Below are 230,686 nucleotides of genomic sequence, written 5' to 3' on the forward strand. Positions count from 1 at the left end.
CAAACAAGGGTGTTATCGCTAACGATGAAGCTTATGCTGCAAATGTTGGTGGTGAAGTACTGTGTACTGTTTGGTAGGGAGTTAGATAATGTCAAGAATTGGAAAACAACCTATTGCTATACCAACAGGTGTTGAAGTAACAGTTGATGGTACAGTTGTAAACGTAAAAAAAGGTAACAAAACTTCTTCAGTAGAAACTCACGGTAGAGTTTCTGTAGAAATTGCAAATAACACTGTAGTTTTAGCAAGAGTTGGTGAAACAAAAGAATCATCAGCTTTCTGGGGAACATATAGAGCTTTATTAAATAATGCTATTGTTGGTTTAAGTGAAGGTTTCAAAAAATCTTTAGAAATCAACGGTGTTGGTTATAGAGCTGCTGTAAAAGGTAGTGTTTTAGAACTACAATTAGGTTATTCTCACCCAATTAACTATGAAATCGCTGATGGATTAGAAATTACTGTTGAGAAAAATGTGATTAATGTTATTGGTGCTGACAAACAACAAGTTGGTCAAGCTGCTGCAATTATTAGAGGCTTTAGAAAACCAGAACCTTACAAAGGTAAAGGTGTTAAATATACTGATGAGAAAATCATCAGAAAAGCCGGAAAAACTGCTAAGAAGTAAGGTGTAAAGAATGAGTAGAGCAAAAGATATAGCTAAAAAAAATTCTTTAAGAATTAAAAGAAAAAGAAGAGTAAGAGGATCAATTTCTGGTACTGCTTCTAAGCCAAGAGTTTCAATTTTTAAATCAAACAAATATTTAAGTGCGCAAGCAATTAATGATGTTGAAGGTGTTACACTGGCTTCGGTTAGTTCAAAAGCATTGGATTTAACAGTTAATAAAGATAATGCAGTTAAAGTTGCAGCACAATTTGCTGAAAATTTAAAAGCTGCTGGGATTGATACAGTTGTATTTGATAGAAATGGTTACCTATATCACGGTGTTATTGCTGCATTTGCACAATCACTAAGAGATAATGGTATCAAATTATAAGGGTTAATGATGGCAGCAGTAAATAGAGAAGATTTTCAAGAAGCAATCGTTAAAATCGGAAGAGTAACAAAAGTTGTAAAGGGTGGAAGAAGATTCAGATTTACAGCTTTAGTTGTTGTTGGAGATAAAAACGGTACTGTAGGTTTTGGTATGGGTAAAGCTAAAGAAGTTCCAGATGCTATTAAAAAAGCTTTAGATGATGCATTTAAATCTTTAGTAAAAGTGTCTATTCATGGAACTACAATTGCACATGATATTGAGCATAAATATAATGCTTCTAAAATATTATTAAAACCAGCATCTGAAGGTACAGGACTTATTGCAGGTGGTGCGGCAAGACCTGTTCTTGAGCTTTCTGGAGTTAAAGATATTATCGCAAAATCTTTAGGTTCAAATAATCCTAACAACTTAGTGCAAGCTACAGTTGAAGCTTTAGCTAGAATAAAAGGATAATAAATGACATTAGAAACTTTAAGACCAGCAGATGGTAGTACAAAGAATGTTAAAAGAGTAGGTAGAGGACAAGGTAGTGGTACAGGTAAAACTGCCGGTAAAGGTAACAAAGGTCAAAAAGCTAGATCTGGTTACAAAATAAAAAGAGGTTTTGAAGGTGGGCAAATGCCAATCCAAAAAAGACTTCCTAAAATCGGTTTTGTATCAAGAGTAACTAAACCTTATTCAATTAATGTTGATAAAGTTAAGCAAGTTGCTGAGTTAAGTGAAATTACATTAGAGACAATTAAATCTGTGTATAAATTATCAAAATCAGTAACAAAAGTTAAACTAGTTGGATCTTGCGCAAAAGATTTAACTTCTAAGATCAAAGATGAAAACGTTACTACAACTGGTAAATAACCATGAGTAAAGATCTAATAAATAAGATTCTTATTACATTAGGTTTTATATTTCTATACAGAGTACTGGCATATGTGCCAGTACCTGGTGTAAATATTGACGTAGTAAAAGAATTTTTCGACTCAAATGCAAACAATGCATTAGGTCTTGTTAATATGTTTAGTGGAAATGCAATCTCAAGATTGTCTATTATTTCACTAGGTATTATGCCTTACATTACAGCTTCAATTATTATGGAGCTTCTAGCCGCAACTTTCCCTGCACTTGGTAAAATGAAAAAAGAACGTGATGGTATGCAAAAATATATGCAAATTATCAGATATGCAACTATTGTAATTACTTTAATTCAAGCAGTTGGTGTATCAATGGGTCTTAATTCTTTAACTGGAAAAGCAGGTCAAAGTGCAATTACAATAGATATGGATACATTTGTTGCAGTTTCTGCAATCTCAATGTTAACTGGTACTATGCTTTTAATGTGGATTGGTGAACAAATCACACAAAAAGGTATAGGTAATGGTATTTCATTAATTATCTTTGCTGGTATTGTTTCTGCAATTCCTCATGCAATTGGTGGTACTGTTGAATTAGTTAATAATGGACAAATGAATTTCTTAACTGTTATTGCAATTTTAGTAATAATTCTTGCAACAGTTGGAGCAATTATTTATGTAGAACTAGGAGAAAGAAGAGTTCCTGTTTCTTATTCTAGAAAAGTTATGATGCAAAGTCAAAATAAAAGAGTAATGAATTATATTCCTATTAAAGTAAATTTAAGTGGTGTAATTCCTGCAATTTTTGCCTCTGCAATTTTAATGTTCCCAGCTACAATTTTACATGGTAGTCAAAATAAGATTTTATTAGGTATTGCTGACTTTTTAAGTCCAACTAGCTATACATTTAATGTTTTGATGTTTTTACTTGTAGTTTTCTTTGCATATTTTTATGCATCAATTACTTTTAATGCAAAAGATATATCTGAAAACTTAAAAAAACAAGGTGGTTTTATTCCAGGTATTAGACCAGGAGAAGGAACAGCTGAGTTTTTAAATGAAACAGCAGGTAGATTAACACTATGGGGAGCTTTATACTTAGGAGCAATTTCTACAGTGCCATGGCTTTTAGTTAAGTCTATGGGAGTTCCATTTTACTTTGGTGGGGTTGCAGTACTTATTGTTGTTCAAGTTGCTATTGATACTATGAGAAAAATTGAAGCTCAACAGTATATGAACAAATATGACACTTTAAGTGCGGTTGGTTTATAAAAATCATGGCAATTGCACTAAGAAAACAAAATGAGATAGAAAAGCTTCGAACTGCTTCGCATGCAGTTGGAAAGACTTTGAATTATCTAAGAGAAAACGTTAAGCCAGGCATGACTTTATTAGAAGTTGATGCTCTGGGTGACGATTTCATAGCCAGTTTAGGTGCTAGACCTTCATTTAAAGGCCTTTATGGTTTCCCTAATGCAGTATGTACTTCTCTAAATGAAGTTGTTATTCATGGTATTCCATCGAATACTGTTCTACAAGAGGGTGATATTTTAGGTTTAGACATAGGTACTGAAATTGATGGTTGGTATGGTGATGCTGCCATTACTATGCCTATTGGAAAAATATCAAAAGAGGATGAGGAATTAATTGCTTGTTCGAAAGATGCATTATATTATGCTATTGATATTATAAAAGAAGGTATGAGATTTAAAGAGTTATCTTTTGCAATAGAGCAATTTATTGTGCAAAGAGGATATCAACCGTTAATTAGATTCTGTGGACATGGTATTGGGAAAAAGCCCCATACTGAACCTGAAATTCCAAATTATGTAGAAACTCCAAATATTAAATCAGGTCCAAAAATAAAAAATGGAATGGTATTTTGTTTGGAACCAATGGTTTGTCAAAAAGATAGAGAACCTATCATTTTAGACAATGGTTGGGATGTTGTATCAAAAGATGGATTAAGAACTAGTCATTATGAACATACAGTCGCTGTTATCAATGGAAAAGCAGTGATTTTAAGCGAGGCATAGAAGGAAAAAATGTGGCAAAAGATGATGTAATTGTAATTGACGGTAAAGTTATTGAAGCTTTACCAAATGCAATGTTTAGAGTTGAATTGGATAATAATGGACATGTAGTTTTATGTCATATATCTGGAAAAATGAGAATGCACTACATAAAAATTTTACCTAATGATAAAGTTAAAGTAGAAATCACCCCTTATTCACTTGATAAGGGTAGAATTACTCACCGATATAAATAAAAGAAAAGAAAGTATTATATTAATACTTTCTTTTTTTTAGCTTATTTTAAAATCTTATTGATATAATCTCTGTATATACTTATATAACTATTGGAAAAAAATGGAAAAAAACATTAATAATATTGATGATTTTAAAAAAGACAAAAAAGAAGATCAAAAGTTTAATGTTATATCTAATGACTTACTTAACTTCACAAAATCTGAACTACAAAATATTGAAATACTAAAATTTATTACCTATTTACCAGAATTATTAAAGCCTTCAATTGAACAATCAATTTATCATAAGATAGAAGAAGTAATTTTTGAGTTAATGAAAAGTCCTGAAAAACTTGATGATGAATCAATGATTAATAAATTAATTAATATTACTAATGAAAGAGTAGATTTAGATAGAGCTGTTTTTAAATCAAAATCTGAAGATATTAAAAAGTTTATAGCATTATTAATGAAAGAGTATGAAAATAGTTTACTACTTAGTGATAATTCTTCATCAAAATTAGAGATTTTCAAAAATGATTTAAAAGAGCTAAATGTTTCAGAACACTCTAATAGAGAGCTAAGAATATTACATGCAAAACTTGCTGATTTGATATATAATATAGAAACAAACTTAGATGATTCAAAGATTCAGTTAATCAAGGGCAAAGAAAAATGCTCTAAATTAGAAAATAATATTGCCAAATTACAAGATGATTTAGAAAAATTAAAAATAGAAAAAGATATTGACTTTTTAACTGGTGCACTTAATAGAAGAGGATATACTTCTGTAATTTTAAAAGTCGAAAATAGATATGTAACTTTTAATTCTAGATATGCAATTATATTTATTGATATTGACGATTTTAAAGAAATAAATGATGTCAATGGACATGAATGTGGTGATGTTATATTAAAAAGTTTTTCTACTATACTTAGAAAACTTATGAGAGAAGAAGATATTTTATGTAGATATGGTGGTGAAGAGTTTGTAATTCTTGTAAGTTATACAGAGGAAGAAGAAGTATACAAATACATAAAAAGAGTAAAAGAAATTATAGATAGCCACAAATTTATTTACAATAAAGATCTTAGTGTAAAAGTTGGTTTTTCTGCTGGAGTATCTTATAGAACAAATTATAACTCTTATGAAGATGCGATGAAATATGCTGATATATTATTGTATAAAGCAAAACATGAAGGGAAAAGTAGAATTATTTTTGATAATGATAAAATACTACTCTAATACTTATACCTATGAAGCCTTAGTCATTTACTTGCGCGCAATTTAAAAGTATACAAATAACTAAAACCCCATAGATATAAATACTAAATATCTTCAGGCACTCTTTCTTTTGTTAAACTAATCTCTTTTTCTAATATCTCTTTTTGTTGAATCAACGAATTTAAATTATTTTTTAACATCTCTTTATCTTTATATGAATCAATAATAAATTCAAATAATTTAGGTCTATTTTTTTCCAATTATGCAATGTAGTTTTATTTATTTCTAAATCATTTTCTAATTTTCTTAAACTTGGAGCAGTCATAATCAATCCTATAATATATCTTACTTTGAGTATTGTACAAATATTTGGAACAAATGTCAATAATAATATTAATATTGTTCCAATAATTTGAACAAATTTAAAAAAAAGGGATAATTTTGTACAATCTTGCATGACAAAAAATTTACAAAACAAATTACTTTATCAATTGAACTTTCTAAAATCTATTGGATATGAATATGGTGAAAATCTAAATTTTAAAAATAGTAATACAGAACAAGTAAAATTACCTGATAATATAAAACAATTAGAAGAGCTAGTAAAAAATTGTCATTTATGCCAATTATCAAAGTACAGGGAAAATGTTTTATTTGGAAGTGGAAATATAAATTCTAATATCATGTTTTTAAAAGAATCTCCTACTGTAAGTGAAGATGAAGTTGATGCTTTTTATGTGGGTAAATCAGGTGACTTATTAAAAAACATGATTGAAAAAGTTTTAAAAGTACCTTGTGAAACTGTTTATATAACAAATATAGTAAAATGTATTTCTCCTAATAGTGAAATAAAAGCGGAGCATATTAATAATTGTAAATCCTATTTAGACAAACAAATAGAGTTAGTAAAACCAAAATTATTGGTTATACTAGGAGAAAGTGTATATCGATACTTTACAAGTGATAATACAGCTTTTAGTGAAATTAGAGGTAAAGTTATCCCTAATAATGATTTAGATATTATATGTACTTATGAGCCAAGTTATCTTTTACGAAACCCTTCCTCTAAAGGAGAGGCTTATGAAGATTTATTAAAAATTAAAGCAATTATGGAGCAAATGTGAAACATCTTTATCTTTTAGTCGCAATACTTTTCTTATTTACTGCTTGTGCTAATAAAGAAATAAAAATACCTAATCAAAATAATTCAAAAATTAATAATACTAATACAAATGAAAATATCTATACTCCAAGTTCAATTTTTACTCAAAATAATAATGAAGAATTGGAAGATGAAGATTTTAAAATAGCAATTATATTTCCTTCAAAAGTAGTTGGAAAATATGGTAATTCAACTATTAATAGTGTAATTGGATATTTATTATTCCAAAATAAAAAGTTTGAAATAGAATCATTTGACAGTGAAGATGAAAGCTTTGAAAATATATCTAATACAATGTATGAAATAAAAAATAAAGGATATAAAAAAATTATTGCTTTATTTACAAGTGATGCGTTAAGTAACATCAGAAATATTTCTGCATTTACTGATATGCAAGTATATTTTCCTTTAATAAGTAGAAATGATGCTTATTTTATCACTTCATCTAATTTTATTTATGGAGCTATTTCTTATGAAAATCAAATGAAAAAGCTTTTGGAATTATCAACGGGTGATAATGCACAGTTTTATGAAGATTCAAGTATCGGAAATATGCTAAAAGGTATTTATGAAAGATTAGTTCCAAATATTGTTGTAAATCAAAAAGTAATGCAAAGCAATAATAACTTTAAAAATATGGTTACAAATGAAAGTTTAAAACATACTAATTTGATGATAAATACTACCTTAGTAAAATCTTCTATTATTCTTTCTCAACTTTATGCTTATGAGACTGAAAATGGTGTAATTATGACTACTCAACTTAATTTTGATCCTTTAATTTTATCATTAACTCAGTACGAAGATAGATTAAATCTAATTTTAGCTAGTTCTATAGAAGATACGGATGCTAAATTAACAGAATTATTATATTTGCTCGACACAGATATTAAATATAACTGGGTAAATTATTCAACATTAGTAGGGATTAACTATTTATTTACAAAGAATAAAAATGCCTTAATAAAAAATCAGATTTTAAATCAAGAAGTACTTTATGATACACATTTGTATTATTCTACAAAAAGTAGTTTCAAAAAACTAGAACTTAAATAACACTTTAAAAAAACTCTCAACAACTTTTAGATATAATCGCGTATATTTTATAAAGGGCAAATGCCCTGTTTTGGAGCATGAATTGAGAACGCATTATTGTACAGAAGTTACAGAATCACTTATTGGTCAAGAAGTTACTGTTGCAGGTTGGGTAAATAGTAGAAGAGATCATGGTGGTATTATTTTTATTGATTTAAGAGACAAGGGTGGTTTAGTACAACTTGTTGCTGATCCTGCTGATTGTAAAGATGCTTTAGAAACTGCTGAAAAAGTTAGAGATGAGTTTGTTTTGATTGCAACTGGAAAAGTAAGAGCTAGAGGTGAAGGATTAGAAAATCCAAACTTAGTAACAGGAAAAATTGAAATTGTTTTGTCTGATTTGATTATTGAAAACAGATCAAAACCTATGCCATTTGATTTAGGTGATGAAAAAGTTAATGAAGAGATTAGATTAAGAAATAGATTTTTAGAATTAAGAACAAAAAGATCTTATGATATTTTCAAACTTAGAAGTACAGCAAATATAGCTATTCGAAACTGTTTAAATGAAATGGAATTTTTAGATGTAGAAACTCCAATTTTGACTAAATCTACACCAGAGGGTGCTAGAGATTACTTAGTCCCATCAAGAGTTCATCCTGGTGAATTTTATGCATTACCACAATCTCCTCAAATCTTTAAACAACTTCTTATGGTAAGTGGTTTTGATAAATATTTTCAAATAGCAAAATGTTTTAGAGATGAAGATTTAAGAGCAGATAGACAACCAGAATTTACTCAAATAGATGTTGAGATGAGTTTTTGTACTCAAGAAGATGTTATAAAAGTTGCTGAGAAATTGATTCATGATACTTTTACTGCTTGTGGTAAAGATGTTCCTTCAACTTTCCCAAGAATGACTTATAATGAAGCAATGGAACAATATGGAAGTGATAAACCTGATTTAAGATTTGATATGCCACTTGTAGATGTTATTGATATTTTTGCAAGAAGTTCAAATGAAATTTTTGCTGGTATTGCAAAAGATAAAGCTCATAATAGAATCAAAGCAATTAAATGTCCAAATGGAGATAATATTTTCTCAAAAAGACAAATGAAGGCTTTTGAAGATTATGTAAGAAAATTTGGAGCTCAAGGTTTAGGGTATTTTCAAATGAAAGAAGATGGTTTAAAAGGACCATTAACAAAATTCTTTACAGAAGCTGATTTAGAAGAGATTGTAAAAGTAACAGAACTTGAAGTAGGTGATGTTGTATTCTTTGGAGCTGGGCATAAAAAGATAGTTTGGGATTATATGGGAAGATTTAGACTTCACTTAGCAGATCAAATGGAAATTGTTCCTGCAGATACTTTTAAATTTCTATGGGTAGTTGATTTTCCTATGTTTGAAGTGGAAGATGGAAGAGTAAAAGCTTTACATCATCCATTTACTATGCCAAAAGATTTAAATAAAGATAATCTTGAAGAAATAGAATCTATTGCTTATGATATTGTATTAAATGGTACAGAATTAGGTGGTGGAAGTATAAGAATTCATAAAGAGAATATTCAATCAGAAGTATTCTCTTTAATGGGAATATCAGATGAAGAAGCAAGAGAAAAATTTGGTTTCTTACTTGATGCACTTCAATTTGGTGCACCTCCACATGGTGGATTTGCTTTAGGACTTGATAGAATGATTATGCTTTTAGCTGGTACTGATTCTATTAGAGATGTTATTGCTTTCCCTAAAACACAAAGAGCACAATGTCTTATGACTCAAGCACCAAGCCCTGTTGATGAAGAACAACTAAAAGAGCTAAGTCTAAGAATTAGAAAACAAGCTAATATCTAAGATATTAGTTTTATATAAAAAGGAAGTTTTAACTTCTTTTTTATAAACTATCATAATGAAAAAATTAATATTACTCCTTATTCTTTTATCTACTTTTATTTATGCAAGAGTTTCTTATACAGTAACTATTGAACCACAAAAATTCTTTTTAGAGCGAATTGGGCAAAGTAAGGTAAAAGTTAAAACTTTATATGAAGGTGTAGATTACACTCAAAAATTAGATCATGTATATTTTAGAAGATTTGCTTTTTCGGATGCTTATTTGACAATAGGACTTCCAGTGGAGAAGGAGTATGCAAAAGAACTACTTGGGTATAACAGTGATTTGAAAGTTATTGATACAAGTAAAGATGTTGAAAAACTTTATGATAATGGAAAGGTCAATCCTTATTTTTGGTTAGATCCTTTAAGAGTTAGAAAAGTTACAAAAGTTATGCTTGATATCCTTATAAAAAATGATCCAAATAATAAAGAGTTTTTTGAATTAAATTATCAAACTTTGATGGTGGAGTTAGACAAAATATTTTTACGATTAAAAGATACTTTATTTTATTCTACAAATGCTGTAATGGTTTTCAATGATAAATTAGAATATTTTTTAAATAGATTTGATGTTAGATATTATCGTGCAGAAAATGAAATATTAAGTGGTCCTAAATTTACAGAAATTTATAGACTAAGTAAAGAAAAAAATATAAAATATTTAATAGTTGATAAAAGCATTAATTACAATGTTTATAATACTTGGTCAAATGCAAACAATATGGAAGTTATTCATACTGATATTTACTCTTTTAATTGGTTCGCTGATTTATTTGTTCTTTCAGACAAAATAGCCTCTAAAAAAGAGGAATAAAATGTTTTTACCCACTACAAAAGAAGAGATGGAAAAACTTGGTTGGGAACAACTTGATGTTATTTTAATCTCAGGAGATGCTTATGTTGATTCACCGTTTATTGGTGTGGCAGTTGTTGGTAGAATACTTGAAGACTTAGGTTTTAAAGTAGGAATTATCGGACAACCAAATTTAGAAAATGGTGATATTACAAGACTTGGTGAGCCTAAGCTTTATTGGGGTGTTAGTGGTGGAAGTATTGATTCGATGGTTTCAAACTATACAGCAACTAAGAAGTTTAGAAATAGTGATGATTATACTCCTGGTGGAAAGAATAATAAAAGGCCAGATAGAGCAACATTAGTTTATACAAATCTAATTAGACGGCATTTTAAAAATACAGTTCCTATTGTACTTGGTGGAATAGAAGCAAGTCTTAGAAGAGTTACTCATTATGATTATTGGACAAATAAATTAAAAAAACCCATTCTTTTTGATGCAAAAGCTGATTATATGATTTATGGTATGGGTGAAATTGCAATAAGAGAGTTTACTCAAGCCTTATCAAAGGGTGAAGACCCAAGAAAAGTTAGGGGCGTTTGTTATATCTCAAATGAGCCAAAAGAAGAGTATATACAACTACCTAGTCATGATGATTGTTTAAAAGATAAAAATAAATATATAGATTTATTTGATCATTTTTATCAAAATAATGACCCTATAAATGCAAATGGATTATGCCAAAAAGTTGATACCAGATTTTTGATTCAAAATCCTCCCTGTGATTATTTAGATGAAAAAGAGATGGATTATATTGCTGATTTTAAATATACAAGAGATTTACACCCTTATCATAAGCCAGAGGGAAAAGTAAAATGTTTAGAGACAGTTAAGTTCTCTATTCAAACACACCATGGATGTTGGGGAGAGTGTAATTTTTGTGCTATTGGAGTTCATCAAGGACGAACAATACGAACAAGAAGTGAAGCAAATATCTTAAAAGAAACAAAAGAGTTCACTACATACAAGGACTTTAAAGGTATTATCTCAGACGTTGGAGGGCCAACTGCTAATATGTATGGCTATGAGTGTGGTAAAAAGCTTAAAAAAGGTACTTGTGATGATATTAGATGTGTAGACTTTGATAGACTTTGTAAGGTTATGAAAGTGAATCACTCAAGACATTTGAAACTTTTACAAAACATTAGAAAAGTACCTGGAATAAAAAAAGCTTTTGTTGCTTCAGGTCTTAGATATGATTTTATTAGTGCTGATAAAAAACATGGATATGAATACCTAAAAGAGTTAGTTAATCATCATATATCAGGACAAATGAAAGTAGCACCTGAACATACTTCTGATAGAGTATTAAAACTTATGGGGAAACCAGGAAAACAACCTTTAATAGAGTTCAAAAAGATGTATGATAGACTAAATAAAGAGGCTGGTAAACAACAGTTTTTAACATATTATTTAATAGCAGCACATCCAGGGTGTGAAGAAAAAGATATGCATGAACTAAAACATTTTACAAAACACGAATTAAAAATGAACCCAGAACAAGCACAAGTATTTACTCCTACTCCCGGAACTTATTCTAGTGTGATGTATTATACAGAATTAGACCCAGTAACTAGAAAAAAAATCTATGTTGAAAAAGATACAAAAAGAAAAGAAAAACAAAAAGACATAGTAATTGATAAAAGTTATTACCAAAGAAGGAAATCTGGAGGGACTAGCTTCCAAAGCTAAAAAAAGGGGCAAAACTTATAAGTTTTGCCCCTTTTTTATTTTTATAAAGTAATTTAAAGTGCAGCAATCATATCTTTAGTTACATCTGATACATCTTTTGTACCATCAAGTTCAACAAATACACCCATATCAGTATAAAAATCAATAAGTGGTGCTGTTTGTGCATGATAAGCTTCTAATCTACTTTTTACAGTCTCTGCATTGTCATCTTTTCTAATGATAAGCTCTCCACCACAGTAGTCACATACATTTTCTTCTTTTGAAGGATTAAATTCTACATGAAATGAAGCACCACATTTAGAACAAACTCTTCTTCCTGTAATTCTTCCCACAATTAGTTCATCAGGAACATTTAATGAGATTACTTTATCAAGTAATATTTCCATATCTGCCATTAATTTATCTAAAGCTTCTGCTTGAGCCAATGTTCTTGGAAAACCATCAAGGATAAAACCTTTTTTACAGTCATCTTCAGCCAATCTATCTTTTATAATACCAATAATTGTTGAATCAGGAACTAGCTTCCCTTCATCCATGAATTTTTTTGCTTCCATTCCCATATCTGTATTATCAGCAATAGCTGCTCTTAAAATATCTCCTGTAGAGATTTGAGGAATACCATACTTTTCAATTAAAAATTTTGCTTGTGTTCCTTTACCAGCACCTGGTGCACCAAATAGCATTAAATTCATAGTTTATCTTCCTTAGTTTTTAGGTATTGTATAGAAAAAGCATTTAATAACAAATAAAAAATTTAAATCAATTTAGATATAATCATGCCACTTAAATACAACTAAGGGCATAAATGAAAAAACTATTTTTAATTATTGGAGCACCTGGAAGTGGCAAAACTACAGATGCTCAATTAATAGCTGCAAAACATGATAATATCACTCATTATTCAACTGGAGATATGTTTAGAGCAGAAGTTGCAAGTGGAAGTGAAAGAGGGAAAATTATTGGTACTTATATTAGTGTTGGAAATATAGTACCAATTGACATAGCTATTGAGACAATTTTAGGGGCGATTAAAAAAGCTTCGACAGATGTGGTAATTATAGATGGTTATCCTAGAAGTTTTGAACAAATGTCAGAACTTGACAAATATTTAAAAAATGAAGCTGAAGTTGAATTGTTAAATGTTATAGAAGTAGTAGTATCTCAAGAGGTTGCATGTGATAGAGTTCTTGGACGAGCAAGGGGAGCTGATGACAATGTTGAAGTATTTAATAATAGAATGAAAATTTATACTGAGCCATTAGATGAAATTCAAGAGTTTTATAAAAGAAAGAATCTTTTAAAAAGAATTGATGGGGAAAGAACTATTGATGAGATTGTTGATGAAATCGATAATTTTATTCAATCAAAAATTTAATGAAAAAAGAATTTAACTTTTACTCAGTTATTATTGGAACTGAGCTATTAAATGGGCGTCGAAAAGATGCTCATTTCTCTTTTTTAAATGAACAACTTCTTAAAAGAGGTTGGATACACAAAGCCTCTTTTGTGATTGAAGATGATATTAACTTGATGAAAAATATTTTCAGACTTATTAAGGCTGATAAAAACTCTGTTATGTTTTGTTTTGGCGGTATTGGAGCTACGCCTGATGATTATACAAGACAAATAGCTGCTGAAGTTTTTACAGATGGACAAATGGAATACCATGAAAAAGCAAAAAACTTAATCATAAAACAATTTAGGGAGGAAGCATATCCCCATAGAATTGAAATGTCAAATTTACCCATAAATGCAAAGCTTCTTAAAAATGTTGTAAATAATGTAGCTGGCTTTTATTTAGAAAATAGATTTTTCTTTACACCTGGCTTTCCTTCTATGAGTCAAAGTATGGTTATTGAAGCACTTGATAGTCATTACAAAATAAACAAAGTTAAAAAGTTTAGATTAACGCTTAGTGCTTTTTGTGGAGAAAATAACTTAATAGATATTATGAAAAAAGTTTCAAGCGAAGTTGAGTTGTCATCATTGCCTAAAATTATTGATAACAAAAGAATAGTTGTTTTATCTTTAATATCAAAAGATGAAAAACTAGTAAAAGAAAATTTCTCTATGTTTACTAAATATTTAAATGAAAAACAAATAGAGTATGAATTAAAAGACTTTGATTAAGGTTGATTGTAAAATTTAAATTTGAAGCCTTTATCTTCTTTGTACTTGGATAGATTAAAATCTTCCCAAACTTTTTTACAAAGATTATATCCTTTATCATATCCTGGTTTTGCAAAAGCATGGGCTCTTCCCATATTTTGCCAGACACCTTTTCCTGAAGCATACATAAATGCCAAGTTACATTGAGCTTGAATATATCCTTGTTTTGATGAAGCTTCATACCATTTAACAGCTTCTTTATAATCTTTATCTATAACTATTCCTGTTGTTAAAAACATACCTACTTTATTTTGTGCTGGTGCATAACCTTTTCTTGCAAGTTCTAGAAAATAAGAAAAGGCTTTTTTAGGATCATAAAAATTTGTTTGGTTACTTAAATAAAAAAGTCCTAAATTATATGTTCCTTTGATACTTCCTAAGTAAGAAGCTGCTCCAAAATATTCTAAAGCTTTTTTATAATCTTTAAAAACATATTTCCCTTTAAAATATATTTTCCCTAATTCAAAAAAAGCATCAGGGTCATCTTTTAAAGCTTTTTCTTCATATGTATTTATTAGTTCAAGACTTTTTAATTCTTCACTTATTGAAAGATTATCTTGTGCCATTAAATTCAATACACAAAAAAGTGATAATAGGTATTTTTTCATATTACTTCCCTTTTTAATTCTGTACTTAGTGTGGTTACTATTTCATAAGTTATTGTATTGTGAATTTTTGCTAAAGCTTTAGCATCATCAAACATACAAACTTCTTCATCTTGTGAATCTAATGATAAGTTATCCATTGATATTCTTCCTAAGACTCTAAATCCTTTTGGAGTTTTGTAAGCTTGATTTTCATTTATTCTTAAAAATCCATCTCCATATCCAATATCATAAGTTGAGACTATTATATCTTTGTCTGTTTTGTATGTTCCTCCATATCCCACAGATTGATTTTTTTTCAAGGTTCTTGTTGCAATTTTCTGTGCCCAAAGTGATAAAACTGGTTTCAAATCTATTTTATCAAAGGCAGGTGGATTTCCAATATATCCATAACAAGCTATACCAACTCTAGCAAAATCATCATCCAAATCAGTTGTTCTAAATAGGGCAGCTGAATTACAAGAATGGAACAAAGGCAAGGGTAAAAAAAGTTGTTCACATATTCTTTTCACTTCTTCTTTCACAAGTCTAAAATTGCGCTTTTGCCAAAAGAATTCACTGTTTAGTTCATCTGCTCCTCTATGGTGTGTCATGATACCAGTTAAATTTAAGTTTTGGCTACAAATACCATAAATAGCCTCTTTAAGCTGGTTTTTAGATATGCCATTTCTATGCATCCCTGTGTCAACTTTAAGGTGAACATTCGTATTTTTAGGAAGTTTATATATTTGTTCAAGGTGATTAATTACTATGTGAAAAGAATGTGAATAAGTGTGAAAAACATTCTCAGATAAAATTATAATATCTTCAAAAAATTCTTCAATCTTTAATGCTTCTTTAAGGTTTTTTACGACAGCTTTTTTTATTCCAAATTCTTTTGCAATTTTTGAAATTTCTATAATTCCATGTCCATATGCATTGTCTTTTAATACAACTGCAACTTTTTCTTTTGAACCAGCTTGCTTAGAAATAATATCTAAGTTATGTAGATAATTTTTTTTGTTTATAATAATTCTAGACAATAACTTAACCTTGTTATTTTAGTTTTGATTAAAATGATTTGATATTAGAATACTATCTTTTTCATTTAAAACCTCTTTTAGAGTTTCAATAGATGCTTCTTTTATCTTTTCAAAGGTTCCAAAATAAAGAAGAAGTTTTTTAACCTTTGCTTCACCAATACCTTTTATGTTTAATAAAGAGATTTGTTTATCTTCTGCTCTTTTTTGTTTTTTGTGAAAATTGATAACAAATCGATGAGCTTCATCCCTTTGTCTTTGTACAAAGTGTAATCTTCTATCTGAAGTTAATAATTTAATAGAAGTAATTTCTTCACCTTGTTTATAATGAACAATATCTTTTGCAGCACCTTTTGCTCTATGGGCTTTAAAATCAATTTTTTCTTTTGCAATTGCAATGATATCTAACTTTATACCAACTGATTGCACAATATCATATGCAAGTTTCAATAAAGTAGATCCACCATCAATTACCCATAAATCTGGTGCAGGATTTTTTTCAAAGTTTTCAACTCTTCGTATTAGCATTTCTCTCATTTGAGAGTATTCATCATGGGCTTCTAAGTTGTAGTGTCTAAAATCACTTTTTACAAATTTGTCATTATCCCATACAACCATTGCACCAACAGTCGCTTGTCCCATCATATGTGAGTTGTCAAAGCTTTCAACTCTATTTGGTATTTGAGAGAGATTAAATAACTCTTTAATCTCTTCATAAAGTGTATTTGTACCTTTTGTACTATCTATTCTCAACAATTCGTCACAGTTGTTTAAAGCAACATCTATTATGTCTTTTTTCTTTCCAAGTTTTGGATTGATAATATTTATCTTTTTAACAAGTTTATTTTTTAAGAACTCTTTTATATCTTCCATATCTTCAAGTTCTTTAGCAATAAGTATCTCTTTTGGAATGATAGGAATTTCATTTGAATAATAGTTGATTATAGCTCTTTTATATGCTTCTTCGTAATCAAACTCTTCAGTTTCTTCTACATTTGACTTAAGATAATCATGTGAAGAAGAAGCCAATTTCCCATCTCTAATAAACATTCTTACAATCACAGCTTTTGAGTTGATATTTTTAATAGCAAAAATATCTAAGTTTTCATTTGTAGCTAAATCCATACCTGTTTTTATCTCTGATTTTTCTATAGTTTTTATTCTATCTCTTATTTTCATAGCCTCTTCAAAACGAAAATCATCTGAATACTCTTGCATTTTTACTTTAAGTTTTGAGATTAGTTTTGATTTGTTGTAAATATACTCCATAGAATCATTTAAAATATTTGTATAATCTTCTTTTGAAACTCTATTTTCACATGGGGCTAAGCATTTTTTGATTTGAAAAAACAAGCAAGCCTCTTTTCCTTTTATACATGATTTCTTTTGTACAAGTGGAAAAGTCTCATATATTGAGTCTAATATATCTCTGGCACCAGATGAGTAGGGACCAAAATATTTTATATTTGAACCTTTTAAAACTTTTCTTGTAATTTCTAATCTTGGGAAATCCTCATTTAAATCAACATAAATATAAGGGTAAGTTTTATCATCACGTAGAAGAATATTATATTTTGGTTTTAATTGTTTTATTAGGGAGTTTTCTAAAATCAGGGCATCATGTTCATTTGGTACTACAATCCATTCACATGATTCTACTTGAGTTATCATTTTATAAATTCTAGGACCTAATTTATCAGCAGGTCGAAGTTCGGGAGTAAATTTGAAGTATGATTTTACTCTATTTTTTAAAACTTTTGCTTTTCCAACATAAAGTAAATGTCCATCTTTATCAAAGTATTGATATACACCTGCATCATTTGGAAGCTGTTTAAGTTTGTTTTCTAAATCCATATTGGAATATTAGCGAAAAAAGCCTTTTTAAATGTTGTAATTTTACTAAAATTTTAAGTTAAAATGTAAAGTTAAATGTAAAGCTTATTTAGCAAGAATAATAATTAACAAGGAGTTTATAATGCCACATTTACAATTTGAGATAAATAAAAAAGTAAGCGATGATATAAAAAAAAGTTTTTGTGAAAAGATAAGAAAATCTTTTGCAAAGATAATGGACACGCAAACAGGCCATATCGCTATTTCTATTAGGGAATATGAGCCTTTTGACTTATCAATTGGAAGAGTTGATATTGGTGATGAAGTCTGTTTGATGAATTTAGACATAAGAGAAGGGCGATTAATAGAAAAAAGAAGAGAGTTAGCTTTAGTTTATATGAGCATAGTAAATGATGAATTTAAAATACCAAATAACAATCAATACATAACTTTTACTCAACATGATGGAGAAGATTTTCATTTGATAGAAAAGTATTTATCTTCTTGGGCAAGTGGAGAAGACCCTCTGGCTTAAGTTATATTAATCATATATTTGATACATTTCTTTTTTAATTAGGAGTAATATTGAGTATTATAAAACAAACAATTTATCAATCAAGAAAAAATAAAGAGAAAGAATTAGAAATAAAGCTATACAATTTGAAAAATTTATTGGTAGATTTTGAAGCTTGTGATTATTTTGGCGTATATAAATCAGATGATTGTGATGATGAGTTCTTAGTTTATGAAGAGTGGAAAAGTGAAGAAGATTATGTAGCTTCACAAGATAGTGAAGCCTATAAATCTTTTCAAAAAACATACGATGAATTGGTATTAAAAAAACACAATTTACCAGTTTTTTGATTTAGCAAAATATTTATTTATAAATATTTAGAAGTACATCTTTGTGATGATTTAACTCTTGCATTAATTCATCACCATTATTATTAATATCTGGATGATACTTCTTAGCTAATTCTTTATATTTTTTCTTTATCTCTTCTCTTGTTGGTTCACTTGTAAACCCAAAAAAATCTTTTGCTTTTTGAACTTCATTCATGGAAGGTTGTGCTTTAAAATTACCACTTTGAAAATCTTCATAATTGAATTTAAAACCTTGATTTGCACCTTTGTTAAAATCTCTTCCATTAAAATGAAACTCAAAACCTTGTGTTCTAGCTTGCTCTTTTATATTTTTGATTTTTTTATAGACGAAGAAATAAATTAATAATATAACTACAGCAATAGCAATTAGAAAAGTACCAAAATTTGTAAATATAAGATAAAGTATAAAAAATAGTATCGAAAATCTTATTAGTCTAGAAAAAAAATAGTCTATATTCCCCATAAAAAATTGTAATCCTTGTAAAATTTATTTTAAAGTATATCCATTTTTGTTTGTTTCTCTTATTAATAAGATGTAATTTTCTTTCAAGTAGTTAATTTATTCACCAAATGATAGTTTTGAGAATAGCCAATATGTGTGAGTTCTTTTATCACTTAGAATTAGTACAAATGTAATCATTAATATTGTGTAAAAATATATAAATCAAATAAATTAAAATATTATTTTTAATTTATATCTTTTTTTATAATAGTCTATTTTAATATATTAGTTGTTGATTATCTATAAAAACACAGCAGTTAAGCAAATTTTTAGATCTTCTATACATAGTAGTTAATGCTTCTTTATAATTATTATTTTATAAGATAGATGAATCCTTAATTAGCAATTAAATTATATAATTGTAATATAAATTACATAAGTATTTAAAAAATTTTGGTATTATTATCAATATTAGGATAATATAATGGACTATGATGAGTTTCAAAAAGCTGTTGATGCCTTGGGCATTATAACAAAGCTTGATTATAAAGGTTTGAGAAAGAACTATTTGCGATTATCTAAAAAGTATCACCCTGATGCCGAAGATGGAAGTGAAGAAAAGTTTAAAGAGGTAAATGAAGCTTATAATCTTTTAAAAGCTTATATTGAGAATTATAAATTTTCTTTTGAAAAAGATGAATTTTTAAGTCAATATCCCTCGTTTACAAATTATAAAAATTGGAATAGGTAAAGGAAACTATAATGTTTGATAAAAGAAAAGCGAAAGAACTTGTTTTAGGGGCTTTAATTGCTGATTCTTACTGTTTGGCTTCTCATTGGGTATATGATGAAAAAGAACTAAAAATCTTACAAATAAATTGGGAAGATTTAAATAATGCTTGTTCAATTTGGCATAAAGGCAAAAAAGCAGGGGAATTCACACATTATGGAGATCAACTTTACTTTTTATATGAATTTGTATGTGAAAATGAAGATTTTGATTTAGAAAAATATGTACATTTTTGGAAAGAAAAAATCGAAAAGTATGATGGATACATTGATGGAGCAACGAGAGTTACCCTAGAAAATATTAATGCAAATAAAACTATTCCTTGTGGTTCAGAGTCTACTGATATCTCAGTAATAGGAAGAATCGCACCTTTATTACTTATTAGTAAAACAAAAAAACAATTTCTTGATAATGTTGAAAAGTTTGTTAAATCAACCCATGATTCTGTAATAGTTGTAGAGGGTGCTAAGTTTTTTGCAAAAGTTTTACTTGATGTATTGGATGATATTGAGATGATGGAATCAATTAAAGAAAGAAAAGATGAATTCTCAACTACTATTCAAAAATATGTTAAAGATGGATTTTCATCTATTGATGATGAAACCTTTGAAGTAATAAGAAAATTTGGTCCAGCTTGTGGTATAGATGAAGCATTTAGTGGAGTTATTCATCTTTTAGGTAAATATACAAACTTTAAAGAAGCTTTAATAAAAAATGCTCAAGCAGGTGGGGATAACTCAGCTCGTGCTATGATTGTATCGATGTTTTTTATAGCTAGATATGGATTAAAAGTAATACCAAAAAATCTTACTAAAATAAAAGTGCAAATAGATATTTCTTAAAATATCTATTTAGAAATAAATATTTGAACTCAAATTTTCTATATGTTTCAAAATATTATTTACATTGTTATATTCGATATTTATAGGGTATAACTCTTTTTTATACTGCAAAATTAAAGATGGGAAATTGAAAACTTTTAGTTCTCTTCTTTTTTCTAAATTTTTTTGAAATAATTGTTCTATTTTTTGACTTTTTAAATCATTTGAAAAGTTTTCTACATCTAATTTTAAATCTTGGGCAAGAGAGATTAAAGTCTCTTCATCACTTGGATTTTTTGCTTCAAGATAATATGCTTTTTGGATTGCATTTATCATTTCGTCTTCCATATTTTGTTCTTTTGCACAAAGTACAGCTTTACAAGCGGGATAGGTTGATCTTCTTGGTTTACAAAGTCTCCAAAAATCATGGTTAAACTTTGCCCCTGTGAATTTTTCAATATCATACCAGACTGTCTGAATCTTTTCTTGCATTTCTTTTGGCATTATTTCATCAGTATCTTTTGCTAGACCACCTAATATATTTATTATCTCAATATTCTTTGGCAACTTCTTTTTTAAATTATCAAGGTCTTTTTTAAAAGCATAACACCAAGAACACATGGGATCGTGGATATAGTATAATTTATTTTTCATAAATTTATTTTACCCTTTATATCTTAAAGTTAAAAAATTAGAAATTAAGTGAAATAATATAAAAAATTAATATAATACTATTTTAAATAGGAGTTATTAGTATGAAAGATCTTGTAGATGCATTAAATAAAGATAAACATTATACAGAGATTGTACTTGCTGGGGGATTATTTCTTGTAGCATTGTATTATCATATGTTAATGGATTTTATTATTTATATGTTATATTTTGTAATATACTTAGAAATAACAAGAACAGTAATAAATTATATTAGAGAAAAAACTGTTGTTCTTTCAATAATTGTTGATGCCTTTATCATACTTACTTTAAGAGAATTAATTGTAAATGTTGTAAAAATCAATAATGAAAAATTAAACTCACTTGATGACCTTTTGACAAGTGTTTTAAACTGGAACATTTTTATAATAGCAGGAGTAATTTTATTTTTATTGATTGTGAGATATTTATCTGTAAAAACTTCTGAAACTTATATGTTAGATAAAAAGAAAGAAAAAGATTATATAAAAAACAATGAATTATCATGAGCCATTATATAGACCACCAGCTGAAGCTAACTCTTTAATCTTACAAATTACATTGGGCTGTAGTTACAATAAATGTAGCTTTTGCTCGATGTATGAAACAAAAAAATTTGAAATCAAAAGTATAGAAAAAATCATAAAAGAAATCGATGAGTTTTCTATATATAAAGATGTAAGAAGAGTGTTTTTAGCTGATGGCGATGCCTTATCTTGTGATACAAACTTTTTAGTGCAAATTTTACAGTATCTTAAAAAATCTTTTCCAAAACTGCAAAGAGTAGCTTCATATGCAAGTCCATATAACCTCTTAGAAAAGAGTCAAGAAGAATTAAATTTATTAAGAGAAAATGGCTTGAGTTTAGTTTATTATGGAATTGAAAGTGGAAACCATGAATTACTAAAATATATAAATAAACCTATGAAACCAAGTAAAATGGTAGAGGGTATAAATAAAGCCTATTATGCAAATATGAAAATATCTGCCACAGTAATACTGGGACTTGGTGGGAAAAAATTATCTATACAACACATAGAAGATACTGCAAAATTAGTAAGTGAATGTGAACATATAAATTATCTATCTACTTTGCAATTAGCAGTAAGTAGTACAAAAGAAGATGACTTTTTTAAAAGATTTGAAAATAAAAACCAAGAATTTGTTTTTTGTAGTGATAAAGATATTTTAGAGGAACAAAAAAGATTTATAAGTCTACTTACTCTAAAAAGTCCGATAATTTTTAGATCAAATCACGCCTCAAATGCTTTAGCACTAAAAGGTACACTTCCCAAAGATAAGGATGAATTATTAGAGACTTTAGACAAAGCTATAGAAGATGAATCTATGCTTCGTCCAAAGTTTTTACGAGGTTTTTAAAACCTTGTTATTTTTTAGATTTTTTCTTTGAATCTTTTTTCTTAGACTTCTTTTTTGAGTCTTTTTTCTTAGCTTTTACAGCTTTTTTTGCTTTCTTTTTTTTATCTAGTTTTTTCTTTTTGATAACTTTCTTTTTCTCTTTTTTAGTTGCTTTTTTCTTAGTAGCTTTTTTAGCTTTTAATTTTTTCTCTTCTTCTTTTTTCTTTGCCATATTATGACTCCTTATATAAAATATAGAGAATAGTACTGTTTTATATTAATAATGTCAATAAAATTTTAGTAAAATATCAAAATAATATCAATTTGTAATATTTTTTAGTCCAATAAATATAATATATTAAAATGCTCTTATAAATCATAGGAGTATATTTATGGAAAAAGAACTTTCAAATATAATAGTTGATGATAAAATATTTATTATTAGAGGTATCCAAGTTATGATAGATAGAGATTTGGCAGATTTGTACCAAGTTGAAACAAGAGCGTTAAATCAGGCAGTTAAAAGAAATTTAGAAAAATTCCCTTATGGTTTTATGTTTGAACTTACGGAAGAAGAAAAAAATGAGCTTATCACAAAATGTGATAAGCTTCAAAGTTTGAAATTTAATCCATCAAAAGTAAAAGCTTTTACTGAACATGGTGTTTATATGTGAAACTCGTTAAGATAAAGTGAACTGCTTCACTTTATTAGAGATGAAACCGTAGATGATATACCAAAGGTATCATCATAGGCTGAAAGCTACTGTATTAAAAAGTAAAGTTGCTACGGATGTAAGTCTATCTATCATGAGAACATTTGTTAGGTTAAAAAATCAAGCTGTACCGTATTTTGATATTATAAAAAGATTAGAGAGTTTAGAAACTAGTGATAAAGAGACAAGAGAACTTTTAAGCAAGGTTGTACAGGTTGTTTCAAATATGCAAGATATTCAAGAAGAGGCGAAAGAGGGAACAAATAAGATTGGGTTTGTTAGAAGATAGGTTTTATTTTAATATTCTCTCTTGAAGACTTAGCAGTCTTCGCTTCTCTTACTTTTTGACCTCGAAAAAGTAAGCAAAAAAGACTGCCGAATTGATGAAGGCTAAGCTACCTTCCAGTTATATATTTATTTCCTGCCCTGCAAAACTCGCTAAAATGACCATTTAGGTCATTTTTTAACGCTCAAACAGTTTCGGGCTTTACCGAAAATAAATATCTAACTTCCAGCTTCATCAAAGGCAGAAAGAAAAGACGATAGTTCTAACTTAAAATTTATAAAGTAATATATAGACACCAAACGATATTGCTACATCTACAGGAGCCGAATGTTTATTTTTCTTTTCGGAAAAGACTTGTAACTGTTTGAACAGAACAAATATGCTAAAGAGCATATTTTTATGTGAGTTTTACAAGTCAGAAAAGATAAATAATAAATGAGGGAAGCTTTGCCTCCGAAGCCGTAGTTGCTTTTGCTTACTTTTCGTCAATACATGCGGGAACGAAGTGACTAAATCCTGAAAGGTAAAAGTAAGAGAAGCGGAGAGGTTTACCTCTTCAAGAGAATAAACATAACAAAGTTTAGTTTTATTGGGTAAATACATGGGTAAACCATACATAAAATTTTAGAAAAATACTTTGAAAGTATATCAATACAGACAAATTAAAACCAATAATTAAAAGAAAAGCCTAAATAAAAGCTCTTCTTTTCTACAATAAACCAATATTATTTATGTAATAAATATCACTAATTTAAGGCTATTTTATATAAAATGTATTATTAATAAATAGTTGTCTGACAAAGTTACATTCTAGTAAATAGGAAAAGAAAAGTATGAAAAAATATTCTGATTGGCTTAAAATTGATTTGCATCTACATACTGACTTAAGTAAAAAAACTAAAGAAGATGATTATCAAGGTGATTTTTCTGTTGAAACCTTATATGAAAAATTAACAACAAACGATGTAAAAATATTTTCTTTAACTGACCATAACATAATAAATATACCTGCATATGAAAAATATTATGAAGATTACACTTCTGATGAAGACCCACTACTGCTTGTTGGTGTTGAATTAGATATTGAAGTCAGCACAAATAATGGACCAAAAACATATCATTCATTATTAATATTCAACTATAACACAATTGAAAAAGCAAAAGAGTTGAGTGAAAAACTTGAAGAAAAATATACTTTCAAAGGTTTAGGTGATAAAGAAAGAAAACTAACAATAGACGAAATTGTAGATTTATTTCCAGAAGATGATTTCTTCTTTATTCCTCATGCTGGAAATACTAAAAGTATCATTTCTGGGTACAGAGAAAATGTTGAAGATGCACAAAAAATGGTATTACTTATGCAAAGTGCATTTGAAAAAGTTCCAGAAAAAAATAGACAAAGATACAATGAAGGTTTTAATAGAGTACTTCATGAAGCTTTTCAAGCACAGGATGATATTGCATATATAGAATTTTCAGATAATCATAATATAAATCAATACCCTGCAACTCACAAAGGTGGTGCAGACTCTAAGATACACGAATTTTATTACATTAAGGGAAGCAAGAGCTATGAAACTCTAAGATTAGCCTTTATTGACCCTAAATCAAGAATAAAATCTACGAATCAATATAATGAAATTTTTCACTTAAATAATACTATAGAAAAATTAAAAATCAATAATGAGCCAAAGTTACAAAATAATGAAATTACATTCAGCCCACATCTAAATGTAATAATTGGTGGCAGATCAAGTGGTAAAAGTTTATTAATGAACTTATTAGGTACAAAAATTGATAAAGTTAGTACAGAAAATAAATATAAAATCAATAATACAAATATTCTTATAAAAGCTAAAAATGACTCTGATTATAAAACAAGTGCAAGTATCACAGAAAATTTAATATATATTAATCAAGGTGATATTGTCCACTATTTCGAAGAAAAAAAGCTAGAAGAACTGGCTATTAAATCAGGTAAAGAAGAAGATTATATAGCGAATAAAACATCTTTTACTGAACATAAAAATGAAATGTTTAGTATCCTTGATAATTTAATATCTTCATACGAACATACTTATGCTATTGGAAAAGAAAAAAAATATGAGCTACACAGACACACTATTGATAATATTTTTAGTGAAGAGTATGTGATTTTATTTGATAAAGAAAAACTAGAACGTAAATTTGATAAATCAACATTAATTCAAGAAAGTAAAGAACTAATTGAGAATATAAATAAAAATATAACTATATTTAAAGAAAGTGAAATTTTAGATATAACAGATGATGAAACAAATGTTATTGATACTTTTTCTAAGCTACTCGAAGAAAAGTCTTTACTAATTAGTAATAAAGATAAAAACAATATAAAGAAGTCTAAATTTATTAAATTAGTTAATACAAAAATCACTACTAAAAATGATGAATTATCATCAGGAGCACAAGAAAAAAGTCATGCGAATAATAATTTAAAACAACTAAAAACTGAGATAAAAGAACGATTTGTTAAAATGAATGATTTAAAACAAAAAAGTAAAATATTAGAAAACTTTGATTATGGAATGACAAAAAAAATAAATATTAATGACGGCGTTTTGTTAGTTTTAGAAGTTGAAAACAATGAAGAAGTTAAAAAATATCTATTAGATGGAATTAATAACTCTAACCTTGACAAGAGTATCTATTTAAACCTTGTTGACTTACTATTAGAAAAAAATAGCATTAAAAACTTAGGTTCAAATAGTTCAGAAAAATTAAAACAAAAATTTATTAAGCAACTTGAACTTATAAAAAATATGATGGATAGTCCTAAAGATTATTTAGAATATGAAGATGGAAATATATCTAAGGATAAAAGCCCTGGATATAACTCAGAAAAATATTTAGAAATAATTTTAAAAAATGATAACAATAGGTTTATTTTTATCGACCAACCTGAGGATAATTTAGGTAATAGGTTCATTGCAGATACATTAGTTAATATATTAAGAGAAATAAAGTTTAAAAAACAAATATTTTTAGTAACTCATAATCCTGCTGTTGCAGTATATGGTGATGCTGAGTGTATTATAATTGCTGAAAACAATGAAAATATAATCTCTTACAAACAAATAGTACTTGAAGACAAGGATGCACAAAAAGAAATTTGTAGCATACTTGATGGTGGAGAATATATATTTGATAATCGTTCTAGAAAATACAATATAAAAAGAATTTTAAATGAAAAAGGATAGGCATGAATGAAGAAATAAACTGTAGTTTAACTATTGATGAAGAGGCTCATAAAATAACCATATCTGAGTTAATTGAAAACAGTATAGAAATTGATTATTCAAGTGATATTGATTTTACATATTTAGTAACTGTTTTAACTGAAAAAATTGATGAAGACAAAAAGATTAATTTACCTTTTGAGGATGAAATTCATGATGAAAAACTACTTCTTATTATTAGCACAATTAAAGAGATTATTGAAATTTATAATACAAACTTAATTGAAAGTGAAGAAGATGAAGCAGTTGAAGATAATTAAATCAGACAACAAGTAGTAGTACACGAACAGTAAAGCTGTCTGAAAATAACTGTTAAAAACTATATCTCCATCTCCAAAGCAATAGGACAATGGTCACTTCCCATAATATCACTCATAATATAAGCATTTGAAATATGCTCTTTTAAGTCTTCACTTACATAAAAGTAATCAATCCTCCAGCCAACATTATTGGCTCTTGCATTTGCTCTGTAAGACCACCAGCTATAATTATCTGGTTCATCACCAATAACATGTCTTAATGTGTCTATGTACCCATGAGATAAGAACTTATCTATCCATTCTCTTTCCATTGGTAAGAACCCTGATGTACCTTCATTTGCTTTTGGTCTTGCTAAGTCTATAGCTTTGTGGGCTGTGTTTACATCTCCACATACTATTATTGATTTACCTTGTTTTTTTAAAGACTCACAATGATTTAGAAATCTATCGTAAAACTCCATTTTATATACAAGTCGCTCTTCTTTACTCTGACCATTTGGAAAGTATACATTAAAAAATGCAATATCTTTATCTCCTAAAGTAAAGTGAACCTCGTTGATTCTTCCTTCATCTAATACATCAACAGTAGGGCAAGTACATTCAAAAGTTATATCTATATCTGTAAATAGGGCTGTTCCTGAACGACCTTTTATCGCTGATTCACTTGCTGTTACATTTTTGAAGTTTTTTTCAAAGATAGTTTGGGGAATTTGTGTTTTCATTGATTTTGTTTCTTGTACACCTAAAAGATGAATTTCATGTTCATCTACCCATTTAAGTGCTTCTTTTTTATCAACTGCTCGTATACCATTTACATTCCATGATACAAATTTGTATTTACTCATTTAAAACCTTGTTTTCTATTTGATAGTAGATATATTTTTAAACATTAACAAAAGCATTTGCTTTTGTCAAGTTCATAAAATTATTTATCGTTTGTTTATAATATCTTTTTTGATTGTGTCAGTTATAGTTTTAGGTTCACATCTTTTTCTATGGTTAGCATCAACAAAAGCATATATTATTTCATAGTTTTTATTTACAATGTAAGTTCCAGGAAGTGGTAAATCATAAGTACCATTTCTATTTGCTTCTAATATATCTATTTTTTGTTTTTCATATACAGCGATTACTTCATTACTCAAAGTATAATTTATACCAAACTCTTTTGCTATAGTATTATTTTTGTCATAAAGAATATCAAATGTAAAAGAGTGTTTTTCTTTTAAGTATGAAGATTTATCTTGTGTTTGAGGACAAAGCGTGATTAAGGACGCATTAAAGATTTTTAATTGCGAAACAATTTTTTGCAAGGCAAGCAATTCTAAAATAGCATATGGAGACCAAGAGCCTTCAAAAAAACACAAAACAGTGTATTTATTTTTCTCAACAATATCTTTTATGTTGATAACTTTTCTATCTTGGTTGGAAATAGAGAACTCGGGAATTTTATTTCCTACTTTTAAAGCTTTGGTAAAACTGTCTGATTCTTCTAATTGTTTAATAGCATTATATAGAGTATCTTGAGTCTCTTTTGGGACTCTTCCTTGAAATTCTACTAAATAATCTTCTATATCTTTTTCTAGCGTAGGCATATAAGCTCCTTATGTGAAAAGAATATCTCATTTTTTCACAACAAATTATAAAATATTTTGTCAGCATTATAAAGAAAGGAAACTTTAACTTTATTTTATTATAGTACAAATTTACAACATTTTAAGGAATTCTTTTGAGTCAAGAAATAATTTTAGGGTTAATAACCTTTTTTACATCAACAATCGCAGGTGTTGTTGGACTTGGCGGAGGCATGATTTTAATAGCAGTTTTACCTTCTTTTCTGCCTTTAAATGCTTTAATCCCAGTACATGGTATAAGCCAAATGACAAGTAATCTAAGTAGAGCAGCCTTTGGATACAAAGATGTAAAATTTGAAGTGATACCAAAGTTTTTAATTGGTTCAATTGTTGGAATAAGCTTTTTCGCTTCAATTTTATATATTATTTCTTTAGAATATGTGCCTTTATTTATAGGAACTTATATTTTACTTTCTCTTTGGAGTAAAAAATTCAATGAAAAGCTAAGAAAATATGAAAATTATTATTTGCTTGGATTTTTCCAAACAGGGCTTTCAATAGTTGTAGGTGCAACAGGACCTCTTACTATGACTCTTTTACTAAAAGACTATGAAGATAAAGATATTGTAGTATCAACAGCTGCTGCCTTGATGAGTATTACTCATATTTTAAAAGTATTTGCTTTTATGATTTTTGGATTTGTATTTTTTGATTATATTGGAATCTTATTTGCCATGATTATAGGTGCTATTATTGGAAGTTGGACAGGGACAAAACTTCGAAATGTAATTGATGGTAAAAAATTTATTATGATACTAAAAGTTTTATTATCACTTTTAGCTGTAAAAGTAATAGTAAGTGCATTTATTTAAATAAGTGCACTTATAAACCTAAATCTTCCAATTCTTTTAAGTTTTTCTCTTCATCTTTTTCTATAGGTGTTTCTTTACTTGCTTTGAACTTCTTTTTTTCTTCTTTTGTACCTAAGTTGCTTAGATTGTTTGAGTTCATATTTGAAAAAGAGTTATTATTGCCGCTTAATGAATCACTATTCCCACCATGCATATCTATTTTTTGTGAGTTTGAATCTGAATAAGAATAATTAGCAAATAAGCTAGTAAAAAAAAATGTTGTAAGTATTAAAATGATTTTCATAGATTTTCCTTTTTAAACAAAATAATGTAAAACAAAAAGTATACATACCATTGATATAAGCGTTTGAACTGTAATGATTGACGACATCAATCCTATATCCCCACCTAGTTGTCTAGCTAAAATAAAAGATGAAGGTGCAGTTGGTAAAACACCAAATAAAACTAATATTGAAAGCATCATTCCATCTATTCCAAATATTTTACCAAAAATAAAAATTAAAATTGGGAAAATTAGGTGTTTCCCTATTATTGCAATGATCAATTCACTTTTTGAAGATTTAATCTCTTTTATTACAAGTCCAAATCCTACAGATAAAAGTCCCATTGGAAGTGCGGCATGACTAAGTATCTCTAAAGTATTATTTAAAACAAGTGGCAGATGAATCCCTAGAAAATTTATACCTCCACCAATAATACAAGCTACTATTAGAGGATTTTTGAAAATAGATTTTAACAAATAAATAAAATCTAATTTATCATTTGAAACATAAAGTGCAAATATTGTTATACACAAAATATTTATAAATGGAATTGCAAAGGTAAGTATGATTGCTGATAGTATTAAGCCTTCATTTCCAAAAATTGAGCCAGCTAAAGCTAAAAAAACATAAGTATTAAATCTAATTGAACCTTGTATAATAGAAGTAAAAGCACTAGGAGATGTTGGTTTGATTTTATTTACAATAATAAGTATAACCATTGTCAAAAATATTGCTAAAAGAGCAGAGCCCACAAATCCTAAACTATTATCTGAGTCTAAAGAAGCACTTGAAAGTTTATAAATTAAAAGTGAAGGCATCAATACATAATAAGTTAGTTTATCAGCTTGTGGCCAAAACTCATGAGAAGGGAATTTTATTCTTTTAAAAAAATATCCTATTAGAATAAGACTAAATACAGGAATGAGTGCTGAAAATATATGTATCATAAAAATTCTTTCTATTTAATATTGCATAGAATATTATCATATTAACCATAAATTATTAAGAAACCCACTTTAAAGCCTCCCCAAGATGATAAAATTTTTTTTTGCAAAAGGAGAACATAATGTTAGCAGAAATAAATACATTCCTAAATGACCTTATTTGGGGATCGATTTTAATTTACGTACTACCTATTCTTGGTATCTTTTTCACAGTAAGTTCTAGATTTGTACAATTTAGATACTTCTTTAAGATGTTTCACATTTTAAGAGAAACAGCTCATGATAAAGAAGGACATATTAGTTCATTTCAAGCTTTAATGTTAAGTGTTGCTGGTCGTGTTGGTGGTGGAAACATCGCTGGAGTTGCAGTTGCTATCACACTTGGTGGAGCTGGTTCTGTATTTTGGATGTGGGTTATTGGACTTGTTGGAATGGCAACAAGTTTCTTTGAGTGTTCATTGGCACAACTTTATAAAGAAAAAGATGGTATAGATTCTGGAGTATATAGAGGTGGACCTGCTTATTATGCAACTAAAGCATTAGGTCAAAGATGGTTAGGTGTTATCATTTCTATTTTACTTATGATTACATTTGGTTTTGCATTTAATGCAACTCAATCATTTATTATCTCAACTTCATTTGAAGCAACATTTGATATTCCTACTTGGATTTCAGGAATTGTTTTAACAATTGTTTTTGGACTTACAATTTTTGGTGGAGTAAAAAGAATTGCTAGAATGTCAGAAGTAATAGTTCCTGTTATGGCAGGAAGTTATTTACTTATTGCTCTTGTTGTTATTGTTTTAAATATAGGTGAAATCCCAGGTTTAATTAATATGATTATAACAGAAGCATTTAATCCAAGTTCTGCAATTGGTGGTGGTATTGGTGCTGTTATTTTACAAGGTGCAAAAAGAGGAATGTTTTCAAATGAAGCTGGTCTAGGTTCTGCTCCAAATGTTGCTGCAGTTGCTTATGTTGGACATCCAGTTCAACAAGGGATTGTACAATCATTTTCTGTATTTATTGATACAATTATTTTATGTTCTTGTACAGCATTTATTATTCTTTTATCAGGTGTTTACACTCCAGGTGAAGAAGGTGTTCAAGGTGTTTTATTAACTCAAAATGCCTTAATCGAACAAGTAGGACCATTAGGTGGTTACTTTGTTACAATCGCCTTATTCTTATTTGGATTTTCTTCAATGATTTATAACTATTATTTAGCTGAAAATAGTTTAAACTTCTTTAGTAAAGGAAATAAAACTGCCTTTAATATATTTAAAGTTATTTGTATAACTTTAATTATTTGGGGTTCATTTCAAGATTTAGGTTCAATTTTCTCATTTGCTGATTTATCAATGGGATTATTAGCAGTTATCAATATGACTGTAATTGCATTATTATATAAACCTGTTTTACAATTAATCAAAGGTTATGAAAGACAAGTAAAAGAAGGGAAAGTTCCTGTTCTTAGATATAATGATTACAATGAATTTAAAATCGATAAAGCTATTTGGAAAGAGATTGTTGATAATATTAACGATAAAAAATCATAAATAAAAAGTGTGAGTTAATTCTCACACTTTTCTTTTCAAGGAAAACAAGTGTTTAATAAAGATGGAATTCCATTTTTTATAATAATGATACCTTTTTTATGTATCATTTTTTGCGCATTTTTTATTAGTTCATACTATATGAAAGTCTCAGAAAAAAATTTTCAAGATGATGTGAAAATTCTAATTCAAACATATCCCAAAAAATATTTTAGTACCAAAGTAATACAAGAAGTTGTACAAGACAAAAAAGTAGTTTATGAAAAGAATAAATCAGATTTTTTATATTTTATAAAAGTTGTGACTTTATGTGTTTTGTGTTTTATGGCTTTATTTACTTTCCTTATGACTTCTATTGTAAAAGATATTGTCAACAAATACATGAGTAAAGTAAAAAATGAACAAAATAAATTAAAAAATCTAAATGAAACCTTATCTTCAAAAGTAGCTTTTGGAATAGAAGAAGGAAAAAGAAAAGATAAAGCAATCTTAGAACAATCAAAAATGGCAAAAGTTGGTTCAATGATTTCTATGATAGCTCACCAATGGAGGCAACCTTTAAGTGAATTGTCAGGTGTTTTGATGGAGTTAGAAACTGCAACAAGATTTAAGAAAGTCGATGAAAAACATATTTTAAATTCTATAGATAGAAGTAATGATATGATTGAATTTATGTCAAATACTATAGATGATTTTAGAAATTTTTATAAACCAGATAAGAAAAAAGAGTATTTTAATATAAGTGATGCTTGTAAAAAAGCTATAAATTTAGTAGATGCAACATTACATAATTTATCAATAGATTTAATATTTGATATAAAAAAAGATAAAAAAATATTTGGTTATCCAACAGAATATTCGCAAGTTATTTTAAATCTAATTAGCAATGCAAAAGATATATTAGTAGAAAAACAAATAAAAGACCCAAAGATTAATCTTACTATTACCTCAAGAGGTATGCAAAGCATAGTAACTATAAAAGATAATGCAGGTGGAATTGGTGAAGAAAATCTTGATTTGATTTTTGACCCTTATTATAGTACAAAAGATTCTTCTAAAGGAACAGGACTTGGTTTATATATTTCAAAATTGATTATTGAAAAAAACATGGGTGGTGAACTTAGTGTGCAAAATGATGAAGAAGGTGCTGTTTTTAAAGTAATAGTGTTAGGATAGATATGGATAATGAATTATTAAAAGAAAAATTAAAAGATATAAGTATTTTATGTGTTGAAGATGAAGATGGAATTAGAGAGTTTCTTGTAAGTACTTTGAAGTATTATTTTAAAGAAGTGTATGAAGCTAGAAATGGTTTAGAAGCTTTAGAAATGTATGAAGAATACAGACCTAAAATAATTTTAAGTGATATAGAAATGCCAAAAATGAATGGTCTTGATTTTGTAAAAAAAGTACGACAAAATGACATATCAACTTCTATTATTATGCTTACTGCTTATTCTAATGAAGAGTATCTTATGAATTTGATAAATTTAAATATTGACCATTTTATTTTAAAACCTTTAAATTCAAAAAAATTAAATGAAGCTTTGAATAAGTACATAGAAAGAAACTTTTCAGAGCAAATATCACTAAGTGAGAATTTAAAACTTGACTTATCAAAAAGAGAGTTGATTTTTGATGATTCTACAATAATTCCTTTACGAAAAAGAGAAAATGATTTTTTAAATCTTTTATATAAAAATAAAAATTCAATAACAACATACGAACAAATCGAGATAGAGTTATGGCAAGATAAAATTATGACAAGTCATGCTTTGAAGTCTTTTATAAAAGAGCTTAGAAATAAAATGCCAACAAATATTATTAAAAATATTTCACAAGCAGGATATATTTTAGAAAATTGAAAATATTAAATTTTTTGATATAATATTAAAAATTTCAAGAAAGATAGAGTATGCAGTTTTTTAAAACACATTGGAATAAAATCTTAATTTTGTGCTTTTCCATTGCAATAATATTTTTTGCCTTTTCATATATATTAGATATTAAAGGAAAGGAACTAGTTGATAAAAGTTTTAACCAATCTGTAATAGTCTTTGGTAGTGCAAAAGCTCTAAATGCTGTTATTTCACTAGCCCAAGGTACTGAGCTTGATTTGCCTTTTTTTACAGTTGCTATTGGGGAAGTTTTAGATCCTATAAATGACTTAATCGAACAATTCTCTTTAGTGATGCTTGCAAGTATGGTTTCCCTTGGTATTCAAAAAATCATGATGAATTTTGTAACTGCTGATATTTATAATTATATTTTGCTTTTTTCTGTGATTATTTTAAATTTTTGGATGTTTTATAGATTTACCAAAGATGATAGATTTAGAACACTATTTTTTAAAATCACAGTGATACTTATTTTCCTTCGTTTTGCAGTTCCTTTGATAGGTTTAGCCAATGATTTTGTTTATAACAATTTTGTAAAACAAGAATATAATATCCAAGAGTTAAATCAAGATATTGTAAAAGTCAAAGAAGATGTAAATGAAGTGACCAAAAATACAATAGAAAACAAAGAAGATAGTTCTTTTTTTACTAAAATCACAGAAAAATTTGACTCAAGTTATTATGATAAAAAAATAGAAGAGTATAAAAAAGCTGTGGATAAGTCAAGTGATTATATAGTAGCTTTAATTATCGCTTTTGTTTTTCAAACTATTCTTCTACCTATTATTTTCCTTTTTATTCTTTATCATTTTGTAAGAGGAATTTTTAATCTGGGGAAATAAGCTTTAAACTGTCCTTGTAAAATATTAAAATCTGTATCTTTTAAAAAGGACAATTTAATGATAGTATTCTTTTATATTTAAGATAAAAGGAATATTATGACAAATAGAATAAATTTAAAAAAATCAAATCCAACTATATTTAACAAAGTAATTGAATTAAATAATGAAGTTAAATTACTTATAAAAAAAGCAAATATAGAAGAGAGCTTTTTTCATCTTTTATTGTTAAGAGTTTCTCAAATAAATGGTTGTGCTTATTGTCTTAGAATGCATACTAAAGATGCACTTGATTGTGGTGAGAGTATAGAAAGAATAAGTGTCATACCTGCATGGAGAGAAACGCAATATTTCAACGAAAAAGAAAGAGCTAGTTTGTCTTTAGTTGAAGCTATAAGTAATATCACACAAGGACAAGTTCCCAATGAAGTTTATGAAGATGTAAAAGAGGTTTTAAACGAAGATGAAATTGCAGCTGTTGAATGGTCAGCAATCACAATGAATACATTAAATAGAATAGCAATAGCAAGTCGATATGAAGTTAAATAATAGTTAAAAGTTTTGTTGAGTTTGATTCTCAAAAAAAAGTAAAATGATGTTATGATTCTAAAAATTATTTTACACAAAGAGAAAAATTGAACTACAAAAAAGCATTACTTTTTCCATTTATTTTATTATTATTTATTGCTATTTTTTATAATTTTAAAAAAGAGATTAGTTTCTCTTTTTACCATTGGGAAAATAGCTATAATTTACAAAATAACCAAGAGAAACTTTATATAAAAGTTTTAGATATAAACTATTCAAATAAACTAGAAATAATAAAAACAAAATTTATAACTAAACCAACAAAAGGTTTTGTGCCTGTTATATATATCACAAATAAAGCTATGGGGCAGGAGCCTTTAAGTTTGATGGTAAAAAAGGTTTTAAATAACTTAAAAGATATACCTTATGCTTATGATGAAATACAAATTGATTGTGATTGGTCTCTTTCAACAAAGGCAAAATATTTTGATTTTTTAAGAGAAATAAAACTAAAAAGCAATAAAAAACTTAGTGTTACTATACGATTACATCAAATAAAATATGCAAAAAAAACTGGAATCCCACCAGTTGATTATGGAGTTTTGATGTATTATAATATGTCTGATATCGCAAATTTTAATACCAAAAACTCAATTTTAGATAATGATGTTGCAAGACAATATCATTATAATTTTGACATTTATCCCTTAAAATTAAAACTTGCCTTGCCTTTGTACTCTCAAGGTGTACAATTTAGAAATAAAAAAGCAATAGATATATTTGAGGGCTTAGAAAAAAAGGATTTTGCACAAAATTTTACTCTCATAAAGAAAAACTTTTATGAAGTAAATAAAAGCTTTTATTTTAAAGGTAGATACATCTATAAAGGGGATATTTTAAGGTTCGAAGATTCAAATTTTGAAGACTTAAAAGTAGCGATGGATGATTTTTTTGAGCTTGCAAAAAATCCTTTTTATGAGGTGATATTTTATACAATAAAATATAAAGACAAATATGATTTAAATAAATTAAAGTAAGAAGGAATATTTATAGTGTTTTTTAGAATAATATTTTTATGGGTGTTTTTGCACCACTTTTTGTTTGCCTGTGGAGGTGGCTTTTGGCCAGAGGATTATGAGTTTAAGTTTTTGCACAAAAGAGATTATGCTTTTTCCAATATACAAGATAATTTAAACTTCTCTTCTACATATAATAATATAGTTATGAACTCAGATAAAGAGGCAAAAAAAGAGAATCTAAAAGAGTGGCAAAAAGAGTTTGGAAAACAATACTCCCTCAAACAAATTGAAGAGTTTTTATATGATGGAAAAAATCTTTCATCAATAAAAAATAAACAGATAATAGATTATATAGATTTTGTAAATTTACAAGCACCTTTTGTAACTTCATGGAGAAACTATTATTTAAAGTATGGATATAAGGGCAGAAAATTAAAAGAATCAGATGTTGATTTACTAATAAATAAAGCTATATCAAATATACAAAGTACAAAATCAAAATATTTAAAACAAAGATACTTCTTTTTAGCATTAAGACTTGCACACTATTATAATAAAGATAATGCATATTCAATTTATACTGCAAATAAAAATTTATTGCAAGGAAGTGATTCTATTGTAAAAGATTGGATTCAGGGTTTATATGCTGGGATTTTGATAAAAAATGGTGAAAATGTAAAAGGTGTTTATGAATTCACTAAGTTATTTGATAAGTCTAAGTCAAATTGGTATTTGGCATTTTATAATTTTAACGGAATTAAAACAGACAAGGATTGGAATGATTTAGTCTCTATGGCAAAAGATAAAGATGAAAAAATCAAATTTCTTACTCTAAGAGCTTTAGATGCAAATGCAAATATTGTAGAAGAGCTTAAAAATATCGCAAAAATTGATGTTAATTCAAAAAATTATGACCTATTATTATTTAGAGAAGTTTTAAAATCACAAGACTTTTTTAATATTTATCCACAAGATTCATATTATGAAGTTAAACCTAAAAATATAGATAAATATACTCCTTTGGTAAATTATTTACAAACTGTATCAAAAGATAATATGTACACAGTTGATTTAGCTTTGGCATATTTCTCTTTTTATAAAGGAGATATCTCTTCTTCAAAAGATTACTTAGAAAAAGCATACAAAGAAGTAAAAGGTGATGATATTCACGAATTAAATGCTTTAGGCTATATCATTTATTTAAACGGCTTAAAAACTATTAATACAGATATTGAAAATAATATTGCAACTAGACTTGATAAACTGATGACTCAAAAGTGTAATAAGGACTCAATATTTAAATATACATTTTACAAAGTTAAAGATTTGTATAAAGAAAAAGGTGATGAGTTTAAATACTTTATTGCTTCAAACTACAGATACCTAAATATCAATAGTATAAATTTAGAAAAGTATCAAAAAATAGAAGCTCTAAAAAATAAAAAAGATAAATCTGGCTTAGAAAAATATATGCTAGAAAAGATTATCTTTAAGTATAAAGATTTTGATAAATCTTTACAAAAAGCCTATTTTAGTATTTTGATGAATAACTTAGAATTTGAAAAATTACTTAAAGAGTACCCTGATAAGTTAAATTATAAGTTGAGATTTAATATTTTTAATAACTTAATAGCTGGGAATAATAGAAGAGTATCTCCTACACAAATTACTTTGAAAGAGACTTTGGAAAAAATAATAAAAATCAAAGAGAATTTAAAGAAAAATCCAAATGATGCTATGAGTAATTATTTGTATGCAACTGCCTTGTATAACTTAAGTTATTGGGGGAATTCAAACTCTCTTACAACAGTTTATAGAAGTTCATACTCATTTAAAGAAAAAGAGTTGGAGTTAAGAAAAATAAACCTGTCAAACAAATATCTTTACAGAGCACTTGAAAACTCTACAAATAAAGAGTTTAAAGCAAAAGTAACATATATGTTAGCAAAAAATGAACTTACCTTGTATGATATTAAAAATGCCACAAAAAGTGAATACAATCAAGAAATAAGTTATAGAACTGACAATTGGTATTCGTTTGGATATGATTTTAAAAATATTCAAAGATATATGGTAAGTGGATATGGAAAATATTTTGATAAATTAAAAAATGATTTTGATGATACTTCTTATTATCAAGAGCTTATTAAAGAGTGTTCTAATTTAAGAAATTATCAAAGCACTTTAAAAAAAGTATATGACAAAGATGCTCTTGGGATTTCACTAACAGATCTTGAAAAAGAATTAAGTACTATGTATAAACAAAAAAAGACTCGTATTGCAAATAAGTATAATACAATCTTTTTTTGGAAGTTGATGGTTCAAGAACCAATCACAAATAAAACAGTTGAAAGCTATAACAATATCGCATATTATTTAGAAAAACTACATAGAGAAGAGTACTCTGTATTATTGTTAGAAAAGATATTAGAAAAATATCCAAATAGAGTTGTGGCTTATTATAATCTTGGTGATGCATATTGGTCACACTGGAAAAAAGACAAAGCTAAAAGTGCTTATAAAAAGTATATTGAACTTATGATAAAAGAGGGAAAAGAGAAGAAAATACCTAAAAAAGTAAAAGATAGAGTAGATATAAAAGATTAATTTTAAATCTACTTATTCTTCTTTTTTATTTTAAAAAGAAGAATACCTTTACCAGCATTTATTCTTAAATCATAGAGAGAATCTTTTTCTACAATAAATAAACTTTTTATAAAAAGTCTTATTTTTATATTTTCATTTTCCATATCAAAAATAGCTTTTTGATAGTTTGTCTTATCTAAATATTCTACTTTATCTTTGCGTAGTTCTTTTACAATAGCTTTTAAATCAAATTTAAAAATTTGCTTTTCTATGTTGATTGTCAATATGGAATTTTGCATAGAATAATTCAAAGACTTTGCTCCAAATTGCATAGATTTCTTAAGGGAATTAAATACTAAATCAGCCACATAATCATAACCTGTAGTTCTTATAGCAATGTTATTAAGAGAAATATTTTTTAAATATTTCGGTTGTAATAAAGTATATTTGTTTGTATATTGCACATTGATATATTTCAAAGCTTCTTCTTTAGATGATATATTTTTATCAAATAGTTTACTAAGAGCATTTTTACTTATATCTTTATTTACAAGATACTTGATTGTTTCACTGATTGCAATTTTTTGGGATGTGGGAAGCTCTTCTTTAGTAGCTATTACTTTATTATTTATATACATATTATTTTTGATCAATATAGTTTTAAGTCGATTAAGCTGAGAATTTATTGATATATCTTTAGCATTAAATGGACTAATTGATGTTACTAGGCTTAATAAAAAAAGTGAAATAAGAGCATTTTTTATACTAAAACTTTTTTTAATAAGTTCATATAAAAATAAATATGTAAACCAAATACTACACATGATTAATAAATATCTCAATACTGTAAATCCGTATTGTTCTACTCTTGTATAAATTGCTATATTTAAAAAAACTATAGGAACTATCATCAAATAGATGAAATATTTGTTTAAAAAGTTACTTATTTTATTGTGATTGTTTAATCCTACAAGTAAACTTTTTAATAAAATACCAATAGTCAAAAAAAGACATATAATGGTAGATAATTCACCTTTAGGTAACTCTTGTAAAAATATAATCTTTGCAAAATAAATATAAAGAATAGAAGCATAAATCAAAATTATTGGTGATAAGATATTTTTAATAAGTAGCAAAAATGCATTATCATATTTAAAATTTATAGTATTTAAAAAGTCATCTTTTAATATATTAGATAGGGCAAGAAGTGGAAATAAAACAGTGAAAATTGTTATTGCTATATCATAGTGATAAAGTTTATTAAAATGCATGTTAAATAGATATATTAGTGTGAAAATTATTGATTCAATTCCAGCAAATAATATGAGTGAGCTAAGTAGGGCAAAACTAATAGTTGAAAGTAATACTAGGTTGAATAATAAAATATCTTCATTGGAAGAATTTCTAAATAAAAAAGGTGCAAAACTTAAAAGTAAAAGAGTGCTAAGGAAAAATATAAATTCTGATTGAGTATATACAAATACACACAAAAATACAGCTAAAAAAGACAATACCCATACAATAGTTTTATATAATATAGATAATCTTTTTTTATAAAAAAATAGATGTATAGAAACTGAAATAATCATCATAAATAATGAATAATAAAATTCAGATGTTAAAGTAGTTCCTTTATGATTACCGTAAATTCCTAAGAATAGAGTAGTTCCCATAAATATAAATATTGAGGGGAACTTTGAAAATATATCCTTAGAGAACTGATTTTTTAACTTATGTACCAATGCCAACTTATTTTGCCTTTTCTATATTTGCTTTTTCATACCACTGTTTTGCAAGTTCTGAATTGCTTGTTATTGAACCTTTTCCTATTTCATATATTTTTGCTATGTATTTAGCTACATCTTTGTTTTTATCTAGTTCATATGATTTTTTATAGTACTCTAAAGCTTTATTCATATCTTTTTTTAGTATTTGTATATAACCTTCTTCATAATATTTAGCCATATAAACATAACAAACCCCTTCTCCTAAGGCAACACATTTTTTAAAATAGTCTATTGCTATAGCGTGATCTAATGTTTGACGATAGTATATTCCAAGTGTCATATAGGCTAGTGGATAACCCAATTTTGCTGATGCTTTATAATAATACATAGCTTTTCTATTGTCTATTTTACCAAACATTCCTGATTCATACATTTTTGCTATGAAATACTCTTTACCACCTGGTTTTTTGTTTTTTTCAATTTTATCTGCTTGTGCTAAAATAAGACCACTTTTTACATCACCTAGTTTGATGGCTTGATTTAGATAATTTCTAGCAAGTTTATTATCATTGATTTTATTTTGTTCATACAAATCTCTAAGAGTTAAGATATTTTTTTCTTTTATCTCTTTTGTTTCTATTTCTTCTCTTAGTTTTGTATACTCTTTATATAAAATAGGAGATTTACCAATGGCATTTCTTAGTTTAGATATAAGATATGGTTTGTTACTATTTAAGATAATTTTTTGCCATTTTCTATTTACTACTGCCACATCAGGGTCATAATAGCCATATGTATCTCCAGATGAAAAGGGACTAGTAGATTTCTTTTTAAAAGGTTTTATTACTAGTTCTATCATGGCATTTTCATTGCCTTTTTTTGCTAACTCATTTAATATTTTCATTGCTTTTTCTTTATCTCTATTGTTAAATAAATAATCAGCCAAAGCTCTTTTTGATTCGTTGAGGTTTAAAAGTTTTTTTTCTAAAGCAAGATATGCATCTTTATATTTTACATTTTTTAGATAAATCTCTAAAAGCTCTTTTGTGGCATCATAACTATCTAATAAAGCAGCTTTTTGTAAAAACTCAACGATTAGGTCTTCATTTTGTGTTGTTTTATATGGTTGAATTGTTTCATAAATCTTAGCTTTATTATAATAATATGAGATAGCTTTTGTATCATCAAGTTTTGTTACATCTGTAGTATCTATTTTTAAAGCTTTTTCATAAAACTTTTTACCTTCATCAGCTTTATATTTTTCATAAAAAAAATCAGCAGTTACTACAAGTAAATTATAATCATCTAAAGCATATATCTCATCTGCTTTTTCTTTGGCTTTTTTCATATCATATGTATTATATAAAGCATCTAGTTCTAAAATCTTATCAAGATCAGGTGCTTTAAAATTTAGTTGTTTTATAAGCTTACTTGATAATCTTGCCCTTATAAGTCTTTCGTATGATGTAGTTTTAGTATCTAATAAATACTTAGTATATAAACCAATTAGCCTTTGTTCTTTCGCACTTTTAATAGTATCATCAAAAATTTTCTTTATCTCTTTGTTATTTGTTACTTCTTCAAGTACTTGCTCAGTTGTTACATATGTATCAATCAACATATATACAGCTTCTTTGTTTCCAAGTTTAATGGCTTTATTTAAAAGTACTATATATTTTTTCGTACCATCAATAAACATATCTTGGTATTTACCATAAATATTTGCAAAAGCGATAATATCATTAGAGTTCTTACTTTTTAATACTAAATCATACCACTTTGTATACAAATCAACTCCCTCTTTTGTTTGAGGAAATAAGTAGATTTTATTTAACTCAATCATTGCTTGTACATCTTTTTTATTTGCTTTTTTTATGAGTGTTTGTTTACTTTGTACTTCTGAAGCATTAGCATATGTTGTTATTATAAATATATTAATAAGTATAAAAAATAGTATTCTCATTATTTAGCCCCTAGTTTTTTTAGTGTATTTTTTGCCTTGTTAATATTTGATTTTCTAAGCCATTGTTTTGCTAATTCTAAATTCTTTTTCACACCAGCTCCACCTGCTAAGTATATTTGACCAATATTATTAGCTGCATAATCATTTTTATTTATACTATATGCTTTTTTATAGTATTTTATGGCTTGGCTTAGATTTTGTTTTGTATCCAAACCTAAGTGATGGTAATAACCTACATAGAAATAACAACTAGGATTATCAAAAAGAGTGCATCTTTGAGTATATTTCATTGCTTCTTTGTAGTTCTTTTGCTCATGATATATTATTCTTAGTTTATCTATTGCTCTTGAAGATCCTGCATTAGCTGCTATTTCATAATATTCTATAGCTTTTTTTATATCTTTTGATTTGTAAAAAGAATAAGCCAAATCATTTATTGCTGAAATCTTTCCTTCACTTGCCAGTTTTTCAAGTATTTCATTAGATTTTACTTTATCTCTTTTATCAAATATATAAAAATTTGCCAAATCATTACTACTTTTTTCATCTCCTAATTTAGAAGCTGTTTCTAGATATTTTTCTGATAGTTTTTTATTTTTTCTTTTATAATAATTAGATAATTCTCTTAGTGTGTAGATATTTTGTTCTTTTATCTCTTTTTCTTCTAGTTTTTCTCTTAAATCTTTATATATATCATAGGTAATTATATTGTTTGAGATTGTAGTTCTTAGTTTAGATATCAAATAAGGTTTATTATCATTTATAATAAATTCTTGCCATTTTAGAGCTCCTTTTGAATCATCAAGTAAATAGTTAGTATTTTTTGGTATTGGCTTTGCGACTATTTTTATATTTGGATCTTCATATACTCCTTTTGCTGCAACACTTAGAATTCCCAAAATTCTTTCTTCTGAATCAGTAAGTTTTTCCTTTGAATCTCTTTTAATATCGTATCTAAATCCATTTCTTGGTTTCGTTGCTAGAGTTGCTATTGCATCAGCATTACCTTTTTTTGCTAACTCTTCTAAAAGTTGAATTCCTTTTGTTTTATTTATATACTCATAAAAAAAATCTGCTAGTGCTCTTTTTGATTCATTTAGTTTTAATGCTTTTTTCTCAAAAGCTAAATAGTCATCTAGATATTTTTTATCTTTTAGATATTTTTTTAAAAGATATCTTGTGGCAAGATACTTATCTTTTAAAGCAGCCTTTTTTAAATTTTTTATATCCATAGTGCTATATTCATTTGATTTTTTGATAACTATATCTTTTGGGTTTACTTTTTTAACTATTCTTTCATAGAACTTCTTTGGTTTTTCATAATTGTCAACTACACGGCTAAAGTCCATATCATTTTTATATTGATTAACAAAAATAATTGCCGCATTTTTATTGCCAAGTTTATCAGCTGCTTCTAAAAGGTCTATATATTTTAACTCACCATTTATAAACATACTTTTGTATTCATTATATACTTTTGCAAAGCTCAGTAGATCTTTTGAACTCTTATTTTTTAATACAAGGTTATACCACTTTTTATAAAACTCAAAACCCTCTTTTGTTTGAGGGAATAAATATATTTTATTAAGCTTAATCATAGCTTGGATATTTCCCTTATTTGCTTTTTTGATAAGTGCTTCTTTACTTGATATTTCTGAAGCATTTGTATAAGTTGTAAATATAAATAGATTAATTAATATAAATAAAATTATTTTCATTTCTTATTTTCCATTCTTTTTAGTGTTTTTTTTACTACTTTCATTGAGTAAGTCTTCATATGTCTGTACTTTTTTTGGTACAACTTTTTTATACCAATTCTTACCTTCTTTTTCATTTTGATAGATATCTTCAAGAGCAGAATATGCTCCTGAACTTCCTAATTCAGAAGCTTTTTTATAGTATTTTATCGCCTTTTTTTTGTCTCTTTTTACGATTTTCCCAATTTTATAAGTTCCGCCTAATCTATAAAGTAAGTTTGCATTTTTATCTTCTATTGCTTTATTGATATAAATTTCGCCTTGTTCTTGATTATAAGTAGGACAATCAGGACAAATGTAATAAACAATAATATCTTCTAAAGCACTTTTATCACCATTTTCATATGCTTTTTTATAGTAGTATAAAGATTTATTTACATCTTCTTTTGTATTACCTGATGGTGCATAACTATATGCAGTTCCCAACTCTTTATAAGCTTTTATATCGCCTTGTTTTATGAGTTCATTGTATATTGCTATTCTTTTTTTAGATTCTTTCTTATCGTAGTAGTTATACTTATTCGCAAGAAGATATTTACTTTCAACATCGCCAAATGAAGCAGCTTTTTGTAAATAAGGTATTGCCTCATCTTTTTCGATATTAGTGCTAAATTTTGTATTTTTGGCTAACTCTTTGAGTACAGTGATATTATTGTTTTCAATTTGTTTTTGAATGATTTTGTTTTTAAACTCAATATCTTCTCTATAAACAAGATATGGTTTTAACATCTCTTTTAAATAGACTTGATCACTATTTAAAACAAAGTTTTTCCACTTATCGATGAGGGCATCTTTTTCAGGATTAAACTCTTTACTTTTATAACTTCGTGCTAAACTTATAATAGCTTGGCTATTATTTTTTTGTGCTAGTTCATTTAAAAGTGTATCACCTTCAGTGATTCGATTTTGTTTATAGTAAAAGTCTGCCAATGCTCTTTTTGATTCATTTAGCTTTAGAATTTTTTGTTTTAAATCAAAATATGCTTGAGTATTTTTTTCTTTTACAAAGATTTCCAATAGTTGTTCTGTTGCTTTATAATTATCTAACAAAGCAGCTTTTGTAAGATGAAATATGATTTGTTCTTTGTATTTATGTTTTGAGGTATCAATTATTTTATACTCATTTGCTAAGTTAAAATGTGCAAGGGAATCTTTATCATTTAGTTTTACAGCTTTTTCAAGGTATGCTTTTGCTCTGTACCATCTTGCATCATCAAATAGTACATTTGCCATACCTGATATAAGTTTTGGATTATTTGAATTTATTGTATCTTTTATTATCTCATTGTATTCAAGACCTTTTTCTCTTGGATGTAAATATATAAGATGTGTATAAAAAAGCTTATCATTTAGTGATAATGAATTAAAATACTCTTTATTAGTCTTTGTGATTACTTTTTCTATCTTCTTCGCTTCATCTTTTTGACGAGTAAATAGATATATATTATGAAGTGTTATGAGTTTATCTTGATTCTTTTCTTTTATGATTTTTTCTGATATTTTTTTGAGTTTGTCATATTGCTTGTTTCGAATAAGATGAGAAGACAATTTGTATAAAGCTTTTTGACTTCCTAAATCTACAGCAGCTTCTAATATTTTTTCATATTTTTCATCTGCGTTTATAAACATCTTTTCATATTTAGTAAAGATAGGATAAAACTCCATAATATCTTCAGCATTATTGTTTTTTAAAACAAGAGGGTACCATTTATTGTATAACTCTAAGCCTTCTTTAGTCTCAGGAAATAAATAGACTCTATTTAACTCTATCATAGCTTTTATATCACCCTTATTTGCCTTTGATATAAGAGTATTCTTTTGCGTTGTTGGTATGATTGTAGAGTTAGTTTCAAGATTATTATTTGCACAACTTGCGAATAATAATACTATTAAGAATAAACTTATAACTTTTATTTTATTCATTATTTTCCTTCATCTCTTGAAGCACTTTATTTGCTTCTTTTGTATTTGCTTTTTTTAACCAATATTTCGCAAGTGTTAGGTCTTTTTTTACTTCACCATCTCCATCTTTATAGATAAGACCTATATTATAAGCAGCTGTTTCTTCATTTGCTAAATTATATGATTGGGTGAAGTAATAAATAGCTTTTTTCACATCTTTTTTCACTCCATTTCCTGTAGTATAAAGCCAACCTAGATTAAAGTTATATTTAACTATACCTTCATCTACTAATTTTTGGGCATAGAATTTAGCTTTTTTATAATCAATTAGTTCCTTAGTACTTTTACAACTTTCACACATAAAAATACGAGCTAATGTTTCCGTAGAACTTCTATCTCCTAAAGAAGAGGCTATTTCATAATATTTTACTGCTTTTGTTTTATCTTTTGAAGTTAAATCATAATGTAAAGCTGTTTTAATTGCAGCAGTTCTATCTCCTTTTATTGCTAATTCTTCTAAGGTTTTTATAGCAAAAAGAATGTCTTTTTTTGTATTTTTTTGTCGATATACTTTTATAAGCTCATAAGTACTACTTACATCACCAAAATTCACGGCTTTTTGTAAGTACTCAATCGCTTTTATTGGATTAGAGTTTTTCAAATCTCTATATAATCTTCTAAGAGTAAAAATATTGTCATTTTTTAAATCAATATTTGTAATAGCATCTTTTACTTTATCAAATGATTTACTATCTTTGTATTTATAAGAAAATAGAACTTTTTTAAATCTTTTTTGTAAAGCTGGGTTATTACTATTTAAAATATACTCTTGCCATTTTTTTGTATCTTCATCTCTTTTGAGGTCTGGTTGATAGGTATAAGGAACTCTTGTAGCTAAATGAACTATTGACTCTTCATCTCCATTCATCGCAGCTTTTGTATAGTAGTTTTCGATTTTATCATCAGGAGTAAAAAAACTTCCACTTGATGAGTTTGCCAATATTCTATTTCCTTGAGTTGTTTTACTTAACTTCTCAATCAAAAGTTCATAATCATTTTTAAAATATTTTTCTTTTGAATATACTTTTAATAATTTGCCATATGCTTCACTTTGTCCATATTTAATTGCTTCTTTTAGATTTGAAATTATCTCTTCTTGATAATCTTTATACTTCTCATCTTTTCCACTTAAAACTCTATGTTGAGAAGCCATTTTGTCATATAAATTTGCATATTCTAAATATGTATCTGCATCATCATTTTTAAGAGAAATTGCTTTTTTGAAAAATAGTTTTGATTTTTCATACTCTCTTCTAATTTTCAAAATATTAGCTGTTGTAACAATTTTTTCATATTCATTAGATGCTAAGATATCATTAAGTATTTTACTTACTTCCTCTTTTTTTAAGTTACGGAAATTTTTAAATCTCAAGAATTTTTTAGTAACAGGTATTGAATAACCTTTTTGTACTATTATAGTCTCTATTTTTTTTACATCTTTTTCTTTATTCATATTTAAATACAAATCATAAATCTTTGTCAAATCTTCTTTTGAAGCATTTAATAAAATTTTTGATTGGGTATCTTTTATCTTTTTATGGTCATAATCATATAGATATATTTGTAAAAGTTTAAATAAAGGCTTCTTGAACTTTTCATTTGCTGCTGCTTCTAAAAGGGCTACATACTTTTCTTTTCCACTTATAAACATATCTTTGTATTCATAAAAAACTTCTGCAAAAGCCATAATATCGCTTGAATTTTTACTTTGTAAGACAAGTGGGTACCATTTATTATAATAGTCAAATCCCTCTTTTGTTTCTGGGAAAACAAATTTCTTATTTAATTCAATCATTGCTTTAATATCACCCTTATTTGCTTGTGATATTAGTTCTTTTTTGTTTGATTTTATACTTAATTGTGTTTTAGCCAAGGGTAATTTATTTGAACACCCAGTTAAAGTAAGTAAAATAATAGTAATTGAAAATAATAATAATTTCATTGTTTTCCTTTGTTAATATAAATCTGCTGATATTATTATAATTGTTCTTAGAAAAATATTTTGAACGACTTTTTTGGATAAAGAATAGTTAAATTCGCACTTTATAATAATGATTTTACTTTTATTTTTTAATTAAAAAAAATTATTTTTTCTACTCTTGTGGTTATTCAAGTGTTTCTTTCTTTATTATATAGTTTAAGAAGTATCATAAAATTACCCCATTACTTTATAGGGAACAAAACTTATAAAATAAGTCCTTTTTCTTATACTTTTACTTCTTGGATTGACTTATAATCTTCATAAATAAAATAAAGGATTATTATGAAATCAGATAGATATAAAAGAGGTTGGGAGAAGTTAAAAGAAGTAGATGGCAGTGCAGGGGAAAAGGTAATTGAGTCATTGAAAGATATTGCCCCAGAGTTTGCAGATTTGCTTATTGAGTTTCCTTTTGGAGATATTTACACAAGAGAAAAATTAGATTTAAAGTCAAGAGAAATTGCAACTATTGCAGCACTTACAGTTATGGGAAATGCATCAGCACAGTTAAAAGTGCATATTCATGCAGGACTAAATGTGGGTTGTACTAAAGAAGAGATTATAGAAGTGATTATGCAAATGGTAGTTTACGGAGGTTTTCCTTGTGCTTTAAATGCCCTGTTTGCTGCAAAAGAGGTATTTAATGAAAATTGATATTAAAATAAGAGTAAATATTTTTATGCAAAAAAAAGTATAATTAATCATGATTATTACCTTACCCAATTATATTTTTGAAAATAAAGATTTATATCAAATAATACATGATGATAGTGTTATAGTAGCAAAGTCATCAACATATAAAAAAGATAAAATCTCTTTAAGAAACAGTATGCATTTAGCTATTTTATTAATAAGTGGTGGAAAAATCTTACATCTTAATGATGATGACATAAGTATAGATACTAGTGATATAGTTTTTCTATCTCAAGGCAATTATTTTATGGGTGAAATTCTTGGAGATAGAAATGACTTTGAATCTATATTGATATATTTTGATGACGAATATGTTTTTAATTTTATAAAAAGATACAATATTACTATTGATACACTCGCACAAAATGGAATTTTATCTTTTAAAAGAGATGAATTTATAAATAGTTGTGCTCAAACAATAAATCAATATTTTTTAACAAATATAGATAATAGTCTTGACTTAGTAAAGTTAAAACTTGATGAAATTTTTTTATACTCCCTTTCAAAAGATAAAGAAAAATTTACAGCTTTTTTAAATAAGATAGTACAAACTAAATCTTCACGGATAAAATATATTTTAGAAGAGAATCTTGATATCATAAATAATATTGATGATATGTGTAAACTCACAAGGCTTAATTCAAAAGCCTTAAGAAAAGAGGTAAATAGACTTTATAATCAAAATCCTAAAGAGTGGTTAGATGAAAGAAGGCTCTCTTTTGCTGTTCTGCTACTTAAAAATACTCAAAAAAGTGTCTCTCAAATAGCAACTTCATGTGGATATTCAAGTGTCTCTTGGTTTATAATACAATTTAAAAAATATTATAAAACTACCCCTTTATTCTATAGGGAACAAAACTTATAAGATAATCATCTTTTCTTATACTCTAAACTCTCAAATTTATTTATAATACTCAAAATTAAAAAAGGAGTTTTTTTAATAAAGTTGTTTTCTATTTAATAAATTTATTCATTTAGAAAGCCTAGCTTAATAGAGGCGTGATACAATCTTATTAAAAAACATAAAGGTATATTAATTAATGATTACTAAAAAACAAATCTTTGTCATGTCAGCAACAGCAGGAATTAGTGTTGCAAATATCTATTATAATCAACCAATTTTAAATGATATTGCAAAGGACTTAAATGTAAGTCATCTAGCAGTAGGAAATCTAACTACATTTTCCCAAGTTGGGTATGGTTTGGGACTATTTTTTGTAAGTCCACTTGGTGATAAGATGGATAGAAAAAAACTAATTATTATTTTACATGTTTTATTAGGTCTATCTTTACTTGGACTTGCATTTATAAGTAATATTTTTGTTTTATATATTTTAAGTCTTATGGTTGGTTTATTTGCAGTTTCTGCTCAAGTTGTTATTCCAATGGCAGCAGCTATGAGTGGAAAAGATAAGGGTAGGATTGTAGGAACTATCTTTAGTGGATTATTAACAGGAATATTATTAGCAAGAACTTTAAGTGGATATATTACTGATTGGTTTGATAATTGGCATGTTATATTTGGTTTTTCTGCTATTTTGGTATTTTTAACAATAATCTTCATTTCAAGGACTTTGCCAAGTATGGAATCTCATTTCCAAAATAGTTATTTTTCACTTTTAAAATCATCAATTTATCAGTTAAAAAGATTTTCACTACTTAGAAGAAATACCTTATTGATTGCAGTTTCATTTGGAATTTTCTGTTCTTTTTGGACAACTTTAACTTTCAAATTAAGCCAAGCTCCTTTTAATTATGATAGTGACATTATTGGACTATTTGGTATACTAGCAGTAGCAGGTGCCTTATTAGCCCCTTATATTGGGAATATATCAGATAAGATAAATGGAAATGGAATTAAACTGATTTCTATATTGATGATAATACTTAGTGTAATTATAATTAAAGTATTTGATACAAATTTATATGCTTTTATTGTGGCAACTCTACTTTTAGATATAGGATTTCAAGCAATTCAAATCAATAATTTATCTCAAATTTATGGCTTAGATGAAAAAGCACATAGTAGAATAAATACAGCCTATATATCTGCGATGTTTGTGGGTGGTTCAATTGGAACTTTTATTGGAGTACTATGTTGGGAAAAAGGTGGTTGGGATCTTGTAACTTTGCAATTATTAACTCTAGCAATTATCTCTTTAGGGATAATTGTATATAGTTACATGAATAAAAATGTAGTAATAGCTGTTAATTAATAAAGGATAAAAATGTTTATAATAAATTTAACTTATATAAAACCACTAGATGAAGTAGATACTCATCTTGAAGCCCATATAAAATATTTAAAAGAGCAATATAAAGAAGGTAACTTTATAGCTTCAGGAAGAAAAATTCCAAGAAATGGTGGAGTGATACTTTCAAAACTTGATTCAAAAGAGAAGTTACTAGAAGTTCTATCCCAAGATCCATTTAAACTTGTAAATGTCGCAAATTATGAAATAATAGAGTTTGTTCCAAGTATGACATTAGATGAATTTGAAAATTTGAAAGAAAATGTAAATGAATAATATTAGCATTTTAGGTAGTGGTTGGTTAGGTTTTCCATTAGCCCAAGTATTATCAGAAGAATTTTCTGTAAAATTATCTACAAGTACAAATGAAAAAATTGATAGATTAAGAGGTGAAAATATCACTCCATTTATTGTGGATACTACTAATTTAAATGATGAGGTTGATAAGTTTTTATGTTCAGATATTTTGATTATAAATATACCTTCAAAAAATATTGATGGATTTAAAGAGTTGATAAAACATATACTCAATTCAAATATCAAAAAAATTGTTTTTATTAGTTCAATTTCAGTATTAAAAGATGAAACAAGTCCTTTAATTGAAATAGAAAATCTATTTAAAAAGACAAATCTCAAAATAACAATTTTAAGATTTGGAGGACTTATAGGATATGGAAGAAATCCTGCAAAGTTTTTCCCAAACGGCAAAGTTGTAAAAGATGCAAATACACCTGTAAATATGATACATAGGGATGATTGTATTAGTATAATAGGAAATGTAATTAAACAAGATATTTTTGATGAAACTTTTAATTGCGCTGCTCCTTCCCATCCCACAAAAAAAGAGTTTTATACCTATTGTGCAAAAGTATCAGGTTTACCTGTTCCAACTTTTGATTCAGGGAAAAATGAAAGCAATAAAAAAATAGTAAAGAGTGATTTGCTTGTATCAAAACTAAATTATAAATTTATTCATGACGATTTGATGAAAATAGTATTTTAAAAAGGAAAAATCATCTTGACCTATGTAGTGCCAAATTATTTTATTGAAAATAAATATAAAAATCTTTTAAAAATAGATGATTTATTGTGTTTAAATTATATTACTAAAACACAAAACTCCAATGTATATGCTAGAACAACAATGCATAGTATTGGTATAGTACTTGAAGGTTCAAAAGTTATTCATCTAAGTAATGAAGATATTAATATACAAAAAACAGATATATTTTTTCTTACTCAAAATAACTATTATATGAGTGAAAGATTGGTTAATGATTCTAAATACAAGTCATTATTAGTATATTTTGATGATAAATTTATTTTTAATTTTATAAATAAATATAATATTCAAATCAATACAAAAGATGAAGAGAGTACAGTAAAGGCAAGTTATAAAAGTGATAAATTATTTGAAAATAGTGTACAAACTTTTCAAGAATATTTAAAAGTTGATTTCAATGAAAATCTTTTAAAACTTAAAATTGAAGAGATATTTCTACAAGCAATAAAACACAATGAAAAGCAAATGTACTCTTTTTTTAACTCAATTTTAGCTACAAGTCAAGATAGAATCAAATATATACTAGAATCAAACATTGATCTTATCCAAACCCTTGATGATATGTGTAAAATCACAAGATTATCAGAAAATAAAATTAGAAGATATATTAAAAAAGAGTTTAACCAAACTCCAAAAATATGGCTTGATACAAAAAGATTAGAAAAAGCAGTTTTACTTTTAACTACTACTAATAAAAGCATCTCAGATATATCTACAACTTGTGGATACTCTACTGTTTCATGGTTTATTTCTCAATTTAAAAAATATCACAAGCAAACACCTAAAGAATTCCGACATAAAATCTAAGATTTCTTGTACATATATATTTTAAACTTTTGTAAAATACTTATAGATTTACAAAAAGGAAGAGTATGAAAAAAATATGTATTGGATTAATCTTTAGTGTTGGTTTGTTATTAGCCCAAGGTTTTACTTTAAGTAGTAATGATATACAAGGACAACTTTCAAATGAACAAGTTTTTAATGGCTTTGGTTGTACTGGAAAAAATATCTCTCCACAACTTTCTTGGAAAGATGCACCTAAAGGAACAAAATCTTTTGCAATAACTGCTTATGATCCTGACGCTCCAACAGGAAGTGGTTGGTGGCATTGGGTAGTTTTTAATATTCCAAAAGATAAAACAAGTTTAGAAAAGGGTTTTGGAAATAAAGAGTATTCAAATATCATTCAAAGTGTGACTGACTATGGTAAAACTGGCTTTGGTGGTGCTTGTCCTCCCATTGGAGATAAGGCTCATAGATACATTTTTACAGTGTATGCTTTAGATATAGATAAACTTGATTTAAATAAAAATGCATCAGCAGCTTTAGTTGGATATATGATTAATGCCCATGCAATAGAAAAATCATCAATTATTGCTTATTATGGGAGATAATATATGAAAGAATCAAACAGTTGGAATGCAAATAAATATAAAGAACATGCAAATTTTGTATCAAATTTGGCATTAGGGGTAGTTGAATTACTAAATCCAAAAGAGGGTGAGAAAATTTTGGATTTAGGTTGTGGTGAGGGAACTTTGGCTTTAGAGATAAAAAAATCAAAAGCTGAAGTTATTGGTATAGATTTAAGTGAAGATATGGTTGAAAGAACAAAATCTAAGGGAATAATAGCAAGTGTTGGAAGTGCTACTGATTTGGATTTTGAAAATGAGTTTGATGCAGTTTTTTCAAATGCTGCATTACATTGGGTAAAGAATAGTGAACTTGCAATTGATAAGATAAATAAAGCATTAAAAAAAGAGGGTAGATTTGTAGCTGAATTTGGTGGCTATGGTAATATCAAGAGTCTAACTGATGCTATGCAAGAAGTTTTTGATAAGTATCCTTCCTGGGGAGAATTTAATAATCCTTGGACTTTTTTAAGTGATACAGAGTATAAAACGCTTTTGGAAAATAATGGTTTCATTGTAGAATATATAGAACTAATACCAAGACCAACACCAATTGATGATATCACAAATTGGTTAGATATATTTGCAAATGGCATAACAAAAAATTTAAAAGATGAGCAAAAAGTATTATTTAAAGAAGAAGTAAAAAAGATATTAAAACCAAAACTATATAATGAAAAAGATGGTTGGATTGCTGATTATGTAAGATTAAGAGTTAAGGCTTTTAAATAATAGATTAAAAGAAGAGTTTGAAAAAACAAATTATTAACTAATAAAGAATATAATCATGGTGAAAGTTTAGAAAATTTAGAATTTAATTTTAAAAGTAATATTTAATAAAAGGATTAATACATTGAAAAATAATGGAAAAGAGCTTATAAAAAAGATATTTAATGAGATATTAGGTGCTTCTATTGTTGATACTAAGATTATTAAAAAATATATTTCTTCTGAGTATATTCAAATTGTTGATGGAAATATCTTAGATTACGATGGTTTTGTAAATCATATGAAAAAACAAAAAGAAGTTATAGAATCTTTAGATGTTGAGTTTTTAACTATTGCTGAAGATAATGAGAATATTTTTACAAATCATATTGTAACAGCTGTTAAAAAAGATGGACAGACAGTAAAAGTGAAAGTTATAGCACAATTTGTTATAAAAAATAATCTTTTAGTGAAGTGTGATGAATTAACGCATATGTTATCAGGTAAAGAAGAAGATAGAGATATAGGGTCTAGACACTAATTCTTTAATAACTTCTAATAGGTCAATATTAGTTTTAATTGATTTGTTCTTTGCTTAGTTAAATATGCTTCCCAATTTTCTTTTTTTGAAGAGGAATTTATTGCTAAAAAGAGTTTAGTATTAGCATCTCTATATTTTATCCAAATCCTTTGAACAGTTCTTATATTATCAAAGGTTATTGGATATGACATTGTATATTCTATACTTGATTTTTTGAGTTTTTTTAGAACTTTTTTGTATGTTTCATTTAATTTTTTGTCATAGTATTTTAAAGAATACTTTAATTTGGGAGTAAAACCTTTTTGTACCTTTTTTAGTAGTTTTAAATATTCGTTTTTTTGTTTAGTTTCTGAATTTATTAGAAAACTAGCTCTTCCTGAACCTCCATGTCCTTCTTCTAAAATAGCCTTTTTTTCGATAAATTTATTTGTATATTTTAAAGCATCATCAAGTAATGTTTGATTTTCTTTTGCAAGTGTATTTCTAAATTGTTTTATCTCTTTTGCTCTTTTTATTTGTTGTTTTTCTTCCTCTTTTTTTGCACAATATCCCATGCCCATACCACTTGTAATAAAATTGCACAAGTCAAATTTAGCAATACCTTTTTGCCAATTTTTATATGTGGCTTTTACTGCTTCCTCATATTCTGCTGGCACATTTCCTCCTCTTACAACCAAATCAAAAACAAGTTTTGCATTGGCTTTTCCAAATCTTCCATTTTTTGCTGCTTCTTGGGCTAATTCCCATATGAAATAAGGTGAAGAGTTTGTATTTTTTATATTGTATTTTTTTATAAATGCTTTTGCATCAAAATCACTAGATTTTACTGCTAACTTTAGAGTCTCTAATTTATTTTTTTCATCATATAATTTTAAATTTGGATTACTCTTTTTAGCTTGTTTATATACTTCTAAAGCTTTTTTAGGATTTGCAAGTTCTAAACTATTTGCTCTAAAAAGTAAATCATCCAAAGCATAAGCTAATGCTTTCTCATGACCTTTTATTGCAGCTTGTGTAAAGTGATAAATGGATTGTTCTTTTGTAAGTACATATTTATATGCTAGTGCAAAATGAGCTTTTGCATCTCCTTTTTTTGCAGCTTCTTCATATAATTTTTTTGCTTGTAATATTTTGCCTGATTTATAAAGATTGTCTGCTTTTGATAGGAGGTCTGTTTCATTTTCTGCAAAACAAAAGTTCAATGAGAAAAATATCAAAATAAGTAGGCTTAAAAGTTTCATTATAATTATTCTTTTTAATGATTATATAGTAAGTTTATTAAATAAGGTTTATCTAACTAGTAGGAAAATCCTACCAGTTATTTTTCACTAGATCTTGTTCTTTCATAGCAGTTGTTAAAACATCGTAACCTTTTAACTCTTCTTGTCCTGTTCTAACCCATTTATTTAAACCTTCCATTTGCATCATTTTTTTGATGATTGGCTCATTTGGGTCTTGTGCTAATAACATCTCTGTAAATGTTTTTTGGATAGATTCATCTAAAGTATCAAGTACTGTAAAGTTACAATGACAATACCCTTCACTTACATAAAATGATTCTATCTCTCCACTTGGAAACATTCCATCTTCAAGCATTCTAACCCATGAAGTAATCCCAATAGCACCTGCATCTATTTCATTATTTAAAATAGTATCAAGTATATCAAACTCACTTCTTCCTGTATCTCCATGTTTCCCAAGGTCTGAGTTAAATCTTACGATTTCTATATCATCAAAATCTTTAGCTTCATTTTGAAGATATTTAAGTGGTAAAATTGCAGCTTGAGCAGAGTCTGCACTTCCAAGGGCAAATTTTCTCCCCTTTAGGTCATTGATACTTTTAATACCACTACTTGCTTTTGTAATAAATACCGATTTAAAATCAATATCTGTATCTCTCATAAGTAAAGCTTTTGCTCTACCTTTACTTAATTCATGGGTTCTAACCCAAGCAACATTTGTATTCCATGCAATATCAATTTTACCTGAAAGTAAGTACTCAATTTGTGCTTCATAATTTGAAAAAAGCATATAATCTAGTCTTACACCATTGTCATTAAAATAATCTCTTATAATATCCCAGATTGTTACAATCTTTGGATCATAAGCTACTGATCCTACTACTATTGGTTTATCCATTTTTTTCTCCTTAAGGAATTGGTTGATTTGTTAAAGCTTTTCCAAGCCAAATTGAAAGTACATCAGTACTAGGTGCCATAATTTGAGCTGCAAAGGCATCTCTTAATAATCTTTCAATAATTATTCGTTTGGCATAAGCTGTACCACCACCTATTTTCATAGCTTTTGTACAAACTTCAACTGCAGCTTGTGAGGCATTAACTCTTGCTGATATAATTTGTACCATTGCATCTTCATCGCCATTTAATGCACTTTTAGCGGCAGCTAAAGTAAAGTGTTTTGCTGCTGTTGATTTTGTATAAACTTCAGAGATATGATTTTGAACAGTTGGGATATTACATAAAGCACTCTCATCACTATATTTTCTATTCATAGAGTAATCAATAATAGTATTAGAAGCATTAAGTGCAACACCAGTATAAACAGCACTTAATCCTAAGATAAAGAATGGTGCAACAGTATTAAATATTTGCTCACCAGCTGTTGTAGCTTCACCAACTCTATTTTTTTCAGAAATTTTTACATTTTCTAAAACCATTGGCATAGAAGCATTTCCTCTCATACCAAGTCCATTCCAACTTGATTCTTGAAAAGTAACACCTTCACTTGCAGGAACTATCCAGTTATCAAGTCCTTCTCCATCGGGACTATTTGAATCAAGTAGATAATAATCAGCGTATAAAGCAGATGTAACAAAACTTTTTCTTCCATTCATAATCAAACCATCATCTGTTCTTGTAACTTTTATTTCTGGAAGATAAAAGTGTGTACCTGTTCCTGATTCACTATATGCAAGGGCTAAAAGTATTTCACCATTTGCAATTTTTGGAAGAAGTTCATTTTTCATCTCTTCACTTCCATGTGTTGCAATACAATTTGTTGCAACATTGTGCATCATATAACATAAAGCAGTTGTAGCACAACTAGAAGCAAATGCTAATACAGTTTGCGCATGATCTTCTATATTAAGTCCCATACCTCCATACTCTTTTGGTACAAGTAAACCTGTAAGCTTCTCTTTTTTGATTGCTGCAAAACTATCTACTGGATATTTTGCATCGGCATCTACCGCATCAGTATAAGGTGCGATATTTTGCTTGGCAAAATCTAACATTTCATTATATATATTACTCATTTATTTTCCTACATAAAATTTGGGGTGTGTACATTGGAAATATCATTGGCTAACTCTTCATCCATTCCAATATCTATTAATCTTTTGATTCTATTTGTATTCATCGTAGCTTTTAACTCTTCTACTAAATCAAAACCTCTTTTATAATCAACTGGGGAATCACTTCCTCCTGCTAAAATGGCCAAAGATTCTAAAAGTATAGATGACTCAGAACTCACTTCATCCATAAACTCTTTTCTTCTAAAAGCTGTATTTTTTAAAGCATTTATTCTTTTTGGATTTTGTTGTATTGCTGATTTAACATGCTCCATTCCATATGCTACATGTCTTATCTCATCTCTTTTTGAAAGCTTTATTATTTTTCTTGTTGTTTCATCTGGCATATGTTTTTCCAAAAAACTTAAAAGGTCTATAAAGGTACCTTCTCCCATTACATGAAGTAAAAAAGAACTTTTTATATAATCATCTTCTTTGAAAAGAGAGTATAAGGAACGTTGGGTTATTTCACTAGAATATTGAAATCCTCCTCCATTTGCATTGGCTCTTTTTGTAAAAACTTCAATATGTCTGGCTTCATCATTCATCAATGAAGATAAAAATAGAGGTACTTCCATATAGTATGGATTTATTTTACTAATAAACTTTCCTGGGATATATAAAGCCGAAAATTCATTTTCAACTAAATAAGTCATGATTTGGCAAACTGCTTTTTCAATTATTGGATTTAATGTTGGTATTTCATTCCATGCAATATCACTTGTGGCATTCCATTGTGCATGTTTTCCTTCTTCATATAAAGCAGATACTGGTTCTGACCAAACTTGCTCTTTATGTGATAGCTCAAAGTCATAAAATGGAGTTCCATCTTGGGGTTCAATACCTCTTGTCATAAGTCCATTTGAATCAGGAGCTTTTTTTAGAATTTCATCTGTTAGTTCTAAATCTTTTAATTTAGGATTAGAAGAATCAATTCCTTTCATTTTTTTACCCCAAGAAGATTTATTAGCAAAAGAACTCTTATTTATCTTCTGGATTTTGTATGAGTATTGTTCTTTCAAGCCTTCACGACCCAAATAGAGATGACCTCTAAGTTTTGCCCAACCTCGAAGTTCTATTTCGATGTTTGGTTTAAAAGAGACTATTTCGATAATCTCATTAGTGTTTGCTATTAAGAAAGCATTTTCAAGTTTTAGAAAAAGTTCTTTAGAAGGTGGCATATTACCAATTGGTATAGATATTGAATGATTTAAAGGATGCAAAAGAATCTCCAAAATTGTACTTAATTTTGGTCCATCTTATAATTATGATGGAATCTCAGCCTGAGACCTGAATTTTGTAATTTTAGCAGAAGATACTACAAAAAAGATTAAAAAGTAAAAAATTTTTTACTTTTTCTTAAATAACTCACTAGTTTTGTTACTTAATTAAATATAAAGAAAGAAAAGTAATTCTAATGATTATTTAAGTAAAATAAAATATAAATATAATTATGCATTTAAATTATATGGGTATTGGGAGGCTTATGGATAAGAAAAGAAAGAGTGATTACGAGTTAGATAAATTAATTGATATTAACTCTTTTAAACAGATTTTGGATAATTTTTTTAAAGCAACAGAAATACCCAATGGACTTGTAGATAATAATGGAAAGGTAATTGCTGAATCTGGTTGGAGTGATGTATGTAATAATTTTCATAGGAAGCAGCCTAATTCAAAAAAGTTTTGTGAAGAAAGTAATCTATCTCTAATACAAAGTTTATCAAAAAATTCTATTTCTAAAAAGAAGTGTAAAAATGGTTTGATAGATTATGTAGCACCGGTTATTGTAGATAATAAAGTTATAGCAATACTATTTTTAGGGCAATTTTTTAATAAATCCCCAAATTTAGATTATTTTATTTCTCAAGCAGAAAAATATAATTATGATGAAACTAGATATATTGATGCAATAAAAAAAATACCAATAGTGACAGATGAAAAAATGAAATCTTTGATGCTGTGTATTGTGGAAATGATTGATGTTTTGGTATCTGAAAGTTTATCAAAAAAAAGAGAAGATAAATTAGAATTAAATCTAAAAAAAACAAATAAACAAAGTGTTGAACTACAAGATATTTTAGATTTTTCTCCTTTAGGTATTGGATGGACAAATAAAGATGGTGAAATTGAATATGTAAATCACAAATTTACAGAGCTTTTTGGATATACCATTGAAGATATACCAACATTAATGGTTTGGTTTATAAAAGCTTTCCCAAATAAACAATATAGGGAAAATCTTATTATTCCATGGAATAATAAAGTAATAAAGTCATTTAATGAAAAACAACAGCCACCAGAATTAGAAGCAACTATTACCTGTAAAGATGGTACTAACCGTAGAACACTGATTCGGTTATCATGGATAGGAGAAAAAAGATTAAGTAATTTTAGTGATATTACAATACATTGGAAGAATGAACTTAGAAATCGTAGTCATGATAATATGTTAGAAATGGTAGCAAAGGGTGTTGATTTAAAAGATATTTTGCATAATATTATTAAAACAATTGAGTTAGAAGATAAAACATCTATTTGTAGTATCTTGTTATTAGAAGATAAAAAATATTTATTAATTGGATCTTCTCCTTCTCTTCCTGCTTTCTTTAATGAAGCAATTAATGGAGTTGAAATAGGAGTAGGAGTAGGTTCTTGTGGAACAGCTGCCTACTTAAAAGAGCGTGTAATTGTTGAAAATATTATGGAAGATGAGTGTTGGAAAGATTATAAAGATTTAGCAAAAAAAGCCAATTTATATTCATGTTGGTCAGAACCAATTATTTCATCAACGGGTGAGGTTTTAGGAACTTTTGCTATTTATCATAATAAACCAACTTTACCTAAAGAACAAGATTTTGAACGTATTAAATTTGCTTCAAATTTAGCTTCTATAGCAATTGAAAATAGAAATGCTAGAAAAGAGTTGGAACATAGAGCATATTTTGATTTTTTAACAAATCTACCAAATAGACGATATTATATTGAACAATCAGAATTAGAAATATCTCGTAACCATAGATTTGGAGGTATTCTATCAATAATTATGTTTGATATAGATCACTTTAAATTATTAAATGATAAATATGGACACAATGTGGGTGATTTAGTATTAAAAAAAATTGCAGATATAAGCCGAACTGTATTGCGTGATATAGATATCATAGGTAGAATTGGTGGTGAAGAATTTGCTATTTCTTTACCTTGTACTGATGTATTTGAAGCAGAACAAATTGCACAAAGATTGCGAATTGAAATTGAAAAAGGGGAAATAAATTTAACAAAAGAGACTTTATGTGATTTTACTGCTTCATTTGGAGTATCTACAAATAGTGATAATTATAACATACAAGAGTTATTAAATTTTGCAGATATCGCCTTATATGAAGCTAAATCTGGTGGTAGAAATAGAGTTTGTATTTTTAGAAAATAGCTTTAAAAATTTATTTTTTGATAATTTTGAGAAATTTTAAGCTAAAATAATAATATTAAATGATTAGGAAATATTATGAAAATCTCACAAATTTTTCTACTTGGCTTATTTTTTTTAGTACTTAATGCTTGTGATGATAAAAGTAACGATTCCCATTTAAAATATAAAAATCAAACTATTACTATACTTTCTCCTAATTTTGATAAAGCAATTACTGGTCCTATAAAAAAAGAGGTAAAAGAGTTCGAAGATAAAACTGGCGCAACAATAAGAATAGTTTCTCCTAGTTGGGATGATATGATTCCAAAGATAAAGGAGTCTTTTGTAGATGAAAAGATAAATTATGATGTTTTTGTGATTTTTTCATCTTGGGCGGGTTCTTTATTAGCTGATGGACATGCTGAAGAAATACCAAAATGGGTTGAAGAAAAAATAGATTGGCAAGATGTATTACCAATTTATAAAGAAAATGTACTTTCTTGGAATGATAAATATTATTTTCTTCCTTATGATGGTGATTGTATTAATTTATATTATAGAAAAGATATTTTTGAAAATGAAGAGTATAAAAAAAGATTTAAAAAAATTTATAACTATAACTTAGAGGTTCCAAAAACTTGGAAGCAATACAAGGATATCGCTGAGTTTTTTAATGCTTGGGATTGGAATAATGATGGAAAGATAGAATATGGTGTTGCTGAAAGCAGAAGAAGAGGTTATGGGACTTTACTTCAATTCTTTGCAAAAGCAGCTGCCTATGCAAAATATCCAAATAATAAAGAATTTTATTTTGATATGAATATGAATCCAAAGATAAACAATCCAGCTTTTATAAAAGCATTAGAAGATTATATTGATATTATGAAATATGCACCTAAAGAGATTTTAAATTTTGCACCTTCAGATGTTAGACAAAGTTTTATAGCGGGTAATGTTTCCATGGCTATTGATTGGGCAAATACTGGTGCATTAGCGCAGAATTCAAAAGAAAGCATTGTTAAAAATAAAGTTGGATATGCAGAACTTCCAGGATCTAATAGAGTATATAATTCTAAAACTAATAAATGGGAAAATCTGTATAATAATCCATCTTCAATAAGTGGTAATTGGGTAATAGTTGTTAATAAAGATGCAAAAAATAAAGAATTGGCATTAAACTTTGCAGCTTATTTAACTTCAAAAGAAATGACCACAAGATATGTTCCTGTAGGATGGAGTGGAATTAACCCTTCAAGGTATTCTCATCTTAGTTTAACAAACTTAGATTTATGGGAAAATAATTCATTTTCAAAAAATTCAGCTAAAGATTATTTAAAAGTTATATCTAATTCATTGTCAAATGAAAATGTTGTTATGGATATAAGAATTCCAGGGGCAGATTTATATTATGATAGTTTTGATAAGTACTTAAATAAAGCAATAATAGGAGAATTAACTCCCCAAGAAGCACTTGATCTTACAGCTCAACAATGGAATAAAATAACAAAAGAGCTTGGAATTGAAAACCAGATAAGATTTTATAAGGAGTCTTTAAATGAGTGATTTGAAAATAAAAGACATTAGTTTATATAGTTTTCTAGTACTTGCTTTAGGTTTGATTTTAATTAGTACTATATTATTTATTTCATTGAATAAAATAAAATCTCTTAATAATCAGTTAATCTTAATTACAAATGTGAAAAATAGTTTTTTAGAAATGAAAATTAATAGTGAAGCACTTTTAATAACAAAAAACTTAGATGAGACTTCAAAATTGTGGTCTAAATCCATTGAAAAGTTTGAAAAAGAGATAATTTTGTTATCTCCTGTACGAAATAAGAAGATTGAAGATTTATGGTACATAAGTAAAAAAGAGATAACTGATATTAAGGCTATTATTAATAGTAAGTTATTAGAGCCACAGAATCTACATGAAAAATCTCTTTTAATGCTAAAGGGTGAAATGTTTGCTTTAGAAGAGAATAGTAAGATGTTTTTAACTATAGATTCTTTAACCAAAAAAATAGAGTTTCTTTTTCAATATGAAAAATTCATATTAGATGAATTTACAAAAATTGATAAAAATGATTATGCTTATATTTCTAGACAAATAACACTTACAACATATTATTCAATATTTTTTCTTCTTTTTATCATAATTTTAACTGTAACAATTATTTTTATTATGAATAAAAAAGTTTTAAAAATTGAAGTTAAATTAATGGCTACACAAAATAGTTTAAGAGATAGTTTATCAGAGTTGAAAAACTCTAGAAAGTTGTTACAAAATATAATTGACTCTGTTCCTGCTTCAGTATTTTGGAAAGACAAAAATAATGTATATGTAGGTGCAAATAAATTCTTTTTACATGATGCTAAATGTGAAAAACAAGAAGATATAATTGGAAAAACTGATTACGAAATGCCTTGGAAAGATACTGAAGCTTCTAAATACATTAGTGATGATAATAGTATAATGAAAAGTGGAATAGCTAGATTACAAATCGAAGAAACCCAAACAAATGAAAAAAATGAATTAATAAAAGTATTAACATCAAAAGTTCCTTTATTTGATATCAATAATAAAGTAATTGGAATACTTGGTATTTATATTGATATTACAGAAAAGGAGAAGATTGCAGAAGAGTTATTCCAAAAAGACAAACTTCTAGCACAACAATCTAAAATGGCCTCTATGGGAGAAATGATAGAGAATATATCTCACCAATGGAGACAGCCTTTATCTTTTATTCTTACTAGTGCTACTGGAATTAGGTTGAAAAATGATTATGAATGTTTAGATAGTATGTTTTTAAAAGAGTCGCTTGTTGGTATTGAAAATACAGTGAATCATTTAAATAAAACTATTGATGATTTTAGAAATTATTTTAAACCAGATAAAGAAGCAAAATTCTTCAAAATAGAATTAGTAGTAGATAATGTATTCTCTTTAGTTGAGTCAAAACTTAAAAATAAATTAATAAAAATTGTAAAAAATATTGAAGATGTAAAAGCTTTTGGTTTTGAGAATGAATTTATACAAGTATTATTGAATATCATAAATAATTCAATAGATGAATTAGAAAAAATTAAGTCAGAAAATAAACTAATATTTGTAAAAGCAAAAGAGATAGAGGTTTGTGGTAGTGAAGTTTCAAAAAATGTTTCTAAATGCAAATGTGTAGAAATAAAAATATGTGATAACGCAGGAGGAATTCCAAAACATATTATTAAAAAAGTTTTTGATGCATATTTTACTACTAAAGCTGAAGATAAAGGTACAGGAATTGGTTTATATATGTCAAAAGAGATGATTAAAAAACATATGAATGGCTCTATAACTGTTGAAAATAAGATTTTTACACATGAAAATAAAGAGTATATGGGAGCAGAATTTACAATTTTAATTCCTGCAGAAGAGTATGTTTTAGATAAAAAAGAATAATTTGACAAGATTTAAAAAATAAGCTAATATTTTACCAAACAATCGTTTGGGAAAATAAATGGCAATCAAAAAAACATCTAAAGAAGAAATTTTAAAAGAGTCAATAAAACTTTTTAAAATAAGAGGTTACCATAATACCTCTATGGCAAATATAGCTGAATCATGTGGTTTAATTAAAGGCAGTATTTATCATCATTTTAAAAGTAAAGATGAGATTGGATTAGAGTCTTTAAAATATATTCACAAGTATTTTATTGATAACATTTTTAGTATTGCATATAGAGGTGATTTATCAGATAAAGAGAAGCAAAAACTTTTTATTTCTAAAACTGATGATTATTTTCTAGAAAGTGTTGGCGGTTGTTTGTTAGGAAACTTGGCTTTAGAAGTTTCTACTTTAAATTTAGAGTTTAAAGATGAGATTAAGTCATATTTTTTGGCTTGGGAAAAAGCTTTGGCAAAAATTTTAGAATCAAAATATGGCAAAGATATTTCTCTGAAACTAGCTAAAGAATATGTGTCATTGACACAAGGTGAAATTATGATGATGAATCTTTTTGATTCAAAAAAAAGATATCTAAGTGTAGGTGAAAAAATAACTCAATTATTGTAGTTATTTTTTTTGAATTATTTATACAAACAATCGTTTGGTTGATAAGGAAAAATATGAAAAATGAAATAAAAAAACCACTACCACCTTTTGATTTTGAAAGTGCTAGTATAAAAGTAAAAATGGCAGAAAATGGATGGAACAGTAAAGATGCAAAAAAAATATCTCTTGCTTATACTATTGATAGTCTTTGGCGAAATAGAGATGAGTTTATAAATGGAAGAGATAAGATTATTGAGTTTTTGGAAAATAAATATCAAAAGGAGTTAGACTATAGATTGTGTAAAGAGTTATGGGCATATAGTGAAAATAAAATAGCAGTAAGATTTGCTTATGAATGGCATGATGAAAGTGGACAATGGTATAGAAGTTATGGAAATGAAAACTGGGAATTCAATGAAAATGGTCTTATGAAAAATAGATATGCTTGTATAAATGATTTAAAAATAAAAGAAGATGAACAAAAGTTTTTGTGGAATGGAAATACAAGACCAGATGATTATGCAAGTTTGAGTGAAATGGGTTTATAAAATATACTTTGTGTTAAAATTCTCTCATTTAAAAAAGAGATAATAATTATGACAGAAAAATTTGACTTTACAATGATAGTTTTAAAAAATGATCAATACGATGGTTGTATAATTGATACTTCAACCATACCTAAAGATATAGAAGATTTTGAGAAAGACTTACTTTTGATTCTTGAAAACTTAGAAAATAAAAAGTTGTTATGGATAAAATTAATGATTGAAGAATCAAGTCTGATTTCCATACTTACAAATCATGGATTTGTTTTTCACAACTGTAATGAGAGGGATATTACTTTAGTAAAAAAGCTTATTCAAAAACCTGTGATTCCAACTGCCACAAATCATACTTTAGGGGTAGGGGCAGTTGTAATTGATAACAACAAATTATTAGTTATCAAAGATAAAATTTATCAAGGTTATAAACTTCCTGGTGGTCATATTGATGATAGTGAAAATATTACTAGTGCTTTGATTCGAGAAGTATATGAAGAGACAGGTATAAATATTAAATTTGATTCCATAATAAGTTTAAGACATATCTCACCTGGTCAGTTTAATGAATCAAATCTTTATCTTGTATGTCGTGCTACGGCTTTATCAAAAGAGATAAATATAATAGACACAGATGAAATATTAGAAGCTAAATGGATGGATGTGGATACTTATTTAAATCTTGAGGATGTTCATCCTTTTAATAAAAAGATAGTACGAATGGCTTTAGAAAATAAAGGCTTTAGAATAGTAAATAGTGAGAATTTGATTCATAGAAAAGATTTAAATTATGAGATATTTTTTTAAAGTATAAGTAAGGAAATTTCCTTACTTATATAATTTATTGTTTATTTAAATCGTATTGTAAATATACAACTTTAGTTTGTAAGAATTCTTCTAAACCATGTTTACCATCAGCTCCACCAATACCAGATTTTTTCCATCCAGCGTGGAAACCTTGCATTGCTTCAAAGTTTTCTCTATTGATATATGTTTCTCCACATTTTATCTCTTTGCAAGCTCTCATAGCTATATCAAGGTTTTGTGTATAGATTGATGAAGTTAATCCAAACTCACTATCATTTGCTAAAGCAATAGCTTCATCAAGTGTATCAAATGTTACGATTGGAAGTACTGGTCCAAAAATCTCTTCTTTGATAATATCCATATCTTGTTTTACATCAATTATTACTGTTGGCTCATAAAAATATCCATCATCTCTATCGCATCTTTTACCACCAGTTGTAATAGAAGCTCCTGCTGCAACTGCTGAATCTACTAATTTTTGAACATGAGTAATAGCATCTTCATTAATAAGTGGTCCCATATCAATTTTTTCTGTTAAAGGATTACCACAAGTTAAAGCAGCCATAGATTTTGTAATTCTTTCACTGAACTCTTTTGCAATACTTTTATGTACATAAACTCTTTCAGCACAATTACAAACTTGTCCATTATTTGTAACTCTAGAATTTTTGATAGCTTCAACTGCAATATCAAGATTAGCATCTGCCATAACAATCGCAGGTGCTTTCCCACCTAATTCTAAAGATACTTTTGTTACATTTTTAGAAGCTGCTTCCATGATTTTAACACCTGTTGGTACACTTCCTGTGAAACTTACAATTCCAACTTTTTCATGACCTGCAAGTGGGTTTCCGACTTCTTTACCAGAACCACTTATAAGATTGAATACTCCCTTTGGAAGTCCAACTTCGTCAACAAGTTTTGCAAACTCAAAGGCATTATTTGGAGTTTCACTACTAGGTTTTATAACTATAGTATTTCCAGTTAAAAGTGCGGGGGCAAGTTTTCTAGCAATCAAGAAAAATGGGAAATTCCATGGTAAAATACCAGCTGCAACTCCTATTGGTAATTTAAATAAAAAAATATTTTCATTTGGTCTATCACTTTGAATAATCTCACCTTCATATCTTCTAGCCCATTCAGCCATATAATCCATATAATCGGCAGTAAAATTAACTTCAACAGTAGCTAAACCTAAAACTTTTCCTTGTTCTTCTGATATAACTCTTGCTAACATGCTTGCATTATCTCTAATCTTTTGTGCAATCTTTTTTAGATAACCTCCTCGCTCAACTGCTGGTAATTTTTCCCATGAACTTTGAGCTTCTTGGGCTGATTCAACAGCTTGGTTAACATCATCTTCTGTTCCTATAGGAATATAAGATATAATTTGTTTATCTGATGGATTAATTACTGGTTCTTTTTCAACATGATTGATAAACTCGCCGTTTATGTACATTTGGTAAACTTTTGCTTCTGACATAATATTCTCCTTTAGATTGTGATAATTGCGTAATCAATATGTTACTCTTTCATAGTTAATAGATAATAAATATGGATTAATTAACATTTATAATTCAGATAATAAGTTTTATTTTAAAGAATATATTAATAAAATGTGAAGATTAAAGAAAATGAAGTTAAAATTCTAATATAAATAAATAAAAGAGATTAAATGAAATATAAAATATTTGTAGATGGACAATTTGGAACAACTGGATTAAAAATCCATGAAATGTTAAAGGATAGAGAAGAACTTGAAATTTTGACGATTTCAGAAGATGATAAAAAAGATATTGATGTTAAGACAAAGCTATTAAATGAAGCTGATTTAGTATTTTTATGTTTGCCTGATGTTGCTTCAAAAGAGTCTGTAAAACTTATAACAAATGAAAATACAAAAGTAATAGATGCAAGTACAGCACACAGAACAAATGAAGATTGGACTTATGGAATTGCTGAATTAACTCCTACACAAAGAGAAAAAATAAAAAATTCCAATAGAGTTTGTGTGCCAGGTTGCCATGCAAGTGGTTTTATTATGGCTATGAAACCATTAATTGAAAATGAAATAGTTTCACCAAAGAATAGAATTGTATGCCACTCAATCACAGGATATAGTGGTGGAGGAAAAGGTTTAATTGATATATATGAAGATCCTAAAAATGAAGGAAAATTTTTAAGTCAAAGACCTTATGCTTTGGGGTTATCTCATAAACATTTACCTGAAATAAAACATGTCTTAGGATTAAAGCATGCTCCATTTTTCACTCCAAGTGTTGGTAATTTTGTGCAAGGTATGCTTGTAATGTCTTATTTAGTAAAAAGTGAACTTTTAAATAAGAAAATTACTAGAAATGAAATAGTAGATTTATATAAAGAGTACTACAAGGGTGAGCAATTTGTAAAAATTATTGAAGATGATTTTGAGTATCTTGATGATGGATTTTTAGATGCAATGAAGTGCAACAATACAAATAGAATAGAAATCTCAGTTTATGAAAGTGAAGATTATATACTTGTAATCTCAAGACTTGATAATCTAGGAAAAGGTGCTTCAGGAGCTGCTGTTCAAAATATGAATATCATGTTAGGACTTGATGAAAAGCTGGGCTTAAATCTATAAATGTCAAATCAAAAGGAAGAGCTTGATTGTTTTAAACAGTTAAGAGAAGTTTGTAAAACATATCAAGATTTTTCCAATGAGTCTTTTGAAGAATTAAAAAATATAAGTTTTTTAAAAGAGGTAAAAAAAGGTGACGTTTTACAAGATGTTTATTCACCTGCTAAATATATCTACTTTATCTGTAAAGGTATTTTACGTACCTATTTTTTAAATTCCGATGGTGCTATTTATATTAAAAATCTATTTTCTGAAAACTATTTTTCTGCTTCAAAGGTTTCCCTTCTTACAGGTGAAGATTCATATCTTTGTATTGATGCTTTGGAAGATTCAATTTTAATATGTATTGATTTTAAAGGGTATAAAAAGCTAATAGAAAAAAACGATGAGTTTAAAAACTTTTATATAAATTATCTAGAAAAAAACTGGGTAATAGTAAAAGAGAAAAATGAGATATCTTTAATACTTGATGATGCAAGTATAAGATATGAAAATTTTATAAAAAATAATCCAAATATAGAAAATAGAATTCCACTTCACCATATAGCAAACCATCTTGGTATTACTCCTACACAGCTTAGTAGAATTAGAAAAAAGAGTAAAAAAGATTAATCAATCACTCTTATAAATATATGTACATTTCTATTTTTATTAAATGGTATTTCATTTAATTCAAGGTAATCCAATGATTTCATTAGTTTTCCATATTTATCAAAACCATAAGTTCTTGGGTCAAAAGAGGGGTAGTTTTTATTTATATGTTTTACTACTGCTGATAAATTTGCCCAGTCATCATCATCTGATACGGCCATTACAGCTTTTGTGATTATATCTTTTAATCTGTTTTGTTCATTATTTGTTTGGGTTATCTCTTTTATTTCTCGCAAGTTCTCTGTATAAACAAACTTATCACAAGCTGAGATAAATGCTTCTGGTGTTTTTTGTTCTCCAAAACCATAGACTTTTAGACCTGATTCTCTAATTCTTGTAGCCAATCTTGTAAAGTCGCTATCAGAAGAGATTATACAAAAACCATCAAGTCGATTTTCATGTAATATATCCATAGCATCAATTATAAGAGAAGAATCAGTGGCATTTTTCCCATTTGTATAACTAAATTGTTGAATAGGTTGTATTGCATGTGTATGCAAATGCTCTTTCCAACCTTTTAGTTGAGAAGTTGTCCAGTCCCCATAAGCTCTTTTTATATTTGTAATCCCAAATTTTGCTATCTCTTCTAATAATTCAGAGATAACAGATGCTTGTGCATTATCTGCATCAATCAAGACTGCTAATTTGTCTGTACTCATTTCATCCATTTTATTAAATCCTTTATATTAAATATTATACCTAATTACTAAGCAATTTTATTTAATACGGTTTTTTCTTCACTTGTAAAACATTTATGAGGATATTCTACTTGTCGATTTTGAAAAGAAAGAATAGATTTATTTAAAATAACTCCAGAATCAATATTTATAGCTTGTTTAATAGTATCATTTTTATACCAAGCTTCTCTTCCTGCTAATACAGTTGGTAAATATACAATTAAAGCTGCTGAAATAGAGCGTGTCGCACTCTCCCAAAGATAACTTGGAGTATGATCAACTGCATAATAATCTACACATTTATGTTTAAATATCGGGTTTTTAAATGTAGTTGGTTTTGCAAAATAGAATCCCATTCCTTCATCACAACTAACATCTATGATTAAACTATCAGCTTTTAAGCATGAACTCTCTTCTTTAATAATAAAATCAGTAGGATTTGCTGTATCTTGAAACACACCATTTACGATAATATCAGCTTCACTAATTAAGTCTGAAAGTGGACGAATAGAACCATCATGTTCTACTACAACCATCCGTGCTTCATTTTCATCACCTTCTTGAATTCTTACATAATGGCAGTCAAGTACTTCTTCTCTTACTTCATTATCTGGTCGTTGTACGCAAATAGTAATATCTCTAAAACCATGGGCTTTTAGAGCATAAATAGCACCACGGCTAACTGCACCAAAACCAAATATAACTATTTTACGCTGATTTCCATAGTGACCATCTATGCCTTTTAATTGTAAAGCATGAATAACTGCACAATATCCTGCCATCTCATTATTTTTATAAAAGGTGTGTCGACCAACTTGTCCTTCTTTTGACCAAATAAACATATCTTCAAAGGCAATAAGTGTTTGTTTGCGTTCTATTGCTATTTGGGTTATCTCTTCTTGTTGTACACAATGCACATATCCCCAAAGTGTTCCACCAACTTTTAGCTCTTTTAAATCAGCTAATACAGGTTTATTGATAATTACTGTACCAATATTTGCTAATAAATTATGTCTTGTATCAATACCACCACTTAATGATGCAATTTCTTCATCTGAAATACCAAAGGGAGCTCCATAACCCTCTTCAAATATTAGTTGTTCTCGTAATTCTTTTGGGATACGCGATAAATGTTTTGGATGTATTGGAAGCCTTCTTTCATCTATTTTTTTTGAAGTTCCAATAACTCCTACTTTTAACTTATGCATGTTTTGATTTCCTTTTAATTTGATTTATTATTTAGTCTTTCTCATATTCCAAAAACTTCTTTTACTTATAAAGTCTGGACCATCATATACACTTTTTAAATCAGATACAGTATATACAGCTTTATTATCAAGTTTATTTATTAATTGAATAAGTTCAGGGATATTTCTTCTTTTTTCAACGATAAATAAAACTTCCACAGGTTTGTCTTCCCCCATATCTCCATCAACTGAAACAACTTTAAAACCCTCTTCTCGTATCTTGTCTGCTAAAATATCACGATTGAAAGAGATACAACGAATAAGTTCTTTACCAATAGCAAATCGATTTTCAATCCACATCCCCACATAAATACCACTAGCAAAACCAGCAGAATAAGCAAAAGCCAAATGCCATTGGTCAAGATGTTTAAAAACTTGACCAGCTGCTATTAACCAAATGATGATTTCAAAAAAACCAATTGCTGATGCTAATAATTTATAGCCACGAAATATAACAATAGTACGAAATGTTCCTAAAGAAACATCAGCAACCCTTGACAGAAATATAAGTAGTGCTAAGACATAAGGATATTGCGCTATAAATTCAGACATTTTTGTCTCTTGTTTTGTTCATTTATTGATTTCCTTTAAGAAATTCTATAGGTATAACTTTATGAACGATGTATCAGTTTCGAAGATATGTCTATTTTTGTTTTGCTCTGTTTTAGATGTTTAAGAGTTTTAATTTTATACAAGTAACGGGGTATCAAGCCTAAGAAGCGACTTTCAAATTAGTGTAATACACGATTATTATTTGAGTCTATCTGAATAAAATCTTTATTGCAAGCTCCTTAAGATTTTAAGGGGCTTATTGATTAATGCTAGATAATTATTTAGCTAAGTTTTGTGCTTCACCTTTTGCAAAGGCAACAATATTTTCAAAAGCTATTTTAAAATAGAGTTCATAGCTATTTTTTTCAACATATCCAAGATGTGGAGAACAAAGTACATTTTCTAAACTTAATAAGGGTTCATTCTCTTTTGTAACTGGTTCATTTTCAAAAACATCTATTGCTGCTCTTTTAGAAGGATTCTTTGAGAACTCTTCATATAAAGCACCACTTTGTACTAATTGGGCTCGACTAGTATTTACAAATAAAGAGTCAGGTTTCATAAGTTCTAAATCGGCTTTTGTAACACACTCTTTTGTAGCTTCATTTAATCGTAAGTGCAAAGTAATTATGTCTGATTCCTTAAAAAACTTCTCTTTTGAAGAAGTTGCCTCAAAGCCATGCTCTTTTGCTAAAAGCTGTGACGGTTCTCTTCCTAAAACCAAAATATTCATACCAAAGGCATTTGCATATTTGGCAATTTTTTGACCAATTTTCCCATATCCCCAAATACCAAGAGTAAGACCATTTAACGTTCTTCCTAATCCCAAATTACCAGATTGTTGCCAAATATTTTGTGATAGATTAGAAACATATTCAGGAATATTTCTAGAAGCTGCCATAATCAAACTCCAGCATAATTCAGATGGAGCAATAGGTGAACCAATACCTTCTGCAACTTCCACATTATATTTTTTGCATAAGTCAAGATTGATATGGTTGCTTATTTTTCCAGTTTGACTAATAAGTTTTAGTTTTGGAAGTTTTGATAAAAGTTCTTCTGTTATAATAGTTCTTTCTCTAATAAGAACTAAAGCATCAAAATCAGCTAACTTGGAAGCTAATTCATCGCTATTTGTATAGGTATCATTAAATATTTTCACTTCATAATTAGCTAAAATCTTAAAACAATCAAGATTTTTCACTACATCTTGATAGTCATCTAATATTGCTATTTTCATTAAATTTCCTTTTATTCCTTTTGTTCATTGTATTTTAACTAATTCAAATAAAAATCAACATATGTAAAGGACAAAGCATTTTTTTTTGATTATTATTCTAAAATACATTTATAAAAGGATTATTTTGACAAATCAGATTAAAGCACATATTTTACTTTTGATTGCTACTTTTTTAGTAGCAGGTTCATTTATCGCTTCCCAAAAGCTTTCTGGGGTGATTGATCCCATATCTCTTACCCTTTGTCGTTTTGTTTTTGCTTCGATTATCTTAGCTCCACTTATTTTAATAAATAAAAAATATCGAAGTAAAGTATTATCAACACTTCCAAGGGGTATGATTATTGGATTTTTTTATTCTCTGTATTTTATAGGATTATTCAAAGCTTTAGAGAGTACAACAGCTTTAAATACAGGAACACTTTTTACTTTGGTACCATTGATTACTGCTGTATTTGCAATCTTTCTACTTAAACAAAAATTTGGTCTAATGCAGTTTATAACTTATTTAGTAGGTATTATTGGAACTTGTATTGTCATATTTAAAGGAAACTTAGAACTATTTTTAAAGTTTGAATTAAATGAGGGCGATATTATATTTTTATTTGCAATCATATCTATGTCTTTGTATTCTATATCTACAAAGTTTGTGCATAAAAAAGGTGATGAACTTATTGTATTGGTTTTTACAACTTTATTAAGTGGAATTATCTGGATGTCAATAGCTTTATTGCTTATGGATATACCTTTACAATGGGGAAAAATATCTGGAGACTTAGTTTATTATATGCTTTATTTGATTATTGGGGCAACTATACTTACTGTTTATTTATATCAGCAAGCATCGATAAATCTTGGTCCCAAAAAAGTCATGGCATATGTTTATATAAATCCAGCTTGTATTGCTTTATTGATGTTTATAATCCATGGAGAACTAATTGGAATAAAAGTATTAATTGGTATTTTAATATCTTCTCTAGCCACAATTATACTTTTATCAAAGGATTAGTTTAATTTATCTTTTAAGTACTCTATGAAAGTTTGAAAGAGAAGGTTTTTTTGTTTATCCTTGTGGTAAATTAAATAAAACTCCCTTTTAAACTCAAAGTTTTTTAGTTTTATTTCAAAGAGTTGTTTACTTTTAAGTTCCTTTTCAACAGCAACTTTTGAGATGGCAGTTATACAATCATTATTGTCAATTAGTATTTTTTTAATCTCTTCAAAACCATGCAATTCCATAAAGATATTTAGACTATTTGCATGTTTTCCTAACTTGTTTATAAATACTTCTCTAGTTCCAGACCCAACTTCCCTTAGTATCCATTTTTTCTCTATTGTATCTATGTAACTCTCTTTTGGGTAGTTCTTGTCACTAGTTACAATAATAAGTTCATCTTCATATAACTTTTCTCTTAATATATTTATATGTGTATAATCTGTCTCTATTAGACCTATATCTAATTTGGAATCTAATATTTTTTCTAATATTTTTGTTGAATTTATAGTTTCAATATCAAACTTTACATCACTATATAGTGATAAAAAATCATAATAAATATCAGGCATGATATAGTTAGATATAGTTTTACTAGCTGCTATTTTCATATGTCCTGCTAGTTTATCTTTTTGAAAAATAGTTTGGGCATCTTTTATTGCTAAATAGTGAGGGTAGGTTGTATCTTTAAAAAATCTTCCCCTTTCATTTAGTACTAACTTTTTCCCAACTCTATCAAATAGTTGTTCATTTAGCTTCTTTTCTAAAGACTTTATTGCTATTGAGATAGCTGATTGACTTATATTTAACTCTTGTGCTACTTGTGTTACTTGTGGATTTTCACTTAGTTTATAGAAAAAATTTAGCTCTTTAAGGGTCATAACCTATCCTTATATAAAATATTTATTATTATATTAAAAATAATATATTTTACTTATTAAAATGAGACTGTTATACTTCAAAAAAATAAATAAGGAACTAAGATGTCTTTTAGTAAACATAATAGAAAAGGAACAATAAATGGAATTATTTTTGTTGCCTTATTCTCTTTATTGGCGATATATATTTCAAATCTAGCAATATTTAAAAATATAGGAATAAGCCCATTAATTATAGGTATTGTAATAGGGATGATATATGCCAATACTATAAAAAGTAAATTCCCTCAAACTTGGAATACTGGTATAAAATTCTCAACAAAAACAATTTTAAGATTGGGTATTGTTCTTTATGGTTTTAGATTGACTTTACAAAACTTACAAGATGTAGGTTTACAAGGATTTACAGTAGCAATTTTAGTTGTAAGTTTTACTTTTATAATAGGATATTTTATAGGGGTAAAAATATTAAAGATGGATAAAGAATTAACTATCTTAATTAGTGCAGGAAGTTCTATTTGTGGAGCAGCTGCAGTTTTAGCCACTGAGTCAGTATTAAAATCACAGGCATACAAAAGTGCAATTGCAGTTTCAACTGTAGTTATCTTTGGAACTATAGCTATGTTTTTATACCCTTTTATGTATAAAGCAGGACTTGTACCTTTTGATGCAACTAATATGGGAGTATATATTGGTGGAACACTTCACGAAGTAGCACATGTAGTAGGTGCTGGTAATGCCATAAGTAGCACAGTGGCAGAAAATGCAGTTATTGTTAAGATGATAAGAGTTATGTTATTAGCTCCATTTTTGATAATCTTATCTATATTTATAATTAAAACTGGAATATCAAAAAGTGAAGAGAAAAAGAAAATCACTATTCCTTGGTTTGCAGTTATGTTTATCTTTGTAGTTATATTTAATTCTTTTGATTTTATATCTGCAAAAGGTGTAAATCTTATTAATATTTTTGATACTTTTGCTTTAACTATGGCAATGACTGCTTTAGGTATGGAAACTAGTTTTGATAAGTTTAAAGGTGTGGGATTTAGACCTATTATTTTAGCTTCTATCTTATTTATTTGGTTAGTTTTAGGAGGTTTTTATATAGTTAAGTTTACCATTGCATTATGAATTTATACTAATTAATTAAAAGCACACTTTTTACAAACTTAATTAGTATAATATTTGTTAATTTAAATTATAAAAAGAGGGGCTATGCAAACTTTACACAGAATAGAAAAAGATTTTTTAGGCGAAAAAGAGATTCCTTTAGATAAGTATTATGGGATACAAACATTAAGAGCAAAAGAGAATTTTTATATTACGAAAACAGATATATCATTATTTCCAAATTTTATAAAATCACTTGCAAGAGTAAAAAAAGCTTGTGCATTAACAAACTTTGAGTTAGGGGACTTATCGGATGCTCAAAGAGATGCAATAGTTCAAGCTTGTAATGAGATTATTGATGGGAAATTTCATGATCAGTTTATAGTAGATCCAATCCAAGGGGGAGCTGGAACTTCTACAAATATGAATGCAAATGAAGTAATTGCAAATAGAGCTTTAGAAATTATGGGAAAACCAAAAAGTGCATATGAATTTATTCATCCAAATAATCATATAAATATGAGTCAATCTACAAATGATGTATATCCAACAGCAATAAAACTTACACTTCATGAACTAATTTATAAACTAAAAGATTCGTTGAGATTTTTAAGAGATTGTTTTGAAGAAAAATCAATTGAATTTAAAGATGTACTTAAAATGGGAAGAACTCAGCTTCAAGATGCGGTTCCTATGACACTAGGACAAGAGTTTAAAACTTATGCAGTTATGATTGATGAAGATATTTATAGACTAAGAGATGCCCAAACACTTTTAAAAGAGGTAAATCTAGGAGCAACAGCTATTGGTACTGGTATAAACTCAAAAGCTACATATCAAAGAAAAGTAATAAGTAATCTAAGAGAAGTAACAGGAGTTGATTATGTTGCAGCTGGAGATTTAATTGAAGCTACTCAAGATACAGGTGCTTTTGTTCATATCTCAGGAATACTAAAAAGAGTTGCAATTAAAGTTTCTAAAATATGTAATGACCTTAGACTTTTAAGTTCAGGGCCAAGAGCAGGATTCAATGAAATAAATCTTCCTCCAATGCAACCTGGAAGTTCAATCATGCCTGGAAAAGTAAATCCAGTTATCCCTGAAGTTGTAAATCAAGTTGCCTTTGAAGTAATAGGTGCAGATACTACTATCTCTATTGCTTGTGAAGGTGGACAATTACAGCTTAATGTATTTGAACCAATTATTGCATATAAACTATTCACTTCTATTAATATGATGAGAAGAGCATTTTATACTTTAGGTGAAAAATGTGTTAAAGGTATTACAGCAAATGAAGATGTTTGTATGAATAATATCTTAAACTCTGTTACTTTAGTAACTTGTTTAAATCCAATCTTAGGATATGAAAAAAGTTCAGCAATTGCAAAAGAAGCTTTAGCAACAAATAAAAGAGTATATGACCTTATTTTAGAGCAAGAATTATTTACAAAAGAAGAATTAGATGAGTTATTAAAACCTGAAAATATGGTAAATAACTTAATAAAGGAAGTTCAATGAAAATCACTGTTTTAAATACTGGTGGAACTTTTAATAAAAGATATAACCCTATCAAAGGTGAACTTGAAGTTCCTCCTGATAATGTAGCATTGGACAAGATAATTAAATCTTGTCACAATGTAACTTTTGATATTAAAAATATAGTCTCTAAAGATAGTTTGTATTTTACAGATGAAGATAGAGAGACTATTCTAGAAGAAGTTCAAAATAGTACAAGTGATAAAATTATAATCATACATGGAACTGATACTGTTGATTTAACTTCAAAATTCTTTGATGGAAAGATTGAAGGAAAAGTAATAGTTTTCACAGGTGCTATGGTTCCTATGAGTATTGATGAGGTTGAAGCTACTATGAATTTTTCACAAGCTTTAGGATTCTTAAATGCTGAGGTAAAATCTGGTATTTATATCTCTATGCATGGGGTTGTAGTTGAGTACAGTAGACTAAAAAAAGATAGATCTGTAGGACAATTTTTAATTAATTAGCTATATTTAATAAAGTTTCATTATAATTGTATCACTTGAAACAATTATGAAACAGGTAGATAAATGCTTATTAAAAATAAAAAGAAATACACTTTAACAGATATAGAGCGATTATATTCGCAAATACCACTTATATTTATAATTGTAATCGCTTTATTATCTTTTCTTATTACTTTTTTTATTTTGGATTCTAAACAAAGTAGAGAAATAGACCTTTTAAAACAGAAATACTCTTTAAACTACGAATTTACTAAAAAAGAAGAGATAACTACATTTACATCTTATATAGATAAAAAACTAAAAAACAGCTTTTCCCAAGAAGAAATACACCTTAAAAATATCACTTATAAAGTAGTTGGATTTATACAAGCAAATAAATTAAAAGATAAAAAAAACTTAGATAGCTATATAAAAAATATAGAAAATACAAACGACTTAAATATTGTAATTTTTACAAAAGATGACTTAAAAATTTTATATGGTGAAAGTTCTATTTTATATTTGCAAAATCTTATTTATAGTTATAAAGATAAAAAATATAAAGAGTTTATTTTAAAATATATATATTCACAAGGCAATGATAATCTTCAATATTGGAAAGATGATGTTGCAAGAACAGTAAGGTTGAGTTTTTTTGATAAAGTAACTATTAATAAGAAAGAGTATTTTATAGGTTCATTTTCTACAATTAATTCAATCAAAGAGATTACTAAAACTGCTATCATAAATGCAATTAATACAAAAAAATTTCCAATATGGTTTTATGATATTATTTCTCAAAAGACTTATAATTTTAATGGGAATAAAAAGTATGAAGACTCAAGTGAATTATTTAAAAATAAGAAATATAATAAATCATACAAAATTATAAAACATTATTTGAACAATTTTGATTATAGTGATGAGTTTAAAAACTTTAGTTATTTTTATGATAAATTTGACTTTTTAGTCTCTAGCTTTTATGATAAAAGTATTATTGAAAACCAACTAAAAGATACAATTTATAAAATCAAAAAAGATTATAGAACCTTGTTATTTAGAATCTTTATTTATATTTTAATAGGTGCTGGATTTCTTATTTTACTTACTTATCTTTTTACAAGTTTTATTAAAAATATCATTACAGAATACAATGATGAACTTGAAGATAGAAGAGTATCTCTAATACATTGGAAAAAAAGATTTGAGTTGGCAATTATTGCCTCAAATGATGGTTTGTGGGATATAGATTTTAAGACTAAAAAAATATATTTTTCAGATAAATGGTTAGATATGTTTGGATATAAAAAGGATGAACTAATTACATTTTCTGATTGGTTTGAGTTGATTCACAATGAAGATAAAGTAAATGTAGAAAAACTATTTGATAAAATATTTGCAAAAGCAGATGATACATTTGTTTGTGAATATAGATTAAAAACAAAAAGTGAAGGCTTTAAATGGGTACTTGCAAGGGGTAAATCTTTTGTTGATGAAAATAATGAATTAGATAGAATGCTTATGATGTCTATGGATATAGACAAAAATAAAAGAATGAAAAAAGAGTTATTGGATATTGAACTTTTAGTTGAAGATGGAAAAATCGTAATCTTTAAACTTGTCAATAATGAAAATCTATCTGTTCAATATATCTCAAATAGTATTCAAACTTTTGGCTTTAGTAAAAATATGTTTGAAAAAGAGAATATGAGATTTATGAATCTTATTCATAAAGAAGATGTGGCAAGTGTACAAGTTGCTATTAATGCAGCAGTAAAAAAAGATCTGCCAAACTTCACTTTTACTTGTAGAATGATAAATGCTGCAAATGAAGTAAGATGGATATCAAGTAGGGTAATTCTTATTAAAAACCACTCAGGACAAGTAAGTCACTTCTATGGGTATTTAAACGACATCACAAAAATAAAGCTAAGTGAAGAGGAACTTAAATTAAAAGTTGAAGATGAACTTGCTAAAAATAGAGAAAAAGATAGAATCCTAATTCAACAAAACAAATTAGCAGCCATGGGAGAGATGCTTGGAAATATCGCTCACCAATGGAGACAACCACTTAATAATGTCTCTTTGATACTTCAATTTTTAAGGGATAATTATAAAAATAAAGATGTAAGTGATGAAAAACTTGATAAGTTTATGAATAAAGCAAATCAACATATAGAGTATATGAGTGAGACAATTGATGATTTTAGAAACTTCTATAAACCTTCAAAATCAAAAAATGAGTTTTATGTAAATGAGTGTATTAATACTTTGCTTTACATGGTAAAAAATCAATATGAAATTCAAAATATAAAAATAAATTTTGAGTATGAAGAAGTAAAAATAACAAACTATGAAAATGAACTAAAACAAGCTTTATTAAATATCTTAAATAATGCAAAAGATGCTTTATTGATGAAAAAAGAGAAAGAAAGCTTTGAGGCACATATTAATATATCTTTGAAAAAAGATAATGAAAAAATGAATTTAGAAATAACTAATAATGGTGGAAATATAGATGAAGAGATTTTATACAAAATCTTCGAACCATATTTTACAACAAAGTTTGAGATGCAAGGTACTGGAATAGGTCTTTACATGACAAAATCAATTATAGAAACTAATATGAAAGGAAAAATTGAAGTAGAAAATATAAGTGAGGGTGTGAAGTTTATTATCACACTAAATATTTAACTTCATAGGATAACAAATGAGCGAATATATTACAAGAGTATTATTAGTTGAAGATGAAGAGGACGCAAGGGAGATATTAAGTTTCTATCTTGATACAGTTTTTGATGAAGTAAAAATTGCCTGTGATGGAGAAGAAGGATTTGACTTGTATGAAAAAGCATACAATGAAAATAAAACTTTTGACTTAGTTCTAACAGATATCCAAATGCCAAATGTAGATGGACTAACTATGATTGAAAATATCACAAGAGTAAATGAAAATCAAAAGTTCATAATAGTCTCAGCATACAAAGATGAAGAGTATCTTTTCAAATCAATAAACCTAAATGTCATTTCATATTTTGTAAAACCTTTGGAAGTAAAGAATATGATGGTGATGTTAAAGAAAGTAAAATCAAAAGTCCTAGAAGATAAATCAAATATAGTAGTTGAGGATGAATTAGTAGTTTTAAATAGTACATATAAATATAACAGAAAAACTAAACAACTTTATAAAAATGATGAGTTGGTTGATTTGACAAAAAAAGAGAAACTTCTAATCGAAGCTCTTGCAAAAAATATAAAAGTGATAAAAACAAAAGAGTACTTAAAAGAGTTTATTTGGAATGATATCAATACTTCTGATGCTACTATGCGTACGGTTATAAAAAGGGTTAAAGATAAGATTGCTGATGATGATTTTATTGTTTCTAAGAAGGGGTTGGGGTATTTGATTGAGAGGGGGTGATTAGAAATTGCCATGCACTCCTGATATATTTATCATGTTGATATGCCATTAAGGATATATGTCAATAATCTAATATTAAAATTATATAAAAAGATTGTAAATATTACAAAAAATATTGTAATATGAAATATTTTTATTTAAAAGAGCTTATTTTAGGTATTTATTTATATTTAATTGGTTAACATCTTAAGTGTAAAACTATTAGGTAGTTTTAGATGTATTTAATGCATAATGTATTACTAATAAGTAGTTATACATTAAAGGATAAATTTGAAAAATAAATTCAACCAAATATCATCCTTCTTAGCATTTATAATATGGGGGAGTTGGGCTTATTTTATTAATATGGATAGTGATAATGCACTTATATCTGCTTTAATTCAAGGCCTTTATAGTGCTTTGATGTCTCTATCAATAATATGTTTTGTTGATTATTTTTATACTCTATTGCCAAAGAAAAGTATATATTTTATTTTACCTTCAATTTTAACTATTATGATAACTACAGTTCTAATTATTATTATTCATTTTGTAATTAATACATATGATATATTAAATACAATTACCCCTCCAATTATTATTGCATTTTTATTTTCATTATATACAACACTAAAAATTAAAAAAGGAACAATACAATGTCTGATAACCAATCAAGAAGACCTTTAAAGATTAGAGGTAATATTTGGTCAAAAAGTATTGCAAGTTATTTAAGTAAGCAATCAATTACACCAAATCAAATATCAATATTTAGCATATTTTTTGCAATCTTATCCTCAATATGTATTGTACTTATCTTTAGTAATATATGGCTATATTCGATTTTAGCTGCACTATTTATTCAGATGAGACTTTTATGTAACTTATTTGATGGGATGGTTGCTCTTGAAGGTGGTAAAAGTACAAAATCAGGAGAGTTATATAATGATATCCCAGATAGAGTATCTGATAGTATTTTATTTATTGCTTTAGGGTATTTTACTTCATATATAGAAATAGGATACTTGGCTGCACTTTTTGCAATGATGACAGCTTATATAAGAGTTTTAGGTAGTAGTATGGGTGCTGGTGCAATTTTTAAAGGTCCAATGGCAAAACAACATAGAATGGCTTTATTAACTATTGCTCTTATTTTAACACCACTTGAATCTATTTTTATGGGGCAAAATTATATTATATTATCTATTTCATTGTTTATTATTACAATTGGATCATTTTTTACAGTTCTAAATAGAACATACACTATATATAAAATATTAGAGGATGGAAATGATGTTTAATATACCTCAAAACTCATTTAATGCTATGCTAATTATTGTAATAATACTTATTCTTTCAACGATCATTTATATGTTTAAACGTAATAAAGAAAAAGGAAAAGATTTCACAGAGTTAAAGTTACGTATACAATCATGGTGGTGGATGATAGGTATTGTTTTTATATCTTTAAGTATTAGTCAGAAAACAGCAATTTTCTTTTTTGCATTCTTATCGTTTTTAGCCTTAAAAGAGTTTGTATCAATTGTACCTATTAGACATGTTGACCGTAGAGCAATTTTTTGGGTATATCTTTCTATACCGTTGCAATACTATTGGGTAAGCATTGGATGGTATGGAATGTTTATAATATTTATACCTGTATATTTATTTTTATTTATACCAATTAGGCTTATACTTATTGGAGAAACAGATGGATTTATTAAATCATCTAGCACTATACATTGGTCTGCTATGTTAACTGTGTTTAGTATAAGTCATATAGCCTATCTATTGGTATTACCTATACAAAATAATTTTGCCGGAGCAATTGGAACAGTATTGTTTTTACTTTTTATGACACAACTAAATGATGTATCACAATATGTGTTTGGTAAATTATTTGGAAAACATAAAATTATTCCAAAAATAAGTCCAAATAAAACATGGGAAGGTTTTATAGGAGGATTTGTTACGATTACTATCGTATCAGGATTTATTGCACCATTATTAACTCCGCTTAATATGATTTATGGTTTTATTGCAGGTGTGATTATTTCAATTGGTGGATTTTTCGGTGATCTAATTATTTCAAGTGTAAAAAGAGATATAAAAATAAAAGATACTGGAACATTAATACCGGGTCATGGTGGAATCTTAGATAGATTAGATAGTTTACTTTATACAGCACCGCTATTCTTTCACTTTTTATACTATGTACGGTATTAACTATGAAAAGATTAATTAAAATACTATTTTTTGCTTTTATAATAAAACCAATAGTATTTATTATCTTAGGATTAAATATTAAAGATAGAAAAAAGCTTCCTGTCAAAGGTGCAACAGTTATTGCCCCAAACCATAATAGTCATTTAGATACAATGGTTGTAATGAGTTTATATCCATTATCAATAATTCATAAAATTAGACCCGTTGCTGCAGCTGACTATTTTATGAAAAATAAAATTATAGCTTGGATCTCAACATACTGTATAGGTATTATACCATTAGATAGAAGTGGTTCTTCTTCTCAAGAAGAGTTATTTAAACCTTGTCATGAAGCTTTAGATAAAAAGGACATTCTTATCTTATTTCCAGAAGGAAGCCGAGGGAAACCAGAACAAATGACTAGATTAAAAAAAGGACTTTTTTATCTATTAAAGGATAGTAAAGATACTTCTGTAACTCCTCTATATATGAAAGGGCTAGGTAATTCATTACCTAAAGGTGAAGCTTTGTTTGTACCATTTACATGTGATGTGATTGTTGGTGATCCAATAACAATTTTAGAAAGCTCAAAGCAATTAAATAATGAATTGAATGAATTTTTTAATCAAAGCAGTGATAGTGTATAACAAGATATTAAGTTAACGACGCTAAATTGCGGTTTATTTAAATTTTATAAAATAATAAACTTATAGTTTTCTTTAAGTTAAAGTGGAAATATCGCTTTGTAACTTAATTCAAAGGTTAACTATAAGGAAAATATGTGCCAATTCCACAAAATAAAGATGAACTACTAAATGCAATAAAAGATAGTTTTAGTAAGTTACATAAAGACTATGAAAACATTCCTAATGACTTAACAAGAATAGATAAAGTAGAAGGTAATGTAAAAAATACCCAAATTAGTGTATGTGATACATTATCTTATTTAATTGGATGGAGTCAATTAGTTTTAAAATGGTATGATAAAAAATCAAAAAATGAACAAATTGATTTTCCTGAAACAAATTATAAATGGAATGAACTAGGAAAGTTAGCACAAAAATTTTATGCAGATTATGTAAACTGGTCTTTTCAAGATTTACTAAATGAACATAAAAAAGTCAACAATGACATTTTGAACTTAATAGACTCATTGAGTAATGATGAATTATATCAAGTAAACTGGTATAAACAATATACTCTAGGAAGGATGATTCAATTCAATACATCCTCTCCAAATCAAAATGTACGAAAAAAAATTAGAAATTTTAAAACTTCAAGTTATTTTAAGATGACGATTCTCCTCGGAACTGCTAATAAAGGGTTTCTTAAATAATGAAACCCTTTAAGTATAATTATTAACCTTGAATAATTTTTGGTTTAGTAAAAGCATTAATTGGTTTTAATACACCTTTAAATACTTCTATTTGAACTAAAGCAGTATGTGCAATATTACTTTGAGCTAATTTTGACGTACCTTTATCAATAGTAAGGATATTTACATTACCATGTTGACATAGTGATTTTTCACCTGGAATTTCAGGAGAATACCAAGCACCTTCACACATGATAACTACATCATTAATTACTTCTTCTGTAATATGAGCTGCAGCTAAGATTTCACCTCTATCGTTGAATACTCTTAAAATATCACCATCTTTAATAGCTCTTTTTTTAGCTTCTTTAGCATTCATTAGGATTGGCTCTCTTCCAGATTTCTCATATAGACCTCTAAGATAACTATTATTCATTTGAGAATGAAGTCTATATTTAGAGTGAGGAGAAACTAAATGTAATGGATATTTCTTAGTAACTTCTTTATTTCCTAGCCACTCTTTTGGCTGAATCCATGAAGGGTATCCTTTACAATCGTCATAACCAAATTTAGCAACTACTGGAGAATAAATCTCAATCTTACCAGATGGTGTTCCTAATTTATGTTTATAAGGATTTTTTCTAAACTCTGTATATCTAGTATAGTTCAATGTTTTTTCATCATCTTTAGGGAATTGAACATAACCTTTTTCCCAGAATTCATCAAATGATGGCATAGATATACCCATAGCTTTACCTTTTGAAGCTGCATCTGCATAGATAGATTTAACCCAATCTAACTCAGTTTTCTCTTCTGTAAATACTTCTTCATATCCCCATCTTTTACATAACTCTCTACAAATCCAGAAGTCACTTTGACTTTCACCTGCTGGTACTACTTCTGCTTTTCTAGCTAAAATAAATTCTTTTGTACTACCAGTTTGGTCAATATCAATTCTTTCAAGCTCTAAAGCTACGGGAAATACAATATCTGACATTTTTGCAGTAGAAGTCCAAAATGGTTCAGCAGTAATAACTGTATCTACTTTTTTCCATTGTTCAATCATATTATTTACATCTTGATGTCTTGTTAATGGAGATCCAGATGCATTATACATTAATCTGATATGTGGTAATTTAATTTTCTTACCATTTTGGTCAATTATTTTTCCTGGGTTTGCTAAAGCTTCAATTGATCTTGAAGATGGAATAACATGGTCTTGATTTTTTAACCAAGGTGCATTAGGATACTTCTTATTATATTTTTCTGGTATTGATTGCGAAATACCAGAAATAGTTGGAGTCACTTTATCAGCAGCACCAGACGAATTGTAAGCTAATGAAAACTCAATTCCTCCACCAGGTAGTCCCATATGTCCTAACATTGCAGATAGAACTGTACACATCCAATGGTTTTGTTCACCATGATCTTGTCTTTGAAGTGCTCTACCACAAAGAATAATTGATCTCTCTTTTGCTAAAGTTTCAGCAAATTGAGCAATTTGTTTAGACGGTACACCTGTGATTTCCTCTGCCCAGTTAATATCTTTTACTTGCCCATCAATTTCACCCATAAAATATTTTTTGAATTTATTAAATCCAACAGTATATTTCTTAATAAAATTTGCATCATAAAGTTTTTTAGTATATAAATGATGAATCATTCCTAGCATTAACGCAGGATCCGTTCCAGGTTTAACTGCAATATGTTTTGAACCTAAATATCTAGCTGTATCATTAACTCTTGGATCTACAGTAAATGCTTTGATTTTTCCAGCAACTACTGCTTTTTGTAATTTTGCAAATTCTTCATAACATCTATGTAGTGGAATAGACCAAGTAATTTGGTTAGTTAAAATAGGATCACATCCCCATATAACAACACTTTTTGCATTTTCAATAATAGCTTTCCATTTTGTTGGTGTATCATAAACAGAAGAACCACCTAAAACGTGAGGCATAATTACAAGCCCCGCACCAGTTGAGTAATCTCCAGATTCAGTAACAAACCCACCAAGAACTCTCATCATTCTTCTAGATACTGTTCTTCCCCAACTTACACGTCCAGAACCACCCCACCAGTAACACTCACCGTAGATACTCTCTGGTCCAAATTTATCAAAAGTTGTTCTCATTTGTTTTGCAGCTAAGTCTAATGCCGTATCCCAAGAAACTCTAACAAATTCTTCTTTTCCTCTTAACTCAGGTTTTGAAGGTCCTTTTGCTTCTAAAAATGATTTTCTAACCATTGGATATTCTACTCTTGTATTATTTTGCATCATATCAGCAGTAGCTCTAATCATTGGTGTTGGAAAATAATCTTTTTCAAAAGCTTTTGTTTCTGTTACTTCACCACTTTTAATTGTTGCATTAAACATACCAAATCTGTTTGCAGAAAAAGCAGTTCTTTTCTCAAAGTTTGTCATATCTGCCCAACCATCAAGACCTGATGCTTTTATTGTAGTTGCAGCACTAACTGCAGCTCCTAATTTTATAAATCCTCTACGTTTCATAATTTCTCCTTTATTTTGCGTCTGAAGCATTTTGTTGTAAATATTTAATTATTAAATTTTTTGTTGGAGCATCAAGTGCCACTTGCTCCATCATACTTTCAATTTGTTGTGGCCACTGATTAACTGTGTAAGCGGTAGAAGCTGGTAAGTGATGACACATTGAACAAGTTCTTTCATATGTCTTTTTTGCATTTAAATATAGTTTTGCTGGTTCTTTAGCAATTTGTTTAGAATCAATTTTAAATTCACCTTCTACTTCATGCCAAATTTCTCCATAATCATCTTCATATTTTTTAACTATGTTAAAAGCTTTGTTTGCAATATCTTCTTCTTTGAACTCTACATAAAGTTCACCTCTTTTCATATCTCTTACTACCATTTGAGGATAGTTTTCTAGTCTAAAACCTTTTACTTTGATTGTTGTTTTATCTTTTGAAGTTTTGACAACATCAACTGGAGTTAATATTTGAATATATCCAATATTCTTTCCACCTTGAGTTAAATTAGTTTTCTCTTTTAAAATTGTGTCATTTGCAAAAGAAAAACTAATTGCTGATGATAGTAATAAAGATAATCCAATCTTTTTTACATTTGCCATTTTTGAGCCTCCTGTAGCTTCTTTTTTTGTTTCTCTATAGGAATTTTATGGCAAGACTATAAATAAAGTATAATCTTTTTATTTTTTTGAAGTTTTTCTATTTTAATGTAAGTTTATATCCAATACCTTGGATATTTTGAATAAGTTCTGGGTAGATTTTTTTACGTAGTTTATTTATAAACATTCTTATTGCATCGGGTGTTGCACCACTTTCCATCCAGACATAGTTTTCTATTAATGAAAAAGGAACAGAGTGTTCTTGATGCTTTAATAAAAGAGTTAAAAGTCGTTGTTCTTTTTTCGTTAAAGGTATTATTTCATTATTTAATACTAACTCTTTTGTGTCCAAATTATATTTGTAGCCATTTGATAAATCAAAAAGAGTAAACTCTTCTTTAAAAGAGTTCATTGAAAGCAGCATGGACACCAAAAGTTGTTTTTTATCGAATGGTTTTTTTAAAACACTTCTACTTTTTACTTCTATTGCTTCAAGCATATTTTCATCTGTATCATAAGCAGTTAAAAAGATAATAGGAATATAAGGATCAAACTTTCTTATTTCATGACTCATTCTAAGACCTGTCATTTTTGCCATATGAATATCTGAAATAATCAAATCTATATTGTTTGATTGAAATAATTCAACTCCTTCTATCCCATTATTAGCTGTAAAAATTTCATTTACGTGCTCTTCAATCGATTCAACCATAATCTCAAGAAGATTTGCTTCATCTTCTACTATTAAAATATTTTTGTTTTTTAGAAGTTCTTCTATTTTTTCATACATTAGATTCTCCTAATTCAATTATAAACCTAGTAGGATTTGAACTACTATCTAAAATAAACTTTCCATTCATTTTTCTTTCTATTAATAGTTTACAAAGATGAAGACCTGTTCCTGTTCCTTGTTCACCTTTTGTTGTAAAAAATGGTTGAAAAATCTTTTCTTGGTTATCTTTTGAGATTCCTTTACCATTGTCCTCAACAATTATAAAAAAAGAATCTTCTTTTTTGTATAGATTTATTTTTATGCTTGCATCAAAAAGAGGATTATCTTTTAATATTTTTGAGAGTTCATCTTTTGCATTACTTATTAGATTTATAAGTACTTGTTTTAAATATGAAGGGTAACTTTTGCAAGAATAATTGTTTTTTTCATCATAAGTAAACTCTAATTCTATGCCATTCATTGTCATTTGAGGAGAACTTATTAGAATTATTTCATTTATTATATTTACTAAATCAAAATTGCCTTTTCCAAAATTTTCTTTGTAAAAATTTCTAAAAGCATTTATTGTTTCATTCATGAGCTCAATATTAGCTCGTGACCTATTTAAGTAATTATTTGCTTTTTCAAAGTTTTGTTTTTCAATCATCTCTTCTGCATTGCTAATTAACATCAAAAGAGTACTAAGAGGTTGCCTCCATTGATGAGATATAGCACTTACCATTTCACCTAATGCAGCCATCTTACTATTTTGAATTAGGATTTGTTCATGTTCTATCTCTTTTTTTTCCAGCTCTTTTTCATGGCTTACATCATTTATTGTTACAATTATACCCTCTAGTTCTTTTTGATAATTATTAAGAAGTGGAGTTATTTGAACTCTAAATATTTTTCCATTCTTTTTTAGAGTATGTGATTTCATTTTAAAAAGATTGCTTTTTATATCCTCAAAACAAGATATTTGATTTTCATTACAATTTATATGATTAACAATAGAATTTAATGGTTTTCCATAAAGGGTTTTACTTTTTAAAGCAAATGTTTTTTCAAATACTTTATTTATAAATATTATATTTCCATTTTTATCTGTTAATAAAACACCCCAAGTTGGACTTTTTGCAAAATGTCCTAAAAGTTTATGTTTTTCATAAAGCTCTCTTTGTGTTTTAGATAAAAAGAATATTGTTCCTAAACCTAAGGCAAATAGAAATAAAGAAGAAAGAAGATTCATAAAAAGTTGATGATCTAAATTTTTATAAATTTCATTCTCATCTAAAGCAGATACAAATAACCAATCACTATTTTCCAAAGTCTCATATGTAAAAAGATAAGATTTATCATCTAAGGTAAAACTCTTATCACCTTCTTTCTTTTTAGAAAGTGTATATAGAAAACTTGTTAATTCTTCATTTGAAAAATCAATTCCTAATCTATTTGACTGGGCAATTACTTTAGCATTTTTCGTCATTAAAAAAGCAAAACTTTTTTCTAAATGAAAGAGTTTTGCCAGTTCTTCTTTAACTGATTCAAGTTCTAAATCACTTGCCATAACTGCAATAAGTTTATCATTTTCATAAATAGGCGAAACTATACTTATATATTTCTTTCCTTCAAAACCAGGTGAACCTTCATATGGTTTTGTGATAGTTGTCTTACCTTTTCTCCTTGCTTCAATATACCAAGGTCTTTGTGTAGCAATATAGTCTTTTGAATAAAACCAATCAGGTCGTCCTGAAATAGTAAAGTTATCAGGATATGCAATATATACGCTAGTAAATCCATTACCAGAATTCATTGCATTTGTAAGTAGCTCTTTTATACTAGCAAAATCTTTTTCTCTATCTTTTTTTGTTAGATTTCTACCCATAGTTTCGACTATGCGCTTTAAAGCAGATAGCCTTTCATCAAATTTCTCTTTATAAGCATGAACTAATTTGATTTGGTTTTCTCTAGTATTTGTTAGTAGATATGATTTATTTTCAGAATAGGTAGAGTAAATTATAAATATATATAATAGAAAAAATATTATTGAAATTAGAATAAAGAATCTGTTTCGTTTCACCTTTTGTCCTTTTATGTCTTCTATTTCATAATAATATCAAAGTATAACAAAAGTATAATTTTTAAATCTAGATAATATCTTACTTTGATTGAATTTTAAAAATCCGGGGACAAGATACCAATTAATTGTAAATTGAATTACATCTCAAAGGTTGAAACTTCACTTTTTTCTAATGTTGTTTTTACGGTGGCAGCTTCGCATTTCTTACTTTGTTTCAAAAATACATTTACTTTATTTAATATAGAAAACTTAAGTTCCCTAAAAAAGGTACTTTATAGATAAATTTATATCAATTTATCTATTATTTTTTGTTTCCTATCTTCTGTCGACAGTTCATAATATTAAAAATTAATTATCTAACAGTAGTCTTATAATAAATCAAAAATATATAATTGAATAAGCATTTTCTGTATTCTATAAGATATAATAAGATTTAGAATCTTTATTCCATTATTATAGAACTGTATTTTACTTTTATTCAAAAGGGCATTTATATGAAGAATTTAAAAAACATAAAAATATTATATATAGATGACGAACAATTTATTAGAGAAGATGCTGTTGAGTATCTTAGTTTTTACTGTGATAATGTATACGAAGCAAGTGACGGATTAGATGGATTAGAGAAGTATAAAGAGCTAAAGCCTGATATTATTATAACAGATATAAAAATGCCAAAATTAAATGGTATTGAGATGATAAAAGAGATACGAAAAAGTGATAAAAATACTAAAATTATCATTGCTACTGCATTTTTAGAAACTTCATATTTACTTGAAGCAATAGAACTTGGACTTATAAAATATCTTGTAAAACCTATAATGGAAGATGCTTTATTACCTGTACTTGAAAGCTGTACAGATGATATTATCCAAAAGTCTTCTATATTTAATATTTGTGGTGGATATAAATTTGACATATTAAACCAAACACTTTTTTTAAATAAAGAACAAATATCACTTACAAAGAAAGAATTACACTTTTTAGAACTATTAATAAAAAACTCTAAACGTGCAGTAAAATATGATGAGTTTAGTAGCTACGTTTGGGATGGATATATGACTGAAGATGCTTTACGTGCTATTGTGCGAGAACTTAGAAAAAAAATTTCTAAACAGAGTATAAAAAATATATCTGGTATTGGATACCAAATTAATTTAATAGGCTAAAAAATGTATAGATATTTATTGATGTTATTAATGTTTTTTTCAACTCTTTATTCAAATGATCCTATACAACCACTGCCTAAAACAGTTAAATATGATAGAGAAAAAGCACTTCTTGGTAAAAAACTCTATTTTGACCCAATTTTATCAAGGGATAATACAATATCCTGTGCAAGCTGCCATAACCTTGACCTAGCTGGAGTAGATAACCTTCAATTTTCTTATGGAATAAAAGGGCAAAAAGGAATCATCAATACTCCTACTGTGTTAAATTCAATATTCAACTTTAGACAAATGTGGGATGGAAGAACAAAAACCTTAACCCATCAAGTACAATTTCCTATAACCAATCCATTAGAAATGGGAAATAGTTTTGAAAACCTTATTAAAACATTGAAAAAAAAATCTTATTATAACAATACATTTAATGCTCTTTATTCAAATGGAATTACTAAAGAAAATATTGGTGATGCCTTAGAAGAGTTTCAAAAAACACTTATAACTCCAAGTACATTTGATGATTATCTAAGAGGCAATAAAAATGCTATTACTGAAAATCAGAAAAAAGGATTTGAACTTTTTAATAAAAAAGGGTGTGTTTCTTGCCATAATGGTATAAATATAGGCGGTGGTCTTTATGCCCAATTTGGTTTAACAAATGAAGCCATTGCAAAAAACTTGATAAATGAAAATACAGATAATAATTCCTTTAAGAATGGATATAATCCAGACTTAGGTCTTTATAATATAACAAAAAACGATTTTGATAAATTCTATTTTAAAGTACCAACATTAAGAAATGTAGCTCTAACATATCCATATTTACACAATGGTCGGATAAAAACTTTAAATGAAGCTATAAGTTCAATTGCAAAAGCTCAATTGGGCTTAGACCTAACAAAAGAAGAAACTTTTTTAATTGAAGAGTTTTTAAAATCTTTAAGTGGCAAAGTAACAATAATAGAATGAAAGAATATTTAATAAAAAACAATATCTATATAGTTTTGATAACTTTACTTATACTTTTTTTCCTAATGATTTATACAATTGTTGTACATAAAAAATATACGCAACTCTTTTTTGAACACAATGATCAAATAAATACAATTATAGCTCTAAACAATAAACTTAATAGTTATATTTTAGGTAATAGTGCTGTTAATAATTTTGATGTCTTAAATAAAGATATAGATAGAAGTTTAGAATCTATTGAAAAATTAAAAAATGATGCAATACTAACTAAATTTCAAAATTCATATATAAAAGCATTAGATGATTTATATACTAAATTTAATAAAAAAATCATCTGGTTAGAAAGATTCAAAGCAAGAAGAGCAACAAATAAACAAACAATTTCTATTATTTTAGATAGATCACATAATGAGCTTTTAAACTTTGATATTCAGACAAAAAATAAACTCAATAATATAAGAATCGATATATTAGAAAAAATTGAGCAAAATAGTTTTTACAATATTGATGTTGTTAAGCATTATGATCTAGAATTAGATAATAGTTTTTTAATAAATTTTTTAAATAAGGTTAAAGCACTCCAAAAAAGCATTAACTTTCAATTAAAATATCAAGATATTGCTATAAATCATAGTATAGATAAGCTCCTAAAAGAAACTAAGAACTTGCTGTTTCAACAAAGAGAAAAAGCACAACATAGTGTCTATATAAGTTTAAATATATTATATGTACTAGTAACAATATTCTTAATACTTTTTACACTATTTTATAGAAAACTACAACTATCACAAAAACAATTACAAAATCTTACATATCAAAGTAAACTTGCATCAATGGGAGAAATGATAGGTAATATTGCGCACCAATGGAGACAACCACTAACCCATATTTCATATATATTAATGAATATAAAAACTGCATATGAAAAAGATAAGTTAACACCGGAGTACTTTGAAAAAAAATCAAAACTAGCAAACTCTCAAATAAAATATCTCTCAGATACAATTGATGATTTTAGAGACTTTTTCAAAAATACAAATCAAAAAGAATTTTTTAATTTAAGTGTTTCTATAAAAGAGGTGACAAATCTTTTAAAAGATAGTTTTAAATCTCATAATATAAATATTGAGTATAATTTAGATGATACTATCTCTATAAAAGCTTATAGAGGTGAATTTTTACAAGTGCTTTTTAATATTCTTAATAATGCAAAAGATGAATTTATAAAAAAAGAACTAATAAATGCAAAACTAATAATAAAAACTTATACAAAAAAAGACACCATAAAAATTGAAATAAGCGACAATGCTGGTGGCATAAAAAATGAGCTACTTGAAAAGATATTTGAACCATATTTTACTACAAAAGATAAAGGATTAGGTATTGGGCTTTATATGTCAAAGATTATTGTTGAAAAGAGTGATGCTAGATTAGAAGTTCAAAATATTAAAGCTGGGGCTTCATTTATTATTATATTTAAAAAGTAAATTTTAATTTTTAGAAAAATTTTATTTTCTCATAATTTCCACATTTTTTTTTCTTATACTTCTTAATAAAACATTTTAAGGAGAGAAAATGAAAAAAGCTATGGTTTTAGTAACAGTTTTATTTGCAGGAGTAAGTGCTTTTGCAATGTCAGATTCAGAACTTTTAAAAAAAGCTGGCGATGCTGGTCTTAAAGCAATCCCAACTAGTCAAATAGAAATATTAAAACTTGTGGATAACCCAAAAAATCCAATTACAGATGCAAAAATTGAGCTTGGTAAAAAACTTTATTTTGATCCAAGACTTTCAAAAAGTGGAATTATTTCATGTAATACATGTCATAACTTAGGAATGGGAGGAGTTGATGGTGTAGGTGCAGCAGTAGGTCATAAATGGACTCCAAATCCAGCACACTTAAATTCACCAACTGTTTATAACTCAGTATTAAATAAAGCACAATTTTGGGACGGAAGAGATCCTCACTTAGAAGCTCAAGCACAAGGACCTATTCAAGCAGGTCCAGAAATGGCTGCGCCAAAAGGTTTAGTTGAAAAAAGAGTTCTTTCTATGCCTGCATATGTACAAGAGTTCAAAAAAGCTTATGGAGATAATGTAAAAATTGATTTTTCACTAATTACTGACACTATTGCAGTATTTGAAAGAAAATTAATTACTCCTTCAAGATATGATGCATTTTTAAATGGAAATATGAATGCTTTAACTCCAAGTGAAAAAGAAGGCATGACTATATTTATTGACAAAGGATGTGCTTCTTGTCACAATGATATTGGTCTTGGTGGAACTATGATGCCATTTGATGCTAAAAAATATAATCTTAATGTAGGTGGATTTACTGGTACAAAAGATGGCATGGTTAAAACTCCAACACTAAGAAATATTGAAGAAACTGCTCCATATTTCCATAATGGAAATGTATGGTCTTTAAAACAAGCAGTAAAATTAATGGGTGATATTCAACTTGATATGAAAATCTCTGATAAAGATACTGATAAGATTGTAACTTTTTTAAATGCTTTAACAGGTGTTAAACCAGATATTTCATATCCACAACTTCCAGTAATTACTGAAAAAACTCCAAAACCAGATATGAATTAAATGATTCTAGGGATTTGTTCCCTGGAGTTATTATTATCTAAAAAGATTAAAGCTTATTTTTTTAATATAATCAAAATTTAACAAAAAGCATTAAAAACTATTTTTAAAACTGAGAGGCATATACCCTGCCAACAAGAAATAAGACACAAAGTTCTGACATATTTTCTCATTTTGTTTCAAAATAATACTTTACCTTATTTTTATAAAGTCCTATTTAAAGGCATTACTAATACAATTATAAAATTTAAAACAATTTTGAAACAATTTGGTTTCAAAATATGCTATACTTTTTTTGTATAAAAACAAAGGAGAATAACATGTTTAAGAATTCAATTTTAAAAAAATTGTTAGCAACATCAGTAATAACTGCCGCAATGTTAACAGGTGCAAATGCAGCAGAGAGTAAGTATGTAATTGCAACAGCAAGTACAGGGGGAACTTATTATCCAGTTGGTGTAGGTATTGCAACAATAGCTTCAATCAAATTAGCAAAAGACCATAAAGTTACATTCTCTGCAATTACAAGTGCAGGAAGTAATGAAAATGTTGACATGCTAGGAAAAGGCGAAGTAAACTTTGCTATTTTACAAGGACTTTATGGTTCTATGGCTTGGCAAGGAAAAGGTCAATATAAAGGCAATGCTCAAAAAAACCTAAGATCAATAACAATGTTATGGCAAAATGTTGAGCAATTTACTATCAAAAGTAAATATGCAAAAACTGGAAATATAAAAGATATAAAAAATCTTTATGGGGAAAGATTTTCAATCGGTGGAAGAAGTTCAGGTTCTAGAGTTTCTTCAGAAACTATCTTAGAATCACTTGGAATTGATTACAATAAATTAGATTTACAGTACTTAGGTTATAGCCCAAGTTCTACTGCTCTTCAAGATGGAAAAGTACAAGGTATGACAACTCCATCAGGTCCTCCAACATCAGCTGTTACAAATGCTTTTGCTTCAATTGGAAATGATAATATAAAAGTTTTAAATTTCACAAAAGAAGATGTGGAAAAAATTGATGCTGATTATCCTGTTTGGACACCATTTACTATAAAAGCTAGAACTTATCCTGGACAAACAAAAGATATAAATACAATAGCTCAACCAAACTTATTAGTTGTTACAAAAGATACACCAGAAGAAGTTGTTTATTTATTAACAAAAACAATTTATGAAAATCTACCATTTTTAAATAGTGTACATAAAGCAACACTTGCTATGTCTCTACAAAAAGCAATAGATGGATTACCAATGCCTCTTCATAAAGGTGCTGCTAAATACTATAAAGAACAAGGTATTAAAATACCAGATTCTTTAATCGATAACTAAAAATAAAGAGAGTTAAACTCTCTTTATTTTATATCTTACATAAGTGATTTGAAATCATTTATGTAGCTTATAAATCTAAGGACAATAATCATGATACAAATAAAATACTTTAAAGAAATAACATTTATTTATGCAATATTTATTTCACTATTTCACTTTTATGTGAATATTTGGGGAGGAATAAGTGACTTATGGTTTAACTCAGCTCACTTTGCACTTTTAGGTTCTCTTGGATTTTTAACTTATGAATCTAGTAAAGGAGATGATAAAGTAAGTATTTTAAATATTATTCTTGCAATATTGTCTTTGTGTACATTTATTTATATGGTTTTCTTTGAAGAGAGTTTATATTCAGTTGCTCACTCACAAATGAGACTAAGTGATGTAATAGTTGTCTGTATGACAATAGCTTTAGCAATAGAGTTAGTGAGAAGATATACAGGTTATATTATTCCAGCCCTTATAATATTATGCATTTGTTATATACTTTTTTTAGGGCAGTATTTCCATGGTGTTTTTGCTTTTGGAGGAATGGAATTAGATAGATTTTTATATAGAATGTATTATACAAGTGAAGGGCTATTTGGACCAATTGCAACAATCTCTTCTACTTATGTATTTATGTTTATTTTATTTGCTGCTTTTTTATTAAAATCGGGAGCAGGGGATTTTATCGTAGATATTTCAAATGCAGTTGCAGGAAAATATACAGGTGGAACTGGACATGTTGCAGTATTTTCTTCTGCACTTATGGGAACGATATCTGGAAGTGCTGTTGCAAATACAGTATCAACAGGTTCAATTACAATTCCAATGATGAAAAAAGCAGGTTTCAAAGGAACTTTTGCAGCAGCAGTTGAGGCAGCAGCTAGTACTGGTGGACAAATCATGCCTCCTATTATGGGAGCAGGGGCTTTTATTATGGCTCAAATTACTCATATACCATTCTTAACTATTATCTCTGTTTCTGTGTTACCAGCAATTTTATACTTTGCATCTATTTCATTTTATATTCATATTCATGCAAAAGAAAATGATATAAAAGGTGAAGATAATGATATTAAAATTCTTCCATTATTAAGAGAAGGATTTCATTTTATTATCCCTATTACTACTTTAGTTGGGCTTTTAATTTATGGTTATTCTCCTACATATGCAGCTTCAATTGCAATAATTACTATTGTTTTAGCATCATATTTAACAAAAAATAAAAGAATGGGAATCAAAGAGATTTTAGAAGCTTTAGCCTTAGGTAGCCAAAATATGGTGGTAACTGGAGTTTTATTAATTGCAGTTGGTGTTATAGTTGGAGTTATAAATATCTCAGGTGTTGGAATTACATTTTCTCAACTTATTATGGAATGGTCAGGTAACTCTTTACTTATAGCTATTGTTTTAATAGCTATTGCTTCACTTATTTTAGGAATGGGATTACCTGTAACTGCATCTTATGTTGTATTATCTGTTTTAAGTGCTCCTGCTCTTGTAGGTCTTATGTTAACTCCAGAAATGGCAGGACTTGTAAATGCTGGTATTCAAATTCCTGAGGCGGCTATGTATTTACTATCAGCTCACTTGATTATCTTTTGGTTATCACAAGATTCAAATCTTACACCTCCTGTTTGTTTAGCAGCATTTGCAGCAGCAGCTATTGCAAAAACTCCTCCAATGCAAACTGGACTTGTATCTTGGAAAATAGGTAAGGGGATGTATATTATTCCTTTATTATTTGCTTTTACTCCACTTGTAAGTGGGGATTGGTTTGAGAGATTTGAAGTATTTATTTTCGCTTTCTTTGGTATTTTATGTTTTTCTATTGTTATGGAAGGTTTTTGGGATAAAAAGATGATGATTTTAGAAAGAGTTGTGTTTGCAGTTGCTACAATTTTATTATTAACAGAAGATGAAGCTTATCATTTTGAGTCATTTTTTGGTATAGTACAAACTACACATATCGTAGGATTTATTATCTTTGTTGTTTCTATGATATTACATAAAAAGTTGTTTAAAGAGGGAAACAAATATGCAGGAATTGATTAATACTTTAAAATCTTGTGGTTATGATCCACACTTTGTTCAGACAAAAGAAGAAGCTTTTAATTTAGCTAAAACTTTTATAAAAGAGGGCATGAAAGTTGGTCTTGGAGGTTCTGTTACTGTTGGCGAAATAGGATTACTTGATTATTTGACAAATAAAAAAGATATAACTTTATACAACCAATATGAACTTGGTATTTCTATGGAAGAAAATACACACAGAAGAAGACAAGGACTAGTTTCAGATATATTTGTTACAGGAATAAATGCCTTAACAAAAGATGGAAAGATAGTAAATGCTGATGGAAGCGGAAATCGAGTAGCTGCTTTTTGTTTTGGACCAAAAAAAATATTAGCAATAGTTGGTGTAAATAAAATCGTTGAAAATTTAGAAGATGGTTTTAAAAGAGTTATGGAAGTGGCAGCTATCAAAAATATAGACAGAATGAATAAAAAAGCAATAGAGATGGGAAAAGAGCCAAGACAAAATTTAAATACTATTGCTAATAAATTTACTTGGGTAAAAGCAGATGAAAAAGATAGAATCACAATTATTCTTATAAATGAAGAGTTAGGATATTAAAATGCATGATTATTTAATAATTGGTGCTGGAATTATTGGACTAAATATTGCTAAAAATTTAAAAGAGAGATTCCCTGATAGTAAAATTTTAGTAATAGAAAAAGAGCCTGAAGTTGCAATGCATAGTAGTGGTAGAAATTCAGGAGTTTTGCATGCTGGATTTTATTACACTGCAAATTCTTTAAAAGCTAAGTTTACAAAAGAAGGTAATATCGCCCTTAAGAAGTTTTGTAAAGAGCGAAATCTAAAATTAAATGAGTGCAAAAAAGTAGTAGTAGCTACAAATGAAGATGAATTAAGTGGATTATTAGAGTTGAAAAATAGAGGTGATGCAAATGGAGTTGAGCTTCAATGGCTAAGAGAAGAAGAACTAAATATCCTTTATCCTAATATAAAAACCTATGAGAAAGCACTTCTCTGCCCAAGTACAGCAACAGTAAATCCAAAAGAAGTAACAAAAGAGTTTGCAAAAGTTATACAAGAACTAGGAGTCGAGTTACTTTTAGATTGTAAATATATCTCTTCAAGTAAAGATGCAATTCTTACAAGTAAGGGTGAATTTTACGCTAAAAAAGTGATAAATTGTGCAGGTTTATATGCTGATAAAATTGCAAGAAATTATGGCTTTTCAAAGGATTATGTAATCATTCCTTTTAAAGGAGTATATTTAAAAGATAAAACAAATGCTTCACACCTTAGAACAAATGTTTATCCAGTACCAAACTTAGAAAATCCTTTTTTAGGAGTTCATTATACTTTAACAGTAGATAATGAGAGTAAAATAGGACCAACAGCTATTCCTGCTTTTTGGAGAGAAAACTACAAAGGTTTTGATAACTTCTCTTTAAAAGAGTTTTTAGAAATTTCATATTATGAGTTAAAGCTTTTTATTACAGATGCTTTTTCATTTAGAAGTTTAGCTTTTAGTGAGATAAAAAAGTACAATTTTAAATATTTTAAAAACTTAGCTATGAAACTAACTAAAAATATGAATCATGATGGTTTTGACTCTTGGAGTACACCAGGTATACGAGCACAACTTTTAAATAAACACACCCTAGAACTTGTACAGGATTTTGTAGTGGAATCTGATGAAAACTCAGTTCATGTATTAAATGCAGTTAGTCCTGCATTTACCTCTTCAATTCCTTTTGCAAATTGGGTAGTTGAAGAGCATATCTTAAAATAAAAAAGAATTCTTTTTTATTTTAAGGTAAAATTTCATCTTTTACTTTTACACATTCCTCATAAACATTATCAAGTAATTGTCTAGCTTTTTTTTCTCTTCTATATTGTCCAAAAAAGTATATTAAGGCAAAGGCACCTAATAAATCAAATGTAAAAGCAAACCAAGCTTCCATAAGAAAAGCATAAATTCCCCAAGAAAAAGTAGATACCAAAAGTAAAAGCTTCATCTTAAACGAATCTTTTGAAATAGTAGCCAAAGGTGTTGTAATAGATGCTAATACTAAAAATAGACCTTCATACTCTTTTAAACCTAAAAGTAAAAATATAGAAAAAAATGGAATAGAATATAAAATTGCTCTTTCAAGTTTTCTATACTCAAATGCTCCAACATAATACATAAGGGCTATTATAACTGATTGATAAACTCCATGTATCCCACCACTTTGATATAAATCAGGTATTATAAAAACAACTGAAGTTCCTAATAAAATTTTTGTTTTTATTAAATCTTTTATTGCCATACCAATGGCATTTAAAACTATTGCTAATACGCCTAGCAAAGGCACCAATAAGGAAAACATAAAGTTTTCCTTTTAAAATTTAAAATTAGCTAATTTCATAAGTGATATGCTAACAGGTTTTATTAGCTTATCATTGAAATCATAATGCACATTGTGACAAGCTTTTTGATGTTTTTCAATTCCATCATCACTTCCTACAAGAGCAAAGGCTCCTGGGATTTTATTTAGATAATAACTAAAATCTTCACTTGCCATAATTGGAGTTGCTATATTGCTTTGCCAGTTTTCACCTAAAGTATCTTTTAATACTTCTCGCACCTTTGAAGCTTCATCTTTATGGTTAATTGTTGGTTGATATCTATCTCTTAAATCAATATCCACATCAACATTATATGCTAAGGCAATGCCTTTTGATATCTCTTCTATTTGATTAAATACTTTTGTTTTTAACTCATTTGTAGGAACCCGAATACTTCCTTCAACCTTTGCATTATCTGGAATCACTGTTACCCCACTAATCGCATCTATTGATGTAACAGAAACTACAACGGCATCTTGAGGTGCCACTTGTCTACTCGCTATTTGTTGTAGTGCCATAGTTAAAGCAGAAGCTGCAAGAACTGGGTCTTTACAAATTTCAGGTTGAGAGGAGTGTCCTCCCAAACCTTTTAATGTAATATGAAAAGTTCCATTTCCAGCCATTACTGTACCTTCAGGACAAACAGCTTGACCAAATTTAATAGCTGGCCAATTGTGCCAACCAAAAATCATATCAATTCCATCTAAACATCCCTCTTCAATCATCTTCTTAGCTCCATGACCTCCTTCTTCAGCAGGTTGAAATATAAGAGATACTGGGTTTGTTAGTTTATCTTCATTTTGTTTTAACCAAATAGCAGCTGCCATTAAAGTTGCTGTATGCCCATCATGTCCACAAGCATGCATGCATTGATGTTTAACTGATTTATATGAAACATCAGTTTTTTCTTCTAGTGGAAGAGCATCAATATCTCCTCTTAAAGCTATATGAGGACCTTTCTTATCTTGAGCAAGTAATCCAACTGTGCCAGTGCCTGCATAAGTTTTATATGTAATATTATGTTTGTCTAATATCTCTCTTATTGCTTTTGCGGTATTGGTCTCTTCCCAAGTTAATTCGGGATTTTTATGTAAATTATGTCTAAAATTTGTAGCAAATTCTACTACTTCATCAAAATTTTTATACATACCGACTCCTTTTTATTATAAACACTGAATCACTTTTGCTAATTCATTATATTTTGTTAGGCAATCATCACAATTAACTAAAATCTTTGATTTTGCTATTATGTAACTTTTGCCTGTTGTTCTATTTCTTATTACATTTTGTCCATCGATATTTTCAACCCCATCAAAGGTACCAATGAATTTTGTACCCCTTAAACTTACAGTTTCTAATCTTTCACCTGGTTTAATTTTGTCTTCGTATTGTAAATATGCCAATCTAGCAGAGGTACCTGTTCCTGTTGTGCTTCTACAAATAACTCCAGGGTGAACATAAGTTGTTGAGCGTGAGGTATAAAAACCATCTTCTTTTTTCTCAACTCCTCCCATAAAATGTAGAAAAGGAACTGGTCCCACATCACCTAATAAATAGTGTCTTAATGACTCTTTTTTTCTAACTGCTTCAACTATTAAGTAAGCTGTATCGCTCAATTTTTTTTCTTCATCAATTGTAAGATTAAATCCTAATTCACTAGCCTCTACAAGGATATAGAAACCTCCACTATAAGCTACAGAATAGGTAATCTCACCTAACTCTTGGATCACAATTTTTTCTTTATATTGATAAATATAACTTGGAAGTCCTTCGCAAGTTATAGATTCAACTACACCATTTTCTACTTTTGCTTCAATATCTACAAGTCCAGCTGGAGCTTCTAGTTTAAAGTTTAAGATACCATCTTTTTTTTCCACTAATCCATTTTCAATAATGGCAGTTGCTGTACACATTGTATTTGAACCAGAATATATAGGATAACCCATAACTTCCATGATAATATATCCAGCAACTGCTTCTTTATTTTTTGAAGGAACAACTAAGTCTATAGACATCTCAGGGATACCATAAGGTTCATAAAGAAGTGTTTTTCTCAAATCATCAGCATTTGCTTGTAAGTAAAGCATCTGTTCTCTTACACTATTACCTTCCAACTCTTTAACTCCTGTAAATACTATTCTACTTACATCACCACCTGCATGGGTGTCTATTAGTCCTATTGTGTGTGGCTTATTCATTTTCTGTCTTTAAAGAGTATTTTGCACCATGTTTTTCCCATTCGGAATCAGGTATTATTACTATTTTCCCTAAATACCCTTTTCCCCTTGAAACAAAATATTTTTCTGCTTCATGAAGATTTGAGAGTTTAAAGGTTGCGTGTAAGATGGGTTTTAGTTTTTCCTCTTTTATCCATTTCATTAATTGTTTTGCTTCATTTTTTGTACCATGTGATACCCCATGAATCTCCACTTGATAAAGATAAATCTTTGACCATAATACTTCGGTAATATTGTATGAACTTGCTCCTGCGATACTTAGTCTTGGATAGTCATCTCTTTTTTTCATATCTACAATCATAGTATCAATAAAAATATTTGTATACTCTCCACCAACTAAATCCATAACAGCATCAATATTCTCACCCTCTGTTGCTTCTAAAATTCTTTGTTTTAAAGTTGATATTTCACCTCTATCAATCACTTTTTTAGTACCAAGAGCTAAAAGTTCCTCTTCTTTATCCTTAGAACTAAGGGCATAAGGAATAGCTTTTAAGACTTTGCACATTTGGATTAGTGCAGTTCCAACTCCTCCACTTGCTCCACTGATTAAGACTTTATCACCTTTCTTTACTCTTGAGGCATTTAACATTCTAAATCCAGTTTGATATGAACACATACCTAATGAAGCTAGTTGGGCATCATCAATATCTTTATTTGGCATGGCATAGAAGTTTTCACTAGGAATGGCTACATATTCTGCATATCCACCATCTTTTCCATGTCCATAATAATCAGGGATTAAATTTAAATCGGGATTTTGAGATAAATAGATATTAAAATCAACAAGCCCTCTTTGACCTATTAAACTTTTATTTTCATCATCTGCAACTTTTTCAACTGTTCCAACAATATCAGCCCCTTGAATTCGAGGAAAGGTGAAAGTATTATCACCAGTCATATTAAAAGAAGTTACTTCTTCTTTATTATTATCATCAACTGGATATAAACCTTCTCTGGCTTTTCTATCTGTATTGTTTTTAGCTGTTGCTGTTACTTTTATAAGAACCTCACCTTTTTTAAGTGTAGGAATCTCAACATTTTTATATACTAACTTATCTATTCCACCATGACCAACTAAGACCATAGCTTTCATTGTATTATTTCCCATAATTACTCCAATTAATTTTAATTTATATTTTTAGGTATAAAATTAACTGGAGTGTTCTATCACATTAAAATATACTCTGTTAAAAGAGTATATACTTGTAAATTTTATGTTTTTTATTTTCATTTAAACAACCAATACCGGACATTTAGCTAAACCAGAGATTTTATGAGAAGTTCCACCTAGTAAATAACCAGTCAAATCACCTTGTCCTTGTTTTCCTACTACAATTAAGTCAATATCATTTGTTTTTGCAAAATGCAAGATTTGTTTTGCAACTTGTCCTGAACGAATAAATCCTTTTATTTTTTCTTCTTTTAGTCCTAAATTATGAGCTATTTTTTTACCATCTTCTACAATTTCTTTTGCATATTGTCCTAAAACATCATCCATAGTTTCATACTCAACTGCACCTCTTACCATAGACAAAGAACCTTCAATGAAACTATGATGTCTAAATACAGAAACAATATTTAGTTCACTATTAAAATTTTTGCAAATTTCGCAAGCTTTTTCAAGTGCATTATAAGCTAACTCTGAACCATCTAATCCTACTAATACTTTTTTAAACATATTTGTTCCTTTATCTAAAAGCTAAGTCCCTAAAATATAGGGCAATTTGTGGGAAGAATATTAGTGCAATAGCTACTGATAAAAGTATAAATATAAAAGGAGGTGTTCCTTTTATTACTTCAAAATATGGTCTTTTAAATATGGCAATTGCTGTAAAAATATCACAACCAAATGGTGGGGTAGCAGATCCAATTGCAACTTGTAGTGTAATAATAGTACCAACTAAAACAGGATCTAATCCAACAGCTTCAACAACTGGTGAAAAAATTGGAACAAGAACTAAGATTACAACAATAGGGTCAACAAACATACATCCCACAAAAAATGCAATAGAAATTACTGCTAATACTCCATATGGTCCCATTTCTTTAATACCAATTGAGGCTAATATTTCTTGTGGAACTTGAGCAAAAGATAAAATCCAAGCAAATGCTGCACCAGAAGCTACTAATATAAATACAACAGCTGTAACTAAACCAGTTGCAACAGCTGAACTATAAAATTCTTTAAATTTCATAGTTCTAAAAACAACTCCTTCTAAAAATAAAGCATAAGCAACACTAACAGCCGCAGCTTCAGTTGGACTAAAAATACCACCAAAAATACCACCAATAATGATTACTGGAAATCCTAAAGGCCATAGAGCATGGTAAAAGGCCAATAGTCTATCTTTCCATGAAGATTTTTCTTGAGTTGGTATATCATTTTTATATGCATAACCAATACAATATACTGAGAAAAGAAATAAAATTAAAAGTCCAGGTCCAATACCAGCAATAAAAAGTTCAGGAATTGAAGTTTTTGAAACAATTCCATAAATAATCATCCCAATACTAGGGGGAATTAAAAAAGCAATATCACTTGAGTTGATTATTAAAGCAAGGATAAAAGAATCTTTATATCCACCTTTTTGTAGTCTTGGTCTAAGTGGAGAACCAATTGCTACAACAGTAGCTTGAGTTGAGCCTGAAACAGCACCAAACATAGCACAAGCACAAGCTGTACTAACTGCCAAACCACCCTTTATATGTCCCACAAAAGACATTACTAAATCGATTAGTTTTTCAGCTGATTTTCCTCTTGTCATAATATCTGCTGATAAAATAAACATAGGAACTGCTATAAGAGCAGCTGGTCTAATCCCACCCATCATTTGCTGAATCATAAATTGCATTCTATCAAAATCACCAAATACTTCATGAAATCCAACAGTTGAACCTGCAATTAAAGGTATCATCATTGGAAAGCCTAGAAGTAATAATACAACCATTATAGAAAAAATTAAAATTGCCATTTCTTACTCCTAAACTTCTATTTGATTTGCAGCATCTGTATAACCATCTTTTATATTTGTAGAAAGGTATACATCTTCATTTCTAATATTTTTAAGTACTGTTGAAAAATATTGTAAGCCTGTAATTATGAAACCAATAGGAACCCATAAATAGATAATATAAACATCAATTCCTAGTGCAGGTAATATTCTGCCACTATTGTATATGCTTACGATATACAAAATCGCATAATATGATAAAAAAAACATAAATAGACCAGTTATAGTTGAAATAATAATCATAAATATTTTTCTTAAATTAGAATTTAATAAGTCATAAATAGCTGACATTCTTATGTGTCTACCTTGTCTTGCTGCATAACTCAATCCAGCAAAAGTTACAATAACTATAAAAATCATATTTAATTCATCTGTGAATATAATTGCATCATTGAAAATAAATCTACTAACAACTGCAGCAATAGTATTTATAGCCATTGCTATAATCCCAAGTCCTAACATTAGTTTTTCAAATTTGCCAATTATTTTATCCATAAAGTCAAGACCTTTTAAAAGAGGGTTAATCTTTTTTTTGGATACTTTTTCTGAATTCTCCATATAAACTCCTGAATAGATAGCTTAAGTGCTATCTATTTTTTTATTAAAACTTAAAAGTTTTATTTCGCATTTTTTTCTGCTTCTTCAAGGTCTTTTCTCATTTGAGCTAAAAGTTTTTTATTTGAATCACTTTTTTCAGCAAATTTTTCTTGAACTGGTTTTGCTCTTTTTTTAAATACTTCTCTTTCTTCTTTTGTTAGTGTAACAATTTTATAATCAGGATTAGTTCTTACTATTCTTCCTAAACCATAAGCATCAAGTTTTTGTGCTTCTTTTAAAATCACTTTTTCAGCATGAGCAGAAGCATCTTGTACAAGTTTTTTATCTTTGGCACTTAATTTATCATAGAATTTTTTGTTTGTAACAGCACAAGCATTAAAACTACTATGTCCCATATAAGTTAAAACTTTTGATAATTTATCTAAATCATATGCTTCAATCCAAACAGTTGGATTTTCTTCTCCATCAACCATATTTGTTTTTAAAGCACCAATTAAATCTCCCCAACTCATAGGAACAGGAGAAGCTCCAAATGCTTCATATGTATCAACTAAAATTGGAGAACCTGGCATTACTCTCATTTTTTTACCTTGTAAATCTTCAGGTGTTCTAAATACTTCATTTGTAGTAATTGCCATTTCACCTTCAGGAAAAACTGCTAATAATTCTAATCCATGTTTATTAAATATTGGAGGTAACATTTTGTTAATAGCTTTTGAGTTTTTGAAAAAATAATCTAACTCTTTTGTATCAGTTGGTAAAACATAAGGTAGTGTAAATAGATCCATTTCTGGGATTGTTCCACCCATATAACCAGTTGACTGACCTAAAAATTGCAACAAACCAAATTTAGTTTGCTCTAAAAGGTCTGTCTCTTCACCTAATGAACCAACAGGATAGATTTTGATTTTATTGTCAGAATGACTCTCTATATAGTTTTTAAATGCTACTGCATAAATACCTTGAGGATCATCTAACCCCTCACCCATTGCATACTTCCATGTTGCTGCACTAAGACTTGTTGCAGCTATCATACCTGCAAGAACCAGAGATTTTAAGTTAATTAATTTCATAAATTTTCCTTTATTTTTTATTATTTGTTCTAAACACCATTTCCTTGTGTCTTTTTAAAAGATTTTTTATTTAAATCCTCCTTTATACTCTATTTAATGAATAACTCTCTTGGAAAATCACAAAAAGTTTCCACTCCTGTATCTGTGATATAAATACTTTCAGTTATTTCCATTCCCCAATCAGCTTGCCAAATACCTGGCATAAAGTGAAAAGTCATACCAGGTTCTAGTACTGTTAAGTCCGTTGATCTTAAACTACAAGTTCTCTCACCCCAATCAGGAGGATAACTAACTCCTATAGGATAACCACATCTTGCACCATTTCTATCAATACCATATTTATGCATTACTGTATCAACTGCATTTGCAATGTCACAAGTTCTATTTCCTGGTTTTGCCTGTTCAAGTCCTGCATCAATAGCTTCTATTAGTGCTTTTTCAGCATCATAATATTTTTGATTGGGTTTGCCCATAAAAATAGTTCTTGACATAGGACAATGATATCTTTTATAACAACCTGATATCTCAAAATAAGTTGCCTCATTCTTTTTAAAAGGTCTTTCATCCCAAGTAATATGAGATGCAGATGCATCCGCACCTGAAGGTAACAATGGTACAATTGAAGGATAATCACCACCATATCCATCAACACCTGCAATTGCAGTTTCATAGATTTGTGATACAACATGACTTTTTGGAATACCAACTCTTACTACATCTAAAACTCTTTGATGTATTTTTTGAGTGATTTTTCCAGCTATTTTCATAAATTCAATCTCTTTTGTAGATTTAATACCTCTTGCCCAATTGACTAAGTTATTTGCATTTATAAAGTTTGCATTTGGTAAAGTTGCTGTCAATCTAAAATGAGCTTCCGCAGTATAATAATAACTATCTCTCTCTGTTGCTATTACACATTTATCCCATTTCTTTTTATTAAGAATATTTTCTCCAATCCATGTCATTGGATGTTCATCTAAATTTTGTACATATTTTTCTGGATAACCATAAAGATTATCTTCTTTCATGTAACATTTTATCAATGCGGCATTTCTATCCATAAGTCTTCCGAACCAAATAGGTTCATCCTCATCAAGGGAAATAATAACCCCTTGATGAACATAAAAAGACCAACCATCATATCCTGTAAGCCAATTCATATTTCCAGGATCAGTTGCAATTAAAACATCGATTCTTCTTTGTTGCATCAATGATTTAACTCTTCTAATTCTTTGGACATACTCTTTTTTAGTAAAAGGTAATTTTTCTCTCATATTAGTTTCCTATTTAACAGGACCTACCCAAACTTGTTGAGTATTCACAAACATTTTAATACCATGAGGACCTAATTCTCTTCCTAAACCTGATTTTTTAACTCCACCACTTGGAAGTCTAGGATCTGATTTTACAATTCCATTAATTGAAACTTGACCAGTAACAATTTTACTTGCTATTAGTTTACCTTTTTCAATATCTCCTGTCCAAACTGAACCACCTAAGCCGTATTCAGTGTCATTAGCAATTTCTAATGCATGGTTTGCATCTTTTGCTTTGATTACTGCTGCAATTGGACCAAATGTTTCTTGGCAAGATACAACCATTCCTGGTTCTACATCTGCTAAAAGGGTTACTGGAAAAAAGAATCCTTTTCCTTCCATTCTATTTCCACCTAAAACTAGTCTTGCTCCTGCACTTACTGATTTATCAACTTGTTGGTGCATTTCTTCAACTAACTCTTTTCTGGCTATTGGACCAATTTTTGTTGATTCATCTTTTGGATCACCTAAAGTTAATTTTTCAAATCTCTCTTTTAACAAAGAGATAAATTTTTCATAAATAGGTTCTTCTACAATGATTCTTTTTGCAGCAATACAAGATTGACCAGCATTGATATATCTTGAAAGAACAATTACATCTGCTGCATGTTCTAAATCTTTTGTATCAGCTAATACAATTGCTGCATCACTTCCACCAAGTTCTAGTACTACTGGTTTGATTTCACTTCCAGCGATTGCACCAACAGCTGAACCAGCTTTTGATGAACCTGTAAGTGATACACCAGTAACTAGTGGATGTCTAATGATTGATTCTATTTGTGAGTGGTTAATAACTACATTTTGAACTAGATTTTTAGGCATGCCTGCTTTTTCAAAAGCTTGTACAATTTTAACTGCACATAGTGGAGTATGAGAATCATGTTTCATAATACAAGTGTTTCCTGACATAAGAGCAGGTGCTAAGTATCTAAAAGCTAACCAAAATGGTGCATTCCAAGGAAGTAATCCTAAAGTTACACCTAAAGGTAAATATTGCACAAAGCTTTCTGTTGCATCAGAATCTATGAATTCTGTTTTTAAATATTCCCCAGCATTTTGAGCGTAGTGTTCTGCTGCCCAAGCTGCTTTATTTACTTCTCCCCTTGCTTCATTGATAGGTTTTCCCATCTCTTCAGTCATAGGGAGAGCATATTCATCAAGATTATCTTTCATCTCTTTTGCAACAGCTCTTAAAAGCTCAGCTCTTTGTTCAAAAGAAGTATCTCTCCAAGAGTTTACATATGTCTCTTGTGACTTTTCGATTATTTCTCTTACTTCTTCAGCTGTATTCATAGGAATCTCATACACTGTTTCTTCAGTGTATGGATTTATTGATTTAAAATGTGTTGAACTATATCCCATAATAACCCCTTAACCTAAGATTGCTTCAACAGATTTAACAAATCTATTTAGACCCTCTTTTAAAGTATCTTCTTCAATTGTCAATGGAGGAATAAATTTGATAATTTCACCTGTACTACAAGCACCAATAATCAATCCATTTTCAAAACATTTAGTAGTGATTTCTTTTGTCATTACTGCACTTTCAAAATCAATTGCTAACATCATTCCTTTTTGTCTTACACCTTTTACAGCATCATATTTAGAGTTTAAAGTATCTATAGTCTCTCTTATAATGTCACCTTTTCTTTTTGTTTCATTATTAAAAGTTTCATCTTTGAAATACTCTAATCCAACTTTACCTGCTACAAAAGAGATACCTTGTCCTCTAAATGTACCTGTATGTTGTCCTGGACTCCAAGCTTTATCAATCTCTGGTTTATTAACTAGCATTCCAATAGGAGTTCCAAAACCACCTAAACCTTTTGCTAAGATAATAATATCTGGATCAACATCTAAATCATCGAAACTAAAGTAGCTTCCACATCTTCCTACACCACATTGAATACTATCAAGTATAAATAATGCTCCAGTATCTTTTGCTAGTTTTTGCACACCTTGTAACCACTCTTTTGTAGCAACTCGTACCCCACCTTCTGCTTGAACTGGCTCAACAATAAATCCAGCAGGAGGTAACATCCCTGAACCTAAATCAAACATTTTTTGTCTTAAGTTTTCTAACGCATCCATGTCATTAAATGTATCTCTAATAACATTATTTAAAGGAACTCCTGAACTACTTCTAAATGCATTGTTTGCTGTACAAGCTAATGCACCTAAAGTCATACCATGGAAACCTCTATTAAAAGCAACTACTTCTGTTCTACCAGTAACTTTTCTAGCTAATTTAAGTGCAGCTTCGACGGCATTTGTTCCTGTTGGTCCTGTAAATTGAACTTTTCTATTCTCCCAACCTCGTGGTTCTAATACAGTTTTTACAAATGTATTTATAAAATCTCTTTTTACATCTGTAAACATATCTAATGAGTGAACAACTCCATCTCTTTGGATGAAGTCAATTACTGCTTCTTTCATTTTTGGATTATTATGTCCAAAATTTAAAACACCTGCACCTGCAAAAAAGTCTATAAATTCTTTATTATTTTCATCTATCATTACTGCATTTGATGACGATTTAAAAACAGTTGGTACTGCTCTACAATAAGCTCTAATTTCTGATTCGTGTTTTTCAAAAGTATTCATTTCATTTGTCATTTTTTTTCCTTAAAATATATTATTAGTTGTTTGATTTTGTGGGAAAGACCCTACGAGATAAGTAATATGTTTAATATAATAGTTTTATTTATGTATTAAACAATATTGCTTAATAGCACAATTAAAGTAATCAAAGGTAATTGTGCAGGGTCTACCTGGCACCTAAAATGAAGTTTTTGTCTTGAATTAAGATATTTTGTATTTGTTTTATTGGATGTGGAATAATATACATAATATTTGAGAAGATAAAAGAATTAAATACTTCTTCTAATTCTAATAATCTATTATTATAAAAAATCATATTAACTCCTTTTCTTATTTTAACATGCAAGAAGTCTAACCAAAATAAAAATCTATGTCAATTTTAAGCTGTATATAAAATATACAAATTGACTGCGACTTTTTGTTAGTGTAAACTATCAATTCAAATATTGTATTAAGTGTATTCTTAAAATTAAAATAAATTATAAACTTATTTTAAAATTTGAAGTTAAATAATATTATTTTTATTGCTTATTAAAAAAATAAATAAAGTCATATTTTATATTTTAAAGCTATTATTACAACTTATTGAATATTAGGAAAATAATGATAAAAAATCTTTTTAAATCAAGGGTAGCTTTACTTTATATATTGTCAATATCTATGGTTTTTGCTTTTTCAGCTTGGATGAGTTTACTTAATAATTATGTAGTAGAAGTAGCTTCTTTTGATGGTAGTCAAATAGGTATTTTACAAAGTTTAAGAGAAATTCCTGGCTTTTTAGCTTTTACAGTTATTTTAGTAATTATCTTTGTTGCTCAACAAAGATTAGCTTATATATCAATGATAGCTTTAGGTTTGGGAGTATTTTTAACTGGACTTTACCCCAGTGCTTTGGGTTTATACTTAACTACAATTTTGATGTCAGTAGGTTTTCATTATCTAGAAACTTTAAATCAATCATTATCTTTACAATGGTTAGATAAGGCAAAAGCACCAATAGTTTTAGGAAAAATTACAGCAGCTAAATCTTTTACTTCACTTATTGTATTTGTTTTGATATATATTATGATGAAATTTTATAGTGTAGAGTACAAATATGTTTATGCATTTTTTGGTTTGATTACTTCTCTTGTTGCAATTATTGCTTGGGTAGGATTTGATCATTTTAAAGATGATGTTGTACAAGAGAAAAAATTAGTTATAAAAAAAGAGTATTGGCTTTTTTATATTTTGACATTTTTTGCAGGAGCCAGAAGGCAGATATTTGTAGTATTTGCAGGGTTTTTACTTGTAGAAAAATTTGGTTTAGATATCGAAAATATGGTAACTCTACTTTTTATTAATGCTATTTTAAATATATACCTTGCTCCAAAAATTGGTAAGTTTATTGTAAAAGTAGGGGAATCAACTACTTTAAAAATAGAATATATTGGTTTAGTGATAGTTTTTACTTCTTATGCTTTTGTTGAAAATATTTATTTTGCTTTTTTCTTATATATTATTGACCATTTACTGTTTTCAATGGCAATTGCTCTAAAAACATATTTTCAAAAAATTGCAGATCCTAAAGATATAGCAAGTGCTAGTGCTGTTAGTTTTACTATCAATCATATAGCAGCTGTATTTTTGCCATTTTTCCTAGGTTTGATTTGGTTATATTCTCATTCACTTGTTTTTATAATTGGTGCAATAATTGGTTTGGCATCTTTTATTTTATCTTTTTTAGTTCCTCTTCATCCAACTCAAGGTTTTGAAACAACTTTAATAAAAAAAGAGAGTATCTCTTAAGTTACTTTCTTTTTGAAAAACCAAGTTGCGATAATAAGAGTAACAACTCCTAATGCAATCATGGGTAAAATCTCCCAGATTGCAATTTCCCAAGATATATCTTTTAAAAATAGACCTTTGAGAAGTATTAAAAAATATTTTAATGCAATAAGATTTGTAAAAGGGATAAGCCATTGGGGCATATTTTCAATAGGTGTTGCAAATCCAGACATTAAAATTGAAGGTACTAAAAGTATAAAAGCACCTAAAATCCCTTGTTGTTGAGTTGAAGAAATAGAAGAAATAAATAAACCAAAACCAACAACCGAAAATACAAAAGCAAAAATTGAAACTATTAAAATACTAAGTGAACCAATAAAAGGAACATCAAAAAATGTAATGGCACTAATAAAAATAATGCTAGCTTCTAAGATACTAATAATCATAGGTGGAATAGTTTTTCCAATGATTAAAATAGTAGGACTAAGTGGCGCTACTGATATTTGTTCAAAAGTTCCAAGCTCTCTCTCCCTTGCAACTGATAAGGAAGTTAAAATCAAAGCAATAAGTATAGTTAAACTTCCAACTAAATTTGGAAGTATCCACCAAAAATTCTCTAAATTTGGATTGTACCAATTTCGAACTACTAAGGTATCTTTATTTTTTGAAAAGAAATTATTAATGCTAAGTTGAATGTATCCAACTGCTATTTGGGCGCTTGTAGATTTTCTTCCATCTGCAATAATTCCTATATTTGCAGTTTCTCCTTTTTGCATATTTTTTGAAAAATCTTGGGGTATTTCAATACCAACTAGTATTTCTTGAGAATCTATCTTCTCTTTCAAATCATCATAGCTTTTTAAATAAAGTACTTGAGTAAAACGATCACTATATTTTAAAGTACGGATTAGTTCTTGACTTTGGCTTGAATTATTTCTATCTAAAATACCAATACTGATATTTTTAACTTCCATAGTTATTGCAAATGAGAACAATACAAGCATAATAATTGGTGGTACAATAATTACAATACGAGAACGCTTATCACTCCAAATGGCTAAAAATTCTTTTCTAATAAGAGATATTAATTGATAAATCATGAGCTTAACTTCTTTTTAGTGATGATAAAAATAATTCCAAATAAAAATAGACCAATACCCAACATCCAAAGGGTATTTGGAATAATTATTTCATAAATATTTCCTGCTAAAAAGAGTGTTTGTAAAATATTTATAAAATATCTTGCTGGTATGATGTGGGTTAAAAACTGTAACCAAGAGGGCATACTACTTATTTGAAAAATAAATCCTGATAAAATCATCGCAGGTAAAAAGCCTATGATTAAAGCCATTTGAGCTGCCACAAACTGATTCTTTGCTAAAGTAGAAATAAGCAAACCAATACTAAGTGCTGCAAATAAATAGACACTAGAAGTTAAAACTAAAAGTATATACGAACCTCTAAATGGAATCTCAAACCAAAATAAGGTAATAAGTACACAAATAAGTAGTGAAAAAAGTCCTAAAACAAAGTAAGGTAAAAGTTTACCTAAAAGTAATTCTAATATTGTAATTGGAGTTGACATAATAGCTTCCATTGTACCTCTTTCCCACTCTCTTGCTACTACTAATGCAGTTAAGAGAGTACCAATAAGTGTTAAAGTTATAGCAATGGAACCTGGAAGTAAAAAGTAACTACTCAATAATGGTGCATTAAACCAATATCTTGTTTGAATATCAATGTTTGCTTTTGTTGATAATTTCTCAAACTCAAGCCAATTTTGCCATAAAGCAAAACTATATTTTATAACAAAATTTGCAATACTAGGTTCACTTCCATCTGTGATAATTTGTATTTTGGGTTCAGCTTTTAAAATATCTTTGTCAAAAGTTGCAGGAACTACAATCATGGCTCTTAGTTTTCCTTCTTGTAGTTGTTTTACAAAAGTTCTTCTATCTTTTGCTATTTGTACATTAAAACTTTCACTAGTTTGAAATGCTTTTATCAAACTAGAAGTATGGGCAGAGTTTTTTTCAATTACAATTCCCACTGGAATATGTTTTGAGTCTAATGAAATGGCGTAACCCATCAAAAAAAGTAACATAAGGGGTAAAATAAAAGCAATTATTAATGCACTTGGGTCTCGAATTATTTGTAAACTCTCTTTTATAAAAAGTGCCAATAATCGTTGTTTATTCATCATCTTCTCTTTTAATAAGTTCTATAAAAGTATCTTCCATAGTAGCATTAGAACCAACTTGGCTAATAAGATTATATGGAGTATCCAAAGCTATTGCTTTACCTTTATAAATCAAAGCTATTCTGTCGCAATATTCTGCTTCATCCATAAAATGGGTTGTAACCATGATCGTCATTCCCTTTTGTACCATTGCATAGATATGATTCCAAAATTCTCGTCTAGTAAGTGGGTCAATTCCAGAAGTTGGCTCATCTAAAAAAAGCACTACAGGGTCATGCATAACAGCACAAGCAAGAGAAAGTCTCTGTTTATATCCCAAGGGTAAAGTTTTTGAAGCTATTTTTTTATATTTTTCTAATTCAAAAATTTTAATCATACTATCTATTTTTTCTTTTTTTTCTTTTCCTCTTAAGCCATAAACACCTGCAAAAAATTTTAGATTTTCATAAACAGAAATATCTCCATAAAGTGAAAACTTTTGAGACATATATCCAATTTTGCTACGGGCTTTATGTGAAGAGGTTTCTAAACTCATTCCTAAAACATGCGCTTCCCCACTTGTAGGTTTTACAAGCCCACATAACATTTTAAATGTAGTTGATTTTCCTGCTCCATTTGGTCCCAAAAATCCAAAAATTTCACCTCTTTTTATCTTAAAGCTTACATCATCTGTGGCTTTAAAACTTCCAAAAGCTTTAGTTAAATGGGAAGCTTCAATTAAAGTACCCTCATTTTCTTCAAATTTACCCATTTGTTTTGCCAATAATGATTCTCCATCAAAGTTACCTTTTAAAATATTTATAAAACCATCTTCAAAATTTGGCTGCATATCTTCATAAGTGCAATTTTGGGCTTCTATTTTTTCAAGGGGTGGTAAATCATCTTTGCTTTCACAAATCAGTTTAATACTATTTCCTAAGATTACACCATCTTTTATTTGCTCATGTTTTAATGCCAATCTTAGTGTTTGTCTTTTATCTTTTATATCTCCTACTATTTTAAAAACTTTGCTTTCCATAGTTTTACTTAACTCTTTTGGAATTCCTTCAAATAAAATAGAACCTTCATTTAAAAGTATTACTTCATCACAAAGTTCTGCTTCATCTAAATAAGCAGTACTCCAAACAACTCCCACATCATCTTCAACCAACTTATTTACAATCGCCCATAACTCTTTTCTTGAAATGGGGTCAACTCCCACACCTGGCTCATCTAAAAGTAAAAGTTCTGGTTTTTTTATCAAAGCACAAGCCAAACCAAGTTTTTGTTTCATTCCACCAGATAAATTTTTAGCAAGAAATGATTCAAACTTTTTTAAATTGATAAATTCTAATAATTCATTGATTCTTTTTTTTTGTTCATTTTTTGGAATAGATTGTAAGTTTGCATATAAAGTAAGATTTTCCAAAACACTTAAATCTTCATACAAGCCAAATTTTTGAGGCATATATCCGATTTTGCTTTGTATTTTGTCTGCATCTTTAGGCAAAGAATAATCTAAAACTTCTAATTCACCACTGTCTGCATCAAGTAGTCCAGTCATAAGTCTAATAAGAGTAGTTTTTCCTGCTCCATCAGGACCTACTAGTCCTGTTATTTTTCCTTTTTTTATATTTATATCAAGTTTTGAAATAGCAGGTATATTGTTAAATGTTTTTGTAATTTGTTTTGCAACAACTAAGGACATTTTTATTTGTCTTTACTTAAATTGTCAAACTCTATGGTTACTGGCATTCCTTGTTGAATAAAGTTATCATGCTCTTGCAATATAAGTCGAACACGATATACAAGTTGTGTTCGTAACTCTTGGGTTTGTACACTTTTAGGTGTAAATTCTGCTTGAGGAGAAATAAAACTTACAATTGCTTTGTATGGTTTATTGGGTCTTGTATCTGTATAAACTTTTGCTTGCATATTAGGTTTTATTACTCCTAAATACTTTTCATCTATATAACTTCTTACCCAATATTGATTTTCTAAAGCCATTTCCATAATTGAAGCACCTTGTGGTACTATAGCTCCTATTTCATATACTCTTGTTAATATTGTGCCATCATTTGGAGCAAATAATTGTGTATCATTTAGATGAATTTTTGCCTCTTTTTCTTGCACTTGTAAATATTGTAATTTTGCACGAGCCGATTGGATATCTTCTTTTTGATAACCATTTTTTAGTTGTTCATAGTTGTTTTTATCATAATCATATTGTGCTTTTGCACTATTGTATGAAAGTAAAATTTCATCATGTTTTTCTACAGGAATTGAATTTGTTTTGAGAAGTTTGTTATATCTTTTTAAATCTATTTGTGCTTTATTTAAAACAGCGGAACTTTTAGATAAGGAAGCTTTAGCTTTTGCTATTTCTTCTTTTCTATATCCATTTTCTAGCTTTTTTATTTGGATTTTTTGTATATTAATTTGAGCTTGAATTTCATCAAGTGATTGTTGATATAAATCCTTATCAAGAGAAGCTAATAAATCTCCTTTTTTGACTTCTTGTCCCTCATCAAAATAGAGCTTTGATATTTTTCCTGAAACCCTCAATCCTAATGAAACCGTCCTTAAATCAACATTTCCATAAAATCTTGTGCTATTGTCTTTTTCATTGAAACAAGCTGTAAAAAATAGTGCTAAAAATAGTGTAAGTAAATAAGTAGTGACTTTTGTCATAAATGCTCCTAAATAAGCTATGAAGAATTTATATTGTATCGAATATAAGATTATTTTTTTAATAAAGAGTAAAAGCCCCATAAAAATAGGGCTTTTAGTGTTTGATTAAGCTTTTGTTGTTGGATCAATAAAAGTTCTTGCACCTAATTCTTGATCAATGGCATAAAGACCATATCCATTGTCTCCTACAAGTTTAATTTTGTCTATAATTGTATTTAGAGTGGCTTCTTCTTCAACTTGTTCTGTTACATACCATTGAAGCATATTGTATGTGGCATGATCTTTATTTTTCATTGTTAAATCACTTAGTTCATTTAAATTTGCACTCATCTTAGTTTCATGTGCTAAAGCTTTTTTAAATGTGTCTAGAATTGATTTAAAGTCTACATTTGCCTCTTCTATTTTAGGTAAAGTAACATGTACTTCTTGGTTTTCTAGGTACTTAAATAACTTCATTGCATGAGCAACTTCTTCTTGGTATTGAACCAAAAACCAGCTTGATGAACCATTTAATCCAATTTTTGAAGCATAAGCTGACATACCCAAATAAATATATGACGATTGGAATTCTTTATTTAATTGTAACACTAAGGCATCTGAGATTTCTTTTTTTAACATATTAACTCCTTAATTTAATTTGTATTCATTATGCGAAAAATATTCTTTATTTTCGTTGATAAATCTTCCTGCTAAGATTTTAGTAACTTAATTAAAAGATTTTTGATATTCTCTTTTATTATAAAGAATTAAATTAATGCCCAAATTAATAAATAAAAGTTGTTTTTTATTTAAAAGTAAAATAACATAATTTTAGATAAAATCACGAAAACTTAAAATAGGAAATTTTTTATGGCAATTTATACATGTGGACACACAACTCCTGACTCAGATTCAATTTGTTCAGCACTTTCTTTAGGATATTTATTAAACAAAATAGGAAGAGAAGCGATTCCAGCACGACAAGGACCAGTTTCTCCTGAAACTCAATTTATCTTAGATAGATTTGGATTTGAAGCACCTGAGCTTAAAACTGAGTTTGCAGGTTGTGAACTTTTTATTACTGATTATTCAGATAGAGGACAAGCTCCAGCTGACTTGGATAAAGCAACAGTTGTCGGTATAGTTGATCATCACAAACTAGGTGATATTACTACTTCAACTCCTTTAGAGTGTTGGATTAGACCTGTGGGATGTACAAATACAATCGTAAAAGAGATGTATGATTTTCACAAAGTTGAAATACCAAAAAATATTGCTGGAATAATGATGTGTGCAATTTTATCTGATACTGTTATTTTCAAATCACCAACATGTACACCAGTTGATATTAAAGCTGTAAAAGAATTAGCAGAAATAGCTGGTGTTGAAGATTTTGGAGCTTTAGGAATGGAGATGTTTAAAGTAAAATCAGCAGTTGAAGGTGTACCTGTACGAGATTTGATTTTAAGAGATTACAAACCTTTTGATATGCATGGAACAAAAGTTGGTATTGGTCAATTAGAAGTTATTGATTTAGCTATTTTTGATGATGTAAAAGATGAATTAGAAGCTGATTTAGATAAGTTAAGAATTGAAAATGGCTTACATACAGCTTGTTTATTATTAACTGATATTATGAAAGAAGGTTCTGAAGTTTTAGTATCTTCAGAAGATCCTTCGATTTTTGAAAAAGCATTTAATGTAAAACTTGAAAATGGAAAAGTATGGCTTGATGGTTGTTTATCAAGAAAAAAACAAATTATCCCTTTCTTAGAACCTGCATTCGCTTAATATAAAAGATAGCTCTATGCTATCTTTTTTATAGACAATATTTTTATTAGGATTCCCTATGGAACTTTTTGCTGATATTACTCTTTATTGGGTAATAGGTTTTGTTATTGCTGGTTTTTTAGCAGGCTATATAGACTCAATAGCTGGTGGTGGTGGAATGGTTCAAGTTCCTGTATTACTTCTAAGTGGTTTATCTCCTCTTCATGTTTTAGCTTCAAATAAAATGGCAGGTTTAGTTGGTGTTTTAATGGCAACAATTAAATATGCACTTAGCAAAAAGATATCTTGGAAAGTTGTAAGTATTGCAATTATCCCTTGTCTAATTGCTTCTTATATTGGAAGTAGATTAGTAATGTTTGTATCAGATGAGATAATTACTTGGGCTATTATTTTAGCTATTCCTGTTGCTATGATATTTTTATTTAAAAAAAGTAAAAAAATAGTAGAAGAAAAAACAGAAGTAAATAATAAAAATATTATTCTTGCAACTGCTCCAATTGGATTTTATGATGGTTTATTAGGTCCTGGAACAGGAACTTATATGACTATTTCTATGAAAAAGTTTCTGCATCTTGATTATTTGGTTTCAACAGCTTCAACTAAGCCTTTAAATTTTGCTACAAATGTAGGTTCTGCCATTGCCTTTGTTTTTGCAGGAAAAGTATTATGGGGAGTTGCTATTGTTTTGGGATTAGCAAATATAGCTGGCTCATATGTTGGAAGTCATTATGCTATAAAAGGTGGAGAAGAGTTTATAAAAAAGGTACTTGTTTTTGTACTTGTTTTTATGTTAGTTGGAAATATTATAAAAATTGTAGTGAGTTAATGAAAACAAAAGTTTTCAAAAATAAAAAACTAGATTTTTTGGAATTGAGATATATTGAAAATATTACTCAATGTGAAAAAATGCACTTGCATGAAGAACTTACAATTACAGCACTTAAAAAGGGTTCATTAAATATAAGTTTTAATGACTCTTTTAAAATATTAAAACCCAATGAAATAGCAATAATCAACTCAAATATAATCCATAACGCAACACTAAATAGTAAAAGTCTCAAAGATGGATATGTATTATATATAGTTAAAAATTATTTAGAAAGTTTGAATTTAGGCATATCTTTAGATTATGTTTTTTTACAAGATGATAAAAATAGTTTTATAAATCTATGTGAAATATTATTGGCTGAGGATGTCTCTTTATTAGAAAAAGAAGAGCTATTTATTGAGTTTTGTTTAAGTACTTTTTCTTTAAAAGAAGAGATTAAACAAGTAGAAAAAAACTCTTTATCTATGAAAATAAAAAACTATCTTGATGAAAACTTTTTGGAAGATATCATTTTAGAAGATATCTCAAAAGAGTTTAATATAACTGTTGTACATCTAATAAGAGTTTTTAAAAAAGAGTTTGGCTTAGCTATTCATTCATATATAATCAATAAAAAAGTTCATAGGGCAAAAGAACTTTTAAACTCAAAGCTATCAATTATAGAAGTTGCCTTACAAAGCGGTTTTTTTGACCAAAGCCATTTAAATAGAAGTTTTAAACGAGTATTTCAACTTACCCCTAAAGAATTTCAAAAAAATATACTTTCGTAAATGTTAATTTTGTACAAGATTTAAATTCTTTTATTTTATATACTTCTATAAATAAAAGGAGAAACTATGAATAGTATAAAAAAATATAATCATATTCAAACAAATAATCTACTCTCAAACCTCTTACTCACTAAATAATTTTCAAATCATACCTTATCATTTTTTGTCGCAAATATTTGCAAAATATATAAAATCATGGAGAATAAAATGACTTATAAAAAATATAGACAATATCCTATTGTCAAAGATTTCGTACGAACTTGGCCAAATAATCAAATTACAAAAGCACCTATTTATGGAAGCGTAGATTTAAGAGATGGAAACCAAGCTTTGGTAAACCCTTTAAATATAAAGCAAAAGTTGGAATATTTTAATACTTTAGTAAAGATGGGATTTAAACAAATAGAAGTAAGTTATCCAAGTGCTAGTGATACTGATTTTAATTTTACAAGAAAATTAATTGAAGAGAATTTAATACCTGATGATGTTGCTATTCAAGTATTAATCCCAGCAAAAAAAGAGTGGATAAAAAGAAGTGTTGAAGCTATGAGTGGAGTTAAAAATGGAATATTTCATTTATACAATCCCACAAATGAATTTCAAAGAAGAGTAGTGTTTAACAAAACTGATGAAGAGATAGTAAACATGGCAGTTGAGTCTATGAAATACTTAGTAGAACTAACAAAAGATTTCGAGGGTAATGTTACATATGATTATTCCCCAGAAAGTTTTTCTCAAACAGATTTAGAATTTGCAGTAAAAATATGCAATAAAGTAATTGAGATAGTAAACCCAACAATACAAAACAAGATGATAATAAACTTGCCAAATACCCTAGAAGCATGCACTGCAAATATTTATGCAGATAGAATAGAGTGGATGTGTAATAATTTGAACAATAGAGAGTCACTTATAATAAGCGTTCATCCTCACAATGACAGAGGAACATCAGTAGCTTCAGCAGAACTTGCAGTTTTAGCAGGAGCAAATAGAGTAGAAGGAACACTATTTGGAAATGGTGAAAGAGCAGGGAACTTGGACTTAATCAATTTTACTTTTAATTTACATTCACAAGGTATTGATTCTACACTTGATTTATCAATTGTAGATGAAGTAAAAAAGATGTATGAGAATTTAACAAATTTAAATATAAATCCAAGACATCCCTATGTGGGAGATATGATTTTTACAGCCTTTAGTGGAGGACATCAAGATGCTATAAAAAAAGGAATTGACTTTTACAGAAAAGAGAATTGCCAAGAATGGAATGTCCCATACTTACCAATAGACCCAAAAGATATAAAAAGGGGATATGAAGATGTTATTAGAGTGAATTCCCAATCAGGAAAAGGTGGAGTTGCTTTTATTATAAGTGAATTTTTTGGAGATGAGTTAGATAAAGAAGAAGCCAAAGAGTTTGGACTTTTGGTGAAAAAAGAGAGTGATAAAGTTCAAAGGGAGTTAAGTAAGGATGAGATTATTGGACTTTATGAGGGGTATAAAAAATAATACTCTCTTGAAGAGGATAAACCTCTTCGCTTCTCTTACTTTTGTGTTGACGAAAAGTAAGAGAAAGCGAATATTTAGGTATTTATGCAATTCTTTTAGATGATGTTTTTTAACATGAAAGTGCTTGAAAACCAGAACCTATAATGTTAGCTATAAAATTAATAATTTCCGTCGTAATTCGAGCTTTATTAAATATAATATCACACAAAAATAAAAAAACTATTCCCATATACATTAAGTAAAAATATCCAAAAAAATCTTGGTAAATAATGTTATAAAACCAATCTTGCTCAAAAATATAAAAATAACTACAAATAATTGTTGATAAGAATAGTAGTCCAGCTACTAAAGTAATTTGTGCATTTGCTTTGGATTTAAAAAAAAGTAAAATTAAGGTAATAAGAAAGAATACTAAATTACTTCCCGAAAATATTCTAAAGTCATTTATAATACTTTGAACTATTTGCATATATTTCATTTTCATAAAATTAGTAATTTTGTCATTTGCTTTTTGCAAATTTAAAATAGTTATATCAAATACACTTACTAGAAATTTAGAATATTTATTTCTACATTCACAATTGAGGTCTTGCATTATTACAACAGTTGAAGCTATTTTCTGAGTTAAGTTATCTTTTAGTGCCAATTCTAATTTATTTATTTTTACATAATTCTTTTCATAAAATTTTTGAGAAAATTTTATTAATTTATTATCACTTGAACTTTCCCCTAAATTATCAATTATTTCATTTGTATGATATTGAATTTGTTTTTTAATAAAACCTGTGGCATGTTTTTCTATTTTATAAGGAGAGGTAAAACTATATATAAAAATTGCACAAAATAAAATTGTGCCAAAGAGCAAAAATATTTTAAGAGTATTATTTAATCTTATCATTTTAAACCAATATTTAGTTAATTATTTATTAAACAAATATTTTATATAAAACACACTTAAAATCATAAAAGAGCTATTCTTATAAAATATAACAATCTGAAATAAAAATCATAATTTACAAAAAGTTATTATAAGATAAAATAAAAAATTTGGATGCAATAATGGCAGAACAACTAAAAAATGTATATACAAAAGAGTATATAAAAAATCTAGCTTTTAAAATAAAAGAAAACTATAAAGAGTTTGATAGCGATAGTTTTATAAACTCTATAATTAACTCCACTTGGGAAAACCTTGAGTTAAAGATGCGAATGCGACATATTGCAATTACACTTAGTACTTATTTACCATTGCCTTATAAAAAGCAACTTGAAATATTAAAACCTGCATCAAAAGATTTTAGTGGATTTGAAGCAATGTTTTTTCAAGACTTTGTGGAAGTTTATGGATTAGATGATTTTGAGAACTCTATGGATGCACTAGAAGTCTTTACAATTGATTCTAGTTCTGAGTTTGCAATAAGAGCATTTATCTTGAAGTATGAAGATAAAACTATGCAACAAATGAAACTTTGGGCTAAAAGTTCAAATGAACATATTAGAAGACTTGCCAGTGAGGGGTGTCGTCCTAGACTTCCTTGGGCTGTGGCACTTCCTAGATTTAAAGCAAATCCATCAAAGGTCTTTGAGATAATTGAACTTCTTAAAAATGACCCTTCTAAATATGTACAAAAATCTGTAGCAAACAATCTTAATGATATCTCAAAAGATAATCCAGAACTTGTAATTGAGTTTGTTAAAAAGAACCTTGGAGTTTCCAAAGAGCTTGATTGGATATGTAAGCATGCTTCAAGAACACTGCTTAAAAAGGGTGATGAAAAAGTATTGGAGTTATTTTCTTTTGGAAAATCACATCATATAGATATTTCTAATTTTATTTGCGATGAACTTGTAAAAGTTGATGATTATTTAAATTTCTCCTTTGAAGTTGTTTCAGATGAAGAACTTGGGAATATTAGAGTTGAGTATGGAATGTATTATTTAAAATCAAATAGGGCACATAACAAAAAAGTTTTTATGATAAGTCAAAATGAGGTAAAATCAAATAATAAAAAGTTTATAAAAAAACAAAGCTTTAAAAATATGACTACTAGAAAACACTATTTAGGCAAACACTATATTTCTATTATAATAAATGGTAAAGAGATGATAAAAAAGGAATTTATTTTAGATGACACCTGCAATTAGATTACTTAAAAAGAATAAATGTGATTTTAAAATACATAAATATGACCATGACCCAGCTTGCACAAATTTTGGGGAAGAAGCAGTTATTAAATTAAACCTTGATAAGAATAGAGTATTTAAAACATTATTAGTAGAACTAACACCAAAAGAGTTAATTGTTTGTGTAATACCTGTATCTAAACAACTAAGTTTGAAAGATGTAGCAAATGCATTTAAAGTAAAAAAAGCACAAATGGCAGATAAAGATGAAGCTCAAAAAGTCACAGGATACTTACTTGGTGGAATATCACCTTTGGGACAGAAAAAAAGATTAAAAACTCTTGTTGATGAAAGTGCATTTAATTATGAGACTATCTTTGTAAGTGGTGGTAAAAGAGGTTTAGATATTGAATTAAAAGCAGAAGATATTGTAAGCTTAGTTGGCGCCCAAAAATTTCTTATTAGTACTTAGGTTTAACTTCTCTTTAATCTTTTGCATGTAGTATTATATAAAGAAAAACGAAAGGATTTATATGACTTCTTCAGATATGAATGCAGTATGTTCTCAATTATTGAAACCCGAAGATTTAGAGATTTCCGATGAGTTGTTCAGTCAAGTTCAAACAGACAAAATTGTTACAAACATAATAAAAGAAAAGAATTCCATTGATATAAAGATATTTTCTATTCACCAGTTATATTTGTCTTTAGTTACTCCAATATTACATGATATTGGTTTTTTGATTATTGATGAAGTTACTTATAATGTTCAAAATGGAAAAGATCAAATTTTTGTTTCAAGGTTTAATCTAAAGTTACAAAAAGATGATGATATAGACAAAATATTAAATGCTAAAAATAATTTAGAAAATGTTATTACAAAAGTTATAAGTGATGAATGTATTCAACACTCAAGGGTATTTTCATTGGTTTATAATGAAAACTTTGATGAAAGAAAGATAAGTTTAGTAAGAGCGATGATTGAATACATTGATCAAGCAGTTCTCACTATAAATTCTGCAACGATTTTAAATATATATATTACCCATCACGATATTACTAAGCTTTTTGTAGACTATTTTTACATAAAGTTTGACCCCAGTGTTAAAAAAAGAGACTCTAAGTTAAAAGATTTAAAAGAAAAAATAGAAGAAAAAATTAAGCAAATACCTCAAATAATTGATGATAAGATTTTAAAATTGACTTTGTCATTTTTGGATTCTCTTCTAAGAACAAGTTATTTTTTAGATAAAGAAACAATTGCTTTTAAAATAAATACAGCAGAGTTTGGAGAAAACCTTAAAGGATTGCAACCAAATTTAGAGAATTTTATTTATCATGAATCTTTTTTTGGTATTCATTTAAGAATGACAAATATCTCAAGAGGTGGTCTTAGATGGAGTGATAGACATGATGATTATAGACAAGAGATAAAATCTCTTATGATTACCCAAGAGGGTAAAAATTCTATTATTATTCCTGATGGTGCTAAGGGTGGATTTGTAATAAATAAAGATACTACAGAAGTCACAAAAGAGTATTTTAAAGAAGTATATACAATGTTTATCAATGCCAATCTTGACTTAGTAGATAATATGGTTGATGGTAAAGTTGTAAAAGATAAAAATCTTGTTTGTTATGATGGAGATGATGCCTATTTTGTAGTTGCTGCTGATAAAGGAACTGCTGCTATGAGTGATGTGGCAAATGAGATTGCTATTAGCAGAGGTTTTTGGTTGGGTGATGCTTTTGCAAGTGGTGGAAGTAATGGATATGGACATAAAGAGCTAGGAATTACTGCTCGAGGATCACTTAGATCAAGTGAAAGATTCTTTATTGAAGAGGGTATTGATATTTACAAAGATAATATAACTGTCATGGGGATTGGATCTATGAATGGTGATGTTTTTGGAAATGGCCTTATCGAATCAGATAAATTTATTCTTTATGGTGCTATTGGACATAAAGAGATTTTTGTTGACCCAACTCCAGATCCTATTCAAAGTTTCAAAGAGAGAAAAAGACTTTTTGAATCTAAAAATGGAAGTTGGAAAAATTATAACAAAAAATTAATTTCACAAGGTGGTGGAGTATTTTTAAGAAGTGAAAAAGAGATAGAACTAACACCAGAAATTAAAAAGCTTGTGGGAACAACAAGAAAAGTAGTTAGTGGAGAAGAACTTTGTATTATGCTTCTTACTATGCCAGTGGATTTATTGTTTAATGGAGGAGTTGGAACTTATGTAAAAGCAAGTGATGAAAACTCATTAGATATAGGTGATAAGCAAAATGAAGCGGTAAGAGTTGATGCAAATAATTTAAAAGCAAAAATTGTTTGTGAGGGTGGGAACTTAGGATTTACACAAAAAGCAAGAATAGAGTATGCTTTAGGTGGAGGAAGAATCAATATTGATGGAATCGATAATGCAGCAGGAGTTGATACTTCTGATCATGAAGTAAATCTAAAGATTTTATTAAATATGATTAGCAATAATGAAAATATTTGTAAAGAAGATTCCCAAGCAACTTTAAACTCAATGACAGAACAAGTTGTAAAATTAGTTTTGGATAGTAATTACAATCAAGCCTTGTCTATATCTATTGATGAAAGATTTTCAAGAAAGTATTTAAATGACTTTTTAAAAGTAATTGAAGTATTGGATAATAATATACCAGCTTTTAATAGAGCAGCTTTTCATATTCCCAAAAATGAAAATATAAATGAGATAATAGATATAAGTGGCTCAATAGTAAGACCAGTATTGTGTTCACTTTTATCTTATTCTAAAATATTTCTAAAAAAAGTATTACTTGAATCAACTTTAGTAGATGACCAATTTGCCTTGCAGTTCTTATATAGATATTTTCCAAAATCATTTGTTGGAGCCTATGAACATGAGATAATAAATCATCCACTAAAAAGAGAAATTATTGCAACTATGATGGCTGATATAATTGTAAATGCCCAAGGAAGTACTTTTGTTAGCGATTATGAAAAATTAGGAAATGAAAGATATTTATTAAAAATCAAATCATATTTAGTAGCAAAACAACTATTTGGAGCTAAAGAAATACGAGAAAAAATCTATCAACAAGATTATATTATGAATGTTGATGAACAATATAAATTAATCAATAAATTAGAATATATTTTATATGCAAGTACTAAATGGATGGTTAAATATCTTAAAAAGAATCAGTTAGATGCTACACATATTTTAGATCATAAAGATGAACTTTTTGATTTACTAAAAGAAGTGCATACTCAAAAAGTAGAAAAACTAATTGATAAGGATGAACAATTTAATCTTTTCTTTTCTGTAATTGATTATCTTAGATTTGCGATTCCTGCTATAGTAATAAAAGAGAGTACAAATCACTCATTTAAAGATGTGATTATATTATTTTACTCTCTTATACATGAGTTTAATATCTTAGACATTATTTTCTCACTTAATAAAGTAGAAATAACTTCTAAAAATGATATGGTTCTGAGAAATCAAGTTTTACAATTCATTGAGTTTATTGTTGTTCATTACACTAAAAAAGTATTGAATTTTCAAAGGTTAAATGAAGAACCAGCTGTAGCTTTTACAAATTTTATAAATAATGAAAGTGAATCATTTTATAAAGTAAGAGAAAATCTTGATCTATTTCTTACAAAAGATAATAAGGATATTAAAGAAATAGCAATTACTGTTAATCAAATGATGGTCTCTTTGTTATAAGCTGAGATTATAACTTTTTGTTAACAAAACTGATGTATAATAATTGAAAAGAATAAAAGGATTAATTATGAAAAGTAATATGAATAATGAACCAAGTTTAAATAAAATAGATGATTACAATGGAAAAGAATCAAAAAGTAAAAGAAACACAATAAGACTTGTGATAATAGCTCTTTTAGTTTTTGGATGCATTTATTCATTTTTTAGATATGAGAATAATCAAGTAAATGATTATGTAGGAACACCTGAAAAACCAGGAATCAACACAACCAAAGGGAAATAATTGTTTCAAGACTTTTTTGAATATCATCAACAAACTAAACACTCATACTATTCTGTTAGAAGTAACCCTAACAGAATAGATTGGGACAATCCTCCTTTTAGATTTAAGCCTTATTTTGAGAGTAAAAGAGTTGTTTTAGATTTAGAAAAAGAGAATCACAGATTTATTTATCAAAGTGCTGGAATAACTGCTAAAAAAACTTATCCAGGAGTTGAGTATTATCTAAGAATAATACCTAGTGCAGGAGCACTCTATCCTAATGAAATCTATTTTCAAAGTAGAAATAACCAAGGTATTGATGATGGAATTTATCATTATGATAGTTCTTCAAATTCTATAGAACTGTTAAATCCTATTGAAGATGATGGATTAGATCCATATTTTGGATATGAAAAAAAACAAAATGGATTTATTTTTTTAGTTTCATCTGTATATTATCGTTCATCTTGGAAATACAAGAATAGAGGATTTCGTTATTGTTTACTTGATGCTGGACATATTTTAGGGGCACTTGAAGCTTCTTCTTATGTTTTTTCAAAGCCTTATGAGATAAGGTACGATTTTGATAAAGAGTCTTTAAATAAAATGTTTGGTTTTGATAGTGATGAGTTTTTTACTTCTGCTTTTTTAGTAACTTTTCCTACAAATAAAGAGGTAAAAAAATCAGATTTTAAATTGAATTATGCCTCTGCTACTGGAGATTTTGTTGAAAATGAATTGATTGAGTATGCATATAAAGATAGTTTACCTATTCTAAATAAACAAGCACAAAATTCTTCTGCAAGTTTTAATTATAACAAAGAAGTTTTTCAAGAAACTATTTTAAATAGAAGATCCATAAGAGAGTTTAATCAAGGCTCTATGAGTAAAATAGAATTTGAAATGATAATGAAAAATATTAAAGATAATATTATAAGTGATTGTGAGGAAGAAGTTGAGATTTATTATGTAATAAACAGAGTAAAAGATATGATTCTAGGTCTTTATCTTGACGATAAAATTATAAAAGAGGGTGACTTAAAACAAAAAGCTGGATATTTGTGCCTAGAGCAAGATTTAGGTAAAAGTTCTGCTGTTACATTCTTTTTAACAACAAAATCAAAAAATTACCAAGCTGCTTATCAAAAAGCAGGAATTATCGGACATAGATTATATTTAGCTTCAAATTACTTGGGATATGGTTGTAGCGGAATAGGTGCTTATTATGATGATGAAGTATGTGAGTTTATAGGTGATAATACAATGGTTTTATATGCTTTAGCTATTGGAAAATAGCTAAAGTATATAATTACATTTTAAACATAGAGTGAGGTGAATCACTAGAATTTACCATCCAAATAGAAAAAATATCTATATACTCCCAAAATGATTTTTTTAACTCTTCATTTAAATTTGTCTCTTCAATTGCTTTTGCAAAATTTTCAAGCCAAATAACTCTTGCATTTGAGTCAATTTTAAAAGGAGAGTGTCTTGCTACCATTCTTGGTGCTCCTCTTGAGTGATCAAAATATCTAGGTCCTCCACAAATTTGTATAAAAAAATCAGCTGCATGTTTTTTAGCTGCATCAAGTCCTTCTTTTGTAGGAGGAAAGAGTCCTTTTATTTCTGTTTGTACTAAAAAATCATAGTGCTTGGCAATCATTTCTCTCATGCCTTCTTCTCCTAAAACTTCTAATATCTTAGGGTTTGGTAAAGCTACATTTGGTCTTTGCCCAAATGCACCTTCTGTAATAGTATAATTCATTATTTGCCTTTTTTCTTTTTAAAAGACTATACTACAACAGCTATGCTGAAAAAAAATATATGATATAATCATTAATTAATTTCTTAAGGAGTTACCATGAAAAAAGTTTTTGTTTTAATATATAGTGCACTTTCATCGCTTTTATTTTCCTCTTCATTACTTGCAAGTGATATAGAAGTTTCTTTTACTGATAAGAAATGGGATGGTCAAACAATTCCTTTAGATGAAGTATGTTCAAATTATAATGTAGAAGCTGGAAGTACACCAGGTTTGTATATTGAAAACCTTCCAGATGGTGCTAAAAAAGTTATTTTAAAGTTCAATGATAAGACTTTTACTAAAATGGATAATGGAGGACATGGTATATTATCTTTTGATATAGAAGAAGATTCTACTAATGTAGAAATTCCTCCTCAAATAGGAGAAACTTTCGAGTTAGATGAAAGTTTCTCCGTTCTAAAAGCACATACTGGAACAAGATTTGGGAAACAAGAAGGTGCCTATTTAGCTCCTTGCTCTGGTGGTAAGGGCAATACTTATACTGTTGACATCTCAATTTTAAATTCAGATGGTAAAGTTTTGGCTAGTAAAGAATTAATCTTAGGTAAGTATTAATTAATTTAGTTATTTTAAGATTATTTATGTCAGAATGGTAACTCAAAGTAGTTACCATTTTGAGTATCTATATTAAATAATTCTATTTATCAAAAAAGAGGTTACTGGTGTTTTCTAAAATAATTGATAATTCTTATTATCAGAAAAATATAAAAGTATTATTTATACATACTAATAAAGATTTTATTTCAAAAACATCAAAATTATTGGAAAAATATTTTATCTCTATTACTATATCAACTAACAGTGATGATGTAAGTGAAAAACTTAAAGAAAAATATTTTGATATTCTTTTTATAGATATTGATTCTTCAGAACAAAGTTGTATTGAATTTGTAAAACAAGTAAAAAAAACAAATCCTATGTTGTCTATTATTGCATTTTCAAGCGGAAATAATATACCATTACTTCAAGAGTGTTTAAAGTTATCAATAGATGGATATATTTTTAAACCAATAATAAAAGAACAATTTTCTGCAACTATTGAAAAAGTATGTGATTATAAATGTAGTAAGTATCAAGTTGATAATAATGTAAACTATTTAAATCAATATGTAAAAATAATAGATAGTAGTAACATAATTTCAAAGACAAATATTGAAGGCAAAATTACATATGTAAGTGAGAACTTTTGTAGAATTACAGGTTATTCAAAAGAAGAATTAGTTGGAAACACTCACAGTATCTTAAAACATAAAGATAATCCACCTATTTTATATAAAGAGATGTGGCGTACAATAAAAATTGAAAAAAAAGAGTGGCATGGTATTTTAAAAAATGTTTCAAAATCAGGAAAAGTATATTATGTTAAATCAACTATAATGCCCCTTTTAGATTTAGATGGAAATATTATAGAGTTTATTGCTTTTAGAGATAGTGTAAATGTGGTTTTAGATGATAAAAAACATTTGTTAAATAAAATAGAATTAAATAACTTATCACTTCTTATATTAGTTCAAATTGAAGAATTTGATATATTAGACAAGTTTTACAATATACTAAAAGTAGATCAAATTGAAAAAACTTTTGCATCAAATTTATTAGCTTATTTACCTGATAATTATGTTTTTGAAGATGTATATGCTTTAGGAGATGGGAGATATGCACTTTTAACTGATTATTTTGCTTTTGAAAAGTTAAATATGAAAATACATGATTATCTTGAGATATTTGTAAAAAATGTAACAGAATCTGTTTTAGAAATAGATGGTATAGAGTATGACTTGAACATAATTATAAGTTATTCTTGTGGAAAATATAGTCTTTATGAAGATGCAAGAGCAGGGCTTGAAGAATCTATATCTAAAAATAAAATCATAAATTATTCAAATGATTCTTCAATAAAAACAAATCAAGAAGCTAAAAAGAATTTTGAAGTTATAAAGATGGTTAAAATTGCCCTTGATAATTATAAAATTGTCTCTTATTTTCAACCAATAATTAATAATAAAACAAAAGAAATTGAAAAATATGAATCCTTGGTTAGACTTATAAATGAAAAAGGAGAAGTTATATCTCCTGTAGAATTTTTGAATATTTCTAAAAAAGGTAATTATTATAATAAAATTACTTCAAGAGTTTTGGAAAACTCTTTTAAAATGTTAGATTTTGTTAATACGAAATTATCAATAAATTTATCTGCACTAGATATAGAAAAAGAGCAAACAAGAAAAGAGATTTTTAATTTGCTTGATAAATATAAGAAAGATAATAAAAGAATTGTTTTTGAGCTTCTTGAAGATGAAAATGTAAAAGACTTTAAAAGTATCAAACTTTTTATTAGAAAAGTTAAAAGAAGAGGTGTAATGATTGCAATTGATGATTTTGGAGCAGGATATTCCAACTTTGAAAGATTGCTTGATTTTGAACCAGATATTTTAAAAATAGATGGCTCTTTAGTTAAAAACATAGAAAAAGATTCTTTTAGCAGAAATATTATTGAAACAATTGTCTCTTTTGCAAAAAAGCAAAAGATTTTGACAATTGCAGAGTATGTAGAAAATGAATCAATATTTAATTTATTAAATGAAATAGGAGTTGATTATTCTCAAGGCTACTATTTTGGCAAACCAGAAGATTTGATTAACTAAGAGTTTTACTTTTTTTTATAATACTTTTTATCATATTTGTAAAAACAAAGTAGTGAATAGGAACTAAAATATACCAATACATTCTTCCTAATAAACCTCTTGGGTAAAAATATGCTGATTGAATAAGTTTATTTCCATCTATTTTAAACTCCAACCAAGCATTACCTGGAAGTTTCATTTGTGCTAAAAGAAGAAGTCTTTTATTCTCTTGTACATCAATTACCTTCCAAAAGTCTAAACTATCACCTATTCTTAAATTAAATTGGTCTCTTCTTCCTCTTTTTAATCCTACACCTCCAATCATTTTATCTATGACTCCTCTTGTTTTCCATAAAAAGTCATAATCAAACCAACCAAATTCTCCTCCAATAGAGATAAAAGATTTATAAATTTTTTTATGGGAAAGATTTGTAATATCTTCGACCCTTCTATCCATAAATATTGCATGAGCAAGTTCTTCTGTGTAGTCTTTATCCCAAACACTACCAAATCTATCACTCCATCTACTTACTACTTGGTTATTTCTTATCTCCTCAACAGCTTTTTTAACTGAATCTATATAAGAGGTTGGTTTTATATTAGGAAAATATTTTATTGCATTATTATTTTGTACAGTGGCTTCTGATTTTAATCCTTCTATCAAAGCTTTTGCAACTCCATAAGATACAGGAGTAAATAGATTTAACCAATATGAAGACAAAGTAATTGATAAAAAAGGCAAAGGAATAATGTATCTTTTTAATCCCAAAGCAGTAGCTGTTTGTAACATCATCTCTTTGTATGTTAATTGTTCTGAACCTACATCAATAGTTATATTTCCTTTTTCTTCTAAATATATTGAAGAATAAAGATAATTTAATACATCAAATACTGCTATTGGTTGTGTTTTTGTATTTACCCATTTTGGGGTAGTCATAACTGGTAGTTTTTCAGTTAAGTTTCTTATTATCTCAAAACTTGTACTTCCTGAACCTATAATTACTCCAGCTCTTATCCATATAGTTTGAACCTTATTACTTGAACTTAATATTTCCCCTGTTTCTAATCTACTTAATAGATGTTCACTTGTATCACTATTTTTAACACCTAATCCTCCTAGATAAATAATTTTCTTTACACCGCAAAAAATAGCAGCATCAAGAAAATTCTGAGCAGAAATTTTATCAAGGTTTTTGTAGTCTTTTCTATTTAAAGAGTGGATTAAATAAAAAGCTACTTCCACGCCTTTTAATGCTTTTTTTAAACTTTCTACATCAAAACTATTGCCTTCACAAATTTCCACACTTCTTTTTAGATTAGGAGTTATAGACTTTTTATTTCTAACTAATAATCTTAAAATAATGTTTTCATCTTGTAAAAGTTTTTGTTTAAGTCTTCTTCCTATATATCCAGTAGAACCAGTAAGTAACACTTTCATTTTATTTCCTTTAATTAAGTCATTGTATCACTTAAAAATGTCTTTTTGTAGATATATTAAATATCTTTATTATAGAAAAAAAGAAAAAAAATTGTTAAATTATTGAGCAAAATTGTATTTTATTCATAAATAGGTATAATTAATATCATTAATATAAAGGTTTTAATATATAGTATGGATGCAATAATTGAATGTAAGCATTGTGGACTTTTTTTAAAAAATAAGAATGAAAAAATCAAATGCCCAAGATGTGGTTCAAAAATTACAAATAAAGAACATAGTCTTGACTCTTTGTATTATGCAATAACTGCATTATTACTTTTTATATTGTTAAATATCTATCCTTTACTAACTTTATCTCTAAATGGAAATACTTTAAAAACAACACTTATTGGGACTATTAGCGTATTTTTTAAAGAAGATTTTCTTTTTGTTGGAGCTTTGGTCTTATTTACAATTATTTTAGCTCCTATTTTAAACTCTTTTATAATTATATTAATATTTGTTCAAAGTAAAATGAAAAGGAAAATATTTTCTTTTAGAGTTTTATATGATGGATTTCATTTTTTTAAGACTTGGGGTTTCATTGAAGTTTATATTATTGGTGTAATTGTTACATATATTAAACTTACAGGAATGGCATCTTCAACAAGCTTTGATACTGGATTTTATATTATGCTTTTTTATCTTTTTATATTTTATATGTCTAATAAAAAATTTGATATAAAAAGTGTGTTAGAGTAATGATTTTAATATCTTGTAAAAACTGCCAAAAAGTCTATACAAAAAAAGACTATAATGAATTCAAATGTGTTAGATGTGGTCATACAGTAAGAAGAAGAGTAAAAAACACAATACAGACTTCTTTAGCCTTAGTGATTACAGCACTATTACTTTTTATTTTAGCCATGATTTATCCGATGATGGAAATAACACAATTTGGCACAAAAGAGGATAGTACAATATTTCAAGGTGTTATTTCTTTTATTAATTATGGAGATTATTTTATTGCAATTGTTATTTTTACGGCAAGTATTATAATACCTTTAGTTAAACTTTTAGTACTGCTTTTTATATTTGTTTCACTGTGGATTAAAACACCATTTTCCAATAAAACAAAATTAAAGTTATACTATTTTATTGAATTAATTGGAAAGTGGTCTATGATAGATATTTATGTAGTTGCAATGTTAGCATCTACGATTCAACTTGATGAAGTATTTAATATAAAAGGTGGAATAGCAGCGACTGCCTTTGCTTGTGTTGTAGTTTTGACTATGATAGCTGCGCATAAATTTGATACAAGGATTATTTGGGATGAGCGAAGAAAAAATTGAAACTTTAATTTATGAACCAAATCAAAGGGAAAATAAGTCAATTTCATTTATCTGGCTTCTACCTCTTGTTGTTTTAGGTATTTTAGCTTGGATTGGCTATGAAAGTTATACTAAAAAAGGTACAAATGTAAGTGTGATTTTTAAAAATGCAGAAGACCTTAAAGAAGGAGTAACTCCTTTAGAATATAAAGGTTTGGTTCTTGGAAAAGTAACTAAAATAGAAATAAATGATTTAAATAGTGTCAAAGTAAATATTTTAGTAAATAGCGATGTTGCTAAATATGTTGCAACAGAAGGAACTAGCTTTTGGATAAAAAAACCTACTATATCCCTAACAAAAGTTTCAGGACTTGGTACTTTATTAAGTGGAAATAAAATAGAATTATATCCTAAATATAAGACCTTAGAAGAGTATGAAAATGCAAAACCTCAATATAATTTTACAGGTTTAGATACAAAACCTAGTTTATTAGAAGATAGTGATGGTTATTATGTAAATATTTTATCAAGAGGTGAAGATCTCATCGAGGTTGAAACACCAGTTTTTTATAATAGATTCCAAATAGGTGAAATTTCATCAAAAGAGTTTAAAGATGGCAAAGTTTATTTAAAAGCCTATATTCATGAAAAATACAAATATCTTATAAACAAAAGTTCTCAGTTTGTCATGAATAAGGCTTTAAAAGTAAATTTTGGACCAGGTGGCTTAAATTTAGAAGTAAGTTCCTTATACTCTGCTATTGTAGGTGGAATTACAGTTGAAACTCCAATAAAAGATGCTCAAAAAATAAAACAAGATAAATATTATATTTTAAGTGATGATAAAAAAGAGTTTATTGAAAGAACACATATAAATCTAAAACTTACAGATGCAAAAGGTATTGGAATAAATACTCTCATCATGTATAAAGGAGTAGAAGTAGGTAAAGTAGATGATTTACAACTTACCCAAAATAATATTATCGCAAAGGCTTATGTTTATAAAAAATATGATTATCTTCTAAGTGAAAATAGTACTTTTCATATAGAAGAAACAGAAGTTAGTTTGGATGGAGTGAAAAATTTAAATTCAATTGTTAGTGGAAATTATTTAACAATCGATTATAAAAAAGGAAAACCAAAAGACTCCTTTGAGATTGTAAATAGTAGTATGGAAAAAGTTGATAATGATTTAATCATTACTTTAAAAACGCAAGATTTAAATTCAATAACAAAAAATAGTAAATTGTATTTTAAAAATATTCCTATAGGAAAGGTTTTAGACTACGCTTTATCTAGTGATTTAAAGCATGTAAATATCTCACTTTTAGTAAAAGAAAAATATAAAAAACTAATAAATAATAAATCACTTTTTTATGATATGAGTTCAAAATTATTAGAGCTTAAAGATTTAGATTTAGATATAAACTATACTGGAATAAAGCCACTTATAGATGGAGGAATAGCACTTGTAGAAGTTGATAGAAAAGCAAAATACTCTAAAAAAAGTTTTAAATTGTATAGTTCTTATAAAGATGTGCAAACTCTTAAAAGAGAGTATAGTCATGGTTCATACTTAAATACATACTTTGACAATGGTTTTAATTTAAAAGTAAATCAAGCAATAAGTTATAAAAACCAAGAGATAGGTTTTGTAAAATCAATAAAATTTGGTGAAGAAAAATCAAAAGTAAAACTTTTTATTTATAAAAAGTATGTGAAATATATAAGTAAAAAAAGTAGATTTTATAAAAAAGATGCCATAAAAGTCGATGCATCCTTGGGCGGAGTTTTATTTGAAGTTGATAATTTATCTTCATTATTATATGGTTCTTTAGAACTTGATAATAGCTCAACAACAAGCTTTCCAAAATATGAAATATACTCTTCTTATGATGATATGAAAAACTTTTCAAATACTATTTCTATCCTATTTGATGATGTAGAAGGATTAAGACAACAATTCTCAAAACTAAATTATAAAGGTGTAGATATAGGAAAAGTATCTAATATTATATTAACACCTCAAAACAAAGTTTTAGTAAAAGTTCAAGTATTTAAAAACTATGATAAGTTTTCAAAAGAAGGTACGATTTTTTATTTAAAAAAACCCAAAGTTAGTTTAAATGAAGTTAAAAATATAGGTTCAACAATTTTACCAGTTGATATTGGTGTTATTGTTAGTAATAAAAACAATTTTAAAAATAGTTTTACGGGTTATGATAGTTTAGAAGATATTAAAAAAGTTGATAATGGTGAGATAATAAGAGTCGATTCTCTTTTCCCTACAAAACTTAATGTTGATGCTCCAATATATTATAAAAATGTGCAAATAGGAAAAATAAATAAAATAAATCTTAGTGGTGATGGCTCAAAAACTTTGATTGATTGTTTTATTTCCGATAAATATAAACATCTTATTCGAAAGAATTCTACTTTTCATGATATAAGTGGTTTTAAACTAAAATTCTCTATTTTTACAGGTACAGAGATTGAAACAAACACTTTCACCTCTATACTAAAAGGAGGGCTTTTAGTAGTGACACCTATAAAGTATGGGGAAATGGCTACAGTAAATGATACATTTTTATTAAAAAAAGAGTTAAATGAAGATTGGGAGAAGATAAATCCAAGTATAAAATAGAAGAAGTATTAATTTAAAAAAATAACATTACATTAAGTTATCATCTTGTAGAATATTTTTATCAAAGGAAAAGTTTTTTCCTTTAAAATAAAAAGGAAATAAGATGAAAAAAATAATGACTACAACAGCTGGAAATCCAATTTCGGATAATCAAAACTCAATGACTGCAGGAGAAAGAGGTCCTGTTCTTATGCAAGATTATCAGTTAATAGAAAAACTTGCTCATCAAAATAGAGAAAGAATTCCTGAAAGGGTTGTTCATGCAAAAGGAAGTGGTGCTTTTGGTGAACTAGTTATTACAGAAGATATTTCAAAATATACAAAAGCAAAAGTTTTACAAAAAGGTGAAAGTACTAGAATGTTACTTAGATTTTCAACAGTTGCTGGAGAGAAAGGTGCAGCAGATGCGGAAAGGGATGTAAGAGGTTTTGCTTTAAAATTTTATACAAAAGAGGGGAATTGGGATTTAGTAGGAAATAATACTCCTGTATTTTTTATCCGTGATGCTTATAAATTTCCTGATTTTATTCATACTCAAAAAAGACATCCACAATCAAATCTAAGAAGTAATACAGCAGCTTGGGATTTTTGGTCACTTAGCCCTGAGAGCTTACATCAAGTTACAATTTTGATGTCAGATAGAGGTTTACCAAAATCTTATAGACATGTAAATGGATATGGTTCTCATACTTATAGCTTAATCAATGCACAAGGTGAAAGATTTTGGGTGAAATTTCACTTTAAAACTAAACAAGGTATTGAAACAATTACAAATAAAGAAGCAGAAGCAATAGTTGCAAAAGATAGAGAATCAAATCAAAGAGATTTATTTGAAAATATAGAAAAAGAAAACTTTCCAAAATGGAGTTTTGAGATTCAAATTATGACAGATGAAGATGCAAAATACTGTTCATTTAATCCATTTGATTTAACTAAAGTTTGGCCACATAGTGATTATCCTATGATAAAAGTAGGTGAAATGACATTAAATGAAAATCCTAAAAACTATTTTAATGAGATAGAACAAGCGTCATTTTCACCATCAAATATTGTTCCAGGTATTAGTTTCTCACCTGATAAGATGTTACAAGCTAGAATCTTCTCTTATCCTGATGCTCATAGATATAGAGTAGGGACTCATTATGAAATGTTGCCAGTAAATAGACCAATAGTAGATGTAAATACTTACCATGCAGATGGAAGTATGAATTATGAAATAAAAGAAGCAACCGATGCATATTATGAACCAAATAGTTTTAATGGACCAGTTGAAGATAAATCATTTGCAGAACCAGCATTTAATGTAGGTGATAGTGCTGATAGATATGACCATAGAGTTGGAAATGATGACTTTACACAAGTAACTGCACTTTTTAATTTGATGAGTGACAATCAAAAAGAACAACTATTTAATAATATCGCAGAAGCAATGGATGGAGTTCCAAGTGAGATTGTAAATAGACAACTTGCACTTTTTGAAAAAGTACATTCTGATTATAGTGCAGGGGTTAAAAAAGCATTAGGAATCTAATATGGAAGTTTCTAGTGAAGAACAAAAAAGGTATGAAGAACTTCAAATTATGGCTTTAGAGTTTGCTAGACGCGGGCAAACTGAAGATTTAAAAGCTATGATTGATGTTGGCATGCCTGTAAATTTATGTGATCATAAAGGCAATAGTTTGATTATGTTAGCTTCATATAATGGAAATCTTGAAACAACTAGGATGTTAATTGATGTTGGTGCTAAAGTTGATAAAAAAAATGATAGAGGACAAACACCACTTGCAGGTGTTTGTTTTAAAGGGTACTTAAAAATTGCAAAAGAGTTAGTAAGTTCAGGTGCAAATATTTATGAGAATAATGGAATGGGAACAACACCTATAATGTTTGCTTCTATGTTTGGGAACTATGAGATTGTTAAGTATTTAAATTCTCAAAATAGTAGTTTTAAATCTAAAATTTACCTTGCTATTTCAAAACTGTTTTCTTTAGTAAAAGGGTTATTTAAAAAATAAGAGGATTTGACCTCTTATTTTATATAGTTGCTTTTTTTATCACTTGTATCTAATTCTTGACCAATCTCTTTGTATCTTGCAAAATAGTGTTTTACAAAGTCATTTATATTTTCATCTATTGGCATAAAGTATTTTCCATCTTTTTTAGCAAAGTTATTTAAAAATAGTGTTGCATCTTTTTTATCTAAATAGTGTTTTGCTAGGTTTGTATAAGTTTTGATATACCAAGTTTTTAATTTCTCAAACTTTTCATCACTTAAATCTATGCTTAGTTTTTTATTTTCCCAAGATAGAACTTGTGAATCAAACAGACCATTTAAGTGAATCAACCCTTCACAATAATAAGGTTGCACTTCATCAACTTCCATCCAACCTATAAGTCCAACAGCTCTTTTTACACTATCAATTAAAACTTGTCTTTGAAGATGGTTTTCATCACTATCTTTGTCTAAGAAAAATGAAATAAGTCCACCAGTTGTAGCTTTGAACTCTTCTATATTTTTAAAATTACCTGTTTTATTCATCACTGATTCTGTCTCATCATCGCACCATAAAATATGTCCATACTCATGTCCAATGGTTGTGATATCATAAACTTGGTGCCAAGATGCTGTTTCATTAAATAAAAATTTTCTATCTTCACTTAGAAACTCATTTCCAAATATTTCAGCACTAAGTCTCAAAAATGGTTTAGCACGACTAGTTTGTAAAATCTCATCTGCAAAAGCAAATATCTTTTTACCTTCTTCTTTTGAGACTATTTCATCATTTGGTACAACTTGAGCTGAAAAAAGTCCATTTAATTCTGCTCCAAAGAATATCGCTGGTCGACCAATATATAGTTGAACCTTATCTAATGATTTTAGAGAAAAGTTATAAATGTTTTTATAAGAAGAGTTTTCTTCAAATGTAGAAAATATATTTGCAAAAGCTGATTTTATTTTATTTACTCTGTGGTCATTTTGTGCAAATTCTGGGTTTGTAAATCTTATATCCCACTCTAATGCAACCGCTTTTCTAAAGTGATCTTCGTAGTATTCAAGTGGATGTCCTATTTGAATTGGTGATTTTATTTTCATCCATGCTCTATCTACATTTGCCCATTTCTCTACTAATGAGTTCTCTTTGTCTTCTGAAAAAGCTAAGATAAGTGATTGGATATATAAAATATAATCCCATTTGTGACCAAAGATATCATCTTCATATTCTAATAAACTCTCTTCAAACTCTTCAAGGGCATTTACCACTTCTGTTGCTTGTTTTTTGAAAGCTTTTATATAAGCTTGACTCTCATAACCATCACCTTTTTTAACCAATGCAGAATATGATCTATCTGCTGTAATAGAGTTGTGTCCTAAATCAAACAAAGAGTTACTCTCTAGATAATCAAAAACTTTTTCTTCATCACCGTTAAATTTTGATAGTAACTCTTTATTGATACCATTTATAATATGTGCTGTCCAAGAGCTTTGCCATGCAGACATTTTAACTCCCACATCATATACACCTTGAAATATAGCTTGATAAAATGGAGTTAAAAAATTATTGTCTTTTATATAATCAAGCATTTTTTTATGTTTGTTATGCCAAAACTCTTTTACAAAAAGGTATGCTTTCTCTTGTAACTCTATAACTTCTTTTTCATCAAATCCAAGCTTTTTTAACACTTGAACAAGTGAATCATCTCTTAGGTTTACTAATCTAGTAACTAGTGCATATCTTAAATCATCGCTCATATCTAAATTTAATTTTTTTGCAAAATCATCTATTATGGTTAATTGTTCATATTTATTATTTTCTAATGCTGATACTAATTTATTCACATCATTTTTTTGAGCATTTAAATATTCATAGATTTTTTTTGAATCTTTTAAAAATTGTTCATTCATTATAAAACCTTTTTTGTAGTTTGAAGGATTTTATCTAAAAATGCTTTTAGAAGAATTAATAATTTTAAATTATAGTGTTAATCTTTTTTATAATCTATATTTCTTTTTATACAATTAGTGTAAGGACTTGAGTCATATATTATAAGCTTTAAAACAAGTTAATGATTATAATCAATATGTTGGGATAAATTACTGTTAAAGTCATTTTAAGATATAATCCGATTTATATTAAAAATAGCATTATTTAAAAGGATTATATTTGGTTTTTATTTGTTCACGTTTTAGGATTCTAAAAGGTGTTAAAATCAATTTAATCATTTCTTTAATTTTTAATTCTACTACCTTGACTTTTGCCTCACCAACAGGAGGTGTTGTTACTTCAGGGGCTGCAAGTATTAATCAAAATGGAACTGTAACAAATATCAATCAAACATCTAATAAAGCAACTATAAATTGGCAGAACTTTTCTATTAGAGCAAATGAAACAGTTAATTTTAATCAACCGAACTCTAGTTCTATTACATTAAATAGAGTTGTTGGAAATGAAAAATCTATCATAAATGGTGCATTAAATGCAAATGGACAAGTTTGGATACTAAATTCAAATGGTGTTTTATTTGGTAAAAATGCAAGTATTAACACAAGTGGCTTATTAGCTACAACTGCAGAACTTTCAGATAAAGATTTTAATGTAGGAAATTATAATTTCAAAAATGCAACAGCAAACTCAATAATAAACCAAGGAACAATTGAAATAATAAATAATGGTTCAGTGATACTAGCTTCAAATGAAGTTGTAAATGATGGAACAATTAAGGCTGTAAAAGGAAGTGTTCACTTAGTTGGATCTGACTCTTATTCAATTAATCTAAATGGAAATTCATTAGTTGATCTTAGAGTAGATAAAGGTGTACTTGATGCAATGGTTTCAAATTCTGGAACCATTATTGCAAATGGTGGAAAAATTTATCTAACAACAAATGCAATAGATGAATTATTAAAAGGAGTTGTAAACAATACAGGTATTATTGAGGCAAATAGTATAGATGATATAACTGGATATGTTGAGTTGTTTGCACATGGCGGTGAAGCACAAGTGAGTGGAACTATTAATGCAAAAGGTGGTTTTGTTGAAACTTCTGGTAATAAAATCAAATTTTCAGATACATTTTCTATCAATGCAGGAAAAGGTGGTACTTGGCTTATCGACCCTAATAATATAAGAATTGTATCTGATTCAACTGCTGAAGTAAATGTAGATTCATCAGGGGCACCAGTATATACATCATTAGATGATACAACTATTTTACGTGCATCTACAGTTGAAAGTCAATTAAATAATGGAACTAATGTGATTGTTGAAACAGGTGAATCTGGAACAAATTCGCAAGATGGAGATATCTTTCTTACAACAAGTATCAATAAAAGTTCAGGTGCAGATGCAACTTTAACTTTAAAGGCACATAGAAATATATTTTTTGCAGATGATTATCAAACCCCAACATCATTTGGTAGTATTTCAAGTACAAGTAATAGATTAAATGTAGTTTTATGGTCTGATAGTGATGGAAATAATGATGGTTCAATCTGGTTACCTGAAGGTTCAAGTATTTCATCAAAGGGTGGACATGTTTGGTTAGGTGGGGGAGCTGGTTCTTCAACATGGAATGGCTTAACAGTTGGAAACTCTTATGCTGTTGGTAGTGATTTTTCTTCTTCTGAGGGAAATGCAATATCAAGAGGTGTTGCAATAAATGGAAATATTTTTGCTGATGGAGATAGCTTTGGTGGAGATATTTTTATAAAAGGACTAGCTAGTAGATCAAGTCATTATACTAGCGCTAGAGGAGTTTCTATATCAGGTTCTGTTACAACAAACTATGATGGAAATATAAGTATAGAAGGTAAAGCAAAAGGTGGTTCTGATGCTGTAGCTATTGGAGATACTTCTTCTGCTTTAACTGATGGATCAGCTATTTTAAGAGTTAACAATGGAACTATTTTTATAAATGGATATTCAAATCAAGGAAAAGCTTCAAGTGATTCTATTTATTTGAATAATAAGTCTTATATAGAAAGTACAGGAACAGGAACACTAATAATAGATGGGAATGATGATGAAATATCTGCCGATTCTACTTCATATATTAAAATTGCTAACTTATTGTTAAAAAATGGTTTCACTACAACGTTAACTAATTCTAATAATGACATTGAAACACTAGCTGCTACAGGTATGACATCTTTAACATATAGCGATTCAAGTACAATTACAATAGGTACAGTAAATGGAGTTACTGGAATAACAGCTAATGGTGATGTTAATCTTTATTCTGCTTCTGATATTTTTGTTTATGCACCTATTTCAAATGGTTCAAATGTTTTAAAGCTGAATGCTACAGGAGATGTATATTATATTTCAGATAAATCTGAAAATAATGAACCTAAAAATACAGATAATTCGTATTTAATTAATGCAAACAGTTATTATACAATTAAAGATTTTCAAAAATTTGATAATATAAATAATAAATCAATATCTTCAGCTGATAATTTAGTGGATTTACCTAATATTAAAGAAAATTCTATATCTACACAATTAAGTAGTTTAAATGAGATTTTGGGTAAAAATAAAACAGAAAAAAATATTAATCCAAGTAGCCCAATTATAAAATCAAGTGAAAACTTAACAAAACAAAGTACAAATTCAAGTAAGCAAAGTGAAAGTTCAAGTAAAAATGAAAAAGAACAAAAAAGAAATTCAATTGAGCAAAATACTAACTTTAGTAGTATAGTTGAAAATTCAAATGAGAATTCAGAAGAACAAGAACCAGATTCAAGTGCTTCATCTGAAAATTTAAGTGAAGAAACTACAAATTCAACTAGCACAAGTGAAAGTTCAAATCATGATTCAACAGAAGAAGATACAATTCATTTAGGTGAGGCACAAATAGAAATAGATGTTGATGAAAATGGAAAAATAGTATATAGCAAATCTCAAATTGAAGTAAAAGTTAAAAATAATGGAAAATTAATTTTCTCAAATAATTCAAAAGATATATTAGAAACAGTAGGACTATCTATTAAAGATGGATCATTAGTAAATGATAAAATAGAGATTGTCCTTATTGATAAAAAAACTACTTCTAAATATAGTGCAACTTTATTAGATGGTAGCTCTCTTCCTGAGTATTTAATATTTAATCCAAAAACAGGGAAAATTAATGGGGTTTTACCAAAAGATATTCGCAAACTTGAACTTAATATAAAAGCTATGGATAAAGATAAAACAATACGAATTTTAAGTTTGAAAATCAAGTTTTAAAGTGTATTTAAATAGTTATAATAAGTATTACTATATTGTTAATAAAAAAGTAAATTTAAAAAGAGGATTTAAATATGAATAGAAAAAATTTTATAATTTTTTCAGGAATATTAATATTATGTATTATTGGTTTTATATATTATAAATTAGAGTATTCAAAAGATATTTTTGCTCAGATTGTTTCTAAAGTAGGGGAAGTTAATTTAGTTAATAAAAAAGGTGAATTATTAGCAAAAGTTGAAGAAGGTTATAAAATAAAAACGGGAGAATATCTTCAAACTAAAGAGAACTCTTCTGCTACAATAAAATTTATAGATAACTCTTTTGCAATTATTTCAGAAAAATCATTAATCGTTATGAAAAACTTAGAATATGATGAAGACTCTAAAAAATCAGTTACAAACTTACTTCTTTTAAAAGGAAATGTGGAATCTACTGTAGCTAACCAAAATACTTTTGGTTCAGAGTATAAAGTAATTACTCCAACACTCCAACTTGCAGTTAGAGGAACAATATTTAATGTAAATGTTGAAGGCAATATATCTAGAGCTTTTGTAACAGAAGGAAAAATTTTAGCTACAAGTGGAAATTCATCATTAACTTTAAATACTGGATATGGTGTAGTCTCAGATGGTAAAAATAAACTAAATGGACCAATATTAATATTAAATAAACCATCAATAAAATTGAATGAACTAAATATTAAATATTATAAAAAATATGTATCATGGAATAAACTTGAAGGTGCAATAAAATATCATGTTCAAATTCATTCTATATCAAAATATAACACACTAATTTATGATAAATATATCAATAAAACAGAATTAAAAGTTGGTGATTTAAAAGATGGAAAATATAAAATAAGTATACAAGCAGTTGATGAATATGGATTAGAAGGATTTAAAAATGAAAGACACTTTAGTGTGCAGTCAAGTCCTATTCCTCCAAAAGTAAATGCCCCAAAAAATAGTGAGAAATCAAGAATGATTTTATTTACTTGGGAAAAATCAGTAGAAGCAAGTAAATATATACTAGAAGTATCCAAAACAAGAAGTTTTGATAAGATATTAATTAGAGTAAATAATTTAAACTTTTCACTAGATAAAATGTTATTGCCATTACAAAAAGGAAAGTATTTTATTAGAATGTCAAGTATAGATAGTTCAGATAAAATAGGTCCTTATAGTGAAATCTACCAATTTGAAGTAGAGAACAAATGAGAAAGTCAGATAGCATATATTGGAAACATCAATTATGGATAGTTATATTATCTTTATTTATTACATATGCTTTCTCATACACTTCTTTTTATAATAATTTAAAAAACTATTTTAATGATACGATACAATATTTAGCATCTGAAGAAAAGTATTTTACAGACTCAATAGTTATTGATATAAATGATACTTCCTTAAAAGTCTTACAAAAAGATTTTGGTCATTGGCCATATACAAGAGATAAGTATGCACTTTTAGTTGATTTTTTGCAATCAATGAATGTTAAAAACATAATCTTTGACATTAATTTTGTAGATCCAAGAGCTAACGATGATATCTTTAAAAAAACTATAAACAAGTACAATAATATTTTTTTTGTGACAAGTGCTTTACATGAAGATATTCCAATGAGTTTAGAAGAACAAAAAAAATTAAAAGAAATTTCGTGGAGTGCAAATTCAAATATACCGGCATTGAAATATTATGGTTTACTTATTCCTCATGATAATATTGTTAGTGGTGATACAATCTACAAATTTGGAATTACTTCTGTTTTAGGAGATAATGATGGCTTAATTAGATCAATTCCAATGTTATATAATATAGACTCCAATTTACTTCCATCATTACTTCTTAGAATTCAATACCCAGGTGAAAATCTACCAAAACTAAACTATAATTCAAAGACTAATGAACTTTCTGTAAATAATAAAACATGGCATGTTGATGAAAAAAATAGAATAAAACTATTTTATCCTCAAAATGCAAACTCAATTATTTCTATTCCTTTTTATAAAATTATCAAAGTAGCATTAAATAAAAAGTCTATTTCAAATAATAACTTTTTTAAAAATAAAACAGTTTTTATAGGTAGTTCAGCTCTTTCTTCTGATAGAATAAATACTCCAAGAGGAGCTATGTCAGGATCATACTTACTTGCAATTGCTTATGAATTATTTAAAGGTAATTTACTACTAAAAAAAGACAATATCATAGCAAACTCTATATTATTATTAATTGCTGTTTTATTCTCATTATATTTTAGTAGTAGAAAAGATATCTATAAAAAAGATGTAATAACAGTTACTCTATTGACTTTTATTATGACTATTGTTTATGGATTTATTTCTCTAAAATTCTTTTATTTACAGAGCAATTTATTTTTTTCAATATTAACTATCATATTTTCAATTGCATTTACTATAATAAATCATCAATCATCTTTAGCCAAATATAATCAAAAATTAATTGAAGAGACTAAAAAACTATATAATGAAGCTAATTATGATTCATTAACAGGGTTATTAAATAGACGTGGATTTGATGAACAATATACAAAGTACAAAGAAATCACTCAATTAAAATCTTTCCAATCTACATGCCTTGCAGTTATGGATTTAGATCATTTTAAAAGAGTAAATGATACTTATGGTCATGACATTGGGGATTTAGTTTTACAAAAGTTTGCAAAACTTTTAAAAAAACATTCAAGAGATATTGATGTCCCAGTAAGATGGGGTGGAGAAGAGTTTGTAATTTTATTAAGAAACACAACAATAGAAGAATCAATCATTATATTAAATAGAATTCGGGAATTGTGTATGGAAATGGATATAAAAACTCCTCAAGGTATATTAAATGTAACAGTTAGCACAGGAGTTACAACTATAGAAGATTTTTCTAAAACAATTGACTCACATGTTAAAAAAGCTGATATTGGTTTGTATCAAGCAAAAGAAGCTGGTAGAAATAGAGTTTGTATTTCATAAATATAGAATAATTTAGCACTTATCTACTAAAAGTGCTAAATAAATTCAAAACTTTAGCTTCCTTTTATAAAGTTTTGATAAAATTTCTTTTACAAAAACTAAAAATTATAGGTGAAATTCATGGCAGACGTTGCGAAAGCAACTTAACCATGCCCTAAATAAAAAGGAACAACATGGCAAAACATCAATTTCAAACAGAAGTTGGACAATTATTACATTTAATGACTCACTCTTTATACTCAAACAAAGAGATTTTTATAAGAGAATTAGTATCAAATGCAAGTGATGCAATTGATAAGTTAAATTACTTAAAATTAACAGATGAAAAAATCAAAGCAGCACTTCCTGAGGATTGGGCTGGTGAGATTAATGTTTCTTTTGATGAAGCAGATAAGTCTTTGACGATAGTAGATAATGGTATTGGTATGACTGATGAAGATTTAATTGCTTCTATTGGTACTATTGCAAAATCAGGAACGAAATCATTTATTGAAGCAATGACTGGTGATGCGAAAAAAGATTCGAACTTAATCGGTCAATTTGGTGTTGGTTTTTATTCTGTATTTATGGTGGCATCTCATGTTGATGTTATCTCTAAAAAAGCAGGTGAAGAGACAGCATACAAATGGTCAAGTAATGGTTCTGGTGAGTTTGACTTAGGTCCTTGTACAAAAGAATCAGATGGAACTGTTATTTATATCAAATTAAAAGATGAAGAAGCAGAAGAGTTCGCTAGCAAACATAGAATCGAAAATATTGTTAAAAAATATTCAGATCATATTGCTTATCCAATTTTCTTAAATTATTCAGAAGAAGTAACTGAAGAGTTGAGTGAAGAAGATAAAAAAGCTGGAAAAGAAGCTAAAAAAACTACTGAAAAAAGACATGATAAAATAAATGCAGCAACAGCTCTTTGGATGCAACCAAAAGCTAAAATCAAAAAAGATGAGTACAATGATTTTTATAAATCAATCTCTCATGACTCTATGAATCCTATGCTTACAATGCATACAAGAGTTGAAGGTGTAAATGAGTATACAACACTATTTTATATCCCTTCAATCGCTCCTATGGATATGTATAGAGCTGATTATCAACCAGGTGTTAAACTTTATGTTAAAAGAGTATTTATCACAGATTCTGAGAAAGAATTATTACCAACTTACTTAAGATTTGTAAGAGGTATTATTGATAGTGAAGATTTACCATTAAATGTTTCAAGAGAAATCTTACAAGAAAATAGAGTAATGGCAAATATCAAACAAGGTTCAGTAAAAAAAATCTTAAGTGAGATTAAAAAATTATCTAAAGATGAAGAAAAATACGCTGAATTTGTAGCTCAATATAACAGAGCTTTAAAAGAGGGTGCTTACCAAGATTATACAAATAAAGAAGCTTTATTAGAACTACTTAGATACAAATCAACAAAAACTGAAGCTGGTAAAATGACTTCATTAGAAGCATATAAAGATAGAGCTGATAGTGAACAAAAAGCTATTTATTATATCATTGGTGAAAACGAAAATGTTATGAAAAACTCACCATTACTTGAAGCTTATAAGAAAAATGATATCGAAGTATTAATTTGTGATGACAAAGAGATTGATGAAATTATCACTCCTGCATTACAAGCTTATAAAGAGTGGGAATTTAAAGATATCACTTCTTGTGAAGCTCCAAAAGTAGAACAAAGTGAAGAAGCAAAAAAAGAGGTTGAAGAAAAATTTGAATCAATCACTAAAAAAATCAAAGATATCTTAGGTGAAGCTGTTAAAGAAGTAAGAGTAACTAACAGATTAAGCGAATCACCATCTTGTGTTACAAAAGATGCAGGTGACGCACAAATGGCTCAAATGATGCAAATGATGAGAGCAATGGGACAAGCAATGCCAGAAGGCGCTCCAATCCTAGAAATCAATCCAGAGCATGACATAGTTAAAAAATTAAACGGTTGTCCTGATGATGCCCTTATTGCAGATGTATCATGGGTACTATTAGACCAAGCGAAATTATCAGAAGGTATGGAAATTACTGATGCAGTAGCGTTTGCACAAAGACTAAACAGAATCACAGCAAAAGCTCTTTAATAGAGCTATTTGCACGCATCTTCTGCGTTGCAAATAGTTTTTCTTTCAATCACCTACTAATTGTAGGCTCAATCAAAAAAAACTATCCGCGCCTTGAATCTACATACAACTAGTTCTTTTAAAATAATTTAATTACAAAATAATTTTATTAAGTTATTTCTAAGTAAAAATTTATTCTTTACTAATTATCTAAAGATATAATAATAAAATAATTTATAAAGGAAAGATAATTGAGTAAATTGGAAAATTGTGAATATTCTAAGAATGATATTAAAAAAGCAGGAAAAACACTAGTATCAAATATTAAGGATGAAAAAGCATTAAATATTTTATCTGCATGGAGAAAAGACCATTCTTATCCTCTTGAATTAGCAGAGAAACTTTTAAAAGAAATATCTCTTGATATTGAAAAAGGAGCAATTTTTGCTAAAAGGTTAAAAAGAACAGATTCTATAATAAAAAAACTAGAGAGATACAAAGCAAGTGAGTTGGAAAATAAACAAATGCAATTAACTACAATGAATGATATTGGAGGATGTAGAATTATATTTTCTAATATAAAAAAGGTTCAAAAGCTTGTAAGGTTTTTAACAAAAAGTAAAGATTTTGTAGTTAGGGATAATTATATAGAAAAACCCAAACCTGATGGTTATAAAAGTATCCATTTAATAGGTCAATTTCCAAATATTCATGGTGAACTTAGAAAAATAGAATTGCAAATAAGGACTAAAACTCAACATTCATGGGCTACTGCTTTAGAAATAATTGATTTATTTACAGACCAATCAATAAAAACAAATCAAATAAAAGATAGAAACTGGAGTAATTTTTTCAAATATTGTTCAGAACAATTTACTCTCCTTGAAAAGAATATATTTTTAAATGGAGAAAATATAAAATTTAATTTTCAAAATTATATGCAAGAATTTAAAAAAAATAAAGAGAAAATGGAATTTTCTTTATATCAATTATATTCTTTGTCACAGAAATTGGATATTGTTAAGAAATTTGACTTATATAGTAAATCATTAGATAAAACAGCAACTCATTTACAATTATTAAGTGATAAAAATGGAAATTCAGAAGGTTATATTTTAATAGAAATAACAAAAAATGATAAAGTATTTTCAAAAAATAACAAGTTAAATAATGAAACTTTTCAACTAAAAAGTAGTTATTTTCCTGTTTATGAAATAGATAAAGCTACAAAAGAATATTTAGCAGCAGAGAAGCAAATTCTTTTTGGAAATACTTATGTCGCAGCACTAGTATCTTCTAATTCTATCAGGGATATAGGAATTGCATATCCAAACTACTTCGCAGATTCTACAACTTTTATTAAAAATGTTATGACATTACAAGAAGCATATAAAAGAATTAATCCACGTATATTTAGATTAGGAAATAAAATAAAGTATTTATTTAAATAAATGCTTTATAAAAAGGAGATTAGCCTTCTTTTTATATCTTCCTCATCAATTTTTTAAATTACATTTTCAATTTTTGAGACTCTCTCCAAATGAAATATTTCACAGTTTTTTATCTGTTATTTCTTTTGATATCTGTACACGGCATTTATTGTATTTAAATTAAAAAAATAGTAATTTTCATCTTTTTCTGGAGGCTTTGTTCTCTTTTTAATAGATTCTATTACTCTATCTGTCTTTTATTCCCAAATTGAGGTTTAAATTTTTTTATGAGATGATTTTAATAGATAAATGATTTTTTTAATTAATTATTATCTTTTTTAGTTATAATTATTAGTAATGCCTTTAGGTATTACTGATAATTATATGTAATATTAAAGGTAGTCATATGGACTTTGATTTTATTCTTGCTTTTGCTGTTATTCTTTTGATTTCTTCTGTTGTTCATGGTGGTATTGGTTTTGGGTTTGGCATGATTTGTACTCCTTTGGTTGCTCTGTTTACTGATATTCAAACTACTATTTTGTATATGCTTATTCCTACTATGCTTGTAAATATTGTTAGTATTATGAGTGAAGGGAAGTTTTTTGAGGCTTTGAGGAAGTTTTGGTTTATCATAACTCTTATGGTAATAGGTAGTTGTATAGGTACGGGTTTTCTTATATTTGCTAATTCTGAGTATTTTAAACTTCTTTTGGCTTTGATTATTTTTGTCTATTTATTTCAATCATTGGTTAAGATTGAAGCTACTTTTGTGTCTAAGTATCCTAAAGCTTCAACTTATGGGTTAGGTATCTTTGGTGGTATTTTATCAGGTCTTACAAATATTGTAGCTCCTTTGATGATAATGTATAGCTTAGAGATGAAATATACAAAAAAAGATACTATTCAGTTATCAAATCTATGTTTTCTTTTTACAAAAATAGGTCAAATGGGTGTATTTTTATTTTATGGTGCTTTTACTTTAGAGTCTTTTAAAATATCAATGTTGAGTTTGATTGTGGTGGCTTTAGGTCTATTTTTTGGTATAAAATTGAAAAAGAGAATCGATGCAAAATTTTATGCAAAGATATTAAAAGTTTTATTATTTATTATTGCTGCTATTTTAGTAGTTGAAACGGTTGGTCACTAATATGGATTCAAATTTATTAAAAGTATTTATTGCTGTTGCAAATACAAAGAGCATATCTTTGGGTGCAAAGGAGTTGAACTTTACTCAATCAAATGTAACATTAAGAATAAAACAGCTTGAAAAAGGTTTGGGTTATGAACTCTTTCACAGAACAAATAGGGGAGTTGTTTTAACTCTTGCTGGTGAAAAGCTTTATCCTTATGCTGTTGATATAGTAAAGAAGGTTGAAGAAGCTAGTTTAAAAATGAGAAATGTAGATTATCAAAAACTTCTAAAAGTAGGATCAACCCAATCAAATACAACTATTAGACTTACAAAGTTTATAGAAAAGTTAAATAAAGATTTTCCAGATATGAAACTGGACTTTGTAGTTGATAGTAGTTTAAACTTAATAGAACAACTGCTTAACTATAAACTTGATATAGCTTTTGTAAATGGAAATCCAAATCATAAAGATATAGAGGTTTTAAATATATTTAAAGAAGATATTGTATTAGTTGAGCCAAAGGATAAAACAGCAGAAAATACAATATTTGCATATAAAAATGGTTGTTTAAATCGTATTTTTTTAGAAGAGTATTTAAGTGATGAAAATGAAAATAGATATAAAAAAGTAAATTTAGGAAATTATGAGTTAATACTTGCTTGTGTAAAATCAGGTTATGGTGTAGCACTTTTTTCAAGGGAAATAATTGAAAAGTTTGGCTACCAAGATAAACTAAAAATCACAAAGATGGATTTTAACTTAGATACTTATCTTATTTGTAGAAAGGATTTTATTCCTATGATAGAAAAGTATTTAAGAGATATGAAACTAATCTGATAGGGCTTTATTTAGATAAGATTAAGTCTATCATGTTATATTCTCATTTTTAAAAAAGGATACAAATGTCAATAACTATAAGAGATGCTGTTGCATCTGATGCACAAACTATATTAGATTTTATAATTGAACTTGCAGTTTATGAAAAAGCAGAACATGAAGTAAAAACAAATGTTGAGGAGACAAGAGAAGCTATTTTTGGAGAAAACTCTACAGTAAAAGCTCTGATTTGTGAAGAAGATGGAGTAGCTATTGGTTATGCTGTTTATTTTTACAATTATTCAACTTGGCTTGGGAAAAATGGTATTTATCTTGAAGATTTATATGTGTCTCAAAGTAAAAGAGGAAATGGTGCAGGAAAAACTATCTTAAAACATCTTGCTAAAAAAGCTTTAGCTGAAAACTGTGGACGATTTGAATGGTCTTGTTTAGACTGGAATACTCCTTCAAGAGAGTTTTATGAAAGCCTTGGTGCTGTTGCTCAAACTGAGTGGGTAGGGTATAGACTTGAAGGTGAGACTTTAAATAATTTTGCCAATAGTTAACAATTGATGCCATAATTTTATGGCATCGATTTTATTTATTTTTTAACTCTATTGTACAAGTTGTACCTGCTCTTAAGGTATATCCTTTTGGTACTTCATCTATAGCTATTCTTACAGGTATTCTTTGGGCTAGTCTAACCCATGTAAATGATGGATTTACATTTGCTAATAATCCTTTTCCTATGTTATTATCTCTATCTGTGATACCTGTTGCTATACTTTGAACATGTCCTTTTATTGTAAGGTCAGTTCCAAGTGGATTCATGATTGCTTTATCACCTATGTTTATTTTTGTAAGTTTATGTTCTTCAAAATAACCATAAACCCAAAAGCTATTTTCATTTAACATAGAGATATGACTTTGACCTTTTTGAATAAAATCACCTTTTTTCAGAAGTAAGTTATTTATCCAGCCACTTGTAGGTGCATAGACGGTAGCTCTTTGTAAATCAAGTTTTGTAATATCTAGTTTTGAAAGTGCTTCATTTAGCTCCTCTTTTGCCATAAGTAAATTATATTTTGCATCATCTTTTACATCTTTTGGAATAATACTATCATCACCTTTTATTCTTTTATCATATTCTGCTTTTTTCATAAGATAGTTTGCTTTTTTTATTTGAACAATTGATTGGGCTCTTTGTAAATTTGCTTCAAATCTTTTTTTATCTATTTCAAATAGTTTGTCATCTTTTTTTACATATTGGTTATCTTTAACATATACTTTAGAAATCATTCCTGATACATCAGGCGCTATTAGAGTAATATCTGCTCTTATTCTTCCATCTCTTGTCCATGGAGAGTCAACATAGTTTTGCCACAACTTCATTCCTAAAACAATTGCTATAGTAACTATGCTAAATGTTATAATATATCTTAAAAGTTGTACAATTTTATTTTTTTGCATATAAATCCTTATTTATAAATTAGTAATGAAAAACTTGTGAATACACATACGAAAAGTGCTGTTCTAAATAACCCTGGATGCCAGACAAACTCATAAACTCCTAAGTCGGCTAAAACCTTATTTAGTAATACTTGGATTAATCCTGCACATAAAAATATTACTATTAGTGCTGGAATTTGTATACCTAAAAATGACACGATTAAATTCATATAGTTTCTCCTTTTATTGGTAAAAACTCTTTTTTCTTCATAAGTGAGTATATAATTGAAAAGTCCAAATATATATCTTTTAAAAGTTTTTGATCATTGGCTGATCGTAAGTGAACTTGTTCAAATTCATTTATTAATTCTCTTATTTTTTCCATCTGATTTTCTTTATTATTTTTATCTTTTAAATCAAAATACTTTCTAATCAAGATAAGTATTTTATTTATCTCTTGTGGTTTTGGCTTTGTAAAAAGTGTCGCAGTTTTTCTTATATTTATAATGGCTTTTCCAATTTCAAGTATTAAAAGTACCCATCTAAATATCTTGTTATTTGCTTTATTATCAAGTCTTCCTATTGCTGAGTATCTTTGTATCAAATCAAAACTTGCACTTTCAAGTCTCACTCTTTGCAGAGCAAGTTTATCTTTAGTTATTATTTCTATTTGTTTTGATAAGGCTTTTTTCACCCTTGATTCAATCCAAATATTTGATGTGAAATTGATAAGTATAAAACTAAGACCTGAAAATAATAGACCAATAACAGTAGCTATATTCATATCCATAAAAGTATCAAAACTCATGTTATATTGTGTGTGAATAGCACAAGTTGTAATAAATATAAGTAAAAAACCAAATCCAATCAAGTTTTTACCTGGCAATATCATAAAAAGTGAAATCCCAGCTAAAATAGGAGTTAAAAATAAACATAAAGTAAATAAATCACTTACATACATAGGAATGATATAAAAGTTATATATGGGAGTTATAATAAAACCTACAGCTGTACCTTTTAAGAAGTTTTTAGTAGCTCCCACTGGATTTGGGGCAGTACTTAAAAGTAGAGTGTTAGCAACTGCTGGCAGTACTGCTAAAGAACCATATTCCCAACCTGAAATTATCCAAATAGTTATAACAATGATTAAGGTTATTGATGCTCTTAGAATCATAAGTGAAATAAGTACATTATCACTATAAGTAGAAAACTTTAAGTTTTCAGCAAATTTCTCTAATCTTTTTATTTTGTCACTATTTGTTGTAAAACCATAATAAGTATTACAATAATCATAAATCTCAGATTCTAATCTAAGAAAAAGTGAGGTAATAGTGTTAAAATCATGAATCAAATCAAAATCATCTAAATTAAGACTCTTCTTTTCCTCTTCAATTTTTATTTTTGCAATACCTTTTACTTCTTTTAGTTCATTTATTAAAGCGGGTAAATTATTGCTATTTGAATAGTTTGATAAACAGTTTTCAAAATCTGCATAAATTCTTTTAAGTGAGTTAATAAATTCACTATTATCTTTATTATTATTTAGAGTATTTCTAAGTGAAAAAAATGTGGTATTTATGTGCATAAATTGAGAATTTAATCTCTTATAATATAACTTATCGGTTTTTTTCATATTTGTTTCAAAAGAGCTATTTACTCTTAATGCATCAGAACCTAAAATATCCCTTGCATAGTTTATATTTTCATTTTCAAAATCAAATAGATTTTTACTCTTGCTAAGTGAAGTAATCAAAAGGCTAAATTTATTTTGCTCACCTTTTAAAAGTGTATTTGATAGTTTTTGAGGAAAGAGTATCTCACTTACAAAACTTGCACATAAAAGACCAATTACAACTTCTGATAATCTATCTATTCCATATGTAAATACATTTAAAGGATTTTCAATCGTAGGCATTGCAACTAAGGCAATAGTATATCCTGTTAGTACAAACCCATAAGACATAAAGTTTCTCGACATAAAACTAATTACTGAACAAAGTCCAACCCATAGGGCAAAAAATAGAGTAAATGATACTCTATCTTGGGCAAAAGCTCCAACTAGAATTATTGCCATTATTGTACCAATTACAGTTCCTACAAATCTATAATAACTTTTTGAAAATACAAGTCCACTAAAGGGTTGCATTACAATAAATACAGTAAATACTGAAGTTTGTGGCATAGCCAAATTAAAATACATACAAATACATAAAGCTAGAAGCCCAGCAGTTGTTGATTTTATTATATATTTAAAGATTGGTAAGTCTTTATTTATCCATTCATCTATGGCTAAAGATATATTTTGTTTACTCTCTATCAAGTACATCTTTTGCCTTGTTTTTATAACCACCACCTAAAGCTTCAATCAAATCAATATGAAGTTGAAACTTCTTATCTTGTAGCGCAACATCTCTTATTTTTTCTTCTTCTACATCTATGTTTTTATTTATATAATCAATTTTGTTTTTTATACCTAATTCATAAACTCTTTTTTCAATATTTTTATTTTTATTTTTACTTGAAATAACTATTTTCTCTGATTTTTGTTGAGAGTTATTTAGTTCTATTTTTTTTAGTGTTGTAACTATATTATTTACAGCTTTTATTATTGTTTCATTGTATGCGTAAACTTGGGCATTATAATCATTTACTTTTGTATTTAGGTTTGATTCTCTTCTTTTTGCATCAAAAATTGGTAATGAAAAGGCAAGACCAGCTTCTGGATTAAAAGAAGATTCTTTAAGCAATTGGGAAAATGGAAATGATGTAAAATGTAACAAACCACTTAATCTAATATTTGGATAAAACTTTGATTTTGCATTTTCTATATATTGTTCTTTACTTGCTAAAAGATATTTTTGAACAGCTACTTCTGGCAAGTGAGAAACAATATTTAAATGAATATCTTTGGGTATAGAGATTTTGTATTCATTTGAAATAGAAGGGTTTTCTAATTTATTTATTTGTGATGGTAAAAGTCCTGCAATAACTGCAATAGAGTTTTTTATATTTTCAATTTCTTCGTTTACATTTAAAATATCTTGGTTGATTTTTTCGATTAAGTAGTTGCTTTCATTTACTTTTTCTTTATTTGATAGTCCCATATTATACAATTCATTTAAAATATGATGTTTTTCATAAATCAATTTTTTTAAAGTAGAGAGTTTTTTCAATTTTTCAATTTTGAAATTCCAAGAGATATATAACTTACTAATAGAAGTAGAAATTGCCAATTGTTTTACTTTTATCAAGGCATCTTGAGCCAAGGCTTCATTTTTTGAAGCTTTAATTAATGAAGCTCTTTGATTCCAAAAGTCAAAATCATATTGTAAATTTAAACCTGTTTGATAAAGATTATAATAGTTTCCACCTAATGGTTCTGGGAAAATATAGTTTTCACTAAATCTTTGTCTAGTAGCTTGGGATTCAAAATTTACATTTGGTAAATTTGAAGATTTTTTTGCTTTGATTATATTGTTTGCTTTTTGGTACTTTGCTTCTAATTGTTTTAAACTAGGAGCATCTTTTATTGCATTTTCTATTAAGATATTTAGTTGTTTATCATTAAAATCTTTCCACCAAGAATTTTTTAGTTCTATATCATTACTTGAAAATTTATTTAAATCTTTAATTAGTTCATTATCTATTTTTGTATCTTTTATTGTATTTGATGTTGTTACTTTAGGAACACATCCTGAAAATAGAATAGTTAATGAAATTACAAATAGTAGTATTCTCATATTTTTATGACTTCAAATTTGAATGTATATTTTTTAATATTTGAATTAATTGCTCTTCTGTTCCTTTATCTACACCTTTTAGAGCTTCTTCTTCAACTTTTTTACTTGCATCTTTTAAAATTTGTTCCAATTTTTTACCTTCATTAGTTATGCAAATCAAATATGCTCTTCTATCATTCTTTTTAGCTCTTCTCTCTACCATTCCTTTTTTTTCAAGTTTATCTATTAGAAGGGTTAAGCTTGATTGTTTAAAGTAAGTATCTTTTGCTAACTCCCTTTGAGTTAAATTATCTTTTTCACAAAGTCTTCTTATAATAATACTCTCAGCAGGAGAAACACAATATTCTTGTAAGTCTTTTTCTAAACGATTTTTTAGTAAATTTCGTATATTGGCTATTAATACACCAAATGCATTATCTATTTCAAACGACATGTTTATTCCTTAAAATTTGGGTGATTTAAAATGTTATGTAGTTAATAGTTAATATATTAACTATTAATTTATTAATGGAATTCTATTCTAATTAACTTAAAATGGTATAAAAATTTTTACCTAGTTAGTTGAAATCCCAATCTATAGGGCTAAATTTAATTTTAAATTGTTATAATCTTCTGATTTTATTATATGGAGTAAACATGAAATTATCAAAAATCTTGTCAATAGCTACAATACTTGCTATTGCCTTAAATGCAAATGCAACTGAACGAATAACCTTGAAAGCTGCAAAATCTACATCGTCTTATTATCAAATGACAGTACAAATTGGTGAAGATGTTAGTAAAGCTTCAAATAAAGATTTGAGTGTAACAATTGAAGAGAGTCAAGGGTCTGTTCAAAATGTAAAAGAGGTACGAAAAAGAAAAGGAAATTATGTTTTTACAACACCTCCTGCTTTAATTGGATTAGCTAAAAACAAACAAGCTATGTTTAAAAATGATAATCCAGAGGATTATTCAAAAATAAGATCACTTTTTCCTATCCCATATTTGACTATGCATATGGTTGTAAGAGCTGATTCTGATATTAAAACTTATGAAGATTTGAAAGGAAAATCATTACTTATAGGAAAAGGAAGTTTTGGAGCTAAAGAGGCTAAAAAATATATTGATTTATTTGGTTTAAAAGATGATGTTAAACTAATAGGTGCAGAATTATCAGGTGCAGTTACTGCACTTAAAAATGGACAAATTGATGGGTTTGCAACTTCTGGTTCTTATCCTGCACCAAATGTAATAGAAGCAAGTGCTAGTGATAAAATAAGACTTTTAAGTATGAATGATGAACAAATTGGAAAAACAAAAAGAGATAAAATAATAATCCCTGCTGGTACATATACGGGTGTAGATTATGATGTTGCAACAACTACACTTCCAGTTGGAGTTTATACAACTACAAATATGAGTGAAGAGACTGCTTATAAACTTACAAAAGCTTTTTGGGAATCAAAACCACAGTTAGAAAAACAAAATATTTGGTGGAAAGCAATCACATTTAAAAACTTAAATATGTTTAAAACTAAACTTCATAAAGGTGCATTAAAATACTATATGGAAGTTAATGCCACTATTCCTCAAAGTCTAAAATAATGGTTCAAAAGAAGAATGGGTTACTGTCAATAAAATTTTTGGCAGTGACTTTTTTAGCTTTTATTACGGTTGGATTTCATATTTACTTAATCTTTACTGGACTTATGCCAAATTTAGTTAGTCGTCCTTTACACTTAGCTTTAGTTTTACCTTGGATTTTCCTTTTATCACAAGATGAAGATAGTTCAAAACTGATTAAATATGGTGGATATATTTTATTAGTGTGTGGTCTATTTTCTTCTTTGTATATAGTTTTTAATTATAGTGATTTAGAAAATCAATATGGTTCATTAGAAGGTTCTTTACAATATTTTGTTGCTTTATCTTTGATTTTAAGTGTTTTAGAAATGGCAAGACGAGCTATAAAACTAGCTCTTCCTTTAACTGCAACTATTGCCTTAGCTTATGGACTTTGGGGTCATTATATTCCTGGAAACTTTGGACACCAAGAGATACCAATGGATAGCTTCTTTGGTACATTAGTTATAGCAGAAGGTGGTATTTTTGGAGGATTGACAGGTGTTTCTGTAAATGTCGTAGCAGTATTTGTAATACTAGGAGCCTTTGTAGGAATAGGGGAGGGTGGTAATGCCTTTATGTCTTTATCTACAAAAATTGCAGGAAGATTAAGAGGTGGGGCTGCAAAAGTATCTGTTTTAGCTTCTGCTTTTTTTGGCTCTATTTCAGGTTCTGCTTCTGCAAATGTTGCTTCAACAGGTGCTTTTACAATTCCTACAATGAAGAAGTTAAAGTACCCTGCAAGTTTAGCAGGTGCTACTGAAGCAGTTGCTAGTACTGGTGGACAAATTATGCCACCACTTATGGGAGCGGGAGCTTTTATAATGGCAGAACTTTTAGGAGTGCCATATGCCAAAATTATGGCAACTGCAATTTTCCCTGCTATTTTATTTTTTGTAACTGTTTGGATTGGTATAGATGTTTTTGCAAAAAAATATAATCTTCTTGCTATGGATAAGGAAGATATACCTAAATTAAACTTGGTTTTAAAACTGGCACCTTTTTTTCTTATACCTTTTGGAATCTTACTTTATGCCTTAATAATTGTAGGTAAAACACCACAGTATTCAGCAGCCCTTGCAATATTTGCTTCTATTTTACTTTTACTTGTAAATAGGGATTGGAAAATATCGTTTAAAGAGTTTATAGAAAAATTTGTAGATGGTTGTATTACTGCTTCTAGACAAATTGCATCTATTGCTTCTGTTATTATTTGTGCAGGTATTGTAATTGGAGTTTTAAATATCACAGGTATTGGAGTTAAAATTACTTCTGCTATTTTATATTTATCAAATGGACAACTTTTTGTTGCGTTACTTTTAACAGCATTTGCTTGTTTGATTTTAGGTATGGAAGTTCCTACTACGGCTGCTTATATCATTTGTGTATCAATTGCAGGTCCTACTTTACAAGAGTATGGATTATCAGCTATTCAAGCACACCTTTTTGTATTTTGGTTTGCTTTACTTTCCACTATTACTCCACCTGTGTGTGGTACAGTTTTTATAGCATCAGGAATAGCCCAAGCAAATTGGATAGAAGTAGCCGGGAAATCTATGAAATTAGGTATTGGATTATATATTGTACCTTTGGCATTTGTTGTAAATCCATTTTTGATAGAACCAGATACTAATTTTTTATATGCATTTTTATCTTTTATAAAAATTGCACTTGGTTTAGGTCTTTTATCAAATGCTTTAGTTAATGATAAACAAAAAACTCTTTTAAGAGTAGGACTTGTGCTTTTAGGATTAATAATTATCTTTTATCCCTTTCAATAAGCTATTAATAGGGTAGCTTATTGAAAAACTTCAATAAAATGCTTCAAAATACTTGCATAAAATAAGTTTTTTTCTTATAATAAAGTAATTTAATAATAGGTAGCCACTATGAACTTTTTTAAAAAAATTTTAAATTCATTGAACCAAATGTCAAGTCCTGTATTTAGCTTCGATGCTAATAAATCTGAGCTATCTTTTATTTTGCCAAATGATGAAAAATTTGATTTTACATTGGAAAATTATGAAGTAAAAACAAGACATGATCCTTATGTATTAGAAGCATACACTTTCAATAGTAATGATTTATTCTTTGAATATATCCATTTAGATACAAATTGTTCGTGGAATGGACTTGCAAGAGGTTATTTTGAGAATTTGTTAAAAGACTCTATAAAAGAGGACTTAGAGTTACAAGAGAGATTTGAATTTAAACATTATGAGTTCTCTACTTATAAAACATCTACAAAAGGTTTTGTACATTTAATATATATTTGGGAAGTAAATAAAGAAGTATTTATGATAGATAAAAAAGGAATACTCTATAATGAGTTTATTAAACTATTAAAAAGTGATTATGAATATAAATATAGTGGAAGAGAAATTTTTGATTTATATCATGAAATAAGTTTAGTAAAACATAACTCTACAAATCATTACTTTAATGGAAGTAGTGATTAAAAAAGAGTATAATAAAATAAAAAGAAAGGATAAACTATGTTTTTCAAATCTCTTATTTTTTCATTAATTGCTATATTTTTTACTTCTTGTGCTTCAAGTAGTTTTTATTATGATAAAAAAAATAGCTCTGCAAATATAAATTTATTAAATGTAAATAAAAAAATAATTCTTACAAATCCAAAGGTAGAACATACCTTTTCTCAATGTACAATTAATTCATATACTTTAAAAGATGATAATCAAATATATGGAAATCTATTTTTAGAAAATATTCAATTAAGTGATAATTGTCATTGGAATGGTTCTGTAACTGGTTTTTTTACATATGAATTAAAAACAAGAATGAAATTTAAAAGTTTTGAGTTAGTAGATAGATTTTCAAAAGATTATTATGAAATATCAACTTATAAAGTAAATAATGAAAAATATGTAAGTATTATTGATATGTATACGATAAATAGAGATGTTTTAATTATAGATAATAAAGGAAAATTATCACAAGAAATAATTAAAATATTAGATCCCAAATTTAACTTTAAATATGTAAATGCTCCAAGAACTGACATAAACTACAATTATAGTTTGGTTAAGTTTAATATGTTTAATTCATATTTTACAAAAGAATCAGAAAGAAGAATACGGGGAAATTAAATAACGGTGGAATCACCGTTATTAATAAGGAGACAATAGCAACGAAAGCTAAAGTTTGTTTGTATGACGAAAGAATTGTAATGTAAATAGGATAAAATATATCCTATTTAAAAAAGTTATAAAAGAAATTTAATTTCTATTTAAGGAGAAACTTTATTGTTTGATGAAGCTACACAATTTTTATATCAATATAAAAATAAACAATTAGAAGCCAAAGATGTATCAGAACTAAAAGAAGAAGTTGAGAAATATAAAAATGAAATCATAAAAAGTGAATATTATAATAAATTTTATGATAATTATTTAAATATAAAAGGTTACACTTATAGGCTTGAAAGAAGTGATTTAAGACTATTTTATACTTTTCAAGAAGCTATATACTCTATTGACTTAGCAAAGTTAACTCATGATGAAGAGGGTGTTTTATTAAATACTGTTGTTTATATATTAGTAATAAATGATTGCATCAATGAATATTTAGAAAATGATATTGATGAAAATATAAAACAAAAAGCAATAGAATTTTATCAAAATGAACAAAAAAGAGTAGCAGCAGAAAATAAAAAATATCACATGTACCAAAACTAATTAATTTATATTAAATAGTTTTAGTATATCTTTTTCAATAAAATCCAAATCATCAGTTAATATAAATACATCTAGTTCATTTTTACTAATCATTCCTTCTTTTAATAAAGTATTCTCAATAAAAGAGATTAAATCTTTCCAAAAAGTTGTATCATAAAGATATATTTTTAAATTTTTTAGTTTTTTAGTTTGAACTAAAATAATTATTTCAAAAAGTTCATCGAGTGTGCCATATCCACCTGGAAAAACTACACAAGCAGCTGAGTATTTTACTAGCATGTATTTTCTTGAAAAGAAGTAATTAAATGTATGATTTCTTGTAGTAAAAGAATTTAGTTTTTGCTCATTTGGAATTAAAATATTTAGCCCAATTGATTCTACACTTTTTGCTTTATACGCACCTCGATTGGCAGCTTCCATTATTCCACCACCTCCCCCTGTAACAATATTGATATTTTTATTTGCTAAATTAAAAGCTAAATCTTCAGCTAGTTGACAAATTTCTGTATCTTGACTTGTTCTTGCACTTCCAAAAAATGTTACACAATTTTTGATATTTTTAAAAATTTCTTCACTGCAATTAAAATCGTTTGCTATTTTTCTTCTTTCTACTATCTCTTCATTGGACTCAATCATTTTTTCTCTTTTGAATTTTTATAGAATTATATTGAAAAAAAATAAGAAAATGAATTAAATATAAAATTTGTTATAATTAATATAAATAATTTATTAGGTAATAGCATGAACATAAAATTAAATTGCGATGTTGGTGATAGCTTTGGTATTTGGAAGATGGGAAATGATGAAGAGATAATGCCTTATATTAATATGGCAAATCTTGCTTGTGGTTTTCATGCAGGTGATGCATTGAATATGGAAAAAGCAGTTAGTTTAGCAGTAAAATACAATGTTCAAATGGGAGCTCATATTGCATATCAAGACTTATCAGGTTTTGGAAGAAGAAAAATAGTATATTCTTTAGAAGAAATTTTAGCCATTGTTATATATCAAATGGGTGCACTAAATGCTTTTTGCAAAATATATGGGAAAAGTATATCTTATGTAAAACCTCATGGTTCTCTTTTTAATGATATGATGGATGATGAATCGATTTTTAAATCAATTTTAAGTGCAATTAGTGCTTATGATAAAAATATAAAATTAGTTATTTTATCAAGTCAAAAAAATGAAAAGTACAAACAAATAGCGCTTTTATATGGAATCTCTCTTATATTAGAAGTTTATGTGGATAGAAATTATCACGATGAAGGTTTTATTCTTTCCCGAAGTGAAAAGGACTCTTTTATAAATGATGAGTTAGATATTATACAAAGGGTAGAGACTTTAAAAGAAAGAGGATATATAACTAGTAAAAATGGAATTAAACTTTTTTTACAAGCTGATACAATATGCTTACATGGGAGTTCTGAGAAAAATTATAAGTTTATAAAAGTAGTTAGTGGATTATTAAATAATTAATTATATTAAGTTTTTTTACACACTTCTTAAACACTTTTTGTAGTTAAACTTTGATTAAAGAAAAAGGGGAAGAAATGGCTGTATTATTATTCTTTGCAGGGGCAGTATTAATTTATTTATATTCATTTTTATATAGAAAGTTGGCTTTAGTTGCTACTTTAGTTTTGTTTATTATTTCATACAATATGAAAGTAGATGTTGTTTTGATTTGTGTAACTATATCTTTCTTGGTTGTTATTAGATTGAGAAAACAGGGTGTAAAAGATGACCTTTAATATAAAGAGATTATAAAACTAGTCTATTACTTACCATTAACTCACTTTCATAAAATATAATTAAAAAAAGTAGGATTATAATGTTTACAGAAAAGAATATACCAAAATTAATTATATTAACTCCTATAATTACAGTAATACTTATTGCTTTTTTTAATATATACTTTTTTATACAAAATCAAAATAAATACTTTAAAGAAGAAAGTATAAGAGTTGAAAATGACTATATTTCAAAGCAAAAGAATATTCTTGAAAGAGAAATTCAAAGTATAATAAACTATATAAACTTCCAAGTGAAAAATAATAAAAAGTTAAGTATTGAAGAGTTGAAAAATCAAGTTTTAAGATATACCGAAACAATTCGTTATGAAAAAAATGGATATATTTGGATTCATGATACTTCTTATTATTTAAGAGCTCATCCTTTTAGAAAAAATAGTTTAAATACATATGATATTTCTTTAAAAGATGCAGTAGGTAGTTTTATAACTAAAGAGTTTGTGAATAAAACAATAAATAACCCAAATGGTGTTTTTATAGAATACTATTGGCAAAAACCAGGAAAGATAAATTTCTCTAAAAAACTTGGTTTTTTTAGGCTTTATCAAAAATATAATTGGGTTATTGGTGCTGGATTATATATTGATGACATACAAAACTCTATAGACAAGAATAAAGAACTATTAGAAAAAAGAATTGACAAATATATTAGATTAGTAGTATTTATATCATTTCTTGTTATGTTAGTGATTGGTATTATTTCTTATATTATGTCAAGAAAAATCTCAAAAGCTTTTAAACATTATCAAGAAAATGTACAAAAAAAAGAGTTTCTTTTAGAAGATATGAACAAAAATTTAGAAAAAAAAGTTCAAGTTGCAATTGAAGAGGTTCAAAAAAAAGATAGAGCAATGCTCCATCAATCAAGATTAGCTCGAATGGGTACAATGTTATCAATGATAGCACATCAATGGAGGCAACCTTTAAGTGAAGTAGCTGGTATATTAATGGAACTTGAAACAGCAGCAAAGTTTAAAAAAGCAGATGATGTGATGATAAAAGAGTCTGTTGAAGAATCTAATAAGCTTATCCAGTTTATGTCGTATACAATAGATGACTTTAGAAACTTTTTTAAACCAGATAAAAAGAAAGTTTATTTTTATATAGAAGATTCTTGTATGGAAGCTATTTCTTTGATTAGTGCATCTGTTAAAAATTCAAATATTAAACTTCATTATAATATAAAAATGAATTATGAAATTTATGGATATAAAAGAGAATTTGCACAAGTTTTATTAAATCTTATGTCAAATGCAAAAGATATATTAAATCAAAGAGAAATAAAAAATCCAAGAATAGATTTAGAAGTAGATTTTAAAGATGGATATGCAATTGTAATTGTTCAAGATAATGCAAATGGGGTAGAAGAAGAACATTTAGATTTGATATTTGAACCATATTTTACTACAAAAAGTAGTTCTCAAGGTACAGGACTTGGATTATATATGTCTAAGATGATTATTGAAAAAAATATGGGTGGAGAGTTAAGTGTTGAAAATACAGAAAATGGGGCACTTTTTAAAATTAAAGTAAAGGTATAAAAATGGATGAAATAATAGAACAATTAAAAAACTATACAATTCTTTGTGTTGAAGATGAAGATGGTATTAGAAAAAGATTAGTTAATACTCTAAAATACTATTTTTCAGAAGTTTATGAAGCAGCAAATGGAGAAGAGGGCTATTATTTATACTATGAAAAGAAACCAAATATAATAATATCAGATATAGAAATGCCAGAAAAAAATGGTATTCAAATGATTGAAGAGATACGAAAAAATGATTTAACAACTATTGTTATAATGTTAACAGCATATTCAAGTGAAGAGTACCTTTTAAATCTTATAAATCTAAATATAAATCATTATATTTTAAAACCAGTTGTTTCAGATAATTTATTAAGTGGAGTTATAAAAGCCCTTGGAAATAAACTAAAAAAGAAAGTTGTATTTTCAGAAGAGTTGTACTTTGATATGGGAAAAAGAGAACTTTATTATAAAAATGAAAAAGTTCTTTTAAGAAAAAGAGATAAAAATTTTCTTCTTTTACTTCATGAAAATAAAAATAGAGTATTAACTTATTCTATGATTGAAGAGTATATTTGGAAAGATAAATCTATGAGTATGAGTGCTTTAAAAACTTTTATAAAAGAGTTAAGACAAAGATTACCAATAGAATTAATAGAAAATATTCCTCAAGAAGGCTATAAACTAAAACTTCATTAAATATTTTAAAACTCACTAATTACTCACTATATAAAACTATTATTACTTATCTAAAAAATAAGGAAAACTCATGTTGAAAAAATGTTTAATTATTGCTTCACTTGCCAGTATGGTTTTTGCTGGAAATGTAAAAATGAATTTAAATGCAAAGTATGGAGCAGATAACTTTCATACTGTTGGTGCTGAGAAATTTGCTACATTAGTAAAAAAATATACAGATGGAACTGTTGATATTACAGTATATCCAGGTTCTTCATTGGTAAAAGGTAATCCTTTAAAAGCTGTAAAAGATGCAACTGTTGCTATGGCTGATATGTTTATACCATTTACTGCTGGTGGTGGTAAAGTATTTGGTATCTCTGCTTTACCATTTATCGCTCAATCTTATGATGATGCTTATAAATTATATCAAATCTCAAAACCTGCATATGAAAAAACTGCAAGAAGATGGAATCAAAAATTACTTTATAGTGTAACTTGGCCACCATCTGGATTTTATGGAAATAAAAAGTTAGAATCATTGGCAGATTTTGATGGTGTAAAAACTAGAACTTATGATAAAAACTCTGCAAATTTTGTAAATGATGCAGGTGGAAATGCAGTCGCCTTACCTTGGGGAGAAGTTTATTCAGCTCTTAGAACGGGTTTAGTTAATTCTGTTATTACATCATCAAGTTCAGGGAAAGATGGTAAATTTTGGGAAGTATTAACTGACTTTACAAAAATAAGCTATGCTTATCCTTTACAAGCAGTTACAGTTAATCTCGATTATTGGAATTCTTTAAGCTCTTCTCAAAAAGATGCTATGCTAAAAGCAGCAGCTGAAGTTGAAAAATCACAATGGGAAGCTGTAAAAGCTGAAGATAAAGATGCACTTGATACTATGGCAAAAAATGGTATGCATATTTGGGAAGTTACTCCAAAATTAAAAGAAGAGTTATCTAAAGTTGCTGATAAAATGCTAAATGAGTATTTAAAAGATGCCAACAAAGATACTAAAAAAATATTTGAAGAATATAGAAAGTAAACTATGAAAATATTTTATTCTTTTATAAATAAGCTCTCATTGTGGGGAGCTTATTTAGCATCACTTTTATTAATATCATTAGTTTTATTAATCTTAACAGAGATATTTATTAGATACTTCTTTGATATGTCCACAATGATTGCAGATGAATATAGTGGATATTTGTATTTAGCTGCAATTTTTTTAGGTTTAGCTTACACCTTTAATGAAGATGCACATATTAGAATCAATATCTTAACTTCTAAAATGAGTGAAAAATCAAATAGATTTATTGATGTATTTGCTGGTTTAATTACTATTTTCATATTAGTTTTTGCACTTTATAGAACGATTCTTTTTACTTATGATTCTTATGATATGCAGATGGTCTCAGAAGCAGTTTCTGAAACACCACTATATTTAACACAGTTAGTTATGCCATTAGGTATTAGCTTATTTATTTTGGCAGTTTTAGCTTTTGTATTGAAAGGATTAAGAAATGATATCTGATCCTTTAATTTTATCAATTGTTCTTGTATTCATAATGTTTGTATTTTTGTTATCTTCAATTTGGATCGGGGTTTCATTAATCTTAACAGGTATTTTAGGTATGTTGATTGCTGTAAATAATTTACCACCTGTTCTTTCAATATATGATAAGATTGGTGATTTGCTTGCAGCTTCTATGTATGATTCCTTAAATTCATGGTCTTTGGCAGCTTTACCAATATTTATTTTAATGGGAGAGATTTTATATAAATCATCTATTTCTACAAGATTATTAAATGGATTAACTCCATGGTTGAGCTTCATTCCAGGAAAACTTTTACATATAAATGTTGCTGCATGTTCACTTTTTGCCGCAATTTCAGGTTCAAGTTCAGCAACAACTGCAACAGTTGGAAAAATTACCCTTGATGAACTTAAAAAAAGAGGTTATTCAAAATCACTTGCATTAGGTTCCCTTGCAGGAAGTGGAACATTAGGATTTTTGATTCCTCCTTCACTTATTATGATTATTTATGGAGTATTATCAAATGTATCAATAGGTAAACTTTTTATGGCAGGAATCCTTCCTGGATTATTACTTGCAACGCTTTATTCAGTTTATATAATGATTGCTGCAAGTGTTGATAAAAGTGTAGTTCCTGTAAATAAAGATAAATATTCTTTAAAAGATTTTACTCATTCATTAAAAGATTTATTTCCCGTTATATCTTTGATAACTGTAGTGTTAGGTTCTATTTATGGAGGGTTAGCAACTCCAACTGAAGCTGCTTCTTTAGGTGTTTTAGGTTCAGTAATTTTGGCAATTTATTTTAAAAGTTTATCAATTGAAATTTTGCGAAATGCTTTATTAAATACTATTAAAACTTCTGTAATGATAAGTTTTATAATAGTTGGAGCTGGATTTTTATCTCAAGTAGTAGGATTCTTAGGTATTGCAAGAGCAATTAGTGAATTTATAGCCTCAATGGGGCTTTCACCTTTTGCTTTGATTTTAATTATTGGTATAATGTATGTATTTTTAGGAATGATTTTAGATGGTATTTCTATTGTTGTTATGACTTTGCCTATTGTATTACCTATTGTTCAATTAGCTGGCTTTGATCCATTATGGTTTGGTATATTTTTAGTATTTATGGTAGAGTTATCTCAAATCACCCCACCAGTTGGTTTTTCACTCTTTGTTATACAAAGTATAAGTGGAGAAAAAATAGAATACATATTAAAAGCAACACTTCCATTTTTTATTTTGATGATTGTTGCAGTTGTTTTAATTACAGTTTTCCCAGAAATTGTAGAGTTTGTACCTAGATATATGACTGCAAAATAGATTGAATTATAGGAGAGAAGATGAGTATAAAATTAAATTGTGATATGGGTGAGAGTTTTGGTATTTGGAAGATGGGATTAGATGAAGAGATTATGCCATATATCAATATGGCAAATCTTGCTTGTGGATTCCATGCAAGTGATGCTCTTACTATGAATAAGTCAGTTGCTTTAGCTAAAAAATACCATGTAACAGTTGGTGCACATCCTGGATATCAAGATTTAGTTGGATTTGGTAGAAGAAGTATACCTTGTAGTGATGAAGAGATAAGCTCAATTGTTTTATATCAAATTGGGGCATTAAGTGTTTTTTGTAAAGTACATGATACTTATGTCTCTTATGTAAAACCCCATGGTGGACTTTATCATGATATGATGAATAAAGAGAATGTATTTAGAGCAATTTTAAGTGCTATTTCTTCTTACGATAAGAGTATAAATCTAATGATATTATCAAGTCCAAAAAATGAAGAATATGCAAAAATCGCAAAGGGTTATAATATTGCTTTATTATATGAAGTATTTGCAGATAGAAATTATAATGATGATGGAAGTTTAGTTTCAAGAAGTGAAAAAAATGCGGTAATTCATGATGAAAAAGAGGTTATAACAAGAGTTAAGAACCTAAAAGAAAAGGGTAGTTTAAATAGTATTAGTGGAAAAGAGTTAGCCTTAGAAGTTGATGCTCTTTGTGTACATGGTGATACCCAAAATGCCTTAGAGTTTATAAAAATACTTAGAAAGGAAATATCTGCATGATATTTAAAGTAGCTTCTGTTGATTCATTAGTTATATATTTTGGAAATGAAATAAGTGAAGAAATAGCACAAGATGTACAAAAAGCATATCTCTCTTTGAGAAGTTTAAATATAGAAGGGCTAATAGAGATTATTCCTTCATATACTACTATTTACATAAGTTACGATATTTTCAAATATGATTATTCATCTTTAGTGGAATTACTAAAACAAAGTATAAACTTAGAGTATGAAGATAATAGTTCAAAGAATATAATAAATATAGATGTATATTATGGGCAAGAGGTTGGTTTAGACTTAAGTGATATGAGTATAAAAACAAAACTTCCAATCGAAAAGATTATAGAGATACATTCACAAAAACTTTATGATGTATATGCCATAGGTTTTGCTCCTGGTTTTGGATTTTTAGCTAGTGTGGATAAACAAATAGCAGTTCCAAGATTATCAAGCCCAAGAAAAAGCGTACCTAAAGGCTCAGTAGCTATTGCAGATAGACAAACAGCAGTTTATCCTCAAAGTTCACCTGGTGGATGGAATATTATAGGACGAACAGCAATGGAACTATTTGATAAGAGTTTAGAAAAACTTTCACCTTTGAGTGTTGGAGATAAGGTTAAATTTAATGCAATCAGTAAAGAAGAGTTTTTAGCTCAAGGTGGAATTATATGAGTTTAGAAATAATAAATAAACCAATCCTTGTTACAATTCAAGATATGGGAAGATTCTCTTATTCGAATATTGGAGTTTCGAATTCAGGGGTTATGGATGAGTATGCTTATTTATATGTAAATAAAATCCTTGGAAATGATTATGGTACAAATGCCCTAGAAATATCTTTTTCAAATGTTCAGTTTAAGGTAAATACTTCAACACAAATCGCACTTACAGGTGCGAAATGTGAGTTTTTTATAAATGATGTTTTAATGAATACTTGGGAAACACACAATATAAAAAAAGGTGATATTTTAAAAGTTGGAAGAATAATAGAGGGTACGAGAGTGTATCTATCAGTAAGTGGTGGTTTTGATATAAAAAAAGAGTTTGGAAGTAATAGTACAACTATAAAAGAGAAACTTGGTGGGATAGATGGTGATAAATTAAAAAAAGGGGATATTTTACCTTTTAAAAGCTCACAACCCACATATAAAAAAAGACTACATCAAGAATATATTCCAAAGTATAGTGATGAATTGATTTTAAGAGTAATTCTTTGTTCCCAAGAAGATAATTTTCCCCAAGAAGAGAAAGATAAATTCTTTTCAAACTCTTATACTATAACCAATGATTTTAATAGAATGGGGTGTAAGTTAAATGGTGAAGTAATAAAATCAGATATCAATGGAATCATTTCCGAGGGTATTGCCTTTGGAGCTATTCAAATACCAAGTGATGGACAACCAATTATTTTATTAAAAGAGAGACAGACAATTGGGGGATATCCGAAGATTGGAACTGTTTTTAGCCTAGATTGTTTTAATTTAGCCCAAGTAAAACCAAATAGCAAAATAAGATTCTCTCCTATAAGTATAGAAGAGGCACAAGAGAAGTTAAGAGCTTTTTATCACTATTTTAGATAGTATTCTTGCTATTAATAAATATAGAGGATTGTTTTGGAAGATATAATTAATCAATGGGGTTACTTAGCTCTATTCTTATACTCATTTGGTGGTGGTTTTGTTGGACTTGTGGTTGCAAGTGTTTTAGCTTATTCTGGGGATTTAAATATATATATTTGTATTATAGTTGCAGCTAGTTCAAACTTCTTAGGAGATCAGTTTCTATTTTATATGGCAAGAACAAATAAAAACTACGCAAAAGATATAATGAAAAAGCATGGAAGAAAAGTTGCACTTGCCCATTTGTGGATGAGAAAATATGGCTCACCAGTTGTATTTTTACAAAAGTATGTGTATGGGATAAAAACTTTGATTCCTTTGGCTATGGGACTTACAAAATACTCATTTAAAAAATTTACTATATTTAACTTCTTTGCTACAATTCTTTGGGCAGTAATAGTTGGATATATCAGTTATAAACTAGGCGAAGTTGTTTTAACTTACGCAGATGATTATAAGTATTATGGAGTAGCAATAATCTTAGCTATTGTACTTACTGTTACTTACTACTTAAAGAAGATATAAATGCTAGCAATAACTACACTAAACATAGATGAAAAACTAAAAGAGAACTTGATATCTTTAGGTTATGAAACTCTAACTAAAATACAAGAAGAGTCTTTACCTTTAATATTAGAAGGAAAAGATGTCATAGCAAAAGCAAAAACAGGAAGTGGAAAAACTGCTGCTTTTGGAATAGGGCTATTAAATAAATTAGATGTAAAGAAGTTCAAAACACAATGTTTAGTTTTATGCCCTACAAGGGAACTTGCTGACCAAGTTGCAGTTGAACTTAGAAGAATAGCTAGATATAAACACAATATCAAAATATTGACTTTATGTGGTGGCGTTCCCTCAAGTAGACAAACACATTCACTAACCCATGGAGCACATGTAATAGTTGGAACTCCAGGACGAGTACTGTTTCACCTAAGAGAGCAAAACCTAAATCCAGAATCAATTGATACTCTTGTATTAGATGAAGCAGATAGAATGCTTGATATGGGATTTTTAGAAGACATAGAAAAGGTAATAAGCTTTATACCAAAACAGCGACAAACATTACTATTCTCTGCAACCTATGATGAAAATATAAAAGAGCTTTCAAAAGGTATCTTAGTAGATCCTATTTTTAAAAGTGTAGATACAGTTCATACAGAAAGTACCATAAGAGAAGAGTTTATAAAAACTTCAAGAAAAGATAGTGTTTTATTAAAACTATTCTCAACTTATAAACCAAGCTCAGTAATAATCTTCTGTAATACAAAAATCAAATGTGATGAACTAGATACCTACCTTTATGATATGGGATATGACCCTTTAGTTTTACACTCTGATTTTGAACAAAAAACAAGAGATGAAATTATTACACTTTTTTCAAATAAGTCATACCCAATACTAATTGCAACAGATGTAGCAAGTAGGGGACTTGATATTGATGATGTTGAGATGGTTATAAATTATGATATGGCAAATGATACAAATGTATATACACATAGAATAGGAAGAACTGCAAGAGCTGGGAAAAGTGGAGTTGCTTTAACTTTATATAATGATTATGATGAAGATAAAGTTGAGGAACTGCAAGTAAATAAAGAGCTAGTTTATGTTGATGAAGAGAGTTTGATTGATGAGGTATATAAATTAACAGCAGAATTTAGAACTATTTATATAAGTGGTGGGAAAAAATTAAAACTAAGACCTGCTGATATTTTAGGGTGTTTGATTCAAGATAATGGCTTAGAAAAAGATGATATAGGTAAGATAAAAATACTTCCTATGTGCTCTTATGTGGCAATAAAAGTTGATGCTTATGAGAAAAAAATCAAAGGACAAGAGTCTTTAAAAATCAAAGGTAAATTTTTTAGAATATTTGATAGGTAGTTAATATTATAAAAAATAAAAGTAAAAATAGGTAATATATAATTAAATAATATATTTTTCAAGGAATTTGATGAATAATTTGATTGTAAGTGGAATAAAAAGATTTTTAGAAGCTAATTGTTTTAATCAAAATATTTATGAATATCTTGATTTTTATGACAAGTTAAGAGATATAAAAGAAGTTAAGCTTATCTATGAAGAGCTACAAATATGGCTTGAAAAAACTTTTTATGTAAAATCATTAAAAATTGTAATTGATTCTTTAGATGAAAAAGATAAAGAGATTGCTTTTCAAAACTCTAGTGATGAAGTTTATGAAAATAGCTCAATGATTAAAAAATATAAAATTTTTATGAATAAAAGTTTAGCGATTAATTTTTATTTAGTTTGTGAAAATAAAAAACATCTAAAAGAAATTACATCAAATGATGAAATATTAAATGCCTTTTTTTATATGGTAGCACCTTTTATAACAAGTGTTTCCTATCAAGAATTAGTACAAAAACTCACCTTCAAAGACCCCTTAACAAGTGTTTATAATAGAAAGTTTTTAGTTGAACACTTAAATAAACTTTTACCTTTGGCAAAAAGAGAAAATAAAAATATCTCATTTTTAATGATAGGAATTGATCACTTTAAAGCAGTTATTGATGAGTTTGATTATGATGTTGGTGATAATGTTTTAATTAGTTTATCAGAAATATTAAGAAATAATATAAGGGAATCTGACATCGTTGTAAGATTAGAAGCGGATGAATTTTTGGTTACTTTAGTTGGACTTACATCACAAAATGATGCGAAACTTGTAGCTCAAAAGTTAATCGACGTTTTTGCAAAAAGTGAAGTAAAAGTATCTCCCTCAGGTTATACTTTGAAAAAAACTATTTGTGTGGGTATCACCCATTATGATAATCAAACAAATTCTGTTGATTATATTTTAAGAAACGCTGATATATCACTTTATGAAGCAAAGAATCTAGGAAGAGGTAAGATAAAAGAATTTTTTCCAGATGAAGTTCAGTGTGTAGATTTATTTTAAAAAGGAGTATTAATGGCAGTGGAAGCTAGTGCAAGACATATCTTAATAGACAATGAAGAGATATGTAACCAAGTAAAAGAACAAATAATTAGTGGGGATTTAGATTTTGTAGAAGCTGCAGAACAATATTCATTATGTCCATCAGGAGATCAAGGTGGAGCTTTAGGTACATTTGGTAAAGGTCAAATGGTAAAAGAGTTTGAAGATGTTGTATTTACTGCTCCTGTAGGAGAAATCCAAGGTCCAGTTCAAACAGAATTTGGTTACCATCTTATAGAAGTAACTTCAAGAAACGACTAAAATAATTTTATAAAGGCTAACTTTTTATAGTTGCCTTTATTAATACTTTAAGCTCAGAAATCTCTTCTCTTAATTTTTTAATTTCATCATTTACATGGTGTTCATTTGATTGAACCTCTTCAATAATATGTTTCTCTTCATCTTGATTTAGTATTGCCATTGCATCAACAATGATTGCTACAACTAAATTTATCATTACAAAGGTCACAATAAAAATAAATGGAACAAAGAAAATCCAAGCGTGGGGATAAACTTCCATGATAGGTCTTACAATTCCCATAGACCAAGACTCTAAAGTCATGATTTGAAATAGAGTATAAAATGATTCACCTAATGTACCAAACCATTGAGGAAAACTTTGTGAAAATAGTTGAGTAGACATAATAGCAAAGATATAAAAGAATAGGCTCATAAGTGCAATAACAGATAACATACCAGGTATTACGCTAATAAGTGCTGTCACTATCTTTCTCATTTGAGGAACAACAGTTATAAGTCTAAAAAGTCTTAATACTCTTAATATTCTTAGTATTTCAAACCCAGAACTTAATGGTACTAATGAAATAGCAACTATTGTAAAATCAAAGATACTCCAAGGATCTTTAAAAAAAGATATTCTATGAACATAAATTCTAAGTATAATTTCTATTGTAAATATTGTAATAACAATTTGATTAAAAAGCATTGCATATACTTCATAGTTTGCCATAAATGCTTTTGAAGTCTCTAATCCCATCGTAATACCATTTAATACAATTAAATAGGTTATGAATTTTGTAAAAAATCCACCATCTACAAATGATTTTATTTTGTTAAACATGACAAGTCCTATTAGGATAATTTTTCGTAATAATAACTAAAAATTCTTAAGGATTTGTCTTAATTTATTATTTAATCTTCAAAGATTTTAAACACTATATCTTTAAGCTCTTTTTTCAAAGTTAGATTCATCTCTTTTTTGTTTGTATATATATAAAAAGGCACAGTATTTAACATAGATTTCTTTAATCTTTTTCTAACAGTTGAAATTTCATCTATAGGGATAATCTCTTCCCCATCATATAAAGTAAATTCTTTATTTAATCCCAAAGTAAAAGATACAATTTGATATGTGAAAAATATATCTTCTTCTTGCGTTTCCCATTTTTTTATAAATTTATCTAATTCTATTCTAAGTTTTTTGAATCTATTTTTTGTAAGGTATCCAAAGCTTTCTCTAAATTTATATCTTTCGATTGTAGAAAATTCTAGTACTTTATAAAATTCATTTAAATTTTTCCAAGGGGATCTAAAAAATCTTTTTCCAAAAAGTACTTCTTCAAATGATTTTAAATACTTTTTATCATCATTTGTTTTTATATCTTTATTTTTTATTTCAAAATACTCTTTTTTAAATAGTGAAATTAGCCAATTTTCATCAAGCATAGAGACAATATCTAATCGTCTCTCTTCATTTTTTTCACTTAAAAAATTCCAAAGCATGGCAATACAATTTGATGAGTTTCTTTCATAAAACATGCCATTTTTAAAATATTTTTTAGAAAGATATAAAACTACATTTTCCAAAAGTGCATCTGTTTTTGCAATACCATGATTATAGATTACCTTTTTATATAGATTAAATCTCATTTCTAAAAGATGTTCAATATCTATTAATCCCATATCAAAGAAGCTTATTTTAAAAGTTTTCCCATCTCTTACTAATACAGTATGTTTTGTGATTCTTAAGTTGTCATTTGCTCCACCAATATATCCAGAAGCTACCATATCCCGATTTATATAATCTAATCTATCAGCATCAATAGTTCCACTAATAATTGAATGTAATACTTTAAAATCAAATTTTCCATAAATCTTCTCTTTTAATATAAACATACAAAGCTTATGCAATAATTTGAAATAATCAATATCTGATTGTCTATCACTATTTTTTATAAGTTCTTCTTTAAATAATAAATCAATAAAGTTTTCACCAATTGCTTCATGTAATACTTGCTTTTGATTTGAAGTTATATCTTCATATAAATCTTTAAAATTCTCTTCTTTTTGAAGTAAATCAGGACTGTTTTGTATATTTTCATATACTCTTTTTAAAGCATTTTCAACTTGATGAGAAAAAGGAAGATGTCCTACATCATGTAATAATCCTGCTAGTCTTACTGCTTGTAATGTTATTATATAAGTATCATTGTATATTTTAGAATTTGTTGGTATTGAAAATTGGTATAAGGCCTTATTATCAAAATAAGAATTACCTTCATCAAATGTGATATTTAAATTATCTTCTACAATTATGTCATGTATAACTTTTTTCATACTTCTTAGAAATATATCTCTAGTAGATGAATCACTATTTAAAAGTGCATTTTTAAGCATATATGAGCTTACATGCATTGTTCCCAAACAGTGTATAAATCTTTTTGTTGTGATTGAAGGAAATGAAAAATAAGCTAGGGCATTTTGTGTTACAAATTGCAGTCTATTTAATATCTTACTTTGTAAAATCAAATCTTCTAGTTTCGTATACTCTATATGATTATAAATAGTATCATTTATTAGTCTATTTTGTATGGTAGCTTCCTTTTTTGAATTAAGTTTCTCTTTTCATAATTATGACTTAATTTTATTTAATGTTACAAATTAATTTCAATTTAATTACAAATTTATAAATATAATTATAGAATACTATATTAATACTTATTATCAATTAGGATACTCAATGCAAGATTTATTAATTTTTTCAATCGTTATAGTAGCTTTAGCATACATTTTAAGAAAAACATTTAAAAAAAATGGTGGTTGTGGTTGTGGAGAAGAGGGTTGTTCTAAAAAATAGAACAATTCTCTTAACTCATATTTAGTTTTTCTTATTTTCAAATATACGTTCAGTAAATTCTGCAAATTTACCTCTTACTGCTTTTTCTAATTCAATTACAAACATCTTAACTTTAGGATGTATAATGTTTTATTTTTGTTTAGATATTGTTTCAATCTCTACTAATAGATCAGGGGCAGCTAGAGATTCTACTCCAATACCCGTTAATGCAGGATATGAATCACCTAAAAAATCTGTTAATACAGGAATTAAACTCTCCATATGAGTACTTACATCACCCTTAATATAAATTCTTAGTTGAAGTATATTTTCAATTGAACTATTTGCCTCTTCAAGTGCTATTTTTAACTTTTCTAAGACACTTATTGTTTGACCTAAAAGTGTGTTGCTTGATACTTTAAACTCAAGACTCCAATCAACTTGTCCAGAAATAAATACAAATTTAGTATCTGGATCAACAACTACTTGAGACATACCAAAAGATGTACAATCATAGAGGTTTTTAGGATTTATCGTGATTTTTTTCATTTTTTACCTTTATTTTAATTAGTTCAAAGATAAGAATAAAAATATATTAAATGATAAAAAATTGCTCCATTACTTTTATAGAATCTGAATCAACCCAAAAAAGGACATTTTTACCTTTTCTTTCAGTATGGATAAGACCAGCTTCTTTTAATTCTTTAAAGTGATGAGAAGTAGTAGAATTGGCTAAGCCTAAGAGGTTTGCAAACTCTCTTTGACAATTTAGAGTTTCCTCTTCACTTTCATCAATTATCTTACCTTTGTAAGAAGCAACTAAAGTAACGTATATTTTTAGACGATAAGGATTTGATAAAGCTTTAAACATTTTAGCTGCTTTATTTATTGATTCATCATCTTTTGGTATTTGATATTTTGACATATCTAATTATACACTTTTACTTTTTATTTATCAAATATATTTATTCTACAATTCGAAACATTTCGAATTATAGAATTTAAAAAATTAAAAATAAATAAATTACTAATGGATATTTAAAAATAAAAGAATTATTTTATGGGATTTAATCCGTGACATGGTGTTTACGTAAAATATTATAATAGTTCTATGAAGTATATACAGACAATAAATTTCCATATCTTAAAACTTCAAACTAGGAAAGAGTATCCCCAAAAGTTTATCATATATTGGAGCTACTACTTTTTTAGATAAACCACTTATCCCAGTAGTGTGAACAAGGTATCCAAATTCATATACTAAAAACCAGCTCACAAGTCTTGTATCAAGATTAGTAAGTGTTGGCGTTGGAGCTTAAGGCTGGAAATTTGAAATTCCAGATACCGGATATATAACTAGACTAACTTTCTTTTTCCAACATGGCTTTTTAATTCTAGTTTTTTATTTCATCAATTTCTTTACAACTAGATAATATCATATTTTCATTTATTAATCTTAACTCATATTTAGTTTTTCTTATTTTCAAATATACGTTCAGTAAATTCTGCAAATTTACCTCTTACTGCTTTTTCTAACTCAATTGCAAACATCTTAACTTCATCATGTTCAAAGTTTGTCTGTTTTAAAAGGGTAGTTAGACCATTGTTGTATTTATTTAAATATAAGTTATCAATTTGTCTATTTGACCCAATCACAATTGCCATACAGCTTTCATCAAGTCTTGAAAGTATAAGTTGAGTAGTCTTTTCACTTGAATTTTGCCACTCATCCATAATAACAATAGCAGAACTAAGTGTTCTTCCTCTAGCTTCTCCTGGCCATAAAGTTTCAATACAATATTTAGATGTCAGTTCAGAGATTTTACTATCAATAGACTCTTTATTCTCTTTGTTTTCTGATTTTTTTAACTGCTTTTTCGCAATAAATTCTAAAGTATCAGTTAAAGCCATATTATAAATACGAAATTTCTCATCATTACCTGATAAAAACCCAATATCAGCACCTTTGTCAAGTGATTCAATAGAGTTTCTTACATATACTATTTTATCATAAAGTCCTAAGTCAATAAGTCTCATTGCACTTGCAATTGACATCAATGTTTTACCACTTCCAGCTTTTGCATCTATAACCAATAAATCATACATATTAGAAACAATAGCTTTTGAAAATAATTTTTGTTTTAGATTTACAGGTTTTACTTGTAAGGCTTTAAAATCACTCTCACTTAATACATTTATTATTTTATTTATAATAATTGCATACTCTTTATTTCCATCTTCACTACTAAATTCATAAGAGAAATTTTCAAAAGTATATTTATCATCAAAGCTAGTTATTGGTTTTCCATCAAGTGAGTTAAATTTTGATGAGTCAACTTCAATTGTTTTTACAAATTGGAATTTAGGAACAACAGATTTATCATCATGTAGAGTCTCAGCTTTTATTCCTTTGAACTGAGCAAAAGTTCTTGCATAAATGTCAATTGATAAAAATATTGTTTGAGCACCTTTATAGTACTGTTGTGCGATTGCTGCGACTTCAATGATTCTTTTGTCATTACTTTCACTTAAATGAACTTGTTCTATTTCTGAATCATATTTATCTTTTGCAATAACATGTAGTTGAAGATCATCACTAAAGTATTTTACAACTTTGAATTTACTTCTATGATCTACTTCTTTGATTTTCATTTTAGCTAGAAGTCTAGCAAACTCTCTTGAGTAAAAACCAAGTTCATTTGGTAACTTTTTTTTGTCCTCAAGCTCAAATAAAACAGTTTCAGGCACAACTATTACATTAGAACCATTATCACTGACTTTATACAGGTTTTGTAGGTTTTGTAGAATAATGTTTGTATCTACTACATATATTTTTTCTTTCATAATTTCATTATATCATGAATTTGTTAGATAATTATTACAAACTGTATATAAAATGTCTAGTTACATTTTGGTAACATTTACTGTTTAATATATTATTTTGAGATAAAAAAGATATAGAATAGTAGCTGTAGGTTAAGTAGAGTTTTTACCTCTACTTATAATATTAGATTAATTTTTCTCTTGAAACTATTACACCATCTAAATCGGCATATAAATAGTCACCCTCATGGAAAGTAACTCCCCCAAAACTTAATTGGTCACCTCTTGAAGAATTTGTTTTATCAAAATTTCTTAATGGACAAGTCCCTATGGCATATAAAGCAACATCTATATCTTTTGTATAAGCTATATCTCTTACATATCCATTGATAATAATAGCTTGCCAATTGTTATTTTTAGCAAAATCCATTAATTTATCTCCAACTACTCCATAAAAATATCTTGCATTCTCAACTACTACAACTTTACCTTTTCCATTTTCATCTCTTAGCATCTCTAATAATTCCCAATTACTTTTATCAAGTTTAATTGTTACTATCTGTCCAGCACATTTTTTTAATCCCCCATAATTTTTATATTCATTTGATAATACTTGGATCTCTTTGTCTCTGTTATCATCGCATAAATCTGCAGTCTCAAAATTCATTTCTTCCCCTTTAAATCTTAATTGAAGCAGGAGTATATGTAAATAAAGTGTACAAAAGATGTATAACTCAACTAAAATTAAGATTTTATTTATAATATAAGAATAATGTATCATAAAGTAACATAAATGTATGGTATTTATTTAAATTATATGTTAATATTAAAAATTTCTTAATTATGTTTTAAAAATTAGGCATAAAAAAAGGTTAGTCATTTTGACTAACCTTTTTTATTGTAAATAACTTTATTATTATAAAGCAGTTACATTTTCAGCTTGTGGACCTTTTTGACCTTCAGCTACTTCGAAAGTTACTTTTTGACCTTCGTTTAAAGATACTCTACCGTATCCAGTACTGTTAATTTGTCTATAATGTACGAATACATCTTTACCACCGTTTTCTTGTTCGATAAATCCAAAACCTTTTTCACTGTTGAACCATTTTACTGTTCCGTTTACTAAATCTGCCATGCAGTTTCCTTTGTTGTTTAAATATACTTTATTGCTAAAGTGGTAGAAAATATAAATTTGAGTGTTCTTTCATGGTAGATTATCTGTGTACTTGTAAATAGTTTTCAATAAAAAAAGCCAAAGATGAAACTCGAAACCATCTTCATAAAAAACAGTATAGCTAAAATAAAAATTAAATGCAAGTATTATTAAAAAAAATTTAATATTATATTACATTTTCATTAATCATTACTCTCCAACCCTCATATTTAGGGAGTTCTTCTATCTCTTTTATCTGCGTATTTGTTAAGTTTGGGTAACTCATTTTCTTCCCATCCCATACAATGCAGGGGAAAGTCTTCTCTTTTATGAAAATTGATTTAATAATTTTAAGTATTTTTTTTATCATTTTACTCTTTTATATACTGCAAAAAAATGAGGAACAGAAGGTTTTTGATTATCATCATATGCTAAAAAACTAATCTCTTCTAATCCATCACTTAATACAAATTGATTTATTTCTTTTTTATCCAAAGGTAAAGGTATCTCATCTAAGTTTTTATTCTCTTTTCTACTTCTACAAGAGACAAGTACATATCCTCCTATATTTAATAAATTTGAAATAGCAACTCTAGCTTTACTTCTATAATCACCTGGTAAAACTTGTATTGTATTACATTCATATACTAAATCAAAGTTTCCAAGCCATGCTTTATCATATTCAAATAAATTTGCAACAAGATAATTAACTTTTGTATTTGGATATCTTTTTTTACAAAGTTCGATTGCAGTTGGAGCTATATCAAATGCAGTAACCTCAAATCCAAAGTCGCTTAATGCTTCTGCATCATCACCAACACCACAACCTATTACAACAGCTTTTGGGGCTTGTTTATTGATTTTATTTTTATTTAACCAATTTATTAAATAAGGACTTGCTTCCAAGTCAGCCCAAAATACTTTTTTATAATCTCCCTTTGCATTTTTATAAATGGTATCAAACCAATCTAGTGGTCTATCTTCTTCTTGGTACTGTTTAACCATATTTTTATATTCAATTGGATCAAATATTTGCATTTTAACTCCTATAATAAATTATTTTATTTAAAATAAGGTTTTATTAGTATAATTTTGATTTTTAAAAATAAATATTTATATTCTATTAATATATAGATATTAAAATACATACACTAGGAGTAGAAATGCAGAATAAAAAAACAGTTTTAATAATACTAATCGTATTAATTGGATTATTTCTTGTAGGTGGATATTTTTATAAACAAAATAAAGCCAATGAATTTACAAAAGTTGCAAATGGAAAAGCAGAGCTTTTTCAAAGGGATTATTCTTTAGTAATAGGACCAAAAGATGCAAAAGTTCAATTAGTAGAATTTTTTGATCCAGCTTGTGGAACTTGTGCTTATTATTATCCTTTTGTTAAAGATTTAATTAAAAAGCATAAAGATGATATTAAATTAGTTCTAAGATATGCACCTTTTCATGAAAATTCTAACTATACAGTAAAAATGTTAGAAGGGGCAAGAGAACAAAATCTTTTTAATGAGACTTTAGAATTGATGTTTGCTACACAAAATCAATGGTTGGATGGACATGGTGTGGATCCTAGAAAGTTATGGATTGTTTTAGAAAAGTCAAATATACTTGATATGAAAAAACTATCAATAAGCATGGATAATATCATGTATGATAAAATTATTGAACAAGACTTAGATGATGCAAGGGTTTTAAATGTGAGAGGAACTCCTTCATTTTTTGTAAACGGAATGCTTCTTCAAGAACTTAGCGGTGAAAATTTACAAAAATTAATTGAATCACAACTATAAAAGATACTTTAAAGTATCTTTTATTGGCAGTCGGCATCTTTAAATTTTGCTTCTTCACTTTTTAAATAATCACAATCTTTTTGTAATAAATTCACTCTTTCAAAAACAGCACCAAATGCTAAAGTATCACTTAAATCAGAACTTAACAAATCTAAATCAATAAATCTAGCATCTGCAATTCTTGAAGAAGAAAAGTTTACATTATCAATTGATGCTTCATCAAATCTAACACCCCAGAGATTTGATTCTTTAAAAGAGACATCTTTTATTTCTGTTAATTTCATATTGGCACCTTTGAAATTACTTCTATCAAAAGTAGAGTTCTTTATAGTTGCATTTTCAAAATTACTCTGAAAAAAATTTGAATCTATTCCTTTGACATCTTCAAGCTTTGTTCCCCAAAAAGAGGATTTTGAAAAGTTTGACTTAGATAAATCTGCTCCTGATAAATCAGAACCTGCAAAATTTGCATTTTGTAAATTCATACTTGTTAATTTCGCATCAGTTAAATCACAATCTTCGCAAACAAGTGTTTTTTTAAATTTTTCAAGTTGTACTGCATCATATGAGAAAAGAAATGTGAAACTAAAAATTAAAAGTAATAGTTTTTTCATTTTTTATTCTCCTTTAAAAGTGCCATAAATTTGCCTTCCTTCATTCCACCCATAGCTTTTTTATATACATTTTCCCCATCTTTTGTAAAATAAAATCTTGGTATACCCCAAAATTGCATCTGCTTTGGTATATCTGTATCATTTATGTCAAATTGATATGAAATAAAATTTTTATTTACGAAATCTTTTACTTCATCTTTTACAAAAATATGTTTTTTCATATAATTACATTCTGGACAAGTTGGCGAGCTAACCATCACAAAAATAGGTTTATTTTGTTCTTTTGCCTTCTTCATAGCAGTAGCATAATCTTTTTCCCAATTAAAACTTGCTGCATTTAATGAAAGAAATGTAATTACAAGTATTCCTAATAACTTAATCATATAAACTCCTTTATTTGATATAGTATTATAACTATTTTTAATAAAAAAGCAATCTTAAAAATCAGTTTTAATTATTAAGTCAAAATATAATAAAATGAAAACTATTAACTAAAAAATGGAGATATTATGAATATTATAAAAAAAGTTACATTTATTGCAAATGATGATTCTATTAAAGAGATGAAAGATTTATTAAAAACTATGGTTGAGCCTTCTAAAAATGAGAAAGGTTGTTTATCATACGAAATTTATCAATTAAAAGAAAATCCAGCAAAATTTGTAGTTGTTGAAGCTTGGGAAGATGAAGAAGCATTAAATGGACACAAAACTACAGAACACTATAAATACTATAAAGCAAATTTTGAACCATACTGTAAAGATAAATACAGTGATGATTTAGAAATAATTTAAGGTAAAATTTTGAAAAATTTATGGACAGATGAAGATGCACAAAAGTATAAAAGTGATTTAGAATTAAGAGTTTTTACTTCAAACTTATTAGGTCGAAGTGATGAACTTGTTCTTCATGGAGGAGGTAATACTTCTGTAAAATCAAAAGTAAGCGGTGAAGATATTCTTTATGTAAAAGGAAGTGGTTGGGACTTAGTAAGTATTGAAAAAGAGGGATTTGCACCTGTTAAACTTGATACTTTAATTGAAATGGCAAAGCTTGATAGTTTAAGTGATAGTGATATGGTATCACAACAAAAAGCAGCGATGATTGATAAAAGTGCGCCAAATCCTTCGGTTGAAGCAATCTTGCATGCAATTATTCCTTTTAAATTTGTAGATCATACACACGCAGATGCTGTTGTAACTATATCAAATAATACAAATGGAATAGAAAATATTAAAAAAGTTTTTCCAAACTTTTTAATTATCCCTTATGTTATGCCTGGTTTTATACTAGCACGTACTATTTATGATATGACTAAGAACTATGATTGGGAAAATAGTGATGGAATTATTTTACATAATCATGGAATTTTTACTTTTGATGATGATGCAAAAAAATCTTATGACAAAATGATATCTGCTGTTACTTTAGCAGAGAACTTTTTGGAAGATAATGCAAAACTTGAAATACCAACTTTAGAAGCTAAGGAAGTAGATTTAACTGAACTTATAACTACTCTTTCTAAAGAAAAAGGTTATGATATAGCTTTAAAAGTAAATCAAGATAAAGAGGCTTTATATTATGCTTCTCAAACAAATCTAAAAGAAAATGTTACAAAAGGAGTTTTAACTCCTGAGCACATTATTAGAACAAAAAAAGTGCCTTTAGTTTTAGAAGATAATGATATAAAAAGTGCGATAGAAGAGTATAAAAAACAATATAAAATATATTTTGAAAGGTATGCAAAAGATGAGATTTGTTTAAATCCTGCCCCAAATTATGCAGTAATAAAAGATTTTGGAGTTGTATCTTTTGGAAAAAATGAGAAAGAAGCAAATATTATAAACGATATTGTAACTCATACTATTAAAGCTGTTTTAAGAGCTCAAAAATTAGGTGGCTTTGTAAGTATAAGTGAAAAAGATAGTTTCGAAATGGAATATTGGGAACTAGAGCAAGCTAAGTTGAAAAAATAAGAAGTTTAATACTTCTTATTTTAATAGTCTGTAAAAATAGATTTTACTCCCCATTTAAAGAGTTTTTCAATATCTTCTTTTTGATTTAATGTATAAACATTTACATAAAATCCTTCATCATTTAACTTTTTAACTAAAGCTTCATCTGTAATTTCAAAATCACAATTATAGTTTTTTACATTTAAACTTTTTAAATAATTTATCAAGTCTTTTGGATGTTCTTTTTCTTGTAATGCTGCTGTTTCGATTGAGGGATTTATATCATGTATTTGTTTTAAATAAACATGATTAAAAGAAGATATTATCACTTTGTTTTGCATCTTGGTTTCATCAACTATTTTTAATACTTCTTTTGCTGCTATTTCATGAAAGTTTGTATTTTCTAAATCTTTTATTTCAATATTTGCAAAGATATTATTTTGTTTTAAAAATAATAAGACCTCTTTTAGTGTTGGTATTTTTTCTATTTTCTCTTTTTTTAAATCTTCAATTGAGACTTTATTTTCTTTTATAGTTTTAAAGGGGGGGGTTTTTATAAACCAAGAAGAGAAATCAAGTTTTAACAATTGCTCATAAGTATAATCTGCAACTTTATAAGGCTTTTTAAACTCTTTGAACTCTTTTACATTACTTGTTCGCTCTAATGTATCATCATGAATAATTATAGCAATGCCATCTTTTGTAAAAGTAACATCAAATTCTACTATTTGGTATTTTCCAATTACTTGTTTAAATGCTGCCATTGTGTTTTCAGCTCTCAAAGACCTTAAACCTCTGTGAGCTATGAGGAGTTGTTCATCTTTTCCAAAATTATCCCAAAAGTTCATTTATTTGACCTCTTTTTTTGTAAGTAGTAAGTTTAAAACTGCCAAAATTGATGTTGTAACTATTAGTAAAAATGAAATTGCATTTATAATTGGAGTACTTCCATCTCTAACTTGTAGATATAAATTTATTGGTAAAGTAGTATCTGAACCCACTAAAAATAAGGTAGTATTAAAGTTTTCAAAACTCATTAAAAAGGCAACAGCACCAGCTCCTATAAGAGCTGGTTTTAAAAATGGCAAAATAATATACCTGATAGTTTCAAGTTTTGTAGCTCCTAAGTTTAAAGCAGCATCTGATAAGGAATCATCAAATTTTTTAAGTCTTGCAGAAACCACTAATAAAACAAAAGTAGAGATAAAGGAAAATTGTCCAACAATAACTAACCAAAAACTAGGTCTTAAAATACTAATATCCAATCCAAAAGTATCTTCTATATATGTTCCTGCACTATTTGTTGCTAGAAGTAATGAAATACCAAGTATTACTCCTGGAATTACTAAGGGAAGAAGTGCTAGAAAATAAAAAGCTTGTTTAAACTTGAACTCTTCCCTTTCAAATAAAAATGCTCCCATTGTTCCCATAATCAAAGAAAAAATAGATACAAAAAAAGCAGTTTGAATACTTATAAAAATACTTTGCAAACTGTTTTCATCATGAAATAATCCAAGTCTATCCCTTGTATCTGACAAAAACCAATCAAGGGAAAATCCTTTCCAAGGTAAAGTTGGAAAATCAGAATTATTAAATGCCAAAATACAAGTAATAACTAAAGGTGCAAATAAAAAAACATAAAACAAAGTTATATAAAGTAAAAAGGCAAAATTATACTTTTTGCTTCTTGGCAATGACCTTATCATGATAGAGCCTTTGAAAGATTTTGTTTAGAAATTTTTAAAGCAATCCAAATAATAAGTGAAGATAAAATCAAAAGTAAGAATCCAAAAGAAGCACCTTGATTCCAATTGAAACTTGCAATAAATTGGTTATAAATTTGTTCTGTAAACCAAAGTGAATTTTTCCCACCCATTAGATTTGGAGTTAAATAATTACCAAGTGTTAACATAAATACAACTATAGATCCAGATACAATTCCAGGTGCTGCATAGGGAATAATTATTTTGAAAAAGATTACAAACTTTGAAGCACCCAAATCTAAAGCTGCTTCAATATAACTATCATCCATACCTTCAAGTGCAGAGATAAGTGGAACTATCATAAATAGCATTGAAGTATAAACAAGTCCCATTATCATACTTACATCATTATAAAGCATTTCAATGGGTTTATCTATTATTCCAAATTGCATTAAATAATAGTTTATAACTCCACTTTCCCTAAGTAAAATCATCCAGCCATAAACACGCACAAGTTCACTTACCCAAAATGGCATCAAAAGAAGTATTGTCAAAAATCCTTTATATTTAGGTGAAACAACTTTTGTGATATAAAATGCAATGGGAAAGGTCACTACAAAAGTTAAAAATGTCACAAGAATAGAGTATGTAGCAGTTCTTACAAAAGTATACCAATATATACTTTCTTTAAAAAACGCATTGTAATTACTAAAACTCCAAACCATATCACCAACATCATTTTCTACTTTTAGTGACATAAGTAACAGATCAATTTGAGGCAAAATTATAAGTAAAAAAAGCCATAAAAATACTGGAATAAAGAATATCAAAAATCCTAATTTAATGTGCTTTTTCATGATTTATAACACTTACAATCTTCTAAATGAACACCAGCTTTTACTATGTCATTTTTTTGAATATGAGTAAACTCTCTATTTTGAGGAAGAGAGACCATTATTTCATGATTATTATCTAAAAAACTTGCTAATATTTTTGTATTTGAACCATCAAAAAGTATTGTTTTTACCTTTAAGTCAAAATAGTTCATATCTTTTTCTCCAATTTTTGGAAATAGGGCAATAGCCTCTGGTCTTACAAATAAAGTACAATCTTTTTGTATATCTTTATCTATAAATTCTGCTAAAAAGTTAAGACCTTCTTTTGTTTTAACTGAGTTTTCATTTTCTTTGTAAGCTTCAAATTTATTTGTTTCACCCACAAAAGATGCTACAAAACTAGTCTTCGGATTTGAGTATAGATTTTGAGGAGTATCTATTTGTTCTAATTGTCCTTTATTCATAACTGCAACTTTATCACTCATAACTAATGCTTCTGATTGATCGTGAGTTATATAAATAAATGTTGTACCAATTTCATTTTGAAGTTTTTTTAACTCTATTTTCATCTGTTCCCTAAGCTTCAAATCTAAAGCTCCTAAAGGCTCATCTAAAAGCAAAATTGAAGGTGAAAGTACAAGTGATCTAGCTATGGCAACTCTTTGTTTTTGTCCACCAGAAAGTTCTTGTACATTGTGATTTAAGTAATCGCTTAAGTGAACTCTTTCTAACATAGATTTGACTTTTTTTTCTATCTCTTTTTTAGGAACATTTTGTCTTTTTAAACCAAAGGCTACATTTTCTTTGACATTCATCATAGGAAATAGTGCTAAATTTTGAAAAACAAGATTTACAGGTCTTTTATTTGGTGGTATTCCTACCATTTCATTATTGTTGATAAGTATATTTCCTGAACTTGGCTCTAAAAATCCAGCAATCATTCTAAGAAGAGTAGTTTTACCACAACCAGATGGTCCTAGAATTGAAAAAAACTTCCCTTCTTCTACTTGGAAGTTTACTCCATTTACAGCTTTGTACTTTCCAAAAGTTTTTTTTAATTCTTTTATGTCTAAAATATTTTCCATTGATTTTCCTATAATAAGGGAGTATGAACTTCCCTTATTGTTTATTGTGCAGATTTTACTAAATCTAAGGTTCTACCCTCTATTTTTTCTAATTTAGCAGGTACAGGAGGATACCAGTTTATATTTTCAATATCTTCATTACTAAATGTTCTCTCAAAGTTATCTCTTTTCTCAGGATCTAATAATTTAATTGCTCCATTAGAAGCTGTACCATAACCTTGGTCATTTGTAAAATAAGCTGCATTTTCTGGTTTTAGCATAAAGTTAATCCATTTATAAGCACCATTAATATTTTTAGCTTTTGAAGGAATAGCAAAAGTATCAATCCAACCTAATGCTCCACTTTTTGGGGCAACAAAATCAATGTCTGGGTTTTCTTTGTGTAGTTTCCAACCACCACCGTCCCATCCCATGGCAACAGTAACTTCTCCACTTCTTAACATACTTAAAAGTGCATCTCCATTTGCCCAATAGTTATGTACTAAAGGTTTTGCTGCAATTAAATCTTTTTCAACTGTATTCATTAAAGAAGAGTAAGCCGCTATATCAGAATATTTTTTAAAGGGATCAACTCCTTTTCCAAATGCAACAGCAATTAAAGTTGGTCTTTTTAATCTATAAGAGATTTTTCCTTTATATTTAGGATTTAATAAATCACTATAATCTTTTGCATCAGGAGCTAACTTTTTATTAACTATTAAACCAGAAGTTCCATAACAAAAAGGTACTGCATATGATTCACCTTTTACTTTTGTATTGTTTTTAACAGCAGTTAACATAGATGGAACAACATTTGCTGTTGTGATTTTTGAATAATCTATTGGCATATAGATTTTATATTTTGCTTGTACTGAACTTATTCTATCTTGAGAAGGTTGGGCTAGGTCAAATCCTGCGCCTCTTGTTGCTCTTAATTTTGCAATCATCTCTTCATTATTTGAATATGTAAGTTCAACATTTATGCCTGTTTCTTTTTCAAATTTATCCACTAAGGCTTGGGGTGCATATCCTTTCCATGTAAGGATTTTAAGTGTATCATTGGCAAATAAATTACTACTAAGTAAAGCAGTTGTAGCAACAGCTAAAAGGGCTAATTTTTTCATCTTTTCTCCTAAATTTTATATAACTAGTGATTATATTAGAGATTTATTACATAAAAGTAACAACAACATCTTGTAAGTATAATAAATCCTTTTTGCTTATTTATTCTTTAAATAGACTTAAAGTTAATAATTTGTTTATTATAATTATATGATATAATCAAGTAATTAAAGAAATAAAATTTTTTATAATATTATTTATAATTATAAATGACAATTGTTAATTTTATTCTAATTGGAGAGCATATTGAAATATTTAATGGCCATTGATGCAGGAACAGGTAGCGTTCGGGCGGTTATTTTTGATACTAATGGAAATCAAATAAGTGTAGGTCAAAGGGAATGGACGCATTTAGAAGATGAAGGTGTTAAATACAGTATGAGCTTTGATTTTACTACAAACTGGCAACTATGTATTGATTGTATAAAAGAAGCAATTGAAAAATCACAAATAAATCCAAATGATATTTTAGCCCTTAGTTCTACAAGTATGAGAGAAGGTATTGTTTTATATGATAAAGATGGAAATGAGCTTTGGGGTGTGGCAAATGTTGATGCAAGAGCAGGTGAAGAGGTTAAGTACTTAAAAAAACATTTTGAAGGTATAGAAGAAGAGTTTTATCATACTTCAGGACAAACTTTTGCATTAGGCGCACTTCCTCGAATCTTATGGCTTAAGAATAATAGACCTAAAGTTTATGAAAAAGTAGCAAAAATCTCTATGATAGGTGATTGGATTTTAGCAAAATTAAGTGGTGTAATTGCAAGTGACCCAAGCAATGCAGGAACTACTGGTATATTTTCACTTCTTAAGAGAACTTGGGATTGTAATCAAGCTTTAAAAATTGGACTAAAAGATGATATCTTTCCTCCTTGTTATGAAGTAGGGACTATTATTGGATTGGTTAATGAAAAAGCTTCAAAAGAAACAGGACTTTCAAATAATACAAAAGTCGTAATGGGTGGAGGAGATGTTCAATTAGGCTCTGCTGGATTAGGAGTTGTAGAAGTTGGACAAGTAGCAGTTCTTGGTGGTTCTTTTTGGCAACAAATTGTAAATATATCATCTGATATTTATCCTCCATCAAATATGAGTTTAAGAGTCAATCCCCATGTTATTCCAAATCAATCACAAGCAGAAGGGATTACCTTTTTTTCTGGACTTATTATGAGATGGTTTAGGGATGCTTTTTGTGATATGGAAAAACTTGAAGCAAAAGAAAAAAATATTGATGTTTATGAAGTACTTGAAGAAAAAGCAAAAGATGTTCCTATTGGTTCATATGAAATCATGCCTATTTTTTCTGATTCTATGAAGTATGGTAAATGGTACCATGCAGCACCTTCTTTTATAAATTTAAGTATTGATTCAAATATTTGTAATAAGGCATCTATGTTTAGAGCATTAGAAGAAAATGCCTGTATAGTCTCTTCAATTAATTTGGAAAAAGTAGAAGCTTTTACAAATCTAAAATTTGAAGAAATAGTATTTGCAGGTGGAGCTAGTAGGGGAAAACTTTGGCCTCAAATACTAGCAGATGTAACTGGTTGTAAAATTAAAATACCAAAAGTGACAGAAGCTACGGCACTTGGAGCAGCAATGGCAGCAGGTGTAGGTGCTGGTATTTTTGAGACACTTAGTTTAGCTTCAAAAGAATTAGTTGTTTGGGATAAAGAGTATTTACCAAACCTTGAAAATAAAAAGATATATGATGATATAAAAGAAAAGTGGATAAAAATTTATAATAAACAATTGGAATTAGTTGATAATGGATTAACTAATTCTATGTGGAAAGCACCAGGAGTATAGATGAAATTAACAAACGAAAATGAACATGAATATAGATTTGGAACACATGGACCAAAATATTTAACAAAAGGTCCTATGGTAGATATGGGAGTTGTTGTAATTGGTGTAGGAGAAGAACATCCCTGTCACAAACACACAAAACAAGAAGAGTCTTTTTTTGTTTTAGAAGGTGAATGTAGTGTTTATCTTGATGGAGTAAAAGTTGTAATTAAAAAAGGTGATTATTTACAATGTGATCTAGGTGAATCACATATGTTTATAAATGAAAGCGAAAAGCCTTTTAAGGCAGTTTTTATAAAAGCTCCACATTTTGAAGTGAAAGATTCAGTATATATTGATTGGAAACCTGGACAAGAATTTATAAAAGAGGATTAATAATGGAATTTAAAAGGAATTTGTATTTTATTCTTGAAAGACCAGCAAATCATAAATATGGAATGTTTGTTCAAGCAATTATTTATATAAATATATTTGCTAGTATTTTGATATTATTTCTAGAAACAGAAGAGTCTTTAAAAGGATATATGCATATATTAAATTATATAAATATATTTAGTATTGGACTTTTTACTCTAGAATATATTGCAAGAATATATTGTATAAATTATGATAATAAGAAAAAAAGAATGAAGTACATTTTTTCTCCTTTTATGATTATTGATTTGTTAGTCTTATTACCTTTTTATTTATCTTTTTTCCCTTTTTTAAATATAGATTTGGCATTTCTTAGAACTTTGAGAGTTTTAAGAATTTTCAAACTTTTTAGACTAGGAAAATTTATAGAATTTGATAATATATTGGCTCAAATAGTAAAAGAAAAAAAAGAGGAGTTTATATTTATTTTAATAGCTTCTGTTATAATATTATTTACAATATCACCTTTAGTATATTTTGCAGAACACGATGCCCAACCTACAGTATATAAAAGTATGTTTGATTCTCTTTGGTGGTCAGTAATAACATTTACAACTGTTGGATATGGAGATATGTATCCAATAACAGGTTTTGGGAGAATATTAGCTACATTTTTAAGTGTATTTGGAATAGCTTTTTACGCAATACCTGGTTCTATCTTAACATCTGCATTTTTAGATAAGATGAATCATAAAAAGCATTATAAAGAAGAAAATATTAGTGATGAAAAATAAGGTCTAAGATGGAAAAAAGAATATTAGAAATCGAAAAACTAAAAGCTGCTCTTGGTGAAAGTTTAACACAAGAAGAAATAGAGAAAAAACTAAAAGAAAAATTGGAAGCAAAGAGTGAAAAAGAAAGTGTAAAAAGCGAACTTATTGTTGAAGAAGAAGTTAAACAAGATGATATAGATGATGAAACAAAGGAATCTGAAAATATTGATAAAATAAATGAGGAAATTATTGATGAGAACAAAGATGACCTAATAGAAAAAGAATCAAATAAATTAGAAGAAAATCCAACAGAAGATTTAACAAATTTTGAAATTGAAGTTGAGGAGATAAGTGCTGAAAAATTAGCACTTCTAAATAAAAGAAGAATGGAAGATTTAAAAGTAAACAAAAAAAGTTCTATAAATATAATTATATATCTTTTTTCTTTTATTGCTATTCTTTTGATAATTTTTGCAGCATATTTGTTTATGAGTAAACCTGCTGTAAAAGAAGTAGTTGTTTATAAAAAGAGTGAACCAAAAGAGATAATAAAAGAAATAGTAACAGAAAAAATGGTTCCTGCAAAACCTCTTGATGATAAGCAATTAAAAAATTACTTTAATTCAAACAAGTATGAAATTTACAAATGTTATGATTTTAAAGTGGGTATTGCAACTTTTCCAAATGAGTGTAAAAAAACACTAAAAGACTTTTTAGCAAAAAACAAAGATAGTTTTAAACTAGAAGTTACAGCCGTAATATCTCCTGATGATAAAGAGATAATAAAAAAAGCTAATTTAGAAAATGCAAGTGATACACTAAAAGAGTATATTATAAGAGGATTCTCAAGACAAAGAGTTTTAGAAACATCTTTTTATATAAGAGATGTTTTAAAAGATGATGTTATTTTAACTCCTGTAAATTATTATGTTAAATCTAAAAAGTTAAGTAAAGGAATAATTATAAAAGCCTACTATTTAGAAAAATAGTAGATTTTTATTTATTTATGAGATATATTCTTTTCTATTAGTTTTCCCTCTTCATTCATCAAATAAGCAGCTCCAAAACCTAAAACTAAAGATTTATCTTTTGGAGTTAGTTCAACTATTTTAAAATCTTTCATTTTTCTAATAAATGAAAGATTATCTCCATATCTTTTATCAAATAATTCAAAATATTTTTCACCTTCAACTATTTTACATGAGGCAGAAAAATATAATCTTTTTCTAGCATAAATATGAGAAGCATCTTTTTCGTCTTCTATTAAAAAAACATGAGCTTTTAAAGTGTCTTCGATATTTTTATAATGGGGTAGGGCAGAACTCATAACAACATAAAATTTATTATCATCTTCCACAAAGGGTGAGTAGTTTGTTAGGGGTTCATTGTCTTTACTTGTTGTTGAAAGAGTTAAAGAGAATTTGTCTTTTGGAAAAGTTTTAAATGCATTAATTATTTCTTCATTTGTTAGTTTATTCATGGATTTCCTTTTTTGCATTATATATTTAAAATATTAAAATAAATTAAAAAGGTTATTTTAGTAAAATAGTATAAACAAAGGGGTTTTATGAAAAGATTTTCAAATGAAAATATGTTAGAAATAATTGAATATAGTACAAATTATTTGAAAGATAAAAAGAGTAGATTTATTTACGAGTTTGAAGTTTTGAATCCAGATATCTCTTTAGATGCATATAGTGGAGAGAAGTTTATTATAGAAAATAAGGAGTATATATATCGAAGTTATAATTCATGGAATTCCTTAGCACAAGCTCTATTTTGTAAATTACAGACTCCCCAAGTTATTTCAAAAGAGTTTATTAAATTATCTTTTGTGAAACTAGACCAAGATGATAGTTTTCATAAAAGTTCAAGTGAACAAAGTGAAAAGTATGGTATAAATTCAATCTTTGATAATATCAATAAAAATGAAGAAGCCTCATTCATTTATTATTATATGAATGCTTTAAAAAATGTAGATATAAGTTCAAAAACAAAAGTATTAAATTTAGGTGTTAATAGTGGAGGAGAATTTGAGGTTATAAAACAACTTTCAAGTGATTATAAAAAGACTCACTTTACAGGAATTGATTTTTGCGAGTCTGCTATTAATAAAGCTAAAACAAATTTTGATGAATCAAATTTTTCATTTCTAGCTGAAGATATAAATAATATAAATAATTTAGATTTAGGTAAGTTTGATTTGATAATATCAATAGGAACTTTACAAAGTACGACATTAAATTTTAAAACATTTTTTATGTCTTTGGTTCAAGATTACTTAGAAGATAGAGGTTCTATAATTTTGGGATTTCCAAATTGTAGATGGATTGATACTCAAATGATTTATGGGGCAAAGGCACCAAATTATAACTATTCAGAGTTGTCAATTTTATTTAATGATGTGATATTTTGTAAAAAGTATTTACAACAGAAAAAATATAGAGTCACTATTACAGGAAGAGATTATATATTTCTAACTGCAACATCAATAAAAAAAGGTTAATATGAAGTTTATATTTATATTTATTTTTATATTTTTGAATCTTTCTTTTGCAGAAGATTTTAATAAGATAAAAAGTGTCGAAGAATTTAAAAGTTATATGGCAAAAGAGCACAAATTTAATAAAAAAGAGTTGTCAGATTTATTTTCAGATGTAATGATTCAAAAAGATTCTTTATGGTTTTATACAAAACCTCATAAAACAGATTATAAGACACACTATTGGACAGATTATAGTAAAAATTTTTTATCAAAAAAGAAAGTACAAGCGGGAGTTGATTTTTTAAAAAATAACAATGAGGCTTTATACAAAGCTTATAAAGAGTATAAAATACCAAGTGCATATATAGTTGCAATAATTGGAATTGAGAGCAATTATGGTGGCTTTATGGGTAAAAATCCTACTTTTGATACTTTAAGTACTTTAGCATTTAAAGAAAATAGAAGAAATAGTTTTTTTAAAAAAGAACTTGAAGCATATTTACTTATGACTAGAAAAGAAAAAATAGATCCCAAAGAGATTAAAGGTTCATTTGCAGGAGCAATAGGTTATTGTCAATTTATGCCTAGTAATTTTAAAAAAGTAGCAGTTGACTTAGATGAAAATAATCAAATAAGACTTGACAGACCAACTGATGCAATTGGAAGTGTTGCAAATTATCTTAGAATGAGTGGATGGGAAAGGGGAACTCCAGTTGCTGTTGAAGTTAATTTTGAGGGAAAAAGATTTGATAAGTTTAAAACTGGATATGCAACTTCATATGATAGAAATGATTTAGTTGGTATAAAACCTATTGAAAGGTTTTATTATGATAAACATGTTAGTTTGATAAAATTGAAGAAAAAAGATAGTGATGAACTGTGGTATGCAACTAAGAACTTCAAAGTAATTACTACTTATAATAGAAGTGCTTATTATGCCATGGCAGTTCATCAATTGGCAAGTAAAATAAAAGAAGAATATCTAAAACAAAAAAATAATTAGTGATAATTAATATAGTTTGGTTTAGTCCACATCATTCTTCCTTTTACTGGTTCTAATCCTAAAATTTGTTTAGGTGTCATCAGTGGTTTTTTATCATTTTTGTAGAAAATTTTAAAACCACCTTGGGCAATTTTATTTGCATCTTTATTGTATAAAGAGTTATAAATCTTTATTTTAGTACTGCCTTTTCCATGTCCATCAATGTTATATGTAAGATTGATCCTATCATATTTTTTTACTAAGTTTTTATTTCTTAACATTCTTTCATAAAACATATGAATTAAAAGCATTCTTTTGCCTTCAATATGATTATCTATCATATAGTTTTGCATAGCTTCTTGTACTTCATTTACATCTTTTGCAAAAATATGTCCTATTAGTTTACCTGGAGGATATTTTCTATGTTTTGGAATCTTAAATTCAGGATCAATTGCAATATGAACATTTGGATATTTTAAAAACTTTAAAATAGGTTCTACTGCTTCCATTGGGCTCATTGTTCCTAATTGTACATCTAATATAACAGCAAAGTTTTCCTTTTGTGCTCTGTTGATATATTTCATAATTAAAAGTTCATTTAGAGGTTTTATATGGTCATAATCATTACCTGACTCTAAAGTTGCTACATCTTTTATTATATGATATGTAGGTACTATTTTTACACCATCTGAGATTGTTTCATACTCTTTTTTTACTAATTTCATTTTTTTAGTAAGATCATCAATATTAAGTTCTCCTAATATTCCTAAAGATTTAGCATATGGTCTTCCATAAAAACCAATTAAAATGTCATTTGGATTATACGTGTTAGGTAGAATTTCATTTTTTACATTTATATCATTCTTTATAATATTTTTAGTAGCTGTTTCATCAAGAGTTGTCTTTTCTTGGATAACATTAATTGCATTTTTTTGAATTTCATTTTCTTGAGTTATACTTTTTAAAGTTGGACTTTCTTGGGTTATATTTTCTTGACTAGCATTTAAAAAAGTAGTGAAAATTATACTAATCATAATAATAACATTTTTCATTTTGTACATTTAATTCCTTATATATTATTCGGGATTATGCCAAAAAAGTATTGTGATTATCTTGAAAGTAGAAAAAGATTTCTACTTTTGGTCTTTTAATTTAACTATTAGATTTTCTAGTGTTTCTTCACCAACTGGACCTATGAATTTTTCAATCATTACTCCATCTTGTGCAAAAAGGTATGATTCTGGTATTTTTTGAACATCATTAAATGCTTGTGCAACTTTTGCATTATCCGCACCTACAGTTACTGGAAAGTTCATATTATATTTTTTCATAAATGCTGCTAGGTCATTTTTACTAATTTGATCTTTAAATAAAATTGATACTACTTCAAATTTATCGGGATATTTTGAAGTCAACTTAGAAAATACTGGAATCTCTTCTTTACAAGGAGGACACCAAGTGGCAAAGAAATTGATTAGAATTATTTTTCCATTTAATTCTTTCGATGTTAAAATATCTTTTGAATATTCAAAACTAATTTTTTTACCTTCAGTTGTGATTAGGTTAAATATGTTTTCATTCTTTTCTTTTTTTAGATCATTAAAACTAGGTGTATCTTTAATGACAGTTTTTGCATCTTCATCACAGCCTGTAAATAAAAACAGTGTTGTTAATAGAAGTAAAAAGTATTTCATTAATTTCCTTTTGAATTTTTGTAAATTTGTATTTGCAATAGAAAAAGCAAAAAGTACGCTATAAATGACAAAAATGGTATTGTAATAAATCCAAACCAATTAATATAAACAGTAGAACAAGGAACACCTTGTACACAAGGAACCATGTCTTCTGAAATTATGCCAAACATTAGTAAATTATGATAAATACTAAATAGTAAACCTATACAAATAAGTACAAAAGTATATTTAAATATTTTGTCTTCAGGATATAATAAATTAATTAAAAATATTAACACAAGAGGATACATAAATATTCGTTGATACCAACACATACTACAAGGAATGAATTGCATCACTTCACTAAAAAAAAGACTTCCAAGTGTTGCAACTAAAGAAATTATAAACGATAATAATATTAAATTTGAATTTTGTTTCATAAATGACCTTTGGTAATGAAAATATACCAAGTCTATTTTAACAGAAGCTTAATATAAATCTATTTATAATGAAATAAAAAAAGGCCTAATTTGATTGAAGCAACAGTTGTGATATTTATACTTGTTAGTTTGGCTTTGCTGATATTAATTTATAAACAAATTAATAAAACTAAAAGTAGTGAAAATACAGAAGTAAGAACAAAGCAAGATATTATAGATGGATATGAAAAATTGATTTTAGATGTTATTGAAAATAATAAAGATGATAAAAAGTTGATGATTGAAAAAAAGACTCAAATTTTAAAAGTTGTTTCTAAAGATTTACATAATAATATATATTTTGATGATGATGAAGCTAAATATATAATCTCAAAGCTAGCTGAGCTTTAATAAATGGATTAAGGAATCTTTTGAAAAAAAACTTTTATTTATATATTATATTTGTACCTATATTATCTGTCTTAGTCTCTATTTCATTAATTACTTTGCATAATATTAATGAATTAAATACTAGTGCAGATGAAGATATAAAAGCATTTACAAAAAATTATTTAATCGAACAGAAGACAAAAATTTACAATAGAGTACATTTCTTTTCTAATATTATTAAAGTTAAAACAAATGAATTTAGAAGTGAACAAAAAATGGTATTTAAAGATAATACTGAAAAAATTGAATATTTCTCTAAGCACCTATTTAATTATCACAATTATAAAAATGATGATATTAAAAATAAAATTAAAGTAGAAATGATAAATCATTTATTCAAAAATAATCATTTAAATATTATTTTTGATTTAAAAAATAATGAATTATTATTTGATGGAAATAATATTCTAAAAGATGTTGATTTAAAATCTTTAAGTGACATAACTGGTCTGACAATTTTAAATAAGTATAGAAAATTTGATAGATTTATTGAATTTGATTTAAAAGGTAAAAGATACATATTTTATGCAAAAAAAGCAAAAGATTCACCATTATTAATTTTAAGTGGTGATAGCCTTGATACGATTAATGAAGAAATAAAAAATAAAATTTTAAATTCTCTTTTGAATTTTGATGTAGATGATAGTTATTATATTTTTGTAATAGATTTATTTAACAAAAATGGTGGAGAAAATTATGGAAGAGTATTGCTTCATCAATCAACTCCATCATTACAAGGACAATTTTTAAGTACAAATATTAAAGATGAGCGTTTAAAACAGTACAGATTTAGATATTTAGAAGTGATTAAAAACTATGGGGAAGGCTTTATTACTTATGATTATACAAAACCAGAAAGTAAGGAAATATTTAAAAAACTCTCCTTTTTGTATTTGCAAAAAGATTGGAATTGGATAATTGGAACTGGATTTTATTTTGATGATTTAGATTTTAAGACAGAAGAATTTAAGTCATCAATTGAAAAGAAAATAAAAAGAAGCGTAAATACTGCGATTATTGTTGGTATTCTACTCATTATTTTTATATCAATTGCTATATATTTTATAACTTCAAAATTAAATAAGATAATTAATGACTACTCAAATGATTTAAACAAAAGTAATGAAAGCTTACGAAAACAAAAAGATGTATTTAAAACACTTTTTGATAAATCTACTGATGGTATTATTATTTATTCAGAAGATGGATATATCATTAATTGTAATGATTCTGTAGTTAGAATGTTAGATTATGAAGATAAGTTTTTTATTACAAATAAAAAATTACAAGATATTTCTCCAAAAAAACAAAATGAAAATGATACTTCTGCATTAAAAGAAAAACTTTTTCAAATAGTCTCTTTTAATAATCAAACATATAATTTTGAATGGGTATTCTTGTCAAAAAATGGTAGAAAATTATTTTGTGAAATAAGAACTACAAGATTAATTTTGGATGATAATAATATTGTTCATGCAATAATTAGAGATATTACATACAAAAAAGAGTTAGAAGAAAAGAATAAAAGACAACAAGTTATGCTTGCAGAGGAGTCAAAAAAATCTGCACTTGGTGAAATGCTTACAATGATAGCTCACCAATGGAGACAACCTTTAAATAATATAAACTTATTGATTCATTTTGTAAGGGATACTTTTGATACAGGAAAGTTTTCAAAAGAAGAGATAAAAGAAATAACTTTAGATATGAAAAGACAAATTGAGTATTTATCAAATACAATTAATGATTTTACAAATTTTACAAATCCTAAAAAAGAGACAACTCTTTTTTGTGTAAAAGATGCCATTGAAAGAACTTATAATTTAGCTATTGCACAGTTTGAAAAAAATGGTATAAAAGTATTTATTGAATCTGAAGAAATAGAAGTTTATGGAATAGAAAATGAGTTTATGCAAATTATTTTAAATATTATAAATAATGCGAAAGATGCACTTATTGAAAATAATAATAAAGAGAAATTTCTTTTTATAAATGCAAAAAAAATAGATAATAAATTAGTATTAACAATTAAAGATACAGCAGGTGGAATTTCAAATAAAGTTATTTCTAGAATATTTGATCCATATTTTACAACTAAACATAAAAATAATGGTACAGGTATTGGTTTATACATGTGTAATCAAATAATTAAACAATACAAAAATGGTGTAATTAAAGCTTGCAATGAAAACTTTAATTATAATAATAAGGATTACAAAGGTGCAATGTTTACACTAAAGTTAGATTTAGATTAATTGATTTTTAATAAAATCTTGATAATGTCCTTCCACATCTTCAAGTTCATCATGTGTACCTCTTTGGACAATTTCACCACCTTCTAAAACAAAAATTTTATCTGCATTTTTTACTGTACTTAATCTATGGGCAATAGTAATTACAGTTTTATCTTTTAATATAGGTTGCAATGAGTTAAAAAGTTTTGTCTCAGTGTTTACATCTAAAGCTGATGTAGATTCATCAAAAATAACCACATTGGCTCTTGAAACAATCATTCTTGCTATTGATAACCTTTGTCTTTGTCCTCCACTTAATCTAACACCATGTTTACCTACAATTGTATCTAAGCCATTTGGCATATCTTGTATACTTTCGTACAGTTGAGCTATTTTAAGTGCTTCAAAAATATCTTCATCACTTATATTTTCATTGTCCATTGAAATATTAAATCTAAGGGTATTATTAAATAAAATTGGCATTTGAAGAACTAAAAATATGTTTTTCCTCAAAGACTCTTTATTTATTTCATCTGTATTTATACCATTATAAGTAATCTCCCCAGAATTTTTTTGATAAAACCCAGAGATAATTTGTGCTAAAGTAGTTTTCCCACTTCCACTAGCTCCTATTAGAGCAACTTTATCATTAGGTTTAATATTTAAAGTAATATCTTTTAAAATTGGTTTGTCTTCTATATATGAGAAATATAGATTTTTTATATCTATCTCTATGTCTTTTATTTCAAGTGGTAGTTCAATTGTTCCCGTATTTTCTTTTTTCAATTGGAAAATTTTATTGATTCTTTTTAATGCTGCACTTGCATTTGCATAAGAGTATTGAATAGATAAAATATCTTGAATAGGTGTCATTATAAACCAAATATATCCAAACATAGCAAACATCATACCAATTGATAGATTGCTATAAGCAACCATTACAAGTCCAGCTGCTCTTAAAACTTCAAAAGCAACTAAAAATATAGTAAATGAAAATCTCTCATAAGCTACACTTTTAAAGTTAAATTCATCAGATGTTTTTTTCACATTAAGAGCATTTTTTATAGATTGGTTAAAAAAATATTTTTCTTTATTACTTGCTTTTATTTGACCAAATAAATCAAGAGTTTCTCCTAAATTATTTTGGAAATTTTCAACTGCTTCATTCTCCTTTTTCTTTAGTTGTCCAACACTTCTTGATATTTTTTTTGATAGTAATATAATTACTGGTTGAATAAAAAGAATCATAAAACCCAAAATAGGGTGTATAGAAATCATTACAATAGAAACACCAATAAGTGTTAAAATTGAAGATATAAATTTACTAGCACCATTTATGATAAATGAATCCAAAGTATTTACATCTGTTACTAAATTTGAAGTAATGGCTCCTGAACCCATACTTTCATATTCATTCATATTTACTTGTTTTAAGTGTAATAGTATCTTTTCTCTAATTTTAAAAGTTACATATTTTGATATCTTAGTAAAAATTTTAGTAGTAATTGCACTAAATATAAAATATAAAATTCTTAAAAGAATTACTGCAATTGTTACAATTGTAATATAATAAAAAGCATTTCCTGAGTTAAAAAAATAATTAATATTATTTACAAAAAAGGCTGGTTTATTTAATAATACTTCATCAACAAGTGCTGGAAGCATCAAAGGTATTGGAATACTTATGCAAATAGCAATAAATGTAAAAACTTGTCCCCAAAGAAGATCTTTTTTGTTTTCTATTATTAATTTGAATATTTTTTTTAAAGTAATGGTGTCTTTTTTCATAGAGGGATTATATCTTTGTTATTTTAATAGCTTATTAATTCAAAATTATTGTAATTTTTTTAAAATATAATTTAAATCAAAAACCTTTTTAGCTATTATTTCATATGGAAAAAATAGTAAGTACAAGAGAATTAAAAAAGAACTTTTTAGAGTTATGTAATGAAATATCAAATGATGACTCAAAAGCCTTATTAGATTTAAAAAATACAGATAAAATTGAATTTATGTTAAAGCCTTATTGTACTGAAGAATACCCTATAAGAAAGGTTCTAATTCTTTACCACAGGTATGCATGTGTTGCTTTTATATCAGCAGAGTTTGTAAAAAATGCAAAGGTTTATATAGATGATGTTTTGACTAAGTATATAGTCTTGGCACTTGTTAACAAACCAGATCCAGATGAAGTTTCAGTAGTATACTCAAATGTAGATGCTCTTTCTCGGTTTCCAACTAGAGCAATATCTATAAAAGATATAATCGCATATTTAGAATCTGAAAATATAGAAGAGACCCTAAGAGAATTTTATAAAAAGAAACAACTTTTCTTTTAATCTAAAATTTTTAAAAGATCTTCCAATTTTGATATTTTGTATTTTGCTTTTGAAAAATCTTGTGTTTTTGTAAATTCATTATGTACTATGGCGCAATCAATATTTGCAGCTCTTGCAGATATTAAACCTCTCTCAGAGTCTTCTATTACTATAGCTTCATCATTTTTGGCATTGAATTTTTCTAAACCTTTTAAATAAGGATCAGGGTGTGGTTTTGACTTGGGATAGTCTTCAACACATAAAACAAAATCCATAAAATCAGTAATACCACGATTTTTATGAATTATTTCAAAATCAACTCTTCTAGAAGTTGTAACAATTCCCATTTTGTATTTTTTACTAAGTTCATTTAATACATCATGTACATTTTCAATAGCGATATCTTCTTTTTTTAAATACTCTTGATAATATATATCTCTTTGGTTTCTTGCTATTATAATCTCTTCTTCTATGGCATTAGGAGCAGCAACCCAAACTCCATTTCCATCTGTCATGATCTTCATATAATCATCAAATTGAATATTTACATTAAAAAACTCTTTTAAAGCTCTTTTACTAGCTTCAAAATAAAGTGGTTCTGTTTCTACTAAAACTCCGTCGTTATCAAAAAGTATATATTTTTTCATATATTATGTATTTCTCCAAATAATCATTTACAATTATATTATGATCTTTTAATCTATCTCTTACAAAAGCTATTTTTGCTTTGCCATTTTCCATATAAAATGCCCCAATAGCATTTTTATAATAACTTAATTGTATTAAACTAGAAGCTAGTATTGGCTTATCATTTATAATTTTTAATCTGTAATATTCATTTATATATATCAAATCACTTTTATATAATTCTTTAGTATATTTTATATTTTTAAAACTATATTCTGGATTTCCTATATTATAAATTAATATCTCTTTTTTATTAGGAAATAATCCTTGAAATACTTCTTCATGATATTTAGAATAAAGATTTTCTGCTTTTACTAAACTAGTAATTATAAGCAGTGTTAAAAATATCTTTTTCAAAATGAGTATCTTACTCCTTATTTATTATTTTCATTTCATATCTCATTTTATTCATATGGCATAGGAATAGGAGGTAATTCTCTAAATGCTTCTTTAACTGCATTTGTTATACTAGCTCTATATTTATAGTTTTCAACTGGATTACTAAACTGTAAAAGTTCTTTTGCACTTTGTAATCCCCTTTCTTTTTTGTAAACAAAGGCAACTTTTTTACCCATATCTTCTGTTCTATTAAATATTGTATTACTATAAGTTCGAATAAATGTAAACTCTTTTTGGCTTATTTTATCTCCCCAACAGAAAAACACAAATTTACCTGAAGGAACAATATTATTTGCATCTTGGTACATAATATCTCTATCAAATTCTGTATTTTGCATCGAGTAATATTTTTCTAAATCTTCATCAAACTTTGTAAGCAAAGTTGTAGAATTGATATTTTTTTCTATTAGGTTAAAAAGGCTTTTCATCTCAATTAGTTTACCTTTTAATCTAGGTCCAAAGGCATGTTTAAATACAGTGATATATGTCTCACATTTTAATTCAGTAAATTCACCAAAGTTATCAAAGTCTTGATCTAATAAAAATTTTTCAGAATCATATCCTATAGGAGTAACAACTGGATTATATATAAATATTGTTCCTTCTATGTTTTTTTTTCTATCTTTTTTTGTTTTAATCATATTTTCAAATTCTTCAGGAGTTATCTCTTCTTCATCATAGTTAAAGTACAAATAACTTGATGTTAAAAAGATTTCCTCATATTTAGTCTCAATTTTACCGAAATATTGCATTATTGCCTTTCTTGTGTTAAATCTAATAAGGAAAAGATTCCTTTTATTGTTTTGTAATTATACTTAAAAGTTTTATTTTTTGTATTAAGAGTTTACAAAATATTCTGTTTTGATATTTTATATTAAAGACTAGTATCTTTCATTAAGTTTATTAAGTAGTTTAAATAGTTCTTGAGGATCAACTAAAACTCCATGAATCCTTGTTCCAAAATGCAAGTGAGGACCTGTTATTCTTCCTGTTTCACCAGATAATCCTATTTTATCATCTCGTTTAATTTTTTGATCTTTTTTTACTAAAATTTTGCTAAGATGAAAATAGCAAGTGAAGATACCTTGTCCATGGTCAATTATAATTGAGTTCCCAGAATAAAATCTATTTCCAGCAAATCTCACAATTCCATCATTAGCTGCTACGATAGGAGTTCCAATATCTGCTCTAAAATCAACTCCACTGTGATAACTTTTAAGTTGTTTATTATAAACTCTTTTAGTACCAAAATCACTTGTAATCTTACTAAACATAGGCATTATGAAATCTTTTTTCCAAAGTATTTCTTTTGTAGTTGTATTGTAAATATCCATTGCTTGTTTATATTCTTTATTAGCTCTTATCTTGTCTTTATTATTTAAATTTATTTTTGAGTTTGCTACTTTTATTTCTTCACTTTTGTAATTTCCCTTATAAATATTTATTTTAATAGAAGTAAATAATCTTCTATTATCTTTTATATATGAGATTATAACTTTATCATTTCCACTTTTGTGATAATAAGAAATAGGTATAAGAGCATAAAAAGAGTCTTTTTTAAAGGTATCTTTATAAAAAGGCAAATTAATATTTCCCAAAGTTAATTTAGGATCTGTTATTTTTTCATGTATTATTTGTATTAGTAGAGTTTGTCCATTGGCAATATTCTTTTCATATTTTATTTGTAAAGGAGTGTTTTTATCTAAATACAGTTTTTTTGCATTATTAATATTGTTTTGATATTGATAAATATTCGTCGAATTTGAGAATGCAAGGGTCGTAAATAGGGTTAAAAGTAGGGTATTTTTAAAAATATTCATAATGTTTAAAATTCATTTCCTTCTATTAAATTATAACTAAATGTTGTTACTATACCATCTTCAACATTGTAAGAAACTTCAATGGGTCTACAACAAACTTCACAATCATCTACTATTTCCGTATATCCAAAAACTCCAGTATCTACTAAAATAGTTATAGCTTGTCTACAATAAGGACAGGTTAAATTTAACTCTTCCATTAGTCTACCTTTTTAAATGTATAATATCATATTTATAACAAACTTGCTATAATCGCATAAAATTATGAAAATTATTGGAGAAATTTATGGGTAGAGCCTTTGAATATAGAAAAGCAGCCAAAATGAAAAGATGGGGAAACATGTCAAGAGTTTTCCCAAAACTAGCACGTGCAATTGAAGTAGCAGCAAAAGCTGGAGTCCCAGATCCTGAGATGAATTCAGCGCTTAGAACTGCAATTTTAAATGCAAAAGCTGAAAACATGCCAAAAGCAAATATTGATGCAGCTATTAAAAGAGCATCAGGAAAAGATTCAGCAAACTTTTCTGAAGTAAACTTTGAAGGTAAAGGACCTCATGGTGTTTTGATTTTTGTAGAAACTGCTACAGATAACAATACAAGAACAGTTGCAAATGTTAAAATGTATTTTAATAAAAATGGTGGTTCTATGGCACCTACTGGTTCATTAGAATTCTTTTTTGATAGAAAAGCAATCTTTGAATTCAATAAAACTGAAGATATGAGTATTGAAGAGTTAGAGCTTGAATTAATTGATGCTGGTTTAGAAGAGATTGAAGAAGAAGATGGAGTTGTTTTAGTAACAGCTGATTATAAAGATTTTGGTACTTTGAATAAAGCCTTTGAAGATATGGGAATTGAACTTACTAAAGCAAAATTAGAGCGAATTTCAAATAATCCTCAAGAATTTACAGAAGAACAACAAGAAGAAATCGGTAAATTATTAGAAAAAATTGAAGATGATGATGATGTTCAAGCTGTTTATACAAATATAGCATAATAAATATACCAAATAATCATACAAGATTATTTGGTATTATTTCTTTTAATCTCTTGTATTACTTTTGAAATATCAGCAATTCTTGTACTAGAGTTTGGATGTGTTGAGAAAAACTCAATTGACTCTTTTTTACCACTACTCATATTTTTCCAAAAATTTAATGCTTCATCGATATTATATCCAGCTTTATACATTAGATGTATCCCTATCTCATCAGCTTCACTCTCTTGCATTCTTCCATAAGGTAATAAAACTCCATATTGAGCTCCTACTCCATAAGCTGTGTTAAAGGCATTTGTATATTCTGGCGCTTGAGAACCTAATACAATATTTCCTAATACTTGTGCTCCTTGGGCTAACATTCCTGTTGTCATTCTCTCAGCACCATGACGTGCAAGTGCATGGGCAATCTCATGGGACATTACAGTTGCTAATTGATCATCATTTTTAGCAACACTTAGTATTCCTGTATAAACTACAACTTTTCCCCCAGGAAGACAAAAAGCATTTTTCTCTTTATTTTTTACTAAATTAAATTCCCACTTGTAATCTTTTCTATTGACTACTTTTGCAATTCTTTGACCTATCTCTTTTATTTTTTTTGATTCTTTTGTATTTGTTATTACTTCAGATTTTTTTAGTGTATCTTCATAAGATTTTTCACCTAAAGCTAACTCTTGATCTTTAGATATTAAAATCATTTGAGACCTATTTGTAAAGGGAGCTTTACTTGTACATCCAACTAGTGAAAAAAACAAAAGTAATATCAAAATATATTTTTTCATTATCATCCTTTATCTATTTTAAATTTTATCATTTCACCTGTAATATCACCAAAAATAAGTACATCTTTTAAAACTGCTTTATCACAAAAGCCTTCTTTATTTAAAGATATAAAAAGTTCTCCATTTGAACTTGAAAATATTTTTTGATGAATTGAGACTATAAACTTTTTATTTTTAGTATTTAAAGCCTCTTGTAACTCTTTATAAGCTTCATTTTTTGGAATTATTATATCTAATTTTCCATTATCTTTATTTGCTCCAATAGCTATAAAAGCATAACTATTGCCTTTCTCAAAACTAGGAACAACTTTAGTTATATTAAAAAATAGTGATAATAAGTCATTTGTTGCAAAAAAATTTGCAAACTCTTCTGACTCATTAATTTTCCAAGATTCTTTCTTTTTTAAGTTTTCATCATATCTTATATTAAGTTTTCTTTCATATTTTTTAACTAAGATTTGTTTATTTTTATAGTCAAAAAGATAAGTTTTTTTTCTTTTTTTATAATCATTATTTGAAATAGTTATATATTTATTTGGAATAAGTAAATTGTTTTTTATTTTTCCATAGCTTTCATAATACTCTTCTTTGTTACTACTTAAAAACTTTGCGATACCAGTTGCATAAGCATGTACTTTTATTTTATAAGTATCATTAGGAAGAATTTCAAGACTTGTTTTTGCAATACCCAATTCTCCAAAAATACCATAACTTATTTTATATGTAGCCTCAAAGGTTTTAGCATTTAAAAATATAGATAAAAAGATTATAAATATAATTATTTTCTTCATAATTAATTATAACATACAAAGTTTTATACTATTTTCTATTATAATATTTGAAAATTTATGAGGGACTTTTAATGCAGCACACAAAAGGTAATATTTTAGGTTTATTAACAATATTTTTATGGTCAACACTAGCACTTTTTACAGTATATTCTGGAAACATTCCTCCCTTTCAACTTTTAAGTATCTCTTTTTTTATTGCGTCACTTATTGGAGTCTTGATGTTAAAAAAGCAAAAAAGAAGTTTCGCAAGTTTGAAAACTATTCCTCTTAAAGCATATATAATAGGAGTTAGTGGATTATTTGGGTATCACTTTTTTTATTTTTTAGCAATAAAAAATGCTCCTGCTGTTGAAGCAAACTTGTTAAATTATTTATGGCCTTTACTTATTGTTCTTTTTTCAGCTTTTTTACCAAATGAAAAGTTAAAGTGGTTTCATATTGTTGGTACTATTTTAGCTCTGATTGGGGCTTTTTTATTAGTATTAAAAGATGGAAGTTTAGAATTTGATTCAAAATATACTTTAGGCTATCTTTTTGCACTTGCTGCTGCACTTATTTGGTCAAGTTATTCTGTTATATCAAAAACATTGACCCATGTTCCAACCTTCGCAGTGACAGGTTTTTGTATAATAACTGCCATACTCTCTTTTATAGCACACTTAATTTTTGAACAGAGTATAACTCCTTCATTTACGGAGCTTTTGGCCGCTATCATGTTAGGGATAGGACCTGTTGGTGGAGCCTTTTATCTGTGGGATTTTGCACTTAAAAATGGTGATATAAAGATACTAGGCTCACTTGCATATTTAGCACCACTTTTATCAACATTGATTTTAGTACTAGTTGGAGTATCTAAAATGACAACATCAATTGCATTAGCTTGTTTATTTATAGTTTTAGGCTCAATTATTAGTTCAAAGCAGTATTTAAAAACAATAATAAATCTGCTTTTTAAGTCTTGATAACATAGACTCCATAAAAGTCAACGCAGACTTTATCATTTTCTATGATTTGAGAATGTATTTTTATTGAAGCACTATTTTTTGTATTTATTTTTGATAGTAAAGTATTTTGTTCTTCTTCATTTGGAATTAAAGTATGACAAATAATATCTTTTGTAACTGGTCTTATAAATTTTGTTTCATTTTTAAATATGACTATACTTGGGTTTTCTAAATTAAATTTTTTTGATAAATAATATGCCATACACCAAGATGAAATAATAGTTATACTATTTAAACTTCCTCCAAAAGCTGTACCTTTATCATTTACATTAATATCAAGGGGAGCTGTTGTGATAAGTTGCGTTTCATTTAAATCTTTCAACTCCAATTTCATAAGTTTTGTCATTGGTATTTGTGTATGTATTTTATTCTCTATCTCTTTTATAATCATTATTACTCTTCTATTTTTTTTATAAATTTATAAATCTCATCATATAACTCTTTTGTATTATCGCCTTTAATAATAACATGATTTTTTCGCTCTAAAATAACCAAATCTTTTTCTTTGGATTTTATTTTTTCAAATATCTCATAAGCAGATGCTGGATTTACAACTGGATCATTTTTTCCTTGAATTATTAAAATAGGGCTTTGTATATTTTTAAGATTTTCTCTTGTTTTTACCATTAATTTACTTAATTGTTCTATGGCTTTGATATAAAATTTATCATAATTTATATCTGGATTTTCAGCGTGATTATCTATATACTCTTTTGCATAACTATTCGCATGTACACTATTTACTAAATCATTCCAAAAAGAGACCGCTGGAAGTAGAGTTTTAACTCGTATATCATTTAAATGTAAAGCTGTATTTATACAAATAATTCCAGCAAATTCCATATAACATTTTTTTGTACTAAGAAGAGAAAGAAGTCCTCCTGTTGAAAATCCAATAATAATAATTCTTTTGTGTTTTAATGTAGCAATTATAATTGCCCTTGAAAGGGATAAATACCAATCTTTCCATGTAGTATTTTGCAAATCTTCTGGAACAGTTCCATGCCCTTTTAATCTTGGAGAGTAGACGTTTATCTCTTTACTTCTAATAAACTTGCTTAATTGTTCTACTTCTTTTGGAGAGGAAGAAAAACCATGCAAAGTTATAACACAAACATCTGAAACAGCATGATTATAATATCTTGGACTTCCTATTTCTTTATCTTTTATATTTGTATAATCTTTAAATTTTTCATAATCAGATTCAAATTCATAATGCTCCTCTTTCTCTAAAGTATCAAGAAGCAGTCTGTCTATCTCTTCTTTTTCTTTTAAAACTAAGTTTTTTGCTAAAATATTTAGTTTATCTATTATTAGTACTTCATTTAAAATAACATGAAGTATATTTTTAAGACGAATTGTATGGTGAGTATAACTATTTAAAAGAGCATCTTTATTTAAAAAATAGTTAACTTTGTCCTCTAAAATTATGTTGTCTTTTAGAGCAATTTTTAAAATATTTTCAAAGGGAAGAAACTCTTCATAGGAAATGAGGTTTATAATATTACTTTCTTGTTCAATATTATAAGAAAATAAGTTTTCTTTAAGTTGATTCCATAGAAGGTAAATCATTCTTTTTAAATGGTTTTTATTGATTGATTTTTTAGGATATAAAAAAATAATAAGTACAAATATATGGTCAAAATTTATATTTAAATTTTTATAAATATTATCCATAAAACGATGTGTTAGCTCATATCTATATTTATTTATTATATTATTGTGATTCTTCTCTTTTTTATAAATATCTTCCAAAATATCTTGGGTGCGAATTGGTTTTAGAATTTGAATTGTGATTTTAGAATTTAAAACAATATTTGATTCTATTTCTAACTCTTCTAAAAAGTGTTCTCCAATATTATCCATAAATTTGGAAACCATATCAAGTAAAAAGTTTTTTCCAGTGCGAAGATTTGAATAAGAGATATTAATAGGTACAATCATTGTCTCTTGTTCTTTTATATCTTTACACTCATGTATGAAATATTTGTGTTGAAATTTTTTGAAGTCTTTTATTTTTCTAGTAAAATAATCATTTCTTAATAATTGAGAGTTTAATGCAAAAAAAGCAGAACCTGTGTGTACAACTTGGCAGGTTCCATTTATCTTTACGCAAAAATGATTTTTTTGCTTAGAAATATCCTTTGCTTTTACCATTAATCCTTCTGGAAAAATCAACCAATCTTTACATCCTGTAATTAAATCACCAATAATAGTATTATTTCTAAAAGGCGATGATTTTGGCATTGCTCCAATATCTTCTAAAAAATCTCCAAAATAAGTGTGAAATAAACTATCATCAGCAATAACACCTACTTTTTTATTTGTCAGTTCATATAAAGCATAAGGCACAAGTAAGGCTTCCATTCTTGTAAAATGATTTGCCACAAATATTTTAGGATTGTCTTTTGGAATATTTTCTGCTCCTTTGACCTCTATATTTGCATCAAATATTTTTTCTAAAATATTTAGCAAAATACCACTTGAATTTATAAGCAAATCTTTTTTCATCTTTTTATCTCATTGTTTTGTATGTTCTTGCTTTATACGAATCAACTTCTATGATTGATTGTTTAAGCTTATTTGCTTTTTTTAGTTTTGACAATTCGTCTTTATCAATAATGCCTTTTTCTAAAGCTTCTTCAACCATATTATCTAAAGAGTCTTTTTTAATATCACCATTTTTAATAGCCAATTTAATTTTTATAAATGCTGGTTTTGTTTCATTATTTAACTCAATTGCTTTTTCTAGGATATTTAATCTATCTTTTGCATCACTTGAAACAAATACACTTGAAGTTAACTCTTTTAGATATGTTTCATCTTTTAAGTTATTTACAATCTTTTCATTTAATTTATCTGGTGATTTTACACTCAATGGATTTAATCTTGCTAGTGGTAAGAAAACCTTTAACATAGGAAGATTATATAAAATATTCTCTTTTGCTTTTTGAATCTCTTCAAAGGCATAGTTGCATATATAATTAACTAAATCTTTATCTTCTTCTTTAGGATTATTATCAAACTCCCTAAGAGTTGCAGTTATTAAATACATATATGAAAGCATATCTCCAAATCTAGCAGAGATGTTTTCTCTTTTTTTAAGAGCTGGTCCTAAAAGAGCAAGAGCTGTATTACTCAATAGTGTAAACTCTGAACTTGCCCAAACAAGTTTTTGTTTGTATCTTTTAAAATTTCCTTGTGTTTTTAAGAAAAATCCTCTTGTGAAATAACAAGTAATAGTTTTAGCAAAAGCTTTAACTACAAGTTTTATATGAGAAAAAAATGCTTCATCAAAAGCTTCCACATCATTTTTATTTAAAGCTTGTATCTCTTTATAAATATAAGGGTGTGATTTAATTAATCCTTGTCCAAATTGCATCAAATTTCTAGTAAGAATATTTGCACCTTCAACAGTAATAGAAATAGGAAGAGCAAAATATGCATGGGCTAATAAGTTTTTTTCACCTCTTATAATTCCACTTCCTCCTACTACATCCATAGAATCATTTATCACTTCTCTAAATTTTTCAGTTGCATGGTATTTCATAACAGAGTTTATAACCCCTGGTCTTACTCCATTATCTATTGCATCAAGGGTATAGTTTCTTGAAGCATTTAACATATAAGTAAAGGCTGCAATTTTTGCAATTTTTTCTTCAACACCTTCGAATCTATCAATACTAAGTCCAAATTGTTCTCTAATTTGAGAATATGAAGATACTACTTTTAAAGCAAGTTTACTTCCTCCTAAAGAAACACTTGGAAGTGATATTCCTCTTCCAATAGATAGTGACTCAACAAGCATTTGCCAACCAAGTCCAATACCGTCAATTCCTCCTATAATATCATCTATTTCAATAACTACATCTTTTCCAAATAATGGAGAATTTACAAATGGAATACCAAGTGGGTCATGACGTCTTGAGTTATCTATCCCTTTTAATTTAGAATCAAGTAATCCAAATGTAATACCTAAATCTTTCTTTTCACCTAATATTTGCTCTGGGTCATGAAGTTGAAAAGCAATACCTATAAGAGTTGCTACATTTCCTAAAGTTATATATCTTTTTTCAAAATTTAGTTTAATTTTTATTTTTTTATCTTCATCTTTAAATATAACACCACTTGAAGTAATTGAAGTAGCATCACTCCCTGCATTTGGTTCAGTTAGTCCAAAACAAGGAACTTGTCTACCATTTGCTAAGTCTTCAAGATATTTATCTTTTTGGACTTGTGTTCCATATTTTAAAATCAACTCAGCAGGTCCAAGAGAGTTTGGTACCATAATAGTGATAGCTAATACTTGAGAACGACTAACAAGTTTTTCTATTACATGTGAATGGGCAGTTGCAGAAAATCCTAAACCACCATACTCTTTTGGAATAATCATTCCAAAGAATTTTTTATCTTTTATAAATTTCCAAACATCAGGACGTAAATCTCTATCTTGAAATATTTCCCAATCTGTAGTCATAGAACACAGTTCATTTACTTCATTATCTATAAAGTCTTGCTCTTCTTTTGTAAGTTTTGTAACATACTCTTCTTTTATTCTTTTGAAGTTTATATCTGCTTTAAAATAATCAGATTCAACCCAATTTGTTCCAGCCTGAAGAGCTGCTTCTTCTGTGGCAGATATTTTTGGTAATAAACCTTTTTTCATAATAAACTTAACTAAAGGCGAAGTTATAAGCTTTATTCTATTTTTATGTATTATAAAAGTCACTGCTAAAATAGCAAATATTACCCAAAATAAAATATTAGTATCAAAAAATATTAATGAATATACACCAATAAAACCAAACCATAAAATTAAAGGATATGAAAAGTATCCAAAAATGATAAGTATAAGTACAAAGGCTAAAGCTTCCATAATTCTTCCCCTGTTTTAAAATCTTTATTCTCTTTATTTAATTTTTCTAATAATAAACTTGGTTTAAATCTTTCCCCAAAAACTTTTTCATATTGTTTTAATTCATCTACAATATATGAAATTCCTATGTCATTTGCAAAGGCACAAATTCCACCTTTATATGGAGGAAATCCTGTTCCTGTTATCATAGCAAAATCTATGATTTTTGGATCATTTACAATACCTTCTTCTAAACATCTTGAAGCTTCATTTACCATAATAAACATACAACGCTCAATTATCTCTTTTTGGATAAATTCTTTTCTATTTGTTGGAAGTAGTTTTGTGACCTCTTCATTTATCTCTAAATTTTTTGTGTTATGAAGATAAAAACCTTTTTTGTCTTTTTTACCTAATAATTTTAAGTCTTTATATACTTTTGTAAGTATAGGAGCTACAGTCATACGTGAACCATATGATTCTTGTAATATTGTTGCTACTTTAAAACCTATATCAATACCAACAGTATCTGCTAAAATAAAAGGTCCCATAGGTAAACCAAAATCTTTTAAAATTTTATCTATGGTTTTAATATCTGAACCCTCTTCAAGTATAAAAGCAGCCTCATTTATATATGGAAGTAAAATACGATTGACAATAAATCCTGCACAATCTCCAACTACTATGGGTGTTTTCCCGCAAGTAGTTAATAATTCTATTACTCTATTTATAGTCTTTTTAGAAGTGTGTGATGAAGGGATAACTTCAACAAGTGGCATCATATTTACAGGATTGAAAAAATGTATTCCTAAAAAGTTTTTCTTATTTTTTAGTTCACTTCCAAGTTTTTCTATGGAGATTGAAGAAGTATTTGTTGCAATAATTGCTTCTTTATCAAGAACTTCTTCTAGTTCTTTAAAAGCCTCTTTTTTTGCATTTTCATCTTCAATAATAGCTTCTAGAGCTAGTTGGGTTTGACCTAAACCATTAAATTTATCAGTATAAGAGATTTTATTTAATTTAAAGTCAACTTGATTTTGACTCATAGTTCTTCTTTTTATAGAACTATCATATAGTTTTGAAACGTCTTTTATGATGTCATGGGATTGTTCTATTTTTCTTATTTTAATTCTTACTTCATTTAGAAATTTTGAAAATAACCAAATGATTCCTTTACCCATTACACCATTTCCTAGTACTGCAACATTTGAAATTGGAGTTGGTGTTTTTTCAAAGTTCTTATTTAGTTTTTCAAACATGAAAAATAGCTCTATCATATATTTAGACTCTTTTGTTGCTGCTAATTGTGAAAAAGCTCTAGCTTCTATATCTATACCTTTTTCAAAGCTTTCAGTAAAAGTATTTTGTATAACTTCTAAAGCAGTATAAGGTGCTTTAAAATCTCTATTTACTTTTTTCTCTATTCCTTGTAATGATTTTTTGTAAATGTATGCCCTTGTGAAAGAAAATTTTTCCATAAGATTATTTACAAAAGGTAGTTTTTTCCTTTGAACTTTGTTTTCAAGAACTTTTGTAATAAACTCTTTTAACTTAAACTCTTTTTGTCCATTATCAAATATTTCATCCACAAGACCCATTTTTAATGCTTTTTTAGCATCATGGTTTTTACCCGTTAAAATCATCTCAAGGGCAGTTATAAGCCCTACAAGTTTTGGAGCTCTTTGTGTTCCCCCAAGACCTGGGAAAAATCCAAGTTTTATCTCAGGAAAGGCTAATTTTGTTTTTTCATTTGTAGTAGCAACTCTATATTTACAACATAAAGCAAGTTCTAAACCTCCACCCATACAAGCTCCATTAATATATGCTATTGTTGGTATACTTAAGGCTTCTAGTTTAGTTAAGATATTATCACCTTTTGTGATTTGCTCATAAACTTCTTCTTCTGTGCTCATAGCCTCTATCTCTTTAATATCAGCACCTGCAATAAAGATAGTAGGTTTTGCACTATCAATAACAAGAACTTTTATTTTACTATTTTGTTTTATCTCATCTAAGGCATTGTCTAGTTCACTTAATACTTCAAAAGATAGTTTATTTGCCTTTGTGTTTTTTAAATCAAAGGTTAGTGTTGCAATATCATTATTTATTTCTAAATTTAAATTATTCATTTTATACCTCCACTAAAAAACTTGCACCTTGCCCACCACCAACACAAAGTGTAGCAAGACCAGTTTTTAGGCCTTTTCTTTTAAGTTCTTTTATTGTGTGAAGCACAATTCTAGCTCCACTCATACCAACTGGATGACCAATGGCAATTGCTCCTCCATTTACATTTAATATCTCTTCATTTATTTCACCAAGAGGCTCAGAGTTAAACTCTTTTTTACAAAAACTTTTTGATTTAAAAGCTTCAAGATTTGCAATAACTTGCGCGGCAAAAGCTTCATTTAGTTCTATTAAATCTATATCTTTTAGACTGACACCTGTTTTATCAAATAGTTTTTTTGTGGCAAAAACTGGACCCAAGCCCATTCTATTGGCATCAAGACCAGCATAAGCATAATCTTTTATAAAACCTATTGGCTCAAGACCCAACTCTTTTGCTTTTGATTCAGAGCATAATATCATCATACAAGCACCATCTGAAACTTGAGATGAGTTTCCAGCTGTTACAGTTCCACTTGTTCTATCAAAAATAGGACGAAGTTTTTTTAAAGCATCAATATTTTGATTAAATCTAATTCCCTCATCATCCAAGATTGAAGAATCTTTTGTCATAATAGGGTGTATTTCATCTTTTAAAATTTCACTTTCTATTGCTTTTTGTGCTTTTAAGTGTGATTGTAATGAATATTCATCTTGGGCTTGGCGACTTATTTTAAACTCATTTGCAAGATTCTCAGCAGTAATTCCCATGATTTTCCCAGAAATAGGGTCTGTTAATCCAGAAATTAATCCAATAGTGGGTTTTAAAAAACTAAGCCGAAAACTTGTAAGTAGTTTTAGTTTTTCAGATGTACTTTTTGCATAGGTAAATTTTGTCATAAAATCTTTAAATTGGTTTGAAAAGAGTAGGGGAATATTACTCATGGATTCAACTCCCCCGGCCAGATATATTTCCCCTTGATTTGTGTATATTTTTTCAATTGAGCTTGATAGGGCTTGCATCCCTGAGGCACAATTTCTATGAACAGTATATGCAATGGTTTTTTTTGGAAAACCAGCTCTCATAGCTAAAACTCTTGCTATATTTGCTGCATTTGCTGGTTGGGCAACATTTCCAATAATAACTTCATCAAAGTCATCGTAGGATATATTATTTCTAAGAACTAACTCTTTTGCAATAATTGCACCTAAGCTATCAGCACTTACATTATTTAATTTCCCATTTGCTTTTGCTACTGGGCTTCTTAATCCATCAATTATCGCTATTCTTTCACGCATTTTAAGCTCCTAATACATACTTTGAATTTCTTCTTTATATTTATTTTCAATTGCTTCTCTACAAACTTTCATTGAAGGGGTTAATTCTCCACCTTCTATTGTGGCTTGTTTTGTTATTAGTTTATATTTTATAATCATTTCCCATTTATTTACTTTTTTATTCAATTTATCTATATGGTTTTGTATAGATTTTTGAATTCTACTTTGGTTAAAATACTCCTCTATAGTTAAGTTACTTGATTTTCCATGTTGAGCATATCGTTCATGGTCAACAAAGAGTAAGGCTGTAGTATATTTTTTATTGCTTGATATTAAAACTGCAAACTCTATATATTTGTTTTTAGAAAGTTCTTGTTCAATTGGAATTGCATTTACATACTCTCCTGTAGAGGTTTTAAATATATCTTTTTTTCTACTTTTAATATAAATATATCCATCTTCATCAATTGAAGCAACATCTCCTGTATGAAGCCAACCATTTTCATCAATAGTTTTTTTAGTTAGGTCTTCATTATTTAAATATCCTTTCATCAAAGAAGGACCTTTTACTAGAAGTTCATCTTTTTCAATCTTAACTTCTGCCGTTGGCATCGCTTTACCTGATGTTCCCACACGATTTGCCCCAGGATAATTTGTAGAAATAACAGGGGAAAACTCAGTCATACCATATCCTTGATATAGTGGAACTCCAATATTTAAGAAAAATTGATAGATATTTTTTTCTAAAGGAGCACCTCCTGAAACTAACCACTTAATTCTTCCACCAAATATTTCTCTAAATTTAGAATAAACAAGTTTATCAAAAAATTTAAATAAGATTGAGTCTTTATTTATATTCTCTTTTAGTGCATAGTGAAAGGCAAAAGAAGCAATTAGTTTACTAAAAAATGGTTTGTCAGATATATTTGTTTTTATCTTGTAATATATTTTCTCTAAAAGTCTTGGTACTACAGTCATCATTGTTGGACGGACAGTTTTCATCAAAGTTGCTACGTTTGTAATATCATCTATAAAGTAAATAGAAACACCCCTTGAGATATAGTAACTCATAACAGCTCTTTCAAAAATATGAGCAAGGGGAAGTATTGATAAGATGACTTCTTTTTTATCTAATTGAATTAATTCATTTATATCTTTTACTTGGGAGATAATATTTTTATGGCTTAAAATAACACCCTTTGGATTACCTGTATTTCCACTTGTATAAACAATAGAAAAAATATCATCTTCTTTTGGTTTATGCTCTACATATTCAAGTCTATTACAAATCTCTTTTCCCATGACTATTATTTCATCTAAATTGTAATAGTTTTTCTCTTTTATACAAAAATTATGGGTGATGAAAATAATCTCTTCTTTTATGTCATTTATTCTATTTATATCATCTATAAAGATATATTTACATTTTGAATCTTTAAGTTCAAAGTTTAGATTTTTTGTTGAGATGTTGGCAAATATTGGAACAGATATTGCTCCTAGTTGTTGAAGTGCAAAATCAAATATCAACCAAAAAGGAGAAGACTTTGCAAAAACAGCAACCATTGTGCCTTTTTTTATACCCAAGTTTTGTAAAGCAGCACATAAGCAAATCACTTTTTCTTTGAATTGTAATACTGATATTGATTCATATTTATTATTTGCATTTATGAAGTTTAATAAAGTAGGATTATCATAAGTAGTTGTTAGATAGTCAAACATTTCATTGTAAGTAGAAAATCTATATGAATTCATGTCATAATCCTTAACTAATATAACAATATTGTATCATTATAACAAAAAAATAACAGAAATGTTTTAATTAATAATTATATTTAAGAAGAATATAACATTTATACTTAAAATCAAAAATTAAGTTTATATTGTACAAAAATTGTACAATATAAGAATGAAAGCACAAAACATAGACAAATGGCAAAAAATCAATAGAAAAAAATCACTAAGAAATAAAAGTAAAAATATTGTTAAAAGGCCTATATAGAGTATTTTAAGCTAGATGAAAGTTTTTTTTGTAACTTATATATACACAAATTAAACTTGTACAATTCATATCAAGAATTGTACATTAATACGCTTGGGTATATGCTATAATCAATTACAAATTAATTAGGAGAGATATATGAGTTTAATCGCTGATTATAAAGCACATACGCAAGAGAGACTTAATGAAGGTGGTCTTCCTCCATTGGCATTGACTGCTGATCAAACGGCACAATTGGTTGAACTATTAAAAGCAAATACTGTAGAAGATTCAGATTACGCATTAGATATGTTTAAAAATAAAATTAACCCAGGTGTAGATGATGCTGCATATGTAAAGGCTGCATTTTTAAATGATGTAGTGCAAGGGAATGTTACCTGTTCTGTTATTTCTAAGATTGAAGCAATTGAAATTTTAGGGACAATGATGGGTGGGTTTAATGTCCTTCCGTTAGTTGATGCATTAAAAGTAGAAGAAACTGCAGCAGATGCAGCAAAACAATTAAAAAATACAATTTTAGTATATGATTCATTCAATGATGTAAAAGATTTAGCAGATGCTGGAAACAATTATGCTAAAGAGATTATTGAATCTTGGGCAAATGGTGAATGGTTTACAAACAAACCAGCATTAGAAGAAGAAATTACTTTAACAGTTTATAAAATTCCTGGTGAAACAAATACAGATGATTTATCTCCTGCAACTGTAGCATTTACAAGAGCTGATATTCCATTACATGCAACTGCAATGTTACAATCAAGAATGGAAAAACCATTAGAAAAAATGGTTGAACTTAAAGAAAAAGGTTTCCCTTTAGCATACGTTGGTGATGTTGTTGGAACTGGAAGTTCTAGAAAATCAGGTATTAACTCTGTTCAATGGCATATGGGTAGAGATATTCCAGGTGTTCCTAATAAAAGAACAGGTGGAGTTGTTATTGGTTCTATTATCGCTCCTATTTTCTTCAACACAGCAGAAGATTCAGGGTGTTTACCAATTCAAGCAGATGTAGATGCACTAGAAACTGGTGATGTTATTACTGTAAAACCTTATGCAGGACAAATATTAAAAGAGGGAAAAGTTGTTTCTGAATTTACTTTATCTCCAAATACATTAACAGATGAAATGAGAGCAGGTGGAAGAATTCCATTAATTATTGGTAAAGGATTAACTGCAAAAGCTAGAGAAGCTTTAGGTTTAGAAGCTTCTGATTTATTCATTACTGCATCTCAACCAGCAGCTTCAACTAATGGTTATACTCAAGCTCAAAAAATGGTAGGAAGAGCGTGTGGTATGGAAGGTGTTAAACCTGGTATGTATGTTGAGCCAATTTGTACAACTGTTGGATCACAAGATACTACAGGACCTATGACAAGAGATGAGATTAAAGAACTTGCTGCACTATCTTTTGGTGCTGATATGGTTATGCAATCATTCTGTCATACTGCTGCTTATCCAAAACCATCAGATATTAATTTACAACATACACTTCCTGAATTTATTACTTCAAGAGCGGGTGTTACTTTAAGACCAGGTGATGGTGTTATTCACTCATGGTTAAATAGATTATGTTTACCAGATACAGTTGGTACTGGTGGAGATTCTCATACAAGATTCCCAATTGGTATTTCATTCCCAGCTGGTTCTGGTCTTGTTGCATTTGCAGGGGTTACTGGTATGATGCCTTTAACTATGCCTGAATCTGTACATGTTAAATTTACTGGTGAATTACAACCAGGAATTACTTTAAGAGATTTAGTTAATGCTATTCCTTACCAAGCTATTAAAGATGGTTTATTAACAGTTGAGAAAAAAGGTAAGAAAAATATTTTTGCAGGTAATGTAATTGAAATTTCTGGTCTTCCACAACTTAAAGTTGAACAAGCATTTGAACTTTCAGATGCAGCAGCAGAAAGAAGTGCAGCAGCTTGTTCTATTCAATTGGATAAAGAACCAATTATTGAATACTTATCTTCAAATATCGCTTTAATTGAAAAAATGATTGAAGAGGGTTACCAAGATGCTAGAACTTTACAAAGAAGAGCTGATAAAATGAAAGAATGGATTGCTAATCCTGAATTAATCACTCCAGATGAAGATGCAGAGTATTTAGCAACTATTGAAATCAATTTAAATGAAATCACTGAGCCATTATTAGCTTGTCCTAATGATCCAGATGATGTTGATACTTTAACAAACATTTTAGCTGATCCAAAAAGACCAACTGAAAAAATTGATGAAGTATTTGTTGGTTCTTGTATGACAAATATTGGATTATTTAGAGCTTTAGGTGAAGTACTTAAAGGTGAAGGTCCAGTTCCTGCAAAACTTTGGGTTGCACCACCAACAAAAATGGATCAACAACAATTAACTGAAGAGGGTTATTACTCAATATTTGGAGCAGCTGGTGCTAGACTTGAAATACCAGGATGTTCATTATGTATGGGTAACCAAGCAAATGTTGGTCAAGGTGCAGTTGTATTTAGTACATCTACTAGAAACTTTGATAACAGACTGGGTAAAGATTCTAAAGTTTATTTAGGTTCTGCAGAAGTTGCAGCATTAGCAGCACTTTTAGGAAGACTTCCAACAAAAGAAGAATACCTTGATATGGTTCCTAAAAAAATCACTCCTGAAAAAAGAGATGATATTTATAAATACTTAAATTTCCACTTATTATCAGGTGATGAGTTAACTAACTTAGTTCACTCTTAATAGAAAGACAAAGAGGTTTTACCTCTTTGCTTTTTTTATTTCTTCTTTCAATTCTATCAAAGACTTAAAACTCATAAAATCAAAATCAAGTGTATTAGATGGTAATTTATTACCAGAATTTATCCAACCAGCAGATATATTTGCATTTTTTGCCCCTAAAATATCAGTTTCAAAAGTATCACCAATCATTAGAGTCTCGCACTTTTGCTTATCAAACTTTGATAATATAGTATCAAAACCATAAGGACTTGGTTTACCTATAACTTGAACCATTTTTTTAGTATACTCTTCAATTATATCAATCAAAACTCCACACTCTAACTCAAAGCCATCTTTTAGGGGAATTAGTTTATCTGGATTGGCTGCTATTATTTGTGTATTTTCACTTATTAAATTAATGGTATTTGATATATCTTTTAATGTAATGTTATTTTCCATTCCAAGTATTACTATATCGGGATTTTTATCATTTCTTTTATATTTCTCATATAGATTTTCTTGTAACTGTTTACTTCCTAGAACATAAATATTATCTAGCTTATTTTCAAATAAATAGTGTTCAATTAGTTTTGTTGTAGTGAAAATATTTTTTTCACTTACATCAACACCACAAGTTAAAAGTTTCTCTTTATATCTGTGAATTTTATAATTAGAGTTGTTAGTAAAAAAACAGTATTGAATATTTTCTTTATTCAAATAATCAATTATCTCTTTTGTACCCTCTAAACTTTGGTCTTGCCTATAAAATACCCCATCTAAATCAAATATAATAAAAGTAATATTTTTTAAAGCTTCGTACATTATTTTATTCCTGTATGTAAAAATGAATTAACAAACTGTTTTTGAAAAATTAAGAATGCTAATAATAAAGGTGCAACCGATATCAAAGTTGCTGCTGATATTGTAGACCATTGAACTCCTGATTCAGGAGCTGCAAAAATTGCAAGTCCTACGGTTAATGGTTTGACATTATTTGAATTTGCAATAATAAGTGGCCATAAAAAATTATTCCAATGATATGAAACAGATACTAAAGCATAAGCTAAATATGTAGATTTTGAAAGTGGAATATAAACTCTAAACAAAATACCAAGTTGAGAACAACCTTCCATTTTAGCGGCTTCATCAAGCTCATTTGGTATAGTTTTAAATGTTTGTCTTAAAAGAAATATTCCAAAAGCTGAAGCAATATAAGGTAATGCCATTCCCCATGTTGTATCTACTAAATTAAAATATGAAATAGTTTTATAATTTTCTAAAATCAAATTTTCTGGCATAATCATTAGTTGCATGAGTACTAGAAAAAAAGCAACATTTTTCCCATAAAATTCAAATTTTGCAAAAGCATATGCAGCAAGGGTACATAATATCATTTGACCTATTAATATAATTGTAACTAAAGTAAATGTATTTATCAAATAGTGTAAAAATGGTGCCTGATTCCAAGCATCATAAAAACTTTGAACACTTAAAGGTGCAAATAAATCAAAATTTGCAGAGTATTGTTCCGTATGAAAAGCAGCCCAAAAAGTATAAAATAAGGGAAGTATCCATATAAGGGCTAAAGTATAAGTTGATATCTTTTGTAATAATTTCATGTTTCTACTTGTAGTGAATTTTTTTCTCAATTAATCCAAATTGAATTAATGAAATAATGATTAAAATTGAAAGTAACACAATAGTAAGTGTTGCTGCATATGAATAATCAAAAAATGAAAAGGCAACATCATAAATATAATATAGTAATAAATTTGAAGCATTGTCTGGACCACCTTTTGTGAGTATAAATAGATGGTCAATCATCTTAAATGAGTTAATCAAAGCATTGATCATAACAAAAAAGGTTGTTGGCATCAAAAGAGGAAAAGTAACCTTTGTAAATGTTATCCAAGGTGATGAGCCTTCTATTTTGGAAGCCTCATATAACTCTTTTGGTATACTTTGAAGAGCTGCTAAATAAAATATCATAAAAAATCCAGCTTCTTTCCATACAGTCATAACTATAGTTGAACCTAAAACTAAATCTCTATCTCCTAAAAAATTGTATTCATTAAATCCAAAGTAGTGAAGAACTTGATTTATTAAACCAATCTCTGGGGCATAAAAAAATAGCCAAATATTTGCAACTGCAACCATAGGTAAAATTGTAGGAGTAAAATATGCAAGTCTTACAATTGATCTAGCTTTTATTTTTTCTTGAACAAAAATTGCCATTGCTAAAGATATCATAATTGATAAGGGAACTGTTGTTAGTGAAAAATAAAGTGTATTTTTCAGCGTTTGTATAAATATTGGATCATGAATCATATACTCATAATTATCAAGCCCAATAAATCTTTTGGGCTTGAGT

General features: G+C 27.7%; 224 protein-coding genes (2 of these 224 running past the window's edge). 130 read left to right on the forward strand and 94 right to left on the reverse strand.

Features of this window, described 5'->3' with window-relative positions; all coding sequences use genetic code 11:
• The 9 genes from rpsH to ACNI3D_RS05965 all read left to right on the forward strand — a co-directional run.
• Positions 1–77, forward strand: the end of a protein-coding gene (rpsH, locus tag ACNI3D_RS05925) for a 30S ribosomal protein S8 (protein WP_013134923.1). It extends 322 nt beyond the left edge of the window; only the last 77 of its 399 coding nucleotides appear in the window; its start codon lies beyond the left edge, outside the window; its stop codon occupies positions 75–77.
• An 11-nt stretch (positions 78–88) separates the two neighbouring features.
• On the forward strand, positions 89–625 hold the full coding sequence (rplF, locus tag ACNI3D_RS05930; RefSeq protein WP_129101163.1) for a 50S ribosomal protein L6: 537 nt from the start codon (positions 89–91) through the stop codon (positions 623–625).
• A 10-nt stretch (positions 626–635) separates the two neighbouring features.
• The gene (rplR, locus tag ACNI3D_RS05935; RefSeq protein WP_129101164.1) at positions 636–995 is read left to right on the forward strand and encodes a 50S ribosomal protein L18; all 360 of its coding nucleotides are present in this window, start codon (positions 636–638) and stop codon (positions 993–995) included.
• A 9-nt stretch (positions 996–1,004) separates the two neighbouring features.
• The gene (gene rpsE, locus ACNI3D_RS05940) at positions 1,005–1,448 is read left to right on the forward strand and encodes a 30S ribosomal protein S5 (RefSeq protein ID WP_013134926.1); all 444 of its coding nucleotides are present in this window, start codon (positions 1,005–1,007) and stop codon (positions 1,446–1,448) included.
• A 3-nt stretch (positions 1,449–1,451) separates the two neighbouring features.
• Complete coding sequence (rplO, locus tag ACNI3D_RS05945) at positions 1,452–1,850, forward strand: 50S ribosomal protein L15 (RefSeq protein WP_129101165.1); 399 nt, start codon at positions 1,452–1,454, stop codon at positions 1,848–1,850.
• 2 nt (positions 1,851–1,852) lie between these two features.
• Positions 1,853–3,115 (forward strand): preprotein translocase subunit SecY, encoded by a 1,263-nt coding sequence (gene secY / locus ACNI3D_RS05950; RefSeq protein WP_375723234.1) that lies wholly within the window; start codon positions 1,853–1,855, stop codon positions 3,113–3,115.
• Between the two features lie 5 nt (positions 3,116–3,120).
• Positions 3,121–3,879, forward strand: a complete 759-nt coding sequence (gene map / locus ACNI3D_RS05955; RefSeq protein ID WP_419768604.1) for a type I methionyl aminopeptidase — start codon at positions 3,121–3,123, stop codon at positions 3,877–3,879.
• Positions 3,880–3,890: 11 nt separating this feature from the next.
• Positions 3,891–4,112: a translation initiation factor IF-1 gene (gene infA / locus ACNI3D_RS05960; protein ID WP_013134930.1), complete on the forward strand. Its 222-nt coding sequence runs from the start codon at positions 3,891–3,893 to the stop codon at positions 4,110–4,112.
• A 100-nt stretch (positions 4,113–4,212) separates the two neighbouring features.
• Positions 4,213–5,337 (forward strand): GGDEF domain-containing protein, encoded by a 1,125-nt coding sequence (locus ACNI3D_RS05965; RefSeq protein ID WP_129101168.1) that lies wholly within the window; start codon positions 4,213–4,215, stop codon positions 5,335–5,337.
• Positions 5,338–5,420: 83 nt separating this feature from the next.
• On the opposite strand, the gene ACNI3D_RS05970 is transcribed toward ACNI3D_RS05965, so the two are convergent.
• A complete protein-coding gene (locus ACNI3D_RS05970) occupies positions 5,421–5,576 on the reverse strand; it encodes a hypothetical protein (protein ID WP_419768605.1) in 156 nt (51 codons plus the stop codon).
• A 195-nt stretch (positions 5,577–5,771) separates the two neighbouring features.
• Here ACNI3D_RS05970 and ACNI3D_RS05975 point away from each other — a divergent pair, with 195 nt between their 5' ends.
• The 5 genes from ACNI3D_RS05975 to ACNI3D_RS05995 all read left to right on the forward strand — a co-directional run bounded on the left by ACNI3D_RS05975 (position 5,772) and on the right by ACNI3D_RS05995 (position 11,956).
• Complete coding sequence (locus ACNI3D_RS05975) at positions 5,772–6,440, forward strand: uracil-DNA glycosylase (RefSeq protein WP_419768606.1); 669 nt, start codon at positions 5,772–5,774, stop codon at positions 6,438–6,440.
• Complete coding sequence (locus ACNI3D_RS05980; RefSeq protein WP_419768607.1) at positions 6,437–7,534, forward strand: hypothetical protein; 1,098 nt, start codon at positions 6,437–6,439, stop codon at positions 7,532–7,534. The genes ACNI3D_RS05975 and ACNI3D_RS05980 overlap by 4 nt, the downstream gene beginning before the upstream one ends.
• Before the next feature lie 82 nt (positions 7,535–7,616).
• Positions 7,617–9,368 carry an aspartate--tRNA ligase gene (gene aspS, locus ACNI3D_RS05985; RefSeq protein ID WP_129101172.1) on the forward strand — a complete coding sequence of 584 codons (1,752 nt, stop codon included), beginning with the start codon at positions 7,617–7,619 and terminating at the stop codon, positions 9,366–9,368.
• Positions 9,369–9,423: 55 nt separating this feature from the next.
• A complete protein-coding gene (locus tag ACNI3D_RS05990) occupies positions 9,424–10,224 on the forward strand; it encodes a metal ABC transporter solute-binding protein, Zn/Mn family (protein WP_419768608.1) in 801 nt (266 codons plus the stop codon).
• Position 10,225: 1 nt separating this feature from the next.
• Entirely contained in the window at positions 10,226–11,956 is a 1,731-nt protein-coding gene (locus ACNI3D_RS05995) for a YgiQ family radical SAM protein (protein ID WP_419768609.1), read from the forward strand.
• 53 nt (positions 11,957–12,009) lie between these two features.
• Here ACNI3D_RS05995 and ACNI3D_RS06000 read toward each other — a convergent pair whose 3' ends face one another.
• Positions 12,010–12,648 (reverse strand): adenylate kinase, encoded by a 639-nt coding sequence (locus ACNI3D_RS06000; protein ID WP_129101175.1) that lies wholly within the window; start codon positions 12,646–12,648, stop codon positions 12,010–12,012.
• Between the two features lie 113 nt (positions 12,649–12,761).
• Between ACNI3D_RS06000 and ACNI3D_RS06005 the strand changes: the two genes are divergently transcribed.
• Both ACNI3D_RS06005 and ACNI3D_RS06010 read left to right on the forward strand, forming a co-directional pair.
• Positions 12,762–13,331, forward strand: a complete 570-nt coding sequence (locus ACNI3D_RS06005; RefSeq protein WP_129101176.1) for an adenylate kinase — start codon at positions 12,762–12,764, stop codon at positions 13,329–13,331.
• On the forward strand, positions 13,331–14,086 hold the full coding sequence (locus tag ACNI3D_RS06010; protein ID WP_419768610.1) for a competence/damage-inducible protein A: 756 nt from the start codon (positions 13,331–13,333) through the stop codon (positions 14,084–14,086). The genes ACNI3D_RS06005 and ACNI3D_RS06010 overlap by 1 nt, the downstream gene beginning before the upstream one ends.
• Here ACNI3D_RS06010 and ACNI3D_RS06015 read toward each other — a convergent pair.
• From ACNI3D_RS06015 to uvrC, 3 genes are read right to left on the reverse strand one after another with little or no spacing between them, the layout of a single operon-like run.
• Complete coding sequence (locus ACNI3D_RS06015; RefSeq protein WP_419768611.1) at positions 14,083–14,733, reverse strand: tetratricopeptide repeat protein; 651 nt, start codon at positions 14,731–14,733, stop codon at positions 14,083–14,085. The two genes, ACNI3D_RS06010 and ACNI3D_RS06015, sit on opposite strands and share 4 nt — an antisense overlap.
• Positions 14,730–15,752 (reverse strand): alanine racemase, encoded by a 1,023-nt coding sequence (locus tag ACNI3D_RS06020; protein WP_419768612.1) that lies wholly within the window; start codon positions 15,750–15,752, stop codon positions 14,730–14,732. The genes ACNI3D_RS06015 and ACNI3D_RS06020 overlap by 4 nt, the downstream gene beginning before the upstream one ends.
• 18 nt (positions 15,753–15,770) lie before the next feature.
• The gene (gene uvrC / locus ACNI3D_RS06025) at positions 15,771–17,603 is read right to left on the reverse strand and encodes an excinuclease ABC subunit UvrC (RefSeq protein ID WP_419768613.1); all 1,833 of its coding nucleotides are present in this window, start codon (positions 17,601–17,603) and stop codon (positions 15,771–15,773) included.
• 121 nt (positions 17,604–17,724) lie between these two features.
• On the opposite strand from uvrC, the gene ACNI3D_RS06030 reads away from it, so the two are divergent.
• Entirely contained in the window at positions 17,725–18,117 is a 393-nt protein-coding gene (locus ACNI3D_RS06030) for a tautomerase (protein ID WP_419768614.1), read from the forward strand.
• A gap of 50 nt (positions 18,118–18,167) precedes the next feature.
• Entirely contained in the window at positions 18,168–18,446 is a 279-nt protein-coding gene (locus ACNI3D_RS06035) for an antibiotic biosynthesis monooxygenase family protein (protein WP_164969774.1), read from the forward strand.
• Between the two features lie 13 nt (positions 18,447–18,459).
• Here ACNI3D_RS06035 and ACNI3D_RS06040 read toward each other — a convergent pair whose 3' ends face one another.
• Complete coding sequence (locus ACNI3D_RS06040) at positions 18,460–18,930, reverse strand: DnaJ domain-containing protein (RefSeq protein WP_419768615.1); 471 nt, start codon at positions 18,928–18,930, stop codon at positions 18,460–18,462.
• A gap of 463 nt (positions 18,931–19,393) precedes the next feature.
• On the opposite strand from ACNI3D_RS06040, the gene ACNI3D_RS06045 reads away from it, so the two are divergent.
• Both ACNI3D_RS06045 and ACNI3D_RS06050 read left to right on the forward strand, forming a co-directional pair.
• Entirely contained in the window at positions 19,394–19,660 is a 267-nt protein-coding gene (locus tag ACNI3D_RS06045; RefSeq protein ID WP_129101184.1) for a DnaJ domain-containing protein, read from the forward strand.
• Between the two features lie 11 nt (positions 19,661–19,671).
• Positions 19,672–20,541 (forward strand): ADP-ribosylglycohydrolase family protein, encoded by an 870-nt coding sequence (locus ACNI3D_RS06050; RefSeq protein ID WP_419768616.1) that lies wholly within the window; start codon positions 19,672–19,674, stop codon positions 20,539–20,541.
• A gap of 9 nt (positions 20,542–20,550) precedes the next feature.
• Here the strand turns inward: ACNI3D_RS06050 and ACNI3D_RS06055 are convergent, their stop codons facing one another.
• The gene (locus tag ACNI3D_RS06055) at positions 20,551–21,174 is read right to left on the reverse strand and encodes a DsbA family protein (RefSeq protein WP_419768617.1); all 624 of its coding nucleotides are present in this window, start codon (positions 21,172–21,174) and stop codon (positions 20,551–20,553) included.
• A 101-nt stretch (positions 21,175–21,275) separates the two neighbouring features.
• Between ACNI3D_RS06055 and ACNI3D_RS06060 the strand changes: the two genes are divergently transcribed.
• Together ACNI3D_RS06060 and ACNI3D_RS06065 are read left to right on the forward strand one after the other, a co-directional pair.
• Positions 21,276–21,719 carry a phosphate-starvation-inducible PsiE family protein gene (locus ACNI3D_RS06060; RefSeq protein WP_129101187.1) on the forward strand — a complete coding sequence of 148 codons (444 nt, stop codon included), beginning with the start codon at positions 21,276–21,278 and terminating at the stop codon, positions 21,717–21,719.
• The gene (locus ACNI3D_RS06065) at positions 21,706–22,590 is read left to right on the forward strand and encodes a radical SAM protein (protein ID WP_419768618.1); all 885 of its coding nucleotides are present in this window, start codon (positions 21,706–21,708) and stop codon (positions 22,588–22,590) included. The genes ACNI3D_RS06060 and ACNI3D_RS06065 overlap by 14 nt, the downstream gene beginning before the upstream one ends.
• 7 nt (positions 22,591–22,597) lie before the next feature.
• Here the strand turns inward: ACNI3D_RS06065 and ACNI3D_RS06070 are convergent, their stop codons facing one another.
• Complete coding sequence (locus ACNI3D_RS06070; RefSeq protein ID WP_419768619.1) at positions 22,598–22,801, reverse strand: hypothetical protein; 204 nt, start codon at positions 22,799–22,801, stop codon at positions 22,598–22,600.
• Positions 22,802–22,961: 160 nt separating this feature from the next.
• On the opposite strand from ACNI3D_RS06070, the gene ACNI3D_RS06075 reads away from it, so the two are divergent.
• The 4 genes from ACNI3D_RS06075 (at position 22,962) to ACNI3D_RS06090 (ending at position 27,103) form a co-directional block, all read left to right on the forward strand.
• Positions 22,962–23,243 carry an ORF6N domain-containing protein gene (locus tag ACNI3D_RS06075; RefSeq protein WP_419768620.1) on the forward strand — a complete coding sequence of 94 codons (282 nt, stop codon included), beginning with the start codon at positions 22,962–22,964 and terminating at the stop codon, positions 23,241–23,243.
• A gap of 52 nt (positions 23,244–23,295) precedes the next feature.
• Entirely contained in the window at positions 23,296–23,571 is a 276-nt protein-coding gene (locus ACNI3D_RS06080; RefSeq protein ID WP_419768621.1) for a hypothetical protein, read from the forward strand.
• An 830-nt stretch (positions 23,572–24,401) separates the two neighbouring features.
• On the forward strand, positions 24,402–26,804 hold the full coding sequence (locus ACNI3D_RS06085) for a hypothetical protein (protein WP_419768622.1): 2,403 nt from the start codon (positions 24,402–24,404) through the stop codon (positions 26,802–26,804).
• A gap of 2 nt (positions 26,805–26,806) precedes the next feature.
• Entirely contained in the window at positions 26,807–27,103 is a 297-nt protein-coding gene (locus tag ACNI3D_RS06090; protein WP_419768623.1) for a hypothetical protein, read from the forward strand.
• A gap of 59 nt (positions 27,104–27,162) precedes the next feature.
• Here ACNI3D_RS06090 and ACNI3D_RS06095 read toward each other — a convergent pair whose 3' ends face one another.
• Together ACNI3D_RS06095 and ACNI3D_RS06100 are read right to left on the reverse strand one after the other, a co-directional pair.
• Positions 27,163–27,948: an exodeoxyribonuclease III gene (locus tag ACNI3D_RS06095; RefSeq protein WP_419768624.1), complete on the reverse strand. Its 786-nt coding sequence runs from the start codon at positions 27,946–27,948 to the stop codon at positions 27,163–27,165.
• A gap of 84 nt (positions 27,949–28,032) precedes the next feature.
• A complete protein-coding gene (locus tag ACNI3D_RS06100; RefSeq protein WP_129101194.1) occupies positions 28,033–28,698 on the reverse strand; it encodes a redoxin domain-containing protein in 666 nt (221 codons plus the stop codon).
• A gap of 134 nt (positions 28,699–28,832) precedes the next feature.
• Between ACNI3D_RS06100 and ACNI3D_RS06105 the strand changes: the two genes are divergently transcribed.
• Positions 28,833–29,549, forward strand: a complete 717-nt coding sequence (locus ACNI3D_RS06105; protein ID WP_129101195.1) for a sulfite exporter TauE/SafE family protein — start codon at positions 28,833–28,835, stop codon at positions 29,547–29,549.
• A gap of 10 nt (positions 29,550–29,559) precedes the next feature.
• On the opposite strand, the gene ACNI3D_RS06110 is transcribed toward ACNI3D_RS06105, so the two are convergent.
• Together ACNI3D_RS06110 and ACNI3D_RS06115 are read right to left on the reverse strand one after the other, a co-directional pair.
• On the reverse strand, positions 29,560–29,832 hold the full coding sequence (locus ACNI3D_RS06110) for a hypothetical protein (protein ID WP_419768625.1): 273 nt from the start codon (positions 29,830–29,832) through the stop codon (positions 29,560–29,562).
• Between the two features lie 12 nt (positions 29,833–29,844).
• Positions 29,845–30,759 carry an AEC family transporter gene (locus tag ACNI3D_RS06115; protein WP_419768626.1) on the reverse strand — a complete coding sequence of 305 codons (915 nt, stop codon included), beginning with the start codon at positions 30,757–30,759 and terminating at the stop codon, positions 29,845–29,847.
• A gap of 119 nt (positions 30,760–30,878) precedes the next feature.
• On the opposite strand from ACNI3D_RS06115, the gene ACNI3D_RS06120 reads away from it, so the two are divergent.
• The 7 genes from ACNI3D_RS06120 (at position 30,879) to ACNI3D_RS06150 (ending at position 39,203) form a co-directional block, all read left to right on the forward strand.
• Positions 30,879–32,315: an alanine/glycine:cation symporter family protein gene (locus ACNI3D_RS06120; RefSeq protein ID WP_129101198.1), complete on the forward strand. Its 1,437-nt coding sequence runs from the start codon at positions 30,879–30,881 to the stop codon at positions 32,313–32,315.
• 48 nt (positions 32,316–32,363) lie between these two features.
• Positions 32,364–33,488: a sensor histidine kinase gene (locus tag ACNI3D_RS06125; RefSeq protein WP_419768627.1), complete on the forward strand. Its 1,125-nt coding sequence runs from the start codon at positions 32,364–32,366 to the stop codon at positions 33,486–33,488.
• A gap of 2 nt (positions 33,489–33,490) precedes the next feature.
• Positions 33,491–34,177, forward strand: a complete 687-nt coding sequence (locus tag ACNI3D_RS06130) for a response regulator transcription factor (protein WP_129101200.1) — start codon at positions 33,491–33,493, stop codon at positions 34,175–34,177.
• A 50-nt stretch (positions 34,178–34,227) separates the two neighbouring features.
• Entirely contained in the window at positions 34,228–35,052 is an 825-nt protein-coding gene (locus ACNI3D_RS06135; RefSeq protein WP_419768628.1) for a hypothetical protein, read from the forward strand.
• 96 nt (positions 35,053–35,148) lie between these two features.
• Positions 35,149–35,598, forward strand: a complete 450-nt coding sequence (locus ACNI3D_RS06140) for a carboxymuconolactone decarboxylase family protein (protein ID WP_419768629.1) — start codon at positions 35,149–35,151, stop codon at positions 35,596–35,598.
• Between the two features lie 86 nt (positions 35,599–35,684).
• On the forward strand, positions 35,685–36,614 hold the full coding sequence (locus tag ACNI3D_RS06145) for a hypothetical protein (protein ID WP_419768630.1): 930 nt from the start codon (positions 35,685–35,687) through the stop codon (positions 36,612–36,614).
• 15 nt (positions 36,615–36,629) lie between these two features.
• The gene (locus ACNI3D_RS06150) at positions 36,630–39,203 is read left to right on the forward strand and encodes a tetratricopeptide repeat protein (protein ID WP_419768631.1); all 2,574 of its coding nucleotides are present in this window, start codon (positions 36,630–36,632) and stop codon (positions 39,201–39,203) included.
• 8 nt (positions 39,204–39,211) lie between these two features.
• On the opposite strand, the gene ACNI3D_RS06155 is transcribed toward ACNI3D_RS06150, so the two are convergent.
• From ACNI3D_RS06155 to ACNI3D_RS06175, 5 genes are read right to left on the reverse strand one after another with little or no spacing between them, the layout of a single operon-like run.
• Entirely contained in the window at positions 39,212–40,930 is a 1,719-nt protein-coding gene (locus ACNI3D_RS06155; protein ID WP_129101205.1) for a DUF4153 domain-containing protein, read from the reverse strand.
• A 1-nt stretch (position 40,931) separates the two neighbouring features.
• Positions 40,932–42,872 (reverse strand): tetratricopeptide repeat protein, encoded by a 1,941-nt coding sequence (locus tag ACNI3D_RS06160; RefSeq protein WP_419768632.1) that lies wholly within the window; start codon positions 42,870–42,872, stop codon positions 40,932–40,934.
• Complete coding sequence (locus ACNI3D_RS06165; protein WP_419768633.1) at positions 42,872–44,590, reverse strand: tetratricopeptide repeat protein; 1,719 nt, start codon at positions 44,588–44,590, stop codon at positions 42,872–42,874. The genes ACNI3D_RS06160 and ACNI3D_RS06165 overlap by 1 nt, the downstream gene beginning before the upstream one ends.
• Positions 44,591–44,593: 3 nt before the next feature.
• Complete coding sequence (locus tag ACNI3D_RS06170; protein WP_419768634.1) at positions 44,594–46,552, reverse strand: SEL1-like repeat protein; 1,959 nt, start codon at positions 46,550–46,552, stop codon at positions 44,594–44,596.
• Positions 46,545–48,533 carry a tetratricopeptide repeat protein gene (locus ACNI3D_RS06175; RefSeq protein ID WP_419768635.1) on the reverse strand — a complete coding sequence of 663 codons (1,989 nt, stop codon included), beginning with the start codon at positions 48,531–48,533 and terminating at the stop codon, positions 46,545–46,547. The genes ACNI3D_RS06170 and ACNI3D_RS06175 overlap by 8 nt, the downstream gene beginning before the upstream one ends.
• 321 nt (positions 48,534–48,854) lie before the next feature.
• Between ACNI3D_RS06175 and ACNI3D_RS06180 the strand changes: the two genes are divergently transcribed.
• From ACNI3D_RS06180 to ACNI3D_RS06220, 9 genes are all read left to right on the forward strand, one after another.
• Positions 48,855–49,226, forward strand: a complete 372-nt coding sequence (locus ACNI3D_RS06180; protein WP_419768636.1) for a carboxymuconolactone decarboxylase family protein — start codon at positions 48,855–48,857, stop codon at positions 49,224–49,226.
• A 49-nt stretch (positions 49,227–49,275) separates the two neighbouring features.
• Complete coding sequence (locus tag ACNI3D_RS06185; RefSeq protein ID WP_129101211.1) at positions 49,276–50,130, forward strand: helix-turn-helix domain-containing protein; 855 nt, start codon at positions 49,276–49,278, stop codon at positions 50,128–50,130.
• Positions 50,131–50,305: 175 nt separating this feature from the next.
• Positions 50,306–51,481, forward strand: coding sequence for an MFS transporter (locus tag ACNI3D_RS06190; RefSeq protein WP_419768637.1), 1,176 nt, complete (start codon positions 50,306–50,308; stop codon positions 51,479–51,481).
• A 12-nt stretch (positions 51,482–51,493) separates the two neighbouring features.
• On the forward strand, positions 51,494–51,793 hold the full coding sequence (locus ACNI3D_RS06195; RefSeq protein WP_129101213.1) for a YciI family protein: 300 nt from the start codon (positions 51,494–51,496) through the stop codon (positions 51,791–51,793).
• Complete coding sequence (locus ACNI3D_RS06200; RefSeq protein ID WP_419768638.1) at positions 51,786–52,520, forward strand: Rossmann-fold NAD(P)-binding domain-containing protein; 735 nt, start codon at positions 51,786–51,788, stop codon at positions 52,518–52,520. Before ACNI3D_RS06195 ends, ACNI3D_RS06200 begins: the two co-directional genes overlap by 8 nt.
• A gap of 15 nt (positions 52,521–52,535) precedes the next feature.
• The gene (locus ACNI3D_RS06205; protein WP_419768639.1) at positions 52,536–53,387 is read left to right on the forward strand and encodes a helix-turn-helix domain-containing protein; all 852 of its coding nucleotides are present in this window, start codon (positions 52,536–52,538) and stop codon (positions 53,385–53,387) included.
• Positions 53,388–53,452: 65 nt separating this feature from the next.
• Positions 53,453–53,977 (forward strand): YbhB/YbcL family Raf kinase inhibitor-like protein, encoded by a 525-nt coding sequence (locus ACNI3D_RS06210; RefSeq protein WP_419768640.1) that lies wholly within the window; start codon positions 53,453–53,455, stop codon positions 53,975–53,977.
• Positions 53,978–53,980: 3 nt separating this feature from the next.
• Entirely contained in the window at positions 53,981–54,727 is a 747-nt protein-coding gene (locus ACNI3D_RS06215; protein ID WP_419768641.1) for a class I SAM-dependent methyltransferase, read from the forward strand.
• Between the two features lie 121 nt (positions 54,728–54,848).
• Positions 54,849–55,244, forward strand: coding sequence for a hypothetical protein (locus ACNI3D_RS06220; protein ID WP_419768642.1), 396 nt, complete (start codon positions 54,849–54,851; stop codon positions 55,242–55,244).
• A 14-nt stretch (positions 55,245–55,258) separates the two neighbouring features.
• On the opposite strand, the gene ACNI3D_RS06225 is transcribed toward ACNI3D_RS06220, so the two are convergent.
• From ACNI3D_RS06225 to ACNI3D_RS06240, 4 genes are all read right to left on the reverse strand, one after another.
• The gene (locus tag ACNI3D_RS06225; RefSeq protein WP_419768643.1) at positions 55,259–56,485 is read right to left on the reverse strand and encodes a lysozyme inhibitor LprI family protein; all 1,227 of its coding nucleotides are present in this window, start codon (positions 56,483–56,485) and stop codon (positions 55,259–55,261) included.
• A gap of 70 nt (positions 56,486–56,555) precedes the next feature.
• The gene (locus ACNI3D_RS06230; RefSeq protein WP_419768644.1) at positions 56,556–57,383 is read right to left on the reverse strand and encodes a phosphate/phosphite/phosphonate ABC transporter substrate-binding protein; all 828 of its coding nucleotides are present in this window, start codon (positions 57,381–57,383) and stop codon (positions 56,556–56,558) included.
• A 10-nt stretch (positions 57,384–57,393) separates the two neighbouring features.
• Positions 57,394–58,518, reverse strand: coding sequence for an acyl-CoA dehydrogenase family protein (locus ACNI3D_RS06235; protein WP_013134988.1), 1,125 nt, complete (start codon positions 58,516–58,518; stop codon positions 57,394–57,396).
• Positions 58,519–58,526: 8 nt separating this feature from the next.
• Positions 58,527–59,777: a ferritin-like domain-containing protein gene (locus ACNI3D_RS06240; RefSeq protein WP_419768982.1), complete on the reverse strand. Its 1,251-nt coding sequence runs from the start codon at positions 59,775–59,777 to the stop codon at positions 58,527–58,529.
• Positions 59,778–60,040: 263 nt separating this feature from the next.
• Between ACNI3D_RS06240 and ACNI3D_RS06245 the strand changes: the two genes are divergently transcribed.
• The 6 genes from ACNI3D_RS06245 (at position 60,041) to ACNI3D_RS06270 (ending at position 67,349) form a co-directional block, all read left to right on the forward strand.
• Complete coding sequence (locus tag ACNI3D_RS06245) at positions 60,041–61,987, forward strand: diguanylate cyclase (protein WP_419768645.1); 1,947 nt, start codon at positions 60,041–60,043, stop codon at positions 61,985–61,987.
• Between the two features lie 75 nt (positions 61,988–62,062).
• On the forward strand, positions 62,063–63,529 hold the full coding sequence (locus ACNI3D_RS06250; RefSeq protein WP_419768646.1) for an ABC transporter substrate-binding protein: 1,467 nt from the start codon (positions 62,063–62,065) through the stop codon (positions 63,527–63,529).
• A complete protein-coding gene (locus tag ACNI3D_RS06255) occupies positions 63,522–65,411 on the forward strand; it encodes a PAS domain-containing sensor histidine kinase (protein ID WP_419768647.1) in 1,890 nt (629 codons plus the stop codon). Before ACNI3D_RS06250 ends, ACNI3D_RS06255 begins: the two co-directional genes overlap by 8 nt.
• Before the next feature lie 58 nt (positions 65,412–65,469).
• Complete coding sequence (locus tag ACNI3D_RS06260) at positions 65,470–66,024, forward strand: TetR/AcrR family transcriptional regulator (protein WP_419768648.1); 555 nt, start codon at positions 65,470–65,472, stop codon at positions 66,022–66,024.
• 53 nt (positions 66,025–66,077) lie between these two features.
• Positions 66,078–66,551: a nuclear transport factor 2 family protein gene (locus ACNI3D_RS06265; RefSeq protein WP_419768649.1), complete on the forward strand. Its 474-nt coding sequence runs from the start codon at positions 66,078–66,080 to the stop codon at positions 66,549–66,551.
• Positions 66,552–66,599: 48 nt separating this feature from the next.
• Positions 66,600–67,349, forward strand: coding sequence for an NUDIX hydrolase (locus ACNI3D_RS06270; protein ID WP_419768650.1), 750 nt, complete (start codon positions 66,600–66,602; stop codon positions 67,347–67,349).
• 34 nt (positions 67,350–67,383) lie between these two features.
• Here the strand turns inward: ACNI3D_RS06270 and aldA are convergent, their stop codons facing one another.
• Complete coding sequence (gene aldA / locus ACNI3D_RS06275) at positions 67,384–68,832, reverse strand: aldehyde dehydrogenase (protein WP_419768651.1); 1,449 nt, start codon at positions 68,830–68,832, stop codon at positions 67,384–67,386.
• A 192-nt stretch (positions 68,833–69,024) separates the two neighbouring features.
• Between aldA and argC the strand changes: the two genes are divergently transcribed.
• Together argC and ACNI3D_RS06285 are read left to right on the forward strand one after the other, a co-directional pair.
• Complete coding sequence (gene argC / locus ACNI3D_RS06280; protein ID WP_419768652.1) at positions 69,025–69,975, forward strand: N-acetyl-gamma-glutamyl-phosphate reductase; 951 nt, start codon at positions 69,025–69,027, stop codon at positions 69,973–69,975.
• Positions 69,976–70,584 carry a Crp/Fnr family transcriptional regulator gene (locus tag ACNI3D_RS06285; protein ID WP_419768653.1) on the forward strand — a complete coding sequence of 203 codons (609 nt, stop codon included), beginning with the start codon at positions 69,976–69,978 and terminating at the stop codon, positions 70,582–70,584.
• On the opposite strand, the gene ACNI3D_RS06290 is transcribed toward ACNI3D_RS06285, so the two are convergent.
• The 4 genes from ACNI3D_RS06290 to ACNI3D_RS06305 form a co-directional block, all read right to left on the reverse strand.
• Positions 70,581–71,291: an NYN domain-containing protein gene (locus ACNI3D_RS06290; RefSeq protein ID WP_419768654.1), complete on the reverse strand. Its 711-nt coding sequence runs from the start codon at positions 71,289–71,291 to the stop codon at positions 70,581–70,583. The two genes, ACNI3D_RS06285 and ACNI3D_RS06290, sit on opposite strands and share 4 nt — an antisense overlap.
• Before the next feature lie 38 nt (positions 71,292–71,329).
• Positions 71,330–72,508, reverse strand: coding sequence for a N(5)-(carboxyethyl)ornithine synthase (locus ACNI3D_RS06295; RefSeq protein ID WP_419768655.1), 1,179 nt, complete (start codon positions 72,506–72,508; stop codon positions 71,330–71,332).
• Between the two features lie 27 nt (positions 72,509–72,535).
• Positions 72,536–73,099, reverse strand: coding sequence for a DUF2179 domain-containing protein (locus ACNI3D_RS06300; protein WP_013134999.1), 564 nt, complete (start codon positions 73,097–73,099; stop codon positions 72,536–72,538).
• 277 nt (positions 73,100–73,376) lie between these two features.
• Positions 73,377–74,339 carry a D-2-hydroxyacid dehydrogenase family protein gene (locus ACNI3D_RS06305; protein WP_419768656.1) on the reverse strand — a complete coding sequence of 321 codons (963 nt, stop codon included), beginning with the start codon at positions 74,337–74,339 and terminating at the stop codon, positions 73,377–73,379.
• A gap of 124 nt (positions 74,340–74,463) precedes the next feature.
• On the opposite strand from ACNI3D_RS06305, the gene ACNI3D_RS06310 reads away from it, so the two are divergent.
• A complete protein-coding gene (locus tag ACNI3D_RS06310; protein WP_419768657.1) occupies positions 74,464–75,345 on the forward strand; it encodes a DMT family transporter in 882 nt (293 codons plus the stop codon).
• Here the strand turns inward: ACNI3D_RS06310 and ACNI3D_RS06315 are convergent.
• On the reverse strand, positions 75,342–76,211 hold the full coding sequence (locus tag ACNI3D_RS06315) for a LysR family transcriptional regulator (RefSeq protein WP_419768658.1): 870 nt from the start codon (positions 76,209–76,211) through the stop codon (positions 75,342–75,344). The two genes, ACNI3D_RS06310 and ACNI3D_RS06315, sit on opposite strands and share 4 nt — an antisense overlap.
• A 102-nt stretch (positions 76,212–76,313) precedes the next feature.
• Between ACNI3D_RS06315 and ACNI3D_RS06320 the strand changes: the two genes are divergently transcribed.
• The 10 genes from ACNI3D_RS06320 (at position 76,314) to ACNI3D_RS06365 (ending at position 86,244) form a co-directional block, all read left to right on the forward strand.
• The gene (locus tag ACNI3D_RS06320) at positions 76,314–77,342 is read left to right on the forward strand and encodes a YeiH family protein (RefSeq protein WP_419768659.1); all 1,029 of its coding nucleotides are present in this window, start codon (positions 76,314–76,316) and stop codon (positions 77,340–77,342) included.
• Between the two features lie 84 nt (positions 77,343–77,426).
• Positions 77,427–78,839, forward strand: a complete 1,413-nt coding sequence (gene aspA, locus ACNI3D_RS06325) for an aspartate ammonia-lyase (protein ID WP_419768660.1) — start codon at positions 77,427–77,429, stop codon at positions 78,837–78,839.
• Entirely contained in the window at positions 78,836–79,327 is a 492-nt protein-coding gene (locus ACNI3D_RS06330; protein ID WP_419768661.1) for an asparaginase domain-containing protein, read from the forward strand. The genes aspA and ACNI3D_RS06330 overlap by 4 nt, the downstream gene beginning before the upstream one ends.
• A gap of 63 nt (positions 79,328–79,390) precedes the next feature.
• Entirely contained in the window at positions 79,391–82,000 is a 2,610-nt protein-coding gene (locus ACNI3D_RS06335) for a PAS domain-containing sensor histidine kinase (protein WP_419768662.1), read from the forward strand.
• A gap of 16 nt (positions 82,001–82,016) precedes the next feature.
• Complete coding sequence (locus tag ACNI3D_RS06340) at positions 82,017–82,727, forward strand: response regulator transcription factor (RefSeq protein ID WP_419768663.1); 711 nt, start codon at positions 82,017–82,019, stop codon at positions 82,725–82,727.
• Between the two features lie 270 nt (positions 82,728–82,997).
• Complete coding sequence (locus tag ACNI3D_RS06345; protein WP_419768664.1) at positions 82,998–83,393, forward strand: hypothetical protein; 396 nt, start codon at positions 82,998–83,000, stop codon at positions 83,391–83,393.
• Positions 83,363–84,004 (forward strand): CDP-alcohol phosphatidyltransferase family protein, encoded by a 642-nt coding sequence (locus ACNI3D_RS06350; RefSeq protein WP_419768665.1) that lies wholly within the window; start codon positions 83,363–83,365, stop codon positions 84,002–84,004. Before ACNI3D_RS06345 ends, ACNI3D_RS06350 begins: the two co-directional genes overlap by 31 nt.
• The gene (locus ACNI3D_RS06355; RefSeq protein ID WP_419768666.1) at positions 83,994–84,929 is read left to right on the forward strand and encodes a phosphatidate cytidylyltransferase; all 936 of its coding nucleotides are present in this window, start codon (positions 83,994–83,996) and stop codon (positions 84,927–84,929) included. Before ACNI3D_RS06350 ends, ACNI3D_RS06355 begins: the two co-directional genes overlap by 11 nt.
• A 2-nt stretch (positions 84,930–84,931) precedes the next feature.
• Positions 84,932–85,555 carry a lysophospholipid acyltransferase family protein gene (locus ACNI3D_RS06360; protein ID WP_419768667.1) on the forward strand — a complete coding sequence of 208 codons (624 nt, stop codon included), beginning with the start codon at positions 84,932–84,934 and terminating at the stop codon, positions 85,553–85,555.
• A 134-nt stretch (positions 85,556–85,689) separates the two neighbouring features.
• Positions 85,690–86,244 (forward strand): ClbS/DfsB family four-helix bundle protein, encoded by a 555-nt coding sequence (locus ACNI3D_RS06365; RefSeq protein ID WP_419768668.1) that lies wholly within the window; start codon positions 85,690–85,692, stop codon positions 86,242–86,244.
• Positions 86,245–86,266: 22 nt separating this feature from the next.
• On the opposite strand, the gene ACNI3D_RS06370 is transcribed toward ACNI3D_RS06365, so the two are convergent.
• The 4 genes from ACNI3D_RS06370 to ACNI3D_RS06385 all read right to left on the reverse strand — a co-directional run bounded on the left by ACNI3D_RS06370 (position 86,267) and on the right by ACNI3D_RS06385 (position 92,122).
• Complete coding sequence (locus ACNI3D_RS06370; RefSeq protein ID WP_419768669.1) at positions 86,267–88,735, reverse strand: molybdopterin-dependent oxidoreductase; 2,469 nt, start codon at positions 88,733–88,735, stop codon at positions 86,267–86,269.
• Between the two features lie 10 nt (positions 88,736–88,745).
• Positions 88,746–89,333, reverse strand: a complete 588-nt coding sequence (locus ACNI3D_RS06375) for a hypothetical protein (RefSeq protein ID WP_419768670.1) — start codon at positions 89,331–89,333, stop codon at positions 88,746–88,748.
• A gap of 97 nt (positions 89,334–89,430) precedes the next feature.
• Positions 89,431–90,120 (reverse strand): response regulator transcription factor, encoded by a 690-nt coding sequence (locus ACNI3D_RS06380; protein WP_419768671.1) that lies wholly within the window; start codon positions 90,118–90,120, stop codon positions 89,431–89,433.
• Complete coding sequence (locus ACNI3D_RS06385; RefSeq protein ID WP_419768672.1) at positions 90,113–92,122, reverse strand: ATP-binding protein; 2,010 nt, start codon at positions 92,120–92,122, stop codon at positions 90,113–90,115. The genes ACNI3D_RS06380 and ACNI3D_RS06385 overlap by 8 nt, the downstream gene beginning before the upstream one ends.
• A gap of 494 nt (positions 92,123–92,616) precedes the next feature.
• Between ACNI3D_RS06385 and ACNI3D_RS06390 the strand changes: the two genes are divergently transcribed.
• From ACNI3D_RS06390 to lhgO, 8 genes are all read left to right on the forward strand, one after another.
• Positions 92,617–93,291 (forward strand): response regulator transcription factor, encoded by a 675-nt coding sequence (locus ACNI3D_RS06390; RefSeq protein ID WP_129099705.1) that lies wholly within the window; start codon positions 92,617–92,619, stop codon positions 93,289–93,291.
• Positions 93,292–93,294: 3 nt separating this feature from the next.
• Entirely contained in the window at positions 93,295–94,257 is a 963-nt protein-coding gene (locus ACNI3D_RS06395; protein ID WP_129099706.1) for a cytochrome-c peroxidase, read from the forward strand.
• Positions 94,254–95,747 (forward strand): ATP-binding protein, encoded by a 1,494-nt coding sequence (locus ACNI3D_RS06400; RefSeq protein WP_419768673.1) that lies wholly within the window; start codon positions 94,254–94,256, stop codon positions 95,745–95,747. The genes ACNI3D_RS06395 and ACNI3D_RS06400 overlap by 4 nt, the downstream gene beginning before the upstream one ends.
• Positions 95,748–95,835: 88 nt before the next feature.
• Positions 95,836–96,861 (forward strand): cytochrome-c peroxidase, encoded by a 1,026-nt coding sequence (locus tag ACNI3D_RS06405; protein ID WP_419768674.1) that lies wholly within the window; start codon positions 95,836–95,838, stop codon positions 96,859–96,861.
• Positions 96,862–97,178: 317 nt separating this feature from the next.
• Positions 97,179–98,192, forward strand: coding sequence for a TAXI family TRAP transporter solute-binding subunit (locus ACNI3D_RS06410; protein WP_419768675.1), 1,014 nt, complete (start codon positions 97,179–97,181; stop codon positions 98,190–98,192).
• 90 nt (positions 98,193–98,282) lie between these two features.
• A complete protein-coding gene (locus ACNI3D_RS06415) occupies positions 98,283–100,232 on the forward strand; it encodes a TRAP transporter permease (protein WP_419768676.1) in 1,950 nt (649 codons plus the stop codon).
• Positions 100,216–100,812, forward strand: a complete 597-nt coding sequence (locus ACNI3D_RS06420; protein ID WP_375723309.1) for a lactate utilization protein — start codon at positions 100,216–100,218, stop codon at positions 100,810–100,812. The genes ACNI3D_RS06415 and ACNI3D_RS06420 overlap by 17 nt, the downstream gene beginning before the upstream one ends.
• A 1-nt stretch (position 100,813) precedes the next feature.
• Positions 100,814–102,001 carry an L-2-hydroxyglutarate oxidase gene (gene lhgO, locus ACNI3D_RS06425; protein WP_419768677.1) on the forward strand — a complete coding sequence of 396 codons (1,188 nt, stop codon included), beginning with the start codon at positions 100,814–100,816 and terminating at the stop codon, positions 101,999–102,001.
• A 19-nt stretch (positions 102,002–102,020) separates the two neighbouring features.
• Here lhgO and ACNI3D_RS06430 read toward each other — a convergent pair whose 3' ends face one another.
• The 12 genes from ACNI3D_RS06430 to ACNI3D_RS06485 all read right to left on the reverse strand — a co-directional run bounded on the left by ACNI3D_RS06430 (position 102,021) and on the right by ACNI3D_RS06485 (position 113,715).
• Positions 102,021–102,581 (reverse strand): YgjV family protein, encoded by a 561-nt coding sequence (locus tag ACNI3D_RS06430; protein ID WP_375723311.1) that lies wholly within the window; start codon positions 102,579–102,581, stop codon positions 102,021–102,023.
• Between the two features lie 12 nt (positions 102,582–102,593).
• A complete protein-coding gene (doeB2, locus tag ACNI3D_RS06435) occupies positions 102,594–103,748 on the reverse strand; it encodes a N(2)-acetyl-L-2,4-diaminobutanoate deacetylase DoeB2 (RefSeq protein WP_375723312.1) in 1,155 nt (384 codons plus the stop codon).
• 15 nt (positions 103,749–103,763) lie between these two features.
• Positions 103,764–104,798, reverse strand: a complete 1,035-nt coding sequence (locus tag ACNI3D_RS06440) for a proline racemase family protein (protein WP_419768678.1) — start codon at positions 104,796–104,798, stop codon at positions 103,764–103,766.
• Complete coding sequence (locus ACNI3D_RS06445) at positions 104,791–105,948, reverse strand: alcohol dehydrogenase catalytic domain-containing protein (protein WP_419768679.1); 1,158 nt, start codon at positions 105,946–105,948, stop codon at positions 104,791–104,793. Before ACNI3D_RS06445 ends, ACNI3D_RS06440 begins: the two co-directional genes overlap by 8 nt.
• 123 nt (positions 105,949–106,071) lie before the next feature.
• Positions 106,072–106,518, reverse strand: coding sequence for a universal stress protein (locus ACNI3D_RS06450; protein WP_129099717.1), 447 nt, complete (start codon positions 106,516–106,518; stop codon positions 106,072–106,074).
• Positions 106,519–106,528: 10 nt separating this feature from the next.
• Complete coding sequence (locus tag ACNI3D_RS06455) at positions 106,529–107,812, reverse strand: TRAP transporter large permease (RefSeq protein ID WP_419768680.1); 1,284 nt, start codon at positions 107,810–107,812, stop codon at positions 106,529–106,531.
• A gap of 9 nt (positions 107,813–107,821) precedes the next feature.
• Complete coding sequence (locus ACNI3D_RS06460) at positions 107,822–108,409, reverse strand: TRAP transporter small permease (protein ID WP_129099719.1); 588 nt, start codon at positions 108,407–108,409, stop codon at positions 107,822–107,824.
• A 59-nt stretch (positions 108,410–108,468) separates the two neighbouring features.
• Entirely contained in the window at positions 108,469–109,482 is a 1,014-nt protein-coding gene (dctP, locus tag ACNI3D_RS06465) for a TRAP transporter substrate-binding protein DctP (protein ID WP_129099720.1), read from the reverse strand.
• Positions 109,483–109,571: 89 nt separating this feature from the next.
• Positions 109,572–110,756, reverse strand: a complete 1,185-nt coding sequence (locus tag ACNI3D_RS06470) for a M24 family metallopeptidase (RefSeq protein ID WP_419768681.1) — start codon at positions 110,754–110,756, stop codon at positions 109,572–109,574.
• Positions 110,757–110,765: 9 nt separating this feature from the next.
• The gene (locus ACNI3D_RS06475; protein WP_419768682.1) at positions 110,766–112,160 is read right to left on the reverse strand and encodes an NAD-dependent succinate-semialdehyde dehydrogenase; all 1,395 of its coding nucleotides are present in this window, start codon (positions 112,158–112,160) and stop codon (positions 110,766–110,768) included.
• 9 nt (positions 112,161–112,169) lie between these two features.
• On the reverse strand, positions 112,170–113,414 hold the full coding sequence (locus ACNI3D_RS06480; protein WP_419768683.1) for an aspartate aminotransferase family protein: 1,245 nt from the start codon (positions 113,412–113,414) through the stop codon (positions 112,170–112,172).
• Positions 113,415–113,565: 151 nt separating this feature from the next.
• Positions 113,566–113,715 carry a hypothetical protein gene (locus ACNI3D_RS06485; protein WP_164969716.1) on the reverse strand — a complete coding sequence of 50 codons (150 nt, stop codon included), beginning with the start codon at positions 113,713–113,715 and terminating at the stop codon, positions 113,566–113,568.
• A 287-nt stretch (positions 113,716–114,002) separates the two neighbouring features.
• Between ACNI3D_RS06485 and ACNI3D_RS06490 the strand changes: the two genes are divergently transcribed.
• Positions 114,003–115,187, forward strand: a complete 1,185-nt coding sequence (locus ACNI3D_RS06490; RefSeq protein ID WP_419768684.1) for an MFS transporter — start codon at positions 114,003–114,005, stop codon at positions 115,185–115,187.
• On the opposite strand, the gene ACNI3D_RS06495 is transcribed toward ACNI3D_RS06490, so the two are convergent.
• From ACNI3D_RS06495 to ACNI3D_RS06515, 5 genes are all read right to left on the reverse strand, one after another.
• The gene (locus ACNI3D_RS06495; RefSeq protein WP_419768685.1) at positions 115,184–116,266 is read right to left on the reverse strand and encodes an ABC transporter permease; all 1,083 of its coding nucleotides are present in this window, start codon (positions 116,264–116,266) and stop codon (positions 115,184–115,186) included. The genes ACNI3D_RS06490 and ACNI3D_RS06495 overlap by 4 nt on opposite strands.
• Entirely contained in the window at positions 116,263–117,366 is a 1,104-nt protein-coding gene (locus tag ACNI3D_RS06500) for an ABC transporter permease (RefSeq protein WP_419768686.1), read from the reverse strand. Before ACNI3D_RS06500 ends, ACNI3D_RS06495 begins: the two co-directional genes overlap by 4 nt.
• Complete coding sequence (locus ACNI3D_RS06505; protein ID WP_419768687.1) at positions 117,359–119,053, reverse strand: ATP-binding cassette domain-containing protein; 1,695 nt, start codon at positions 119,051–119,053, stop codon at positions 117,359–117,361. Before ACNI3D_RS06505 ends, ACNI3D_RS06500 begins: the two co-directional genes overlap by 8 nt.
• 2 nt (positions 119,054–119,055) lie before the next feature.
• The gene (locus ACNI3D_RS06510) at positions 119,056–120,036 is read right to left on the reverse strand and encodes an HlyD family secretion protein (RefSeq protein WP_419768688.1); all 981 of its coding nucleotides are present in this window, start codon (positions 120,034–120,036) and stop codon (positions 119,056–119,058) included.
• Positions 120,037–120,141: 105 nt separating this feature from the next.
• A complete protein-coding gene (locus tag ACNI3D_RS06515; protein ID WP_419768689.1) occupies positions 120,142–120,654 on the reverse strand; it encodes a ferritin in 513 nt (170 codons plus the stop codon).
• A 231-nt stretch (positions 120,655–120,885) separates the two neighbouring features.
• Here ACNI3D_RS06515 and ACNI3D_RS06520 point away from each other — a divergent pair, with 231 nt between their 5' ends.
• From ACNI3D_RS06520 to ACNI3D_RS06535, 4 genes are all read left to right on the forward strand, one after another.
• The gene (locus ACNI3D_RS06520; RefSeq protein ID WP_419768690.1) at positions 120,886–121,806 is read left to right on the forward strand and encodes a manganese-dependent inorganic pyrophosphatase; all 921 of its coding nucleotides are present in this window, start codon (positions 120,886–120,888) and stop codon (positions 121,804–121,806) included.
• Positions 121,807–121,864: 58 nt separating this feature from the next.
• Positions 121,865–122,632, forward strand: coding sequence for a sulfite exporter TauE/SafE family protein (locus ACNI3D_RS06525; protein ID WP_419768691.1), 768 nt, complete (start codon positions 121,865–121,867; stop codon positions 122,630–122,632).
• Positions 122,632–123,405, forward strand: coding sequence for a helix-turn-helix domain-containing protein (locus tag ACNI3D_RS06530; protein ID WP_419768692.1), 774 nt, complete (start codon positions 122,632–122,634; stop codon positions 123,403–123,405). The genes ACNI3D_RS06525 and ACNI3D_RS06530 overlap by 1 nt, the downstream gene beginning before the upstream one ends.
• 207 nt (positions 123,406–123,612) lie before the next feature.
• Complete coding sequence (locus ACNI3D_RS06535) at positions 123,613–124,914, forward strand: 2-isopropylmalate synthase (RefSeq protein ID WP_419768693.1); 1,302 nt, start codon at positions 123,613–123,615, stop codon at positions 124,912–124,914.
• A 109-nt stretch (positions 124,915–125,023) separates the two neighbouring features.
• On the opposite strand, the gene ACNI3D_RS06540 is transcribed toward ACNI3D_RS06535, so the two are convergent.
• Positions 125,024–125,812 (reverse strand): hypothetical protein, encoded by a 789-nt coding sequence (locus ACNI3D_RS06540; RefSeq protein WP_419768694.1) that lies wholly within the window; start codon positions 125,810–125,812, stop codon positions 125,024–125,026.
• 161 nt (positions 125,813–125,973) lie between these two features.
• Between ACNI3D_RS06540 and ACNI3D_RS06545 the strand changes: the two genes are divergently transcribed.
• From ACNI3D_RS06545 to ACNI3D_RS06565, 5 genes are all read left to right on the forward strand, one after another.
• Positions 125,974–127,059 (forward strand): DNA alkylation repair protein, encoded by a 1,086-nt coding sequence (locus ACNI3D_RS06545; protein WP_419768695.1) that lies wholly within the window; start codon positions 125,974–125,976, stop codon positions 127,057–127,059.
• Positions 127,043–127,510 (forward strand): Cys-tRNA(Pro) deacylase, encoded by a 468-nt coding sequence (gene ybaK / locus ACNI3D_RS06550; RefSeq protein ID WP_129099737.1) that lies wholly within the window; start codon positions 127,043–127,045, stop codon positions 127,508–127,510. The genes ACNI3D_RS06545 and ybaK overlap by 17 nt, the downstream gene beginning before the upstream one ends.
• Positions 127,511–127,571: 61 nt before the next feature.
• Positions 127,572–130,766 (forward strand): NAD-glutamate dehydrogenase domain-containing protein, encoded by a 3,195-nt coding sequence (locus ACNI3D_RS06555; RefSeq protein WP_419768696.1) that lies wholly within the window; start codon positions 127,572–127,574, stop codon positions 130,764–130,766.
• A gap of 67 nt (positions 130,767–130,833) precedes the next feature.
• Positions 130,834–131,049: a hypothetical protein gene (locus ACNI3D_RS06560; protein WP_129099739.1), complete on the forward strand. Its 216-nt coding sequence runs from the start codon at positions 130,834–130,836 to the stop codon at positions 131,047–131,049.
• Complete coding sequence (locus ACNI3D_RS06565; RefSeq protein ID WP_419768697.1) at positions 131,050–132,324, forward strand: SagB family peptide dehydrogenase; 1,275 nt, start codon at positions 131,050–131,052, stop codon at positions 132,322–132,324.
• 13 nt (positions 132,325–132,337) lie between these two features.
• Here the strand turns inward: ACNI3D_RS06565 and ACNI3D_RS06570 are convergent, their stop codons facing one another.
• On the reverse strand, positions 132,338–132,793 hold the full coding sequence (locus ACNI3D_RS06570; RefSeq protein WP_129099741.1) for a globin domain-containing protein: 456 nt from the start codon (positions 132,791–132,793) through the stop codon (positions 132,338–132,340).
• Positions 132,794–132,889: 96 nt separating this feature from the next.
• Between ACNI3D_RS06570 and ACNI3D_RS06575 the strand changes: the two genes are divergently transcribed.
• Both ACNI3D_RS06575 and ACNI3D_RS06580 read left to right on the forward strand, forming a co-directional pair.
• The gene (locus ACNI3D_RS06575; RefSeq protein ID WP_419768698.1) at positions 132,890–133,408 is read left to right on the forward strand and encodes a hypothetical protein; all 519 of its coding nucleotides are present in this window, start codon (positions 132,890–132,892) and stop codon (positions 133,406–133,408) included.
• A gap of 107 nt (positions 133,409–133,515) precedes the next feature.
• Positions 133,516–135,498 (forward strand): EAL domain-containing protein, encoded by a 1,983-nt coding sequence (locus ACNI3D_RS06580; protein WP_419768699.1) that lies wholly within the window; start codon positions 133,516–133,518, stop codon positions 135,496–135,498.
• Here ACNI3D_RS06580 and ACNI3D_RS06585 read toward each other — a convergent pair.
• Positions 135,491–136,915, reverse strand: coding sequence for an SDR family oxidoreductase (locus ACNI3D_RS06585; RefSeq protein WP_419768700.1), 1,425 nt, complete (start codon positions 136,913–136,915; stop codon positions 135,491–135,493). The two genes, ACNI3D_RS06580 and ACNI3D_RS06585, sit on opposite strands and share 8 nt — an antisense overlap.
• Before the next feature lie 174 nt (positions 136,916–137,089).
• Between ACNI3D_RS06585 and ACNI3D_RS06590 the strand changes: the two genes are divergently transcribed.
• From ACNI3D_RS06590 to ACNI3D_RS06610, 5 genes are all read left to right on the forward strand, one after another.
• Positions 137,090–137,659, forward strand: a complete 570-nt coding sequence (locus ACNI3D_RS06590) for a paraquat-inducible protein A (protein ID WP_129099745.1) — start codon at positions 137,090–137,092, stop codon at positions 137,657–137,659.
• Positions 137,659–138,252 (forward strand): paraquat-inducible protein A, encoded by a 594-nt coding sequence (locus ACNI3D_RS06595; RefSeq protein WP_129099746.1) that lies wholly within the window; start codon positions 137,659–137,661, stop codon positions 138,250–138,252. The genes ACNI3D_RS06590 and ACNI3D_RS06595 overlap by 1 nt, the downstream gene beginning before the upstream one ends.
• Positions 138,233–140,875, forward strand: a complete 2,643-nt coding sequence (locus ACNI3D_RS06600) for an MlaD family protein (RefSeq protein WP_419768701.1) — start codon at positions 138,233–138,235, stop codon at positions 140,873–140,875. The genes ACNI3D_RS06595 and ACNI3D_RS06600 overlap by 20 nt, the downstream gene beginning before the upstream one ends.
• A gap of 103 nt (positions 140,876–140,978) precedes the next feature.
• On the forward strand, positions 140,979–142,406 hold the full coding sequence (locus ACNI3D_RS06605; protein WP_419768702.1) for a catalase: 1,428 nt from the start codon (positions 140,979–140,981) through the stop codon (positions 142,404–142,406).
• A gap of 1 nt (position 142,407) precedes the next feature.
• Entirely contained in the window at positions 142,408–142,890 is a 483-nt protein-coding gene (locus ACNI3D_RS06610) for an ankyrin repeat domain-containing protein (RefSeq protein WP_419768703.1), read from the forward strand.
• A gap of 14 nt (positions 142,891–142,904) precedes the next feature.
• Here the strand turns inward: ACNI3D_RS06610 and ciaB are convergent, their stop codons facing one another.
• Positions 142,905–144,779 carry an invasion protein CiaB gene (ciaB, locus tag ACNI3D_RS06615; RefSeq protein ID WP_419768704.1) on the reverse strand — a complete coding sequence of 625 codons (1,875 nt, stop codon included), beginning with the start codon at positions 144,777–144,779 and terminating at the stop codon, positions 142,905–142,907.
• Between the two features lie 259 nt (positions 144,780–145,038).
• Between ciaB and ACNI3D_RS06620 the strand changes: the two genes are divergently transcribed.
• The 8 genes from ACNI3D_RS06620 (at position 145,039) to ACNI3D_RS06655 (ending at position 157,107) form a co-directional block, all read left to right on the forward strand.
• Positions 145,039–148,104, forward strand: a complete 3,066-nt coding sequence (locus ACNI3D_RS06620; RefSeq protein WP_419768705.1) for a two-partner secretion domain-containing protein — start codon at positions 145,039–145,041, stop codon at positions 148,102–148,104.
• 74 nt (positions 148,105–148,178) lie between these two features.
• Positions 148,179–149,327: a FecR family protein gene (locus tag ACNI3D_RS06625; RefSeq protein WP_419768706.1), complete on the forward strand. Its 1,149-nt coding sequence runs from the start codon at positions 148,179–148,181 to the stop codon at positions 149,325–149,327.
• Complete coding sequence (locus tag ACNI3D_RS06630) at positions 149,324–151,093, forward strand: diguanylate cyclase (protein WP_419768707.1); 1,770 nt, start codon at positions 149,324–149,326, stop codon at positions 151,091–151,093. The genes ACNI3D_RS06625 and ACNI3D_RS06630 overlap by 4 nt, the downstream gene beginning before the upstream one ends.
• A gap of 173 nt (positions 151,094–151,266) precedes the next feature.
• Positions 151,267–153,180 carry a molecular chaperone HtpG gene (gene htpG, locus ACNI3D_RS06635; protein ID WP_419768708.1) on the forward strand — a complete coding sequence of 638 codons (1,914 nt, stop codon included), beginning with the start codon at positions 151,267–151,269 and terminating at the stop codon, positions 153,178–153,180.
• 230 nt (positions 153,181–153,410) lie between these two features.
• Positions 153,411–154,610 (forward strand): RelA/SpoT domain-containing protein, encoded by a 1,200-nt coding sequence (locus ACNI3D_RS06640; protein ID WP_419768709.1) that lies wholly within the window; start codon positions 153,411–153,413, stop codon positions 154,608–154,610.
• 385 nt (positions 154,611–154,995) lie between these two features.
• Entirely contained in the window at positions 154,996–155,739 is a 744-nt protein-coding gene (locus ACNI3D_RS06645) for a TSUP family transporter (RefSeq protein ID WP_419768710.1), read from the forward strand.
• Between the two features lies 1 nt (position 155,740).
• Positions 155,741–156,562 carry a LysR family transcriptional regulator gene (locus ACNI3D_RS06650; RefSeq protein ID WP_419768711.1) on the forward strand — a complete coding sequence of 274 codons (822 nt, stop codon included), beginning with the start codon at positions 155,741–155,743 and terminating at the stop codon, positions 156,560–156,562.
• A gap of 65 nt (positions 156,563–156,627) precedes the next feature.
• Positions 156,628–157,107, forward strand: coding sequence for a GNAT family N-acetyltransferase (locus ACNI3D_RS06655; protein WP_419768712.1), 480 nt, complete (start codon positions 156,628–156,630; stop codon positions 157,105–157,107).
• Positions 157,108–157,138: 31 nt separating this feature from the next.
• Here ACNI3D_RS06655 and ACNI3D_RS06660 read toward each other — a convergent pair whose 3' ends face one another.
• The 5 genes from ACNI3D_RS06660 to ACNI3D_RS06680 are packed head-to-tail and all read right to left on the reverse strand — an operon-like array spanning position 157,139 to position 162,163.
• Positions 157,139–158,011: an HlyD family secretion protein gene (locus ACNI3D_RS06660; RefSeq protein WP_419768713.1), complete on the reverse strand. Its 873-nt coding sequence runs from the start codon at positions 158,009–158,011 to the stop codon at positions 157,139–157,141.
• An 8-nt stretch (positions 158,012–158,019) separates the two neighbouring features.
• The gene (locus ACNI3D_RS06665; protein WP_013135071.1) at positions 158,020–158,220 is read right to left on the reverse strand and encodes a DUF1656 domain-containing protein; all 201 of its coding nucleotides are present in this window, start codon (positions 158,218–158,220) and stop codon (positions 158,020–158,022) included.
• Complete coding sequence (locus ACNI3D_RS06670) at positions 158,217–160,316, reverse strand: FUSC family protein (protein ID WP_419768714.1); 2,100 nt, start codon at positions 160,314–160,316, stop codon at positions 158,217–158,219. The genes ACNI3D_RS06665 and ACNI3D_RS06670 overlap by 4 nt, the downstream gene beginning before the upstream one ends.
• Entirely contained in the window at positions 160,297–161,730 is a 1,434-nt protein-coding gene (locus ACNI3D_RS06675; RefSeq protein ID WP_419768715.1) for a TolC family protein, read from the reverse strand. Before ACNI3D_RS06675 ends, ACNI3D_RS06670 begins: the two co-directional genes overlap by 20 nt.
• 4 nt (positions 161,731–161,734) lie before the next feature.
• The gene (locus tag ACNI3D_RS06680) at positions 161,735–162,163 is read right to left on the reverse strand and encodes a MarR family winged helix-turn-helix transcriptional regulator (RefSeq protein ID WP_419768716.1); all 429 of its coding nucleotides are present in this window, start codon (positions 162,161–162,163) and stop codon (positions 161,735–161,737) included.
• Between the two features lie 203 nt (positions 162,164–162,366).
• Here ACNI3D_RS06680 and ACNI3D_RS06685 point away from each other — a divergent pair, with 203 nt between their 5' ends.
• From ACNI3D_RS06685 to ACNI3D_RS06705, 5 genes are all read left to right on the forward strand, one after another.
• Positions 162,367–163,317, forward strand: a complete 951-nt coding sequence (locus ACNI3D_RS06685) for a TAXI family TRAP transporter solute-binding subunit (RefSeq protein WP_419768717.1) — start codon at positions 162,367–162,369, stop codon at positions 163,315–163,317.
• A complete protein-coding gene (locus ACNI3D_RS06690; protein ID WP_419768718.1) occupies positions 163,317–165,116 on the forward strand; it encodes a TRAP transporter permease in 1,800 nt (599 codons plus the stop codon). Before ACNI3D_RS06685 ends, ACNI3D_RS06690 begins: the two co-directional genes overlap by 1 nt.
• Before the next feature lie 108 nt (positions 165,117–165,224).
• Entirely contained in the window at positions 165,225–165,794 is a 570-nt protein-coding gene (locus ACNI3D_RS06695; protein WP_419768719.1) for a hypothetical protein, read from the forward strand.
• A 36-nt stretch (positions 165,795–165,830) separates the two neighbouring features.
• Positions 165,831–166,445, forward strand: coding sequence for a hypothetical protein (locus ACNI3D_RS06700; RefSeq protein WP_419768720.1), 615 nt, complete (start codon positions 165,831–165,833; stop codon positions 166,443–166,445).
• Between the two features lie 156 nt (positions 166,446–166,601).
• Positions 166,602–167,033, forward strand: coding sequence for a hypothetical protein (locus ACNI3D_RS06705; RefSeq protein WP_129099771.1), 432 nt, complete (start codon positions 166,602–166,604; stop codon positions 167,031–167,033).
• On the opposite strand, the gene ACNI3D_RS06710 is transcribed toward ACNI3D_RS06705, so the two are convergent.
• On the reverse strand, positions 167,034–167,669 hold the full coding sequence (locus tag ACNI3D_RS06710; RefSeq protein ID WP_419768721.1) for an LOG family protein: 636 nt from the start codon (positions 167,667–167,669) through the stop codon (positions 167,034–167,036).
• Between the two features lie 105 nt (positions 167,670–167,774).
• On the opposite strand from ACNI3D_RS06710, the gene ACNI3D_RS06715 reads away from it, so the two are divergent.
• From ACNI3D_RS06715 to ACNI3D_RS06780, 14 genes are all read left to right on the forward strand, one after another.
• Positions 167,775–168,512, forward strand: coding sequence for a 5-oxoprolinase subunit PxpA (locus ACNI3D_RS06715; RefSeq protein WP_419768722.1), 738 nt, complete (start codon positions 167,775–167,777; stop codon positions 168,510–168,512).
• 74 nt (positions 168,513–168,586) lie between these two features.
• A complete protein-coding gene (locus tag ACNI3D_RS06720; RefSeq protein WP_419768723.1) occupies positions 168,587–168,787 on the forward strand; it encodes a hypothetical protein in 201 nt (66 codons plus the stop codon).
• An 80-nt stretch (positions 168,788–168,867) separates the two neighbouring features.
• Positions 168,868–170,388, forward strand: a complete 1,521-nt coding sequence (locus tag ACNI3D_RS06725) for a cache domain-containing protein (RefSeq protein ID WP_419768724.1) — start codon at positions 168,868–168,870, stop codon at positions 170,386–170,388.
• Between the two features lie 2 nt (positions 170,389–170,390).
• On the forward strand, positions 170,391–171,071 hold the full coding sequence (locus ACNI3D_RS06730) for a response regulator transcription factor (protein ID WP_419768725.1): 681 nt from the start codon (positions 170,391–170,393) through the stop codon (positions 171,069–171,071).
• Positions 171,072–171,141: 70 nt separating this feature from the next.
• On the forward strand, positions 171,142–172,098 hold the full coding sequence (locus ACNI3D_RS06735; RefSeq protein ID WP_419768726.1) for a TRAP transporter substrate-binding protein: 957 nt from the start codon (positions 171,142–171,144) through the stop codon (positions 172,096–172,098).
• A gap of 3 nt (positions 172,099–172,101) precedes the next feature.
• Positions 172,102–172,587 carry a TRAP transporter small permease subunit gene (locus tag ACNI3D_RS06740; protein ID WP_419768727.1) on the forward strand — a complete coding sequence of 162 codons (486 nt, stop codon included), beginning with the start codon at positions 172,102–172,104 and terminating at the stop codon, positions 172,585–172,587.
• Positions 172,577–173,914 carry a TRAP transporter large permease gene (locus ACNI3D_RS06745; RefSeq protein ID WP_419768728.1) on the forward strand — a complete coding sequence of 446 codons (1,338 nt, stop codon included), beginning with the start codon at positions 172,577–172,579 and terminating at the stop codon, positions 173,912–173,914. The genes ACNI3D_RS06740 and ACNI3D_RS06745 overlap by 11 nt, the downstream gene beginning before the upstream one ends.
• Before the next feature lie 20 nt (positions 173,915–173,934).
• The gene (locus ACNI3D_RS06750; protein ID WP_419768729.1) at positions 173,935–174,672 is read left to right on the forward strand and encodes a 5-oxoprolinase subunit PxpA; all 738 of its coding nucleotides are present in this window, start codon (positions 173,935–173,937) and stop codon (positions 174,670–174,672) included.
• Positions 174,669–175,343, forward strand: a complete 675-nt coding sequence (pxpB, locus tag ACNI3D_RS06755) for a 5-oxoprolinase subunit PxpB (RefSeq protein WP_419768730.1) — start codon at positions 174,669–174,671, stop codon at positions 175,341–175,343. The genes ACNI3D_RS06750 and pxpB overlap by 4 nt, the downstream gene beginning before the upstream one ends.
• Positions 175,340–176,251 (forward strand): 5-oxoprolinase subunit C family protein, encoded by a 912-nt coding sequence (locus tag ACNI3D_RS06760; protein ID WP_419768731.1) that lies wholly within the window; start codon positions 175,340–175,342, stop codon positions 176,249–176,251. The genes pxpB and ACNI3D_RS06760 overlap by 4 nt, the downstream gene beginning before the upstream one ends.
• A 33-nt stretch (positions 176,252–176,284) precedes the next feature.
• Complete coding sequence (locus tag ACNI3D_RS06765; protein WP_375723375.1) at positions 176,285–176,815, forward strand: DedA family protein; 531 nt, start codon at positions 176,285–176,287, stop codon at positions 176,813–176,815.
• Positions 176,816–178,174 carry an ATP-dependent RNA helicase DbpA gene (gene dbpA / locus ACNI3D_RS06770; RefSeq protein ID WP_013135101.1) on the forward strand — a complete coding sequence of 453 codons (1,359 nt, stop codon included), beginning with the start codon at positions 176,816–176,818 and terminating at the stop codon, positions 178,172–178,174.
• A gap of 70 nt (positions 178,175–178,244) precedes the next feature.
• Positions 178,245–179,213, forward strand: a complete 969-nt coding sequence (locus ACNI3D_RS06775) for a GGDEF domain-containing protein (RefSeq protein ID WP_419768732.1) — start codon at positions 178,245–178,247, stop codon at positions 179,211–179,213.
• A gap of 12 nt (positions 179,214–179,225) precedes the next feature.
• Entirely contained in the window at positions 179,226–179,513 is a 288-nt protein-coding gene (locus tag ACNI3D_RS06780) for a peptidylprolyl isomerase (protein WP_419768733.1), read from the forward strand.
• Positions 179,514–179,529: 16 nt separating this feature from the next.
• Here ACNI3D_RS06780 and ACNI3D_RS06785 read toward each other — a convergent pair whose 3' ends face one another.
• Together ACNI3D_RS06785 and ACNI3D_RS06790 are read right to left on the reverse strand one after the other, a co-directional pair.
• Positions 179,530–180,333 (reverse strand): ion transporter, encoded by an 804-nt coding sequence (locus tag ACNI3D_RS06785; protein ID WP_419768734.1) that lies wholly within the window; start codon positions 180,331–180,333, stop codon positions 179,530–179,532.
• Between the two features lie 71 nt (positions 180,334–180,404).
• Positions 180,405–182,021 carry an HD domain-containing protein gene (locus tag ACNI3D_RS06790; RefSeq protein ID WP_419768735.1) on the reverse strand — a complete coding sequence of 539 codons (1,617 nt, stop codon included), beginning with the start codon at positions 182,019–182,021 and terminating at the stop codon, positions 180,405–180,407.
• A 211-nt stretch (positions 182,022–182,232) separates the two neighbouring features.
• On the opposite strand from ACNI3D_RS06790, the gene ACNI3D_RS06795 reads away from it, so the two are divergent.
• Positions 182,233–182,349 (forward strand): FeoB-associated Cys-rich membrane protein, encoded by a 117-nt coding sequence (locus ACNI3D_RS06795; RefSeq protein WP_419768736.1) that lies wholly within the window; start codon positions 182,233–182,235, stop codon positions 182,347–182,349.
• 129 nt (positions 182,350–182,478) lie between these two features.
• Here ACNI3D_RS06795 and ACNI3D_RS06800 read toward each other — a convergent pair whose 3' ends face one another.
• From ACNI3D_RS06800 to ACNI3D_RS06825, 6 genes are all read right to left on the reverse strand, one after another.
• Positions 182,479–182,877, reverse strand: coding sequence for a RidA family protein (locus ACNI3D_RS06800; protein ID WP_419768737.1), 399 nt, complete (start codon positions 182,875–182,877; stop codon positions 182,479–182,481).
• 46 nt (positions 182,878–182,923) lie between these two features.
• Entirely contained in the window at positions 182,924–183,253 is a 330-nt protein-coding gene (locus ACNI3D_RS06805; protein ID WP_419768738.1) for an ArsR/SmtB family transcription factor, read from the reverse strand.
• A 542-nt stretch (positions 183,254–183,795) separates the two neighbouring features.
• Complete coding sequence (locus tag ACNI3D_RS06810; RefSeq protein ID WP_419768739.1) at positions 183,796–185,172, reverse strand: PhoH family protein; 1,377 nt, start codon at positions 185,170–185,172, stop codon at positions 183,796–183,798.
• Positions 185,173–185,335: 163 nt separating this feature from the next.
• Complete coding sequence (locus ACNI3D_RS06815; RefSeq protein ID WP_375723382.1) at positions 185,336–185,818, reverse strand: RraA family protein; 483 nt, start codon at positions 185,816–185,818, stop codon at positions 185,336–185,338.
• A gap of 249 nt (positions 185,819–186,067) precedes the next feature.
• Positions 186,068–186,286, reverse strand: a complete 219-nt coding sequence (locus ACNI3D_RS06820) for a cold-shock protein (RefSeq protein ID WP_013135109.1) — start codon at positions 186,284–186,286, stop codon at positions 186,068–186,070.
• 384 nt (positions 186,287–186,670) lie between these two features.
• Positions 186,671–187,342, reverse strand: a complete 672-nt coding sequence (locus ACNI3D_RS06825; RefSeq protein WP_419768740.1) for a class I SAM-dependent methyltransferase — start codon at positions 187,340–187,342, stop codon at positions 186,671–186,673.
• Positions 187,343–187,467: 125 nt separating this feature from the next.
• Here ACNI3D_RS06825 and ACNI3D_RS06830 point away from each other — a divergent pair, with 125 nt between their 5' ends.
• Complete coding sequence (locus ACNI3D_RS06830) at positions 187,468–188,109, forward strand: DsbA family protein (RefSeq protein ID WP_419768741.1); 642 nt, start codon at positions 187,468–187,470, stop codon at positions 188,107–188,109.
• A gap of 20 nt (positions 188,110–188,129) precedes the next feature.
• On the opposite strand, the gene ACNI3D_RS06835 is transcribed toward ACNI3D_RS06830, so the two are convergent.
• Entirely contained in the window at positions 188,130–188,723 is a 594-nt protein-coding gene (locus ACNI3D_RS06835; RefSeq protein ID WP_419768742.1) for a pentapeptide repeat-containing protein, read from the reverse strand.
• The gene (locus ACNI3D_RS06840) at positions 188,720–189,106 is read right to left on the reverse strand and encodes a thioredoxin family protein (RefSeq protein ID WP_419768743.1); all 387 of its coding nucleotides are present in this window, start codon (positions 189,104–189,106) and stop codon (positions 188,720–188,722) included. The genes ACNI3D_RS06835 and ACNI3D_RS06840 overlap by 4 nt, the downstream gene beginning before the upstream one ends.
• A 126-nt stretch (positions 189,107–189,232) precedes the next feature.
• Between ACNI3D_RS06840 and ACNI3D_RS06845 the strand changes: the two genes are divergently transcribed.
• Positions 189,233–189,517 carry a putative quinol monooxygenase gene (locus ACNI3D_RS06845; protein WP_013135115.1) on the forward strand — a complete coding sequence of 95 codons (285 nt, stop codon included), beginning with the start codon at positions 189,233–189,235 and terminating at the stop codon, positions 189,515–189,517.
• Between the two features lie 9 nt (positions 189,518–189,526).
• On the forward strand, positions 189,527–190,699 hold the full coding sequence (locus ACNI3D_RS06850) for a class II aldolase/adducin family protein (RefSeq protein WP_419768744.1): 1,173 nt from the start codon (positions 189,527–189,529) through the stop codon (positions 190,697–190,699).
• Positions 190,700–190,719: 20 nt separating this feature from the next.
• Here ACNI3D_RS06850 and ACNI3D_RS06855 read toward each other — a convergent pair whose 3' ends face one another.
• Genes ACNI3D_RS06855 through ACNI3D_RS06875 form a run of 5 tightly spaced genes read right to left on the reverse strand, consistent with a single transcriptional unit; the run spans position 190,720 to position 195,405 of the window.
• A complete protein-coding gene (locus tag ACNI3D_RS06855; protein WP_419768745.1) occupies positions 190,720–191,526 on the reverse strand; it encodes a glycerophosphodiester phosphodiesterase in 807 nt (268 codons plus the stop codon).
• Positions 191,527–192,384 (reverse strand): ABC transporter permease, encoded by an 858-nt coding sequence (locus tag ACNI3D_RS06860; RefSeq protein ID WP_419768746.1) that lies wholly within the window; start codon positions 192,382–192,384, stop codon positions 191,527–191,529.
• A complete protein-coding gene (locus ACNI3D_RS06865; RefSeq protein ID WP_419768747.1) occupies positions 192,381–193,238 on the reverse strand; it encodes an ABC transporter permease in 858 nt (285 codons plus the stop codon). The genes ACNI3D_RS06860 and ACNI3D_RS06865 overlap by 4 nt, the downstream gene beginning before the upstream one ends.
• Positions 193,235–194,302: an ABC transporter ATP-binding protein gene (locus ACNI3D_RS06870; RefSeq protein WP_419768748.1), complete on the reverse strand. Its 1,068-nt coding sequence runs from the start codon at positions 194,300–194,302 to the stop codon at positions 193,235–193,237. Before ACNI3D_RS06870 ends, ACNI3D_RS06865 begins: the two co-directional genes overlap by 4 nt.
• Positions 194,303–194,343: 41 nt before the next feature.
• A complete protein-coding gene (locus ACNI3D_RS06875) occupies positions 194,344–195,405 on the reverse strand; it encodes an extracellular solute-binding protein (RefSeq protein WP_419768749.1) in 1,062 nt (353 codons plus the stop codon).
• A gap of 244 nt (positions 195,406–195,649) precedes the next feature.
• Here ACNI3D_RS06875 and lsrK point away from each other — a divergent pair, with 244 nt between their 5' ends.
• Genes lsrK through ACNI3D_RS06895 form a run of 4 tightly spaced genes read left to right on the forward strand, consistent with a single transcriptional unit; the run spans position 195,650 to position 199,328 of the window.
• Positions 195,650–197,212 carry an autoinducer-2 kinase gene (lsrK, locus tag ACNI3D_RS06880; RefSeq protein ID WP_419768750.1) on the forward strand — a complete coding sequence of 521 codons (1,563 nt, stop codon included), beginning with the start codon at positions 195,650–195,652 and terminating at the stop codon, positions 197,210–197,212.
• Complete coding sequence (locus ACNI3D_RS06885) at positions 197,213–197,587, forward strand: cupin domain-containing protein (RefSeq protein WP_419768751.1); 375 nt, start codon at positions 197,213–197,215, stop codon at positions 197,585–197,587.
• Between the two features lie 2 nt (positions 197,588–197,589).
• On the forward strand, positions 197,590–198,360 hold the full coding sequence (locus tag ACNI3D_RS06890; protein WP_129099805.1) for an ion transporter: 771 nt from the start codon (positions 197,590–197,592) through the stop codon (positions 198,358–198,360).
• An 8-nt stretch (positions 198,361–198,368) separates the two neighbouring features.
• Positions 198,369–199,328, forward strand: a complete 960-nt coding sequence (locus tag ACNI3D_RS06895) for a hypothetical protein (protein WP_419768752.1) — start codon at positions 198,369–198,371, stop codon at positions 199,326–199,328.
• An 11-nt stretch (positions 199,329–199,339) separates the two neighbouring features.
• Here the strand turns inward: ACNI3D_RS06895 and ACNI3D_RS06900 are convergent, their stop codons facing one another.
• Entirely contained in the window at positions 199,340–199,819 is a 480-nt protein-coding gene (locus ACNI3D_RS06900; RefSeq protein ID WP_419768753.1) for a pyridoxamine 5'-phosphate oxidase family protein, read from the reverse strand.
• 87 nt (positions 199,820–199,906) lie between these two features.
• Between ACNI3D_RS06900 and ACNI3D_RS06905 the strand changes: the two genes are divergently transcribed.
• Both ACNI3D_RS06905 and ACNI3D_RS06910 read left to right on the forward strand, forming a co-directional pair.
• On the forward strand, positions 199,907–200,845 hold the full coding sequence (locus tag ACNI3D_RS06905) for a methyltransferase domain-containing protein (RefSeq protein WP_419768754.1): 939 nt from the start codon (positions 199,907–199,909) through the stop codon (positions 200,843–200,845).
• Position 200,846: 1 nt separating this feature from the next.
• Complete coding sequence (locus ACNI3D_RS06910; protein WP_129099809.1) at positions 200,847–201,827, forward strand: lytic murein transglycosylase; 981 nt, start codon at positions 200,847–200,849, stop codon at positions 201,825–201,827.
• Here the strand turns inward: ACNI3D_RS06910 and ACNI3D_RS06915 are convergent.
• From ACNI3D_RS06915 to ACNI3D_RS06925, 3 genes are all read right to left on the reverse strand, one after another.
• Entirely contained in the window at positions 201,824–202,867 is a 1,044-nt protein-coding gene (locus ACNI3D_RS06915) for a hypothetical protein (protein ID WP_419768755.1), read from the reverse strand. The genes ACNI3D_RS06910 and ACNI3D_RS06915 overlap by 4 nt on opposite strands.
• A gap of 72 nt (positions 202,868–202,939) precedes the next feature.
• Positions 202,940–203,500, reverse strand: a complete 561-nt coding sequence (locus ACNI3D_RS06920) for a TlpA family protein disulfide reductase (protein WP_419768756.1) — start codon at positions 203,498–203,500, stop codon at positions 202,940–202,942.
• Positions 203,500–203,919 (reverse strand): disulfide oxidoreductase, encoded by a 420-nt coding sequence (locus ACNI3D_RS06925; protein ID WP_129099812.1) that lies wholly within the window; start codon positions 203,917–203,919, stop codon positions 203,500–203,502. The genes ACNI3D_RS06920 and ACNI3D_RS06925 overlap by 1 nt, the downstream gene beginning before the upstream one ends.
• A 90-nt stretch (positions 203,920–204,009) precedes the next feature.
• Between ACNI3D_RS06925 and ACNI3D_RS06930 the strand changes: the two genes are divergently transcribed.
• Together ACNI3D_RS06930 and ACNI3D_RS06935 are read left to right on the forward strand one after the other, a co-directional pair.
• Positions 204,010–204,309, forward strand: a complete 300-nt coding sequence (locus tag ACNI3D_RS06930; RefSeq protein ID WP_129099813.1) for a hypothetical protein — start codon at positions 204,010–204,012, stop codon at positions 204,307–204,309.
• A 20-nt stretch (positions 204,310–204,329) separates the two neighbouring features.
• Positions 204,330–206,603 (forward strand): cache domain-containing protein, encoded by a 2,274-nt coding sequence (locus tag ACNI3D_RS06935; protein ID WP_419768757.1) that lies wholly within the window; start codon positions 204,330–204,332, stop codon positions 206,601–206,603.
• Here the strand turns inward: ACNI3D_RS06935 and ACNI3D_RS06940 are convergent.
• Entirely contained in the window at positions 206,595–208,370 is a 1,776-nt protein-coding gene (locus ACNI3D_RS06940; RefSeq protein WP_129099815.1) for an ABC transporter ATP-binding protein, read from the reverse strand. The genes ACNI3D_RS06935 and ACNI3D_RS06940 overlap by 9 nt on opposite strands.
• Positions 208,371–208,474: 104 nt before the next feature.
• On the opposite strand from ACNI3D_RS06940, the gene ACNI3D_RS06945 reads away from it, so the two are divergent.
• Positions 208,475–208,921, forward strand: coding sequence for a hypothetical protein (locus tag ACNI3D_RS06945; protein WP_419768758.1), 447 nt, complete (start codon positions 208,475–208,477; stop codon positions 208,919–208,921).
• On the opposite strand, the gene ACNI3D_RS06950 is transcribed toward ACNI3D_RS06945, so the two are convergent.
• From ACNI3D_RS06950 to ACNI3D_RS06970, 5 genes are all read right to left on the reverse strand, one after another.
• A complete protein-coding gene (locus ACNI3D_RS06950; protein ID WP_419768759.1) occupies positions 208,918–209,547 on the reverse strand; it encodes an HAD family hydrolase in 630 nt (209 codons plus the stop codon). The two genes, ACNI3D_RS06945 and ACNI3D_RS06950, sit on opposite strands and share 4 nt — an antisense overlap.
• Entirely contained in the window at positions 209,525–209,944 is a 420-nt protein-coding gene (locus ACNI3D_RS06955) for a hypothetical protein (protein WP_419768760.1), read from the reverse strand. Before ACNI3D_RS06955 ends, ACNI3D_RS06950 begins: the two co-directional genes overlap by 23 nt.
• Positions 209,945–209,991: 47 nt before the next feature.
• Positions 209,992–210,738, reverse strand: a complete 747-nt coding sequence (locus tag ACNI3D_RS06960) for a hypothetical protein (protein WP_129099819.1) — start codon at positions 210,736–210,738, stop codon at positions 209,992–209,994.
• Between the two features lie 129 nt (positions 210,739–210,867).
• Positions 210,868–211,806 carry a peptidoglycan metallopeptidase Pgp3 gene (pgp3, locus tag ACNI3D_RS06965; RefSeq protein WP_419768761.1) on the reverse strand — a complete coding sequence of 313 codons (939 nt, stop codon included), beginning with the start codon at positions 211,804–211,806 and terminating at the stop codon, positions 210,868–210,870.
• Positions 211,807–211,811: 5 nt separating this feature from the next.
• Entirely contained in the window at positions 211,812–212,006 is a 195-nt protein-coding gene (locus ACNI3D_RS06970; RefSeq protein WP_129099821.1) for a zinc ribbon domain-containing protein, read from the reverse strand.
• Between the two features lie 86 nt (positions 212,007–212,092).
• Here ACNI3D_RS06970 and ACNI3D_RS06975 point away from each other — a divergent pair, with 86 nt between their 5' ends.
• Positions 212,093–212,803, forward strand: a complete 711-nt coding sequence (locus ACNI3D_RS06975) for a YebC/PmpR family DNA-binding transcriptional regulator (protein WP_419768762.1) — start codon at positions 212,093–212,095, stop codon at positions 212,801–212,803.
• 26 nt (positions 212,804–212,829) lie between these two features.
• Here the strand turns inward: ACNI3D_RS06975 and ACNI3D_RS06980 are convergent, their stop codons facing one another.
• Entirely contained in the window at positions 212,830–213,588 is a 759-nt protein-coding gene (locus ACNI3D_RS06980) for a M48 family metallopeptidase (protein WP_419768763.1), read from the reverse strand.
• A gap of 2 nt (positions 213,589–213,590) precedes the next feature.
• Positions 213,591–214,379, reverse strand: coding sequence for a DUF3108 domain-containing protein (locus tag ACNI3D_RS06985; RefSeq protein ID WP_419768764.1), 789 nt, complete (start codon positions 214,377–214,379; stop codon positions 213,591–213,593).
• 71 nt (positions 214,380–214,450) lie between these two features.
• Between ACNI3D_RS06985 and yddG the strand changes: the two genes are divergently transcribed.
• Positions 214,451–215,341: an aromatic amino acid exporter YddG gene (yddG, locus tag ACNI3D_RS06990; RefSeq protein WP_419768765.1), complete on the forward strand. Its 891-nt coding sequence runs from the start codon at positions 214,451–214,453 to the stop codon at positions 215,339–215,341.
• On the opposite strand, the gene ACNI3D_RS06995 is transcribed toward yddG, so the two are convergent.
• Genes ACNI3D_RS06995 through ACNI3D_RS07020 form a run of 6 tightly spaced genes read right to left on the reverse strand, consistent with a single transcriptional unit; the run spans position 215,331 to position 225,374 of the window.
• Positions 215,331–215,774 carry a YiiD C-terminal domain-containing protein gene (locus ACNI3D_RS06995; RefSeq protein WP_419768766.1) on the reverse strand — a complete coding sequence of 148 codons (444 nt, stop codon included), beginning with the start codon at positions 215,772–215,774 and terminating at the stop codon, positions 215,331–215,333. The genes yddG and ACNI3D_RS06995 overlap by 11 nt on opposite strands.
• A gap of 2 nt (positions 215,775–215,776) precedes the next feature.
• The gene (locus tag ACNI3D_RS07000) at positions 215,777–217,894 is read right to left on the reverse strand and encodes an alpha/beta fold hydrolase (RefSeq protein WP_419768767.1); all 2,118 of its coding nucleotides are present in this window, start codon (positions 217,892–217,894) and stop codon (positions 215,777–215,779) included.
• 4 nt (positions 217,895–217,898) lie between these two features.
• Positions 217,899–220,259 (reverse strand): acyl-CoA dehydrogenase, encoded by a 2,361-nt coding sequence (locus ACNI3D_RS07005; protein WP_419768768.1) that lies wholly within the window; start codon positions 220,257–220,259, stop codon positions 217,899–217,901.
• Positions 220,247–222,367, reverse strand: coding sequence for a 3-hydroxyacyl-CoA dehydrogenase NAD-binding domain-containing protein (locus ACNI3D_RS07010; protein WP_419768769.1), 2,121 nt, complete (start codon positions 222,365–222,367; stop codon positions 220,247–220,249). The genes ACNI3D_RS07005 and ACNI3D_RS07010 overlap by 13 nt, the downstream gene beginning before the upstream one ends.
• Position 222,368: 1 nt before the next feature.
• Positions 222,369–223,643 carry a thiolase family protein gene (locus ACNI3D_RS07015; RefSeq protein ID WP_419768770.1) on the reverse strand — a complete coding sequence of 425 codons (1,275 nt, stop codon included), beginning with the start codon at positions 223,641–223,643 and terminating at the stop codon, positions 222,369–222,371.
• 9 nt (positions 223,644–223,652) lie between these two features.
• On the reverse strand, positions 223,653–225,374 hold the full coding sequence (locus tag ACNI3D_RS07020; protein WP_419768771.1) for an AMP-dependent synthetase/ligase: 1,722 nt from the start codon (positions 225,372–225,374) through the stop codon (positions 223,653–223,655).
• 385 nt (positions 225,375–225,759) lie between these two features.
• Between ACNI3D_RS07020 and ACNI3D_RS07025 the strand changes: the two genes are divergently transcribed.
• Positions 225,760–228,336 carry a bifunctional aconitate hydratase 2/2-methylisocitrate dehydratase gene (locus tag ACNI3D_RS07025; protein WP_129099832.1) on the forward strand — a complete coding sequence of 859 codons (2,577 nt, stop codon included), beginning with the start codon at positions 225,760–225,762 and terminating at the stop codon, positions 228,334–228,336.
• A gap of 18 nt (positions 228,337–228,354) precedes the next feature.
• Here the strand turns inward: ACNI3D_RS07025 and ACNI3D_RS07030 are convergent, their stop codons facing one another.
• The 3 genes in view from ACNI3D_RS07030 to ACNI3D_RS07040 are tightly spaced (at most 4 nt apart) and all read right to left on the reverse strand, a layout consistent with a single transcriptional unit that may run on beyond the window.
• On the reverse strand, positions 228,355–229,137 hold the full coding sequence (locus ACNI3D_RS07030; protein WP_419768772.1) for an HAD-IIA family hydrolase: 783 nt from the start codon (positions 229,135–229,137) through the stop codon (positions 228,355–228,357).
• On the reverse strand, positions 229,137–229,934 hold the full coding sequence (locus tag ACNI3D_RS07035) for a carbohydrate ABC transporter permease (RefSeq protein ID WP_419768773.1): 798 nt from the start codon (positions 229,932–229,934) through the stop codon (positions 229,137–229,139). Before ACNI3D_RS07035 ends, ACNI3D_RS07030 begins: the two co-directional genes overlap by 1 nt.
• 4 nt (positions 229,935–229,938) lie before the next feature.
• On the reverse strand, positions 229,939–230,686 hold the 3' portion of the coding sequence (locus ACNI3D_RS07040) for a carbohydrate ABC transporter permease (protein WP_419768774.1). The gene runs 116 nt beyond the window's last position; only the last 748 of its 864 coding nucleotides appear in the window; the start codon falls outside the window, past its right edge; the stop codon is at positions 229,939–229,941.

This window comes from Arcobacter siniprincipis (SeqCode) (genome assembly GCF_048571125.1).
Lineage (GTDB): Bacteria > Campylobacterota > Campylobacteria > Campylobacterales > Arcobacteraceae > Arcobacter > Arcobacter siniprincipis.

Excerpts from the sequence above, each read along its gene's own strand:
- ACNI3D_RS06390 (WP_129099705.1), top strand. The coding sequence starts at position 92,617 with ATGAAGAATTTAAAAAACATAAAAATATTATATATAGATGACGAACAA.
- ACNI3D_RS06825 (WP_419768740.1), bottom strand. The coding sequence starts at position 187,342 with ATGCAAATATTTGATCCAATTGAATATAAAAATATGGTTAAACAGTAC.
- ACNI3D_RS06440 (WP_419768678.1), bottom strand. The coding sequence starts at position 104,798 with ATGAATAAGCCACACACAATAGGACTAATAGACACCCATGCAGGTGGT.
- ACNI3D_RS06305 (WP_419768656.1), bottom strand. The coding sequence starts at position 74,339 with ATGAAAATAGCAATATTAGATGACTATCAAGATGTAGTGAAAAATCTT.
- ACNI3D_RS06815 (WP_375723382.1), bottom strand. The coding sequence starts at position 185,818 with ATGAATTTTGAGACTGCAGATTTATGCGATGATAACAGAGACAAAGAG.
- ACNI3D_RS06780 (WP_419768733.1), top strand. The coding sequence starts at position 179,226 with ATGGCAGTGGAAGCTAGTGCAAGACATATCTTAATAGACAATGAAGAG.
- ACNI3D_RS06925 (WP_129099812.1), bottom strand. The coding sequence starts at position 203,919 with ATGAAACAAAATTCAAATTTAATATTATTATCGTTTATAATTTCTTTA.
- uvrC (WP_419768613.1), bottom strand. The coding sequence starts at position 17,603 with ATGGATTTAGAAAACAAACTTAAACAGCTTCCAAATGATGCAGGTGTA.
- ACNI3D_RS05990 (WP_419768608.1), top strand. The coding sequence starts at position 9,424 with ATGAAAAAATTAATATTACTCCTTATTCTTTTATCTACTTTTATTTAT.
- ACNI3D_RS06905 (WP_419768754.1), top strand. The coding sequence starts at position 199,907 with ATGAAAAGATTTTCAAATGAAAATATGTTAGAAATAATTGAATATAGT.
- ACNI3D_RS06300 (WP_013134999.1), bottom strand. The coding sequence starts at position 73,099 with ATGTCTGAATTTATAGCGCAATATCCTTATGTCTTAGCACTACTTATA.
- ACNI3D_RS06605 (WP_419768702.1), top strand. The coding sequence starts at position 140,979 with ATGAAAAAAATAATGACTACAACAGCTGGAAATCCAATTTCGGATAAT.
- ACNI3D_RS06355 (WP_419768666.1), top strand. The coding sequence starts at position 83,994 with ATGATGTTTAATATACCTCAAAACTCATTTAATGCTATGCTAATTATT.
- ACNI3D_RS06795 (WP_419768736.1), top strand. The coding sequence starts at position 182,233 with ATGCAAGATTTATTAATTTTTTCAATCGTTATAGTAGCTTTAGCATAC.
- ACNI3D_RS06210 (WP_419768640.1), top strand. The coding sequence starts at position 53,453 with ATGAAAAAAATATGTATTGGATTAATCTTTAGTGTTGGTTTGTTATTA.
- ACNI3D_RS06080 (WP_419768621.1), top strand. The coding sequence starts at position 23,296 with ATGATATACCAAAGGTATCATCATAGGCTGAAAGCTACTGTATTAAAA.
- rplR (WP_129101164.1), top strand. The coding sequence starts at position 636 with ATGAGTAGAGCAAAAGATATAGCTAAAAAAAATTCTTTAAGAATTAAA.
- ACNI3D_RS06805 (WP_419768738.1), bottom strand. The coding sequence starts at position 183,253 with ATGTCAAAATATCAAATACCAAAAGATGATGAATCAATAAATAAAGCA.
- ACNI3D_RS06735 (WP_419768726.1), top strand. The coding sequence starts at position 171,142 with ATGTTGAAAAAATGTTTAATTATTGCTTCACTTGCCAGTATGGTTTTT.
- ACNI3D_RS06445 (WP_419768679.1), bottom strand. The coding sequence starts at position 105,948 with ATGGGAAATAATACAATGAAAGCTATGGTCTTAGTTGGTCATGGTGGA.
- ACNI3D_RS07020 (WP_419768771.1), bottom strand. The coding sequence starts at position 225,374 with ATGAATTCATATAGATTTTCTACTTACAATGAAATGTTTGACTATCTA.
- ACNI3D_RS06945 (WP_419768758.1), top strand. The coding sequence starts at position 208,475 with ATGGAAAAAATAGTAAGTACAAGAGAATTAAAAAAGAACTTTTTAGAG.
- ACNI3D_RS06785 (WP_419768734.1), bottom strand. The coding sequence starts at position 180,333 with ATGTTTAACAAAATAAAATCATTTGTAGATGGTGGATTTTTTACAAAA.
- ACNI3D_RS06760 (WP_419768731.1), top strand. The coding sequence starts at position 175,340 with ATGAGTTTAGAAATAATAAATAAACCAATCCTTGTTACAATTCAAGAT.
- ACNI3D_RS06370 (WP_419768669.1), bottom strand. The coding sequence starts at position 88,735 with ATGAAACGTAGAGGATTTATAAAATTAGGAGCTGCAGTTAGTGCTGCA.
- ACNI3D_RS06595 (WP_129099746.1), top strand. The coding sequence starts at position 137,659 with ATGATTTTAATATCTTGTAAAAACTGCCAAAAAGTCTATACAAAAAAA.
- ACNI3D_RS06700 (WP_419768720.1), top strand. The coding sequence starts at position 165,831 with ATGTTTTTCAAATCTCTTATTTTTTCATTAATTGCTATATTTTTTACT.
- ACNI3D_RS06100 (WP_129101194.1), bottom strand. The coding sequence starts at position 28,698 with ATGCCTACGCTAGAAAAAGATATAGAAGATTATTTAGTAGAATTTCAA.
- ACNI3D_RS06135 (WP_419768628.1), top strand. The coding sequence starts at position 34,228 with ATGCAGTTTTTTAAAACACATTGGAATAAAATCTTAATTTTGTGCTTT.
- ACNI3D_RS06570 (WP_129099741.1), bottom strand. The coding sequence starts at position 132,793 with ATGAATTATACTATTACAGAAGGTGCATTTGGGCAAAGACCAAATGTA.
- doeB2 (WP_375723312.1), bottom strand. The coding sequence starts at position 103,748 with ATGTATAAAAATTTTGATGAAGTAGTAGAATTTGCTACAAATTTTAGA.
- ACNI3D_RS06530 (WP_419768692.1), top strand. The coding sequence starts at position 122,632 with ATGAAAACAAAAGTTTTCAAAAATAAAAAACTAGATTTTTTGGAATTG.
- ACNI3D_RS06600 (WP_419768701.1), top strand. The coding sequence starts at position 138,233 with ATGAGCGAAGAAAAAATTGAAACTTTAATTTATGAACCAAATCAAAGG.
- ciaB (WP_419768704.1), bottom strand. The coding sequence starts at position 144,779 with ATGAATGAACAATTTTTAAAAGATTCAAAAAAAATCTATGAATATTTA.
- ACNI3D_RS06140 (WP_419768629.1), top strand. The coding sequence starts at position 35,149 with ATGACAAATAGAATAAATTTAAAAAAATCAAATCCAACTATATTTAAC.
- dctP (WP_129099720.1), bottom strand. The coding sequence starts at position 109,482 with ATGAAATTAATTAACTTAAAATCTCTGGTTCTTGCAGGTATGATAGCT.
- ybaK (WP_129099737.1), top strand. The coding sequence starts at position 127,043 with ATGACACCTGCAATTAGATTACTTAAAAAGAATAAATGTGATTTTAAA.
- ACNI3D_RS06400 (WP_419768673.1), top strand. The coding sequence starts at position 94,254 with ATGAAAGAATATTTAATAAAAAACAATATCTATATAGTTTTGATAACT.
- ACNI3D_RS07015 (WP_419768770.1), bottom strand. The coding sequence starts at position 223,643 with ATGCGTGAAAGAATAGCGATAATTGATGGATTAAGAAGCCCAGTAGCA.
- ACNI3D_RS06040 (WP_419768615.1), bottom strand. The coding sequence starts at position 18,930 with ATGGGGAATATAGACTATTTTTTTTCTAGACTAATAAGATTTTCGATA.
- ACNI3D_RS06970 (WP_129099821.1), bottom strand. The coding sequence starts at position 212,006 with ATGGAAGAGTTAAATTTAACCTGTCCTTATTGTAGACAAGCTATAACT.
- ACNI3D_RS06120 (WP_129101198.1), top strand. The coding sequence starts at position 30,879 with ATGTTAGCAGAAATAAATACATTCCTAAATGACCTTATTTGGGGATCG.
- ACNI3D_RS06255 (WP_419768647.1), top strand. The coding sequence starts at position 63,522 with ATGAGTGATTTGAAAATAAAAGACATTAGTTTATATAGTTTTCTAGTA.
- ACNI3D_RS06095 (WP_419768624.1), bottom strand. The coding sequence starts at position 27,948 with ATGAGTAAATACAAATTTGTATCATGGAATGTAAATGGTATACGAGCA.
- rpsE (WP_013134926.1), top strand. The coding sequence starts at position 1,005 with ATGGCAGCAGTAAATAGAGAAGATTTTCAAGAAGCAATCGTTAAAATC.
- ACNI3D_RS06630 (WP_419768707.1), top strand. The coding sequence starts at position 149,324 with ATGAGAAAGTCAGATAGCATATATTGGAAACATCAATTATGGATAGTT.
- ACNI3D_RS06830 (WP_419768741.1), top strand. The coding sequence starts at position 187,468 with ATGCAGAATAAAAAAACAGTTTTAATAATACTAATCGTATTAATTGGA.
- pgp3 (WP_419768761.1), bottom strand. The coding sequence starts at position 211,806 with ATGAATATTTTTAAAAATACCCTACTTTTAACCCTATTTACGACCCTT.
- ACNI3D_RS06860 (WP_419768746.1), bottom strand. The coding sequence starts at position 192,384 with ATGATAAGGTCATTGCCAAGAAGCAAAAAGTATAATTTTGCCTTTTTA.
- ACNI3D_RS06180 (WP_419768636.1), top strand. The coding sequence starts at position 48,855 with ATGAAATCAGATAGATATAAAAGAGGTTGGGAGAAGTTAAAAGAAGTA.
- htpG (WP_419768708.1), top strand. The coding sequence starts at position 151,267 with ATGGCAAAACATCAATTTCAAACAGAAGTTGGACAATTATTACATTTA.
- ACNI3D_RS06840 (WP_419768743.1), bottom strand. The coding sequence starts at position 189,106 with ATGATTAAGTTATTAGGAATACTTGTAATTACATTTCTTTCATTAAAT.
- dbpA (WP_013135101.1), top strand. The coding sequence starts at position 176,816 with ATGCTAGCAATAACTACACTAAACATAGATGAAAAACTAAAAGAGAAC.
- ACNI3D_RS06060 (WP_129101187.1), top strand. The coding sequence starts at position 21,276 with ATGAAAGATCTTGTAGATGCATTAAATAAAGATAAACATTATACAGAG.
- argC (WP_419768652.1), top strand. The coding sequence starts at position 69,025 with ATGAAATATAAAATATTTGTAGATGGACAATTTGGAACAACTGGATTA.
- ACNI3D_RS06645 (WP_419768710.1), top strand. The coding sequence starts at position 154,996 with ATGGACTTTGATTTTATTCTTGCTTTTGCTGTTATTCTTTTGATTTCT.
- ACNI3D_RS06855 (WP_419768745.1), bottom strand. The coding sequence starts at position 191,526 with ATGAACTTTTGGGATAATTTTGGAAAAGATGAACAACTCCTCATAGCT.
- ACNI3D_RS06175 (WP_419768635.1), bottom strand. The coding sequence starts at position 48,533 with ATGAAATTATTATTATTTTCAATTACTATTATTTTACTTACTTTAACT.
- ACNI3D_RS06090 (WP_419768623.1), top strand. The coding sequence starts at position 26,807 with ATGAATGAAGAAATAAACTGTAGTTTAACTATTGATGAAGAGGCTCAT.
- ACNI3D_RS06730 (WP_419768725.1), top strand. The coding sequence starts at position 170,391 with ATGGATGAAATAATAGAACAATTAAAAAACTATACAATTCTTTGTGTT.
- ACNI3D_RS06170 (WP_419768634.1), bottom strand. The coding sequence starts at position 46,552 with ATGAATAAAATAAAAGTTATAAGTTTATTCTTAATAGTATTATTATTC.
- ACNI3D_RS06750 (WP_419768729.1), top strand. The coding sequence starts at position 173,935 with ATGAGTATAAAATTAAATTGTGATATGGGTGAGAGTTTTGGTATTTGG.
- ACNI3D_RS06500 (WP_419768686.1), bottom strand. The coding sequence starts at position 117,366 with ATGAATAAACAACGATTATTGGCACTTTTTATAAAAGAGAGTTTACAA.
- ACNI3D_RS06195 (WP_129101213.1), top strand. The coding sequence starts at position 51,494 with ATGTTTATAATAAATTTAACTTATATAAAACCACTAGATGAAGTAGAT.
- ACNI3D_RS06455 (WP_419768680.1), bottom strand. The coding sequence starts at position 107,812 with ATGGCAATTTTAATTTTTTCTATAATGGTTGTATTATTACTTCTAGGC.
- ACNI3D_RS06065 (WP_419768618.1), top strand. The coding sequence starts at position 21,706 with ATGAATTATCATGAGCCATTATATAGACCACCAGCTGAAGCTAACTCT.
- ACNI3D_RS06995 (WP_419768766.1), bottom strand. The coding sequence starts at position 215,774 with ATGATTATAAAAGAGATAGAGAATAAAATACATACACAAATACCAATG.
- ACNI3D_RS06050 (WP_419768616.1), top strand. The coding sequence starts at position 19,672 with ATGTTTGATAAAAGAAAAGCGAAAGAACTTGTTTTAGGGGCTTTAATT.
- ACNI3D_RS06360 (WP_419768667.1), top strand. The coding sequence starts at position 84,932 with ATGAAAAGATTAATTAAAATACTATTTTTTGCTTTTATAATAAAACCA.
- ACNI3D_RS06330 (WP_419768661.1), top strand. The coding sequence starts at position 78,836 with ATGAAAATCACTGTTTTAAATACTGGTGGAACTTTTAATAAAAGATAT.
- ACNI3D_RS06975 (WP_419768762.1), top strand. The coding sequence starts at position 212,093 with ATGGGTAGAGCCTTTGAATATAGAAAAGCAGCCAAAATGAAAAGATGG.
- ACNI3D_RS06315 (WP_419768658.1), bottom strand. The coding sequence starts at position 76,211 with ATGACCCTTAAAGAGCTAAATTTTTTCTATAAACTAAGTGAAAATCCA.
- ACNI3D_RS06560 (WP_129099739.1), top strand. The coding sequence starts at position 130,834 with ATGAAAAGTAATATGAATAATGAACCAAGTTTAAATAAAATAGATGAT.
- ACNI3D_RS06915 (WP_419768755.1), bottom strand. The coding sequence starts at position 202,867 with ATGTACAAAATGAAAAATGTTATTATTATGATTAGTATAATTTTCACT.
- ACNI3D_RS06265 (WP_419768649.1), top strand. The coding sequence starts at position 66,078 with ATGAAAAATGAAATAAAAAAACCACTACCACCTTTTGATTTTGAAAGT.
- ACNI3D_RS06875 (WP_419768749.1), bottom strand. The coding sequence starts at position 195,405 with ATGAAAAAATTAGCCCTTTTAGCTGTTGCTACAACTGCTTTACTTAGT.
- ACNI3D_RS05965 (WP_129101168.1), top strand. The coding sequence starts at position 4,213 with ATGGAAAAAAACATTAATAATATTGATGATTTTAAAAAAGACAAAAAA.
- ACNI3D_RS06715 (WP_419768722.1), top strand. The coding sequence starts at position 167,775 with ATGAACATAAAATTAAATTGCGATGTTGGTGATAGCTTTGGTATTTGG.
- ACNI3D_RS06250 (WP_419768646.1), top strand. The coding sequence starts at position 62,063 with ATGAAAATCTCACAAATTTTTCTACTTGGCTTATTTTTTTTAGTACTT.
- ACNI3D_RS06015 (WP_419768611.1), bottom strand. The coding sequence starts at position 14,733 with ATGAAAAAATACCTATTATCACTTTTTTGTGTATTGAATTTAATGGCA.
- ACNI3D_RS06005 (WP_129101176.1), top strand. The coding sequence starts at position 12,762 with ATGAAAAAACTATTTTTAATTATTGGAGCACCTGGAAGTGGCAAAACT.
- ACNI3D_RS06910 (WP_129099809.1), top strand. The coding sequence starts at position 200,847 with ATGAAGTTTATATTTATATTTATTTTTATATTTTTGAATCTTTCTTTT.
- ACNI3D_RS06055 (WP_419768617.1), bottom strand. The coding sequence starts at position 21,174 with ATGAAAAATAAATTATACTATATCCACGATCCCATGTGTTCTTGGTGT.
- ACNI3D_RS06960 (WP_129099819.1), bottom strand. The coding sequence starts at position 210,738 with ATGCAATATTTCGGTAAAATTGAGACTAAATATGAGGAAATCTTTTTA.
- yddG (WP_419768765.1), top strand. The coding sequence starts at position 214,451 with ATGCAGCACACAAAAGGTAATATTTTAGGTTTATTAACAATATTTTTA.
- ACNI3D_RS06695 (WP_419768719.1), top strand. The coding sequence starts at position 165,225 with ATGAACTTTTTTAAAAAAATTTTAAATTCATTGAACCAAATGTCAAGT.
- ACNI3D_RS07030 (WP_419768772.1), bottom strand. The coding sequence starts at position 229,137 with ATGTACGAAGCTTTAAAAAATATTACTTTTATTATATTTGATTTAGAT.
- ACNI3D_RS06505 (WP_419768687.1), bottom strand. The coding sequence starts at position 119,053 with ATGTCCTTAGTTGTTGCAAAACAAATTACAAAAACATTTAACAATATA.
- ACNI3D_RS06480 (WP_419768683.1), bottom strand. The coding sequence starts at position 113,414 with ATGACAAATGAAATGAATACTTTTGAAAAACACGAATCAGAAATTAGA.
- ACNI3D_RS06575 (WP_419768698.1), top strand. The coding sequence starts at position 132,890 with ATGAAAAAAGTTTTTGTTTTAATATATAGTGCACTTTCATCGCTTTTA.
- ACNI3D_RS05975 (WP_419768606.1), top strand. The coding sequence starts at position 5,772 with ATGACAAAAAATTTACAAAACAAATTACTTTATCAATTGAACTTTCTA.
- ACNI3D_RS06350 (WP_419768665.1), top strand. The coding sequence starts at position 83,363 with ATGTCTGATAACCAATCAAGAAGACCTTTAAAGATTAGAGGTAATATT.
- ACNI3D_RS06900 (WP_419768753.1), bottom strand. The coding sequence starts at position 199,819 with ATGAATAAACTAACAAATGAAGAAATAATTAATGCATTTAAAACTTTT.
- ACNI3D_RS06075 (WP_419768620.1), top strand. The coding sequence starts at position 22,962 with ATGGAAAAAGAACTTTCAAATATAATAGTTGATGATAAAATATTTATT.
- pxpB (WP_419768730.1), top strand. The coding sequence starts at position 174,669 with ATGATATTTAAAGTAGCTTCTGTTGATTCATTAGTTATATATTTTGGA.
- secY (WP_375723234.1), top strand. The coding sequence starts at position 1,853 with ATGAGTAAAGATCTAATAAATAAGATTCTTATTACATTAGGTTTTATA.
- rplO (WP_129101165.1), top strand. The coding sequence starts at position 1,452 with ATGACATTAGAAACTTTAAGACCAGCAGATGGTAGTACAAAGAATGTT.
- ACNI3D_RS06495 (WP_419768685.1), bottom strand. The coding sequence starts at position 116,266 with ATGATTTATCAATTAATATCTCTTATTAGAAAAGAATTTTTAGCCATT.
- ACNI3D_RS06070 (WP_419768619.1), bottom strand. The coding sequence starts at position 22,801 with ATGGCAAAGAAAAAAGAAGAAGAGAAAAAATTAAAAGCTAAAAAAGCT.
- ACNI3D_RS06320 (WP_419768659.1), top strand. The coding sequence starts at position 76,314 with ATGTCTTTTAGTAAACATAATAGAAAAGGAACAATAAATGGAATTATT.
- ACNI3D_RS06675 (WP_419768715.1), bottom strand. The coding sequence starts at position 161,730 with ATGAGAATACTACTATTTGTAATTTCATTAACTATTCTATTTTCAGGA.
- ACNI3D_RS06375 (WP_419768670.1), bottom strand. The coding sequence starts at position 89,333 with ATGGCAAATGTAAAAAAGATTGGATTATCTTTATTACTATCATCAGCA.
- ACNI3D_RS06845 (WP_013135115.1), top strand. The coding sequence starts at position 189,233 with ATGAATATTATAAAAAAAGTTACATTTATTGCAAATGATGATTCTATT.
- ACNI3D_RS06230 (WP_419768644.1), bottom strand. The coding sequence starts at position 57,383 with ATGGATAAACCAATAGTAGTAGGATCAGTAGCTTATGATCCAAAGATT.
- ACNI3D_RS06010 (WP_419768610.1), top strand. The coding sequence starts at position 13,331 with ATGAAAAAAGAATTTAACTTTTACTCAGTTATTATTGGAACTGAGCTA.
- ACNI3D_RS06245 (WP_419768645.1), top strand. The coding sequence starts at position 60,041 with ATGGATAAGAAAAGAAAGAGTGATTACGAGTTAGATAAATTAATTGAT.
- ACNI3D_RS06685 (WP_419768717.1), top strand. The coding sequence starts at position 162,367 with ATGAAATTATCAAAAATCTTGTCAATAGCTACAATACTTGCTATTGCC.
- ACNI3D_RS06340 (WP_419768663.1), top strand. The coding sequence starts at position 82,017 with ATGAGCGAATATATTACAAGAGTATTATTAGTTGAAGATGAAGAGGAC.
- ACNI3D_RS06665 (WP_013135071.1), bottom strand. The coding sequence starts at position 158,220 with ATGAATTTAATCGTGTCATTTTTAGGTATACAAATTCCAGCACTAATA.
- ACNI3D_RS07005 (WP_419768768.1), bottom strand. The coding sequence starts at position 220,259 with ATGGAAGCTTTAGCCTTTGTACTTATACTTATCATTTTTGGATACTTT.
- ACNI3D_RS06420 (WP_375723309.1), top strand. The coding sequence starts at position 100,216 with ATGCAGGAATTGATTAATACTTTAAAATCTTGTGGTTATGATCCACAC.
- ACNI3D_RS06890 (WP_129099805.1), top strand. The coding sequence starts at position 197,590 with ATGGAATTTAAAAGGAATTTGTATTTTATTCTTGAAAGACCAGCAAAT.
- ACNI3D_RS06525 (WP_419768691.1), top strand. The coding sequence starts at position 121,865 with ATGGAACTTTTTGCTGATATTACTCTTTATTGGGTAATAGGTTTTGTT.
- ACNI3D_RS06030 (WP_419768614.1), top strand. The coding sequence starts at position 17,725 with ATGCCACATTTACAATTTGAGATAAATAAAAAAGTAAGCGATGATATA.
- ACNI3D_RS06820 (WP_013135109.1), bottom strand. The coding sequence starts at position 186,286 with ATGGCAGATTTAGTAAACGGAACAGTAAAATGGTTCAACAGTGAAAAA.
- ACNI3D_RS06720 (WP_419768723.1), top strand. The coding sequence starts at position 168,587 with ATGGCTGTATTATTATTCTTTGCAGGGGCAGTATTAATTTATTTATAT.
- ACNI3D_RS07035 (WP_419768773.1), bottom strand. The coding sequence starts at position 229,934 with ATGAAATTATTACAAAAGATATCAACTTATACTTTAGCCCTTATATGG.
- ACNI3D_RS06985 (WP_419768764.1), bottom strand. The coding sequence starts at position 214,379 with ATGAAGAAAATAATTATATTTATAATCTTTTTATCTATATTTTTAAAT.
- ACNI3D_RS06270 (WP_419768650.1), top strand. The coding sequence starts at position 66,600 with ATGACAGAAAAATTTGACTTTACAATGATAGTTTTAAAAAATGATCAA.
- ACNI3D_RS07000 (WP_419768767.1), bottom strand. The coding sequence starts at position 217,894 with ATGAAAAAAGATTTGCTTATAAATTCAAGTGGTATTTTGCTAAATATT.
- ACNI3D_RS07025 (WP_129099832.1), top strand. The coding sequence starts at position 225,760 with ATGAGTTTAATCGCTGATTATAAAGCACATACGCAAGAGAGACTTAAT.
- rplF (WP_129101163.1), top strand. The coding sequence starts at position 89 with ATGTCAAGAATTGGAAAACAACCTATTGCTATACCAACAGGTGTTGAA.
- ACNI3D_RS06710 (WP_419768721.1), bottom strand. The coding sequence starts at position 167,669 with ATGATTGAGTCCAATGAAGAGATAGTAGAAAGAAGAAAAATAGCAAAC.
- ACNI3D_RS06200 (WP_419768638.1), top strand. The coding sequence starts at position 51,786 with ATGAATAATATTAGCATTTTAGGTAGTGGTTGGTTAGGTTTTCCATTA.
- ACNI3D_RS06810 (WP_419768739.1), bottom strand. The coding sequence starts at position 185,172 with ATGAAAGAAAAAATATATGTAGTAGATACAAACATTATTCTACAAAAC.
- ACNI3D_RS06920 (WP_419768756.1), bottom strand. The coding sequence starts at position 203,500 with ATGAAATACTTTTTACTTCTATTAACAACACTGTTTTTATTTACAGGC.
- ACNI3D_RS06295 (WP_419768655.1), bottom strand. The coding sequence starts at position 72,508 with ATGCATAAGTTAAAAGTAGGAGTTATTGGAACTTCAAAAAAAATAGAT.
- ACNI3D_RS06045 (WP_129101184.1), top strand. The coding sequence starts at position 19,394 with ATGGACTATGATGAGTTTCAAAAAGCTGTTGATGCCTTGGGCATTATA.
- ACNI3D_RS06085 (WP_419768622.1), top strand. The coding sequence starts at position 24,402 with ATGAAAAAATATTCTGATTGGCTTAAAATTGATTTGCATCTACATACT.
- ACNI3D_RS06430 (WP_375723311.1), bottom strand. The coding sequence starts at position 102,581 with ATGTTTTCCTTATTGGTGCCTTTGCTAGGCGTATTAGCAATAGTTTTA.
- ACNI3D_RS06290 (WP_419768654.1), bottom strand. The coding sequence starts at position 71,291 with ATGGATGAAATGAGTACAGACAAATTAGCAGTCTTGATTGATGCAGAT.
- ACNI3D_RS06405 (WP_419768674.1), top strand. The coding sequence starts at position 95,836 with ATGAAAAAAGCTATGGTTTTAGTAACAGTTTTATTTGCAGGAGTAAGT.
- ACNI3D_RS06800 (WP_419768737.1), bottom strand. The coding sequence starts at position 182,877 with ATGAAAAAAATCACGATAAATCCTAAAAACCTCTATGATTGTACATCT.
- ACNI3D_RS06260 (WP_419768648.1), top strand. The coding sequence starts at position 65,470 with ATGGCAATCAAAAAAACATCTAAAGAAGAAATTTTAAAAGAGTCAATA.
- ACNI3D_RS06835 (WP_419768742.1), bottom strand. The coding sequence starts at position 188,723 with ATGAAAAAACTATTACTTTTAATTTTTAGTTTCACATTTCTTTTCTCA.
- ACNI3D_RS06490 (WP_419768684.1), top strand. The coding sequence starts at position 114,003 with ATGATAAAAAATCTTTTTAAATCAAGGGTAGCTTTACTTTATATATTG.
- ACNI3D_RS06475 (WP_419768682.1), bottom strand. The coding sequence starts at position 112,160 with ATGGGATATAGTTCAACACATTTTAAATCAATAAATCCATACACTGAA.
- ACNI3D_RS06655 (WP_419768712.1), top strand. The coding sequence starts at position 156,628 with ATGTCAATAACTATAAGAGATGCTGTTGCATCTGATGCACAAACTATA.
- ACNI3D_RS06460 (WP_129099719.1), bottom strand. The coding sequence starts at position 108,409 with ATGGAGAATTCAGAAAAAGTATCCAAAAAAAAGATTAACCCTCTTTTA.
- ACNI3D_RS06415 (WP_419768676.1), top strand. The coding sequence starts at position 98,283 with ATGATACAAATAAAATACTTTAAAGAAATAACATTTATTTATGCAATA.
- map (WP_419768604.1), top strand. The coding sequence starts at position 3,121 with ATGGCAATTGCACTAAGAAAACAAAATGAGATAGAAAAGCTTCGAACT.
- ACNI3D_RS06235 (WP_013134988.1), bottom strand. The coding sequence starts at position 58,518 with ATGAGTAATATATATAATGAAATGTTAGATTTTGCCAAGCAAAATATC.
- ACNI3D_RS05995 (WP_419768609.1), top strand. The coding sequence starts at position 10,226 with ATGTTTTTACCCACTACAAAAGAAGAGATGGAAAAACTTGGTTGGGAA.
- ACNI3D_RS06410 (WP_419768675.1), top strand. The coding sequence starts at position 97,179 with ATGTTTAAGAATTCAATTTTAAAAAAATTGTTAGCAACATCAGTAATA.
- ACNI3D_RS06160 (WP_419768632.1), bottom strand. The coding sequence starts at position 42,872 with ATGAGAATACTATTTTTTATACTTATTAATATATTTATAATAACAACA.
- ACNI3D_RS06535 (WP_419768693.1), top strand. The coding sequence starts at position 123,613 with ATGACTTATAAAAAATATAGACAATATCCTATTGTCAAAGATTTCGTA.
- ACNI3D_RS06775 (WP_419768732.1), top strand. The coding sequence starts at position 178,245 with ATGAATAATTTGATTGTAAGTGGAATAAAAAGATTTTTAGAAGCTAAT.
- ACNI3D_RS06680 (WP_419768716.1), bottom strand. The coding sequence starts at position 162,163 with ATGTCGTTTGAAATAGATAATGCATTTGGTGTATTAATAGCCAATATA.
- ACNI3D_RS06885 (WP_419768751.1), top strand. The coding sequence starts at position 197,213 with ATGAAATTAACAAACGAAAATGAACATGAATATAGATTTGGAACACAT.
- ACNI3D_RS06610 (WP_419768703.1), top strand. The coding sequence starts at position 142,408 with ATGGAAGTTTCTAGTGAAGAACAAAAAAGGTATGAAGAACTTCAAATT.
- ACNI3D_RS06165 (WP_419768633.1), bottom strand. The coding sequence starts at position 44,590 with ATGAAAATAATTTTATTTATATTAATTAATCTATTTATATTTACAACT.
- ACNI3D_RS06545 (WP_419768695.1), top strand. The coding sequence starts at position 125,974 with ATGGCAGAACAACTAAAAAATGTATATACAAAAGAGTATATAAAAAAT.
- ACNI3D_RS06660 (WP_419768713.1), bottom strand. The coding sequence starts at position 158,011 with ATGCAAAAAAATAAAATTGTACAACTTTTAAGATATATTATAACATTT.
- ACNI3D_RS06395 (WP_129099706.1), top strand. The coding sequence starts at position 93,295 with ATGTATAGATATTTATTGATGTTATTAATGTTTTTTTCAACTCTTTAT.
- ACNI3D_RS06185 (WP_129101211.1), top strand. The coding sequence starts at position 49,276 with ATGATTATTACCTTACCCAATTATATTTTTGAAAATAAAGATTTATAT.
- ACNI3D_RS07010 (WP_419768769.1), bottom strand. The coding sequence starts at position 222,367 with ATGAATAATTTAAATTTAGAAATAAATAATGATATTGCAACACTAACC.
- ACNI3D_RS06115 (WP_419768626.1), bottom strand. The coding sequence starts at position 30,759 with ATGATACATATATTTTCAGCACTCATTCCTGTATTTAGTCTTATTCTA.
- aspA (WP_419768660.1), top strand. The coding sequence starts at position 77,427 with ATGCAAACTTTACACAGAATAGAAAAAGATTTTTTAGGCGAAAAAGAG.
- ACNI3D_RS06670 (WP_419768714.1), bottom strand. The coding sequence starts at position 160,316 with ATGTACTTGATAGAGAGTAAACAAAATATATCTTTAGCCATAGATGAA.
- ACNI3D_RS06590 (WP_129099745.1), top strand. The coding sequence starts at position 137,090 with ATGGATGCAATAATTGAATGTAAGCATTGTGGACTTTTTTTAAAAAAT.
- ACNI3D_RS06625 (WP_419768706.1), top strand. The coding sequence starts at position 148,179 with ATGAATAGAAAAAATTTTATAATTTTTTCAGGAATATTAATATTATGT.
- ACNI3D_RS06515 (WP_419768689.1), bottom strand. The coding sequence starts at position 120,654 with ATGTTAAAAAAAGAAATCTCAGATGCCTTAGTGTTACAATTAAATAAA.
- ACNI3D_RS06555 (WP_419768696.1), top strand. The coding sequence starts at position 127,572 with ATGACTTCTTCAGATATGAATGCAGTATGTTCTCAATTATTGAAACCC.
- ACNI3D_RS06740 (WP_419768727.1), top strand. The coding sequence starts at position 172,102 with ATGAAAATATTTTATTCTTTTATAAATAAGCTCTCATTGTGGGGAGCT.
- lhgO (WP_419768677.1), top strand. The coding sequence starts at position 100,814 with ATGCATGATTATTTAATAATTGGTGCTGGAATTATTGGACTAAATATT.
- ACNI3D_RS06585 (WP_419768700.1), bottom strand. The coding sequence starts at position 136,915 with ATGAAAGTGTTACTTACTGGTTCTACTGGATATATAGGAAGAAGACTT.
- ACNI3D_RS06190 (WP_419768637.1), top strand. The coding sequence starts at position 50,306 with ATGATTACTAAAAAACAAATCTTTGTCATGTCAGCAACAGCAGGAATT.
- ACNI3D_RS06865 (WP_419768747.1), bottom strand. The coding sequence starts at position 193,238 with ATGAAAAAGCACATTAAATTAGGATTTTTGATATTCTTTATTCCAGTA.
- ACNI3D_RS06225 (WP_419768643.1), bottom strand. The coding sequence starts at position 56,485 with ATGAAACTTTTAAGCCTACTTATTTTGATATTTTTCTCATTGAACTTT.
- ACNI3D_RS06650 (WP_419768711.1), top strand. The coding sequence starts at position 155,741 with ATGGATTCAAATTTATTAAAAGTATTTATTGCTGTTGCAAATACAAAG.
- aldA (WP_419768651.1), bottom strand. The coding sequence starts at position 68,832 with ATGTCAGAAGCAAAAGTTTACCAAATGTACATAAACGGCGAGTTTATC.
- ACNI3D_RS06745 (WP_419768728.1), top strand. The coding sequence starts at position 172,577 with ATGATATCTGATCCTTTAATTTTATCAATTGTTCTTGTATTCATAATG.
- ACNI3D_RS06520 (WP_419768690.1), top strand. The coding sequence starts at position 120,886 with ATGGCAATTTATACATGTGGACACACAACTCCTGACTCAGATTCAATT.
- ACNI3D_RS06690 (WP_419768718.1), top strand. The coding sequence starts at position 163,317 with ATGGTTCAAAAGAAGAATGGGTTACTGTCAATAAAATTTTTGGCAGTG.
- ACNI3D_RS06895 (WP_419768752.1), top strand. The coding sequence starts at position 198,369 with ATGGAAAAAAGAATATTAGAAATCGAAAAACTAAAAGCTGCTCTTGGT.
- ACNI3D_RS06870 (WP_419768748.1), bottom strand. The coding sequence starts at position 194,302 with ATGGAAAATATTTTAGACATAAAAGAATTAAAAAAAACTTTTGGAAAG.
- ACNI3D_RS06950 (WP_419768759.1), bottom strand. The coding sequence starts at position 209,547 with ATGAAAAAATATATACTTTTTGATAACGACGGAGTTTTAGTAGAAACA.
- ACNI3D_RS06380 (WP_419768671.1), bottom strand. The coding sequence starts at position 90,120 with ATGTATGAAAAAATAGAAGAACTTCTAAAAAACAAAAATATTTTAATA.
- ACNI3D_RS06470 (WP_419768681.1), bottom strand. The coding sequence starts at position 110,756 with ATGAGAGAAAAATTACCTTTTACTAAAAAAGAGTATGTCCAAAGAATT.
- ACNI3D_RS06510 (WP_419768688.1), bottom strand. The coding sequence starts at position 120,036 with ATGACAAAAGTCACTACTTATTTACTTACACTATTTTTAGCACTATTT.
- ACNI3D_RS06485 (WP_164969716.1), bottom strand. The coding sequence starts at position 113,715 with ATGATTTTTTATAATAATAGATTATTAGAATTAGAAGAAGTATTTAAT.
- ACNI3D_RS06450 (WP_129099717.1), bottom strand. The coding sequence starts at position 106,518 with ATGTTTAAAAAAGTATTAGTAGGATTAGATGGTTCAGAGTTAGCTTAT.
- ACNI3D_RS06540 (WP_419768694.1), bottom strand. The coding sequence starts at position 125,812 with ATGATAAGATTAAATAATACTCTTAAAATATTTTTGCTCTTTGGCACA.
- ACNI3D_RS06000 (WP_129101175.1), bottom strand. The coding sequence starts at position 12,648 with ATGAATTTAATGCTATTTGGTGCACCAGGTGCTGGTAAAGGAACACAA.
- ACNI3D_RS06215 (WP_419768641.1), top strand. The coding sequence starts at position 53,981 with ATGAAAGAATCAAACAGTTGGAATGCAAATAAATATAAAGAACATGCA.
- ACNI3D_RS06110 (WP_419768625.1), bottom strand. The coding sequence starts at position 29,832 with ATGAAAATCATTTTAATACTTACAACATTTTTTTTTACTAGCTTATTT.
- ACNI3D_RS06980 (WP_419768763.1), bottom strand. The coding sequence starts at position 213,588 with ATGAAAAAATATATTTTGATATTACTTTTGTTTTTTTCACTAGTTGGA.
- ACNI3D_RS06335 (WP_419768662.1), top strand. The coding sequence starts at position 79,391 with ATGCTTATTAAAAATAAAAAGAAATACACTTTAACAGATATAGAGCGA.
- ACNI3D_RS06130 (WP_129101200.1), top strand. The coding sequence starts at position 33,491 with ATGGATAATGAATTATTAAAAGAAAAATTAAAAGATATAAGTATTTTA.
- ACNI3D_RS06940 (WP_129099815.1), bottom strand. The coding sequence starts at position 208,370 with ATGAAAAAAGACACCATTACTTTAAAAAAAATATTCAAATTAATAATA.
- ACNI3D_RS06285 (WP_419768653.1), top strand. The coding sequence starts at position 69,976 with ATGTCAAATCAAAAGGAAGAGCTTGATTGTTTTAAACAGTTAAGAGAA.
- ACNI3D_RS06725 (WP_419768724.1), top strand. The coding sequence starts at position 168,868 with ATGTTTACAGAAAAGAATATACCAAAATTAATTATATTAACTCCTATA.